The organism is Pseudomonas sp. GYB4201 (genome assembly GCF_056312595.1).
Window position 1 is genome coordinate 226,313 of the sequence record NZ_JBWGIG010000001.1, and the last position, 229,627, is coordinate 455,939.

Below are 229,627 nucleotides of genomic sequence, written 5' to 3' on the forward strand. Positions count from 1 at the left end.
GCGCCGACTTCAGCGAGTTGGGCAGCAAAATCGCCTGGTCGTATTGCCCCTTCAGCGACTTGCCGATGGTGCGCCGCGTGGCCAGTTCCAGCGCGCCGTGGCCGAGCGGGAAGCTCAAGGCCTGGCGCACTTCGGGCATGCGTTCCAGGATCGGCCGGCTCCACTCGGGCGCCAGCACATCGATCACACAGTCGGGGTGGCGCACCTTGAGGCACTGGAACAGTGTCTGCGCCATCACCATGTCGCCGACCCAGCTGGGTCCAATGATCAGAATTTTCATGCTTTTTCCAGAAACGACCGAGGAGGCAGCAGGCCGTTGGTGTACAGCCTGGCCTCCCCGTCTTGTCTTTTGGTCAGGCGCAGATTGACCGCCTGCGCCCCTTTCAGGCCTTCCAGGCCTCCCAGCCCTGCTACATCAACTCAAGCCCATTTCGGCCCAAATGCGCAGCACTTCCCTACGCTGGGCGACAAACTGATCCCCGCCGATCACCCCGGCCTGCTTCTGCAGGGCCTGGCGGTGGGCGGCCGAGCGGTAGGCCTTGTAGGCTTCACGCAACAGGCTCGCGTCGGTTGCGGGTATCAACCCGGCCTGCTCGAGCCCTTCCAGAATGCGGATATTATCGGTGTATTTCAGCAACGCCGGATAATCCCTGGACCACGCCAGGGCCGCGTATTGCACCATAAATTCAATATCGACGATACCACCGGCGTCCTGCTTGATATCGAACGGCGCCCCTGGCTCGAAGGCGTTGGCCCCGGTGCCGGCGGCAGTGGCCTTGGTGCCCAGGTTGTCGCGCATCTTGGCGCGCATCTCGCTGACTTCGGCGCGCAGCTTGGGCAAATCGCGCTCGCGGCCCAACACCTGCGCGCGCACCTGCTCGAAGGCGGTACCCACGTGCTTGCAGCCCACCAGCACCCGCGCACGCACCAGCGCCTGGTGCTCCCAGGTCCAGGCTTCGTGCTCCTGGTAACGACCGAAGGCGTTCAAGGAACTGACCAGCAAACCCGCGGCGCCAGAGGGCCGCAGGCGCATGTCCACCTCGTACAACTGCCCGGAGTTGGTCTGCGTGGTCAGCAGGTGAATGATGCGCTGGCCCAGGCGGGTGAAGAACTGCGCGCCGTCGATGGGCTTGGCGCCATCGGTCTCGGCGGTGGGGTCGCCGTCGTGGATGAACACCAGGTCCAGGTCCGAGCCGTGGCCCAGCTCGATGCCACCGACCTTGCCATAGCCGACGATGATAAAGCCCGGGTCGCAGGGGCTGCCGTCGGCCCGCTGCGGCAGGCCGTGGCGCGCCACGGTCTGGCGCCAGGCCAACATGAAGACTTGTTCAAGAATGGCCTCGGCCAGCCAGGTCAGGTAGTCGCTGACCTTCATCAGCGGCAGGCTGCCGGCGATTTCCGAGGCCGCCACGCGCAGGCTGTGGGCCAGCTTGAAGTGGCGCAGGGCCTCCATCTGCTGTTCCAGGTCGTCCTCGGGGATGCGCGTCAGCCGCTCGCGCAGCTCGGCGGCCAGTTCCGGCGCCAGCGGCGGGTTGAACAGCCGGCCTTCGTTCAGCAGCTCGTCCAGCAACAGCGGGTAGCGGGCGATCTGCTCGGCAATCCACGGGCTGGCGGCACACAGGGTCAGCAACCGGCGCAGGGCACCGGGGTTTTCGGTGAGCAGCACCAGGTAGGCGGAACGCCGGGCCACGGCCTCCACCAGCGGCAGCACGCGCTCCAGCACCAGGTCCGGGTTGTCGTGTTCCACGGCCTGGGCCAGCAGGCGCGGGATGAACGCGTCGAGGCGCTCGCGGCCGATGCGCTGCATGGCGCGCAGCTGCGGGCTGGCACGCAGGCCGGCCAACTGCCGCAGGGCCTTGCTGGCGTCGCTGAAACCGGCGTCCTGCAGCTGCCGGCAGGCCGCCTCTTCGTCCTGCACGTCTTCCCACAGCGGCAGCCATTCGCCGCCCACGACCACCTCGCCTTCGTCGCCCTCGTCTTCATCGGGGTCGGCAATGACCTGGCGGAAGTGCCAGTCGATACGGCCGCGCCAGTGCATCAGGCGCTCGTGGAAACTGTTCCAGTCAGCGAAGCCAAGCATGAAGGCGATGCGCGCCTGGTCGGTTGCGCCGTCGGGCAGCATCTGCGTCTGGCGGTCGGCGATGGCCTGGATGGCGTGCTCGGTGTAGCGCAGGAACTCGTAGCCCTCGCGCAATTCGGCGATGACCGCAGGCGGCAGGTAACCCTGGCCTTCCAGGGTGGCCAACACCTTGAGCAACGGCCGCTGTTGCAGGCTGAGGTCGCGGCCGCCGTGGATCAGCTGGAACGCCTGGGCGATGAACTCCACCTCGCGGATGCCGCCGGCGCCCAGCTTGATGTTCTCGGCCATGCCCTTGCGCCGCACCTCCTGCTGGATCAGCTGCTTCATGGTGCGCAGCGCCTCGATGGCGGAGAAGTCCAGGTAGCGGCGGTACACGAACGGGCGCAGCATCTCCAGCAACTGCGCGCCGGCCTGCTGGTCGCCGGCCACCACCCGCGCCTTGATCATGGCGTAGCGTTCCCAGTCGCGGCCCTGGTCCTGGTAGTACTGTTCCAGGGCGTTGAAGCTCAGCACCAGGGCGCCGGCCGAGCCGTAGGGGCGCAGGCGCATGTCGACGCGGAACACGAAGCCGTCGACGGTCACCGGGTCCAGCGCCTTGATGAGCCGCTGGCCCAGGCGAATGAAGAATTCCTGGTTGTCCAGCGGGCGCTTCACGCCTTCGGTCTCGCCGCCCTCGGGGTAGGCGAAAATCAGGTCGATGTCCGAGGACAGGTTCAGCTCCACTGCACCCAGCTTGCCCATGCCCAGGATGACCATCTGCTGCACTTCGCCCGTGCGCCGCCCCTTGGGCACGCCGAATTGGTCGCAGTGACGTCTATACAACCATTTATATGCTTCATCTATTGCAGCGTCGGCCATGTCGGACAAATCGCGGCAGGTTTGCACCAGGTCGGCCTGGCGCGTCAGGTCGCGCCAGATGATGCGCACCTGCTGGCGCGCGCGCTGGCGGCGCAGTTGGCGGCCCAGTTCGTCGTCACTGCTCGCGGCGGCCACGGCGGCGGCAAGCTGTGCGCGCAGCTCGCCGGCGGCGAAGCTGCGGTCCAGTTCGCCGCTGGCCACCAGGTCAAGCAGCAGCGCGGGCGTGGCGCTGGCCTGCTGGATGACGAAGTCGCTGGCGGCGCACACATGGTCGAACGCCTGCCAGGTCGCGGCGGGCCAATTGGCCAGGTCACCGGCACGCTCGGTAGTGGCCACGGCGGCTTCGAAGGTCTGGCGATTGCGCGCAACAAGTTGCGTCAAAATGGCCGGCAATTGCACCGTTGTTGGCAGGCTCATGGTCTATCCTTGATCGGCGTGCGAAGGGGGTTGCACGGCACCGGGCGTTTGATTCGCGCCGGTTGGACTGTCGTACAAAAGTTAGAAATAGCTGAAAATTCGTATTTCCTGGCAGAAAGCATCGCACTCAACCTTTCGAGGACTTGTTTTTAACCCACGTTATCGATTTTTCTCACAACGGGACAGGTGGCCAAAAGCCCTCTGCCTGTAGTTTTACTACGATGGTCGCAATGTCAACGCATGAAATGACGAACGATTTGTAGTAAAACTACACGACGCCGGCACAACCCCCGGTAATCCAAGAATCTATATCGTCTGCCCACAAGGCCGTCGCAAACTCAGGCTTCGATTCTGGAAGCCTTTCCGCCCTGGAGCAAGCCATGCAAGACCTCGATCCCGTCGAAACCCAGGAATGGCTGGACGCCCTGGAGTCGGTTCTCGACAAAGAAGGCGAAGACCGCGCTCACTACCTGATGACTCGCATGGGCGAGTTGGCCACCCGCAGTGGTTCGCAACTCCCCTACGCAATCACCACGCCGTACCGCAACACCATTCCTGTCACCCACGAAGCACGCATGCCTGGCGACCTGTTCATGGAACGCCGCATTCGCTCGCTGGTGCGCTGGAACGCCATGGCAATGGTTATGCGCACGAACCTCAAGGATTCGGACCTGGGCGGTCACATCTCCAGCTTCGCTTCCAGTGCGACCCTGTATGACATCGGCTTCAACTACTTCTTCCAGGCCCCGACCGACGAGCACGGCGGCGACCTGATCTACTTCCAGGGCCACACCTCGCCAGGCGTCTACGCCCGCGCGTTCATGGAAGGCCGCATCACCGAAGACCAGATGAACAACTTCCGCCAGGAAGTGGACGGTCAGGGCCTGTCGTCCTACCCGCACCCTTGGCTGATGCCTGACTTCTGGCAGTTCCCGACTGTATCCATGGGCCTGGGCCCGATCCAGGCGATCTACCAGGCACGCTTCATGAAGTACCTGGAGCACCGCGGCTTCATCCAGCCAGGCAAGCAGAAAGTCTGGTGCTTCCTGGGCGACGGCGAGTGCGACGAGCCCGAATCCCTGGGCGCCATCTCCCTGGCCGGCCGCGAGAAGCTGGACAACCTGATCTTCGTCATCAACTGCAACCTGCAGCGCCTCGACGGCCCGGTTCGCGGCAACGGCAAGATCATCCAGGAACTGGAAGGCGTGTTCCGCGGCGCCCAGTGGAACGTCACCAAAGTCATCTGGGGCCGTTTCTGGGACCCACTGCTGGCCAAGGACGTCGACGGCATCCTGCAACGCCGCATGGACGAAGTCATCGACGGCGAGTACCAGAACTACAAGGCCAAAGACGGCGCCTTCGTACGTGAGCACTTCTTCAACACGCCTGAACTCAAGGCGATGGTTGCCGACCTGTCCGACGACGAGATCTGGAAGCTCAACCGTGGCGGCCACGACCCGTACAAGGTCTACGCGGCGTACCACGAAGCGGTCAACCACAAGGAACAACCTACCGTCATCCTGGCCAAGACCATCAAGGGTTACGGTACCGGTGCGGGCGAAGCGAAGAACACCGCGCACAACACCAAGAAGGTCGACGTCGACAGCCTGAAGCTGTTCCGTGACCGCTTCGACATCCCGGTCAAGGATGAAGAACTGGAAAACCTGCCGTTCTTCAAGCCAGAGCCAAACAGCGCCGAGGCCCGTTACCTGGCCGACCGTCGCAACGCCCTGGGCGGCTTCGTGCCACAGCGTCGCGCCAACAGCTTCAGCGTGCCGACCCCGCCACTGGATACCCTGAAGGCTATCCTGGACGGCTCGGGCGACCGTGAAATCTCCACCACCATGGCTTTCGTGCGCATCCTGGCGCAGCTGGTCAAGGACAAGGAGATCGGCCCGCGCATCGTCCCGATCATCCCGGACGAAGCCCGTACCTTCGGTATGGAAGGCATGTTCCGCCAGCTGGGCATCTACTCTTCCGTCGGCCAGCTGTACGAGCCAGTCGATAAAGACCAGGTGATGTTCTACAAGGAAGACCAGAAAGGTCAGATCCTTGAAGAAGGCATCAACGAAGCCGGTGCCATGAGCTCGTTCATCGCTGCCGGTACTTCGTACTCCAGCCACAACCAGCCAATGCTGCCGTTCTACATCTTCTACTCGATGTTCGGCTTCCAGCGTATCGGCGACCTGGCCTGGGCCGCTGGCGACAGCCGTACCCGTGGCTTCCTGATCGGCGGCACCGCCGGCCGTACCACCCTGAACGGTGAAGGCCTGCAGCACGAAGACGGTCACAGCCACATCCTGGCTGCCACCATCCCGAACTGCCGCACCTATGATCCTACCTACGGCTACGAGCTGGCGGTGATCATCCAGGACGGCATGAAGAAGATGACCGAAGAGCAGCAGGACGTCTTCTACTACATCACCGTGATGAACGAGTCCTACCAGCAGCCAGCCATGCCGGCCGGTGTCGAGGAAGGCATCGTCAAGGGTATGTACCTGCTGGAAGAAGACAAGAAGGAAGCGGCCCACCACGTACAACTGCTGGGTTCGGGCACCATCCTGCGCGAAGTCCGCGAGGCGGCGAAGATCCTGCGCGAGCAGTTCAACGTCGGCGCCGATGTATGGAGCGTCACCAGCTTCAACGAACTGCGTCGCGACGGCCTGGCCGCCGAGCGCTTCAACCGCCTGCACCCAGGCCAGAAGCCTCGCGCCACCTACGTCGAAGAGTGCCTGACTGGCCGTAAAGGCCCGGTCATCGCCTCCACCGACTACATGAAGCTGTTCGCCGAGCAGATCCGTCAGTGGGTTCCTTCCAAGGAATTCAAAGTCCTGGGTACCGATGGCTTCGGTCGCAGCGACAGCCGCAAGAAGCTGCGTCACTTCTTCGAAGTCGACCGCCACTTCGTCGTGCTGGCTGCCCTGGAAGCCTTGGCTGATCGTGGCGACATCGAACCTAAAGTGGTGGCCGAGGCCATCGTGAAGTTCGGTATCGACCCCGAGAAACGCAACCCACTGGACTGCTGAGGAGAATTTTCGTGAGCGAGATCATTCGCGTACCTGACATCGGCAGCGGTGAGGGTGAAGTAATTGAATTGCTGGTGAAGGTCGGCGACCGCATTGAAGCCGACCAGAGCCTGCTGACCCTGGAGTCGGACAAGGCGAGCATGGAAATCCCTGCTCCCAAAGCCGGCGTGGTCAAGGCCATCAAGGTCAAGCTGGGCGACCGCCTGAAAGAAGGCGACGACGTGCTGGAGCTGGAAGTCGAGGGTGCTGCCGCAGCACCCGCGGCGCCTGCGCCTGCCGCTGCCGCCCCGGCTGCTGCGCCACAAGCCGCAGCCCCTGCGCCTGCTGCAGCACCGGCCCCGGCCGCTGCTGCCGCCAGCAAGGACGTGCACGTGCCGGACATCGGTTCGTCGGGCAAGGCCCAGATCATCGAGATCTCGGTCAAGGTCGGCGACACCGTCGAGGCTGATCAGTCGCTGATCACCCTGGAATCGGACAAGGCCAGCATGGAAATCCCATCGCCGGAAGCCGGCGTGGTGGAAAGCATCAGCGTCAAGCTGAACGACGAAGTGGGTACCGGCGACCTGATCCTGGTGCTGAAGGTGGCGGGCGCTGCCCCAGCCGCCGCTCCGGCCCAGGCTGCCGCGCCTGCTGCTGCCGCGGCTCCAGCACCTGCCGCCGCACCGGCGCCGGCCGCTGCTGCCGCGCCTAGCGTGCAGGACATCCACGTGCCGGACATCGGCTCGTCGGGCAAGGCCAAGATCATCGAGCTGTCGGTCAAGGTCGGCGACAACGTCGAAGTCGACCAATCGCTGATCACCCTGGAATCGGACAAGGCCAGCATGGAGATCCCGTCTCCTGCCGCAGGCGTGGTCGAGAGCATCAGCGTCAAGCTGGACGACGAAGTCGGCACCGGCGACCTGATCCTCAAGCTGAAAGTCGCAGGCGCAGCCCCCGCTGCTGCCCCGGCCCCAGCTGCCGCACCGGCCGCCGCCGCGCCTGCCGCAGCCCCTGCTGCCAAGGCCCCGGCCGCCCCAGCCCCTGTCGCTGCCGCCCCGGCTGCCGCGTCGGGCGCCAAGGTTCACGCCGGCCCGGCGGTTCGCCAGCTGGCCCGCGAGTTCGGCGTCGAGCTGAGCGCTGTCAGCGCCACCGGTCCACACGGCCGTATCCTGAAGGAAGACGTTCAGGCCTACGTCAAGTCGATCATGACCAAGGCCAAGGAAGCCCCTGCTGCTGCAGCCGGCGCTACCGGCGGCGCCGGCATCCCGCCGATCCCGGTCGTGGACTTCAGCCGCTTCGGTGAAATCGAAGAAGTGCCGATGACCCGCCTGATGCAGGCCGGTGCCACCAACCTGCACCGCAGCTGGCTGAACGTGCCGCACGTCACCCAGTTCGACCAGGCTGACATCACCGAGCTGGAAGCATTCCGCGTCGCGCAGAAAGCCGTGGCCGAGAAGGCTGGCGTCAAGCTGACCGTGCTGCCGCTGCTGCTCAAAGCGTGCGCCCACCTGCTCAAGGAGCTGCCGGACTTCAACGCGTCCCTGGCCCCGAGCGGCAAGGCCATCATCCGCAAGAAGTACGTCAACATCGGCTTCGCGGTAGACACCCCTGAAGGCCTGCTGGTACCGGTCATCAAGAACGTCGACCAGAAGAGCCTGCTGCAACTGGCTGCCGAAGCCGCGGCCCTGGCTGAAAAAGCCCGGACCAAGAAGCTCTCGGCAGACGACATGCAGGGCGCGTGCTTCACCATCTCCAGCCTCGGCCACATTGGCGGCACCGGCTTCACGCCGATCGTCAACGCGCCCGAAGTGGCGATCCTGGGTGTGTCCAAGGCCACCATGCAGCCTGTGTGGGACGGCAAGGCCTTCCAACCCAAGCTGATGCTGCCACTGTCGCTGTCCTACGATCACCGCGTGATCAACGGCGCCGCGGCCGCGCGCTTCACCAAGCGCCTGGGCGACCTGCTGACCGACATCCGCACCATGCTGCTGTAAACCGCTGTTCGCCGCCTCCCCGCGTGGGGGGCGGCCTGTTTTTTCCGAGCGCCACGCTCGTACCTCAACCCCGCCAATTTGGCGGGGCTTTTTTTTGCCTCCAAAACGGCTTCAACATCCTGTAGCCAGGTAAGCAAGGCACACGGTGGCAGGCCGCCTTATAACCACGCCCGTCCGCCACGCAAACGGAAATTTCTCCTACCTATCTGGGAAACGTCTGATACCCCCGGCCCATGACCTTTCTGCATCATGCCCAACGAAACTTTACGGGCCACTCAGGAAGGGTTTCACCATGGCAATCCACGGCTACATGACCGTCACAGGCAAATCCCAGGGGCTCATCTCGGCGGGCTGCTCCACGGTGGACTCCATCGGCAACAAGTGCCAAATGGGCCATACCGATGAAATCATGGTGCTGTCCTACGAACATCGCATGAGCAACATCGACAACAGCCACCGCGCAACGCACCGGCCAATCGTCATTACCAAAAACATAGACAAGTCCACCGCCCTACTCGCCCAAGCCTTGGCAAACCGGGAAAGCCTGGACTGCAAAATCGCGCTGTATCGGATCGCTCCAAACGGCGGCCAGGAAAAGTTTTTCTCCGTAGAAATTGAAGGCTGCATGCTCGCTGATATCGCCACGATCATGCCGCACGCATTAATGCAGAGCGAAGTGGAGGCGCAGGAGCATGTCGCCATCCGCTATCGAGACATCCGCTGGACCCACCACATAGCCGGCACCAGCGGCTATGCCTTTTGGGGCGATACCGAGTGAGGCAGCCCACGGACGCTGAACGCAAACAGGGGTGTGACTTCTGGGAGTTGTCCGAGGCGGCGAACTACCTTGCCAATCACGCTTGCGCGGTCAGTGCGCGTCATATCAATGATCAGATGCTGCGTTTGCAGTTCAACCGTGAGGTGGCCTACTACGCGCGGCAGATCGTCAGGGATGTTGAGGAGGGGAGGAAGACTACTGATGAGGGCATGGAGGCCTTGCGGGCCGAGAAGAATAGCTTGGCCCGCCAATCTACCACCGTCGTGCAACAGGGAGTGGGACTGGTTGCAGGAGCTCTTCAGGTCGCAACCGGAGCGGGTATTTGCTATGCCTCGGTCGGAACGCTTTGTGTGCTTTTTGGCGCGCCGTTGGCAGCGCATGGTGCCAACAATATTTACGAGAATGGAAGGAACATCTGGGAGGGCCGCTCCGATACGCAGGGGCCCGTTCGCAAGATCTATCAAAGAACAGCGAGATTGATGGGAGGTGGCGACTTTGAGGGAAATGTGGCCTATGGAACGATTGATTTAGGCATGTCGGCCTACGGGCTAGGTCGATATATATTGAAACCCGATGCATGGCGACTGTTCCGATATGTAAGCACTGATTTCGTTCAGGCTTATAAGCTGGCCGGCAGAAAAGTGCTTGTGGCAGAGATCGCCGCTAACACCATGACAATCAACGCATTACGCGAAGAACTCCAAAGCAAAAAGGACTAGCCCGGTGCTAGGAACCACAAGCTATATTACTCTACTGATTATTTGGTATTTAGTTTCTTATCGGACAGCCAAACACTTCTCTCATAAAAACTTTACATTAGCGTGGTTCTGGACCATTGTCGCCTTAGGAGGTCTTTGGGGAGGAATACAACTCGGCCTAGCCAAATATGGCTATATATTAATCGTCGGCGACCCAATATACATCTTCAAAGACAATGAAATCGTCCGCTTCGCGGCCCTAGCAAGCGCACTGATGCAAACCGCTTGCATCCCTTCCAAAGAACCCTTCCGAGCGTGGTTCTAACCAAGGGGCAACCTCTATATGAAGTCCGGAAAAGTAGCAGGCGAATCCACTAAATGCGCACGGCCGCAGCGAACCCGCTACGCCTCGGTTGGAACGCTTTGACGGAAGGGCCGATTCGTAAGGTTTATCAAAAAACACCACAGCTAATGGGAGGTGGAAACTTTGAAGGAAATATGGCTTATGGCGCGGTAGATTTAGGGATGTCGGTTTACGGGCTAGGCAGGTATGTACTGAAACCTGATGCATGGCGGCTATTCCGATATGTCAGCACCGACTACGTACAGGCGTACAATTTGGCCGGAAAAAAAGTACTCGCGGCAGAGGCGCTTGCTGACGGTGTAACAATCAGCGCCCTAGTTGAAGAGATCCGGAATAAAAAGGATTAGGCCAATGCTAGGGACCATAAGCTATATCTCTCTATTGATTGCCTGCTTTCTAGCATTTTACGTGGCAGCCAGACACTTCTCCCACAAGAATTTCAAACTGAAGTGGTTTTGGACCATTGTCGGCCTAGGACTGACATGGGGGTCCATTCAGCTTGGATTGGCTAAATATGGGTACATATTCTTCATCGGCGAGTCAATATACATCTTCCAAGACAATGAAATCGTCCGCTTTGCGGCCCTGGCAAGCGCACTGATGCAAACCGCGTGCATCCCTTCCAAAGAACCATTCCGAGCGTGGTTCTAACCAAAGGGCAACATCTAAATGGAATCAGGAAAAAGCGGGCGGCTCGACTAATCGTGGACGTCTGAAAAAGACTGCGGGACCTGATTTACGCGTACTGCGGGGAAGCCCAGCGCGGCCTGATTCACGCTAGAAGCCCCAAGCGGTCCTCAAGAGAGTGACGTAGCCTGGCGGCAGCGGCTATGGGTTGTGGTGGGGCCTTGGAGGTGTGCGCTTGGGATTTTCGGCGTTCGTCAGACCGCGCGCCGCCCGCGCGGCGCTTCCCCGCCTGACGCGCAAGCCCGGTCCTACATCTGTTTCGGGCGTGCACAGTCGGTGGCATCTGCGCAGTCCGCCTTGTTGGCAGGGCAACAAATTGGGGTCACCCCAAGCGATTTCGCTTTAGAACCACCCGGTCTCTGGCGCCAACAAAACCACCACAAACACTGATTTTCACGGGAAATTGAAGTATCGAACCGCACTGCCGATAACGATACAGGCACGGAGCCACTGTATTGCTTGTCAGCCTGAGCGCCATGATGCAACCTTGCCACATGCGCCCGGAACCCTGAGGGTTTGTACCCGCCCGCGCACGACCAGCACTCTTGAAGCGAGCTCCCCATGAAAAGCCAACCCGATGCCGCCAGCCGTATGGCGGCCGAGGTAGTGACGCAATTACCGGTGCCTTCGCGCCTCGGTATGCTGCGTTTCGAACGGCTGAATGAAGCCAATTGGGCTCTGCTGTTCCTGGACCCCAACTGCGAGCGCCAATTTGGCCTGCCCGCGGCGGAGCTGTGCGCGCTGGTCGGCTCGCCCTACGCCAGCCTGATGGAGCCCGAGGCTCGCTACCAACTGCACGACGCCATCCAGCTGCAGCTGGCCAGCAAACCCCATTACCTGGTGCGCTACACCCTGCACACCTCGGCCGGCCCGCTGGCGCTGCTGGAGCTGGGCGAGCCCTACAAGCAGCACAACCGGCAGCTGCTGCGTGGCTACCTACTGGTGATCGACGACCTGCTGGGCGAGCTGCTGCCCGGCCAAGGCGACCTGGAGTCGCAGAACAACCGCCTGCAGATCGCCCTGGAGCTGAACCAGCGCGCCCAGCAGGAGCAACTGCAGCACCTGGACCGCGTGCGCGCCCAGCAGGACCTGATCCTGCGCCTGGCCCGCCAGCGCTACAGCACCAACAACCCGATGCTCGAAGCGGCGCAGCTGATCACCCGCAGCGCCTGCGAAATCTACGACATCGGCGGCGCCAGCCTGTGGAATCTGACCGACCAGCGCATGGAGCCCATCGCCGCCTACGACGGCCTCAAGGGCGAATACCGCCCGTTGCAACCCATCGACGTCAGCCGCTACCCCGATTACCTGGAGGCGCTGCACACCAGCCGCGCGGTAGACGTCAACGACACCGCCTTCGACCCGCGCACCCACGAGATGGTCGAGAGCCTGCGCGCGCGCGACATCAACGCCATCCTCGACGCCAGCATCCGCATCGACGGCCAGGTGGTGGGCGTGCTGTGCCTGGAGCAGACCGGCGAAACCCGGCCCTGGCAGTCCGACGAGATCGCCTTCGCCGGCGAGCTGGCCGACCAGTTCGCCCAGGTCATCAATAACCACAACCGCCGCGCCGCCACCAGCGCCCTGCACCTGTTCCAGCGGGCGGTGGAACAGAGCGCCAACGCCTTCCTGCTGGTGAACTGCGACGGCGTGGTGGAGTACGTGAACCCCAGCTTCACCGCCATCACCCAGTACAGCACCGAAGAGGTCCACGGCCAGCGCCTGTCGCAGTTGCCGGCCCTGGAGAACCTCAGCGAAATTCTGTTCGACGCCCCCGGCAGCCTGGCCAACAGCAACAGCTGGCAGGGCGAGTTCAAGAGCCGCCGCAAGAACCTGGAACCCTACTGGGGCCAGCTGTCGATTTCCAAGGTGTACGGCGACAACCGCGAGTTGACGCATTACATCGGCATCTACGAAGACATCACCCAGAGCAAGCTGGCCCAGCAGCGCATCGAGCGCCTGGCCTACACCGACAACCTCACCAGCCTGGGCAACCGGCCGGCGTTCATCCGCAACCTGGACGAGCGCTTCGCCCGCGACAGCGACACCCCCATCAGCCTGCTGCTGGTGGACATCGACAACTTCAAGCGCATCAACGACAGCCTCGGCCACCAGACCGGCGACAAGCTGCTGATCAGCCTGGCCCGGCGCCTGCGCAACAGCCTGAGCCCCAGCGGCAGCCTGGCGCGCTTCGCCAGCAACGAGTTCGCCGTGCTGCTGGACAACACCGACCTGGAAGCCGGCCAGCAGACCGCCGTGCAGGTGCTCAAGACCCTCGACAAGCCGATGTTCGTCGACAACCAGCTGATCAACGTCACCGGCTCCGTGGGCCTGGCCTGCGCACCGCTGCACGGCCGCGACCCGCAGACCCTGATGAAGAACGCCGGCCTGGCGCTGCACAAGGCCAAGGCCAACGGCAAGCACCAGGTGCAGGTGTTCACCGAGGCGCTGAACGCCGAGGCCAGCTACAAGCTGTTCGTGGAAAACAACCTGCGCCGCGCCCTGACCCAGAACGAGCTGGAGGTGTTCTACCAGCCCAAGCTGTGCCTGCGCACCGGGCGCCTGCTGGGCATGGAAGCGCTGCTGCGCTGGAACCACCCGGAAAAAGGCATGATCCGCCCCGACCAGTTCATCAGCGTGGCTGAAGAAACCGGCCTGATCATCCCCATCGGCAAATGGATCGCGCGCCAGGCCTGCCGCATGACCAAGAGCCTGATCGCCGCCGGGCTAGGCCGCCTGCAGGTGGCCATCAACCTGTCGCCCAAGCAGTTCTCCGACCCCGACCTGGTGGCGTCCATCGCCCACATCCTCAAGGACGAAGCCCTGGACCCGGCGCTGCTGGAGCTGGAACTCACCGAAGGCCTGCTGCTGGAAGCCACCGACGACACCCACCAGCAGCTGGACCAGCTGAAGGCGCTGGGCCTGACCCTGGCCATGGACGATTTCGGCACCGGCTATTCGTCGCTCAGCTACCTGAAGAAATTCCCGATCGACATTCTCAAGATCGACCGCAGCTTCATCCACGAGATTCCCGACAACCAGGACGACATGGAGATCACCTCGGCGGTGATCGCCATGGCCCACAACCTCAAGCTCAAGGTGGTGGCCGAAGGCATCGAGACCGCCGAGCAGCTGAACTTCCTGCGCCGCCACCGCTGCGACGTGGGCCAGGGCTACCTGTTCGACCGCCCTATCCCCAGCCACGAGCTGCTGCGCCGCCTCAAGCGCTACCCACGCGGCCCAGGCGCCTGACATCGGCGCCACTCTCGGGCAAACTACCGGGCTATCAATAGATGACCACCCAGGTTATCCACACCTGCCTTCAGGGGAATGGGACATGGTTCTGCGCTCGGAGATTCTTGTGAACAAAAACGTCTTGCCCACCGCTGCCCAGGCGCTGCCTGGCCGTGAAACAGCCATGACCGTGCCCACCGAGCACTTCGTCAACGGCCGCACCCTGACCGGGCCGTTCCCGGAGGGCCTGGAAGTGGCCATCCTGGGCATGGGTTGCTTCTGGGGCGCCGAGCGCCTGCTGTGGCAACAGCCAGGCGTGTACACCACCGCCGTGGGCTACGCTGGCGGCATGACGCCCAACCCTACCTATGAAGAAACCTGCTCGGGCCTGACCGGCCACAGCGAAGTGGTGCTGGTGGTGTTCGACCCCAAGGAAACCAGCTACGAGGCACTGCTCAAGCCGTTCTGGGAATCCCACAACCCTACCCAGGGCATGCGCCAGGGTGGCGACATCGGCACCCAGTACCGCTCGGTAATCTTTGCCACCACGGCTGAGCAGCTGGCTGCGGCCGAGGCCAGCAAGGCCGCGTACCAAGAGGAACTGACCAAGGCCGGCGAAGGTGAGATCACCACTGAAATCGCCGAAGCGCCGACCTTCTACTACGCCGAGGCGTACCACCAGCAGTACCTGGCCAAGAACCCCGAGGGTTACTGCGGCCTGGGTGGCACCGGCGTGTGCATGCCGCCTTGGTTGAACCGCTAACTACGCCTATTGCGTAGCCGCTGCCGCCAGGCTGCGCTGGCCCTATGCCCCACTGGAAACCTCCAGTGTTCACACCGGCCAGCGCAGCCTTCGGCAGCGGCTACGATCTCGGGGCGTAGCACCTCTGTAGCAGCGGCCGCCAGGCCGCGTCACAGGCGCCGCCGAATCACTCGGCAATCAGCCAGTCCATCTGCCAGCTGCCCTGGGTCTGGCCCAGCTTCTCGGCCAGCCACGGCAGCAGCTCACGCAATTCCTCTTCCAGGCCCCACGGCGGGTTGGCGATGGCCAGGCCCGAACCGTTCAGGCTCTGCGGCGTATCCACCGGGTGCACCAGCAGCTCCACGCGCAACAACTTGGGCGCGCCGCTGCCGGCCAGGTCCTGGTAGAAGCGCTTCAGCGCACGCTGGTCCTTCACCGGGTACCAGATGGCTGCCACGGTCTGGCGCATGCGCCCTACCGCCTCTTTCAGCGCCTTGGCGCAACGCTGCATCTCGTCCATCTGCTCGAACGGCGGGTCGATGAGCATCACCGCGCGCTTTTCCGGCACCGGCAGCAGGGCCCGCGGCACGTGCCAGCCCTCGCCAAGGTGCACGGCCACGCGGCGGTCGCCCTTCATGTTGTCTTTCAGCAGCAGGCCGTCGGCCGGGTGCTTCTCGTTGAGCTGCACGCGGTCCTGCGGGCGGGTGAGGCGGCGGGCCACCTCGGGCGAACCCGGGTAGTAGCGCAGCTCACCGTCGGGGTTCATGTCGCGCACCAGGCCCATGTAGTCGGCGGTCAGCGCCGGCAGGTCATCGGCCTGCCACAGGCGGGCGATGCCTTCCAGGAACTCGCCGGTGCGGCTGGCCTGGTCGCCACGCAGGTCGTACAGACCAATGCCGGCGTGGGTGTCCAGGTAGGCAAAGGGCTGCTCCTTGCGCGACATCAGCGCAAGCAGGCGGCTCAAGACCAGGTGTTTGAAGACGTCGGCGTGGTTGCCGGCGTGATAGGCGTGACGATAGTTCATGGCAACTCCTGCAAGGCCCGGGAGTTTACCTCGGCGCGGCCCTGCAACCCAAGGCTGCAGGGCCGCGATCCGATCATTTGCCGGCGTGGTAGGCCGCGCTGGAGGCGTCGAAACGGTCACGCACGGCCAGCGACGGCGCCTTGCCCAGCACGCTGACCAGCCAGATGGCCAGGGTGGCGAAGGCAAAGCCGGGGATGATCTCGTACAGCGGCACCGGGCTGAACTGTTTCCACAGCACTACCGTTGCCGCGCCCACGACGATGCCGGCCAGGGCGCCATTGCGGGTCATGCCCCGCCACAGCACCGACAGCAGCACCACCGGCCCGAACGCCGCGCCAAAGCCGGCCCAGGCGTAGCTGACCAGCCCCAGCACGCGGTTTTCCGGGTTGGCGGCCATGGCAATGGCCACCAGCGCCACCAGCAGCACCATGCCGCGCCCCACCCACACCAGCTCGCGCTGGCCGGCGGCCTTGCGCAGGAAGGCCTTGTAGAAGTCTTCGGTCAGGGCGCTGGAGCACACCAGCAGCTGGCAGCTCAGGGTGCTCATTACCGCCGCCAGGATGGCCGACAGCAGCACACCGGCCACCCAAGGGTTGAACAGCAGTTTCGCCAGTTCGATGAACACCCGCTCGTGGTTGTCGCTGACCGGCCCGGCCAGCTCCGGGTGCGCGGCGAAATAGGCGATGCCGAAGAAGCCCACGGCCACGGTGCCGCCCAGGCACAGGATCATCCAGGTCATGGAGATGCGCCGGGCCTTGGCGATGGACTTCACCGAGTCTGCCGCCATGAACCGCGCCAGGATGTGCGGCTGGCCAAAATAACCCAGGCCCCAGCCCAGAAGCGAGACGATGCCGATGAAGCTGGTATTGCGCAGCATGTCGAAGTGCGCCGGGTCCTGGGCGGCGATGGCCAGGAAGGTGGTGTCGACGCCGCCGGTGGCCAGCACCACGACGATGGGCGTGAGAATCAGGGCGAAGATCATCAGCGTCGCCTGCACGGTGTCGGTCCAGCTCACCGCCAGGAAACCACCGACAAAGGTGTAGGCAATGGTCGCCGCCGCACCGGCCCACAGGGCGGTCTCGTAGCTCATGCCGAAGGTGCTTTCGAACAGCCGCGCGCCGGCGACGATGCCCGAGGCACAGTAGATGGTGAAGAACATCAGGATCACCACCGCCGAGATCACCCGCAGCAGGCCGCTGCGGTCCTCGAAGCGGCTGGCGAAGTAGTCCGGCAGGGTCAGGGCGTCGCCGCAGTGCTCGGTCTGCACCCGCAGGCGGCCGGCCACGAACAGCCAGTTGAGGTAGGCGCCGACGATCAGGCCAATGGCGATCCAGCTTTCCGACAGCCCGGACAGGTAGACCGCGCCAGGCAGGCCCATCAGCAGCCAGCCGCTCATGTCCGAGGCACCGGCCGACAGCGCCGTGACCACGCTGCCCAGGCTGCGCCCGCCCAGGATGTAGTCGGAGAGGTTATTGGTCGCGCGGTAGGCCATGAAGCCGATCAGCACCATGGCGAGGATATAGACCACGAACGTGATCAAGGTGGGGTTGCTCACACCCATCGGGGAAACTTCCTTTTAGTTGTTGTTATGTAGCAACCACCGGGTTGCACCTTTTTGCACGAAGGCTGATGCCCCGGGAAAGGGTTGCACCAACGAAGTGCATTTTGGTGCGATCAGCGGACAGGGCGCAACCGAAATGGCCTGCAAGTTGCACCTTGTTACACAACAGCCGGCTCCCGCCCGCAAAGCCCTGGTTCTGCTTCCTTTGGGAGCATTGGGCGCGCGCCGCGCACTGCCGTTGTGCAGATTCGCCACACAAAAAATGCAAGTCGATGATAGGTGCAACTTTTCATCGAAATACGGGTTGCACCTAGTTGCACCCTACCGTGAGCAACGGCTAATCTTGCCGCCGGCTTTATTGCCACACCTACGTGGCCTTGATGAGGACAAGAAATTGGCGACGACCACCCTGGGGGTCAAACTTGACGACCCTACCCGCGAGCGACTGAAATCAGCTGCGCAGTCCATCGACCGCACCCCGCACTGGTTGATCAAGCAGGCGATTTTCAATTACCTGGAAAAGCTCGAGGGTGGCGCCACCCTGCCTGAACTCAACGGCCAGCCACACTCGGCCAACGACGACGCCGGCGACCTGCAGGCCGACCACGCCCACCAGTGCTTCCTGGAGTTCGCCGAGAGCATCCTGCCGCAATCGGTGCTGCGCGCGGCCATCACCGGCGCCTACCGCCGCCCCGAGCCCGAAGTGGTGCCGATGCTGCTGGAGCAGGCGCGCCTGCCCGCCGCCATGGCCGAGGCCACCAACAAGCTGGCCGCCGGCATCGCCGAAAAACTGCGCAACCAGAAGAGCGCCGGTGGCCGTGCCGGCATCGTCCAGGGCCTGCTGCAGGAATTCTCCCTGAGCTCCCAGGAAGGCGTGGCGCTGATGTGCCTGGCCGAAGCGCTGCTGCGCATCCCTGACAAAGGCACCCGCGACGCCCTGATCCGCGACAAGATCAGCAACGGCAACTGGCAGCCGCACCTGGGCAACAGCCCGTCGCTGTTCGTCAACGCCGCCACCTGGGGCCTGCTGCTGACCGGCAAGCTGGTGTCCACGCACAACGAAGCGGGCCTGACCTCGTCCCTGAGCCGTATCATCGGCAAGAGCGGCGAGCCGATGATCCGCAAGGGCGTCGACATGGCCATGCGCCTGATGGGCGAGCAGTTCGTCACCGGCGAAACCATCGCCGAAGCCCTGGCCAACGCCAGCAAGTTCGAAGCCAAGGGCTTCCGCTATTCCTACGACATGCTCGGTGAAGCCGCACTCACCGAGCACGACGCGCAGAAGTACCTGGCGTCCTACGAGCAGGCCATCCACTCCATCGGCAAGGCGTCCCACGGCCGCGGCATCTATGAAGGCCCGGGCATCTCCATCAAGCTGTCGGCGCTGCACCCGCGCTACAGCCGCGCCCAGTACGAGCGCGTGATGGACGAGCTGTACCCGCGCCTGCTGTCGCTGACCCTGCTGGCCAAGCAATATGACATCGGCCTGAACATCGACGCCGAGGAGGCCGACCGCCTGGAGCTGTCCCTGGACCTGCTCGAGCGCCTGTGCTTCGAACCGCAGCTGACTGGCTGGAACGGCATCGGCTTCGTGATCCAGGCCTACCAGAAGCGTTGCCCGTACGTGATCGACTACGTCATCGACCTGGCGCGCCGCAGCCGCCACCGCCTGATGATCCGCCTGGTGAAGGGCGCCTACTGGGACAGCGAGATCAAGCGCGCCCAGGTGGAAGGCCTGGAAGGCTACCCGGTGTACACCCGCAAGGTGTACACGGACGTGTCCTACATCGCCTGCGCACGCAAGCTGCTGTCGGTGCCGGAAGTCATCTACCCGCAGTTCGCCACGCACAACGCCCACACCCTGTCGGCCATCTACCACATCGCCGGCCAGAACTATTACCCCGGCCAGTACGAGTTCCAGTGCCTGCACGGCATGGGCGAACCGCTGTACGAACAGGTGGTAGGCAAGGTCGCCGACGGCAAGCTGAACCGTCCGTGCCGCGTATACGCACCGGTCGGCACCCACGAAACGCTGCTGGCCTACCTGGTACGCCGCCTGCTGGAAAATGGCGCCAACACCTCGTTCGTCAACCGCATTGCCGACACCTCCATTTCCATCCAGGAACTGGTGGCCGACCCGGTCAGCACCATCGAACGCATGGCCACCCAGGAAGGCACCACCGGCCTGCCGCACCCGCGCATTCCGCTGCCGCGTGACCTGTATGGCAGCGAACGCGCCAACTCGGCCGGCATCGACATGGCCAACGAACACCGCCTGGCGTCGCTGTCGTGCGCGCTGCTGAGCACCGCCCACACCGACTGGAAAGCCGCGCCCATGCTGGGCTGCGACGCCAGCACCGAAGTGGCCCAGGCAGTGCTGAACCCGTCCGACCACCGCGACGTGGTCGGCCACGTGCAGGAAGCCACCGTCGCCGACGTCGACAACGCCATTTTGTGCGCCATGAGCAACGGCCCGATCTGGCAGGCCACCCCGCCGGCCGAGCGCGCCGCCATCCTGGAACGCGCCGCCGACCTGATGGAAGCCGAGATCCAGCCGCTGATGGGCCTGCTGGCCCGCGAAGCCGGCAAGACCTTCGCCAACGCCATCGCCGAGGTGCGCGAGGCCGTGGACTTCCTGCGCTATTACGCGGTGCAGGCCCGCAACGACTTCAGCAACGACGCCCACCGCCCGCTGGGCCCGGTGGTGTGCATCAGCCCGTGGAACTTCCCGCTGGCGATCTTCACCGGCCAGGTGGCCGCGGCGCTGGCCGCCGGCAACCCGGTACTGGCCAAGCCGGCCGAACAGACCCCGCTGGTGGCAGCCCGGGCCGTGCGCCTGCTGCTGGAAGCCGGCATCCCCGAAGGCGTGGTGCAATTGCTGCCAGGCCGCGGCGAAACCGTGGGTGCGCGCCTGGTAGGTGACGAGCGCGTGAAGGGCGTGATGTTCACCGGCTCCACCGAGGTGGCGCGCCTGCTGCAACGCAACATCGCCGGGCGCCTGGACAGCCAGGGCCGGCCAATCCCGCTGATCGCCGAAACCGGCGGCCAGAACGCGATGATCGTCGATTCCTCGGCGCTCACCGAGCAGGTGGTCATCGACGTCGTATCCTCGGCCTTCGACTCCGCCGGCCAGCGCTGCTCGGCCCTGCGCGTGCTGTGCCTGCAGGAAGACTCCGCCGACCGCGTGATCGAAATGCTCAAGGGCGCCATGGCCGAATCGCGCCTGGGCAACCCCGAGCGTCTGTCCGTGGACATTGGCCCGGTGATCGACGCCGAAGCCAAGGCCGGCATCGAGAAGCACATCCAGGGCATGCGCGACAAAGGCCGCGCCGTGTACCAGGTGGCCATCGCCGACGCCGAAGAAGTGAAGCGCGGCACCTTCGTGATGCCAACGCTGATCGAACTGGAAAGCTTCGACGAACTGCAACGCGAGATCTTCGGCCCGGTGCTGCACGTGGTGCGCTACAGCCGCAAGAACCTCGACCAGTTGATCGAGCAGATCAACGCGTCCGGCTACGGCCTGACCCTGGGCGTGCACACCCGCATCGACGAGACCATCGCCAAGGTCATCGACAACGTCAACGCCGGTAACGTCTACGTCAACCGCAACATCGTCGGCGCCGTGGTGGGCGTGCAGCCGTTCGGCGGCGAAGGCCTGTCGGGCACCGGCCCGAAAGCCGGCGGCCCGCTGTACCTGTACCGCCTGCTGTCCACCCGCCCTGAAGGCGCCATCGAGCACACCTTCAAGCGCGCCGACAGCGAAGCCGCCCCCGACGTGCGCCTGCGCGACGCCATGGCCAAGCCGTTGCAAGCCCTGCAAGCCTGGGCCGGCAGCAACCAGCAGGCGGAACTGGCCACCCTGTGCGGCCAATTCGCCCAGCAATCGCAAAGTGGCGTGACCCGCCAGCTGGTAGGCCCTACCGGCGAGCGCAACAGCTACAGCATCCTGCCGCGTGAGCACGTCCTGTGCCTGGCCGACCAGGAAGCCGACCTGCTGGTGCAACTGGCCGCCGCCCTGGCCGTGGGCAGCACCGCCGTATGGCCGGAAGGCGAGATCGCCAAACCGCTGCGCGCGCGCCTGCCGAAGGAAGTACAGGCCCGCATCCAGCTGGTGCCGGAGTGGACCAAGGACGAAGTGGTGTTCGACGCCGTCATCCACCACGGCGACTCCGACCAACTGCGCGCGGTGTGCCAGCAAGTGGCCAAGCGTGCCGGCGCCATCGTTGGCGTGCAGGGGCTGTCCCATGGCGAGAGCAACATCGCCCTGGAGCGGTTGGTGATCGAACGTGCGTTGAGCGTGAACACCGCTGCGGCGGGGGGCAACGCCAGTTTGATGACGATCGGCTGATAGCTGCAACACAGAGAAGGCGCCCCCCGGGCGCCTTTTTTTTGCCTGCGTTCCATCATCACCACCATCTATCTTGCTGTTCCCCGCCCCACCTCGCTTCTACACTCGGCGCATCAAATAAAAGGATGCCGCCATGTCCGAGACCCTCCTCAGCGCCCGCAACCTGGCTTTCGAGCTGTACGAAGTGCTGGACGCCGAAAGCCTGACCCAGCGCGAGCGCTTCGCCGAGCACAACCGCGAGACCTTCGACGCCGCCATCAGCACCGCGCGCAGCATTGCCGAGAAGTATTTTGCGCCGCACAACCGCAAGGCCGACGAGAACGAGCCGCGCTATGAAAATGGCGCCGCGGTGCTGATCCCGGAAGTGAAGCCTGCAGTGGATGCCTTCCTGCAGGCCGGCTTCCTCAACGCCGCGCGTGCGTTCGAGGACGGCGGCATGCAGCTGCCGACCCTGCTGTCCCAGGCCTGCTTCGCGCATTTCCAGGCCGCCAATGCCGGCAGTACCTCGTACCCGTTCTTGACCATGGGCGCGGCCAACCTGATCGAGAGCTTCGGCAGCGACGAGCAGAAGCGCCGCTTCCTGCAACCGATGATCGACGGGCGTTTCTTCGGCACCATGGCGCTCACCGAGCCGCACGCCGGTTCGTCGCTGTCGGACATTCGTACCCGCGCGGAGCCTGCCGCCGACGGCAGCTACCGCCTGAAGGGCAACAAGATCTTCATCTCCGGCGGCGATCACCCGCTGTCCGAGAACATCGTGCATTTGGTACTGGCCAAGCTGCCCGACGCGCCGCCGGGGGTGAAGGGCATTTCGCTGTTCATCGTGCCCAAGTTCCTGGTCAACGACGACGGCAGCCTGGGCCCGCGCAACGACGTGCTGCTGGCCGGGCTGTTCCACAAGATGGGCTGGCGCGGCACCACCTCCACGGCGCTGAACTTCGGCGATAACGGCAACTGCGTCGGCTACCTGGTGGGCAAGCCGCATCAGGGCCTGGGCTACATGTTCCAGATGATGAACGAGGCGCGCATCGGCGTCGGCATGGGCGCGGTGATGCTTGGCTACGCCGGCTACCTGTACTCCCTGGACTATGCGCGCGAACGGCCCCAGGGCCGCCTGCCCGATGCCAAGGACCCGACCACCGCGCCAGTGGCCATCATCAACCACGCCGACGTGCGACGCATGCTGCTGACCCAGAAGGCCTACGTGGAAGGCGCCTTCGACCTGGGCCTGTACGCCGCGCGGCTGTTCGATGACACCCTGACCGGCGAGACCGAAGAAGTACGCCGCCAGGCCCACGAACTGCTGGACTTGCTGACTCCCATCGTCAAATCCTGGCCGTCGGAGTTCTGCCTGAAGGCCAACGAGCTGGCGATCCAGATCCTCGGCGGCCACGGCTACACCCGCGAATACCCGGTGGAACAGTACTACCGCGACAACCGCCTTAACCCGATCCACGAAGGCACCCATGGCATCCAGTCGCTGGATTTGCTGGGCCGCAAGCTGGCACAGAACGGCGGCGCCGGGCTCAAGCAGTTGATGCGGTTGATCAGCCAGACCTGCGAGCGCGCCCAGGCGCATGACTCGCTGAGCGCCCTGCGCCAGCCGCTGGAAACCATGTTGGCCGCGTTGCAGGGCGTGACCCTGGGGCTGCTGGGCGATTTGGCCAAGGGGCAGGTCACTGGAACCCTGGCGAACTCGGCGCTGTACTTGAAGGTGTTCGGCCATACGGTAATCGGCTGGCGTTGGCTGGAACAGGCGATTCGGGCGCAGGAGGGGCTGGACAGGGGCAACGCCGTGGATCGCGAGTTCTACCAGGGCAAGCTGCAGGCAGCGCGATATTTCCTGACATGGGAGCTGCCAGCCTGTCATCACGACCTGCATCTGTTGCAGAGCCGAGACGATACCTGCCTGGGGATGGCTGACAGTTGGTTTTAGACGCGTGATCGATGACGCAGCCTTCGGCAGCAACTGTCTTGAAACGGCGTCGTCTGCATCGCGACTAAAGTCGGCTCCTACGCCGTCCGTGGTAGCAGCCGGCCTTGGCCGCGATGCAGGCAACGCGATCGACGAGGTACAAGGGGCCCCGTAGCAGCGGCCGTAGGCCGCGTCCGCAGGCGCCGCGCATTCCCAGGCATAACGCGCCGCAGCCGGACGCAGCCTGGCGGCAGCTGCTACGCGGATTCGGCGTAGCCGCTGCCGAAGGCTGCGCTGGCCCTTCTCCACGCTGAAAATCTTCAGTGCACGCCGGGGCCAGCGCAGCCTGGCGGCAGCGGCTACAGCAGTCGCGCCCATCGCACACGTAGCAGCATTGTCTTGAAACCGCGTTGCCTGCAACGCGATCGACGAGGTACACGGGGCCGCGTCACGGCCACCAAAACACGAACCTTTTTGACATGGGTACATTTGCACAGGTTAGAATCCCTTGGCACGCAGCCTGCATGATGCAGGCTGTTTCGCCACCTCAGTTTTAGGGAGTACTGCCTTTGAATGCGACGACCATCAACAGCCTGTTCTTGATCGGCGCGTTGCTGGTAGGTGCTAGCATTCTGGTCAGTTCCCTCTCCTCGCGCCTGGGCATCCCGATTCTGGTGATCATCCTGGCGGTGGGCATGACCGCCGGCGTAGACGGCGGCGGTATCATCTTCGACAACTACCCCACGGCCTACCTGGTCGGCAACCTGGCCCTGGCGGTGATCCTGCTGGACGGCGGCCTGCGCACGCGGGTGGCGAGTTTCCGCGTGGCGCTGTGGCCGGCGCTGTCGCTGGCCACGGTGGGGGTGCTGATCACCACCGGCCTGACCGGCATGATGGCCGCCTGGCTGTTCAACCTGAACATCATCCAAGGCCTGCTGATCGGCGCCATCGTCGGCTCCACCGACGCCGCAGCGGTGTTCTCGCTGCTGGGCGGCAAGGGCCTGAACGAACGGGTCACCGCGAGCCTTGAGATCGAATCGGGCAGCAACGACCCCATGGCGGTGTTCCTCACCGTGACCCTGATCGACATGCTCGCCAGCCACCAGACCGGCCTGCACTGGAGCCTGCTGGGCCACCTGGTGCAGGAATTCGGCATCGGCGCGGTCATCGGCCTGGGCGGCGGCTGGCTGATGCTGCAACTGGTGAACCGTATCAACCTGGCTGGCGGCCTGTACCCGATCCTGGTGGTCGCCGGCGGCCTGGTGGTGTTCGCACTGACCAACGCCCTGCACGGCAGCGGCTTCCTGGCCGTGTACCTGTGCGGCCTGGTGATGGGCAACAAGCCCATCCGCAGCCGCCACGGCATCCTGCACATGCTCGATGGCATGGCCTGGCTGGCGCAGATCGGCATGTTCCTGGTGCTGGGCCTGCTGGTCACGCCCCACGACCTGCTACCCATCGCCCTGCCGGCCCTGGCCCTGGCGCTGGGCATGATCCTGGTGGCGCGGCCGCTGTCGGTGTTCGTCGGCCTGCTGCCGTTCAAGGCCTTCCACGGCCGTGAGAAAGCCTTCATTTCCTGGGTAGGCCTGCGCGGCGCGGTGCCGATCATCCTGGCGGTGTTCCCGCTGATGGCCGGCCTGCCCGAGGCGCAGCTGTACTTCAACCTGGCGTTCTTCATCGTGCTGGTGTCGCTGTTGGTGCAGGGCACCAGCCTGCCGTGGGTGGCCAAGCTGCTGAAGGTCACCGTGCCGCCAGACCCGGCGCCCATTTCCCGCTCGGCGCTGGAGGTGCACGTCACCAGCGAGTGGGAGCTGTTCGTCTACAAGCTGGGCGCCGAGAAATGGTGCATCGGCTCGCCGCTGCGCGAGCTGAAAATGCCCGAGGGTACCCGCATTGCGGCCCTGTTCAGGGGCCAGGAACTGCTCCATCCGTCGGGTAGTACAGTGTTGGAAGTGGATGATTTGCTGTGCGTAATTGGCCACGAACACAATTTGCCAGCACTCGGAAAGCTGTTCAGCCAGGCGCCGCAACGGGGTCTGGATTTGCGTTTCTTCGGCGACTTCGTGCTCGAAGGGGACGCAGAACTGGGGCCTGTAGCCGCGTTGTACGGTTTGCAGCTCGACGGCCAGGACCCGCAGACGCCGCTCAGCCACTTCATCATGCAGAAGGTTGGCGGCGCGCCGGTGGTGGGCGACCACGTGGTGTGGAACAACACAATCTGGACCGTGGCCGTGATGGACGGGAACAAGATCCAGAAAGTGGGCGTCAAACTGCCCGAAGGAAGTGCGCCGGGCCCCGGACTCTTCCTCTAAACTGCCATTCTCTCTCGAGCTGTAAACGACTTTTCACTATGCCCTCACTGCGCTCATTTTTCTCCGCAGCCCTGCTTGGGCTGTGCCTGACTGTCACCGCCGTCCACGCGGCCGACCCACCCACTAGCGAGTCCGTGCAGCAAAGCATCGACAAGATCGCCGACCGCAAGCTGTCGGACGCCGACCAGAAAGCCCTGCAACAGGTGCTGGAGCAGACCCTGGCGTACCTTTCCAGCCGCGACGACAGCAACAACCAGCTGCCCGCGCTGAAGAAACAGCTGACCGAAGCCCCGCAAGTGATCAGCGAGAACCAGCGCGAGCTGACCAAGCTCAAGGCCACCAAGGTGATCCCGGTAGCCCAGCGCTACGCCAACCTGTCGGTGCCGCAGCTCGAACAACTGCTCAACGACCGCGGCGCCCAGCAGGGTGACCTGCAGAAGCAGCTGACCGAGGCCAACAGCCTAAGCATCACGGCCCAGACCCGGCCGGAGCGGGCGCAGACCGAGATCAGCAACAGCCAGGCGCGCATCACCCAGATCAACGGCATCCTCAAGGCCGGCAAGGACAACGGCAAGGTGGTGTCCGCCGACCAGCGCAACCAACTGCTGGCCGAGCAGGCCTCGCTGAACGCCTTGATTGCCCTGCGCCGCCAGGAGCTGGCCGGCAATACCCTGTTGCAGGATCTGGGCAACAGCCAGCACGACCTGGTGTTCGAGAAAATCTCGCGCATCAGCCAGGAAATCCAGGACCTGCAGTCGCTGATCAACGAAAAACGCCTGGCGCAGTCGCAAGAGACGGTGACGCAGCAGTCCATCGAAGCGCAGAAGGCCGGCGGCAGCAGCGTGCTGGCCACCGAGAGCGCCACCAACCTCAAGCTGTCGGACTACCTGCTCAAAAGCACCGACCGCCTCAACGACCTGACCCAGCAGAACCTGCACACCCAGCAGCAGCTGGACAGCCTGACCCAGAGCGACCAGGCCCTGGACGAGCAGATCAACGTGCTCAAGGGCAGCCTGCTGCTGTCGAAGATCCTCTACAAGCAGAAACAGGCACTACCGCACCTGAAGGTGGACCGCAACCTGGCGGACGAGATCGCCGACATCCGCCTGTACCAGTTCGAGGTCAACCAGCAGCGCGAAGCCCTGAGCAGCCCCACCGCCTACGTCGATGGCCTGATTGCCGCGCAGCCGCCCGAGCAGGTCACCCCGCAACTGCGCAAGCAGTTGCTGGACCTGGCAGTTACCCGCAGCGACCTGCTGGAGCGCCTGAACCGCGAGCTGAGCGCCCTGCTCAACGAGTCCATCACCCTGCAGCTGAACCAGAAACAGCTGCTGAGCACCGCCCTGAGCCTGCGCGCCACCCTCGACGAGCAGATGTTCTGGATTCCCAGCAACAAGCCGCTGGACCCCGACTGGCTGGAAAGCGCGCCGTCGCACCTGAGCAAGCAGCTGACCACCCTGCCCTGGGCCTCCAGCCTCAGCGAGCTGGCCGACGGCCTGGCGCAGCGGCCGCTGTTCTTCGTGCCGCTGTTGCTGCTGATCGGTGTGCTGCTGTGGCGCCGCAGCTACCTGCACAACCGCCTCAACCGCGTGCACAAGGACATTGGCCACTTCAAGCGTGACAGCCAGTGGCACACGCCCCAGGCGCTGCTGGTCAACGTGCTGCTGGCCATCCCGGTGGGCCTGGGCCTGGCGCTGTGCGGCCTGGCCCTGCAGATAGACGCCCGCGGCCAAAACGCCAGCCTGGGTTCGGCGCTGCTGCAAATGGCCCAGGCCTGGCTGGTGTTCTACACCGCTTACCGGATACTGGCGCCTGGCGGCGTGGCCGAGGTGCACTTCCGCTGGCAGAAGCCCCAGGTGGAGTTCCTGCGCAACTGGATCCGCCGCCTGGGCATTGTGGTCATGGCCCTGGTGGCCGTGGTGGCGGTGGCCGAGCTGCAGCCTTCGGCCCTGGCCGACGATGTCATCGGCATCGTCGTGGTGCTGACCTGCTACGCCCTGATGGCCTGGCTGCTCAGCCGCCTGCTGCTCAGCAGCCCCACCCACGGCAACACCTCGCTGTTCCGCAAGGCCGTGGGCGTGGCCTTTACCGCGCTGCCGGTGGCGCTGTTCATGGCCGTGTGCTTCGGCTACTACTACACCGCGCTGAAGCTCACCGACCGGCTGATCGACACCCTGTACCTGCTGATGCTGTGGCTGGTGATCGAAGCCGCCTTCGTCCGCGGCCTCAGCGTGGCGGCACGGCGCCTGGCCTACCAGCGCGCCCTGAGCAAGCGCCAGGCGGCCAAGGAAAGCGGCGACGGCGAGATTCCCGTGGAAGAGCCGACCCTGGACATCGAACAGGTCAACCAGCAGTCCCTGCGCCTGATTCGCCTGGCGCTGATGGGCGTGTTCATTGCCGGGCTGTACTGGGTGTGGTCGGACCTGATCAGCGTGTTCGCCTACCTGGACAACATCACCCTCTACGAATACACCAGCGGCACCGGCGCCACCATGAGCATGGTGCCCATCAGCCTCGGCGACCTGCTGGGCGCGCTGATCATCGTCGGCATCACCGTGGCCCTGGCGGGCAACCTGCCAGGCCTGCTGGAGGTACTGGTGCTGTCGCGCCTGAACCTGGCCCAGGGCAGTGCCTACGCCACCACCACGCTGCTGTCGTACATCATCATCGGCATCGGTTTCGTCTCGTCGCTGTCGACGTTGGGTGTCAGCTGGGACAAGCTGCAGTGGCTGGTGGCGGCGCTGTCGGTAGGCCTGGGCTTCGGCATGCAGGAGATCTTCGCCAACTTCATCTCCGGCATCATGATTTTGTTCGAACGTCCGGTGCGCATCGGCGACACCATCACCATCGGCAGCCTGTCGGGCACGGTGAGCAAGATCCGCATCCGCGCCACCACCATCACCGACTTCGACCGCAAGGACATCATTGTCCCGAACAAGACGTTCATCACCGGGCAACTGATCAACTGGTCGCTGACCGACACCATCACCCGCGTCACCCTGAAGCTGGGCGTGGACTATGGCTCGGACCTGGACCTGGTGCGCACGCTGCTGCTCAAGGGCGCCCAGGAGAACCCACGGGTGCTCAAGGACCCAGGGCCCAGCGTGTACTTCCTCAACTTCGGCGAAAGCACCCTGGACCACGAGTTGCGCATGCACGTGCGCGACCTGGGCGACCGCAACCCGGTGCTCGACGAGATGAACCGCTACATCAACCGCGAGTTCAAGAAGAACAACATCAACATCTCGTTCCGGCAGATGGAGGTGTACCTCAAGAACACCCAGGGCCAGGAGTTCAAGATGGTGCCGATGGACAAGGTCGACGAGCAGTTGCTGCCCAACGCCCAGCCGCAGGCGAAAACCCGGCCCGAGCCGCCCGACATTCATCTGGACTGACTGGACGCCATGGCCATCCCCCAGCAGAATGCTCGGACATTCTGCTGGAGATGGCCGTTGAAAGCCCTCGACGAACTGACCTTCGACAACCGCTTCGCCCGCCTGGGCGATGCGTTCTCAACCTCGGTATTGCCCGACCCCCTCGACAACCCGCGCCTGGTGGTGGCCAGCGATGCGGCCATGGCGCTGCTCGACCTGGACCCTACCGAGGCCCACTCCCCCACCTTCGCCCAGCTGTTCGGCGGCCACAAGCTGTGGGCCGAGGCTGACCCGCGAGCGATGGTGTATTCGGGGCACCAGTTCGGTGGCTACAGCCCGCGCCTGGGCGACGGCCGCGGGCTGCTGCTGGGCGAGGTCTACAACGACGCAGGCCAGCACTGGGACCTGCACCTCAAGGGCGCCGGCCTGACCCCCTATTCGCGCATGGGCGACGGCCGCGCGGTGCTGCGCTCGTCGATCCGCGAGTTCCTTGCCAGCGAAGCGCTGCATGCCCTGGGCATCCCCAGCAGCCGCGCGCTGTGCGTGATCGGCTCCGACACCCCGGTATGGCGCGAAACCCAGGAGCGCGGCGCCATGCTGCTGCGCCTGGCGCCGAGCCACATACGTTTCGGCCACTTCGAATACTTCTACTACACCAAGCAGCCGGAGCAGGCCAAGGTGCTGGGCGAGCACGTGCTGGCCATGCACTTCCCCGAATGCCTGGAGCAGCCCGAGCCGTACCTGGCCATGTTCCGCAGCGTGCTGGAACGCAACGCCGAGCTGATCGCCAAGTGGCAGGCCTATGGCTTCTGCCACGGGGTGATGAACACCGACAACATGTCGATCCTGGGCATTACCTTCGACTTCGGCCCGTTCGCCTTCCTCGATGACTTCGACGCCAACTTCATCTGCAACCACTCCGATGACCAGGGCCGCTACAGCTTCAGCAACCAGGTGCCCATCGCCCACTGGAACCTCAGCGCGCTGGCCCAGGCGCTGACACCGTTCATCAGCGTCGAGGCCCTGCGCGAAACCCTGGAGCTGTTCCTGCCGCTGTACGAGGCCCACTACCTGGACCTGATGCGCCGCCGGTTGGGCTTCACCCGCGCCGAAGACGGCGACAAGGCCATGGTCGAAAGCCTGCTGCGGCTGATGCAGAACAGCGGCGTGGACTACAACCTGTTCTTCCGCCGCCTGGGCGACCAGCCAGCGGCGGCCGCCGTGGCGGTGCTGCGCGACGATTTCGTCGACCGCGAGGGCTTCGACCGCTGGGCCGCCGATTATCTGCAACGTACTGCCCGCGATGGCGACGACGCCGGGCGTACTGCGCGCATGCACGCGGTGAACCCGCTGTACGTGCTGCGCAACTACCTGGCGCAGAAAGCGATCGATGCAGCCCAGCAAGGGGATTACGAAGAAGTGCGCCGGCTGCACCAGGTGCTGACCCGGCCGTTCGAAGCGCAGGAAGGCATGGACGCCTACGCCCAGCGGCCGCCGGAGTGGGGCAAGCACCTCGAAATCAGTTGCTCCTCGTGATCGACCCCTGGAAATGGCGTCGCCTGCATCGCGACTAAAGTCGGCTCCTACGCCGTTCGAGGTAGGAGCCGGCCTTGGCCGCGATGCAGGCGACGCGATTCATGGGGTATACGCAGTCGCTGACGCGGCCTGTGGCCGCTGCTACGGGATTCGCTTAACGGTAGAATCAGCAAAATGCCAAATCTGGAGCCACCATGTCCGAACCCCTGGTCATCCCCTGCCCGCACTGCAACGGCCTCAACCGCATACCCGCCGAGCGCCTGGGCGATTCGCCCAAGTGCGGGCGCTGCAAGGGCCAGGTCATCCTGGCCGCACCGTTCGACCTGGCCCAAGGCGACTATGCCAGCCAGATCAAGGGCGACCTGCCGCTGTTGGTGGACGTGTGGGCGGAGTGGTGCGGGCCATGCAAATCCTTCGCACCGATCTTCCAGCAGGCCGCCGGCCAACTGAGCGGCCGCTGCCGCCTGGCCAAACTGGACAGCGAGGCCAACCAGCAGCTGGCCGGGCAATTGAACATTCGTTCGATCCCCAGCCTGATCCTGTTCAAGCACGGTCGCGAAGTGGCGCGCCAGAGCGGCGCGTTCCCGTTGCCGCAGCTGCTGGCGTGGCTCAACAGCCAGGGCATTTAAGCCGCAGCGTTGGCTTCCAGCAGCTGGTGCAGTTCGACGAACTGCTGGGTCAGCTTGTGCCGTGGGTCCAGGTGGATCAGCGGCATGCTGGCCTGGTGTGATTCGCGCATGCGCACCGAGCTTGTCAGGTACACAGGCAACACCGGCAGACCTTCGGCGATCAGTTCGTCAAGCATCTGCTGGGGCAGGCTGGCGCGGGCCTGGAACTGGTTGACGACAATGCCTTCCACTTCCAGGTCTTCGTTGTGGTCGTCGCGCAGCTCGCCGATCTCGGCGATCAGGCCGTACAGCGCCTGGCGCGAGAAGGTGTCGCAGTCGAAGGGAATCAGCACGCGATCGGCGGCGATCAGCGCGGAAACCGCGTAGAAATTCAGCGCCGGCGGCGTGTCGATGTAGATACGGTCGTAGTCTTCGGCCAGCTCATCCAGCAGCTTTCGCAGCTTGTTGATCTTGTGCTTGGCTTCCAGCTTGGGCTGCAGGTCAGCCAGCTCCGCCGTGGCGGTGACCACGTGCAGGTTGTCGAAGGGCGTTTCGTAGATATCCACCGTGTTCTTCTTGGCGAACGGCCCGGAGGACAGGGTCTGCTTGAAGAAGTCGGCGATGCCCATGGGGATGTCCTCGCCCGTCAACCCGGTCAGGTAATGGGTCGAGTTGGCTTGTGCATCCAGGTCGATCAGCAGGGTGCGATAGCCCTCCTGGGCACTGACCGCCGCCAGGTTGCAAGCGATGCTCGATTTGCCAACGCCACCTTTCTGATTGAACACCACGCGCCGCATGGAAAACCTCCGTGTACCAGTGAATGCCCGAGTGTAGATGGCTTGGTGGCACGGCGGCCAGCACCTTTGAACGGATATCTCGCATCCCGTAGCAGCGGCCGCAGGCCGCGTCACAACCACGCTGGCGTGGTAGATCGATGGCGGACGCGGCCTGCGGCCGCTGCTACAGGGGCGGGGTCAGAGCTGGAAGCGCCCCACCATGTTCTTCAGGTCATGGGACAGGCCCGACAGCGACTGGCTGGCTTCGTCGATCTGGCCGGCGCCTTCCGAGGTCTGGATCGACAGGTCGCGGATGTTGACCAGGTTGCGGTCGATTTCGCGTGCCACCTGGGCCTGTTCTTCCGAGGCGCTGGCGATGACCATGTTGCGCTCGTGGATCAACGAGATCGCCGCGGCGATTTCGTCCAGGGCGGTGCCGGCGGTCTTGGCGGTGTCCAGGGTCGACAGCGCCTGGTCGTTGTTGGCCTGCATGGTCTCGACCACCTTGGCCGTGCCCTGCTGGATGGCCGCGACCATCTGCTCGATTTCCTGGGTGGAGGTTTGCGTGCGGCCGGCCAGGGCGCGCACTTCGTCGGCCACCACGGCGAAGCCGCGGCCCGCCTCGCCGGCACGGGCGGCCTCAATGGCGGCGTTCAGCGCCAGCAGGTTGGTCTGCTCGGCCACGCCACGGATCACGTCGAGGATCTTGCCGATGTCCTGGGAGTGGGCGGCCAGTTCCTTGACCTGCTCGGAGGCGTCTTCGACGCGCTCACCCATGCGCTGGATGGCGATGATCGTGGTGTCGACGCGCTCACGGCCCAGCTGGGCGGTGCGGGTAGAGGCGCTGGAAGCGTCGGCGGTGGAGACGGCGTTGCGCGCCACTTCTTCCACTGCCGCGGTCATCTCGTTGACCGCGGTGGCGGCCTGCTGGATCTCGGCGTTCTGGTTGTTCAGGTCGCCCGAAGTCTGGTTAGTGATGGCGGTCATTTCTTCCGACGCCGCCGCCAGCTGGTGCGACGAGTCGCCGATCAGGCGCAGGGTGTCGGTCAGGCTCTTCTGCATGGCCACCAGCGAGCGCAGCAGCGCGGCGGCTTCGTCTTCGCCATCGACGTTGATACGGCCAGTGAGGTCGCCCTGGGCGATACGGCCGGCGGCGGTCACCGCTTCTTCCAGCGGCTTGACGATGCTGCGGGTCAGCATCCAGGCCAGCACCACGGTCAGCAGGAAGACAATCACCAGCACCACGATGGTGGTCTGCATGGCGGTCTCGTAGCGGGCCTTGGCGGCGGCGGTGTACAGGCCGGATTCCTGCAGGTTGATCTTCACCAGCTCGTTGAACAGGTTGCCGGTCTGGTCGGACAGGTCCTGGATGGGGCCGTTGAGCAGCGCCAGCATGCCCTGGGTGTCGCCCTGGTCAGACAGCGCCTGGTAGCGCGACAGCTGCTCCTGATAGCGGCCCACCACGCTTTGCATCTGCGCGAACGCCGAACGGGCGGCGTCCGGCACGATCGGGGTGTAGCCCTGCAGCGCCTTGTCCAGCTCGCCGCGCAGGAAGGTCATGCGGTCCAGGGCCGGGCGCAGCTGCGCAGGGTCGCGGTTGAGCATCAGACGGAAGGTGAGCACGCGAATGCCCAGGGAGTTGTCACGAATGCTGCCCAGCCACCGGGTGCCGGCGTGGGACACGTCCTCGGTATGAATCACGGCTTCACGCATGTGCGTGATCTGGTTCATGGAGAAGATGCCAAAGCCCAGCATCAACAGGCTGATCAGGCCGAAACTGAGGAAGGCACGGGTCGAGATGCGCAGCTGACGGACGTTCATAGGGACTCCAGGGGGATAACTCGCCCTGAAGTCATCGGCCTGGGGTGCGACAACTTGAACGGACCATTTCGACCATTTATCAAGGGCTTGATTGCCGGGTCACAATGTCCACGAACGCCTTGGCCATGGCCGAGGTGTTGGCCTTGCGCTGCACCAGCCACACCGAGGTGATGGCCTCGGGGTCGAGCAGGGTGCGGTAGACCACACCTTCGATGCGCATGGACTGGTAAGAGGCCGGCAATACCGACACGCCCAGGCCGGCCGACACCAGGCCGATGATGGTCATGGCCTCGCCAGCCTCCTGGGCGAAGTGCGGGCTGAAGCCGGCCTGGGTCGCCAGGTTGATCAGCTGCGCGTACAGGCCGCTACCGTAGCTGCGCGGGAAAAACACGAACGGCTCCTGCGCCAGGGCGTTCATGTACAGCCCCGCTTCGCTGCCCTGGGCTAGCGGGTGGTCGGCGTTGAGCACGGCCACCAGCGGTTCGCTGAACAGCTCGACCCAGGTCAGCGAGTCGGGCAACGGCAGGGGCCGTATCAGGCCCACTTCGATGGTCTCGTCCACCAGCGCCTCCGCCACGCCCACGCTGCTCATTTCCTCCAGGTTCAGGTGCACCGCCGGGAAGGCCTGGCGGAACGCGTAGATGGCCTTGGGAATGCCGGAGTTGAACGGCGCCGACGAGGTGAAGCCGATCTTCATCTCGCCCAGTTCGCCCAGCTGCGCGCGGCGCGCCACGTTGGCGGCCTTGTCCACCTGGGCCAGCACCAGCCGCGCCTCTTCCAGGAACAGCCGCCCGGCCTCGCTGAGCGCCACCCGACGGTTGGTACGCTCGAACAGGCGTGCGCCCAGCTCCTGCTCCAGCGCCTGGATTTGCTGGCTCAGGGGCGGTTGCGAGATGCCCAGCACCTCGGCGGCACGGCCAAAATGCAGCTCTTGAGCCACGGCGATGAAGTAACGCAGGTGTCGCAGTTCCATGGCGGCCTCGAATAGGTCGTTAAAGCTATCAAATGGGTCGAACAATATATTGGAAAGAATAATTAGCCAGCTATATGCTTTTTCTCATTGCCACTTCTGCCGCACCTTTCGAGGCCCCGCGTGAAAACTGCCGCTGCCGTCCAGCACTCCGAAACGCCCCCCACTTCCCTCGCCGATGTTGCCACGCACTTGAGCGAAGCCTACATCGAGAAAGGCACGCCGCTGTTCATGCGCACCGTGCTGGCGCTGTTCTCCGGCGGCTTCGCCACCTTCGCGCTGCTGTACTGCGTGCAGCCGATGATGCCGATTCTTTCCAAGGAGTTCGCCATCAACGCGGCGCAAAGCAGCCTGATCCTGTCGGTGTCCACCGGCATGCTCGCCATCGGTTTGCTGATCACTGGGCCCATCAGCGACGCCATCGGCCGCAAGCCGGTGATGGTCTTCGCCCTGTTCGCCGCCGCCCTGTGCACCCTGGCCAGCGCCATGATGCCCACTTGGCAGGGCGTGCTGGTGATGCGCGCACTGACAGGCCTGTCCCTCAGCGGCCTGGCCGCGGTGGCCATGACCTACCTGAGCGAAGAGATCCACCCGCAGCACATCGGCCTGGCCATGGGCTTGTACATCGGCGGCAACGCCATTGGCGGCATGAGCGGGCGGCTGATCAGCGGCGTGCTCATCGACTTCGTCAGCTGGCACACGGCAATGCTGGTGATCGGCGCCCTGGCCCTGGTTGCCGCGCTGGTGTTCGTGAAGATCCTGCCCGAATCGCGCAACTTCCGCCCACGCAAAATGAACCCGCGCGGCCTGCTGGAAGGCTTCACCATGCACTTCAAGGACGCCGGCCTGCCGTGGCTGTTCCTGGAAGCGTTCTTGCTGATGGGCGCCTTCGTCACGCTGTTCAACTACATTGGCTACCGCCTGCTGGCCGGCCCGTACCACATGAGCCAGGCGCTGGTGGGCCTGTTGTCGGTGGTGTACCTGGCGGGCATCTACAGCTCGGCCAAGGTCGGCGCCCTGGCCGACCAGCACGGCCGCCGCAGGGTGTTCTGGATGAGCATCACCCTGATGTTCGCCGGCCTGCTGGCCACCCTGCTGAGCCCGCTGCCGGTGATCATCGTCGGCATGCTGATGTTCACCTTCGGCTTCTTCGGCGCCCACTCCGTGGCCAGCAGCTGGATCGGCCGCCGCGCCACCAAGGCCAAGGGCCAGGCCTCGTCGCTGTACCTGTTCAGCTACTACGTAGGCTCCAGCGTGGCGGGCACCCTGGGTGGGGTGGCGTGGAACTATGCGGGGTGGAATGGGGTTGGAGTGTTTATTGGTGGGTTGCTGGTGGTGGCGTTGGCGGTGGCGGCGCGGTTGGCGCGGCTGGCGCCGTTGGGGGTTGGAGGGAAGTGAGGTTGCTGCAATTGCCAGCCCTTGATAAGCTAGTGGCTCGGGCTCTTATAGAGCAGGGGTATTGAACATCACGGCGATATTGGTTCAATACTGTGGATGTGCAGGGCTCGCCAGCCTTGTGGTAGCGGCAACCAGCAACAACGGTTGGCTTTCGACCCCTTTCGGTTTTTGCCGGACGTGCTAAGCGAGCGCTGCGACTACCAGCCCGAATGATTTAGAAAAAGGCGCCTAAGGCGCCTTTTTTGTTTTCAGCTTTCCAACATTCGTGGCGCTACGACTCCTGTGGATTTTGTAAGCTGTGATTACAGAATAATAATTCTCATCATTCCGATCAGTCTGTGGAGACAGAATTACGCACCCTTTCGCGCCCCTCACAACTGTCAAGCGATACCCTTCCTTGGTCTGATGAAACTCACACAGAACTTGCGCCCCCGGCATGAGGATGCTCGCCACATAGCGGGGAATGCCTTGGATTCCGACACACCCCCATTTGGCCAGTTCGTGGGCGTGGCTCCCCCAGATATGGTTGACTCCAAAGCCATTATTGATTCCAAAATGCCTCCCGGCACGCAGATAAATGTCTCCGCCGGGTAGGGTCAAGTTGCGGCTTTTGTAACTCGATATGTAACCATAGCTTTCTTTACCAGTCTCAGGATGAGGCACAGTAAAGTCTTTGTCTAACGTTGAAAATTCCAATTCCATCAATAATTTTGCGCACACAGCACAGCCCACTCCACGACTGGAAGACTTCGGGTGAATTTCCTATTGTGGCACGGGCCTCAAGGGGCTCTGAACTCTCGGAGCCACAAACCAAAAGCTAATTTGCAACACAGCGTGTAGCGAACACCTTCAAATAAAACGGCCGCTGATATTTAAGGAATTTCAATAGGGCAAGTCTTTGGATCAGGTAGGACACTTCTCGATTATTTGTTATTCCCACCACGAGTTGAATAAACAGCCAATACCCGAAAATGCATTGAAGGCGGCCTCTAGGCCGCCTTTTTTGTGCCCAGCCACGTTACATCTGCTCACTCCCCCACACAGGCATTTCCTACAAATCCTTTATATGATCCGAGAGTCTTGCAGGACGTTTCCTAAAGGCCGGAAATGGGGTTGTTGAGGGGGAATCGTGGCCGCATAGTGCCGGCGGCCGCGTTTTTGCGGCTTGGATTTAGCAGTCCAGATCACATTTATCTTTCGCAACTCGCTTTTCGATTCGAGGTGTTTTCGCTCGCCCTCATTTCGACTATGGCAGCTGCGGGCGGGGCACCTTCGGGTGCGCCGGGATGAGTGTGACCGGTCTGCTAACCCGTACGCAGCTGCCACCCAAACTGATTCGCTGGGCGGCCTCAATCACTTCAAATGAGATTTTCGAATGTCGCGTTTTCTTGCACTGACCAGCAACTTCACCGCCACCCCCGTCCTGCACCTGGACACCGAGGCACCCATGGCCGACCTGCTCGAGTTCACCGAGCTGCGCATGCGCGCCGCCAACAACATGCTCAAGGGCCTGGCCTGCATGAGCGCGCGCAACACCGAGGACGCCGACCTGAGCCACTTCGCCCTGGCCGCCTACCTGCTGCTGGAGCCCGGCTGCGCGGCGCTGAACACCCTGGACCAGCGCAGCCACGCCGGCGAAACCCTGCGCTGATAGGGGCGATGCGCGAAGGTGTGCGTAGCCGTTGCCGTTAGGCTGCGCTGGCCCCTGAGTACACTCAAGATCTTCAGCGTGGAAAAGGGCCAGCGCAGCCTGGCGGCAGCGGCTACAGGGAATCTGTGTAGCAGCGGCCGCGAGGCCGCGTCGGGGGTTACGGACGCGCTTCTACCCACATGCGCCGCAGCACCGGCTTGCCCAGCGCTTCATGCTTGACCACCGCCAGCACGTGCAGCGCTACCAGCATGCCCAGCAGGGCATTGCAGGCGGCGTGCAGGGTGTGGAAGCGGTGGTCCCACACGGGGTCGAGGATGGGCTGTGGCAAGGTCACCCAGTCGAACACCTGGATGGGCCGGTCCATCATCAGCACGCCGGTCAGCAGCACCAGGGCGGTGACGGCATAGATGACATTGTGGATAACCCCGGCCAGGCGCTCGCCGGGGCGGTGGCCGTGGTCATGCAGGTGGCGCAGGCGCAGCCAGGTGCGCAGGGCGAATACCGGGATGAACAGGATCGACAGCGACACGTTGAGGCCGGCGATGGTGGCCTTGAAGCCTGGGGTGACGTCGAGGAGCATCACCGAGAAGCCCATCACCAGCGCCCAGAGGATGAACAGGGCCGACAGCCAGTGCAGGCCGATCTGGGTAAATGTGTAATGGGCTGGCTTCATGGCGGTCGCGGGTTACAAAACAAGATGATGGCGAATGGATATTATCGCACAAATTGTAATGGTAACCCTTTGCATTTGAAAAGCAACGGTTCAGCCGTCGTCCAGGCTCATGCGCACCAACAGCCCCTCCTCCTCGCGGGTCAGTACCAGGCTCTGCCACTGTGCTCCCGCCTGCTCCAGCTCCGCCAGCCACGCCAACAAGGCCAGCGCTTCGCCGCTCGCGGCCAGGCGCAGGCTGCCGGCGGCCAGGCTCATCTCGCGTACCAGCACCGCACGCCGCTGCGCGCTTTCACTCACAAGGCTGGCCAGTGAGGCGGGCGCAGGCTGCCCGTGCTGGGCCTCGACTGACGCCAGCACCCGCTGCAATTGCAGCTGTTGCTGATAACGCGCCTGCACGGTGGCCAAATGCTGGTGCGCAGGCAGCCACAGGCCCAGGTAGCCAGTGACTGCGGCCAGCAACAGCGCCGCCCCTTTCAGCCATTGCCGCTCACGTGCGGAGCGTCGTTGCCAGTAGCCTTTCATGGCTGTACCCCCTCCACATCCAGGGTGGCCTGCACCCGCCCTTGCTCCTGGGTGGCGCTGCGCACCTGGACCGGCAGCGGGCTGCGGGCCTTGAGCTGTTCCAGCGCCTGCAGGTGGCTGACACTGACGTCCAGGGTCCAGCCCTGCCCAGGGCGCAGGGTAATACGTTGCAGCTGCAGGTCGGCGCTACCCGCCAGTGACGCTGCCAGCGTCATCAGCCGAACCATGTCGGTGCCGGCGCTGGCGGTGGGCGGCTGCGCGGCAATGCGCAAGCGGGTCGCCACATCGCTAACGTGCGCGTGCTGCGGTAACAGTTGGCCGAAGCGCAGTTCGTTGGCAGTGGATAACGCTTGTAGCTGGTGGTCGACGTGTTGCGTGCGCAGGGCTGTGAAGACACCCGCCAGCAGCCACATCAGCGCGGCACTGGCCACCAGGCTGCGCCAAGGCCAGGCCCAGGCCCGCCCTTTGCCGCCGAGCACATCGAACCCAGGCGCGGAAGGCGCCCAGTGTTCCTCGGCGTCCAGCCATGTCATGTCGGCGGGCAGGTGTGCCTGCAACGCCTCGCGCCCGCTCGCCGGCACCGCCAGGCGTGCCGGCAGTGCACCGCCCAGCAACCAGCGCCCGCCCCACCAGCACCCGCAGGGGAGCGCCTTGGGCAGCAGGTCGGCGTCGATACACACGCTGTCGGGCTTAAGGGGCCGCAACAGCGCCAGCAGCGCGGCGAACCTTGTGCGCTCGGTGAACCACAGGCAGTGGCGGCGCAAGGCGTCGGGGGGCGTAAGGAACAGCTGCAGGGTGTCGATATCGCCCGCTATCTGCTCCTCCAGCGCATAGGCCACCGCCAGCGCCGAGGGCCGGCGCCCCGGCCATGGCTGCGTCTGCAACCAGCCGAACATCTCCATGGGCAGCACGACCCGCATGTGCCCGCTTCCCACGGCGTCGGCCAGCGACAGCGGACGCGCCGGCTCACCGGCTCGGTACAGCAGGCATGGCCATTGTGGGCCTGGATCGGCGAGGCCGGCAGGCAGTAGATATAACCAGGTACTCATGGCCAGTAGCCCCCTGCGCCGCTGATGGGTAACAGCCGCCTTTGCCGCAGCAGCGGTTCACGACCGTTGCGTGCCAGTTCGAAATCGCTGACCAGCAGCAGGCCATGGTCGCCCAGGGTCGCGCGCACCCGTACCTGGAACCAACGGCTGGTCACGCTCAAGGCTGGAGCCGCCGGCACCTGCCCGTTGAAAGCAGCTTTGACGCTGGAATAGCCATCGCGGGGCCGTTCGGCGATCAACCACCGGGCCACCTCCGGGGCAAGGCCGCTTGCCAGCATCGAATCCAGGCTCGCGGTATTGATGTTCAACCCCACATGCCGTGGCAGATGGCTGACCTGGGGATTGTGCCTGTCACTGAGGGATGGCCCCTGCGAGGGTGTGTTTACCCGCCCGGCCAGGTCTTCGATGGCCACTTCCACAAGCCCACCCGGCGCACGCCACGGCGGCTGCGCCAGCGCCCACTGCTGGCCGCTCGCCACGGGGCCAGGCTGGCGCGGCAGTTGCGCCTTGGCCCAGCCCTCTGCGCTGATCACCCACTGACGCAGTTGCAGGGTGTGCAACTGCAGGGCGCTGCTGCGCACCATCAGCCGTTGCTCACGTAACATCGCTGCCGTCAGCAACAGCGCCAGCCCCATGACCAGCAGCACGGTAATCAATGCCACCCCTGCCTGCCCCTGCTTCATGGTGGGCCAACCGGCAGCAACCACAGGCGTCGTACATTGGCATGGCGAGTGGTGGACAAGCTCAGCTCCAGCGCCACCGGCCGGCGCGTACCCTTGGGCCAGCGCAGATGCCAGTGGCCCTCGTGGTCGCGCACGCGCCACTGCAGTCGCTCGACACTGGCCAGCAGGCGCTGGCCCTGGGGCTGCAACCCCGTGCGCAGCAGCGCGCCCTGCGCCAGCTGGTACCGCACATCCTGAAATTCGCTGCGCTGCAAGGATGCAGGGGCTGGCCAGTTACCCCGTATCAGTTGCAGGCTCCCCGAAGCCAAGCGCAGGGAGCGAGGGTCAAGGTGCAACACGTCACGCTCCACCACCGCCAACGCACGTTGCAGGCCGCGCAGCGCCTGGGCCTGTTCGGTACTGGCGCGCTGGGCGCGCACTACCGTGTCGAACAGGCGCCAGCAGGCCACGCCCAACAGGGCAAACAGCGCCAGGGCGATCAGCATTTCCAGCAGGGTAAAGCCCCGTTGCCTAGCCACCTCGGGGCACCCACGCGTGCAAGGTATGCAGGGTGCTCTCGTCACCTTCCAAGCGCAGCTGCAGGTGCAGGCTATCGCCCTCGTGGCGTGCCCGCAGCTGCCAGCGGCGCCCGGCAAAATCGATGCGCTGTACGTCCAGGCTGCCCGGCCCACGGGCCTCCAGCCACACGTGCGCCAGATGGTTGTCCAGGATCCACTGGGCGAACTGGCGCTCTTGCAGCTGGCTGGCCTGGCGCAAGCTGAACTGGCTGGCACCCAGCACGGCGGTCGCCAGCGCGGCAAACACCGCCAGCGCCACCATCATTTCCAGCAAGGTGAACCCGCGCTCATTACTCATGCCAGGCAGGCTCGTTCAGGCCATCGCCAATGACGGCCACCAGCGGTTTGCCGTCGGCCTCAAGCTGCAGCTCGAAGGGGCTGTACTCATCACTGGTGAGCAGCCACACCTGTGGCACATCCTGTTCCGGCCCCAGCACCACTGGCAGGCCGCCTTGCGCCAGCGTCCAGCGCAAGCTGCCGGCGCTGCGAAAAGGTGCCACCGGCTGCCAGCCATCGGGCTGCAAACGCAGCAGGCGATAGCTGTCGTGCCTGAACAGCAGCCCATATTCACGCCCATCCAACACGGCGGCTTCACGCGCCGCGTGCAGCACCTGCAGCAGGCCCGTGGCCTGGTCGCGAGCCTGCCGGCCCGTCGAAGGCCCGGCAACCAGCGTGGCCATCCCCAGTAGCACTCCCAGCAGCACAATGACCACCAGGGTTTCGAGCAAGGTAAAACCACGGATAGCCAGACGGCTCATGGTTGCTGCCAATTGCCGATCTCGGCGGCCATGCCCTCCCCACCCGGCGCGCCATCGGCGCCCAGGGAGTACAGGTCATAATGCCCGGGCGAACGCTGCCCAGGGCTGCGGTACTGGTAGGCGGTGCCCCAGGGGTCTACCGGCACCTGGCGCAAATAGCCCTGGGGGTTCCAGGCGCGCGCCTCGGGTTGCCCCAGCGGGCGCTGCACCAGGGCCTGCAACCCCTGCTGCGTCGAGGGGTAGCCGTGGTTGTCGAGCCGGTACATTTCCAGCGCCGTGGCGATGGCCTGCAGGTCGCTGCGCGCTGCAGTGGCCTTGGCCTGGTCGGGCCTACTCATGAATTGCGGCACCACCAGGGCGCCGAGCACGCCGATGATCACCACCACGATCATGATTTCTATCAACGTAAATCCACGTTGCCGGGTTCGCATCAGGTCACCAGTTGGTTGAGGCTGAGAATGGGCAGCAGGATGGCCATGACGATCAGCAGCACGACGCTGCCCATGACCACCAGCATCAGGGGTTCGAACAGGCTGGCCAGCAAGGCCAGTTGTGCGGCCAGCTGCCTTTCCTGCTGTTGCGCGGCGCGTTCGAGCATGGGGTTGAGCTCCCCGACCCGTTCGCCACAGGCGATCATGTGCAGCATCATCGGCGGCAGGTCGTCCGCCTGGCCCAGGGCGCTGGTCAGGCTGGTGCCCTGGCGCACGGCCTCGGCCACCAGCAACAGGCGCGCGCGCATGCTCAGGTTGCCGACCACGCTGGCCGCCGTGCGCAAGGCATCCAGCAACGGCACGGCACTGTGGCCGAGGATGGCCAGGGTGCTGGCAAAACGTGCCGCTTCCATGGCACGCACCGTGGTGCCGAGCAGCGGCACGCGCAACAGCCACTGGTGCCAACGCAGGCGCACGCCAGGCCGGCGCAGGGCAAGGGCCGCCGCCACCCCGGCCATGACGCCCAGCAGCAGGCCAAGCCAGCCGTGATCGGCCACTGCGTCGCTGACCACGATCAGCGCACGCGTCAACCATGGCAGCGCCTGGCCGCTGTCGGCGAACATCGCCACCACGTCGGGCACCACGAAGCCCAGCAGGAATAGCACAATGGCCATGGACGCCAGCAGCAGGATCAAGGGATAGACCAGCGCCATCTGGATGCGCTGGCGTGCCTGCAGACGCGCCTGGGTGTAGTCGGCCAGTTGCTCGAGTACCGCGCCCAGGTGGCCGCAGCTTTCGCCTGCGGCCACAGCGGCGCGGTACAGTTCGGGAAAACTGCCCGGGTGACAGGCCAGCGCTTGCGCCAGGCCGTGACCGGCGATGATGTGCAGGCGCAGCGCCTGGACCAGGCTCGCCTGTCCCGGCCTTGCGCTTTGCGCGGCCACCGCGGCCAGGGCCTCTTCCAGCGGCAGCGAGGCTTGTACCAGGGTGGCCAATTGGCGAGTGAACAGGGCCAATTGGCCCGCGCTCAAGCCTCCGCCCCGGCGGCGTTGCTGCACAGGTTGCATGTGCTCCACGGCCAGGCCGCGCTCGCGCAGTAATTGCCGAGCGTGGCGGGCGCTATCGGCCGCTTGCTCGCCGCGCTGCAAGCGGCCGTTGGCACCTCGGGCACGGTAATTGAAAAGCGCCATGGTCAATCTTCCCGGCTGACGCGCAACAGCTCGTCGAGGCTGGTCTGGCCGGCCAGCACCAGTCGCCGACCATCGTCGAACAGGCTGGGCGCCGCCTGGCGCGCCACCTTGAGCAACTCACCCTCGGCAGCCCCGGCATGTACAAGCGCGGCCAAGCGGGTATCCATGACCAACAGCTCATAGATGCCCTGCCGCCCGCGGTAGCCTTGCAGGCAGTCGTCGCAGCCATGGGCGCGGCAGAGCTGTTGCTGGCTGCCCGGCGGCAAGGCCAGGCGGGCAAGCTCAGGCGGTTGTGCGACATAGGCCACCTTGCAGGCCGGGCATAACGTGCGCACCAGCCGCTGGGCCAGCACGGCGGTCAGCGACGAAGCCAGCAGGTAGGCGTCAACGCCCATGTCCAGCAGGCGGGTAACGGCACTGGTCGCGCTGTTGGTGTGCAGGGTGGACAGCACCAGGTGCCCGGTCAGCGACGCCTGCACCGCCACCTGGGCAGTCTCGGCGTCGCGGATCTCGCCGACCATGACCACGTCCGGGTCCTGGCGCAGAATGGCCCGCAGGCCACGGGCAAAGGTCATGTCCACACGGGGGTTGACCGGGGTCTGGCCGATACCGGGCAGGTGGTATTCAACCGGGTCCTCGACGGTGAGGATGTTGCGCGTGCTGTCGTTGAGCTGCTGCAACGCCGCATACAGGCTGGTGGTCTTGCCCGAGCCGGTGGGGCCGGTCACCAGCACGATGCCGTGGGGCCGCGCGAGCACGTCGTGCCAACGCGCGAGGGTGTCGCTGGCCATGCCCAGGGCCGCCAGGTCGAGGTGGCCGGCCTGCTTGTCGAGCAGGCGCAGCACCACCCGTTCGCCGTGGGCGGAAGGCAAGGTCGACACCCTCACGTCCACCTCGTGCCCCGCCAGGCGCAAGGCCATGCGCCCGTCCTGAGGCAAGCGGCGCTCGGCGATATCCAGCCGCGCCATAACCTTGATCCGTGACACCAGCAGGCTGGCCAGCTCGCGCCGCGGCCGCAACACTTCGCGCAGCTGGCCATCGATGCGCAGGCGCACCACCAGGCTGTGCTCGAAGGTTTCCAGGTGCACGTCCGAAGCCTTTTCCCGCACTGCCTGGCCAAGCAGCGCATTGATCAGGCGGATGATCGGCGCGTCCCCTTCCTGCTCCAGCAGATCCGCCGTACGTGGCAGCGCCTCGGCTACCCGCAGCAGGTCCAGGTCGCCGTCCAGGCCCTGGGCCATTTGCTCGGCGGCGCTTTGGCCACGTTGATAGCACTGCGCCAGGCGCGCGGCGAAGTCCGCGCTGCTGACCACCTGCAAGGCGCCACCTGCCGGCATCAGCCGCAAGCCCTCGGCAATGGCCGTCAGTGGCGCATCCTCGCGAACCCACAGGCCATTGCCCTGTAGCAGCACGCCAAAGCGCTGGGCGAAGGCGAACGGCAGGACGGTCATGGCGCGTCCCCCTTGCGTCGCCGCAGGTCTACGGTAGGCGCGTCAAGTACCTGGTCGAGCCGCCCGGGCAGCAGCGGCGAGCCGTCGCCGGGGCCACGCAACTGGTCGTAGCTACCCTGGCTGAACCGCGCCAGGGTGTCCGTGCCGCGCACGATGGTGGGGCGCAAGAACACCATCAGGTTGGTTTTTTCCTTCACCTCGCTGCGCCAACGGAACAAACCGCCCAGCCAGGGAATGCTGCGCAACAGCGGCACGCCCGACTCCTGGTGGCGCAGGCTGTCCTTGATCAACCCGCCGATGACGATAATTTCGCCGTCGTCGGCCAGGATGGTGCTCTTGAGCGCACGTTTGTTGGTGATCAGGTCTTTGCTGCCGGTGGCGACCGTGGCGATCTCGGAGCTTTCCTGCTCCACCTCCAGCCGCAAGGTGGCCCCTTCGTTGATATGCGGGAGTATCTTCAGGCTGATACCAACGTCCTTGCGCTCGACCGTGGTAAACGGGTTGTCGGCGCCATTACCGGATGTGGTGTAGGAACCGGTCTGGAACGGGACGTTCTGCCCCACCAGGATTTCCGCGGGCTGGTTGTCCAGCGTCAGCAGGCTGGGGGTGGACAGCAGGTTGTTGTGGCTGCTGCTGGCCAGGGCGCTGACCAGCACGCCGAAACGATCGCCGCCGGCCCCCACCACGGCCCCTTCCGGCAGGCTCACTTCGCCCTTGCCCAGCAACGAGCCAATGCTGATACCTGTGCCAGGGAAATTGATGGCACCGCCCGCACTGCCACCACTGAACGCCCACTGCACGCCAAGGGCCTCCTTGACGTCGCCGGATATCTCGACGATGGCTGCGTGAATCAGTACCTGTGCCCGCGGCTGGTCCAACTGCTCGATGATGCGCGCCAGGGTGTCCAGCTGCTGGGGTGGCGCAATCAGCACCAGGGCGTTCTGGCTCTGGTCGGCCCGCACCATCACCTCGCCCCCAGCTTTGAACGTGGCCTTGCCGGCCCCGGCTGGCACGGCCTGGCCCATCTGCTGGGCGATGCCATCGAGCACTTCGGCCAACTGTGCGGCATCCCCATGGCGCAGGCGGACCACCCGTGAATTGTCGGTCTTCTGGCTGGCGCCGGTATCCAGCGAGCGAGCCAGTTGCACCAGGCGTTGGCGGGCCGGCTGGGTGCCGATGATGATCAGGCGGTTGCTGCGCGGGTCGGCCAGCACCTGGCTGCCGGCCTCGCTGCCCACCTTGCCCAGGGATTGCTCGATGACCCTGGCCACCTCGGTCGCCAGCCCCTGGCGCAGCTCGACCACGTCGTGGGCGAGGTTGGCGCCGGTGTCGAGGCGTTGCACGATGTCCACCAGGCGCTGCACGTTGCGCGACGCGTCGGTGATGACCAGGGCATTGGCCGAGGCCGAAGGGCCCAGGTAGCCGTTGGCGGAGACCAGCGGGCGCAACAACGCTGCCAAGTCCGCCGCGCTGGCAGCGCCCAAGGGCACTACGCGGGTGACGAATTGGCTGCGGCCCTCACTGCCCGAGCGCCCCTTGGCCTCGCTGGCCGGCACGATCAGCAGCTGCTCACCATCGGCCACCGCCGCAAAGCCATGGGTGTCGAGCACGGAATAGAACAGTTCGCGCACACCCGCGCGGTCCAACTCGAGGTCCGAGTGCACGCTGATGCGGCCCTTCACCCGCGAATCGAGGACGATAGTGGTGCCCAGGATGGCGGACATCTCCTGCACCACGTCGCGCAGCTCGGCATCCTTCATGCTCAGGTACCAGTGCTCATCCTGCGCCAGGCACAGGCCGCAGACGCCCAGGGCAACCAGGCAAAGCCAGCGCTTCATGGCCTGCCACCCTGGCGCAGATGACGTGGCACCGCCTCTGCGGGCGCGCGGGTGGCCAGCCAGGCCGGCGCGGCCGCCAGGCTGAGAGTGTGCTCACGGCGAGCGTGCCAGATGATGACCCGGCCAGGCTCGATACGTCGCACCACCGCGCCCGATGGCAGGGCATCGCCCACGCGATACAGGTGCTGCTGGCCCGCGCTGGCAATCAAGGCCACGCCCTGGCCATCGCGGGCGGCCAGAATAGCCTTCACGTCATGGCTTGCAACAGGCTCACCGGCGGGCGCTTGCGGCCCCAGGCCGAACAGCAGGGCGATGTCCCCGCCATCGAAAGCGCCAGGCGCCGGTGACGGCATGGTCAAGGGCGGCGCAGGCACAGGCAGCAAGCGCAGGTAATACTCCTGCACACCTTGCCAGCCCGCCCAGCCCACCACCAACAAGGGCGCGAGGAATTGAAGCAGCGCAGCGGGCCGGGCCATCAAAACCACATCCGCTGCAGCACTGGCGTGCGGCGCCAGTGGTGCATGACCACAGCGCCCAGGTGCGCCACCAGCAGGCCTGCGAGCACCACGCAGGCATTTAGGTGGATAGCATGATAGCGCCGCAACATCAGCGGGTCGTCTACCAGCGCCGGCAGGCGCAGCAGGCCAAATACTTCGATGTCACGATCCATCATCAGCACCCCGGTCAACAGCACCAACGCGGTAACGGCGTACAAGGCACGATGGGCCTGGCGCGCCAAATAGCCCATCAAGCCCGGGGCCTGCACGCACCGGTGCCGGTGGCGCCAGGCCAGGGCCATGCGCAGGGCAAACAGCGGGGTCAGCAAGGTCGTCAATGAAACGTTGAAACCACTGATCCAAATCTTGATCGGGGCCGGCAGATCAGCAAAGGCAACCAGGAAGCCACTGCACAGCGCCCACAAGATCACGGCGGCCGAAAGCCAGTGCAGGGTGACCTGCAGGGGGGTGAAAACACGTAGGGTCATGAAAACTTAACTCAGGCAGGTTGCCGGGCAAGCGTTTACCCGGCAGGTCGGCAACAAGGATCAGAGCTCTTCCCACGCCTCTTGCCAGGCATGGCCAACACCCGGCGAGTAATGAATGGGCGAGGTGTTCTGGCACCAGCTCATGAGCTGGTCGGACAGGCAGCGGTAGACCTTGCCGTTGGCCTGCAGCACCGTGGTACCGCCCTTGTAATGCTCGACGCCTTCGCCGTAGACGTAGTCGTAATCAGCCCCGCCCGCCTCGCCGGTCAACGTCAGGTCGTGCAGCGCCTGCAGGTTGATACGGCCATCGTCGCTGCGCGCAATCAGCTTGGCCTGGTGGGCACCGGGGCTGGAGCGCACGGCAATGCGCAGCGGCGCGGTGGTGGCATCGATCACCTGCTGCACGCTACCCACCGCCTTGTGCTCGGCATCGAACAGGGTGACGTCGACGTTGAGCTTACGGTTGGTGGCCACCTTCAGGTCAACGTCGATCCGGCCCTGCTGCAGTTCATACTCGGGCTGCAGCTCTTCCAGGCGCGCGTAGGCCTGCGGGTCGCCCACCAGTTGGAAGTCCATCTGGTAGCTGACCACGTCGCTGTCGGGCTGGGCGTAGAGCAGGTTCATGCCGCGCTGGGCTTCGATCACGCCCTCAGCGTTGCGCTGGCCGGCCCGCACCAGCGGGTGCGCGGCGTTGAGTTTCTGCGCCAGCGCCAGGCTCCAGGTGTCCTGCTGGCCCTGTTCGTTGCTGGCGATCTCCAGCGACACCGAATAATCGGTGCTTTCCCCGGCACTGCTGAAGGCGCGCGCCGTCACCTGGTCGCCGGCGATCAGTTGGGGCAACGGTGCGAACGAGCCGACCTTTTTCCAGCCATCGTCATAGGGGTCGGTCTGGATGTCCACGTCCACGGCGTTGTAGAAGGCATTGCCGGTGTCATGCACGGTCCACACGCCCAGGATCACGTGGTAGCCCTGGCGGTCGGCAGGCAGGGTGCATGAGTGTTTCTGCCCCAGGTCACCAGGGTTGGCGTTCGAACCGCCGGTAGGAAAGCCGCCGCCGAAGGCCACGGTGCAGAACGGCGTCAGGTCGAAGCTTGCGCGAGTCAGCGGCTCGTTGGGGTTCCAGCCTGGCTGGGTAATGAAATACTCCCAGCCCGTGGTGGGGTGGGCGGCAGTGAAGCGCCAGTCGAAGGCGATATCGCGGTCGGTGATTTCAGTTTTGTGCCAGCGCGTCCCGGACTGGGCGTCCATGGCGCCGAAGCGGTCCGGGCCGCTGGCCAGCTTGCCGTCTGCCGGGCCGCTGGCAGGAAAGCCCTTGGGGGTTTCACCGACGCTGTGAGGCTCATACTGCGCGCCACCGCAATCAGTGTTCAGGCGCTCTTGGCACAGTTTCGCCCGCGAAGGCGGATAGCTCATGTAGCCGTGGGCTGCCGCCTGCTGGCTGGCCAGCAGTGCGATGCCGGCCGCAGCCAGCACTGCACCGGGCTTGAAAATGTTGTTCATGACAATACGTCCCTGTTCAGGTCAGAAGAGGGACGAGTGTACGGAGGCGTCCTAGGACGCTACTGTCAGACGTTTCCTAATGCTTGAAGGAAAAGTCCTTAGCAATCGTCAGTAATGACGTTACTGGTGGTACTGCGCCGAGAACTCATGCACCGCGTTGATGAACGCGCCCGCATGCTCCGGGTCCACTTCCGGGGTGATGCCGTGGCCCAGGTTGAACACATGGCCAGTGCCGTTGCCGTAGCTGGCCAGGATGCGCGCCACTTCGGCGCGGATGGCCTCGGGCTTGGCGTACAGCACGGTCGGGTCCATGTTGCCCTGCAGGGCCACCTTGTTGCCCACGCGGCGGCGGGCTTCGCCCAGGTCGCAGGTCCAGTCCAGGCCCAGCGCGTCGGCGCCGGCGTCGGCGATGCTTTCCAGCCACAGGCCGCCGTTCTTGGTGAACAGGATGACCGGTACCTTGCGGCCTTCGTGCTCGCGGATCAGGCCGCTGACGATTTTCTTCATGTAGGCCAGCGAGAACTCCTGGTACGCCGCGGCCGACAGGTTGCCGCCCCAGGTGTCGAAGATCTGCACGGCCTGGGCGCCGGCCAGGATCTGGCCGTTGAGGTAGCTGGTGACCGACTGGGCCAGTTTGTCCAGCAGCAGGTGCATGGCGTGCGGGTTGTCGTAGAGCATCGCCTTGGTCTTGCGGAAGTCTTTCGACGAGCCGCCTTCGACCATGTAGGTGGCCAGGGTCCAGGGGCTGCCCGAGAAGCCGATCAGCGGCACGCGGCCGTTGAGTTCGCGGCGGATGGTGCTGACGGCGTCCATCACGTAGCCCAGGTCCTTTTGCGGATCGGGAATCGGCAGCGCCTCGATGTCGGCCAGGGTGCTGACCACTTTCTTGAAGCGCGGGCCTTCGCCGGTCTCGAAGTACAGGCCCTGGCCCATGGCGTCGGGGATGGTGAGGATGTCGGAGAACAGGATGGCCGCATCCAGCGGGTAGCGTTCCAGCGGTTGCAGGGTGACTTCGCAGGCGAACGCCGGGTTCATGCACAGGCTCATGAAATCACCGGCCTTGGCGCGGCTGGCGCGGTATTCAGGCAGGTAGCGACCGGCCTGACGCATCATCCACACGGGGGTGACGTCGACGGGTTGCTTGAGCAGGGCACGAAGGAAACGGTCGTTCTTCAGGGCAGTCATGGGAGCATCCGGCAGATAAGTGCCAGCATTTTCCCAGACTGGAACGCAAAAGGCACGGCGTGTGCCGTGCCTTTTATCTATCGAGGCGATTTGCCGCGCGCGAATCCGCGTAGCAGCTGCCGCAGGCTGCGTCCGAAGGCGACACGGCGGTGGCGCCGGACGCCGCCTTCGGCAGCTGCTACGGGGGCTTAGACTTCCAGGTAATCCAGGATCCCTTCGGCGGCGTTGCGGCCTTCGAAGATGGCCGTCACCACCAGGTCAGAACCGCGGACCATGTCGCCACCGGCGAAGATCTTCGGGTTGCTGGTCTGGTGCTTGAACTTGCCTTGTTCCGGGGCCACGACGCGGCCCTGGCTGTCGGTCTGGATGCTGAACTGCTCGAACCACGGCGCCGGGCTTGGACGGAAGCCGAACGCGATGACCACGGCGTCGGCCGGGATGATCTCTTCGGAACCGGGGATCGGCTCGGGGCTGCGACGGCCACGGGCGTCAGGCTCGCCGAGACGGGTCTCGACCACTTTGACGCCTTCGACCTTGTCTTCACCGACGATGGCGATGGGCTGGCGGTTGTAGAGGAATTTCACGCCTTCTTCCTTGGCGTTCTTCACCTCTTTGCGCGAGCCCGGCATGTTCGCCTCGTCACGGCGGTAGGCACAGGTAACGGCCTTGGCGCCCTGGCGGATGGAGGTGCGGTTGCAGTCCATCGCGGTGTCGCCGCCGCCCAGTACCACCACCTTCTTGCCCTTCATGTCGACGAAATCTTCCGGCGACTTTTCGAAGCCCAGGTTGCGGTTGACGTTGGCGATCAGGAAGTCCAGCGCGTCGTGCACGCCCGGCAGGTCTTCGCCCGGGAAGCCGCCCTTCATGTAGGTGTAGGTGCCCATGCCCATGAATACGGCATCGTATTCCTCGAGCAGTTGCTCCATGGTCACGTCCTTGCCCACCTCGGTGTTCAGGCGGAACTCGATGCCCATGCCGGTGAAGACTTCGCGACGATTGCTCAGCACGGTCTTTTCCAGCTTGAACTCGGGGATGCCGAAGGTCAGCAGGCCACCGATTTCCGGGTTCTTGTCGAACACCACCGGGGTCACGCCACCGCGCACCAGCACGTCGGCGCAGCCCAGGCCAGCGGGGCCGGCGCCAATGATGGCGACGCGCTTGCCGGTTGGCTTGACCTTGGACATGTCCGGGCGCCAGCCCATGGCGAACGCGGTGTCGGTGATGTACTTCTCCACCGAACCGATGGTCACCGCGCCGAAGCCGTCGTTGAGGGTGCAGGCACCCTCGCACAGGCGGTCTTGCGGGCACACCCGGCCGCACACTTCAGGCAGGGTGTTGGTCTGGTGCGACAGTTCGGCGGCGGCGAGGATGTTGCCCTCGGCCACCAGCTTCAGCCAGTTGGGAATGAAGTTGTGCACCGGGCACTTCCATTCGCAGTACGGGTTACCGCAACCCAGGCAGCGGTGGGCCTGGTCGGCCGACTGCTGGGGTTTGAAGGGTTCGTAGATTTCCACGAACTCTTTCTTGCGCTGACGCAACAGTTTCTTCTTCGGATCCTTGCGCCCGACCTCGATGAACTGGAAGTCATTATTCAGACGTTCAGCCATTTTAAAACCTCATCAACTTCTTCAGGCGCATATCACTGCGGGTTGGCACGGGTGCTGGTGAGCAACGATTTCAAGCTGGCAGCCTTGGGCTTGACCAACCAGAAACGGCGCAGGTAGTCGTCCAGGTTTTCCCAGACGTTACGGCCCCACTCGCTATCGGTTTCTGCCACGTATTCGGCCAGCACGCGTTCGATGTGGCTGCGGTAGGCCTCCATCGCTTCACCGCTGATGCGCTGGATTTCCACCAGTTCGTGGTTGACGCGGTCAACGAAGCTGTTGTCCAGGTCCAGCACGTAGGCGAAACCACCGGTCATCCCGGAGCCGAAGTTGTAGCCGGTCTTGCCCAGTACGCAGACAAAACCACCGGTCATGTATTCACAGCAGTGATCGCCAGTGCCTTCCACCACCGTGTGGGCACCGGAGTTACGCACGGCGAAGCGCTCGCCCGCGGTACCGGCGGCGAACAGCTTGCCGCCCGTGGCGCCGTACAGGCAGGTGTTGCCGATGATGGCGCTGTCCTGGGTCTTGAACGGGCTGCCTTTGGGCGGAACGATCACCAGCTTGCCGCCGGTCATGCCCTTGCCCACGTAGTCGTTGGCGTCGCCTTCCAGGTACATGTTCAAGCCACCGGCGTTCCACACGCCGAAGCTCTGGCCCGCGGTGCCGTTGAAGCGGAAGGTCACAGGCGCGTTGGCCATGCCCTGGTTGCCGTAGGCACGGGCGATTTCACCCGAGATACGGGCACCGATCGAACGGTCGCAGTTGCAGATGTCCAGGCTGTAGTCGCCGCCGGACTTGGCCGCGATGGCGCCCTTGGCCATCTCGACCATCTGCTCGGCCAGCAGGCCCTGGTCGAACGGCGGGTTGCGGTCCACTTCGCAGAATTGCGGCTTGTCGGCCGGAATGTGCGAGCTGCCCAGCAGCGGCGTCAGGTCCAGGTGGTTCTGCTTGGCGGTCTGGCCTTCCAGCACGTCGAGCAGGTCGGTACGGCCGATCAGCTCGCCCAGCGAGCGCACGCCCAGCTTGGCCAGCCATTCACGGGTCTCTTCTGCCACGTAGGTGAAGAAGTTGATGACCATGTCGACGGTGCCGATGTAGTGGTCCTTGCGCAGCTTGTCGTTCTGGGTGGCTACGCCGGTGGCGCAGTTGTTCAGGTGGCAGATGCGCAGGTATTTGCAGCCCAGGGCGATCATCGGCGCGGTGCCGAAGCCGAAGCTCTCGGCGCCCAGGATGGCTGCCTTGATCACGTCCAGGCCGGTTTTCAGGCCGCCGTCGGTCTGTACCCGCACCTTGCCGCGCAGGTCGTTGCCGCGCAGGGTCTGGTGGGTCTCGGCCAGGCCCAGCTCCCACGGTGCGCCCGCGTACTTGATGGAGGTCAGTGGCGAGGCACCGGTACCGCCGTCATAGCCGGAGATGGTGATCAGGTCGGCATAGGCCTTGGCCACGCCGGCGGCGATGGTGCCAACGCCTGCCTCGGCCACCAGCTTCACCGAAACCAGTGCGGCCGGGTTGACCTGTTTCAGGTCAAAGATCAGCTGCGACAAGTCTTCGATGGAGTAGATGTCGTGGTGCGGCGGTGGCGAGATCAGGGTCACGCCCGGTACCGCGTAGCGCAGCTTGGCGATCAGGCCGTTGACCTTGCCGCCTGGCAGCTGGCCGCCCTCGCCCGGCTTCGCGCCCTGGGCTACCTTGATCTGCAGCACTTCGGCGTTGACCAGGTATTCGGGGGTAACACCGAAACGGCCGGTGGCAACCTGCTTGATCTTGGAGCTGCGGATGGTGCCGTAGCGGGCCGGGTCTTCGCCGCCCTCACCGGAGTTGGAGCGCGCGCCCAGACGGTTCATCGCTTCGGCCAGGGCTTCGTGAGCCTCGGGCGACAGCGCACCCAGCGAGATGCCCGCCGAGTCGAAACGTTGCAGGATGGCTTCCAGCGGCTCGACGTCGTCGATCGACAGCGGCGTGGCCGCTTCCTTGACCTTGAACAGGTCGCGGATCATCGACACCGGGCGGTTGTCCACCAGCGACGTGTATTCCTTGAACTTGGCGTAGTCGCCCTGCTGCACGGCGGCTTGCAGGGTGTTGACCACGTCAGGATTGTAGGCGTGGTATTCGCCACCGTGCACGAACTTCAGCAGGCCGCCTTGCTGGATCGGCTTGCGCGCGCTCCAGGCTTCGACGGACAGGGCTTTCTGTTCGGCTTCGATGTCGACGAAGCGCGCGCCCTTGATGCGGCTTGGCACGCCACGGAAGCTGAGGTTGCAGACTTCCTCGGACAGGCCGATGGCTTCGAACAGCTGCGCGCCGCGGTACGAGGCCACGGTGGAGATGCCCATCTTCGACAGGATCTTCAGCAGGCCCTTGGTGATGCCCTTGCGGTAGTTCTTGAACACCTCATAGAGGTCGCCCAGCACTTCACCGGTACGGATCAGGTCGCCCAGCACTTCGTAGGCCAGGAACGGGTAGACCGCCGAGGCGCCGAAGCCGATCAGCACGGCGAAGTGGTGCGGGTCACGTGCGGTAGCGGTCTCGACCAGGATGTTGCTGTCGCAACGCAGGCCTTTCTCGGTCAGGCGGTGGTGCACCGCGCCGGTGGCCAGCGAGGCGTGAACCGGCAGCTTGCCCGGGGCAATGTGGCGGTCGCTCAGCACGATCTGAGTGTGGCCGGCACGCACGGCTTCTTCAGCCTGGTCGGCGATGTTGCGCACGGCCGCTTCCAGGCCCACGCTCTCGTCGTAGTTCAGGTCGATGATCTGCCGCTCGAAGCCTGGCAGGTCGAGGTTCATCAGCGAGCGCCACTTGGCCGGGGAAATGACCGGCGAGCTGAGGATCACGCGCGAAGCGTGCTCAGGCGACTCCTGGAAGATGTTGCGCTCGGCGCCCAGGCAGATTTCCAGGGACATCACGATCGCTTCACGCAGCGGGTCGATCGGCGGGTTGGTGACCTGCGCGAACTGCTGGCGGAAATAGTCGTACGGGGTGCGCACGCGCTGGCTCAACACGGCCATCGGCGTGTCGTCGCCCATGGAACCCACGGCCTCGTAGCCCTGCTCGCCCAGCGGGCGCAGCACCTGGTCACGCTCCTCGAAGGTGACCTGGTACATTTTCATGTACTGCTTGAGCTGCTCGGGGTTATAGAAGGACGACCCGTGGTCGTTGTCTTCCATGGTGGCCTGGATGCGCAGGGCGCTCTTGCGCAGCCACTGCTTATAGGGGTGGCGCGACTTCAGGCGGTTGTCGATGGCGTCGGTGTCGAGGATCTGGCCGGTCTCGGTGTCCACGGCGAAGATCTGGCCCGGGCCGACACGGCCCTTGGCCACGACGTCTTCAGGCTTGTAGTTCCACACGCCGATTTCCGACGCCAGGGTGATGTAGCCGTTCTTGGTGGTTACCCAGCGGGCCGGGCGCAGGCCGTTGCGGTCCAGCAGGCAGACGGCATGGCGACCTTCGGTCAGCACCACGCCGGCCGGCCCGTCCCACGGCTCCATGTGCATGGAGTTGTACTCATAGAACGCCCGCAGGTCGGGGTCCATGGTCTCGACGTTCTGCCAGGCTGGCGGAATCAGCATGCGCACGCCACGGAACAGGTCGATGCCACCGGTAACCATCAGCTCCAGCATGTTGTCCATGCTCGAGGAGTCGGAACCCACGCGGTTGACCAGCGGGCCCAGCTCTTCCAGGTCCGGGATCAGGTCGTTGGCGAACTTGGTGCGACGGGCCTGGGCCCAGTTGCGGTTGCCGGTGATGGTGTTGATCTCGCCGTTGTGGGCGAGGAAACGGAACGGCTGCGCCAACGGCCACTTGGGCAGGGTGTTGGTGGAGAAGCGCTGGTGGAAGACCGCGATGGCGGTCTTCATGCGCTCGTCGCTCATGTCCGGGAAGAAGGCGGTGAAGTCCGCCGGCATCATCAGGCCTTTGTAGATGATGGTCTTGTGCGAGAAGCTGCAGATGTAGTGGTCGGTGTCGGCGGCGTTGGCCACGGACGAGCGACGACGGGCGCTGAACAGCTTGATCGCGAATTCCTGGTCGCTCAGGCCTTCGCCACCGATGTACACCTGCTCGATTTTCGGCAGGCGCTCAAGGGCCAGGCGGCCCAGGACGCTGGTGTCGATCGGCACCTGGCGCCAGCCGATCAGGTTCAGGCCGGCTGCCAGGATCTCGCGGTTCATGTTTTCGCGCGCGGCATCGGCGCGGGCGTCGTCCTTGTTCAGGAACACCATGCCCACGGCGTACTGCTTGGGCAGCTCGACGCCGAAGGTTTCCTGGGCGACGGCGCGCAGGAACTGATCGGGCTTCTGCATCAGCAGGCCGCAACCGTCACCGGTCTTGCCGTCCGCGTTGATCCCACCGCGGTGGGTCATGCAGGTCAGGGCTTCGATGGCTGTTTGCAACAGGTGGTGACTGGGTTCGCCGGTCATATGGGCAATCAGCCCAAAGCCACAGTTGTCCTTGAATTCATCGGGTTGGTACAGACCTGTTTTCATAGACACTTTCTCACCAGGCTGCCCCCTTGGGGGACAAATTTCTTTTCAATTCAACCGCTTACCAACCGCGCCGAACGTACGCCAGCTTTGCAGGGGCAAAAGGGAGGTCATTGTACACAGCGACAGGGTCGCCCACAAATTTGCACGGCGACTCCGCACAAAATCATGTCGCAATTCTATAAGTTTTAAGCAAGGTGTTGTGGTAGCAACGATGCTTGAGTCTGAAGCTTATCAGCCTGGACTGCAATGGGGGTAACCACAGACAGTCTGGGACACAAAAGCCTGCCGCGTTCTGCGCAGCAGGCTTGGGGTCGTATCAGGAGACGCTCAGCGGGGTGGCGGGGATGGTGCCACCGGACAAGGCCCCGACCGCCATAGGGTCAGGGCTTGCGGCATTCAGCGCGTCGATGCCAGGTCTTGTTGGACGCTGGCGACACTTCTAGGCCAAGGTTTACCAGCCTGGACCTTCGCTGGCAAGTTCTTGATTGCCGCAACCGCTGCATCGCGGTTGCTGAAGCTGCCGTAGGTGATCACGTACAGGGGTTTGCCCTGCAGGGTTTTCTTGAAGTAGCGGTACTCGCCGCCCTGCTCTTTCACGTAGTTCTGCGCGGTGGCTTCGCTGCTGGTGCCCAGGATCTGCACCACGTAGTTGCCAGCGGCCTGGCCCTTGTACCAGCCAGCGCCAGCGCCGCCTGCGGCAGGCTTGGCAGCGGCCACGGGCTCAGGCTTCTTCTCGACGGCCTTGTGCTCGGGCTTGGCGGTAGCCACCTGTACGGGCGCCTTGTGCACAGGCGCAGGCGCCGGTGCAGGGCGCGCGGCGGCCACGGGGGCAGGCGCGGGGGTTGGCACCGGCACTGGCGTGGCTGCAGGGCCTGCCGGCACGCCAGGTGGCGGCGCGGTGGTGGTCACGGTGGGCGGCGCGGAGGAGCCATGGGCGATTGGCGTGGTTTCCTCGCCATCACCCGCACCTGCGGCCTCGGCCAGCGGGCCACGCATCACGGGCTGCGACTGGCCGACCAGCGGCAGCGGCATGGGCTTGGAGTTGCCGGCGAACTCAATGGCGGCGTTGCTGCCATCCTGGTTCGGCTGGGCGTTGCCCGGCGTGCCCTGGCCCAGCGGCAGCTGCGCCTGTTCGGTAGCCGGCGCGGTCGGCGCGTTGGCGGCCTTGCGGCCCGGCAGCAAGGCGGCGGCCGCCACGGCGATCACCACAACCCCGGTCAGTGCCAGTACGTGTTTTTTCGGCATTTTGAACCCCATAGATGGACGCTTCACCGCCGAGCGGCTAGCGATCATGGCCTCGATCATTGCATCACGGGCGACCTGGTTGATTGCGCCGGGCCAGCCTTCGGAATTTTCGTGAATGTCGGCAATCTGATCATTGGTAAAGAGTTGGATCCCCTGCCCTGCCCCTTCCAGACGCTGGGCCAGGTACTCGCGGGTTTCCTCGACGCTGTACGGTTGCAGCTCGATAACGTGGAACAGCTCCTGCTCGGCGCTCAGCTGCTCCAGCCCGTCGATCACCGACGCCTCGCCGAACAGGAACACGTGGGGGCGGCCTTCCGGGGTACCGGCTGCCAACGTCAGCAGGGCTTCGAGTGCGGATTCCTCAAGTTGTTCCGCATCGTCCACCAGCAAGTACACTTCCTGGCCGGTCAGGGCCAGCTGTACCACCTGGGCCAGGATAGCCTGGGTGTCGGCCTTGGCCAGGTTCAGCGCCTGGGCCACCTGGGCCAGCACGCTGGCCACGTCGCCAGCGCCGCGGGCCGATACCACCACGCTCTGCACCGACTGCTTGTTGGTGCTGGCCACCAGGGCCTGGCGCAGCAGGGTCTTGCCGCTGCCCTCGGGGCCGGTGACTACCAGCAGCAGCTGGCTGTAGCGCGCCAGGTGGTGCAGCTGCCCCAGCACCGGCTTGCGCTGGGCGGGGAAGAACTTGAAGCCCGGCACACGGGCCGCAAAGGGGTCGTGGTCCAGTTGGTAGTGGCCCAGAAAGGCCTCATCGGCGTGCAGTGTCATCGAACTCTATTACCTCAAAGCGAAGCCGCGATGGCGCGGTAATCCGCCGCCAGCGTGGCTTGTAGAACTTCAGTTGGATAATCGTCGGTCACCACGGCTTCGCCAAGGTGACGCAACAACACCAGGCGCATGCGGCCATCGATCACTTTCTTGTCGACGGCCATATGCTGGAGAAATTGTGCGGGGGTCATGTCCGCCGGTGGCACCACCGGCAGGCCGGCGCGCTGCATCAGGCGGATGCCGCGGTCGCGGGCCTGCTGGCTGATCCAGCCCAGGCGCATGGACATTTCCAGGGCCATGGCGGTGCCGGCGGCCACAGCCTCACCGTGCAGCCACACGCCGTAGCCCATCTGGGTCTCGATGGCGTGGCCAAAGGTGTGCCCCAGGTTCAGGGTGGCACGCACGCCGGTCTCGCGCTCGTCGGCGTTGACCACTTCGGCCTTGGCCTCGCAGGAGCGCTTGATGGCGTAGGTCAGGGCGGTCTGGTCCACCGCGCGCAGGGCGTCGACATTGTCTTCCAGCCAGCCCAGGAACGGCTCGTCGCAGATCAGCCCGTACTTGATCACCTCGGCGAGGCCTGCGGACAGCTCGCGCGCCGGCAGGGTCTTGAGGCTGGCGGTGTCGATGACCACGGCGTTGGGCTGGTAGAACGCGCCCACCATGTTCTTGCCCAGCGGGTGGTTGATACCGGTCTTGCCGCCCACCGACGAATCGACCTGGGACAGCAGCGTGGTGGGCACCTGGATGAAATCGACGCCGCGCTGGTAGCAGGCTGCGGCAAAGCCGGCCATATCGCCGACCACGCCGCCGCCCAGGGCGATGATGGTGGTGCGGCGGTCATGACGGGCGGTCAGCAGGCCATCGAAGATGAGCTGCAGGGTTTCCCAGTTCTTGTAGGCCTCGCCGTCCGGCAGGGCCACGGAGGTCACCGAGTAGGCGCCCAGGGCGCGGCTCAGCTGTTCCAGGTAGAGGGGGCCGACGGTCTCGTTGGTGACGATGGCCACCTGACGACCGGCAATGTGCGGTGCCAGCAACTCGGGTTGGCCCAGCAGGCCTTCGCCAATGTAGATCGGGTAGCTGCGCTCACCCAGTTCGACCTTGATTGTCTGCATGTTTCCCCACAGTGAAGCCGGGCCCGTCGCCCTGTCTCAGGATTTATTATTTGTCGACATGCACCCTGGCTGGCAAGCCGGGGCGATGCCGAGGATAGCGCATTTGCGCGGGCACTCCATGACGATTCGCGTCAGCGGGGCGGCAACTGCGCCAGCCGTTCGAGAATGTCGAGCACCACCATGCGTGGCGGCCGCTCGTCGGTTTCCACGATCAGGTCGGCGATTTCCCGATAAAGCGGGTCGCGCACGGCCAGCAGCGCACGCAGCGTGCCCGCAGGGTCAGCGGTGCGCAGCAATGGCCGGTTGCGGTCACGGGCGGTGCGGCCCACCTGCTGCTCCACGGAGGCATGCAGGTAGACCACGCGGCCACCGGCGTGCAGGGCCTGGCGGTTTTCACCGCGCATCACCGCGCCGCCACCGGTGGCCAGCACCAGCCCGTCATAGCCGCACAGCTCGGCCAGCATGGCCTGCTCGCGGTCACGGAAACCGGCTTCGCCTTCTTGATCGAAGATCCAAGGAATGTTCGCACCCGTGCGCAGTTCAATTTCCTTGTCGGAATCCTTGAACGGTAACCGGAGCTCTTTGGCCAGCAATCGACCAATGGTGCTCTTACCGGCACCCATTGGCCCAACAAGTATCAAATTTCGCACAGAATCAACGACTCACAGCAATCGCCTGGTTATTCATGATACGCGGAGTGAGGAACACCAGCAGCTCGGTTTTTGCCTCAGACACGGTATCCGATCGAAACAGGCGGCCAAGATACGGCACATCACCGAGAAATGGCACCTTGTCTGTCGTTTTAGTTTGGGTATTGGAGAAAACACCACCAATTACCACTGTTTCGCCATCATTGACGAGGACCTTGGCCTTCACCTCGTTCTTCTTGATCGGCGGCACGCCGTTGAGCGCGTTGGCGTAGTCGGGCTCATCCTTGTTGACCTTCACGTCCATGATGATGCGGTTGTCCGGGGTGATCTGCGGGGTCACCTCCAGCGACAGCGAAGCCTCCTTGAACGCCACCGAGGTGGCACCGCTGGACGAGGACTCCTGGTACGGCACTTCGGTGCCCTTGATGATGCGCGCGGTTTCCTTGTCCGAGGTCACCACCTTGGGCTGCGACACCACCTCGCCGTTGCCGGTGGCTTCCATGGCACTGAGCTGCAGGTCCAGGGTCAGGTTGTTGGACACATAGCCCAGGCCGATGCCCGAGGTGGCGCTGGTGGCGCCCAGGTCGACGAAGGTGTTGGTGCTGGTGGTCTGGGTGCCGGCCACGGTCCACTTGCTGCTGCCCGAGCCGTTGGTCGCACCGCTCCAGCTCACGCCCAGGCTCTTGTCGTAGTTGACGTTGGCCTCGACGATGCGCGCCTCGATCATCACCTGGCGCACCGGAATGTCCAGCTGGGCGACGATGCGCCGCAGCTCGTCCAGGCGGTCCTGGGTCTGGTAGGCGATGATGTTGTTGGTGCGCTCGTCCACGGTGATCGAGCCGCGCTCATCCACCTTGGTCTTGGAGTTGGTCACCGACTGGAACAGCTTGGCAATGTCGGCGGCCTTGGCGTAGTTCACCTGCAGCAGCTCGCGACGCAGCGGCGCCAGCTCCTCGATCTGCTTCTGCGACTCCAGCTCCTGGCGCTCGCGGGCAGCGATTTCCGCCGCCGGCGCCACCAGCAGCACGTTGCCGACCTTGCGCTTGTCGAGGTTCTTGGTCTTGAGCACCAGGTCCAGGGCCTGGTCCCACGGCACGTTCTGCAGGCGCAGGGTGATGCCGCCCTGCACGGTGTCACTGGCCACCAGGTTGAGGTTGGTGAAGTCGGCGATCAGTTGCAGCACCGAACGCACGTCGATGTCCTGGAAGTTCAGCGACAGCTTCTGGCCGGTGTACACGAAGCGATCGGCGTTCTTGCGGGCGATGTCCTCGGCGGTGACCTGGCGCACGCTGACGGTCAGCTTGTTGTCGGTCTGGAACACCGAATAATCGAAGGTGCCGCCCGGCTCAATGGTCACGGTGGCGGTGTCGGCCGAGGCCGTGGAGTTGACGAACTGCACGGGGGTGGCGAAGTCCTTGACGTCCAGGCGCACGCGCAGCGGCTCAGGCAGCTGGGTCTTGGGGAAGGTCAGGACGATTTTGTTGCCCTGCTCCTGGATATCGGGGCTGATGCTTGGGTCGCTGAGGTCGAGCACCACGTTGCCTTCGCCCTGCTCGCCGCGCTGGAAGTCGACGTTGCGAATGGCGCGGCCGGCTGGCTGGCCGTACACCGGGCGCGACGGCGCGGCACTGGCCACCGCAGTGCGTGGCAGTGCGCCAACCGGGGCAGCGGCGGCAGGCGCCGGGGCACGGGCCACCGAGCCACCCACCAGGTTGCTGGCGCCCTGGCCGATCATCACGAACAGGTTGTTGCCTTCCACGCGGGTGCCGTAGGGCGCCAGGTTGGTGAGGTTGACGATCAGCCGGGTGCGGTCCTTGGCTTCCACCACGGTCACACTGCGGGCGTTGCCCACGCCCAGGTCACGGGTCTTGGTAGCCAGGCCGTTGGTCACCCCGGGCAGGTCCAGGGCAATGCGCGCCGGCTGGTCGGTGGTGTAGCCGCGTGGCGCCGGCACGGGGGCGTCGAAGGTCAGCTTGAGCTCAACCCGGTCCCCTGGCAACGCCGCCACATCCAGTGTTTTCAGGGTGGCCGCCATCAAGGCAGGCGAAAGCAGCGCCATCCATAGCGAGAGACCAAGGGCTGAAAGCATCCTATTCATTATCGATTTCCACTATGCGTGCGTGACCAGGCCCGTTATGAGCGTTCTTTCAAAGTGATGGTGCGCGGCCGTTCCAGCCAGCCGCCCTCGCCATCGGGGACAATCTCGACCACGTCGACCTGCGAATCGGTGATCGACACGATTCGCCCTTCGTTGCGGCCCAGGTAGTCGCCCACCTTCATGCGGTAAACCCCACCGGCGCCCTTCATCAGGGCGAACTTGCCGGTTTCGTTGGCCAGCGTACCGACCATTTCAAACTGCTCGATATTGAAGCCTTCCAGGAACTGCTTGACCCGGGTGGGATCGGGCTTGACCTGCTTGGCGCCCTTCTGCCGGTGCGCCAGGTCGATCTTGACCGGCGGCTGGAACGGGCTGCGCAAGGCCGAGGCCTGGTAGGTGAACGGCTCGTAGGGGGCGAACTTGGGGATCGGCTCGATCGTCCCCCGGGGCCGTGCCTTGACGCCATCCATGTAGGCTTTCAGGTCATCGAAATCGCCATTGCCACAGCCGGAAAGCAGGGCCATGAAACCGATCAGCACAAGGCTGCATGCTGCCCTCATTTGGCCGCTCCCTTGTCCTGGGCCGGGCCCGGCCCCTTGTCCTTGTCACCGTCGTGGTAGCGGTAGGTCTTGGCCAGGATGTTCATGCGCAGCAACGTGGTGTTGCCGTCGACCACCGGCTTCACCTCGAAGTCATGCAGGGTGACGATGCGCGGCAGGCTCGACACGCCACTGACGAAGGTGCCCAGGTCGTGGTAGTTGCCGGTGACGGTGATCTGGATGGGCAGCTCCACGTAGAACTGCTGGGTGACCTCGGGCAACAGCTTGATTTCCTCGAACTCCAGGCCGCTGCCCAGGCCGGTACGGGTGATGTCTTCCAGCAGGCCCGGCACCTCGGTGTCGCTGGGCAGCTGGCGCAGCATGGCGCCGAAGGAAATTTCCATTTCCTTCATCTGCTGGGTGTAGGCCTCAAGGTTTGCCGCCTGGAACGCCTTGCTGGCGTATTGGTCCTTGAGCGTCTGTTCCTGGGCGCGGGCGCGCTCCAGTTCGTCACCCATGTCACTGATGTGGAAGTTGTAGCCAAGGGCCAGGATCAACACCATCAACAGCACCCCGGCGATACCCTTCATCGCCGGCGGCCAGGAGCCCAGGTTGTTGAAGTCCAGCTCGCTGAGGTTGATCTTGCGCAGGCCGTCCATCCATTCGGAGACATTCATTTCGCGTTCTCCTCGGTGGCGGGCGAGGTCTGGCGGACCGTGAGCTGGAAATTGTTGCTGTTGGTCTGCTGCTGGTCCGCGCCCTGCTTGGCCTTGACCTCGGTCAGGCTGGGGGCGGCCATCCACGGCGAAGCTTCCATGTTGCGCATCAAGTCCGATACACGATTGTTGGACTCAGCCGACCCGGACACGGCAATGCTCTTGTCGGTCATCTTCACGTCGGTGAAATACACCCCGTCCGGCACGGTGCGCGCCAGCTGGTCGAACAGGTGGCCGATGATCGGGCGGTTGGCCTGCAGGTCCTGGATGATCTTCATGCGCTCGATCAGCTGCTTGCGCCGCGCCTTCAGCTCGGCGATCTGCTTGATGCGCTCGTCCAGGGCGGTGATCTGCGTCTGGATGTAGGCATTGCGGGCGTTCTGCTGGTCGATGGCATGGCTGTAGTACTGGTCGGCCAGCAGGATGATGCCGACACCGCCCACCACCACGCCAGCCAGGGCCAGCAGGAAGCGTTTCTTGCGTTCTTCGCGCAGCTGTTCGCGCCACGGCAGCAGGTTGATGCGCGCCATCAGTCAAAACTCCTCAACGCCAGGCCGCAGGCAATCATCAGCGCTGGCGCGTCACTGGCCAGGGCGCCGGCGTTGACCTTGCTGCTCAGGGCCATGTCGGCAAAGGGGTTGGCGACCATGGCCGGGGTGCCCAGGCGCTGCTGGATCAGCTGGTCGAGGCCGGAAATGGAGGCGGTGCCACCGGCCAGCAGGATGTAGTCGACATCGTTGTGCTGGCCGGCAGCGAAGAAGAACTGCAGCGAGCGCGAGACCTGCTGCACCACGGCGTCCTTGAACGGCTGCAGCACCTCGGCCACGTAGTCGTCGGGCAGGCCGCCCTGCTTCTTGGCCAGGCCCGCCTCTTCCATGGACAACCCGTAGCGGCGCTGGATCTCCTCGGTGAGCTGGCGGCCGCCGAACAGCTGCTCGCGGGTGTAGATGATGCGGCCGTTGTGCAGCACGCTGAGGGTGGTCATGGTGGCGCCGATGTCGACCACGGCCACGGTCAGCGGGCCTTCGCCTTCCATCAGCGTCGGTTCCAGCAGGCCGAAGGCGCGCTCCAGGGCGTAGGCCTCGACGTCGACCACGCGCGCGGTCAGGCCAGCCAGGGCCAGGGCCGCCTCGCGCACCTCGACGTTTTCCTTGCGGCAGGCCGCCAGCAGCACGTCCACCCGCTCGGGGTTGCGCGCCGAATAGCCCTGCACCTCGAAGTCGATGGCGACCTCTTCAAGCGGGTAGGGAATGTATTGATCGGCCTCGACCTTGAGCTGGTTTTCCATTTCGTCTTCGGAAAGCGCAGCGTCCATCTCGATGGTCTTGGTAATGACAGCGGAACCTGCGACCGCCACGGCCACGGTCTTGGCGCTGGTGCGAGCCTTGACCAGCACGCGTGACAAGGCCTGGCCCACGCCCTCGAGCTCCGCGATGTTCTTTTCCACCACCGCGTTGGCCGGGAGGGGCTCAACCGCGTAGGCTTCGACTCTGAACCGGTTGCCGGAGCGACTGAGCTCCAGAAGCTTCACCGATGTCGAGCTGATGTCGATCCCCAAAAGCGAATTTGCTTTCTTGCCGAAGAGTCCAAGCACGCCCGATTCCCTATCATTATCCGTGACTTACGGACCACTTATAGTACGAAGCATTTAATAGCAGTCTTGACAGAAGCGCAAATAACGCTCTGTGTCTAAAAATGCTTATAATGCCCAGCACTTTTGCCTTGGTCGCCGTGCCTTGCGCGTAACCCATTCTTTTATCTGGAAATCCAAAAGCCTTGATACGCCTGCTGAAGTTTTTCTGGTGGTCCTTCGTCGCCGTTTTCTGTGGCCTGTTGCTCGGCCTGAGCGGTGCCTACCTGTATCTTAGCCCCAGCCTGCCGTCTGTAGACGCGCTCAAGAGCGTGCAGCTGCAGATACCGCTGCGGGTGTACAGCAGCGACAACAAGTTGATCGCCGAGTTTGGCGAAATGCGCCGTTCTCCAATCAAGTTCGCCGAAATTCCGCCGCACTTCATTCAAGCGCTGCTGTCGGCCGAGGACGATAATTTCGCCAATCACTACGGCGTGGATCCCAGCAGCCTGATGCGCGCCGCCGGCCAGCTGTTCAGCAGCGGCCACATTCAGACGGGCGGTAGTACCATCACCATGCAGGTGGCCAAGAACTACTTCCTGAGCAGTGAGCGTAGCTTCTCCCGCAAGGCCACGGAGATTCTCCTGGCCCTGCAGATCGAACGCCAGCTGACCAAGGATGAAATTCTCGAGCTGTACGTGAACAAGATCTACCTGGGCAACCGCGCCTACGGCATCGATGCCGCGTCGCAGGTGTACTACGGCAAGTCGATCCGCGACATCAGCCTGGCGCAGATGGCCATGATCGCCGGCCTGCCCAAGGCGCCGTCGCGCTTCAACCCGCTGGCCAACCCGGTGCGCGCCAAGGAGCGCCGCGACTGGATCCTGGGCCGCATGTACAAGCTGGGCAAGATCACCCAGGACGAATACCAGACCGCCCTGGCCGAGCCGATCAACGCCAGCTACCACGTGCCGACCCCGGAAGTGAACGCGCCGTGGATCGCCGAGATGGCCCGCGCCGAGATGGTCGGCCGCTACGGCAGCGACGCCTACACCGAAGGCTTCCGCGTCACCACCACGGTGCCCAGCAACCTGCAGGAAGACGCCAACGCTGCCGTCTCCGCCGGCCTGATCGAATACGACCAGCGCCACGGCTACCGCGGCCCCGAATCGCGCCTGCCGGGCAAGACCCGCGACGCCTGGCTGCAGGAGTTGGCCAAGCAACGGCCGCTCAACGGCCTGGAGCCGGCGATCGTCACCCAGGTGGACAAAGGCGGCCTGAGCGTGCTCAACCGCAACGGCGAGCAGCAGCACGTGGCCTGGGACACCATGAAGTGGGCCCGCCCCTTCCTCAACACCAACAGCCAGGGCCGCGCCCCAGGGCAGCCCTCGGACGTGGCCCAGGTGGGCGACCTGATTCGCGTGCAACCACAGCCGGACGGCACCTTGAAATTCAGCCAGGTACCGACGGTGCAGAGCGCGCTGGTGTCGCTTGACCCGCAGAACGGCGCCATCCGCGCCCTGGTGGGCGGCTTCGCCTTCGAGCAGAGCAACTACAACCGCGCCGTGCAGGCCAAGCGCCAGCCAGGCTCCAGCTTCAAGCCGTTCATCTATTGCGCGGCGCTGGACAACGGCTACACCCCGGCCACCCTGGTCAACGACGCCCCCATCGTGTTCGCCGACGCCAACATGGACAACGTCTGGCGGCCGAAGAACGACACCAACACCTTCCTGGGCCCCATCCGCCTGCGCGAAGCGCTGTACAAGTCGCGCAACCTGGTGTCGATCCGCGTGCTGCAGGCGCTGGGCGTGAACCCGACCATCGACTACATCACCCGCTTCGGCTTCAACAAACAGGACCTGCCGCCGAACCTGTCGCTGGCCCTGGGTACCGCCACCCTCACGCCGATCGAGATCGCCACCGGCTGGAGCACCTTCGCCAACGGCGGCTACAAGGTGTCGCCGTACCTGATCCAGAAGATCGAGAGCCGCAACGGCGACACCCTGTTCGTCGCCAACCCGCCCAGCGTGCCGGCCGACACCAGCGCCGCCGCCACCGCGCCGGGCGTCGCCGCACCAGAGCACTCGCTGATCACCGGCGCCACCAGCCCGGCGCTGACCGAGCCGCCAGCCGTGGCCACCCGGGTGGTCGATGGCCGCACCACGTTCATCCTCAACAGCATGCTCGAGGACGTGATCAAGAAGGGCACCGGCCGCCGCGCCATGGCCCTGGGCCGCAGCGACCTGGCCGGCAAGACCGGTACCACCAACGACTCCAAGGACGCGTGGTTCTCGGGCTACAACGCCGACTACATGACCACCGTGTGGACCGGCTTCGACCAGCCTGAAAGCCTGGGCCGCCGTGAGTTCGGTGGCACCGTGGCGCTGCCGATCTGGATGAACTACATGGCCGCTGCGCTGAAGGACAAGCCGGCCCATACCCAGGCCGAGCCGGAAGGCATCGTCAGCCTGCGCGTGGACCCGATCAGCGGCCGCGCGGCGACGCCGAGCACGCCGAACGCCTACTTCGAGCTGTTCAAGAGCGAGGACACGCCGCCGTCGGTCAACGAACTGGGCAACGGCAGCGCGCCTGGCAGCCCGCTGCCGGCGGACGAGTCGGCGCCTATCGACTTGTTCTAAGGCGCGCCCAATCCCGTAGCCGCTGCCGCCAGGCTGCGCTGGCCCTGTGCTTCACTGAAGATCTCCAGGGCTCACGCCGGCCAGCGCAGCCTGGCGGCAGCGGCTACAGGGATAATGCAAGACCCACAAAAAAGCCCGACTCAATGAGTCGGGCTTTTTTGTTACCAGCTGCGGTTAGCCGTTGAACACGTCATCCACGCTTTTCAGCGGGTAGTTCTTCGGGTACGGCAGGGTAGCCACGCCAGTCTCGATGGCGGCCTTGGCCACGGCGTCGGAGATCACGGTGATCAGGCGGGCGTCCATTGGCTTCGGAATGATGTACTCACGGCCGAACTCCAGGCCGATGCCGCCGTAGGCGTCGCACACTTCCTGAGGCACCGGCAGCTTGGCCAGTTCGCGCAGGGCGTTGGCGGCGGCGATCTTCATTTCTTCGTTGATGCGCTTGGCGCGAACGTCCAGGGCACCACGGAAGATGAACGGGAAGCCCAGCACGTTGTTGACCTGGTTCGGGTAGTCCGAACGACCGGTGGCCATGATCACGTCGCTACGAGTGGCGTGGGCCAGCTCTGGCGAGATTTCCGGGTCCGGGTTCGAGCAGGCGAACACGATCGGGTTGGCGGCCATGCGCTTCAGTTGCTCGGCGCTCAGCAGGTTCGGGCCCGACAGGCCGACGAACACGTCGGCGCCTTCGATGGCGTCGTCCAGGGTGCGCTTGTCGGTAGCGTGGGCGAACACGGCCTTGTACTGGTTCAGGTCGTCACGGCCAGCGTGGATCACGCCGGTGCGGTCGATCATGAAGATGTTCTCGACCTTGGCGCCCATGCTCACCAGCAACTTCATGCAGGAGATGGCCGCAGCGCCAGCGCCCAGGCAGACGATCTTCGCGTCTTCGAGGGTCTTGCCGGCGATTTCCAGGGCGTTGATCATGCCGGCCGCGGTAACGATGGCGGTGCCGTGCTGGTCATCATGGAACACTGGAATGTCGCACTGTTCGATCAGGGCGCGCTCGATCTCGAAGCACTCGGGTGCCTTGATGTCTTCCAGGTTGATGCCACCGAAGGTGATGGAGATACGCTTGACGGTGTCGATGAAGGCTTGCGGGCTTTCGGAGTCGACTTCGATGTCGAACACGTCAATGCCGGCGAAACGCTTGAACAGAACGCCCTTGCCTTCCATCACTGGCTTGGAAGCCAGTGGGCCCAGGTTACCCAGGCCGAGAATGGCGGTGCCGTCGGAGATGACTGCTACCAGGTTGCCTTTGCCGGTGTACTTGTAGGCCAGCTCTGGGTCGCGACCGATTTCGCGGACCGGCTCGGCCACACCTGGGCTGTAGGCCAGCGACAGGTCACGGGCAGTGGCGGTGGGTTTGGTCAGCTCGACACTCAGTTTCCCAGGACGTGGCTGGGCATGGTACTCGAGAGCGGCAGTTTTCAAATCTGACATTTTGGCGTTCCGCTTGTGCTATGGACTTTTAGAAGCGCCGAGGATACTCGCCCAGCAAACAGGCGACAAGACTGGCCGGTCACTTGGTTTAAGCGCCTGGCTATTGGACTTTGGCCGCAGGGCCGCGGCCGGCGGGGCTTGCGACTGTCTACAATTAATTTAATTTATGTGAACAATCCATAGCTTTTATTGTTCAAAAAACAGGCAAAAAAAAGGTGCCCCGAAGGACACCTTTCTTTACCAGCTCGATCGTTAGATCAAACCTTGCGAGCGCCGAAACCGCCGAAACGCTTCTGGAAGCGGTCAACACGGCCGCCGGTGTCCAGAGTTTTCTGCTTACCGGTGTAGAACGGGTGGCATTCGGAGCAAACGTCCAGGCTCAGTGGCTTGCACAGAGTCGAACGGGTCTTGATGACGTTGCCGCAGCTGCAGGTGGCGTCAACGGCTTCGTACGCTGGATGAATTTCTGGTTTCATGGTCACTTCCTCAGGCTGCGTGCCGCCATCCAACACCATTGTTGAATACCGCACGTAATTAGGCCGCGTATCTTATCAGACCTTGTCAAACACGCAAGTTATCGCTTGCACCGACTGTCGTCTGGTAGGCTGCGCCCCTGCAATCACCCCCCTACTTCAGAGAGCCCCCACGCGTGCCCGACGTCATCCTGCGCCTCGCCCTGCCCTCGCCGCTGCGACGCCTGTTCGACTACCGGGCGCCAGCCGGCATGCCAGCCAGCGCGTTCACCCCGGGCATGCGCCTGCGCGTGCCGTTCGGACGCCGGGAGATGATCGGCATCCTGATCGAGGTGGCCGACAGCAGCGACGTGCCGGCGGACAAGCTCAAGCCGGCGGTGGCCCTGCTGGACCCGGTCAGCCCGCTGCCACCGTCGCTGTTCAAGCTGTGCCTGTGGACCGCGCAATATTATCAGCACAGCCTGGGCGACACCCTGAGCTGGGCCCTGCCGGTGCTGCTGCGCCAGGGCGAGCCCGCCGAAGCGCGCCAGGAGCGCTTCTGGCTGGCGGCGCCCAACGCGCGCCAGGACGACCCACGCATCAAGAACGCCCCTCGCCAGCGCGAAGCCCTGGCCACCCTGGCCCAGCACCCCCACGGTGTGCCGCACCAACTGCTGAGCAAGCTGGGCCTGAACAAGGGCAGCCTGGACCTGCTGCTGGAAAAAGAGCTGGTGCAGGTGGAGGTGCGCCGGCATGCCCCCGGGGTGCGCCACGAACACTGGCTGGCGCAGCCCGAGCTGCCACTGAACCCCGAACAGCGCGCGGCCTTCGAGGCGGTGCGCGCCGGCTTCGACAGTTTCCACGCCTTCCTGCTGGCCGGGGTCACCGGCAGCGGCAAGACCGAGGTCTACCTGCAACTGATCCGCGAGACCCTGGAGGCCGGCAAGCAGGCGCTGGTGCTGATCCCCGAGATCAACCTGGGGCCGCAGACCCTGGCCCGCTTCGAGCAGCGCTTCAACGCGCGCATCGCCCTGCTGCATTCGGCGGTCAACGACCGCGAGCGCCTGGACGCCTGGCTGGCAGCGCGCGACGGCGAGGCCGACATTATTATCGGCACCCGCTCGGCGCTGTTCACGCCCATGAAGCACCCCGGCCTGATCATCATCGACGAAGAGCACGACGGCTCCTATAAACAGCAGGAAGGCCTGCGCTACCACGCCCGCGACCTGGCGCTGGTGCGCGCGCGCCAGGAGAACATCCCGATCCTGCTGGGCTCGGCCACGCCGTCGCTGGAAAGCCTGCACAACGCCTACACCGGCCGCTACGGCCTGCTGAAGCTGGAACACCGCGCCGGCGGCGCCAAGCAGCCCAAGTTCCTGCGCCTGGACGTAAAAAGCCGGCCGCTGGACAGCGGCATCAGCGGCCCGATGCAGCAGGCCATTGGCCAGACCCTGGCGGCCGGCCAGCAGGTGCTGGTGTTCCTCAACCGCCGCGGCTTCGCGCCGACGCTGCTGTGCCACGACTGCGGCTGGATGTCGGAGTGCCCGCGCTGCGACGCGCGCACCACCGTGCACCAGCGCTACGGTGAACTGCGTTGCCACCACTGCGGCCACGTGGAGCGCGTGCCCCGCCACTGCCCCAAGTGCAACACCGTGGACCTGCGGCCGGTGGGCGCCGGCACCGAGCGCGCCGAGGAACGCCTGAGCATTCTGTTCCCCGATTACCCGGTGCTGCGCGTGGACCGCGACAGCACCTCGCGCAAGGACGCGATGAACCAGCTGTTCGCCACCATCCAGAAGGGCCAGCCGTGCATTCTGGTGGGCACGCAGATGCTGGCCAAGGGGCATCACTTCCCGCGAGTCACCCTGGTGTCGATCCTGGATGCCGATGGCGGCCTGTTTTCCGGCGACTTCCGCGCCAGCGAGCGCATGGCCCAGCTGATCGTGCAGGTGGCGGGCCGTGCGGGCCGCGCCGAAGAGCCCGGCCGGGTGATCATCCAGACCCACCTGGCCGACCACCCGCTGCTGGTGCAACTCACCGAACAAGGCTACTTCGCCTTCGCCGAACAGGCCTTGAGCGAACGCCGCGCCGCCGGCCTGCCGCCCTTCGCCCACCTGGCGCTGCTGCGCGCCGAGGCGCACAAGCCGGGCCAGGCCGAAGCGTTCCTGGATGAAGCCTGCAGCGAGGCCGAACGCCTGCGGGAACAAATGCAGCTGGCGGGCATCGAACTGCTCGGCCCGGTGCCAGCCCCCATGGAGCGCCGCGCCGGCCGCTTCCGCGCGCAGCTGCTGTTGCAGGCCAGCGCCCGGGCGCCGCTGCACCGCCTGATCGCCAGCTGGCTGCTGGTGCTGGAGCAGATGCCCAGCGGCCGCCAGGTGCGCTGGTCGCTGGATGTCGACCCGGTGGACCTGTACTAATCAACTCCCGTAGCAGCTGCCGCAGGCTGCGTCCGCGATTTCCCCGCGTAATCGCGTGGCCCGGGACGCGGCCTGGCGGCCGCTGCTACGACTAGAATGCGATCCGGCATCAGCAAAGGTTGGCAACGCCCCACCAGCACCGGATAATATCCAGTTTTTCCACCCGCGCTTCCAGGCGCCGCCCGCCCATGCGGTCGAACGAGAAGACCATGAAAGACACCATTCGCCAGCTGATTCAACAAGCCCTCACCCAACTCGTCACGGAAGGTGTGTTGCCTGAAGGGCTGACGCCAGCGATCCAGGTGGAAAACGCCCGCGACAAGAAGAACGGCGACTTCGCCAGCAACATCGCCATGATGCTGGCCAAGCCGGCCGGCCTGAAACCGCGCGACCTGGCCGAGAAACTGATCGCCGCCCTGCCTGCCGACGCGCAGATCAGCAAGGTCGAGATCGCCGGCCCCGGCTTCCTGAACTTCTTCCAGAACACCCAGGCCCTGGCTGCCCGCCTGGACGCCGCCCTGGCCGACGCCCAGTTGGGCGTGCGCAAGGCCGGCGCCACCCAGCGCGTGGTGGTCGACCTGTCGGCCCCCAACCTGGCCAAGGAAATGCACGTCGGCCACCTGCGCTCCACCATCATCGGTGACGGCGTGGCCCGCGTGCTGGAGTTCCTCGGCGACACCGTGATCCGCCAGAACCACGTGGGCGATTGGGGCACCCAGTTCGGCATGCTGATGGCGTACCTGCAGGAAAACCCGATCACCAGCGACGAGCTGTCGGACCTGGAAAACTTCTACCGCGCCGCCAAGCAACGCTTCGACGAGTCCGAAGAGTTCGCCGACCGTGCCCGCGGCCTGGTGGTCAAGCTGCAGGCCGGCGACCCGGACTGCCTGGCCCTGTGGACCAAGTTCAAGGACATCTCGCTCTCGCACTGCCAGAAGATCTACGAGCTGCTGAACGTCAAGCTGACCATGGCCGACGTGATGGGCGAAAGCGCCTATAACGACGACCTGATCAACGTGGTCAACGACCTCAAGGCCGCCGGCCTGCTGGTAGAAAGCAATGGCGCCCAGTGCGTGTTCCTCGACGAGTTCAAGAACGCCGAGGGCGAGCCGCTGCCGGTGATCATCGTCAAGGCCGACGGCGGCTACCTGTACGCCACCACTGACCTGGCCGCCGTGCGCTACCGCAGCGGCAAGCTGGCCGCCGACCGCGCCCTGTACTTCGTCGACCAGCGCCAGGCCCTGCACTTCCAGCAAGTGTTCGCCGTGGCCCGCAAGGCCGGCTTCGTCACCCACCCGATGGACATGGAGCACATGGGCTTCGGCACCATGAACGGCGCCGACGGCCGCCCGTTCAAGACCCGTGACGGCGGCACCGTGAAGCTGATCGACCTGCTGACCGAAGCCCAGGAACGCGCCTACGCGCTGGTGAAGGAAAAGAACCCGGAACTGGCCGAGGACGAGCTGCGCAACATCGCCAAGGTGGTGGGCATCGACTCGGTGAAGTACGCCGACCTGTCCAAGCACCGCACCAGCGACTACAGCTTCAACTTCGACCTGATGCTGAACTTCGAAGGCAACACCGCCCCATACCTGCTGTACGCCTACACCCGTACTGCCGGCGTGTTCCGCAAGCTGGGCAAGAGCTTCGCCGACGTCGAAGGCGAGATCGTGCTGGAAGCGCCGCAGGAGCACGAACTGGCCGCCAAGCTGGCGCAGTTCGCTGAAATCCTGAACAACGTCGCTGAAAAGGGCACCCCGCACGTGCTGTGCACCTACCTGTACGACGTCGCCGGCCTGTTCTCCAGCTTCTACGAGAACTGCCCGGTGCTGGCCGCCGACACCCCGGCCCAGCAACAAAGCCGCCTGCGCCTGGCCGCCCTGACCGGTCGCACCCTCAAGCAAGGCCTGGAGCTGCTGGGCCTGGAAACTCTGGAGCGCATGTAAGTTGGTTGCCAAGAAAAAACCTGCTCCCAAGCGTGGCGCCAGCCGAAACTCCGCTCCAGCGAAAAAGCCGATCCCGGGTTGGGTATGGATGGCGGTCGGCCTCACGGTCGGCGCCTTCATCGTCTTCCTGATGAAGCTGGAGCCGGGGCATGACGACGTCAAGCGGGTGAAACCCGAGCAGGCCAAGGCCGACAAGATCGCCGAGGCCAACAAGACGCCGCCAAGCCCGCAGGCGCCGGTGAAGCCCAAGTACGACTTCTACACCCTGCTGCCCGAGTCGGAAGTGATCGTGCCGCCTGAAGCCGTGCCGGAGAAAACCCCGCCGGTGCCGGCGCAACCACCGGTCACCCCGGCGGAAGCGGCGAAGATCGACACCGCGCGCGCCCAGGCGGCGCTGTCGGGGCAGACGCCACCGCCAGCACCGGCGGTGATCAAGCCGGCGGCCACCACGCAGTTCTTCCTGCAGGCCGGCTCGTTCCGCAAGCAGTCCGATGCGGACCGCGTGCGCGCGCAGATCATCCTGCTGGGCCAGGCGGTGGCGGTTGAATCGGGCACCGTGAAGGACGAGACCTGGTACCGGGTGCTGGTCGGGCCGTTCAGCAACCGCGAACAGCTGACCGTGGCGCAGAAGCAGCTGTCGGGCAGCGGTTTCAGCAACTTGCTGTTACAACAACGCCAGACCCGCCAGTAGCCAGTAGCCGCTGCCGCCAGGCTGCGCCGGCCCTGTCATTCACTGGAGATCTTCAGCGAACACAAGGGCCAGCGCAGCCTGGCGGCAGCGGCTACGGGCATTCGCAACACCACCGCTCATCCCCCAAGGTTGAAATAGCCAACCGCACCCCCATATGAGTTTCCATCAGGGCATTTTCGCCCCGCTGCGTGGAGACTCTCCCCTTGACCACCATCGTTTCAGTTCGTCGCCACGGCAAAGTCGTCATGGGCGGCGACGGCCAGGTTTCCCTCGGTAATACCGTGATGAAAGGCAACGCCAAGAAAGTGCGCCGCCTGTACCACGGCCAGGTAATCGCCGGTTTTGCCGGTGCCACCGCCGACGCCTTCACGCTGTTCGAGCGTTTTGAAGGCCAACTGGAGAAACACCAGGGCCACCTCGTGCGCGCCGCCGTCGAGCTGGCCAAGGAATGGCGCACCGACCGTTCCCTGAGCCGCCTGGAAGCCATGCTTGCCGTGGCCAACAAGGACGCCTCCTTGATCATTACCGGCAACGGCGACGTCGTCGAACCCGAGGACGGCCTGATTGCCATGGGTTCGGGTGGTGCGTTCGCACAAGCCGCTGCCCGCGCGCTGCTGATGAAAACCGATTTGTCGGCCCGCGAAATCGCCGAGACCGCACTGGGCATCGCCGGCGACATCTGCGTGTTCACCAACCACAACCTGACCATCGAGGAGCAGGACCTCGCGGAGTAACAAGTTGTTCTGGCGCCCGGCTGCGGCCGGGCCTTCCCACGCTTGTCAGCACCGCTAGAGGACCGCCACATATCATGTCCATGACCCCCCGCGAGATCGTCCACGAACTCAACCGCCACATCATCGGCCAGGACGATGCCAAGCGCGCCGTCGCCATCGCCCTGCGCAACCGCTGGCGCCGCATGCAGCTGCCGGCCGAGCTGCGCGTTGAAGTGACGCCCAAGAACATCCTGATGATCGGCCCTACCGGCGTGGGCAAGACCGAGATCGCCCGCCGCCTGGCCAAGCTGGCCAACGCGCCATTCATCAAGGTCGAAGCTACCAAGTTCACCGAAGTGGGCTACGTGGGCCGCGACGTCGAGTCGATCATCCGTGACCTGGCCGACGCCGCCCTGAAGCTGCTGCGCGAGCAGGAGATCACCCGCGTGCAGCACCGCGCCGAAGACGCCGCCGAAGAGCGCATCCTCGACGCCCTGCTGCCGCCGGCACGCATGGGCTTCAACGAAGACCAGACCCACAGCACCGACTCCAACACCCGCCAGCTGTTCCGTAAGCGCCTGCGCGAAGGCCAGCTGGATGACAAGGAAATCGAGATCGAAGTGGCCGAAGCCATGGGCGTCGACATTTCCGCGCCACCGGGCATGGAAGAGATGACCAACCAGCTGCAGAACCTGTTCGCCAATATGGGCAAGGGCAAGAAGAAAGCCCGCAAGCTCAAGGTGAAGGAAGCCCTGAAGCTGGTGCGCGAGGAAGAAGCCGGTCGCCTGGTGAACGAGGAAGAGCTCAAGGCCAAGGCCCTGGAAGCAGTCGAGCAGCACGGCATCGTGTTCATCGACGAGATCGACAAGGTGGCCAAGCGCGGCAACGTCGGCGGCGCCGATGTGTCCCGTGAAGGCGTGCAGCGCGACCTGCTGCCGCTGATCGAAGGCTGCACCGTGAACACCAAGCTGGGCATGGTCAAGACCGACCACATCCTGTTCATCGCCAGCGGTGCCTTCCACCTGAGCAAGCCAAGCGACCTGGTGCCCGAGCTGCAAGGCCGCCTGCCGATCCGCGTGGAACTCAAGGCCCTGACCCCGGAAGACTTCGAGCGCATCCTGCAAGAGCCACACGCCTCGCTGACCGAGCAGTACCGCGAGCTGCTGAAGACCGAAGGCCTGAACATCGAGTTCGCGCCCGAGGGCATCAAGCGCCTGGCCGAGATCGCCTTCCAGGTCAACGAGAAGACCGAGAACATCGGTGCCCGCCGCCTGCACACGCTGCTGGAACGCCTGCTGGAAGAAGTGTCCTTCAGCGCCGGCGACCTGGCCAGCGCCCACGACGAGACGCCGATCCGCATCGACGCCGAGTACGTGAACAGCCACCTGGGCGAATTGGCCCAGAACGAAGATCTGTCTCGGTATATCCTGTAAGGCATGCATTCAACCCTGTAGCAGCGGCCGCAACGCCGCGTCAGGCAGGCGCACCGCGCTGGTCCTGACGCAGCCTGGCGGCAGCTGCTACGCGGTTGGCGCCAACCGTCAACAGGTGTTCCATCCATGTCCAAGCTCCCCACCGCCATCAACCTGCACAAAGCCTCGAAGACCCTGAGCCTCACCTACGGGCCGGACGAGGTGTACCACCTGCCCGCCGAATTCCTGCGCGTGCACTCCCCTTCCGCCGAGGTCCAGGGCCACGGCAAACCCATCCTGCAGTTCGGCAAGCAGGGCGTTGGCCTGTCCAAAATAGAGCCGGCCGGCCAGTACGCACTAAAATTGACCTTCGACGATGGCCACGACAGCGGCCTGTTCACCTGGGACTACCTCTACCAGCTGTCGATTCGCCAGGAGCAGCTGTGGGCGGATTACCTCGACGAGCTGCAAAAAGCCGGCAAGACCCGCGACCCCGCATTGTCGGTAGTCAAACTGATGCTCTAGCCCGCGGCTCGGATTTTCTAGAGAGCATTTTCTAATTCTATTTGCTTGAATGCCTTGGCAGCGGTCCTACAACGGTCGCTTGCGATTTCGTACAAAGTCGGGTAACCAATGGAAGTGGCAAGTTCCCTGCATCACTCAGGGCACTGGTCGGGTTCGGACGTTGCGAGAGAAGGTAGCCTTCCGCAGGCGCAGGATTGCCAGCAATACTCCGCGATGCATCGCCCGGCCAGTCGTTACACAACTGTTCGCTATCACTGGTCACCCGGGCAGTAGTACTGGCTCGCGGCTGCGCTGTCGGCACAGTCCCACCAGTACTCGTCTCAGGACAACGGAGCGTCGTAGATGAGTAACAAGAACAACGATGAACTGAAGTACCAGGCCTCGGAAAATACTCTGGGCCTGAACCCTGTCATCGGCTTGCGCGGCAAGGATCTGCTCAGCTCTGCGCGCATGATTTTGCGGCAGGCTCTCAAGCAGCCGCTGCACAGTGCCAAGCACGTGGCCCATTTTGGCATCGAACTGAAGAACGTGATCTTCGGCAAATCCAGCCTGGTACCGGAAAACGATGACCGTCGTTTCGGTGACCCGGCCTGGAGCCAGAACCCCCTCTACCGCCGCTACCTGCAGACCTACCTGGCGTGGCGCAAGGAGCTTCACGACTGGGCGGGCGAGAGCAACCTCTCGGCCCAGGACATCGCCCGCGCCCACTTCGTCATCAACCTGATGACCGAGGCCATGGCGCCCACCAACACCATGGCCAACCCGGCAGCGGTGAAGCGCTTCTTCGAGACCGGCGGCAAGAGCCTGCTCGACGGCCTGTCGCACCTGGCCAAGGACCTGGTGAACAACGGCGGCATGCCCAGCCAGGTCAACATGGACGCGTTCGAGGTGGGCAAGAACCTGGGCACCAGCGAGGGCGCGGTGATCTACCGCAACGACGTGCTGGAGCTGATCCAGTACAGCCCCATCACCGAGCAGACCCTGGAACGGCCGCTGCTGGTGGTACCGCCGCAGATCAACAAGTTCTACGTGTTCGACCTCAGCCCCGAGAAGAGCCTGGCGCGCTTCTGCCTGCGCAGCAACGTGCAGACCTTCATCATCAGCTGGCGCAACCCTACCAAGGCGCAGCGCGAGTGGGGCCTGTCGACCTACATCGACGCCCTGAAGGAAGCGGTGGACGTGGTGCTGGCCGTCACCGGCAGCAAGGACTTGAACATGCTCGGCGCCTGCTCGGGCGGCATCACCTGCACCGCGCTGCTGGGCCACTACGCCGCCCTGGGCGAGCGCAAGGTGAACGCCCTGACCCTGCTGGTGAGCGTGCTCGACACCACCCTGGACACCCAGGTGGCGCTGTTCGTCGACGAGCAGACCCTGGAGGCGGCCAAGCGCCACTCCTACCAATCGGGCGTGCTGGAAGGCAAGGACATGGCGAAGATCTTCGCCTGGATGCGCCCCAACGACCTGATCTGGAACTACTGGGTCAACAACTACCTGATGGGCAACGAGCCGCCGGTGTTCGACATCCTGTTCTGGAACAACGACACCACGCGCCTGCCGGCCGCCTTCCACGGCGACCTGATCGAAATGTTCAAGAACAACCCGCTGACCCGCGCCAACGCCCTGGAAGTCTGCGGCACCGCCATCGACCTGAAGCAGGTGGACAGCGATATTTTCTGCCTGGCGGGCACCAACGATCACATCACGCCATGGACTTCGTGCTACAAATCAGCACAACTGTTTGGCGGCAAGGTGGAGTTCGTGCTGTCGAGCAGCGGTCATATCCAGAGCATTCTCAACCCGCCGGGCAACCCCAAGGCGCGGTTCATGACCAATAGCGAGCTGACGTCCACCCCCGTGCAGTGGCAGGAGGATTCGACCAAGCACACCGATTCCTGGTGGTTGTACTGGGCAGCCTGGTTGACCGAACGTTCAGGGGAACTGAAAAAGGCGCCACTCAAGCTGGGCAACAAGGCGTACCCGGCCGGGGAGGCTTCACCCGGGACTTACGTGCACGAGCGCTGAGGCGCCAGGCCCGTCCGAGAACCGCCACGACAATTGGCGTGGCGGCACAACCTTATAGGGCTTGATGCATGCAGGAACAGTACATCTTCCGGACCGTGGATCTGGATGGCCAGGCCATCCGCACCGCGGTAAGGCCAGGCAAGCCGCATTTGACCCCACTGCTGATTTTCAACGGCATCGGCGCCAACCTGGAGCTGGTATTCCCCTTCGTGCAGGCGCTGGACCCTGACCTGGAAGTGATTGCGTTCGACGTGCCCGGGGTCGGTGGCTCCTCCACGCCCAGCTACCCCTACCGGTTCCCGGGGCTGGCACGCCTGACCGCGCGCATGCTCGACTACCTGGACTACGGCCAGGTGAACGCCATTGGCGTGTCGTGGGGCGGCGCGCTGGCCCAGCAGTTCGCCTACGACTACCCCGAGCGCTGCAAGAAACTGGTGCTGGCGGCCACGGCAGCCGGCGCGGTGATGGTGCCGGGCAAGCCCAAGGTGCTGTGGATGATGGCCAGCCCGCGGCGCTACATCCAGCCCTCGCACGTGGTGCGCATTGCCCCGGAGATCTACGGCGGTGCGTTCCGCCGCGACCCGGACCTGGCCATGAACCACGCCGCCAAGGTGCGTTCCTCGGGCAAGCTGGGCTACTACTGGCAGCTGTTCGCCGGGCTGGGCTGGACCAGCATCCACTGGCTGCACAAGATCCACCAGCCGACCCTGGTGCTGGCCGGCGACGACGACCCGCTTATCCCGCTGATCAATATGCGCCTGCTGGCCTGGCGCATTCCCAACGCCCAACTACACATAATCGACGACGGCCACCTGTTCCTGATTACCCGGGCGGAAGCCGTCGCGCCGATCATCATGAAGTTTCTCCAGGAAGAGCGCCAACGCGCGGTGATGCACCCGCAACCGGCGCCATTTCGCGGCCCCTGAGGGGCCGCTGGTTGTCGCGTGCGTGGCCGGAGTGCTGCCAACGCGATCAACGCAAGCGTGCTGCACGGCGCTTGCACCCATGTGTTGGTAGAAGGCCCGACGAAGGAGTGTTGACGCATGAAAGAGAAACCAGCCAAGGGGCACACGCCCATCGCTGCCACCTTTATGAACGCCCAGAGCGCGATCACCGGGCTGCGGGGTCGTGACCTGGTTTCGACCCTGCGCAGCGTAGGCCGCCACAGCCTGCTGCACCCGGTGCTCACCGCCCGCCACGCCATGCGCCTGGGCAGCCAGCTGAGCCGGGTGCTGATGGGCGACACCTTGCACCAGCCCAACCCCAAGGACAGCCGCTTCAGCGACCCCACCTGGAGCCTCAACCCCTTCTACCGCCGCGGGCTACAGGCCTACCTCAGCTGGCAGAAGGAGGTGAAGGCGTGGATCGACGAAAGCGGCCTGCCCGAGGACGACCGCGTGCGCGCGCACTTCGTCTTCGCGCTGATCAACGACGCCATGTCGCCCACCAACTCGCTGCTCAACCCGCTGGCGCTCAAGGAGCTGTTCAACTCCGGCGGCACCAGCGTGATCAAGGGCATCGGCCACCTGCTCGACGACCTGCGCCACAACGACGGCCTGCCCCGCCAGGTCAGCCGCGAGGCGTTCGAGGTGGGGAAGACCGTTGCCACCACGCCCGGCGCGGTGGTGTTTCGCAACGAACTGCTGGAGCTGATCCAGTACAAGCCCATGAGCGAGAAGCAGTACGCCAAGCCGCTGCTGATCGTGCCGCCGCAGATCAACAAGTACTACGTGTTCGACCTCAGCCCCACCAACAGCTTCGTCCAGTACGCGCTGAAGAATGGCCTGCAGGTGTTCACCATCAGTTGGCGCAACCCCGATGCCCGCCATCGCGAGTGGGGGCTGTCGACCTACGTGGAAGCACTGGAAGAAGCGGTGAACGTCTGCCGCTCCATCACCGCCTCGCGCGACGTGAACCTGATCGGCGCCTGCGCCGGCGGCCTGACCATGGCAGCCCTGCAAGGCGTGCTGCAAGCCAAGCGCCAGGGCCGCCGCGTAGCCAGCGCCACGTACCTTGTGAGCCTGCTGGACAGCCAGATCGAAAGCCCGGCGGCGCTGTTCATCGACGAGCAGGCGCTGGAGGCAGCCAAGCGCCGCTCCTACCAGCACGGCGTGCTGGACGGCCGCGACATGGCCCGGGTGTTCGCCTGGATGCGCCCCAACGACCTGATCTGGAATTACTTCGTCAACAACTACCTGCTGGGCAAGACCCCGCCGCCGTTCGACATCCTCTACTGGAACAACGACACCACGCGCCTGCCTGCCGCGCTGCACGGCGACCTGCTGGACTTCTTCAAGCACAACCCGCTCAGCCACTCCGGCGGCCTGGAGGTGTGCGGCACGGCCATCGACCTGTCCAAGGTCACCGTGGACAGCTTCAGCGTGGCCGGCATCAACGACCACATCACCCCGTGGGACGCGGTCTACCGCTCCACCCTGCTGCTGGGCGGCGAGCGCCGTTTCATCCTGTCCAACAGCGGCCACGTGCAAAGCATCCTCAACCCGCCGGGCAACCCCAAGGCCAACTACGTGGAAAACACCCGCCTGAGCAGCGACCCGCGGGCTTGGTACTACGACGCCAAGCACGTCGAAGGCAGCTGGTGGCCGGAATGGCTGAGCTGGATTCAAGCGCGCTCGGGCACCCAGCGCGAGACCCAGATGGCCCTCGGCAGCGCCACCTACCCGACCCTGGACGCCGCGCCAGGTACCTATGTGCTGGTGCGCTGACTTTTTGCTCAAGGACTGACAAGAAACCGGATGAAAACCCGCGACCGTATCCTGGCGTGTGCCCTGCAGCTGTTCAACCAGCAGGGCGAACCCAATGTCTCGACCATGGAGATCGCCAATGAAATGGGGATCAGCCCCGGCAACCTCTACTACCACTTCCACGGCAAGGAGCCGTTGATACTGGGGTTGTTCGAACGCTTCGAAGATGAGCTGACACCGCTGCTGGACCCACCTGAACACGTGGAACTCAGCGCCGAGGACTACTGGCTGTTCCTGCACCTGATCGTGGAGCGCATGGCCCAGTACCGCTTCCTGTTCCAGGACCTGTCCAACCTGGCCGGGCGCCTGCCCAAGCTGGCGCGCGGCGTGCGCAGCCTGCTCAACGGCATCAAGCGCACCCTGGCCTCGCTGCTGGCCAGCCTGAAAGCCCAGGGCCAGGTCACCAGCGACACCCAGGCCCTGGGGCAACTGGTGGAGCAGATCACCCTGACCCTGGTGTTTTCCCTGGACTACCAGCGCATCCTGGGCCGCGACGGCGAGGTGGGCGTGGTGGTGTACCAGATCATGATGCTGGTGGCCCCGCACCTGCACCCCGAGCCGAGGCACGCCGCCGAACGCATCGCGCTGCGTTACCTGGAGGGTTAATAGCACCACCACGCCAACCAAAACGCCAATCGCGTAGCAGCTGCCGAAGGCGGCGTCCCAGCCAACACTGGCCTATCAGCAAGTGCGCGGCGCCCGTGACGCGGCCTGGGGGCCGCTGCTACACGGGCAAATAAAAACGCCCGGCCTTTGCGGGGCCGGGCGTTTGGTCAGCCTGAGGTTATCAGGACTGCGGGGCGCTTGCCGGGGCCGACGCGCTGCTTGGCGCTGGCGCGGACGGGGCGGCGGCGCTGTTGGCGGTGGACGCCGGGGCAGCGCTGGCGGCCGGAGCGGCCGGCTTGGCGGCTGCCGGTTTTTTCACCGCAGGCTTTTTCGCCGCCGGCTTGGCAGCAGCCTTGGCGGCAGCGACTGGCTTGGCGGCTGCCTTGGTGGCGGTCTTGGCCGCTGCTGCGGTTTTCGCCGCAACCGGCTTGGCCACCGCCTTGGTGGCTGCCTTGGCGGTGGAAGCGGCCTTGGCCAGCGGTTTGGCCGCAGGCTTGGCAGCTGCGGTGCGGCTGGAGATCGGCGTCACCGATTGCCCGGTGAGCTTCTCGATCTGCTTGGTCAGGGTATCGACCTTGCTGTGCAGCTGCTTCACTTCCAGGCGGCTAGGCACGCCCAGGCGCGAAATGGCGCTGTTCAGGCGCTTGTCGAACGCTTCTTCCAGCTCGCTCCACTTGCCCAGTGCGCGCTCTTTCACATCGCCCACCCGCGACTTGGCGGTCTTGGCGGTGGACTTCACCGAGTCCACGCCCTTGTCGACTTCTTCCTTGGCCTGTTGCTCGGCTTTTTCGCCGTCCTTGACCAGGTTCTCGAAAAGCTTACTGCCGTCATTGCTGATCTTCGAGTAAGCGCCCAAACCAGCCAGCCAGATCTGACGCGAGTATTTCTCTACTTCGCCGACCCAGGAGCTGCCTTCTTTCTCAACCTTCTTCTTGCCAGCCATCCTGCTCTCCTTAATGTTTGCGCTCGACACGTTGAAGCAATGCCGTCAGCTCATCGAGCTTAGCAGAGAGTGTCTCAACGTCATGCCGGGACGGGATGCCGATGCGGTTCAAGGCACTGGCTACCCGGGAATCAAATGCGCTTTCGATGCGGTCTAGCTGCAGCTCGACCTTGCCCTTCACGGACTTGAGCTCGGCCTTCACCTCGCCCTTCACTTCGGCGATCTCGGTGTTGGCGGCCTTGATCTCGGCGTCGATCTTCTTCTTGCCGGTCTTTTCCACGTCTTCACCGGTCTTGATCAGCTCCTTGATGTAGCTGACGCCTTCCTTGCCTGCCTTGGCGTAGGCACCGATGCCGGCCAGCCAGATCTTGCGGGCGTAGGAACGAACCTCACCGGCGGCGTGTTCCGCCGGAACCTGGACCTTCTTCTTCAGGATCGCTTTTGCCATGGTGCACCTCATGCTTGTAAAGAGGGAGGATTGCCCACCCGACCACAGGGCATAGGCACACCTTAATGACAAAAATTAGAATGCTCACCCTAAGCACCAAAATCCGTTTGTCACGAAATATTCAGGGTTTTGACAAAAAACTCACATATGACGTCGTAGCATGCGTGTCGTTTTTGATTTCGGGCAGCTGACTCCGGTGCCTGATCGCCGAGAGTTGGAACCCACATGACCACCGCATCCCCCACAGTTGCCCGCCGCGCCCGCACCGATTGGGCAGGACTGGGCTGGCTTTTCCTGTTCTTCTGGTACTTCTCGGGCGTGACCCAGGCGCTGATCCTGGCCGCCGGCACCACCGGTTTCCAGGGCTTTCGTGACGCCTTCTTCCTCAGCGCCCTGTGGCTGATCCCGGTGCTGCTGTTCCCTTCGCGCACCAAGGTGATCGCCGCGGTCATCGGCATCGTGCTGTTCCTGTGCTCGCTGGGCAGCCTGTTCTACTTCCTGGTGTACCACCAGGAGTTCTCCCAGAGCGTGATCTTCATCATGTTCGAGTCCAACAACGCTGAAGCCGGCGAGTACCTGGGCCAATACTTCCAGTGGTGGATGGTGCCGGCATTCCTGTTCTACGCAGCGGTGCCGGTGTTCATCTGGACCCGCCTGCGCCCAGTGCGCATCAGCACCACCAAGGCCATCGCGGTGAGCCTGGCGCTGATCCTGGGCCTGGTGGTGTGGCCGCTGGTGAAAGCGGTGAAGAAGAAAGGCGGCTTCGAAAACGGCATGGAAAACTTCCAGAGTCGCATGGAGCCGGCGGTGCCGTGGCAGCTGGTGATCGGCTATAACAACTACCTCAAGCAACTGGACGGCATGCAGGACATGCTGGCGCTGGACGCGAAGATCCCGCCGCTGACCAACCTGAAGGACACGGCTGCCGGCCAGCCGTCCACCCTGGTGCTGGTGATTGGCGAGTCGACCAACCGCGGCCACATGAGCCTGTACGGCTATGGCCGTGACACCAACCCCGAACTGAGCAAGCTGCGCGACCAGTTGAGCATCTTCAACGACGTGGTCACCCCGCGCCCCTACACCATCGAGGCGCTACAACAGGTGCTGACCTTCGCCGACGAAGAGCACCCCGACCTGTTCCTGAAGACGCCGTCCATCGTCAAGATGATGAAGCAGGCCGGCTACAAGACCTTCTGGATCACCAACCAGCAGACCCTGACCAAGCGCAACACCATGCTCACCACCTTCTCTGCGCAGGCGGACGAGCAGTCGTACATGAACAACAACCGCAACCAGAACGCCCGCCAGTACGACGGCGACGTGATCGAGCCGTTCACCAAGGCCCTGGCCGACAGCGCACCGCGCAAGCTGATCGTGATCCACCTGCTGGGCACCCACGTCAGCTACCAGTACCGCTTCCCGCCAGAGTTCGACAAGTTCAAGGATAACGTCGGCGTGCCGCCGTCGATCACCGGCGAACGCCTGCAAACCTACAACGACTACGACAACGCGGTGCTGTACAACGACTTCGTGGTGTCGAGCCTGATCAAGAACTACCAGGCCGCCGACCCGAACGGCTTCCTGCTGTACCTGTCCGACCACGGCGAAGACGTGTACGACTCGGGCGACCACACCAACCTGGGCCGCAACGAAGGCAACCCGACCTCGGCCATGTACACCATCCCGTTCATGGTCTACGCCTCGCCGAAATGGAAGGCTGACCACGCGTGGGGCTTCCAGGGCGACGCCAACCGGCCGTACAGCACCCAGAACCTGATCCACACGTGGGCAGACCTGGCGGGCCTGAGCTTCAACGAATGGGACCCGACCAAGAGCATCGTCAACGACAAGTTCGTGGCGCGCCCGCGCTTGATCGGCGACCCGTACAACCCCAAGACCCTGCGTGACTACGCCACCATCGCGCCCAAGGCCGACGGCACCGCCGTAGTCCAGAAGTAACCACCCCCCCTGTAACAGCGGCCGCAAGGCCGCGTCACAGGCACCGCGCAAGCAGCTGACGCCGCCTGGCGGCAGCTGCTACGGGTCAGCTGACCAGCGCTTTATCCAGCGCCTTCTCGATCTCGCCCTTGATCGACGAGCCCATGATCGACAGCATCATGCCCAGCTTCAGGTCCACGCGGATGGTGTCTTCACCGATGCGGATGGTACCGCTGGCGCCGCTGCGCTTGACCTCTACCACATCCCCGTCCCACCGGGCCTGCAGGTCATATTCCCTGGCCAGCTTGTCCACCAGCACCTCGGCTTTCTGCCGGGCCGCATCGCGCCCAAGGCCATGTTTGCGCTCAACGCTGATTTGCGTCATCCAACCAGTCCCGCTCAAGTGATAATGCTGGCTATAGTAGCGCGGTTGCGCTTCCAAGCCATCTGCGACCAGCCTTGCCAAGACAAAGCCGGCCATGGGGATTAGAATGGCCAGTAATTTTTTCCGGTGACAGCGATATGACCGATCAGCGCAAAGCCAGCGATGCCGAACCTACTACCCACTTCGGCTACAAGAACGTGCCCGAAAGCAAGAAGGCCGAGAAGGTCGCCGAGGTATTCCACTCGGTAGCGGCCAAGTACGACCTGATGAACGACGTGCTCTCGGGCGGCATGCACCGGCTGTGGAAACGCTTCGCCATCGAACTGTCGGGCGTGCGCAGCGGCAACCGCGTGCTGGACATCGCCGGCGGCACGGGCGACCTGACCCGCAAGTTCTCCCACCTGGTGGGCAGCAGCGGCGAAGTGGTACTGGCCGACATCAACGCCTCCATGCTCAAGGTAGGCCGCGACCGCCTGCTGGACCTGGGCGTGGCCGGCAACGTCAAGTTCGTCCAGGCCGACGCCGAGAAGCTGCCGTTCCCGGACAACTACTTCGACTGCGTGACCATCGCCTTCGGCCTGCGTAACGTCACCCACAAGGAAGACGCCATCGCCTCGATGCTGCGCGTGCTCAAGCCGGGCGGCCGCCTGCTGGTGCTGGAGTTCTCCAAGCCCACCAACAAGCTGATGTCCAAGGTGTATGACGCCTATTCGTTCGCGTTCATGCCGCTGGCCGGCAAGCTGATCACCAACGACTCGGAAAGCTACCGCTACCTGGCCGAATCGATCCGCATGCACCCGGACCAGGAAACCCTGAAGTCGATGATGGTGCAGGCCGGCTTCGACCGCGTCACCTACCACAACATGACCTCGGGCATCGTCGCCCTGCACCGCGGCATCAAGCCCTGATGCTGTACAGCGGCCTGATCGCCAGCGCCGAGCACGGCCTCAACCGTGTGCTGCGCCTGGACAGCACGGCGTTGCCACGGCTGGCGCGCCTGGCCGGCAAGGTGATCGAGATCGATTGCCTGATGCCGGCCATGAAACTGTTCATCCTGCCCAGCGGTGAAGGCCTGATGCTGGCCAGCCAATGGGCGGCGCCGGCCGACTGCGTGCTGCAGGCCCCGGCCAGCAGCCTGGCGCAGCTGGCGGTGAGCCGCGACAAGACCGCCGTGCTGCACAGCCCGCAAGTGGACCTGGCCGGCGACAGCGCCGTGCTGCTGGAACTGGTGGCGGTGCTGCAGGACCTGGAACTGGACTGGGAATACGAGCTGCAACGCTGGCTCGGCCCGGTGGCCAGCCAGCTGATCAGCGGCCACCTGCGCCGCGACGCCAGCTGGGTGCGCAAGGGCCTGTCCAGCCTGAACCAGAACATGGCCGAATACCTGGCCGAAGAAACCCGCACCCTGGTGGGCAAGCACGAAGCCGAAGCCAGGTTTGCCGAAATCGACGAGCTCAAGCTCGATGTCGAACGCCTCGAAGCGCGCCTTGAGCGCCTCGCCCGATCCCTCAAACCTAGCGATAACGCATGAAGCTGCTTGCCGTCCGCCGTTTGTTGCGCATTCAGCGCGTCGTGATCCGCTACCGTCTCGATGACCTGTTATTCGCCCTCCCCCTGCCGTGGTTCCTGCGCATCACGCGCTTCGCCATGCCCTGGCGCTGGCTGCCGCGCAAGCGCCTGGAGCTGACCCGTGGCGCCGCCCTGCGCCTGGCGCTGCAGGACCTGGGGCCGATCTTCATCAAGTTCGGCCAGCTGCTGTCCACGCGCCGCGACCTGTTGCCCGAAGACATCGCCGACGAGCTGATGCTGCTGCAGGACCGCGTGCCGCCGTTCGACCCGCAGCAGGCCATCAAGCTCATCGAAGAGCAACTGGGCAGCAAGATCGTCGAGGTGTTCAGCCGCTTCGACGTCGAACCGCTGGCCTCGGCCTCGGTGGCCCAGGTGCACTCGGCGCAGCTGCGCAGCGGCGAGGAAGTGGTGGTCAAGGTGGTGCGCCCCGGGCTCAAGCCGGTCATCGGCCAGGACCTGGCGTGGCTGTTCCTGCTGGCGCGCTGGGCCGAGAAGTTCTCGGCCGACGCGCGCCTGCTGCACCCGGTGGACGTGGTCGCCGACTACGAGAAGACCATCTACGACGAGCTCGACCTGCTGCGCGAGGCGGCCAACTCCAGCCAGCTGCGGCGCAACTTCGAAGCCTCGGACATGCTCTACGTGCCCCAGGTGTACTGGGACTGGTGCCGCCCCAAGGTGCTGGTGATGGAGCGTATCTACGGCATCCAGGTCACGGACCTGGCCACCCTGGCCGACCAGCGCACCGACATGAAGCTGCTGGCCGAACGCGGCGTGGAGATCTTCTTCACCCAGGTGTTCCGCGACAGCTTCTTCCACGCCGACATGCACCCGGGCAACATCTTCATCAGCACGGTGGCGCCGTGGAGCCCCAAGTACATCGCCATCGACTGCGGCATCGTCGGCAGCCTCACGCCCGAGGACCAGGACTACCTGGCGCGCAACCTGTTTGCGTTCTTCAAGCGTGACTACCGCCGCGTGGCCCAGCTGCACATCGACTCGGGCTGGGTGCCGGCCGAGACCAAGCTCAATGAGTTCGAGGCGGCGATCCGCACCGTCTGCGAGCCGATCTTCGAGAAACCGCTGAAGGACATCTCCTTCGGCCAGGTGCTGATGCGCCTGTTCCAGACCGCGCGGCGCTTCAACATGGAAGTGCAGCCGCAGCTGGTGCTGCTGCAAAAGACCCTGCTGAACATCGAGGGCCTGGGCCGCCAGCTGTACCCGGACCTGGACCTGTGGAGCACCGCCCAACCGTTCCTGGAACGCTGGATGCGCGAGCGCATGAGCCCCAAGAGCCTGTTCCACAACGTGCAATCCCAGGTAGAGCAACTGCCGCACCTGGCCAACATGACCCGCGACCTGCTGGAACGCATGTCGCAGCCCCACGCCAAGGACGCCCCGCCGCCCTGGCAGCAGCCACGCGAACAGCGCGTGTTGCGCGTGGTGGGTGGCGCCCTGCTGGCCGGGGGTGCGACACTGGCCGCCACCGGCGGCGCCATTGACAGCCTGGCCGCGTGGCCCGCGTGGATCATGCTGGCCGCGGGCCTGTACCTGGTCGCGCGTTGATAGCCAGCCGCCCATCGGGGTGGCACACTAGTGAGGAGTTCGAGCTGATCGAACTCGTTGTCGGAGTCAAAAATGAAAGACTGGCTGGACGAGATCAACTGGAACAGCGACGGCCTTGTCCCGGCCATCGCCCAGGATCACAAGACCGGGCGCGTGCTGATGATGGCCTGGATGAACCGCGAGGCGCTGGCCCTGACCGCCGCCGAGAACCGCGCCATCTACTGGTCGCGCTCGCGCGGCAAGCTGTGGCGCAAGGGCGAGGACTCAGGCCACGTGCAGCACCTGCACGAAATGCGCCTGGACTGCGACGCCGACGTGATTATCCTGATGGTTGAACAAGTGGGCGACATTGCCTGCCATACTGGTCGTCAGAGCTGCTTCTACCGCGTCTACGAAAACGGCGGCTGGCAAACCGTCGACCCCGTGCTCAAGGACCCGAAAGCCATCTACCAGCCAGGACACTCCCATGACTGACAGCACCCTGACCCGGCTCGCCGAGGTACTGGAGTCGCGCAAAGGCGCCGAGCCAGACAGCTCGTACGTCGCAAGCCTGTACCACAAGGGCCTGAACAAGATTCTGGAAAAGGTCGGCGAAGAGTCGGTCGAGACCATCATCGCCGCCAAGGACGCCGCCGTCAGCGGAGATTACAGCGATGTCATCTATGAAACCGCCGATCTGTGGTTCCATAGCCTGGTCATGCTGGCTGCGCTGGGGCAACACCCGCAGGCCGTCCTGGACGAACTGGACCGCCGCTTCGGGCTTTCCGGCCACGCCGAAAAAGCCGCCCGCCAGCCTTCTGCATAACGTATCGAACGAGGAATTACCCCATGGGTCTCTTTGACTGGAAACACTGGATTGTCATCCTGATTGTCGTGGTACTGGTGTTCGGTACCAAGAAACTGAAAAACCTGGGCACCGACGTCGGCGAGTCCATCAAGGGCTTCCGCAAGGCCATGAACGACGACGAAAAGCCCGCCGACCAGCCGGTGCCACCTGCCCAGCCAGTGCACCCGCAGGCCACCTCGCCCCTGAGCCAGCCGCACACCATCGATGCCACGGCCCAGAAAGTCGAAGACCCCATCAGGAAAGACTGAAGTCATGTTCGGGATCAGCTTCAGCGAATTGCTTCTGGTGGGCCTGGTGGCCCTGCTGGTGCTCGGCCCCGAGCGCCTGCCGGGCGCCGCCCGCACCGCCGGCCTGTGGGTAGGCCGGCTCAAGCGCAGCTTCAATGCGATCAAGGCGGAAGTGGAACGTGAAATCGGCGCCGACGAGATTCGCCGGCAGCTGCACAACGAGCACATCCTCTCGCTGGAACAGGAAGCGAAGAAGATCCTCAACCCGCTTGTGCAGCCACCGGTCGCCCAACCTCAACAGGTCCAGACGCCTCCCCCCGTAGGAGCCGACCTTGGTCGCGATAGCCACACCGCGCAACCCACCCAGGCTCACCCGGCACAGCCATCGCCCGAGCAAGTCCCCGGCGCCCACACGCCGCCTCACGATCCGACCCAGCCGCCGCGAGCCCCATGAGCGAAATTCCCGAAAACGACCAGCCCATGCCGCTGGTCTCGCACCTCACCGAGCTGCGAACCCGCCTGCTGCGCTGCGTAGCGGCGATCTTCGTCATCTTCGCCGCGCTGTTCGCCTTCACCCAGCAGATCTACACCTTCGTCTCGGTGCCGCTGCGTGAATACCTGCCGGCGGGCGCGACCATGATCGCCACCGACGTGTCGTCGCCGTTCCTGACGCCGCTGAAGCTGACCATGATGGTCTCGCTGTTCCTGGCCATCCCTGTCATCCTGCACCAGATCTGGGGCTTCATCGCGCCCGGCCTGTACAAGCATGAGAAGCGCGTGGCAGTGCCGCTGCTGATCTCCAGCATCCTGCTGTTCTACTGCGGCATGGCCTTCGCGTATTTCCTGGTGTTCCCGCTGATCTTCAAGTTCTTCGCCTCGGCCACCCCGGCCGGCGTGCAGATGATGACCGACATCACCAGCTACCTCGACTTCGTCATGACCCTGTTCTTCGCCTTCGGCGTGGCCTTCGAGATCCCCGTGGCCGTGGTGCTGCTGGTGTGGATCGGCGTGGTCGACGTCAAGCAGCTTAAGAAGATGCGCCCGTACGTGATCATCGGCTGCTTCGTGGTCGGCATGCTCCTGACCCCGCCGGACATCTTCTCGCAGACCCTGCTGGCCGTGCCCATGTGGATGCTGTTCGAGATCGGCGTGCTGTTTGGCGGCCTGGTCAGCAAGCGCGGCGATCATGAAGAAGACGCCAGCGACCACAACGACCAGCCGCCAGCGACCCAGCCGTGAACCTGTTGTTGCTCGAGGAGGCCGATTTCATCGCGGCCGACCGGGTGGTCCTGCGCGACCGCCGCCTGAAGCACATGCAGGAAGTGCATGGCGTGGCCGTGGGCGACAGCCTGCGCGTGGGCCGCATCAACGGCCTGATGGGCCGCGCCGAGGTGCTGCGCCTGGAAGCCCGCGAAGCCGAGCTGCAGGTGGTCCTGGACCAGCCGCCGCCGGCCAAACTGCCGCTGACCCTGGTGCTGGCCCTGCCGCGGCCGAAAATGCTCCGGCGGGTGTTCCAGACCGTGGCCACCATGGGCGTGGCCAAGGTCATCCTGGTGAACAGCTACCGGGTGGAGAAAAGCTTCTGGCAGACGCCCTTCCTGCAGCCCGCCGCCATTCGCGAGAACCTGGTGCTGGGCCTGGAACAGGCGCGTGACACCGTGCTGCCGGAAATCATCATCGAGAAACGCTTCAAGCCCTTCGTCGAAGACCGCCTGCCGGCCATCGCCGACGGCACCCTGGGCCTGGTCGGCCACCCCGGCGATCACCCGCCCTGCCCCCGCGGCCTGAGCGAGCCGGTCACCCTGGCAATCGGCCCGGAAGGCGGCTGGATTCCCTACGAGGTCGAACTGCTGGGCAAGGCAGGCCTGAACCCGGTGCAACTGGGCGAGCGCATCCTGCGCGTCGAGACTGCCGTCACCGCGCTGCTGGCGCGTTTGTTCTAACCCCGTAGCCGCTGCCGTCAGGCTGCGCTGGCCCTATGCCCCACAGCAGATCCCGAGCGCGGCATAAGCCCGGCGGCTACAGGCTACCCCCCATAAAAGTCCGATCCACGGTATTACAGATCCTAGGCACAGGGCCGATACAAAGGCACGCTAATGGCAAAACGCCCTGTCTGCTCGCTAGGAGTGCAAGCGCATGTATCGTTGGATGCAATACCACCTCGGGCACATCGGTGTGCAACGCAAATTGATGCTGGGCTTCGGCCTGGTGCTGGCCATGACCCTGCTCACCTTCACCGCCGGCTGGAACGGCCTGGGCGCGCTGATCGAGCGAGGCAACAAACTCAACACCATCGCCACCATCAGTGACCTGACCCGCGACCTGCGCATCGCCCGCCTGAGCGTGGCGAACGAGAACGGCAGCATCGAAGGCGTGCTGGCGGTGCTGGGCAAGCTGGACACCCAGCTGGCCAGCGCCCACGCGCTGCTTACCTCCCCTGAGGACGTGGAACGCTTGGAGCGGCAGATCAGCGCCACCCGCGACTACCGCCAGACCGTCACCGAGCTGGACCAGGCGCGCAAGGCCAATGACCCGCAGCGCGACACCGCGCCGCTGTTCAAGCGCCTGGCCGATGACGGCAGCGTGCTGCTGGACATGAGTGCCGAGCTGACCCGCTCGCAAACCGCCAAGCGCGACACCGACGCCACCAGCGCCAGGCAATGGCTGGCGGGCAGCGCGCTCATGGCCCTGGTGTTCAGCGTGCTGGCCGGTTTCGCCATCACCCGCCAGGTGGTGCGCCCGCTGCACGCCACCCTGAAAATCATGGACGAGGTGGCCGCCGGCGACCTCACCCACGCCCACACCGTGGACCGCAGCGACGAGTTGGGCCAGTTGCAGAACAGCCTGCAGCGCATGACCGTGGGCCTGCGTACCCTGATCGCCGGGATCAGCGACGGCGTCACCCAGCTGGCCAGCGCCGCCGAGGAGCTGTCGGCGGTCACCGAGCAGACCAGCGCCGGCGTCACCAGCCAGAAAGTCGAGACCGACCAGGTGGCCACCGCCATGAACCAGATGGCCGCCACCGTGCAGGAAGTGGCGCGCAACGCCGAGCAGGCCAGCGAGGCAGCCGTAGCCGCTGACCAGCAGGCCCGCGAGGGCGACCGGGTGGTGAGCGAGGCCATCGAGCAGATCGAGCGCCTGGCGGCCGAGGTGGGGCATTCCACCGAGGCCATGGGCCACCTCAAGCGCGAAAGCGACAAGATTGGCGGCGTGCTGGACGTGATCAAGTCCGTGGCCCAGCAGACCAACCTGCTGGCCCTCAACGCCGCCATCGAGGCCGCCCGCGCAGGCGAAGCCGGCCGCGGCTTCGCCGTGGTGGCCGACGAGGTGCGCAGCCTGGCCCAGCGCACGCAGAAATCCACCGAAGAGATCGAGCAACTGATCGCCGGCCTGCAAAGCGGCACCCAGCAAGTCGCCACCGTGATGGACAACAGCCGCAGCCTCACCGACAGCAGCGTCGAACTGACCCGCCGCGCCGGCAACTCGCTGGAAAACATCACCCGCACGGTGTCGACCATCCAGAACATGAACCAGCAGATCGCCGCGGCAGCCGAGCAGCAGAGCGCGGTGGCCGAAGAGATCAACCGTAGCGTGCTGAACGTGCGGGATGTGTCGGACCAGACCTCGGCGGCCAGTGAAGAAACGGCGGCGTCGAGCATCGAACTGGCGCGGTTGGGTACCCACCTCCAAGGCCTGGTAGGCCGCTTCCGAGTCTAACCCCGTAGCAGCTGCCGAAGGCTGCGTCCGGGGCCATCCGCGGCGCCTGCAGACGCCGCCTGGCGGCAGCTGCTACGGGATGGGATGCCAGGGATAGGCTCCCCGGGTCGCTGAACACAGCGATCAGGTGTGCAAGCCTGAGGTACCCTTTGCGACTGCGGTAGAATGCTGTCGGCGTCTTGTTGCGCCTTCAGAAAACTATGGCGGCCGGCGCAGGAGGACTTCGGTCCTGCTGGGGTCGAAGGGTACCCAGTCTTGCACACCTGCGTTCGGCCGCCACCCAATGCGTGCAAGCGTTGGCGGCGGCTTAAATACCCTTCGGAGTTTTTTGAATGCTTACAGAACCCACTACTTTCGGTCCGCAAGACCGCAACGGCGTACCGCTGTTCACCGTCAGCGAAGACCTGCACCCCGACGACGCCCTCACCCACGCCTCCCTGCTGCTCGGTTACGCCGGCGCCGTTGCTTACGAAATCGCAGACAGCGACACCCTGGGCGACAAGCGCTTGGCACGCGCCATCATCCCGCTGATCGATGCAGCCAAGGCGCTGGTGGATGCCACAACCCTCACATGACACGCCGGCTTCTGTAGCCGCTGCCGCCAGGCTGCGCTGGCCCCTGGGTACGCTGCATATTTGCTGCGCAAGTTAGAACCCGCGCAGCCTTCGGCAGCGGCTACAGGGAATCCGCGTGCGCCGCTGACGCCGCCTGGCGGCAGCTGCTACGGGGTGGGCGTCCTACAAGGTTACGGCAATTTCGGAAACGTCCGACTTGAGGTCGCGGGGTGCCGGGGATAGGCTCCCCGGGTCGCTGAACACAGCGATCAGGTGTGCAAGCCTGAGGGGAATATTTGCGGCTGTTGTAGAATGCTTGCCGGCGTACCTGTACGCCTTCAAGAAAGCTATGGCGGCTGTACACGGGAGGGCTTCGGCCCTGCTGGGTTTTCAGATATTCCCCCGGTCTTGCACACCTGTGTCCAGCCGCCACCCCTGATTGCGTGCAAGCAATCAGGTTGGCGCCAATCTTCTTGCCAAGGTTTCTTGTAATGAATATCGATGTTTCCTGCCTGACCAAAAGCCAGTCGTTCGGCCCCCAAGACCGCAACGGCGTACCGCTGTTCACCGTCAGCGAAGACCTGCACCCCGATGATGCCCTCACCCACGCCTCCCTGCTGCTCGGTTACGCCGGCGCCGTTGCTTACGAAATCGCAGACAGCGACACCCTGGGCGACAAGCGCCTGGCACGCGCCATCATCCCGCTGATCGATGCAGCCAAGGCGCTGGTGGATGCCACAACCCTCACATGACACGCCGGCGTCTGTAGCCGCTGCCGCCAGGCTGCGCTGGCCCCTGGGTACGCTGCATATTTGCTGCGCTAGTTAGAACCCGCGCAGCCTTCGGCAGCGGCTACAGGGAATCCGCGTGCGCCGCGGACGCAGCCTGGCGGCAGCTGCTACGGGGTGGGCGTCCTACAATTTCGGAAACGTCCGACTTGAGGTCGTGGGATGCCAGGGATAGGCACCCCGTAGCAGCTGCCGAAGGCTGCGTCCGGGGCATCCGGGGTGCCTGCTGACGCCGCCTGGCGGCAGCTGCTACGGAAGGTGCGTACTTATGCTTACAGCACCTGGCGCAGGAACGCCTGGGCGCGGGGGTCGCGGGGGTTGGCGAAGAATTGCTCGGGGGGCGAGTCTTCCAGCAGTTTGCCGTGATCGAAGAACAGCACCCGGTGCGCCACTTCGCGGGCGAAGCCCATTTCGTGGGTGACGCAGATCATGGTCATGCCTTCCAGCGCCAGGGTCTTCATCACGTCCAGCACTTCGCCGACCATTTCCGGGTCCAGGGCCGAGGTGGGCTCGTCGAACAGCATCACCTTGGGGTCCATGGCCAGCGCGCGGGCGATGGCCACGCGCTGTTGCTGGCCGCCCGACAGGCGCGACGGGAATTCATTGGCCTTCTGGCCGATGCCCACCTTGTCCAGCAGCATGCGCGCCTTTTCCTCGCGCTCCTTCTTGCTGCGCTTGCGCACGATCTTCTGCGCCAGGCACAGGTTTTCCAGCACGGTCATGTGCGGGAACAGGTTGAAGTGCTGGAACACCATGCCCACTTCGCGGCGGTAGGCGTTGATGTCGGTTTTCGGGTCGGCCAGGGACAGGCCGTCGATGCTCACGGTGCCGGCGTCGAACTGTTCCAGGCCGTTCAGGCAGCGCAGGAAAGTAGACTTGCCCGAGCCCGAAGGCCCCACCACCACCAGCACTTCGCCCTTGGCCACCTGCGTGGTCACGTGGTCCACCGCGCGCACCACATGGCCGCGGGTGTCGAAGACTTTCACCAGATCACGAACTTCAATCACTTTGTGCAAGCCTCCGCTCAAGCCGGCTGGCGAAGTGCGACAGCGGCAGGTTGATCAGCAAATACAGGGCCGCCACGCAGAACCAGATCTCGAACGTGGAGAACGAGGTGGTGATGGCTTCGCGGCCGGCCTTGGTCAGTTCGGTGATGGAGATCACCGACACCAGCGAGGTGTCCTTGACCAGGCTGATGAACTGCCCGGCCAGGGGCGGCAGCACGCGCTTGAACGCCTGCGGCAAAATCACATGGCGCATCGACTGGCCAGCGCTCAGGCCCAGCGAACGGGCCGCCTCGCCCTGGCCACGGGCGATGGACTGCACGCCGGCACGGACGATCTCGGCCACGTAGGCGCCGGTGAACAGCGCCAGCGCCGCCACGCCGGCGAACTCGCGCGACAGGTTGAGCACGGTGCCGATGAAGAAGTAGAAGATGAACAGCTGCACCAGCAGCGGCGTGCCGCGCACCAACTCGACGTACACCGTGGACAGGTCGCGCAGGGTGGGGTTGCCGGACAGGCGGCACAACCCGGCGACCAGGCCGATGAACAGGCCGATCACCCCCGACACCACCGAGATCCACACCGTGGCCCACAGGCCCCAGGCCAGCGGCCCTGCGGCCCAGTGACGGGTGACGCCTACCGGGTCACCTTCGGAGATATCGTCGCCTTGGGACACTCTCACGCTGTCCTGGGCCACGGTCAGCACCTGCTGGTCGCCGTCCTCGTCCTTGAGCGTCACCCGGGTCATGCTGCCCTGGGCGTCGATGGCCTCGACCGTGCCGTTGCCAGTGGCGCGCTGAACGTCTTCGGCCTGGTAGGCGAAGTACTGCGGCACGCGGCTCCAGCGCCACTCGTAGGAAATCAGCGAAGTCGCGTAAAACAGGGTGACAGCCAGGCCCACCAGGACCAGCGCCGTCAGCCCGTGCCAGGGCCACTGGGCTTTCTTGTGTTTGATCACTACTGCCTTTCCGTAAATGCGAACGCGCGGGCAAGCCCGCGCGCTGGTGTCAGACAAGGACGACTGGGGTTATTCCATGTCCTTGAGCCACGTGGTGCTCTTGAACCACTTGTCGTGAATGCGATCGTAGGACCCGTCTTCGTGGGCCTGGCGCAGGAAGTTGTTGATGAAGTTCAGGCTGTCGTAGTCGCCCTTCTTCAGGCCGAAGGCCAGCGGCTCGTAGGTGAACGGCTTCTCCAGGTACACCAGCTTGCCGTTGCCGGCCTTGTCGACGGCCACCACGTTGTAGGGCGAATCGTAGACGAAGGCGTCGGCCTTGCCGTTGACCACGTCCATCACCGCTTCCTGCTCGTTGTCATAGCCGTGGTACTGGGCCTTGGACATCAGCTTGCGCGAGACCATCTCGCCGGTGGTGCCAACCTTGGAGGTCAGGCGGTACTGGGGATCGTTCAGGTCTTTGTAGGACTTGATGGTGCCTTGCAGCTCCTTGCGGATCAGCAGGGTCTGGCCGACGACGATGAAGGGGTCGCTGAAGTTGATGCGCAGGTTGCGTTCCTGGGTCAGGGTCAGGCCGCTGCCGATCAGGTCGAACTTGTCGGTCATCAGCGCCGGGATGATGCCGTCGAGGCTGGTGGACACCAGCTCCAGCTTCACGCCCATGGACTTGGCCATGGCCTTGAGCAGGTCGACTTCGAAGCCGATGATCTCGCCGCGCTTGTCGGTCATCTCGAATGGCATGTAGGTAGGGTCCATGCCCACCCGCAGCGTGCCGCGCTTGACCGCGTCATCGATGGCGCCCGCCTGGGCGGAACCCACTGCGCCCAGCGCCATGACGCCCAGCAGCAGCATCGACAGATACTTCTTCATCACCAAGTCCCCTAACTAACGCGTTGCAATGTGCTCGCGCGTGTCAATTCAGGGCGCCGCACATTGGGGGCGCACCATTTCGGGGTGCGATCCTAACGTACTCGTCTGGTAGTACAAGTGCTGAAGAGGGATTTAATGCGCAAAGGTCGACAGAAAGTGACCGTTGGCAGTGTTTCCAGAGGTTTCCAGCGGCCCCGGGCAGTGCGCCCGGGGCCTTTGGAATCACGCGTTGGCCAGGGCTGGCGGCGTGGATGAGTGCGGTTGCAGCGGCAGCAGCGGCGAATGCGGGTCCGCTTCCAGCGACTGGCGCCAGGCGCCGAGCCAGGCATCGTTGCCTTCGCTCCAAACCAGTGCATGCAGGCGCGCCAGCGCCACCGGGTCGCTGAGCAGGTGCAGGCGGGTGTTGCCGTCCAGCTTCAGCGGGCCGACGCTGAGCGCCTTGCGAATACGCTCCTCGCGCAGCGATTCGATCGGCGCCACCGAACGGTGCCGCGCAGTGGCCAGGGCACAGGCCAGGGCGTTCTGCTGCGGGTCCACCACGGCGCGGATGAAGCCATCCTTCAGCGCGTGCCAGCGGTTCTCGTGGGTGTACTGGTCGGTGGAGATCAGCTCCTGCGGCGTGTCGTATTCCTCGGGAATCAGGAACAGCTTCTCGTCGCGGGCGCTGAGGCCCAGGTTGGTGCGGCTGGAAATCACCGAGACCGGGATCGACAGCATCAACGAACCGACGATAGGCGTCAGCCACCACAGGAAGCTTGGGTTCAGCCAGCACACCAACAGCGCCCACAGGAAGCCCAGCAAAGTCTGCGGGCCGTGGCGGCGCACGGCTTCGCTCCATGGCGTGGAGTCGTCGTCACGCTGCGGCGAGTTCCAGGTAGCGGCCCAGCCCAGGAACGCGGCCAGCACGAAACGGGTGTGGAACAGCATGCGCACCGGCGCCAGCAGCATGGAGAACAGCATCTCCAGCAGCATCGAGATAGTGACCTTGATGCGGCCGCCGTACTCTTTGGCGCCCTTGGCCCAGATCAGGATGATGCTCAGCAGCTTGGGCAGGAACAGCAGCACGATGGTGGTGGAGAACAGCGCCACGGCTTTTTCCGGGTGCCATTGTGGCCACAGCGGGTACAGCTGCCGCGGTTCCAGGAAGTATGCCGGCTCCATCAGCGTGTTCACCGCCAGCAGCGCGGTGGACAGCACCAGGAAGAAGAACCACAGCGGCGCCGACAGGTACGACATCACGCCCGTCAGGAACACCGCGCGGTGCACCGGGTGCATGCCCTTCACCAGGAACAGGCGGAAGTTCATCAGGTTGCCGTGGCACCAGCGACGGTCGCGCTTGAGTTCGTCGAGCAGGTTGGGCGGCAGTTCTTCGTAGCTGCCCGGCAGGTCGTAGGCGATCCACACGCCCCAGCCGGCACGGCGCATCAGCGCGGCTTCGACGAAGTCGTGGGACAGGATGGCGCCGGCGAAGGCGCCCTTGCCCGGCAACGGCGCCAGCGCGCAGTGCTCGATGAACGGCTTCATGCGAATGATCGCGTTGTGGCCCCAGTAGTGCGACTCGCCCAGCTGCCAGAAGTGCAGGCCGGCGGTGAACAGCGGGCCGTACACGCGGGTGGCGAACTGCTGCATGCGCGCATACAGGGTGTCCATGCCCGACGCCTTGGGCGCGGTCTGGATGATACCGGCGTCCGGGGTGGCCTCCATCAGGCGCACCAGGCTGGTCAGGCATTCGCCGCTCATGACGCTGTCGGCGTCCAGCACCACCATGTAGCGGTAGTCGCTGCCCCAACGACGGCAGAAGTCGTCGAGGTTGCCGCTCTTGCGCTTCACGCGGCGGCGACGGCGGCGGTAGAAGATCTTGCCGAAGCCTTTGGCCTCGCGGCACACGTCCAGCCAGGCCTGTTGCTCGGCCACGGCGATGTCGGTGTCGTTGGTGTCCGACAGCACGAAGAAGTCGAAACGGTCCAGGTCACCGGTGGCGGCTACCGATTCAAAGGTAGCGCGCAGGCCGGCGAACACCCGCGGCACGTCTTCGTTGCAGATAGGCATCACCAGCGCGGTGCGGGCACCGGGCTCGATTGGCTCGTTGCCGGCGCTGGCGCCGGAAATACGGTACTTGTCGCGCCCGGTCAGCAGTTCCAGGAAGCCCATCAGGGCGGTCCAGAAGCCCGCCGACACCCAGCAGAACAGGATACCGAACAGAATCAGGATGCTGGTCTGCAGCACGTACGGCAGCACTTGCTGCGCGGTCTGCGCCACGGACTGGTGCAGCACCTCGTCCAGGTCCACGAACGACCAGCCCTGGTAGGGCAGGATGCCTTTCATGTAGTAACCGGCGACGATGGTCTGGCCCAGCATCAGCGCCAGCAGGATGTAGCGGCGCATGGAGCCCACCCAGCGCCAGCGCGCCTTGGGCAGCTCGCGCTTGTCGCTGACCGGTTCCGGCGCGCTCTTCTGGCCGGTAACCCGGCGCCACATGCGCACCAGTACGTTGGTGCGCCAAGGCTCCGGGACCACCCGCGTGCGGTTGATCGGCGGCGTGGCCTTGAGCTTCACGCGGCCGTCGGCGTCGACCGAGAGCATCTCGGCCTCTTCCAGTTCAGCGGCGCTGTTGAGGGTCAACCGACGGCCGACCGAGGCCTGGGCGGCCTCGCGCGACTCGTCCGCCGGCTGCGCGGAGAGGTATTCATGCAGCTCGCTGAACGAGTTGCAGCGGGCAAGTTCTGCGCGCTGCTCCTCGCTCAGGGGCAGGTGGGCCAGGTACTCGCTGAGCGACTCTGGCCGGGTCTGTGAATTACTCATCGGAAGGCAACTGGTAGCTCCAGGTTTCGGTCAGTACCTGATCGGGCTTGACCGGCTCCTCGGGGGTGGGCGCAGCCGGGGCAGGCTGCTCGGCAGGCTTGTCGGCCTTGGCATGCTTGGCGTTGGCCTTGGCGTGCTTGGCGGCAGGCTTCTCTTCCTTCACAGGCTCAGCCGGCTTGGCGGGCGGCAGTGGTGCGTCCTTGACCAGTGCGGCGCGCATCTCGACCGACTGTTTAGGATCCTTGACCTTCAGACGCAGCGTCAGGCGCCAGCCTTTGGTTTCCGGGTTGTAGCGCAGGTTGTTCTCGACCAGGTCGGCGTTGTCGCCAACGCTCACCTGGCTGCGCACCTGGGCGTCTTCCGGCAGGGCGGCGAGCACCGGGCCGGTGAAGTCGATCAGGAAGGCCACGCTGCCGTCAGGCTGGCGGATCAGGTTGGACTGCTTGACGTCGCCGGTGGAACGCAGGGTCTGCTTGACCCAGGCGGTTTCAGGCGAGTGCAGCTGGTCTTCGTTGGAGGTCCAGACCAGACGGTAGTCGTGGTCCAGGGCCTGGCCTGGCTCCGGCAGTTTTTCCGGGTTCCAGAAGGCAACGATGTTGTCGTTGGTTTCGTCGGCAGTCGGGATCTCGACCAGGTCGACGGTGCCCTTGCCCCAGTCGCCCTTCGGCTCTACCCAGGCGCTTGGGCGCTTGTCGTAGCGGTCGTCGAGGTCTTCGTAGCGGCCGAATTCACGACCACGCTGCAGCAGGCCGAAACCTTTCGGGTTCTCGACGGTGAAGCTGCTCACGGCCAGGTGTTTCGGGTTGTTCAGCGGGCGCCAGATCCACTCGTCGTTGCCGGCATGGATCGACAGGCCGGTGGAGTCGTGCAGCTCGTGACGGTAGTTGAGCACCTTGGACGGCTGGTTGGAGCCAAACAGGAACATGCTGGTCAGCGGGGCGATGCCCAGGCGGCTGACGTGGTCACGCAGGAACACCTTGGACTTGACGTCGACGACGGTGTCTTCACCCGGGCGCAGGGTCAGCTTGTAGGCGCCGGTGGAGCGTGGCGAGTCCAGCAGGGCGTAGATCACCAGGAACTTGTCGGCCGGGTTCGGCTTCTCCACCCAGAACTCGGTGAAGCGCGGGAACTCCTCGCCCGACGGCAGCGCGGTGTCGATGGCCAGGCCACGAGCCGACAGGCCGTAGGTGTGGCCCTTGCCGACGACGCGGAAGTAGCTGGCACCCAGCAGGGTCATGACTTCGTCCTGCTTGTCCGCCTTGTTCAGCGGGTACAGCACGCGGAAACCGGCGTAGCCCAGTTTCTCGGTGGACTTTGGATCGAACTTCAGGTCACCGAAATCGAAACGGGCCGGGTCATACTTGATTTCCTCGACCTTGTCGTTGGCGATTTCGTTGATTTTCACCGGGGTGTCGAAGTGCATGCCCTGGTGGTAGAACGAGAGCTTGAAGGGGGTCTTGTCGTTCGCCCACTCGGCTTTCTCGTTCAGGAAACGAATTTTCTGGTAGTCAGCGAACTTCATGTCCCGGAATTCGGCAGGCAGATTGCTTTTGGGTGCCTCGAATTTCTGCCCGGCAAGATCCTTTGCCTTGGCTGCCACGTCATCCAGGCCAAAGGCCCAGATCTGGCCCGCGCTCAGCAGGCAGAGGAGTGCAGACCCCGTCAACAGCGCGGTGCGTAGGCGCTTGCCTGGGGTTCTTGGTGCATTACAGGGACTAACAATCACGAGCAACCCTCGCCGAAAAACAAATCAAAGAACCAACGGCCAGCGGTCATGTGCCGGGTTGGCGAGCATTGTTCCGACTCCGAAAGGGCGCAATGATTCCCCAGACGGCAAAGACCAAGGCTCAGGTCGGAACAAAATGGATCAACGAACGCTGATCGTCATGGCGCGAGATTATCCAGCAGCCCGCGTTACAACGCATCAGGGTTGGTAAACTTTTTATGCTACAAACTCACCGAAATTCGCGCAAATGAACGTTTTACCGCCACTTATGACTGTAACAGGAACGTAACCGGGCCATCGTTGACCAGGTGCACCTGCATGTCGGCGCCAAAACGGCCACACGCCACGCCTTCGTGCTGCACCCGCGCCTGCGCCAGCAGGTACTCATACAGCTCGGCGCCCAGTGCTGGCGGCGCCGCGGTGGAGAAGCTGGGGCGCATGCCGCTGCGCGTGTCCGCCGCCAGGGTGAACTGCGACACCAGCAGCAGGCCACCGCCCACGTCCTTGAGCGACAGGTTCATCTTGCCCTGTGTATCGGCAAACACTCGATAGTTAAGCAGCTTGTGCAGAAGTTTGTCAGCGCTGGCGCGGGTATCTTCAGGTTCCACCGCCACCAGCACCATCAGGCCCTGGTCGATGGCCCCCACGACCTCCCCCTCGACTTCAACCCGCGCGCTGCTGACGCGCTGCAACAGCCCCTTCACGCTTCCTCCAGGGGCAGGTCCAGCAAACGCCGGGCCATCTGGTCACAGGCGCGCACCAGGGCATCGGTGATGCCTGGCTCGGACGCGGCGTGGCCGGCGTCGCGGATCACCTGCAGCTCGCTGTTGGGCCAGGCCTGGTGCAGCGCCCAGGCGTTGTCCAACGGGCAGATGACGTCGTAGCGGCCATGCACGATCACCGCCGGCAGGTGGGCGATCTTCGGCACATCGCGGATCAGCTGGTCAGGCTCCATGAAGGCGTTGTTCATGAAGTAGTGGCATTCGATGCGGGCGATGGACAGCGCCCGCTGCGGCTCGGAGAAGCGGTCCACCACCAGCGGGTTGGGGCGCAGGGTAGCGGTGCGGCCTTCCCAGGTGGACCAGGCCTTGGCGGCGTGCATCTGGGCGATCTGGTCGTTGCCGGTCAGGCGCTTGTGGAACGCGCCGAGCAGGTCATGGCGCTCGTCGGCCGGGATCGGCGCCACGTAGTCCTGCCAGTAGTCGGGGAACATGCGGCTGGCGCCTTCCTGGTAGAACCACTGGATCTCCTGGGGGCGGCACAGGAAGATGCCGCGCAGGATCAGGCCGTGCACGCGTTCGGGGTGGGTTTGCGCGTAGGCCAGCGCCAGGGTTGAACCCCAGGAGCCACCGAACAGCACCCACTTGTCGATGCCCAGGTGCTCACGGATGCGTTCCATGTCGGCCACCAGGTCCCAGGTGGTGTTGTTCTCCAGGCTGGCATGGGGGGTGGAACGGCCACAGCCACGCTGGTCGAAGGTGACAATTCGGTACAGGTTCGGGTCGAAATAGCAGCGGCTCTGGGCATCGCAGCCGGCACCGGGGCCGCCATGGATGAACAGCACCGGCAGGCCTTCGGGCGAACCACTCTCGTCTACATACAGCACGTGCGGCTCTTGCACGGCCAGATCGTGCCGGGCGTAGGGTTTGATCTGCGGGTACAAAGTCTGCATTGCACGCTCCGTAAGGGTGTTGGGTCATCCCTGCTGGGACTTCTGTCATAAGTGCCGTCAGGCATCATAAACCCGAATCGCTTACAGATCATGCCCCCATGGCGTCGAGGGGCATTCCCCCTCCATGCGCGGCGCAAACGATGTGCGGGGTGTTCAGCGCTCCAGGCGGTAGCTACCGCCTGGGGTGCCTTCGTGCAGGGCGTCTTCCAGCACGTCGTAGAGCGCGTTGGCCTGCTCCACCGGCAGTGGCTGGGTGGCGGCGCGCAGGGTGATGCGCAGCAGCAGGTTTTCCTGGCCGGGCACCAGGCCCAGTTGCTCGATGGCCGCCTGGGGCAGCTCGCTGATGGGCCAGCGGCCGCGCAGGGTGACCTCCTCGACCCAGCTGGCGTAGGCGCCGGCGGCCTGCAGGATGCGCTCGGTAAGCACCTCCAGGCTATGGCCGGCCGCCATGGCTACCGAGAGTTCCCGGGTGATGGCCAGCAAGCGCGGCAGCGGCCGCCAGGGCAGCAGGTCATGCATCTGCACCGCTGCGCGCTGATCGGGGTCGCGCAGCAGGCGAATGTCGGGGATGCCCTTGCACAGCATGGCCAGGCGGTCCAGGCCCAGGCTCAGGGCCAGGCCGCCGTGGCGCACGGGGTCGACGCCAAGGTGCTCGAGCAGGGAACGGGCGATGCAGCCGCCTGCCATCACTTCGATGGCCTTGTCGTCCTTGATCACGTTTATCTCCACGCCGCGATCGGTGTAGGCGCTTGGGCGCTCGCGGTGCAGCCACCGCGTACCGGGGGTGGTGGCTTCGAGGATGTCACCGACCAGACGCAACAACTGCTGGCGGCTGGACAGCTGCGGCCCGCCCAGCACCCAGACGTCCATCTGGTGCGGCTCGGCGCAGTGCCAGCGGTCGCGCACGTCACGCCGGAAGGTGATGCCGGGGGCAGCCAACAGCAGGGTTTCACCGCGCCAGCGCTTGGCTGCGGCGGCGCGCAGGGCGGCCGGCAGTAGGCAGCTGGTGTGGGTGCGCAACAATTTCTGGCTGTCGACCCAGCGCGCCTGTTCGCTGTCGAGGATCAGCGCCTCGCGGCTGTAGCCCAGCAGCCCGTAGTTGTCCTGGGGCGACACCACCTTGGGCCCGCGCAGGGGCGTCGCGGCTGGCCACCCGCGGTGCTCCAGGCGCTTGAGCACCAGCTCCGCGGTCATGCCCACGGCGTGGGCTTCGAACGGGTCGGTCAGGTCCGGCGTGAGCAGGGCCTGTTCCAGCTGCTGCGGTGTGATGTAGCGATTGCCGGCCATGCCAGTACCCCACTTCCATTTGCGATGAATTCGGGGGCCAACGTACCGGGGGTGGCGGCGCGGCTCAATGCGAAACCGCGCCGGGAGAGTATTTTCAGAATTGGACTACGGATGCTTCCTACAGGAGCGTGCCAATGGCCGGACGCGGCCTTGCGGCCGCTGCTACGGGGCGTGGAAGAAAACGCGTCGTGATAAACGCCACCTCGGTAGCAGCTGCCGCAGGCGGCGTCAGGAGCGCTGCGGTGCGCTGGTGCGCCCCCACTCAAGCAGGGTTTCCAGCAACGCTTTCAGCACTACCTGCGTCGGCGCCGCCAGATCTTCGCGGTAGTTGAACGGCTCGAACTCTTCCATGTAGGTGCTCTGCGCCAGCTCCAGCTGCACGGCATGGATGTGGTTGGCCGGGTCGCCGAAGTGGCGGGTGATGTGGCCGCCCTTGAAGCGCCCGTTGAGCACGTGGCTGTAGCCGTCGAACCCTGCGCATACGCCTTCCAGGCGCCGGGCCAGTTCCGGGTCGCAGCTGGCGCCGTTGAAGGTGCCCAGGTTGAAGTCCGGCAGGCGGCCGTCGAACAGGTGCGGCACCTGGGAGCGGATGGAATGCGCGTCCCACAGCAGCGCGTAGCCGAACTCGTCGCGCAGGCGCGCCAGTTCCTGCTCGATGGCGCGGTGGTACGGCACCCAAATTTCCTGCAGATAACGTGCGCGCTCGGCGTCCGAGGGCCGTTCATGGAACAACGGCACGCCATCGAACAGCGTCTCCGGGTACAACCCGGTGGTAGCTCCCGCATACAGCGGCTTGTTGTCCGAAGGCCGGTTTAGGTCGATGACGAAGCGCGAGTATTCGGCGGCCACCACGCTGGCGCCCAGCTCGTCGGCAAAATCGTACAGGCGCGGGATGTGCCAGTCGGTGTCGGGCAGGCTTTGCGCCTCGTCGATCAGGCCGTTTTTCACGGCCGGGGTCAGGCGCAGGCCGGCATGGGGCATGCTGATCAGCAGCGGCACGCGGCCGCGCTTGAAGGTCAGGACGTTATCCACGGTGCAATTCTCCAACAGTGACTTCCACGCCGTGACGCACGACGCGCTTGTTCAATTCGCCGCCCAGCCAGTAGGCCAGGTCGGCCGGGCGCTCGATGTCCCAGGCGACGAAGTCGGCGACCTTGCCCACTTCCAGCGAGCCGTGGCTGGCACCCAGGCCCAGGGCCTTGGCGGCGTGCAGGGTGGCACCGGCCAGGGCTTCCTCGGGGGTCATGCGGAACAGCGTGCAGGCCATGTTCAGCATCAGCCGCAGCGACAGCGCCGGCGAGGTGCCGGGGTTGAGGTCGCTGGCGATGGCGATGGCCACGCCGTGCTTGCGCAGGGCGTCCATGGGCGGCAGCTGGGTCTCGCGCAGGAAGTAGAACGCGCCCGGCAGCAGCACCGCCACGGTGCCGGCGGCGGCCATGGCCTGGCAGTCGTCTTCGGTGATGAACTCCAGGTGGTCGGCCGACAGCGCCTGGTAGCGCGCCGCCAGGCTTGCGCCATGCAGCGACGACAGTTGTTCGGCGTGCAGCTTCACCGGGATGCCCAGCTCGCGGGCCTTGAGGAAGACCTTTTCCACCTGCGCCGGCGAGAACGCCAGGTATTCGCAGAAGGCGTCCACGGCGTCCACCAGCCCTTCGGCCGCCAGCGCCGGCAGCATCTCGTCGCAGATGTGCGCGATGTAGTCGTCGGCGCGGTCCTTGTATTCGGGTGGCAGCGCGTGGGCGGCCAGGCACGTGGCGCGCACGCTCACCGGCAACGCCTCGCCGAGGCGGCGGATCACCCGCAGCATCTTGCGCTCGCTGGCCAGGTCCAGGCCGTAACCGCTCTTGATCTCCACCGTGGTCACGCCGTCGCGCAGCAGGCTGGCCAGACGCTTGCGGGCGCTGGCGAACAGCTCGTCCTCGCTGGCGGCGCGGGTGGCCCGCACGGTGCTGGCGATGCCGCCGCCGGCCGCGGCAATCTCGGCGTAGCTGACGCCCTGCAGGCGCTGTTCGAACTCACCGCTGCGGTTGCCGCCGAACACCGTGTGGGTGTGGCAGTCGATCAGCCCGGGCGTTACCCAGGCGCCGCCCAGGTCCACGCCCTGCCCTGCCGGCGCCTCGCTGCGCGGGCCGATCCATTCGATGAGGCCGTCGTTGGTAACGATGGCGGCGTCTTCGATGATCGAGTATTTGCCGTGGGCCATGGTCGCCACATGGCAGTGCTGCCACAGGGTTTTCATCACAGAGTCTCCTGGAACAATTCGGGGAAGGTGCGGCCCAGCAGGGCCGGGTCCTTGAGAATGGCGGCGCTGGCGGCGATGTCCGGCGCCAGCCAGCGGTCCTGATCGTAGGGCGGGATGCGCTCGCGCAGCAGGCGCCAGGCGGTGTCGGTGCCGGCGCCGAAGCGCTGGTCCTTGAGGAATTCGAAGGCCTGGGCGGCCAGCAGGTACTCGATGGCGAGGATCTGCGTGCAGTTCTCCAGCGCCCGGTGCAGCTTGAGCGAGGCGTTGGTGCCCATGCTCAGGTGGTCTTCCTGCAGGCCCGAGGTCACGTAGTTATCCACAACCGCCGGCTGCGCCAGTTGGCGGTTTTCGGCGCACAGCGAGGCGGCCACGTACTGCACGATCATCATCCCCGAGTTCACCCCCGGCTGGCTGACCAGGAACGCCGGCAGGCCGCTGACCAGCGGGTTGATCATGCGGTCCAGGCGGCGCTCGGCGATGGCGCCGATCTCGGCCACGGTAATCGCCAGCACGTCGGCGGCCATGGCCACCGACTGCCCGTGGGGGTTGGCCTGGGACATCACCCGGTAGTCCTCGGGGGTGCCCAGCAGCAGCGGGTTGTCGGTCGCCGAGTTGAGCTCGATCTCGATCTGCCGCGCCGCGTGCGCCAGCTGGTCGCGGGAGGCGCCGTGCACCTGCGGGATTGAACGGATACTCAAGGCGTCCTGGGTGCGGATGCCGCGGCTGCTGGCGATCACTTCGCTATCGGCCAGCAGCCAGCGCAGGTTTTTCGCCACCACCTGCATGCCGGGGTGCGGCTTGAGGCTGATGATGGCCGGATCGAAGGCGTCGATCTGCCCGCGCAGGGCCTCGAAGCTCATGGCGCCGATCACGTCGGCCCAGCCGGTCAGCCGCCAGGCGTCGTCCAGGGCCAGGCAGCTGAGGCCGGTCATGCACGGCGTGCCGTTGACCAGGCACAGGCCGTCCTTGGCCCCGAGGATCACCGGCTGCAGGCCTTCGGCGGCGAAGGCCTGGGCGGCGTCGACGATCTGCCCGCGGTAGCTGACCGGGCCGATGCCCAGCAGGCCCACGCCGATGTGCGCCATGTGCGTCAGGTAGCCCACCGAGCCCTGGGACGGCACCTGCGGGGTAATGCCACGGTTGAGCAGCGCCAGCAGCGCTTCCACCACCTGGCGGTGCAGGCCGGACTTGCCCTGGCAGAAGTTGATGATGGCCGCACAGATAATCGCCCGGGTCTGCTCGTCGGTGAGCGGCTTGCCCACCCCGCAGGCGTGGCTGAGCAGGGTATTGCGCGACAGCTGGCTGAGCTGCTCGTCCTGCAGCGACACGTTGCACAGCGCGCCCAGCCCGGTGTTCACGCCATAGGCGCGCTCACCGCTCTCGACGATGCGCTGGACGATGGCTTGGGCGTTATCGATACGCGCCCAGGCCTGGGGCGACAGCTCCAGGCGGGCGCCAAAGCGCGCCACGGCGACCACATCCTGCCAACGCAAGCGTGCATCGGCGATTACGACGTTTTCGGCCAACAACATCTACAACGCTCCTTAATAAGTGGCCACCCGGCGGCGGACAAAACGATCCACGTAGTCGTCGGCCGGGTGATGAAGAATGTCCTGCGCAGCGCCGACCTGAATCAGGCGGCCGTCGCGCAGGATGGCAATGCGGTTGCCCAGCCGGACAGCTTCGTCCAGGTCGTGGGTGATGAACACGATGGTCTTGTGCAGGCCTTGCTGCAGCGCCAGCAGCTGGTCCTGCATTTCGGCGCGAATCAGCGGGTCGAGGGCGCTGAAGGCCTCGTCCATGAGGATGATCGACGTGTCGGCCGCCAGCGCCCGCGCCAGCCCGACGCGCTGGCGCATGCCGCCCGACAATTGCGCCGGCCAGGCGTGTTCGTACCCCTGCAGGCCCACCGCGGCTATCCAGTGGGCGGCACGCTCGGCGCACTGCTGGCGGCTTTCGCCCCGCACCTTCAGGCCATAGGCAACGTTTTCCAGCACGGTGCGATGGGGCAGCAGGCCGAAGCTTTGAAACACCATGCTGACCTGGTGCCGGCGAAATTCGCGCAGGGCGCGGCGGTCGTAGCCGAGGATGTCCTGGCCATCGACCAGAATCTGCCCGCTGGTAGGATCGATCAGCCGATTGAGGTGGCGCACCAGGGTCGACTTGCCCGAGCCCGACAGGCCCATGATCACGAAGATCTCGCCCGCCTCCACGGTCAGCGACAGGTCGTCGACGCCGATCACGCAGCCGGTGGCCGCCAGTATCTGCTCCTTGCTGGCGCCCTCGGCGCGCAGGGCCAGCGCCCGTTCGGGTTTCACCCCGAACACCTTGGACACGTTGCGCACCTCGATCATGGCCGCACCTCGTGGCGCGGGCGGCCGTAGGCCTGGGTGATGCGGTCGATCACCACCGCGAGGATGACGATGGCCAGCCCGGCTTCCAGGCCCAGGCCGATGTTCAGGGTCTGGATGCCCACCAGCACGTCCTCGCCCAGGCCGCGGGCGCCGATCATTGAGGCGATCACCACCATCGACAGCGCCATCATGGTGGTCTGGTTGACCCCGGCCATGATGCTGGGCATGGCTAGCGGCAACTGCACGCCGAACAACTGCTGCCAGCGGCTGGCGCCGAAGGCGTTGACCGCCTCCATCACCTCGCGGTCCACCTGGCGAATGCCCAGGCTGGTCAGGCGCACCAGCGGCGGCACGGCGTAGATCACCGTGGCGAAGATTGCCGGCACCTTGCCCAGGCCGAACAGCATCAGCACCGGTATCAGGTACACGAAGCTGGGCAGCGTCTGCATGATGTCCAGCAGCGGCATCAGCACCGCGCGCAGGCGCCTGCTGCGCGCGGCCAGCACACCCAGCGGAATGCCGATCAGCACCGAAATCAGCGTGGCCACCAGCATCAGCGCCAGGGTTTGCAGCAGCTTGTCCCACAGCCCCACGGCCCCCACCAGAAACAGCAGCGCCATGATCACCAGCGCACTGACCAGCCGGCGCGTGGCGTGCAGGGCTATGCCCCCGACAATCAGCAGCAGCAACCACCAGGGCAGCAGGCGCAGGCCGCTTTCCAGGCGCACGATCAGCCACAGCAGCGAATCGGACACCTGCCGGAACAGATCGCCGTAGCGGGTCACCAGGGCGTCGACGCCACGGTTGACCCAGTCGGCAATGGAGAAGGTCAGGGTATCGGGGAACATGGGCGGCTCTCACACGTCAGAAGGTCCCCTGAGGTATAGCCTTCCCTGCTGCCGCCGTGGCCACGGGCTGCTCGTCCGGCAGGATCAGGCGGTCGGGCACCGCGCCGTGCCAGCGCTTGGCAACCAGGTAATACAGCACCGCCGGCACCACCAGGCCGATGATCCAGGAAATGTCGGTGTCGCCCAGGCTGGCCACCAGCGGGCCGGTGTAGAAGTGGGTGGAGATGAACGGCATCTGGATCACCACGCCGACCACATAGATGCTGATGCCGGGGATGTTCCAGCGGCCGTAGCGGCCATCGGGGTTGGACAGAGCCGGGATGTCGTAGCGCTCTTTGGTGATGCAGTAGAAGTCCACCAGGTTGATGGCGCTCCAGGGCGTGAAGAACGCCAGCAGGAACAGGATGAAGGCCGAGAAGTCCTTGAGGAACGAGTCCTTGCCCAGCACCGCCAGCAGCGTCGCCGTGCCCACCATCAGGAAGATGTAGGTCAGGCGCAGGGCGCTGGAGATGTGGCGGTTGCCGCGGAAGCCACTGATGATGGTGGCGATGGACATGAAGCTGCCGTAGGCATTGAGGGTGGTGACGGTGACCTTGCCGAACGCCACGCTGAAGTACAGCAGCGCCGCGACCGCGCCGGTGCCGCCCAGGCCAACGATGAACGACACTTCGTGGTGGGCGAACTGCGCGCCGGCCAGGGCGGCGGCAAACACGCCGAACACCATGGACGCCTGCGCACCGATCACCGCGCCCAGGCCCACGGCCCAGAAGGTGCCGGCCACCGAGGTCTTGCTCGGCAGGTAGCGCGAGTAGTCCGCCACGTACGGGCCGAAGGCGATCTGCCAGGACGCCGACAGGGAAATCGCCAGCAGGAAGCTGCTCAGGGAGAAGTGCTTGTTGCCCAGCAACGCACCGACGTCGTTGCCGGCCAGCAGGCGGTAGAACAGGTACATGAAGGCGATGACACCGAGCACGCTGGCGACGCGGCCGATCATGTGGATAACCCGGTAGCCGAAGATGGTCAGCACCACGATCAGGGCGGCGAAGATGACGATGCCCTGCCAGTCATCCACCTGCAGCAGCTGGGCGATGGCCTGGCCGGCCAGCAGCGAACCGCTGGCCGAGAAGCCGATGTACATCAGGCACACCAGCACCAGCGGGATCACCGCGCCGTAGACGCCGAACTGCACGCGGCTGGAGATCATCTGCGGCAGGCCCAGGCGCGGGCCCTGCGCGGCGTGCAGGGCCATTACCCCGCCACCCAGCAGCTGGCCGACGAACAGCCCCACCAGCGACCAGAACACGTCGCCGCCCAGCACCACGGCCAGGGCGCCGGTGACGATGGCGGTGATCTGCAGGTTGGCACCCAGCCACAGGGTGAACTGGCTGAATAACCGACCGTGACGCTCGGATTCAGGAATGTAGTCAATTGAGCGTTTTTCGATCAATGGCGTGCCTGCAGCACGTTCAACTGAACCAGCCATACAACGACCCTCAAAAATGGTGGCGATTACTCGGCGTTACGCTGCTGATGGCTGGACACGAACTGGCGGAAACGCTCGGTCGGCAGGCCTTCGAACAACTCGGCGGGGGTGCCCTGGCAGTCGATCTGGCCGCCCTGCATGAACACCACGCGGTTGGATACATGGCGGGCGAAGCCCATCTCGTGGGTGACCACCAGCATGGTGCGGCCCTCTTCGGCCAGCGAGCGCATCACCCGCAGCACCTCGCCCACCAGTTCAGGGTCGAGCGCCGAGGTGGGCTCGTCGAACAGCATCACCTGGGGGTTCATGGCCAGCGCGCGGGCGATGGCCACGCGCTGCTGCTGGCCGCCCGACAGGTGCGCCGGGTAGTAGTCGCGGCGCTCGTACAGGCCCACCTTGTGCAGCAGCTGCTCGGCCTCTTCCACGCATTCGGCGCGCGAGCGCTTGAGCACGCGCATCGGGCCTTCAATGACGTTCTGCAGCACGGTCATGTGCGACCACAGGTTGAAGCTCTGGAACACCATGCCCAACTTGCTGCGCATGGCTTCCACCTGGCGGCGGTTGCCCGGCAGCAGGCGGCCGTCGCGGTGGCGCTTCATCTCGATGGCCTCGCCGTCGAGGACAATGCTGCCCTCGTCCGGGGTTTCCAGCAGGTTGATGCAGCGCAGGAAGGTGCTTTTGCCCGAGCCGCTGGCGCCGAGGATGGAGATGACGTCGCCCTTGTGCGCGTCCAGGGAAATGCCCTTGAGCACCTGGGTTGCACCGAAGGCCTTGTGAATATTGGCGACCGACAGGGCGGTCTGGAATTGAGTACTCATGACAAGCTCCGCTGCAATCAGGAATGGGTAGAGGCTTCAGGCGCAGGCACCACGGGCTGGCCCTGGGGCCGCTCGCGCAGGTGCGGCGACAGCCGATGCTCGATCCAGGCCACGGCCCGCACCACCAGGAAATTCAGCACCAGGTAGATCAGCGCCGCGCAGATGAACACTTCCATGGTGCGGTAGGTACGCTGGATGATCTGCTGGGCCACGCCGGTCACGTCCCACACGGTGACCAGGCTTGCCAGCGCGGTGGACTTCACCAGCAGGATGGCCTCGGTGGAGTACGCGGGCAGCGCCTGGCGCAGGGTGACCGGGCCGATCACCCGGTACAGCAGGGTCCAGCGGTTCATGCCCACTGCCTGGCCGGCCTCGATCTGGCCGTGGGGCACGCTCTGCAGGCCGCCACGGATGATTTCCGCGGTGTAGCCGGCGGTGCACATGGCCAGCGACACCACGGCGCAGCCGTAGGGCGACTTCAGCACCACCCACAGGAAACTGTCGCGAATGGCCGGGAACTGGCCCAGGCCGTAGTAGATGAGGAACATCTGGATCAGCAGCGGCGTGCCGCGGAACAGCATGATGTAGAAGCGCGCCGGGTAGCTCAGGAACCACCAGCGGCTGACGCGCATGGACACCACGCCCAGGGATAGGATCAGCCCCAGCAGCAAGGAGGAGAAAAACAGCGTCAGCGTGGTGGGCAGCGCGCCCAGCAGCTTGAGCATGGTGTCGGCGAGAAAGGCAAAGTCGATCATCACGGTTCCCCTTCTCAGGACTGGGCCGGGTTGCGGCGCTGGGTGCGCTGCACGCGGTTTTCGGCAATGTTGAACAGGCGCCCCGACAGGCCGGTGAGGATCAGGTAGCAGGCCCCGCCGACGATGTAGAAGGTGAAGTACTGGCGGGTGGAGCCGGCGGCTACCTGGCTGGCGCGCATCAGCTCGACCAGGCCGATCACCGAGATCAGCGCCGAGTCCTTGAGGCTCATCTGCCAGACGTTGCCCAGGCCCGGCAGCGCGTAGCGCCAGATCTGCGGGATCAGCACGCGGCGAATGCGCATGCCGCGGGTCATGCCGATGGCCAGCGCCGCTTCCAGTTCGCCCTTGGCCACGGCGATGAAGGCGCCACGGTAGACCTCGGCCTGGTACGACGCGGAGATCAGGCCCACGGCGATGGCGCCCACCAGGAACGGCGGCACGTCGACGTAGCCCTGGCCACCGAACCAGTGATTGATGGCCGACACCACGCTGGCGCCGCCGAAGTAGAACAGGTAGATCACCAGCAGTTCAGGAATCCCTCTGAACAGGATCGAGTAGGCATCGCCCAGGTAGCGCACACTGCGCTGGCGCGAGAGTTTCGCCGCCGCCACCAGGCTGCCCACCAGGGCGCCGATCAGCAACGCCGCCAGGGTCAACAGCAGGGTCATGGCCGCCGCCTTGAGCAAGGCCATACCCCAACCGGTGTCACCGAAGCTGAGCATCTGCAAGAGATTCATGAGGTTTTTCCCACCACTTCAATCATTGAACACCCGGCGCCCGCAGGCGCCGGCCCCGCCACGCTTACGACTTGGGCGTAAGGTCGAGCTTGAACCACTTCTCGCTGAGCTTTTTCACCGTGCCGTCGGCCAGGGCCTCTTTCAGCGCGGCGTCGAACTTGGCCTTCAGGTCTGCATCGGCCTGGCGGAAGCCCAGGGCCTCGCCCTCGCCCCAGATAGGGCCGCCGATCTGCGGGCCGGTGTAGGCCAGGTTCTTGTTCTCGTCCTTGGCCTTCAGCGAGTCGAGGAAGGTCACGTCGTCGAACGCCACGTCGATGCGCCCGGCCTGCAGGTCGAGGATGGTGTCAGCCGAGGCGTTGTATTCGCGGATGGTGGCGACGTCCTTGAAGTGGTCGTCGATGAAGGGGGTGTAGATGGTCCCCGAGGCGATGCCGATGGTCTTGCCCTTGAGGGCCTTGCGCAGGCCTTCGATTGCTTCGCCGATCTGCTTCTCGTCGGTGCCCAGGGTAATTTCGTTGGCCGGCCCCGGCTTGCCTGGCAGCACGTTGGCGTCCAGGGCGACGAAGCTTGCCGGGGTACGTGCGTAGGGAATGGAGAAGGCCATGACCTTCTTGCGGTCTTCGGTGATGACCACGGCGTCCATCAGCACGTCGAACTTGCCGGCGTTGAGGCTGGCGATCATGCCGTCCCAGTTCTGCACCGAAATGTTGCAGGTAAGCTTCATGCGCTGGCAGAGGATCTCCATCAGCTCGGGCTCGAAGCCACTGATCTTGCCGCCAGGCAGGGTAACGTTCCAGGGCTCGTAGGAGCCTTCGGTCGCGATGTTGACCGAGGTCCACTCCTTGGCCTGCGCCAGCGGCAAGCCCGCCAGCAGTACTGCGCCCAAGGCCAATGAACCCAACAAGCTGAATTTCTGCGCCATCGTTAACCTTCCTGCAAAGTCGAATGAGAGAAAGTGTTACTAGCCCGCACCAGGCAATCACCTATGCTTGTACATACAAGCAATTTGGAAGCCAATTCCTGCATACGCTTGTGCCACGCCACTCTCCGTAGCCGCTGCCGCCAGGCTGTGCTGGCCTGTGTGAGCCCCGGAGATTTCCAGCGAGGCACGGGGCCAGCGCAGCCTGGCGGCAGCGGCTACAGATAATGGCTGATCAGCCTTTGATCATAGGCAGGTTCAGGCCCTGCTCCTTGGCGCAGTCGATGGCGATCTGGTAGCCGGCATCGGCGTGGCGCATGACGCCGGTGGCCGGGTCGTTGTGCAGCACGCGGGCGATGCGCTCGGCGGCTTCATCGGTGCCGTCGCAGACGATGACCATGCCCGAGTGCTGGCTGAAGCCCATGCCCACGCCGCCGCCGTGGTGCAGCGACACCCAGGTGGCGCCGCTGGCGGTGTTCAGCAGGGCGTTCAGCAGTGGCCAGTCGGACACGGCGTCGCTGCCGTCCTGCATGGCTTCGGTTTCGCGGTTGGGGCTGGAGACCGAACCCGAGTCCAGGTGGTCGCGGCCGATCACTACCGGGGCAGACAGCTCGCCACGGCGGACCATTTCGTTGAACGCCAGGCCCAGCTTGGCGCGCTGGCCCAGGCCCACCCAACAGATACGCGCCGGCAGGCCCTGGAAGCTGATGCGCTCGCGCGCCATGTCCAACCAGTTGTGCAGGTGGTCGTCGTCCGGGATCAGTTCCTTGACCTTGGCGTCGGTCTTGTAGATGTCCTCGGCGTCGCCCGACAGCGCAGCCCAGCGGAACGGGCCGATGCCGCGGCAGAACAGCGGGCGGATGTAGGCCGGCACGAAGCCTGGGAAATCGAAGGCGTTGGCCACGCCCTCTTCCTTGGCCATCTGGCGGATGTTGTTGCCGTAGTCGAAGGTGGGGATGCCCTGCTGCTGGAAGTCGAGCATGGCTTGCACGTGCACGGCCATGGACTGCTTGGCGGCTTTCACCACGGCGGCCGGGTCGGTCTGCGCGCGGTCGCGGTACTGTTCCCAGGTCCAGCCGGCGGGCAGGTAGCCGTTCAGCGGGTCGTGGGCGCTGGTCTGGTCGGTGACCATGTCCGGGCGCACGCCACGCTTTACCAGTTCCGGCAGGATCTCGGCAGCGTTGCCCAGCAGGGCGATGGAGATGGCCTTGCCTTCGGCAGTGTATTTGGCGATGCGCGCCAGGGCGTCGTCCAGGTCGGTGGCCTGCTCGTCGACGTAGCGGCTGGCCAGGCGGAAATCAATGCGGCTCTGCTGGCATTCGATGTTCAGCGAGCTGGCACCGGCCAGGGTCGCGGCCAGCGGCTGCGCGCCACCCATGCCGCCCAGGCCGGCGGTGAGTACCCACTTGCCCTTGAGGCTGCCGTTGTAGTGCTGGCGGCCGGCTTCGACGAAGGTTTCGTAGGTGCCCTGGACGATGCCCTGGCTGCCGATGTAGATCCAGCTGCCGGCGGTCATCTGGCCGTACATGGCCAGGCCCTTGGCGTCCAGTTCGTTGAAGTGTTCCCAGTTGGCCCAGTGCGGCACCAGGTTGGAGTTGGCGATCAGCACGCGCGGGGCGTTGCTGTGGGTCTTGAACACGCCTACCGGCTTGCCCGACTGCACCAGCAAGGTCTCGTCGTCATTGAGGTTAGTCAGGCTCTCGACGATCTTGTCGTAGCACTCCCAGTTGCGCGCCGCACGGCCGATGCCGCCGTATACCACCAATTCCTTGGGGTTCTCGGCCACTTGCGGGTCGAGGTTGTTCATCAGCATGCGCAGCGGCGCTTCCGTCAGCCAGCTCTTGGCGGTCAGCTTGTTGCCGCGGGCGGCACGGATTTCAACGTCACGGAATTTGTTTTGGGCATTGTCAGTCACGAACGAGACTCCTCAGCATTGAGTGCACTGATCCGTGCACGTATTTACTTGTACATACAAGCATATGCAATTGAGTTGCCAAGTTTGCGGGAGCGAGGCTGTTGGCAGGGCTGAAGGCAGGCTGGAAGCGGGTTGCGAGGCGATGAAAAAAATTTTCGAGGCGTCTGGCGGCGCTGAAGGCCACTCGCTCAAGTGGGAATTTTGCGCCCCCATGGGGCAAACGGTAACAAAATGGTGCATCCCCACCGTAACCGTAGCAGCTGCCGAAGGCGGCGTCCGGCGGCGGCCGTGCGGTGCGCCGGGACGCGGCCTGGGGCCGCTGCTACGAGGGGGTTTTTAGAGCGGGGAGATTTCGATCAGGCAGCAGTGGCCATCGATGGCCAGCTCGGTGAGGGCGGCGGTTTCGATCTGCAGGCAGTCGTACAAGCCAAGGATGTGCGTGGTGGCGTCGGCCTTGACGGTCAGCGCGTCGGCCACGCTGAACACCAGCACCGTGTGCGCCGCGCTGAACAGCCGTTGCGGCGCTTCCAGCCATTGCAGCCGGGCGCGGTAGCGGGCCGGCGCGTAGATCAGGTTGAAGTCACGAATGGCGCCGCCCACCAGGGCGCACGACACGGCGCTGTCACCCTTGAAGGCAAAGGCATCGAACGGCTGCAGCTCGCGGCTGGCGTCGCCGTCCACGGTCAGCACCATGCCGGCGCCCTGCAGCACGGTGATCACCCGCTGGTAGCCGGCAAAGCTGGAAAAGCCGCCCGACTCGCCAATGTCGGCGATCGACAGGCGCCAGCCGAAGCCGTCCAGGCCGTCGCCGCCATCGCGGGTGATTTCCTCGGTGCTGCCGCCGCCATTCTTCCACGGCATGCGTGGGTAGCCGGCGGCGCGCAGGTGCTTGATGCTGTTCATTTGCTGAACCTTCCTTCCAGGCGGTGACGGGAGCCGGGGTGGATCAGCCGCGCGGCCGTTACCGGCGTACGCCCCGACCAGGTGCGGCGGCGAATCAGCAGGCAGGGTTCGCCTGGCTCGATCTGCAGCAGCTTGCACTCCGACGGATCGGCCAGGATTGCCTCGACCACGTGCTCGCCCTCGGTCAGCGGTGCGACCCTGGACAGGTAAGCGTAGGGCGTTTCCTGGGTAAAGTCCTGCTTGAGGTAGTCTGGCGCCACCACCGCGTTAACGTAGCGGTCTTCGATCTGCACGGCGATGTCGTTCTCGAAATGCACGATCAACGAGTGGAACACCTTCTGCCCTTCGCGCATGTCCAGCGCCAGCGCGCGCTCGGAGCCGGCGGCCTCCTCGGCCAGCATGATCACCTGGCAGCGGTGGCGATGGCCGCGCGAGGCGATTTCATCGGCAATGTTGTGCACCTCGAACAGCGCCGACTGGCTCTTGGGCTCGGCGACGAACGTGCCCACACCCTGCATGCGCACCAGCAGCCCTTCGGCGGTGAGTTCGCGCAGCGCGCGGTTGATGGTCATGCGGCTGAAACCCAGTTGGGTCACCAGCTCGCTTTCGGACGGCACGCGGTGGTGCGGCGGCCAGGTGCCGTTCTGGATCTGCCCGGCGATCATCTGTTTGACGCGGGCATAGAGCGGTGCCGGACTTTCGCCCATCTGGGCAACCAGTGGAGAAACTACGGGCGGAGTCGACACGGGAAATCCTTCTGTTAAGCCAATCTGAATCGATAGATGGATAGCTTGCCGCAGTTTACCGGGCAGGCAAACGTCTGTATATGTATATACAAATAAACCTGATGAGGTAAGTGTCGATGTCCGCTTTCTTTGCCGAACGTGCGTTGTTGCCCACCGGCTGGGCCGAAAAGGTCCGCATCGAGGTGGGCGCCGACGGCCTGATCACCCAGCTGCAGGCCAACGCCAGTGCCGAGAACGCCACGCCTCTGAAGGGCCCGCTGCTACCGGGCATGCCCAACCTGCACTCCCACGCCTTCCAGCGCGCCATGGCCGGCCTTGCCGAAGTGGCCGGCAACCCCAACGACAGCTTCTGGACCTGGCGCGACCTGATGTACCGCCTGGTTGGCAAGATCAGCCCCGAGCAACTGGGCGTCATCGCCCGCCAGCTGTACATCGAGATGCTCAAGGCCGGCTACACCTCGGTGGCCGAATTCCACTACGTACATCACGACCAGCAAGGCAAGGCTTATGCCGACCCGGCCGAGCTGTCGCGGCAGATCAGCCAGGCGGCGGCCAGCAGCGGCATCGGCCTGACCCTGCTGCCGGTGCTGTACAGCCATTCCGGCTTCGGCGGCCAGGTGCCCAACGACGGTCAGCGGCGCTTCATCAACAGCACCGAGGGCTACCTGCGGCTGCAGCAGCAGTTGGCGCCGATCCTCGCCGAACAGCCGGCCCAGCGCCTGGGCCTGTGCTTCCACTCCCTGCGCGCGGTGACGCCCGAGCAGATTAACCAGGTGCTGGCCGCCAGCGACCCAGGCGCGCCGGTGCACATCCACATCGCCGAGCAGATGAAAGAGGTCAACGACTGCCTGGCCTGGAGCGGCAAGCGCCCGCTGCAGTGGCTGTACGACAACGTGCCGGTGGATGAACGCTGGTGCCTGGTGCACGCCACCCACGCCGACGCCGACGAAGTGCAGCGCATGGCGCACAGCCGCGCCGTGGCCGGGCTGTGCCTGACCACCGAGGCCAACCTGGGCGACGGTATCTTCCCCGCAGTGGACTTCCTGGCCCAGGGCGGGCGCATGGGCATCGGCTCCGACAGCCATGTGTCACTGAGCGTGGTGGAGGAACTGCGTTGGCTGGAATACGGCCAGCGCCTGCGCGACCAGCGCCGCAACCGCCTCTACGGCGCCGAGCAGCCCATGGTTGGCCGCACCTTGTACGACGCCGCCCTGCAAGGCGGCGCCCAGGCGCTGGGGCAGGCCATTGGTGAGTTGCGCGTAGGCGCCCGCGCCGACTGGCTGGTGCTGGATGGCGACGACCCCTACCTGGCCACCGCCAGCGGCGACGGCATTCTCAACCGCTGGCTGTTTGCCGGCGGCGACCGCCAGGTGCGGGACGTGTGGGTAAACGGCAAACAGGTGGTCAGCGAAGGCCGGCATGCGCAAGAGCGCGCCAGCGCCACCGCCTTCGCCCAGGTGCTACGCGACCTCCTTAACTGACCTGTAGCCGCTGCCGCCAGGCTGCGCTGGGCCTGTGCCCCACTGAACATCTCCAGCGCACAAAAAGGCCAGCGCAGCCTGGCGGCAGCGGCTACGGGTGTACAGGTGTACGGGTGTACGGGTGTACGGGTTATTTGCCGACTTCGGAGTCTTTGGCGCGCCAGATCAGCTTGGTGGTGTCGTAACCCTGCTGCTGCGCCTTGGCCAGCAGCTCTTCCCGCACCTCGCGCGAAACCGTTGGCGTGCGCGACAGCAGCCACAGGTACTTGCGGTCCGGGTTGCCGACAATCGCCTGCTTGTAGTCGTCGCTCACGTACAGCACCCAGTAGTCGCCCTTGGCCACGCCCGGCAGGATCTTCGAGAACCAGTTGTCGAACACCACCCACAGCTTGTCGGTTTTGCCCGGCACCTGCGGCGACGCCGTGCCGGTGGCTTCTTCCCACTCACCGCTGGCGGTGCGGCAACGGTTGAGCACGGCGATGTTGCCATCAGGCTTGAGGCGGTAGTGCGCCTCGGACTGCACGCAGTTGCGCTGGAAGAACATGGGCAGGCGCGCCAGTTCGTACCAGGTGCCCTGGTAACGCTTGAGGTCCACCTGCTCCTCGGTGCGCGGCGCCAGCGGGTCGCTAGCCTTGTTGGCGCAGCCGGCCAGCAGCGCACCTGCCGCCAGGCCGCCCAGCAGCATGGCCACCATCTTCAAGCGGCTCATTTGAGGCCCTGCCCCGAGTACATCACTACCTTGTCACCGGCGTACTGCACGCTGATGAAGCTGTTCTTGTCACCCCAGGTGCAGCTGGACATGCCCAGCGCGCCGGAGCAATCGGTGGGGCTGCCCAGCAGCTTCTCGATTTCAGGTTTGGTCATGCCCGCCTTGATCTGTGAATAGTTTTCCTGGTTGATCTTGTTGCATGCGGCGAGCAACACGCAGAACGACAACAGGGCGAGGGAACGCAAAGACATGAAAGGTCACTCCTGGACAGTAGTGCCGGCTTGGCTGCCAGCTAGAGCTTAGAAGAGAAAACCGCGATCTGGTTCCCGGCCGCCTCGGGCATTTATGCCAGCCCCACCCTGCCCGCCGGTCAACTCACCAAACCGTACATTAATCTTCACGAAGTTTCGGCCGACAGTAGATAGCGCTATCTGCGTGCATCTGGCAGATTGCCACCCCCGTTTGATCAGCCCCTTTGCGTACAGATCACCCCAATGACAAAAAACCTGAAATTCAGCCACAAGATCTTGATCGCGGCCGCTCTCATCGTCGCCCTGGCGTTCTCCTGCTTCATGGCGTTCAACGACTACCGCCAGCGCGCCACGCTGCACGAGAACACCGAAGCCTCGATGAAGCAGCTGGGCACCCTGACCACCAGCAACATCCAGACGTGGCTGGAAAGCCGCATCCAGCTGCTGCAGTCCCTGGGCCAGCAAGTGGCAGTGGATGGCGACTCGGCGCCAAGCCTGGCGCGCAGCGTGGGCCTGCCGGCCTACTCCAGCAACTTCCAGCTGACCTACTTCGGCGGCCAGAACGGCGTGATGTTCTCGGTGCCTGCGGGCAACCGCGCGGCTGACTACGATCCGCGCCAGCGCGGCTGGTTCAAGGCGGCCAACGCGGCCCAGCAGACCATCGTCACCGAGCCTTACATCGCCGCCTCCTCGGGCAAGCTGGTGATTACCATCGCCACCCCGGTGCGCCATGACAACCAGTTCATCGGCGTAGCCGGCGCGGACATCGACCTGACCAGCATCAGCGACATCATCAACTCGCTGAACTTCGGCGGCCATGGCCACGCCTTCATCGTCACTGGCGACGGCAAGATCCTTATCCACCCGGACGTGAAGCTGGACCTCAAGAGCCTGTCGGAAGCTTATCCACAGGGCGCCCCGCAGGTGTCGCCGGGCCTCAAGGAAGTGGAGCTGAACGGCAAGACCCAGTTCATCTCCTTCACCCGCGTGAACGGCGTGCCGTCGGCCGACTGGTACGTGGCGCTGGTCCTGGACAAGGACGCCGCCTACGCCATGCTCGGCGAATTCCGCAACTCGGCGCTGGTGGCCACGGTGATTGCCGTGGTGATCATCATCGCCCTGCTGGGCCTGCTGATTCGCGTGCTGATGGAGCCGCTGCACGTGATGGGCCGCGCGATGCACGACATCGCCGAAGGCGAAGGTGACCTGACCAAGCGCCTGGTGATCCACGCCCACGACGAATTCGGCACCCTGGCGCAATCGTTCAACCGCTTCGTGGAACGCATCCACGAATCGATTCGCGAGGTGTCCTCGGCCACCGGCCGGGTCAACGAGGTGGCCCTGCAAGTAGTAAGCGCCTCCAACTCGTCGATGCTCAACTCCGACCAGCAGGCCAGCCGCACCAGCAGCGTGGCCGCGGCCATCAACGAGCTGGGCGCCGCCGCCCAGGAAATCGCCCAGAACGCAGCACTCGCCTCGCAGCACTCCAGCGACGCGCGCAGCCTGGCCGAAGATGGCCAGCAGGTGGTGAACAAGACTATCGAGGTGATGGGCCAGCTGTCGGCGAAAATCAGCGACTCGTGCGGCAACATCGAGACCCTGAACGCCAACACCGTGAACATCGGCCAGATCCTCGAAGTGATCACCAGCATCTCCCAGCAGACCAACCTGCTGGCGCTGAACGCCGCCATCGAAGCCGCCCGCGCCGGTGACGCCGGCCGTGGCTTCGCCGTGGTGGCCGACGAAGTACGCAACCTGGCGCACCGCACCCAGGACTCGGCGCAGCAGGTGCAGAAAATCATCGAGGAACTGCAGGTAGGCGCCCGCGAAGCCGTGGGCACCATGACCGAAAGCCAGAGCCAGAGCGAGCAAAGCGTGGGCATCGCCAACCAGGCCGGCGAGCGCCTGGGCAGCGTGACCCAGCGCATCGGCGAGATCGACGGCATGAACCAGTCGGTGGCCACCGCCACCGAGGAGCAGACCGCCGTGGTGGAAGCCATCAACATGGACATCACCGAGATCAACACGCTGAATCAGGAAGGCGTGGAGAACCTGCAATCCACCCTGCGCGCGTGCAGCGAGCTGGAGCAGCAGGTGTCGCGGTTGAAGCAGCTGGTAGGCAGCTTCCGCATCTGAAAACAAAAATGCCCCCAGTGATGGGGGCATTTTTTGCGCCAGACTCGTAGCCGCTGCCGCCAGGCTGCGCTGGCCCTCAACCTCACTGAAGATCTCCAGCGGGGATGAGGACCAGCGCAGCCTTCGGCAGCGGCTACAAATTATTCCTTGTGGTACGCGGTCACGCGCTCCACTTCCTGCTTGGAGCCCAGGAACACCGCCACGCGCTGGTGCAGGCCTTCAGGCTGGATGTCGAGGATGCGCTGGTGGCCGTCGGTGGAAGCGCCGCCAGCCTGTTCCACCAGGAACGACATCGGGTTGGCTTCGTACATCAGGCGCAGCTTGCCTGGCTTCTCTGGCTCACGGCCGTCGCGCGGGTACATGAACAGGCCGCCACGGGTGAGGATACGGTGCACGTCGGCCACCATGGAGGCGATCCAGCGCATGTTGTAGTTCTTCTTCAACGGGCCTTCTTCACCCGCGGTCAGCTCGCTGACGTAACGCTTCACCGGGGCTTCCCAGTGGCGCTGGTTGGACATGTTGATGGCGAACTCGGCGGTGGTTTCCGGGATGCTGATGTTCTCGTGGGTCAGCACGAAGCTGCCCATCTCGCGGTCCAGGGTGAAGCCCTTGACGCCGTTGCCCAGGGTCAGGATCAGCATGGTCTGCGGGCCGTAGATGGCGTAGCCGGCGGCGACCTGCTCAGTACCTTTCTGCAGGAAAGCCTGCTCGTTGAGGCTGTCGTTCTGGGTCAGGTACTCGGTTGGGCAGCGCAGTACCGAGAAGATGGTACCTACCGACACGTTGACGTCGATGTTCGACGAGCCGTCCAGCGGGTCGAACACCAGCAGGTAGGCGCCCTTCGGGTATTGGCCCGGGATCTGGTAGGCATTGTCCATTTCCTCGGACGCCATGCCGGCCAGGTGGCCGCCCCATTCGTTGGACTCCAGCAGGATGTCGTTGGACAGCACGTCCAGCTTCTTCTGCACTTCGCCCTGCACGTTTTCAGTGCCCATGCTGCCCAGCACGCCGCCCAGGGCGCCCTTGGACACAGCGTGGCTGATCTCTTTGCATGCGCGCGCCACCACTTCGATAAGGAAGCGCAGATCGGCAGGGGTCTTGTTGCTGCGGGTCTGCTCAATCAAATAGCGACTCAGGGTAACGCGGGACATGGACGGCTCCGGAGAATGGGGTGGGGAAAAACCCGCGCAGTTTACAGGCTCATTCACAACCTAGCGAGCGATAGGGGCGCGGTTCCAGCCCTTCAGACCGGGCTGTAACGATAAAGGTTCACGCCACCCGCTCAAGCGTAGTCCGAAAATGCCCGCGGGTGACGCTTATGGCCTCACTGGCCGCCAGGTTTTGCCCGCACCAGGCTGTACGCCATGGCCGCCAGCGCCAGCACGCCGACCACCAGCACCAGCCACAGGCTGATGTGTTTCCAGTTCGACGATGGCGCCGCGGCCACGGGTGGCGGCGGCGCGACGATGACCGGCGTCACGGCCGGCTCGGCGACGCCCAGGGCGGCCATGCGCTGCTCGTCCACGTCGGGTATCAGCGTGCCCAGGGGCAACTGCGCACTGACCGCATTCGGGTTGCCGATGGCCAGGCGGTAGGGGCCAGCGCCCCGCGCCAGGAACACCAGCTGCACCGGCCGTACCGCCACGCGCAGCAGCGGGGCCTCGGCGCCCAGGCCACCGCCACGGTCGTCCACCTCCAGCTTGAGCTGGCGCAGGGTCTCGCCGCGCATGGGCAGCTCGCTCTGCACGGCGTCCTGGCCGTTCTGGGTCAGGCGGTAGAGCAGGCCGCTTTCCAGCGGTTCCCAGCTGCCATTGAGGTCGTAGCGGCCGAACAGGTCGACCGGGGCCAGGCTGTTGGGCTGGTCCAGGTCGATCTGCACCCGTTCCACCGCCAGCGCCGCTGGCAGCATCCAGACGTACTGGTTGGCCTTGGCGCTGCTGCCCTTGATCGGCTCCGACCATACCAGCGGTGGCGGCACATGGCTGCTGGCGCTGCTTTGCACCAGCACCTGGCTGAGCACCGGCGCCGACTGTGGCACCTGCCACAACAGGCGCAGGTAACGCGCCGGCAGGCCCGGCAGGCTGACTTCATGCTGTTCGATGCGCTCGTCGGCGAAAGACAGCCGCGCCACCTGCCCTTCACCCCAGGGGCGCCAATGCTGCAGGTCGTCGCTGGCCTCGATGGTGAAGCGCTGGAAGCCTTCGCGCTCGCTGCTCCAGTCCAGGCTCAGCTGGTTCAAGGGTTCCTTGATGGCGCTGGTGTCCAGCAGCCAGCCGCGCAGCACCTCTTCACCGGCTTCCAGTTCCTCGTCGGGCTGCACCTCGATCAGGCTGCCGTTGGGACCGGTCTGCACCCGCACCTTGGGCGTGCCCGGCGCGGTTTCGGCGTCATCGTACAGCGGGAACCACTTCACGCTGGCCTGGTGCTCGCTTTGCCCATGGCGCGCCGGCTCGTGCACCAGGGCATAGGCCTGGGGCTCGCCAGCGGCGTTGAACACGCGAATGTCGCCCAGGTCCGCCTGCCGCGCGCCCAACTGCAGCGCCAGCGGCAGCTCCAGGCGGTACCAAGGGCCTTGGCCACTGGTGCTCAGCGGCACCTGGTTGGCGAAGTCCTTGGGTTGCTCCTGGGCCATGGCCGACAGCACGGCACACAAGCCCATTACCCCACACAACGTCTTGATCATGTGCCCCATATCAGGAATCGGCCCCCGCCGTTTCAATTCGCCGTGGCGGCAGCGGAGCGAAATACCCCACCACCAGCAACAGCACGCCCACCCCAATGAACGAGACGATCCGGGCCAGGCCGCCATGATTGCTCAGTTCGACGAAGAACAGCTTGGCCACCACTACCGCGATAAGCCCCGCCCCCACCAGCCACACCTTGCGCCGCCCGCGCAGGTGCCCACCAATCATCAGGCCCAGGGCCACCAGCGTCCACACCAGTGACAGGCTGGCCTGCACCAGCATCGAGGCCAGCAAGGCCTGTAGATCATAGGGCAAGCCGGCGTAATGGTGGGCGGTGCGCAGGACCATGGCGGTGAGCACCGCGAACAGCGAGGCGCCCAGCAACCAGGTCACCGGCCCGCGTACCCCCAGGCTGCGCAGGCGGCTGTCGAAGTGCCGTGCCCAGACGAACAGGGCGTAGATCACCAGCAGCAGGCCCAGCTCCAGCGGGTTCACCAGCGGCACGTACGGCAGCGGCTCAGCCGAGCCGTCGCTGAAGCAGTTGGCCAGCCACAGCCAGCCCAGCATGCCACACGCCAAGGGCCAGGCGGCCCACCAGCGGTAGGCCTGTGGATAACTGGCCAGCGGCCACGGCCATTCGCGCGGGCTGGCCATGGCCAGCAGGAACAGCGCCGGGAACACCGCCCAGCCCAGCCAGCGCCAGGCGTTGTAGTAGCCGGCCAGCTGTTCCAGGCCGTAGCTCAGCTCCAGCGCCAGCAGGGCAATCAACAACCAGGCGCCGAGCACATGGCTGACGGTCAGCACGCGGCTGCCCAGCCACTCGGGCAGGCGCCGCAGCGACCAGAAATGCACCACCAACACCGCCGGCCAGGCCAGCCAGCCAAGCTCGGCGGCGACGTGGAAGCTATGCCCCCAGCCGTAGGGCAGCAGCAGCCAGGCCAGCGGCACCAGCAGCAGCGCCCCGTGCGCCAGGCCAGGCCAGCGCAGCCGTGGTGCCAGGGCGCTGGCCACGGCGGCACTGGCGCTGAAGGCCAGCAGCAGCGCCGCCGTGTCCAGCGGCCAGTTCACCCAGCGCGCCACCCCGCTGACACACGCCAGCAACCACCACAGGCCGCCCCACACCAGCAGCACCACGCCCAGGCCGCTACCAGGCCGCTCGGCGTGCTGGCGCCAGGCGCAGACCAGGCCGGCGACGGCCAGCAGCAAGGCGCTGAACGCCAGGTCACCGGTGACCGCCAGGTACGGCGACAGGCTCCAGGCGAACAGGCAGTAGCCCGCGGCCCCCAGCTGCAGCAGCAAGGCAAACCAGCACGCCAGGCGTCGTTGCTGGCGCAGCCCCAGCCAGTACAGCCCCGCGCCTTCAAGCGCCCAGGCGCTGCTGGTCCAGTGCGCGTCCAGGCCCAGGGGAATGGCCAGGCTGGTGAAGATCACCGCCAACGCCAGGCAGGTTTCGGTCAGCAGCGTGGCGCGTTGCGGGGCCCTGCGGGCCAGCAGCCAGGCCAGCACCATGTAGATCGCGCCCAGGCCCAAGGCGCTGAACGCCGCGCCGAACGGCAGATGATGGACCAGCGCCCATTGCAGGCCGAAGCCCACCAGCGGCGGCCCGAACAGGATGGTGCCATGCACGTAGTCGCCCTGGCGCGCCCCCCAGCGCAGCAGCGTGGCGCGGTCGGCGTCGGCAGGCGGCGCAGGGCTATCCAGCAGGGTGCGGCGGGCGAACAGCAGGCCGATGGCCAGGTACATGGCGAAGAACAGCCACAGGAAGGGTGCCGTGCTCCAGAACAGCTCGGGCGTATAGGCGCGCCCCCCCCAGGCGAAACCGACGCCGAAGGTGCCGGCGAAGCCGATCAGGTTCAGCAGGCGCCAGGCCTTGAACAAGGCAATGGCGAGGATGCCGGCGTTGAGCAAGGCGAAATAGCTGAACAGCGCCACGTGGCTGCCGGCCCCGGTGGACGCCAGGATAGGCGCCGCGAAGCCGCCCAGGGCCGCTGCGCAGGCCAGGCCCAGGGCATCCTGCAGCACCGCCAGGATGGCCGAGAACACCGTGATGGCCACCAGCAGGGCCATGGCCGGGCCGGGGTCGATCAGCGCATGCAGGCGCATGGCAGCGAAAATGGTCAGGTACAGCACGCCCACGCCAGCGCCTTGCAGCAGCAGGCCGTAGCCGCGGCGCTTCAGGCGCAGCCACCAGCCCAGCCCCAGCAGCGCCAGGGCGCTGGCGGCCACGCCGGCGTAGCGCAGCTCCACCGGCACCACGACGTTTTCGGTGGCGTAGCGCAGCAGGAAGGCCAGGCCCAGGAACAGCAGCACCAGGCCGACGCGCAGCACGGTGTTGCCGCCCAGCAGCCAGCCGCGGGCGGCCGCGAAGGCCTTGCTGAAGAGATCGGGTTCGCCAGGTGGCCGGGGCTCGGTGGCCCAGGCGTTGGCAGTGACAGGTTCGGCAACGTGTTCGGGCGGGGTTGCGGGTAACTCCCATTCCAGCTCCACGGCTGTTTCAGGGGCGGGAGCAGGTGCTACCACCGGCGCAGGCCCTTCCAGCGCCTGCAACCGCAGCTGCAAGGCCGTCAGCGCCCGGCCTTGTTCCTCGCTACGACGCGTGAGCGTGGCAAGCCGCAAGGCCTGGCCCAGGCCCAGCCCCAACAGCCCACCAATGAGCGCGCCGTCGATGGATTCATCGAACGCACCACCCAATGCGAGGCCCAGCAACAGCAGTACCCATTGCATGATCGATTTCCCTAACCGGTGTCACAAGTCCATGGCAGGGCGACAGTATATCGGGTAGGGCTGCATGTGCCCTGCAAAACCGTAGCCGCTGCCCAGGTTGCGCTGGCCATGGTGTGCACTGAAGATTTCCAGCGTACATGAGGGCCAGCGCAGCCTGCGGCAGCGGCTACGCGGGCGGCGTCGCTGCGGCAGTCGCGTTACTCCAGCGCCTTCCAGATCTCCTCGGCGTATTCGCGAATGGTGCGGTCGGACGAGAACCAGCCAGTGCGCGCGGTGTTGAGCACGGCCGAGCGCCACCAGCGGTCCGGGTCGTGCCACAGGTCTTCCACGCGCTTCTGCGCGTCCCAATAGGCGTCGAAGTCGGCGCACACCAGGAAACGGTCGTAGGCGATCAGGCCGTCGATCAGCCCGGCATAGCGGGACGAATCGTCCGGCGAGAACACCCCACCGCGAATCGCCTGCAACACATCGTTGAGGCGGTGGGACGCGGCGATGTCACCGCTGGCGTTGAACTCCCCGGCACGCTTGCGTGCTTCCACCTGCTGGGCGGTCAGGCCGAAGATGAACATGTGCTCGGTGCCGATCAGGTCGCTCATCTCGACGTTGGCGCCGTCCATGGTGCCGATGGTCAGCGCGCCGTTGAGGCCGAACTTCATGTTGCTGGTACCCGAGGCTTCATAGCCGGCGGTGGAGATCTGCTCGGACAGGTCGGCCGCCGGAATGATGCTTTCGGCCAGGCTGACGTTGTAGTTGGGCAGGAACACCACCTTGAGCAGGCCGCGCACGGTAGGGTCGTTGTTGACGGTGCGGGCGATGTCGTTGGCCAGCTTGATGATCAGCTTGGCCTGGTGGTAGCTGGCGGCCGCCTTGCCGGCGAAGATCTTCACCCGCGGCACCCAGTGCGTGCCCGGCTCGGCACGAATGGCCTGGTACAGCGCCACCGTGTGCAGCAGGTTGAGCAACTGGCGCTTGTACTCGTGGATACGCTTCACCTGCACGTCGAACATGGCCTCGGGGTTGATGGCCACGCCCAGGCGGTCCTGGATGATGCGCGCCAGCGCCTTCTTGCTGCTCAGACGCTGGGCGGCGAAACGTTTGCGGAACTCGGGCTTTTCGGCGAAGGGTTCGAGGTCCTTGAGGCGCTGCTCGGGATGGTCGAGCACGTCCTCGCCCAGGGCATCCACCAGCATCGAGGTCAACTCGCCGTTGGACTGGAACAGCCAGCGGCGGAAGGTGATGCCGTTGGTCTTGTTGTTGATGCGGTCGGGGTACAGCTTGTGCATTTCGGCGAACACCGTGCTGCGCATCAGCTTGGTGTGCAGCGCCGACACGCCGTTGACGCTGTGCGAGCCCAGGAACGCCAGGTTGCCCATGCGCACGCGGCGGCCGTTGTCTTCCTCGATCAGCGACACCGCGCGCAGCACGTCGAAGTCGTGGATGCCTTTGGCCCGCAGCGAATCGATGTGGTAGGCGTTGATCAGGTAGATGATCTGCATGTGCCGCGGCAGCATGCGCTCCATCAGGCCCACCGGCCAGGTTTCCAGCGCCTCGGGCAGCAGGGTGTGGTTGGTGTAGGCCAGGGTGTTGACGGTGATGTTCCAGGCGGTGTCCCAGGCCAGGCCGTGGGTGTCCACCAGCAGGCGCATCAGCTCGGCCACGGCGATGGAGGGGTGGGTGTCGTTGAGCTGGATGGCGGCGCCGTCGGCCAGGTTCAGCAGCGAGGGGTGGATGTTCTGGTGGCGGCGCAGCAGGTCCTGCAGCGAGGCCGAGACGAAGAAGTACTCCTGGCGCAGGCGCAACTCCTGGCCGGCCTCGGTGCTGTCGGCTGGGTAGAGTACCCGCGAGATGCTTTCGGCGCGGGCCACTTCGGCCACGGCGCCCAGGTGGTCACCGGCGTTGAAGCGTTCCAGGTGCAGCTCCTCCAGGGCCCGCGCCCGCCACAGCCGCAGGGTATTCACGCTGGAACCGCGCCAGCCCACCACCGGCGTGTCGTAGGCCACCGCCCGCACGGTCTCGGCGGGCCACCACACTTGTTTCTGCTGGCCGCCGGCGTCCTGCACGGTTTCCACGTGGCCGCCGAAGCTGATCGGGTAGATCACCTCGGGGCGCTCGAACTCCCAGGGGTTGCCGAAGTCCAGCCAGTTCTCGGTCTGCTCCTGCTGCCAACCGTCGACGATGGCCTGGCGGAACAGCCCGTGTTCGTAGCGAATGCCGTAGCCGTGGGCGGCGATGCCCAGGGTCGACATGCTCTCCATGAAGCAGGCTGCCAACCGGCCAAGGCCGCCGTTGCCCAGGGCCGCATCGGGCTCCAGCAGGCGGATGCGCTCCAGGTCCACGCCCAGGTCGGTGAGGGCCTCCTTGGCGATGTCCAGCAGCCCCAGGTTGCTGAGGCTGTCGTACAGCAACCGGCCGATCAGGAATTCCAGGGACAGGTAGTACACCCGCTTCTGCGCCTTGCGGTAGATCTGCCGGGTGTGGTCCATCCAGTGCTCGACCATATGGTCGCGGGCCGCCAGGGCGATGGCTTCGAACCAGTCGTGATCAAAGGCATGATCCGGGTCCTTGCCTACCGCGTATGTGAGTTTTGCGAGTACAGCGGCGCGAAATTCGGCCACCTCTGCGTCACGGACAAGCGGTTCCTGAGACATTGATGCGTCCTCGGGGAAGTTGACGGATTTTTAGGATGGGGTTGTCTGAGCCTAGACGGTTCGACAGGAGGTGAAAGGCCAGGTTCGCGCTTTTCTGTAAGAACCACGAAACACCCGGGGGTGAAACCGGCAAATGGTTGTTCACAATTTCACCAGTCCCGGTATCATCGCGCGCCCGATTACCCCGAAAAACCGAACCCGATGAAGACCACCCTGATAGCCGCTGCCGAAGTCGACCGCCTGGAGACCTGGCAGAAATTCACCCAGCCCATGTGCGGCGCCTGCATGTCGACCTGCTGCACCCTGCCCGTGGAGGTGAAGATCAAGGATCTGGTGCGCATCGGCGTGGTGGACGAATTCGAACTGGGCGACCCGCCGAAGAACATCGCCAAGCGCCTGCAGAAGGACGGCATCGTCGAGCGCTTCAACCAGAAGTCGGGCATCTTCACCCTGCAGCGCATGAGCAACAACGACTGCCTGTACCTGGACCGCAAGAGCCGCCTGTGCACCATCTACGACAAGCGCCCGGATACCTGCCGCAACCACCCGCGCGTAGGCCCGCGGCCGGGTTATTGCGCGTATAAGCCAAAGCCCGCGACCTTCTGACAGGCATAAAAAAACGCCCCCGGCCGCAAGGCCGGGGGCGTTTTTCATTCAGCGAAGGCTAGGTTACGCCTTGGCTTTCTTGGCAGCGCGGGTACGCTCGCTTTCGTCCAGGATCTTCTTGCGAAGACGGATGGACTTAGGAGTCACTTCGCACAGCTCGTCTTCCTGGATGTATTCCAGGGCCTGTTCCAGGGTGAAGCGAACAGGTGGAACCAGGGCGATGGTTTCGTCTTTACCCGAAGCACGCATGTTGTCGAGCTTCTTGCCCTTGGTAGGGTTCACGCCCAGGTCGTTGTCGCGGCTGTTCTGGCCGACGATTTGACCGTTGTAGATCTCCTGGCCGTGTTCTACGAACAGCTTGCCACGAGCCTGCAGGGTTTCCAGCGAGTAGGTCAGAGCCTTGCCGGTTTCAACCGAAACCAGAACGCCGTTCGAACGGCCGGACATGTGACCCGACTTGACGGTGTCGTAACGGTCGAAGATCGAGGTCAGGATGCCAGCACCGTTGGTCAGGGTCAGGAACTGGTTACGGAAACCAATCAGGCCGCGAGCAGGGATGTTGTATTCCAGACGAACACGGCCCTTGCCATCCGGCACCATGTTGGTCAGGTCGCCTTTACGCAGGCCCATCTCTTCCATGACCTTGCCCTGAGCTTCTTCAGGGATGTCGATGGTCACGTTTTCGAACGGCTCTTGCTTGACGCCGTCGACTTCACGAATGATCACTTCCGGACGGCCCAGGGCCAGCTCGAAGCCTTCGCGACGCATGGTTTCGATCAGTACCGACAGGTGCAGCTCACCACGGCCCGATACCTTGAACTTGTCAGCCGAGTCGCCTTCTTCAACGCGCAGTGCAACGTTGTACAGCAGCTCTTTGTCCAGACGGTCCTTGATGTTACGCGAGGTCACGAACTTGCCTTCTTTACCGCAGAATGGCGAGTCGTTTACCTGGAAGGTCATGGAAACGGTTGGCTCGTCGACGGTCAGCGGCTTCATGGCTTCGACGGTCAGTGGGTCGCACAGGGTGTCAGAGATGAACAGCTCGTCGAAACCGCTGATGCAGACGATGTCGCCGGCAGCGGCTTCTTCAACGTCGATGCGGTGCAGGCCGTGGTGACCCATCAGCTTCAGGATACGACCGTTGCGGCGCTTGCCGTCGGCGCTGATAGCCACAACCGGGGTGTTAGGCTTGACGCGACCGCGAGCGATACGGCCAACGCCGATGACGCCCAGGAAGCTGTTGTAGTCCAGAGCCGAGATCTGCATCTGGAACGCGCCGTCACGGTCAACGGCTGGAGCTGGCACGTGATCCACGACCGCCTGGTACAGCGGGGTCATGTCTTCGGCCATGTCGGTGTGGTCCAGGCCGGCGATGCCGTTGATGGCCGAGGCGTAGACGACTTTGAAGTCCAGCTGTTCGTCGGTGGCACCCAGGTTGTCGAACAGATCGAAGATCTGGTCCAGAACCCAATCAGGACGCGCGCCCGGACGGTCGATCTTGTTGATCACGACGATCGGCTTCAGACCGGCTTCGAAGGCCTTCTTGGTCACGAAGCGAGTTTGCGGCATAGGGCCGTCTTGAGCGTCAACCAGCAGCAGAACGGAGTCGACCATCGACATAACGCGTTCTACTTCACCGCCGAAGTCGGCGTGGCCGGGGGTGTCGACGATGTTGATGTGGTAGCCATTCCAGTTGATGGCGGTGTTCTTCGCCAGAATGGTAATACCGCGCTCTTTCTCCTGGTCGTTGGAGTCCATCACGCGCTCGTCGTTGAGCTCGTTGCGCTCCAGGGTGCCCGATTGACGCAGCAGTTTGTCTACCAGGGTGGTTTTACCATGGTCAACGTGAGCGATGATGGCGATGTTACGTAGATTTTCGATCACTTGTGTATCTCGATCAGAGGATTCGGTGTGCTGACAGGTTGTGACAGCGATTTGACTTAGAGTCCCGCAAAGCCGTTACAGCTTTACGGTGGCGTCGGGGGGCCGGTGACGCAGGCCACAGGCAAACAGCCCCGGGCGCTTAGCTCGGTCGATAAACGCGCACATTGGCATGTCCCTCACTGAGCAAGTGGTGGGCATGCAGGCGACTCATCACGCCTTTGTCGCAATACAGCAGGTACTGACGGGTGGGGTCCAGTTCCTTGAAACGGCTGTTCAGTGCATAGAACGGCAGTGCCTTGACCTCGATGCCTTCGAGTTCAAGGGGCTCGTCTTCCTGGGCGTCCGGATGCCGAATGTCGATGATCACCTGCCCGGCCAGGGCCTGGGCGACTTCCTCGATTTCGATGTCCTGGCCCAATTCATCGATCACATTGTCGATGGAAACGAGCTTGGCGCGTTCCAGGGCCCGCTCCAGCACGGCCATGTCGAACTGCTGTTCTTCATAGGCAACGCGGTGGGGCTTGGCCTTGGTGGTGGGGTTGACCGAAATCACCCCGCAATATTCAGGCATGTGCTTGGCGAAGTCGGCGGTGCCGATTTCGTTGGCCTGGTCAATGATGTCCTGCTTATGGCTGGCAAGCAATGGACGCAGCAGCAGCTTGTCGGTTGCCGCACTGATCACCGAGAGGTTCGGAAGCGTCTGGCTCGACACTTGCGAGATGGCCTCGCCGGTTACCAGGGCATCAATTTGCAGACGATCGGCCATGCGGCTGGCGGCGCGCAGCATCATGCGCTTGAGAATCACGCCCATGTGGCTGTTGTCGACCTTGCCCAGCAGCTCGCCCACCACTTCCTCGAACGGGATGCTGATGAACAGCACGCGCTGGGAGCTACCGTATTTCTTCCACAGGAAGTGCGCGACTTCCATCACGCCCAGCTCGTGGGCACGGCCGCCCAGGTTGAAGAAGCAGAAGTGGGTCATCAGGCCGCGGCGCATCATCTGGTAGGCGGCCACGGTGGAGTCGAAGCCACCGGACATCAGTACCAGGGTCTGCTCCAGCGAGCCCAGCGGGTAGCCGCCGATGCCCTGGTGCTGGCTGTGGATAATGAAGACGCGCTTGTCGCGGATCTCCAGGCGCACTTCCACCTCGGGCTTCTTCAGTTCGATGCCGGCGGCGCCGCACTGCTGGCGCAATTGGCTGCCAACATAACGGTCCACGTCCATGGAGGTGAAGGTGTGCTTGCCGGCGCGCTTGCAGCGCACGGCGAACATCTTGCCTGCCAGCAGGTGGCCGAAGTGCTGCTTGCACTGGGCGACCAGGTCGTCCATGTCGCCCAGTGGGTATTCATCCACCTGGAGGAAATGGGTGATGCCGGGCACGCACTTGAGGCGCTCGATCATCTCGCGCTGGATTTTCGCATCTTCGATGCGGGTGACAACGGTGAGGTTGTCCCACACGCCATCCACCACCAGCTTCGGGTCCAGTTCACGGAGCACGACGCGGATGTTCTTGGCGAGCTGGCGAATGAAGTTCTTCCGAACGGGCCGGCTCTTGATGGTGATTTCTGGGAAGACTTTTACGATTAGTTTCATGAAAAACAGCGCGCGAGGTGCCAGCCGAAAAAGGGGGGCAGGATTATAGCGGAAATTGCTCAGCTTTTAACCAGTTATCGTACAGAAGGTTTTCAGTGCACCTTTATGGTGCCTTACGGATTGCTAGCGCTTCAAAACAGTGCGGCAAATCGGCGCATTTTGCCGAAAACAGGCCGAAATGCTTGGGTTTGGGGCAAAAAACCCATCTCGGGGCACTGGCATGCAAATTGCTCCCTTGTGAGGCAGGTTGCCTTGGCAGACTATTCGCGCCCGGCATCACCCAAATTACAGGGCTAACCACTACCAGCCCTTATTCACCCCGGAGGACAACATGTCGAAGTCGGTTCAACTCATCAAAGATCATGACGTCAAGTGGATTGATCTGCGCTTCACGGACACCAAGGGCACCCAGCACCACGTCACCATGCCAGCCCGTGACGCGCTGGAAGACGACTTCTTCGAAGTCGGCAAGATGTTCGACGGTTCCTCCATCGCTGGTTGGAAAGGCATCGAAGCCTCCGACATGATCCTGCTGCCGGACGACGAAACTGCCGTCCTGGACCCGTTCACCGAAGAGCCGACCCTGATCCTGGTCTGCGACATCATCGAACCTTCGACCATGCAAGGCTACGATCGCGACCCGCGCGCCATCGCCCACCGCGCCGAAGAGTACCTGAAGTCGACCGGTATCGGTGACACCGTGTTCGCCGGCCCAGAGCCAGAGTTCTTCATCTTCGACGAAGTGAAGTTCAAGTCCGACATCTCCGGTTCCATGTTCAAGATCTACTCGGAACAAGGTTCGTGGATGTCCGACCAGGACGTGGAAGGCGGCAACAAGGGCCACCGTCCAGGCGTGAAAGGCGGCTACTTCCCAGTTCCTCCGTTCGACCACGACCACGAAATCCGTACCGCCATGTGCAACGCACTGGAAGAAATGGGCCAGGTCGTTGAAGTTCACCACCACGAAGTGGCAACTGCTGGCCAGAACGAAATCGGCGTCAAGTTCAACACCCTGGTGAAGAAGGCCGACGAAGTCCAGACCCTGAAGTACGTTGTGCACAACGTTGCCGACGCCTACGGCCGTACCGCTACCTTCATGCCTAAGCCACTGTACGGCGACAACGGCTCGGGTATGCACGTACACATGTCCATCGCCAAAGATGGCAAGAACACCTTCGCTGGCGAAGGCTATGCCGGCCTGTCCGACACCGCCCTGTACTTCATCGGCGGTATCATCAAGCACGGTAAGGCCCTGAACGGCTTCACCAACCCGGCGACCAACTCGTACAAGCGTCTGGTCCCAGGCTTCGAAGCTCCAGTAATGCTGGCCTACTCGGCTCGCAACCGTTCGGCTTCGATCCGTATTCCTTACGTCAACAGCCCACGCGGCCGTCGTATCGAAGCACGCTTCCCGGATCCGGCTGCCAACCCATACCTGGCCTTCGCAGCACTGCTGATGGCCGGCCTGGACGGTATCCAGAACAAGATCCACCCTGGCGACGCCGCTGACAAAAACCTGTACGACCTGCCGCCTGAAGAGGCGAAAGAGATCCCACAAGTTTGCGGCAGCCTGAAAGAAGCCCTGGAAGAGCTGGACAAAGGTCGTGCGTTCCTGACCAAAGGCGGCGTTTTCAGCGACGACTTCATCGACGCTTACATCGCCCTGAAAAGCGAAGAAGAAATCAAGGTGCGCACCTTCGTGCACCCACTGGAATACGAGCTGTACTACAGCTGCTAATCCGGTGACGCTGGCGCAAGCCGCGTGATTTGAAAAAGGCCTCCTTCGGGAGGCTTTTTTTATGCCCGCTGGAAGCCCCTGGCCGCTAGAATCGGCCCCTACCGTTCGTCACCAATAACAACATGAGTACGACAATGCGTAGAACCCTGCTGCTCACCGCCACCCTGTTCTCCAGCGCTGCCTTCGCCGCGCCGCCCGCCACCCTCTCGCCGCTGCTGGACAGCGTGCAACAACGCCTGGACATAGCCCCCAAGGTCGCCCTGACCAAATGGGACAACCACAAGCCGGTGCTGGACGCCCCGCGCGAGCGCGACGTGATCGCCGGCGCCGGCAAGCTGGCCGCCGAATACAAGGTGGATGGCGCCCTGGCCGAACAGTTCTTCGCCGCGCAGATCGAGGCCAACAAGCTGGTGCAATACGGCCTGCTGACCCAGTGGAACGCCAAGGGCGCCGCGCCTGATACACCACGGGTGGACCTGGCCAAGGAAATCCGCCCGCAGCTGGACGTGCTGCAGAAGCAGCTGCTGGAGCGCCTGGCGGCGTTCGCCCCGTCGCGCAACGACCCGCAGTGCCCACGCTGGGTGGCCAGCGCCATCGAGGCGCGCAAGGCTGATGTGCTGCGGCGCACTGCGCTGGTCCGCGCCACCGGCGAGTTGTGCGCCAGCCCTTCCTGACGCCCCCGACGCGGCCCGTAGCAGCAACTGTCTCGAAGCGGCGTCGTCTGCATCGCTCGTAGCAGCGGCCGTAGGCCGCGTCCGAACACACCGCCCATCCCCCGGCATACCGCGCCGCAGCCGGACGCAGCCTGCGGCAGCTGCTACGCGGATTCGGTGCAGCCTGGCGGCAGCGGCTACAAATCGCGCGAAGCACCTGTAGCAGCGGCCGTAGGCCGCGTCCGAACACACCGCCCATCCCCCGGCATACCGCGCCGCAGCCGGACGCAGCCTGCGGCAGCTGCTACGCGGATTCGGTGTAGCCGCAGCCTGGCGGCAGCGGCTACAAATCGCGCGATGCACCTGTAGCAGCGGCCGTAGGCCGCGTCCGAACACACCGCCCATCCCCCGGCATACCGCGCCGCAGCCGGACGCAGCCTGCGGCAGCTGCTACGCGGATTCGGTGTAGCCGCAGCCCTACAAATCGCGCGAAGCACCTGTAGCAGCGGCCGTAGGCCGCGTCCGAACACACCGCGCGCCCCCGGCATACCGCGCCGCAGCCGGACGCAGCCTGCGGCAGCTGCTACGCGGATTCGGTGTAGCCGCAGCCTGGCGGCAGCGGCTACAAATCGCGCGAAGCACCTGTAGCAGCGGCCCTAGGCCGCGTCCGAACACACCGCCCATCCCCCGGCATACCGCGCCGCAGCCGGACGCAGCCTGCGGCAGCTGCTACGCGGATTCGGTGTAGCCGCTGCCGAAGGCTGCGCTGGCCCTTCGCCACGCTGAAATTGCGCGAAGCACCTGTAGCAGCGGCCCTAGGCCGCGTCCGAACACACCGCGCATCCTCCGGCATGCCGCGCCGCAGCCGGACGCAGCCTGCGGCAGCTGCTACGCGAACCCGGCGCGTTGGTACAAAGCCGAAACCATCCGTCGGCCATTCTGTTCTATGCTGGCACCTGGGCCGCAAGGCCGTTCCTTCCATGAACCGACAGGATGCGTTCATGCGCTCATGCCTTATCTGGGTACTGATGCTGATGGCGTTGCCCGCTTTCGCGCAGATCTACAAATACACCGACGCCGAAGGCAACACCGCCTACTCCAACCAGCCGCCCGACGGCACCCGCTCGCAGACCGTGGAACTGCCACCGCTCAACAGCGTGGAACCGCAGGCCCCCGTCGCGCCCATGGTGCCGGTGCCGCGAAGCCCTCGCAGCAATGAGCCGCAGCAGGCCTATAACACCTTGCAGCTGACCGACATCCCCAGCGACGAAGCGCTACGCGCCAACAACGGCACCTTCACCGTCGGCGTGCTGATCGACCCGCGGCTGCGCGACATCCACCGCTTGCGCCTGCTGCTCGATGACCAGCCCTACGGCCAGCCCACCAACGTGCCACGCCTGCAGCTGGTGAACATCGACCGCGGCGACCACAGCCTGGCCGTGCAAGTGCTGTTCAATGACAAAGTGGTGCAGCAAAGCCCCACGGTCACCTTCACCCTGCAGCGCTACCACCTGCCACCCGCCGGAAAACGCCCATGAACCGCCTGCTGTCGGGCCTTGCATTGCTGGTGCTGAGCGCATCGGCCATGGCCCAGGTCTACACCTACATCGATGCCCAGGGTAACCGCGTCTACACCGACAAGCCCCACGCCAACGCCACCGTGGTGGACGTGCGGCCCAGCAACAGCATGAGCGCCACCCCGGTGCTGCCCACCCCGGCGCGCAAGCTGGCCAGGAAGCAGCCCGTGAGCCACTACGACATGCTGCGCATCCTGATCCCGGAGCCGGACGCCAGCATCCATGACGCTTCCGGCAACATGATCGTGACCATCACCAGCGACCCGCCACTGATGGCCAACCACGGCTACCGCCTGCTGATGGACGGCAATGTGGTCGCCGGCCCGGCGGTAAGCCCGGTGTTCGCGCTGAAGAACGTCGACCGCGGCACGCACCAGCTTGCAGCGGAAATCATCGACAACCATGAAACCGTGATCGAACGCACCCCCGCCCAGCCGTTCCACATGCAACGCATCTCGCTGATCCAGAAGCGCCGCAACAACCCCTGCAAGACCGAGGACTACGGCGTGCGCCCCGAATGCCCGCTCGCCGACAAGCCCGCCGACGACGAAGACAGCGAATGACACATCCAGCCGCTATAGTTTCCGCATCCGCTCTATTTTGGTGCGAATAGAACCGGTAAAGTCGGACGAACATCCCATTTTGGGTCAATCCTGAACGAGACCCTGCCCGCTGCGTCATTTAATGAGCAGTGAAAGCGCCATTTTCCGCCGGCCGCGCTTCTTTTCGGAGCTTTGGTTTAGTTCTTGCATTTTAAGGTGTATCAGCGGATTACCAGCCCGCGCCGCCAAGGACCCGCGCTCCTGCGGCAATGGGCCAAAAGAGGTCAACGACAGCTAATGACCATCAGTGATGCACTGCACCGACTGCTTCTGGACAACCTGACCACTGCCACCATCCTGCTCAACGCCGAGCTGCGCCTGGAGTACATGAACCCGGCCGCCGAAATGCTCCTGGCCATCAGCGGCCAGCGCAGCCATGGGCAGTTCATCAGCGAGCTGTTCACCGAGTCGGCCGAAGCGCTCAACTCCCTGCGCCAGGCCGTGGAACAGGCCCACCCGTTCACCAAGCGCGAGGCCATGCTCACCGCGCTCACCGGCCAGACCCTGACCGTGGACTACGCGGTAACGCCGATCCTCAACAACGGCCAGACCCTGCTGCTGCTCGAAGTGCACCCCCGTGACCGGCTGCTGCGCATCACCAAGGAAGAGGCCCAGCTGTCCAAGCAGGAAACCACCAAGATGCTGGTGCGCGGCCTGGCCCACGAGATCAAGAACCCGCTGGGCGGCATCCGTGGCGCCGCGCAGCTGCTGGCCCGGGAGCTGCCCGAGGAAAGCCTGAAGGACTACACCAACGTCATCATTGAAGAGGCCGACCGCCTGCGCAACCTGGTGGACCGCATGCTCGGTTCCAACAAGCTGCCGTCGCTGGCCATGACCAACGTGCACGAGGTGCTGGAGCGCGTGTCCAGCCTGGTGGAAGCAGAAGCCCAGGGCGGCATCACCCTGGTGCGCGACTACGACCCCAGCATTCCCGACGTGTTGATCGACCGCGAGCAGATGATCCAGGCCGTGCTCAACATCGTGCGCAACGCCATGCAGGCCATCAGTGGCCAGAACGAGTTGCGCCTGGGCCGCATCAGCCTGCGCACGCGCACCATGCGCCAGTTCACCATTGGCCACACCCGCCACCGGCTGGTGACCAAAATAGAAATTACCGACAACGGACCCGGTATACCGGCCGAGCTCCAGGAGACCATTTTCTACCCGATGGTCAGTGGGCGCCCGGACGGTACAGGCCTTGGCCTTGCCATTACCCAGAACATCATCAGCCAGCACCAGGGGCTGATCGAGTGTGAAAGCCACCCCGGCCACACCACTTTCTCGATCTTCCTGCCGCTGGAACAAGGAGCCGCTTCGTCATGAGTCGTAGTGAAACTGTCTGGATCGTCGATGACGACCGTTCCATCCGTTGGGTGCTGGAAAAGGCCTTGCAGCAGGAAGGCATGACCACCCAGAGCTTCGACAGTGCCGATGGCGTCATGAGCCGCCTGGCCCGCCAGCAGCCGGACGTGATCATCTCCGACATCCGCATGCCCGGCGCCAGTGGCCTGGACCTGCTGGCGCGCATCCGCGAGTCGCACCCGCGCCTGCCGGTCATCATCATGACCGCCCATTCGGACCTGGACAGCGCCGTGGCGTCGTACCAGGGCGGTGCGTTCGAATACCTGCCCAAGCCGTTCGACGTGGACGAGGCCGTGGCTCTGGTGAAGCGCGCCAACCAGCACGCCCAGGAGCAACAAGGCCTGACCGAAGTGCCGACGCTGACCCGCACGCCGGAAATCATCGGCGAAGCGCCGGCCATGCAGGAAGTCTTCCGCGCCATCGGCCGCCTCAGCCATTCCAACATCACCGTGCTGATCAACGGTGAGTCGGGTACGGGTAAAGAGCTGGTCGCCCACGCCCTGCACCGTCACAGCCCCCGCGCAGCCTCGCCGTTCATTGCCCTGAACATGGCCGCCATTCCCAAGGACCTGATGGAGTCCGAGCTGTTCGGCCATGAGAAAGGCGCGTTCACCGGTGCTGCCAACCTGCGCCGCGGCCGCTTCGAACAGGCCGACGGCGGCACGCTGTTCCTCGACGAGATCGGCGACATGCCGGCCGACACCCAGACCCGCCTGCTGCGCGTGCTGGCCGACGGCGAGTTCTACCGCGTGGGCGGCCACACCCCGGTGAAGGTCGACGTGCGCATCATCGCCGCCACCCACCAGAACTTGGAAACCCTGGTGCACGCCGGCAAGTTCCGCGAGGACTTGTTCCACCGCCTGAACGTGATCCGCATCCACATTCCGCGCCTGTCGGACCGCCGTGAAGACATCCCGACCCTGGCCAAGCACTTCCTCAGCCGCGCCGCCCAGGAGCTGGCCGTGGAGCCCAAGCTGCTGAAGGCCGAGACCGAGGAATACCTGAAGAACCTGCCGTGGCCCGGCAACGTGCGCCAGCTGGAGAACACCTGCCGCTGGATCACCGTGATGGCCTCGGGCCGTGAAGTGCACATCGGCGACCTGCCACCCGAGCTGCTGAGCCTGCCGCAGGACGCAGCGCCGGTGACCAACTGGGAGCAGGCCCTGCGCCAATGGGCCGACCAGGCCCTGGCCCGTGGCCAGTCCAGCCTGCTGGACAGCGCCGTGCCGAGCTTCGAGCGCATCATGATCGAGACCGCCCTCAAGCACACCGCCGGCCGCCGCCGCGACGCCGCCGTGCTGCTGGGCTGGGGCCGCAACACCTTGACCCGCAAGATCAAGGAACTGGGCATGAAGGTGGATGGCGGCGACGAAGACGAAGGCGACGACGCCTGACCCACCCCGTTACACCAAAAAAAACCGCCAGCGACCCTGGCGGTTTTTTTTTACCCGTAGCAGCTGCCGAAGGCAGCGTCCCCAACCAACCCGGTATTGCGCCCGGACGCAGCCTTCGGCCGCTGCGACGGGGTTGTGCATGGTGGCCCTGGCGTGCACCGCCGCAAGGCGTTTTTGCCCTTGGATCCAGCAAAAATGGCCTGAAAAACACCGCGCCGAAAATTGCCATTCATCGCCAAACCCGCGAAATACAAGGCTTGCGGCCGTCGGATCACAAATTCGCAACATCATGAGCGCATTTTTTCAAAAGCTGGCACGCGCTCTGCAATGTAGTAAGTGCAGGAACAGAAACACACACCCAGTTTTGGGGTCCTTGGTACAGGCAGGCCGGGGAACCCTTCTTTACAGCCGGGACGCGCAGCACTCGACGAGGGTTGCGGTCCCACACCCGTTTTGGGGACCTTGGTACAGGCAGGCCGGGGATTCCCCTTCTTTACAACGGGGCGCGCAGCACTCGACGAGCGTTGCGCCCCCCTCCCGTTTTGGGGACCTTGGTACAGGCAGGCCGGGGATTCCCTCTTTTATTCCTCCCGGAGGCTGAGCTTCAGCCTCCAGCGCCCATCCTCTTGTTCCCCGCTGATATCACCCTGCAAGGGCCGCGCCGCCACCACGTTCAGCAACAGGCCGTTCTCGCCTGGCTGGGTGCGCCAGTTGGCCTTCTTGCCGTTGATATCCACCTGGCCGTTGCGGGTCAGGCCGTGAGCCTCGAATTGCACCACCAGCGCCCCGTCCACCGTGGTGGTCTGCACCTTGGGTTCGCCCGTGAACCAGAACACCAGCGCCGCTGGTTGTGGCTCGATTTTCACCAGTTCCAGCACTTCGGGGTTGGTGAGCTTGCCGATCATCAGCCCTACCATGAGGCCGATGATCGCCAACGAGAACATCACCCGCGGGAACAGGCTCGGACGCGGGTCCGGTTCAGGGGTAGAATGCTGCCCGTCTTTCAGTTCGGAGCCGTGCATGTTTCACGTCATCCTTTTTCAACCAGAGATACCGCCCAATACAGGCAACATTATACGGCTGTGCGCCAACAGTGGCTGCCACCTGCACTTGATCGAACCGATCGGCTTCGAGCTCGATGACAAGCGCCTGCGCCGCGCCGGCCTGGACTACCACGAGTACGCCACGCTCAAGCGCCACGCCGACCTTGCCAGCTGCCTGGAAAGCCTGGGCAACCCGCGGCTGTTTGCGTTCACCACCAAGGGCTCCAAGCCGTTCCACGAGGTGAGCTTCGCCGACGGCGACGCCTTCCTGTTCGGCCCGGAAAGCCGCGGCCTGCCGCCCGAGGTGCTGGACCCGCTGGGCAGCGACCAACGCCTGCGCCTGCCGATGCGCGAAGGCTGCCGCAGCCTGAACCTGTCGAACACCGTGGCCATCGCGGTGTACGAGGCGTGGCGCCAGTTGGGCTTCGCCTGACCTTGTAGCCACAAAAAAGCGCCCCGAGGGGCGCTTTTTCGTTGCGGCAAGCCTTACTGCAGCGAAGGCTTCGGCGCGTCGCCGGCTTCCTGCATGCGTTGCAGCTCTTGTGCGTACAGGGCGTCGAAGTTGACCGGGGCCAGCATCAGCGCCGGGAACGAGCCACGGACAACCAGGCTGTCCAGGGTTTCGCGCGCGTACGGGAACAGGATGTTCGGGCAGAAGGCACCCAGGGTGTGGCTCAGGGAGGCGTCGTCCAGGTTCTTGATCAGGAAGATACCGGCCTGCTGCACTTCAGCGATGAAGGCAACTTCCTCGCCGTTCTTGACGGTGACCGACAGGGTCAGCACGACCTCGTGGAAACCTTCTTCCAGCGCCTTCTGGCGAGTGTTCAGGTCCAGGGCAACGCTTGGCTCCCACTGCTGGCGGAAGATGGCCGGGCTTTTCGGCGCTTCGAACGACAGGTCACGCACGTAGATGCGCTGCAGGGAGAATTGCGGGGCGTTGGCTTCGTCGTTTGCCGCGCCGTTGTTCGGTTGATCAGTCATCGCAGATCCTTCTTACATTAAGGTCGTAACGTGGTTTGAATTCAGGCCTTGAGCAGCGCGTCGAGCTTGCCGGCGCGCTCCAGTGCGTACAGGTCGTCACAGCCGCCGACGTGCTGCTCGCCGATCCAGATTTGCGGGACCGAGGTGCGCCCGGCCTTCTGGGCCATGGCGGCGCGCACTTGTGGCTGGCCGTCGACGCGGATTTCTTCGAAGGCAACGCCCTTGCTTTCCAGCAGGGCCTTGGCCCGCATGCAGTAGGGGCACCAATCGCTGGAGTAGACGACGACGTGGCTCATTTCACTTTACCAGTGGAAGATTGTCAGCGCGCCAGCTGGAAACACCACCTGACAGTTTGGCCGCGGTGTAGCCCGCCTTCAGCAGCTCGCGCGCGGTAGTACCGGCGTGCTGGCCCAGGCTGTCGACGATGATCAGGGTCTTGCCCTTGTGCTTTTCCAGCTCGGCCATGCGCGAGGCCAGCTTGTCCTGGGGAATGTTCAGGGCGCCGACGATGTGGCCGCTGGCGTAGTCTTTCTTGGCGCGGATGTCGATGACCACGGCCTGCTCGGCATTGACCAGTGCGGTCAGTTCACGCGGGCTCAGGCTCTTGCCGCCACGGCTGGCTTCCAGCGCAAGCAGCATGATCAGCAGGATGGCGAAAGCGCCGACGAGCAGATAGTGATTTGTGGCGAATTGAAGCAGGTGATCGGCCATCAGCAGGTTCCAGGGCGTTAAAATGTCGGCCAGTATACACAGCCGTCAAAGTCGGCCAAAGCCCGCCGGGCGCAACCTTCACGGAACCGCCGGCGCAAGGGCCTTGTCTGTGCTTCATAAGTGCGATTGATGAAGGTTATTCGCAAGCCTTGGCGTCTATGCCCTAAAATACGCTTCTCCTTTTCCATCTGACATAGCCGCGAGTGGATCTATGACAACCACGCCTAAACCTTTGGTCCTGATCATCCTGGATGGTTTCGGTCACAGCGAAAGCCACGAATACAATGCTGTCTATTCGGCGAAGAAGCCCACGCTGGACCGCCTGACCCAGACCATGCCCAATGGCCTGATCTCCGGTTCAGGCATGGACGTGGGCCTGCCCGACGGTCAGATGGGCAACTCTGAGGTCGGCCACATGAACCTGGGCGCCGGCCGCGTGGTGTATCAGGACTTCACCCGCGTGACCAAGGCCATTCGTGACGGCGAGTTCTTCGAGAACCCGACCATCTGCGCCGCCGTGGACAAGGCCGTGGGCGCGGGCAAGGCCGTGCACATCCTGGGCCTGCTGTCGGACGGCGGCGTGCACAGCCACCAGGACCACATCGTGGCCATGGCCGAGCTGGCCGCCCAGCGTGGCGCCGAGAAGATCTACCTGCACGCCTTCCTCGACGGCCGCGACACCCCGCCCAAAAGCGCCGAGGCGCCGCTGGAGCTGATGGACAAGACCTTCGCCCGCCTGGGCAAGGGCCGCACCGCCACCATCATCGGCCGCTACTTCGCCATGGACCGCGACAACCGCTGGGACCGCGTCAGCGCGGCCTATGAGCTGATTGTCGACGGCACCAGCGAATACACCGCCGCCACCGCCGTGGACGGCCTCAACGCTGCCTACGAGCGCGGCGAGAACGACGAATTCGTCAAGGCCACGCGCATTGGCGACCAGGTGCAGGTGGAAGACGGCGACGCCGTGGTGTTCATGAACTTCCGCGCCGACCGCGCCCGGGAGATCACCCGCGTGTTCGTCGAAGACAACTTCGCCGACTTCCCGCGCAAGCGCCAGCCAAAACTGGCCGGCTTCGTGGGCCTGACCCAGTACTCGGTGAAAATCCCGGCCCCGGCCGCCTTCGCCGCCGGCAGCCTGCACAACGTGCTGGGCGAGTACCTGGCCAACAACGGCAAGACCCAGCTGCGCATCGCCGAGACCGAGAAGTACGCCCACGTGACCTTCTTCTTCTCCGGCGGCCGCGAAGAGCCGTTCCCGGGCGAAGAGCGCATCCTGATCCCGTCGCCGAAGGTCGCCACCTATGACCTGCAGCCGGAAATGAGCGCCCCCGAGGTCACCGACAAGATCGTCGACGCCATCGAACACCAGCGCTTCGACGTGATCGTGGTCAACTACGCCAACGGCGACATGGTCGGCCACAGCGGCATCATGGAAGCCGCGGTGAAGGCCGTGGAATGCCTGGACACCTGCGTGGGCCGCATCGTCGAAGCCCTGGACAAGGTGGGCGGCGAAGCGCTGATCACCGCCGACCACGGCAACTGCGAGCAGATGGAGGACGAGTCCACCGGCCAGGCGCACACCGCGCACACCACGGAGCCGGTGCCGTTCATCTACGTCGGCAAGCGCAAGGTCCACGTGCGCGAAGGCGGCGTGCTGGCCGACGTGGCGCCGACCATGCTGCACCTGCTGAACATGGCCAAGCCTGAGGAAATGACTGGCCACTCGATTCTGGTAGACGACTAAGCTCACTGCGCGGGGGCCGGTGCCAGCGCCCCACCCCCGCGCCCTGGATGAAACGTCCGGCAGTTGCCGCACGGACGTTTTTTTTGCAAGCCGCGGCGGGCATACTAGGCCCGTCTCCACACTGGTATCGCCCACCCCCATGCTTCGTGCACTGATAGCCCTAGCCCTAGCCGGCCTGCTGAGTACGGCCTACGCCGACGACCGTGAGCAAACCCAACAGCAGTTGGACGCCACCAAGCAGGACATCGCCGAGCTGAAAAAACAACTCAGCCAGGTACAGGAACAAAAGAACGGCGTGCAGAAAGACCTGCGCGGAACTGAAACGCAGATGGGCAAGCTGGAGAAGCAGGTGGAGGCCCTGCAAACGGAACTAAAAAAGACCCAAGGCGAGCTGGATCGCCTAGCCCAGCAAAAAGATCAACTCCAGCAAAGCAAAACTGAACAACAGCGCCTGATCGCCATCCAGGCCCGCGCTGCCTACCAGGGCGGCCGCCAGGAATACCTCAAGCTGTTGCTCAACCAGCAGAATCCGGAGAAATTCGCCCGGACGCTGACCTATTACGACTACATGAGCACCGCGCGCATGGCGCAGCTCAAGCAGTTCAACGAGACCCTGCGCCAGCTGGCCAATGTCGAACAGGACATCGCCGGCCAGCAGGCGGCGTTGCTGGCCCAGCAAAGCAGCCTGGACAGCCAGCGCCAGGACCTGGACAAGGTCCGCAAGGAGCGCCAGGCCGCCCTGGCCAAGCTCAACGACAGCTACAAGCAGCAGGACCAGAAGCTTTCCGCGCGCCAGCAGGACCAGGAAGACCTGGCCAAGGTGCTCAAGACCATCGAGGAAACCCTGGCCCGCCAGGCCCGTGAAGCCGAGGAAGCGCGGCAGAAAGCCCTGCTGGCGGCCCAGGAGGCCGAGAAGCAGCGCCAGCGTGAAAACGCCCAGGCCAAGGCCGATGACACGCCAAAACGTGCCAAAACCACGCCGGGTGCACTAGTCTCCAGTGGCGGCGCCAGCTACGGCGGGCCGTTTGCTGCAGGCCGGGGCAAACTTCCGTGGCCTGTCGATGGTCGATTGTTGGCACGCTTTGGTGAAACTCGCGGTGATGACGCCCGCACCAAGTGGGATGGTGTCATGATCAGCGCACCGGCCGGCACCCAGGTGCATGCCGTGCATGGCGGCCGGGTGGTGTTCGCCGATTGGCTGCGCGGTGCCGGGCTGCTGGTGATTCTCGACCACGGCGATGGCTACCTGACGTTGTACGGGCATAACCAGAGCCTGCTCAAGGGCGCCGGGGATGTCGTGAAGGCCGGCGAGGCTATCTCGACGGTTGGCAATAGTGGTGGGCAGGACACCTCGGCATTGTATTTTGCCGTTCGCCAGCAAGGTCGCCCCAGCGATCCTTCGCAATGGTGCCGCGGCTGAAGTCGGCACCACAACAAGGGCGTCAAGGCCGTCGTGAATGACGGCGCGCCAATGCCCCGAAAGGCGCAAAACCAGAATCAGGAGTTCGTTCGTCATGCTGCACTTGCCCCGCCTTACCTCGCTGGCCCTGACGATCGCCGTGGTGATCGGCGCCCCCCTCGCCCGTGCGGCGGAGCCTGCGCACCTGGCCGCCACCACCACGACCGCCCCGGCACCTGCCGCGGCCGCCGCCGACCCGGCCAAGGCACCGCTGCCGCTGGACGAGTTGCGCACCTTCGCCGAGGTGATGGACCGCATCAAGGCCGCCTACGTGGAGCCGGTGGACGACAAGACCCTGCTGGAAAACGCCATCAAGGGCATGCTCAGCAACCTTGACCCGCACTCCGCCTACCTGGGCCCGGAAGACTTCCAGGAGCTGCAGGAAAGCACCAGCGGCGAATTCGGCGGCCTGGGCATCGAAGTGGGCGCAGAAGACGGCGTGATCAAGGTGGTCTCGCCCATCGACGACACCCCGGCCACCCGCGCCGGCATCGAGGCCGGCGACCTGATCGTGAAGATCAACGGCCAGCCTACCCGTGGCCAGTCCATGACCGAGGCCGTGGACAAGATGCGCGGCAAGATCGGCGAGAAAATCACCCTGACCCTGGTGCGCAACGGCGGCAACCCGTTCGACGTGACCCTGGCCCGCGCGGTCATCCAGGTCAAGAGCGTGAAGGCGCAGCTGCTCGAAGACGGCTACGGCTATATCCGCATCACCCAATTCCAGGTCAAGACCGGCGAGGAAGTCTCCAAGGCCCTGACCAAGCTGCGCAAGGACAACGGCAAGAAGCTCAACGGCCTGGTGCTGGACCTGCGCAACAACCCCGGCGGCGTGTTGCAGGCGGCCGTGGAAGTGGTGGACCACTTCATCAGCAGCGGCCTGATCGTGTACACCAAGGGCCGCATCGCCAACTCCGAACTGCGCTTCTCGGCCACCGGCCACGACGAAAGCGACGGCGTGCCGCTGGTGGTGCTGATCAACGGCGGCAGCGCCTCGGCCTCGGAAATCGTCGCCGGCGCCCTGCAGGACCACAAGCGTGGCGTGCTGATGGGCACCGACAGCTTCGGCAAGGGCTCGGTGCAGACCGTGCTGCCGCTCAACAACGACCGCGCGCTGAAGATCACCACGGCGCTGTACTACACGCCCAACGGCCGTTCCATCCAGGCCCAGGGCATCGTGCCTGACGTGACCGTGCGCCAGGGCAAGGTCACCAACGACACCGCCGACAACGAGAACTTCAAGGAAGCCGACCTGCAGGGTCACCTGGGCAACGGCAACGGCGGCAAGGATCGCCCGTCCGGCCAGGCGCCGATCGGCAAGCAGAAGGCCCGCCCGCAGGACGGCGACTTCCAGTTGAGCCAGGCGCTGTCGCTGCTCAAGGGCCTGAGCGTCACCCGTAACAAGTGATGCCTCTACGCGCTGTCTTCCTCGCCCTGTTGTGCTGCCTGTCCGGCCTGGCCCACGCCACGCCGGGCAGCAGTGACGCCAAGCCCCGCAAGGCCTACTTCACGCTGATCATCGACGACCTGGGGCAGAACCTGCCCCGGGACCGTCGCGCCCTGGCGCTGCCCGGCCCGGTCACCCTGGCGGTGATGCCCGACACCCCGCACGCCGCCGACTTCGCCCGCGAGGCGCACAAGGCCGGCAAGACGGTGATCGTGCACATGCCCATGGACCCGGCCACCGGGCCGTTCGCCTGGCACCCCGACCTGTCCATGGACGAGTTGCGCGCGCGCCTGCAGGCGGCGCTCAAGGCCGTGCCCTACGCTGCCGGCATGAACAACCACGAAGGCAGCAAGATGACCTCGCAGCCCGAGGCCATGGCCATGCTCATGGGCGAGTTGCAGCAGCGCAACCTGTTCTTCATCGACAGCCGCACCAGCGCCGCCACCGTGGCCGCGGCCAAGGCCCAGGAGATCGGCCTGGCGCATGTGTCGCGGGACGTGTTCCTGGACGACGTGCGCACCCCCGAGGCCGTGGCCAAGCAGCTGCACACGGCCATTGCCCATGCGCAGAAGTTCGGCTCGGTGGTGGTGATCGGCCACCCTTACCCGGTGACCATGGACGTGCTGGCCCGCGAGCTGCCCGACCTCAAGGGCCAGGGCATCGACTGGATTCCGGTGCGGCAGATGATTGCCGTGCGGGCCAACCGGGCGATGCCAGCGCATGGCAAGGACGGGACTTATACCCCGGCCAAGCCATGATTATGTAGCGCAGCGAAGCGACTGATTCACGGTCAACTGGCCTTTCATACCGCCAGAGGGACCTGCAACATGAAACCGTTAATCGCGCTCACCGCCGCCTTATTGACCCTGCCCGCCTACGCCGATGATGCCCTGACCGAGCACGGCCCCTCGGTGCTGCTGGAAAACGCCTCCGGCGCCTACGACCGCTGGAAAGGCATCGGCCGCATCGAAAGCCTCGGCAACCGCCGTTGCAGCGCCGTGCTGATCGACACCCGCAGCACCGGTGGCGGCACAGACGCCCCGGCTTACGTACTCAGCAGTGGCCACTGCAACTACAGCGAGCTGGGCCTGGTCGCCACGGACCTGAAGACCCAGGGGCATATTGAGTTCAACTATTTCAAGGACACCGCCGCCCAGCGCCAGATCTATCCGCTGAAGCGCCTGGTGTGGAACAGCCTGCAGAACATTGACCTGGCGGTGATCGAGCTGGGAGTGCCCCTGCAACGGCTGATCGATGAAGGCATCGAGCCCCTCAAGCTGGCGGCGCGGCAGCCTGCGCTCAACGCCCCGATACTCGCGGTTGGCGCCCCGGAAGTTGCCGGTAGCGGCTACACCCTCAGGGCTTCGGCGTGCACCTTCGACGGCACCCGCGACATCGCCGAGTTCCCCTACGTGTCCAACGCCAACCTGCGCAACCGTTGCCAGGACGTGCTGCCTGGGGCTTCTGGAAGCCCGTTGCTGGACCGCGCGAGTGGCGAAATAATCGGCATCACCGGCACGACGACCCGGGGCTCCCAGGCGGCCGACAAATGCCTGAAAGATGCCCCCTGCGAGCTGGCCGATGGCCAAGGCACCTGGCACCCCGACACCAACTACGCCAGCCCCGTGACCCGGCTGCAAGCCTGCCTGGCCAACGGCCGGTTCGACCTGGCGCTGCCAGGCTGCGACCTGCAGCCCGCCTTCTCGGTCAACCTGCACCATCCCTACTACCTGACGCCCATGGTGCAAGCCGGCATCAGGCGCAAGGATTGGGACCTGCGCTTTTCCACCGACACCAGCCATTACATGCGCAAACTGGCCCGCCAACCGGGCCAGTGCCAGGACATCAACGGCTACAGCAAGGCACTGAGCAGCAAGCAGGCGCGCATCGAGCATCCAAAATTGACGGTGCCAGGCGTGCACCTGTTATGCGTGATCGGCTCGGACCTGGGCAGCGAGCCCGTGTCGCAACGCGCACTGAGCAATGCGTTCGTGCTGCCGATCCAGGTGGTCAAGGACGCACCGGCGCCGGTGTCGGACCTGACGCTGACGCGCCTTGAGACTGGCCGGGAAAGCGTGGTGTTCAACCATTCGACGCGAGTGCCGCATTACCAGTACAAATTCGGCAGCCCGGACTCGACCGACTGCGCTGCCGAGCAGGGTTACAAGCACGCCTACTATGCCTTCACCATTTCCCCACGCTCGATGCCGGCCAAGCTCTGCACCCGGGCTACCGACGTAGCCGGAAAGATGTCGGCGCCACGCACCGACCTGATCCAGTAAACCAGGTGCGTAGCAGCTGCCGAAGGCTGCGTCCCGGTGCACCGCAATGATGGGCACGGACGCAGCCTGCGGCAGCTGCTACGAGGGGTGTTTAGAGGTAACGGGCCATGATGTCGTCGACGATGCCTTCGCTGCGCATCTGGTCCAGCGCCTTCTGCAGGCGCACCACCACCTCGTCCGGGGTGTCCTTGTTCAGGGCCAGGTACAACTGCGCGCTGTTGAAGCGCAGCACCGTCTTGAGCCCGTTCACCCCTTCCAGCCGCGCCAGGTAGCGCCCGGCCGGGTCACCGGTGGCCCACACGTCGATCTCGCCATCCAGCAGTTTCTGGGCGTTGTCCTGGTCACGCAGGGCGATCACCGGGTGCATGCCCTCGCGGGTCAGGGTCTCGGCGATGGCGTCGCCCTTGTACGCGCCTATCTTCAGGCGCCGGGCCTGGGCCAGGCTGTCGAGCTTGAGCTTGCTGTCGGCACGCGCCAGCAGAATCCAGTCGTCAGGCCCGATGGGGCCCACCCACTTGAACGCCTGCTCGCGCTCGGGCAGCCGCGCGGTGACGAACACGCCGTAGCCGGGGCTTTGCATGGTCAGCTTGTAGATGCGGTCCCAGGGGAAACGCAGGGTCATGCTGTAGGGGATTTGCGCGCGCTTGAACATCTCGCGCACCACGTCGGCGGCGATGCCCTGGATGTTCTCTTCCCGGGCGAAGTTCTTGCCGTTGGCGGCCATGTTGTACGGCGGGAAATTCTCGGTCAGCAGCACCATGGAATAGTCGGCTGGCACCTCGGCGCGGGCGCCCAGGGCAAACGACAGGCTGACACTGGCGAGAAAGGCGAATGCAAAACGCTTCATGAGAGTCGAGCCCCAAATCCATGGCTGTCGAATGCAACACTAAGGCAATTTGCCATTACCCGCAATCACGCTGTAGCCGCTGCCGAAGGCTGCGCTGGCCCTCATCCACGCTGGAGATCTCCAGTGTGCTCCAGGGCCAGCGCAGCCTGGCGGCAGCGGCTACAGGGCTCAGCGGACGACGATGCCCTGCTTGGCCATGAACGCCTTCGCTTCCGGCACGGTGTATTCGCCGAAGTGGAAGATGCTGGCCGCCAGCACCGCGCTGGCGTGGCCTTCGAGCACGCCGTCGGCCAGGTGCTGCAGGTTGCCGACGCCGCCCGAAGCGATCACCGGGATGCCCAGCGCGTCGCTGATGGCGCGGGTGACGCCCAGGTCGAAGCCGTTCTTCATGCCGTCCTGGTCCATGCTGGTCAGCAGGATCTCGCCGGCACCCAGGCCTTCCATCTTCTTCGCCCACTCCACTGCGTCTAGCCCGGTAGGCTTGCGGCCGCCGTGGGTGAAGATCTCCCAACGCGGGGTTTCGCCCGGGCCGGAGACTTTCTTGGCGTCGATGGCCACCACGATGCACTGGGAACCGAAGTGCTGCGCCGCTTCACCGACGAATTCGGGGTTGAACACCGCCGCGGTGTTGATCGACACCTTGTCGGCACCGGCGTTGAGCAGGTTGCGGATGTCTTGCACGGTGCGCACGCCGCCGCCCACGGTCAGCGGGATGAACACCTGGCTGGCCATGCGCTCGACGGTGTGCAGGGTGGTATCACGGCCATCGACGCTGGCAGTGATGTCCAGGAAGGTGATTTCGTCCGCGCCCTGCTCGTCGTAGCGACGGGCGATTTCCACCGGGTCACCGGCGTCGCGGATGTTCTCGAACTTCACGCCCTTGACCACGCGGCCGTTGTCCACGTCCAGGCAAGGGATGATGCGTTTGGCCAGCGCCATGGGTCAGTCCTCAGCCTTTGTAGGAATCGCAGAACGCCTGGGCTTCGGCGACGTCCAGGGTGCCTTCGTAGATGGCACGGCCAGTGATGGCGCCAATGATGCCAGGGGCCTTGGCGCCCAGCAGGGCCTTGATGTCACCCAGGTTGTGGATGCCGCCGGAGGCGATGACCGGGATCTTGGTGGCCGCGGCCAGGGCAGCGGTGAACGGCACGTTGCAGCCCTGCATCATCCCGTCCTTGGCGATGTCGGTGTAGACGATGGCGCTGACGCCGTCGGCTTCGAAGCGCTTGGCCAGGTCAATGACCTGCACGCTGCTCACTTCAGCCCAGCCGTCGGTGGCGACGAAACCATCCTTGGCGTCCAGGCCGACGATGACCTTGCCCGGGAAGGCCTTGCAGGCCTCGGCCACGAACTCGGGCTCTTTCACGGCCTTGGTGCCGATGATCACGTAGCTGACGCCGGCTTTCACGTAGTGCTCGATGGTTTCCAGCGAGCGGATGCCGCCGCCGATCTGGATCGGCAGGTTGGGGTAGCGCTTGGCGATGGCGGTGACCACTTCGCCGTTGACCGGCTGGCCTTCGAAGGCGCCGTTCAGGTCGACCAGATGCAGACGGCGGCAGCCGCCCTCCACCCACTTGGCAGCCATGCTCACCGGGTCATCGGAGAACACCGTGGAATCTTCCATGCGGCCCTGGCGCAGACGTACGCAGGCACCGTCTTTGAGATCGATAGCGGGGATAATCAGCATCTGGCAAACCTTCAATTCGATTTTTCAGCGATGCTCGAGATCAGTTTTTCTCGAGCGCCCACAGGTCGCTTTCAATGCTCTCGAAACGCTCCTTGAGGTGCGCCTGAACATCGAAAATCGCCCTGTTGTAATAGTGCGGAGCAATTTCACGGGTAAACAGCTCAAGAATCTCCGCCGCCTCGAACGACCCCAGGTCCAGTTCGAACCGGTCCTCCATGAAGCGCTTGATCTTCGTGGTGGCTTCGTTCTCCTGCTCGGGGGTGAGCGTGAGGATCGGCGGTTTCTTCTTGCTCATTACCAGCGGCCGTCCCAGGCGGCGAAGTTCTGCAGCAGCTGCAGGCCATGGGTATGGCTCTTCTCCGGGTGGAACTGCACGGCAAAGCGCGAACCTTCGGCCAGCGCCGCGGCGAAATCGACGCCGTAGTGCCCACGGCCCACTACCTGGCCGGCCTTGGCGGCGGCGATGTAGTAGCTGTGCACGAAGTAGAAGCGCGCCAGGTCCGGAATGTTGTGCCACAGCGGGTGGTCGACGCTCTGGGTGACTTCGTTCCAGCCCATGTGCGGCACCTTCAGGTGCGCGCCGTCTTCGTGCAGGTCCTTGCCGAAGAACTTCACGTTGCCGGGGAACAGGCCGATGCAGTCGACGCCATCGTTCTCTTCGCTGTGGTCCAGCAGGGCCTGCATGCCCACGCAGATGCCCAGGAACGGGCGGTCCAGGCTGACTTCACGCACCAGGGCGTCGAAGCCCAGGCGCTTGATCTCGGCCATGCAGTCGCGAATCGCGCCCACGCCGGGGAACACCACGCGGTCGGCTTCGCGGATCACCGCAGCGTCGCTGGTGATCAGGACCTTGCCGGCACCCACGTGCTCCAGGGCCTTGGCCACCGAGTGCAGGTTGCCCATGCCATAGTCGATAACCGCTACCGTCTGCATTACAGGCAACCTTTGGTGGAAGGCATTTGCCCGGCCATGCGCTCGTCCAGGGTGATGGCCATGCGCAGTGCGCGGCCGAACGCCTTGAACACGGTCTCGATCTGGTGGTGGGTGTTGTGCCCACGCAGGTTGTCGATGTGCAGGGTGACGTTGGCGTGGTTGACGAAGCCCTGGAAGAATTCCTGGAACAGGTCAACGTCGAAGCCGCCGACGGAGGCGCGGGTGTAGGGCACGTGCATCTGCAGGCCTGGGCGGCCGGAGAAGTCGATGACCACGCGCGACAGCGCTTCGTCCAACGGCACGTAGGCGTGGCCGTAGCGGAAGATGCCTTTCTTGTCGCCGATGGCCTGGTTGAACGCCTGGCCCAGGGTGATACCCACGTCCTCGACGGTATGGTGGTCGTCGATATGCAGGTCGCCCTTGCACTCGATGTCCAGGTCGATCAGCCCGTGACGGGCGATCTGATCGAGCATGTGTTCAAGGAAGGGTACCCCGATATCGAATCGGGCCTTTCCGGTGCCATCCAGGTTGATCGAGGCTTTGATCTGGGTTTCCAGAGTGTTGCGCTCGACGGACGCCTTACGTTCGGCCATCACCAGCTCCGCAAAATCATTGGGCGAAAAAGGCAGACATTATAGGCCGGGCGGGCGCCAAACAGAAACAAAAGGGTTGAACAAGCCGACGCAAAACCCGTAGCCGCTGCCGAAGGCTGCGCTGACCCTTGAGTACACCCGCAAAATTTCCGGGGTGAATGAGGGCCAGCGCAGCCTGGCGGCAGCGGCTACGGGGAGGTACCCGCGCCGTTAGTGGAACAGCACGGCGGTTTTCTGCAGGGTCACGATCACGCCCCACGCCAGCGGAATACCCACCACCAGCCAGGCCAGCACGGCCAGCGGCTTGCTGCCCGGCGCGGCTTTCCACTCCAGCACGGTGCTGGCGTCGGCGCCCTTGTCATGGCCCAGCGCCTGCTCGGCGGCCAGCTGCGCTTCAGTCATGAAGTGCTTGTCGGCCACCGGCCGCACCAGTGCGTTGCAGAGGAAACCCAGCACCAGCAGGCCGGCGAGGATGTACAGGGTAATGTCATAGGCCGCGGCGCGTTCCACGCCGATGCTCAGCTGGTACTCGCGCAGGTAGTTCACCAACACCGGGCCCAGCACGCCGGCAGCGGCCCAGGCGGTCAGCAGGCGGCCGTGGATGGCACCGACCATTTGCGTGCCGAACAGGTCGGCCAGGTACGCCGGCACGGTGGCGAAACCGCCGCCGTACATGGACAGCACCACGCAGAACGCCGCCACGAACAGGGCGATGTTGCCCAGGTGGCCGAGGTTCGGCACCAGCGCGTACAGCGCCACGCCCAGGGCGAAGAACACGAAGTAGGTGTTCTTGCGGCCGATGAAGTCCGAGCACGAGGCCCAGAAGAAGCGCCCGCCAATGTTGAACAGGCTGAGCAGGCCGGTGAAACCAGCGGCAATGGCGCCGATCTGGGCCAATTGCGCCGCGCTGAGCTGGCTGAAGGTCAGGTCCAGGCCCAGCAGCTTGCCGCCGAACACTTCCTGCAGCAGCGGCGAGGCCATGCCGAGAATGCCGATGCCGGCCGACACGTTCAGGCACAGCACCAGCCATACCAGGGCGAACTGCGGGGTTTTCCACGCAACACTGACGTGTACATGGCGGTGGGTGATCATCGCGTTGCTGGCTTTCTTGACCGGCGCGGTCCAGCCCTCTGGCTTCCAGCCGGTAGGCGGCACACGGTACGACAGCGCACCACCGAGCATGAACACGAAGTAGATCGCCGCCATGGCCACGAAGCTCTGCCACACGCCGACGCTGCCGGGGGTAGCGAAGTGGCTCATCAGTGCCGCCGCCAGGGGCGCGCCCACCATGGCGCCGCCGCCGAAGCCCATGATCGCCATGCCGGTGGCCATGCCGCGCTTGTCCGGGAACCACTTGATCAGGGTCGACACCGGCGAGATGTAGCCCAGGCCCAGGCCAATACCGCCGATTACGCCGGAGCCCAGCCACATCAGCGCGATCTGGTGGGTGTACACGCCCAGCGCCGAAATCAGCAGGCCGCCGCACCAGCAGATGGCCGACACGGTGCCGGCCTTGCGTGGCCCGGCGTGTTCCAGCCAACCGCCCCAGATGGCTGCCGAGCAGCCCAGGAAGATGAAGAACAGGGTGTAGATCCAGCCGAGCATGGAGATCGGCCAGTCACAGGTGGACGAGAACACCTGGTCGAAAAAGCCCATGTCGGCCGGGCAGGCGGTGGCCGCCGTGATGCCGATGGCCTTGGACAGTGGCAGCCAGAACACCGAGAAGCCGTAGGCCATGCCGATGCACAGGTGAATGGCCAGGGCGGCCGGTGGCACCAGCCAGCGGTTGAACCCCGGCTTGGCGATGATGCGTTCCTTGGAGAAGAACGCCGGCCGTTCGGCCGCGACTCCCCCAGCAGTAATGGTGCTGCTCATTGTTGTACCCCTTTGATTTTTTTATGGTCCACGGCCCTCTTGGCCGCCCACGACCTTGAAGCACGCTGGCGTTCGATCGTTTTATCGGCAGCTGCAGGTTTTTCGCGACAAAAAGCCGCAACCTGACCGGTGAACGGCGAAAGATTACCATCGGATGGTTACAGTAGAAGCAATCTGATATCGCTTTTTACGCCGAAACTGCGCTGCTCGTTCAGCCAGCCGGGTGTAGAAATATGCTGAAACAGGTACGCCCGGCGGCAAATCCCCACTTGCCCACTCGGTTACCCTGCCGCCTGGCCCGTGGCGCTATACTCGCGGGCTAAATTTGAATTCGACACTACAAGGACTCGCCCATGAAAGCGTTCGGCAAAATCCTGGGGCTGTGTATTCTCGGGCTGTTGCTGATCATTGTGGCGCTCGGTTTCGCCGTGACCCACTTCTTCGATCCCAACGACTACAAAGACGAGATCCGCAAGCTGGCCCGCGACAAGGCCCACGTCGAGCTGACCCTCAATGGCGACATCGGCTGGAGCCTGTTCCCCTGGCTGGGCCTGGAGCTGCACGACGCCAGCATCGCCACCTTGCAGAACCCCACCACGCCGTTCGCCGACCTGCAGATGCTGGGCCTGTCGGTGCGCGTGCTGCCGCTGCTGCGCCGTGAAGTGCAGATGAGCGACGTGCGCGTGGAAGGCCTGAGCCTGACCCTGACCCGCGACGAGAACGGCCACGGCAACTGGCAGGACATCGGCAAGCCGCTGCCCAAGGCGCCGGCCCCCGACGAGGTGGTGAACCCCAACATCGCCAACCCCGCCGCCGACACCCAGGGCGCCCCGGACAAGGCCGACCGCCCGGTGAAACTGGACATCGACAGCCTCACCGTGAACAACGCCCGCGTGCATTACAGCGACGCCAAGAGCGGCCGCGAGCTGAGCGCCGAAAGCATCCAGCTGAGCACCGGCGCCGTGCATGACGGCATCGACATCCCGGTCAAGCTCACCGCCTTCCTGGGCACCAACCAGCCCAACCTGCGCGCGCGCACCGAAATCAATGGCGAGCTGCGCATGGAACGCGCGCTCAAGCGCTACCAGTTCAGCGACATGAAGGTGGCCGGCGAAGCCAGCGGCGACCCACTGCAAGGCAAGACCGTGACCTATTCGGCCCAGGGCAACCTGAACGTCGACATGGGCGCCAACGTGGCCGACTGGAGCAACCTGAAGCTGTCGTTCAACCAGCTGCGTGCGCTGGGCGAGCTGAACGCCCGCGACCTGGGCACCGAGCCCAAGGTCAGCGGCGGCATTTCCATCGCCCAGATGGACCTGCGCGCGTTCATGGACGGCCTCAACCAGACCCTGCCGGCCATGGCCGATGGCAGCCTGACCCAATTCGAGATGGTCACCCGCCTGGAAGGCACGCCCAACAGCCTGGCGCTGAACAACCTGGCGGTGAAGCTGGACGGCAGCAGCCTGGTCGGCAGCCTGGCGGTGACCGACTTCGCCAAACAAGCCATCACCGTGCAGCTCAAGGGCGATACGTTCAACGCCGACCGCTACCTGAAGCCCACCAGTGCCGAAGCCTCCAGCGCTGGCGCAGCGCGCGACGCCGAGGTCAAGACCACCGAGGCCACGGCCATCGGTGGCGGCGGCGACAGCCCGCTGCCCAGCGCCCCCACCCAGGGCGCCTGGAGCAACGACACGCTGCTGCCGGTGGAACGCCTGCGCAAGCTTGAGCTGTCCGCCGACCTGAGCTTCGGCCAGCTCACCCTGCACCAGTGGCCCATCGACGACGCCAGCCTCAAGGCCCAGGGCCAGGGCGGCCTGATCACCCTGAAAAACCTGTCCGGCGGGCTCTACGACGGCACCTTCAGCACCAAGGGCAGCCTCGACGTGCGCCCGGACAAACCGCTGGTGGCGCTGCAGACCCAGCTGAACAAGGTGCCGGTGGAGCACTTCATCAAGGGCAAGGACGGCAAGCCCGCCCCCGTGCGCGGCCTGATGACCCTCAACAGCAACCTGACCGGCACCGGCAACAGCCAGAAGGCGCTGATCGACAGCCTCAACGGCACCGCCAACTTCGCCCTCACCGACGGCGTGCTGGTCAACGCCAACCTGGAACAGCAGGTGTGCCAGGGCATCGCCACCCTCAACCGCAAGGAACTGAGCAGCATCCCGCGCGGCAAGGACACGCCCTTCCAGGAACTCAAGGGCAGCGTGGTGGTGCGCAACGGCGTGGCCAGCAACCAGGACCTGAAGGTGCGCATCCCCGGTATCACCGTGAACGGCGACGGCGACATCGACCTGCGCGTGCTGGGCATGGACTACAAGGTGGGCGTGGTGGTGGACGGCGACAAGAGCGACATGCCCGACCCCGCCTGCCAGGTCAACGAACGTTTCGCCGGCATTGAATGGCCACTGCGCTGCCGCGGTCCGATCGAACTGGGGGCCAAGGCCTGCCGTATCGACCGCGAAGGCATGGGCAAGGTAGCTGCCAAGGTTGCCGGCGACAGGATCACCGAAAAACTGGAAGAAAAATTCGGCGACAAGGTCAGCCCCGAGCTGAAAAACACGCTGAAAGGTCTGTTCAAACGATGAACCCAGAGCAATTTTCCACCGCAGTACTGGAATGGTTCGACCGCAACGGCCGTCACGACCTGCCCTGGCAACAGGGCATCACCCCCTACCGGGTGTGGGTGTCGGAGATCATGCTGCAGCAGACCCAGGTCAGCACCGTGCTGAACTACTTCGACCGCTTCATGGCCTCGCTGCCCACGGTCCAGGCACTGGCCGAGGCGCCCGAAGACGAAGTGCTGCACCTGTGGACCGGGCTGGGCTACTACACCCGCGCGCGCAACCTGCAGAAGACCGCGAAGATCGTCGTCGAGCAGTACGGCGGCGAATTCCCCCGCGACGTTGAAAAACTGACCGACCTGCCCGGCATCGGCCTGTCCACCGCCGGCGCCATCGCCAGCATCAGCATGGGCCTGCGCGCGCCTATCCTGGACGGCAACGTCAAGCGCGTGCTGGCACGCTACACCGCGCAGGAGGGCTACCCAGGCGAACCCAAGGTGGCCAGGCAGCTGTGGGCCAACGCCGAGCGCTACACCCCGCACACCCGGGTGAACAACTACACCCAGGCGATGATGGACCTGGGCGCCACTCTGTGCACCCGCACCAAGCCCAGCTGCCTGCTGTGCCCGCTGGAAAAGGGCTGCCAGGCGCACATGCTGGGCCTGGAGATTCGCTACCCGGTGCCCAAGCCGAAGAAGGCCGTGCCGCTCAAGCACACGCTGATGCCCCTGCTGATGAACCGCGAGGGCGCCATCCTGCTTTACCGCAGGCCCTCCAGCGGCCTGTGGGGCGGGCTGTGGAGCCTGCCCGAGCTGGACCGCTACGAGGACATCGAGCACCTCACCGCCCAGCACGCCCTGGTGATGGCGGCGCCCAAGGCCCTGGAGCCGCTGACGCACACCTTCAGCCACTTCCAGCTGGCCATCGCGCCGTGGCTGGTGCACGTCGAAGAGTCGGCCCACCACGTGGCCGAGGCCGACTGGCTCTGGTATAACCTCGCCACCCCGCCGCGCCTGGGCCTTGCCGCCCCGGTGAAGAAACTGCTGAAACGCGCGGCCGATGCCTTGAATGCAGGAGAGTTGTCATGACCCGCACCGTAATGTGCCGCAAGTACAAAGAAGAGCTGCCAGGCCTTGAGCGCCCACCCTACCCGGGTGCCAAGGGCCAGGACATCTTCGAACACGTTTCGCAGAAGGCCTGGGCCGACTGGCAGAAGCACCAGACGCTGCTGATCAACGAAAAGCGCCTGAACATGATGAATGCCGAAGACCGCAAATACCTGCAGGGCGAAATGGACAAGTTCTTCAGCGGCGAGGATTACGCCCAGGCCGAAGGCTACGTGCCGCCGAGCGAATGAGCCCGGAAAAACGTAAGCGGAGGAATTAATTAAAAATTTTTTGCGATCGTGCTTGACGCAAGGTCGAAAAAGCCTTTTAATGCGCCCCGTTGCCCAGATAGCTCAGTCGGTAGAGCAGAGGATTGAAAATCCTCGTGTCGGCGGTTCGACTCCGTCTCTGGGCACCACCTTCCGCTTTCAGGTGGTGCATGCAGTACCTGAAAGCCACAAGAAACCCGCCTAGTGCGGGTTTTTTGTTGTCTGCGATTCTTCGATCTCGTATAAATGCCGACACACGGTGGGCGGCACCAGGCCCCGTTCTGGGCTAAGATTGCCGCTGTTTGGCCCTTTGCCATTACCGCTCCGCATTGGCTGCTGATGGACCCCAAACATGAGGCAGGATCGCCTGCCCTCATCAAACGACCACTGGTGGGCGCCCAAAGGACTGTCAGGCATGAAACATCGCATCTTCCACTCTACCGACCTCCCCGAACGCTTGCCCTCGCTGGCCGAGGAACTGGGCGTCACCCTCGACCGGCTGAAAGCGGTTTACCAATGGGGCATGAGCAACAACGTGCTGTTCGCCGAGGGCGAAGGTGAGCAGGCGCGCTACAGCATCTGCTCGGTGAATATCGAGACCACCATCGACGACCCCCTGGCCAAGCGCCTGTACCAGCGCCTGCGGCAGGACATCCCCACCACCCTGGTGCCGCGCTACGGCAAGAACTGGGCGACCCTCAAGGACCGCTGGCTGCGGGTGTGGGAGCAGACCTACAACATCATCATCAACAAGATCCCCAGCCACAACGTGCGCCTGGCCTGGCTGCGTCTAGGGGGTGCGAAGATCGGCAAGGGCTCGACCATCTGGCGCAACACCGAAGTGCTGGGCGTGGAAAACCTGGTCATCGGCAACGACAGCGTGATTGCCTGGCACTGCCAGATCGACGCGCGCGCCGGGCTGATCATCGGCGACCACGTGGCCATCGCCTCCCACGTGCTGATCATCGCCGGCAGCCATGACCTCACCGCCCCCGAGTTCTGGTCGGTGTCCGGGCCCATCCACATCGACGACTACGCCTGGATCGCCACCCGCGCCCTGATCGGCCACAGCGTGCGCATCGGCCGCGGCGCCGTGGTGACGGCCAACACCCTGGTGGCGAAGAATATCGCGCCCTACAAGATCGTCGGCGGCAGCGGCGCCAAGCCCATGGGCGAGCGCCCCCACGACCTGAACTACAAGGTAGGCGGCAAGGGCCTGTTCACCCTGATGTACTAATGTTTGGCAGCACTCCCCGTCTTCGGCTGGTATCGTGCACCGCCTGTGCAACCGAACGACGAGGAATTGACCATGAGCACCCAGGAAAAAATGACCGGGGACCTGTTTGAAGTAGACAAGCGCTTGTCGCTCAAGCCCGTCACCGATTTCAACAGCTACCTGCGAGCCGCCTTTGGCGACGGCACGTGCACCTGCGTGCGTTGCCTGGCCAGCAGTGGCGATGAAACCGGCTACGAGTTCCAGCACACCTTCAACCTCGAAGGCCAGGCGCTGAACCGCCGCTACGCGCTGACCGCCGGCAGCGACGTGCTGCTGGTGCTGAAAAAGGCCTGGCTGTCGTACACCAAGACCGAGCTGGGCAACGGCGCGATCCTGGACCTGGCCGCCATCAAGGGCTTCGTCGAGCCAGAGCTGCACAAGCGCCTGGTGCCGCTGTTCCTGGCCAGCGGCCTGGTGAAGGACATCGACGGCAACCTGCACATCCAGCCCCAGGCTGCCTGATACCGTAGCAGCGGCCACAGGCCGCGTCCAAGGCGCCGCGGTGCGCCCTGCGGATCGCGTTGTTTGCATCGCGGCCAAGGCCGGCTCCTACCACGCACGTAACGCAGTTTCTGTAGCAGCGGCCGCAGGCCGCGTCCAAGGCGCCGCGGTGCACCCGGACGCCGCCTTCGGCAGCTGCTACAGGGCCGCTGCAGCGCGGCCAAGGCCGGCTCGTACCACGCACGGTGTAGGCTTCCGGCAACGCGGTTTCAAGACTGGAAGCGGTCGCCGACCTGGGCGGTGGCGTACCAGGCGATGATCGCTTCCATGCCTGGCTCGCCTTCGGCGACGGTCCAGGGCATGTAGTCCTCTTCGGGGATCGGCGTGTACTCGCCGTCCTTCACTTCGAAAATCACCGCGCCCTCGTCCAGCGACAACACCGCGTGCCAGACGCCGGCCGGGGTCTCGACCATCTTCGTCTCTTCACCCAGCACCACGCGGTCGGTCACCTCGCCCGCGTCATTGAAATGCAGCACCACGAAACGCCCACGCAGCGAGTGCAGCAGCTCGAAGGTGTGCGGGTGGCGGTGGGCGCGCACGTAGGTGCCCGGCTCCATGGCCACGGCCAGGCGCTGGGTGGGGTCGACCAATTGCGGGTGCATGTTGTGGTGGGCGCGCAGGCGTGGAGACTGCTGGGCGCGGGCGGTGAGCTCGTCGAGGAGCGCGGTGTTGATCTGCTTCATGGGGCTGGGCACGGTTCGAATTGAAAGGCCCAGTATGCCTGCCGGTTAGTGAAATTCTCCTGAACGCCGCCCACAAAAAAGCCGCTGCCATTGCTGGCAGCGGCTTTTTTGTGGGCCTTGGACGCGACCTTTGGCCGCTGCTACGGGTTACCTGTAGCAGCGGCTGCAGGCCGCGTCAGCAAGCACCGCACATCACTTGCCGAACGCAGCCTGGCCTTGCGGCAAAGCCTTGCGACGACGGTCAACCAGCAGGCCAGCCGCAACCACGGCAATGGTCAGCAGGCCGGTGGCAACGATCTCGATGCGGTGGTCGACACGAATGGCCATCACGGTCAGCACGCCCACGATGAACACGATCACCGCCCAGGTCAGCACCGGGAACGCCCACATCTTGAACTCGACCTTCTCGCCCTTCTGCTCACGCTGCTTGCGCATGCGCAGTTGCGACACGGCAATCACCAGGTACACCAGCAGCGCGATGGCGCCGGAGCTGGCCAGCAGGAAGTCGAACACTTCAGCCGGGGCAACGTAGTTGGCGAACACGGCCAGGAAGGCAGCAGCGGTGGACAGCAGCACGGCCCAGTACGGGGTGCCGCCTTTGCTGGTGCGCTGGGCCATCTTCGGCGCGTCGCCACGCTTGCTCAGCGAGTAGAGCATGCGCGAGGAGGTGTACAGCGCCGAGTTCAGGCAGCTGGTCACGGCAACCAGTACCACCACGTCAACGATCATCTTGGCGTTGGGGATACCGATCAGGTTCAGCACGGTCTGGTACGAACCGATGGCCGGCAGGCTTGGGTTGTTCCACGGCACCAGGGCCACGACCAGGAAGATCGACACGAGGTAGAACAGGAAGATCCGCCAGATCACCGAGTTGGTGGCCTTGGTGATCTGCTTGCCCGGGTCCTTCGATTCGGCAGCGGCGATGGTGACGATCTCGGTACCCATGAACGAGAACATGGTGGTCAGCATGGCTGCAACCACGGCGCCCAGGCCGTTGGGCATGAAGCCTACGGTGTCGACGATGTGGCTGACACCGCTGACCTGGCTGCCCGGCACGAAACCGAACACGGCAGCAGCGCCCAGGATGATGAAGCCGATGATGGCGATTACCTTGATCAGCGCGAACCAGAACTCGAATTCACCATAGTTCTTCACGTTGAGCAGGTTGGTACCGGTCAGCACCAGGGTAATCAGCAGGGTGAACACCCACACGGCGATGTCCGGGAACCAGGCATGCAGGATGCCGGCGGCGGCGTTGGCCTCCAGCGGAATTACCAGTACCCAGAACCACCAGTACAGCCAGCCGATGGTGAAACCGGCCCAGTGGCCGATGGCGCGGTCAGCGTAGGTGGAGAACGAACCGGTGTCTGGTTGCGCGATGGCCATCTCGGCCAGCATGCGCATTACCAGCACTACCAGCGTACCGGCAGCAGCGTAGGCCAGCAGCACGGCAGGGCCGGCCTCGGCGATCGCGTGGCCGGAACCCACGAACAAGCCGGCGCCGATAACGCCGGCGATGGACAGCATGGTGACGTGACGCTGTTTGAGCCCCGACCCGAGGTCGTTGTGGTTGTGCTTATTGCTCATAAAACTACCTATGCAAAGAATAGCGTTCGGTCCAGCAATTGGCGTTACACCTACCCGTGTTGTGGGAATGCAACATGCCGTTGAGGATTTTTGACGCAAATATTGCGCCAAAACCTTTCACCGGTGATGCCAAAGCGCTAGGACGGCCTTTTGAGCCCTATTGGTCAAGCCCTTGATCAAAATGACATTTCGGTACACCTGTAACCAAGGGTTACCGGCCTACACAATAACAGGACGAAATGTCGCACCAAAAACTGACTTCGGTAACACCAATGCACAATTTAAGTGCAACCAAAGGTGCAACCTGGCATGGCCTTTTACGACAAAAACGTGCAACCAACGGACGTCACTGGGCACAGTGCACACCGGTCGGTTTAATGAATGGTTACTTTCCATTGGCGGCCAAAACTGGCACCATCGCGCCTTTTTTCACGCGCACCCGCTTGCGCGCGGGCCCCATGGGCGTTGGTCGGCGACATGCCGCTACAGCCATGCGACACCCCGTGCCCGTGCCCACTGCCATAACGGCGGCGCCATGCTAGTTTGGCGCACCGCTTCAGGGCGGGAACGCAACCGTATAGATGAGGACCGCACATGGCCCAGGCCACGCCCGCGCTGGAAATCCGCAACCTGCACAAACGTTACGGACAGCTTGAGGTGCTCAAGGGCGTTTCGCTGAGCGCCCAGGAAGGCGCCGTGATCTCGATCCTGGGCTCGTCCGGCTCGGGCAAGTCGACCCTGCTGCGCTGCACCAACCTGCTGGAGAACCCCCACGAGGGGCAGATCTTCGTGGCCGGTGAAGAGCTCAAGCTCAAGGCTGCACGCAACGGCGAGCTGGTGGCGGCCGACAACCGCCAGATCAACCGCATGCGCAGCGAAATCGGCTTCGTGTTCCAGAACTTCAACCTCTGGCCGCACATGACCGTGCTCGACAACATCATCGAGGCGCCGCGCCGCGTGCTGGGCCAGAGCAAGGCCGAGGCCATTGAAGTGGCTGAGGCGCTGCTGGCCAAGGTCGGCATCGCCGACAAGCGCCACGTGTACCCCAACCAGCTGTCCGGCGGCCAGCAGCAGCGCGCGGCCATCGCGCGCACCCTGGCCATGCAGCCTAAAGTAATCCTGTTCGACGAGCCCACCTCGGCGCTGGACCCCGAAATGGTCCAGGAAGTGCTGACCGTCATCCGCAACCTGGCCGAAGAAGGCCGTACCATGTTGCTGGTCACCCACGAGATGAGCTTCGCCCGTCAGGTGTCCAGCGAAGTGGTGTTCCTGCACCAGGGCCTGGTGGAAGAACAAGGCACACCTGATCAAGTATTCGACAACCCAGTGTCGGCACGCTGCAAACAATTCATGTCCAGCAACCGTTAACGGAGCATCACGCATGCAGACTTACAAAAAATTGATCCTGGCCGTTGCCGCCAGCCTGGCGATGAGCGCCAACGTGATGGCCGACACCCTGAAGATGGGCATCGAAGCCGCCTACCCTCCCTTCAACAGCAAGGACGCCAGCGGCAACGTCGTCGGCTTCGACGCCGACATCGGCAAGGCCCTGTGCGCCAAGATGAAGGTCGAGTGTGAAATCGTCACCTCCGACTGGGACGGCATCATCCCGGCCCTGAACGCCAAGAAGTTCGACTTCCTGATCTCGTCCATGTCCATCACCGACGAACGCAAGCAGGCCGTTGACTTCACCGACCCCTACTACACCAACAAGCTGCAGTTCATCGCCGCCAAGAACGTCGACTTCAAGGTGGACAAGGACGCGCTGAAAGACAAGATCATCGGCACCCAGCGCTCCACCCTGTCGGGCACCTGGCTGGAAGACAACATGCCGGACGTGCAGGTGAAACTGTACGACACCCAGGAAAACGCCTACCTGGACCTGACCTCGGGCCGCCTGGACGGCATCCTGGCCGACAAGTACGCCAACTACGAGTGGCTGAAATCGCCAGCCGGCAAGGACTACGAGTTCAAGGGCGAGCCTGTGGAGCAGAGCGACAAGATCGGTATCGCCGTGCGCAAGGGCGACGCCCTGCGTGAGAAGCTGAACGCCGCCCTGAAGGAAATCAAGGCCGACGGCACCTACAAGAAGATCAACGACAAGTACTTCCCGTTCAGCATCGAATGACCTGCCCGACTGCCGCCGCGCCCGGTGCGCGGCGGCTGGTCCTCAAAAAAGCCTGCCCATGAACATTGATCTCCACGGATTCGGCCCGGCCCTGGCGGCTGGCGCGCTGATGACTGTCAAACTCGCGCTGTCGGCCCTGTGCCTGGGCCTGGTCCTGGGCCTGCTCGGCGCGCTCGCCAAGACCTCGCCCTACAAGGCGCTGCAAGCGCTGGGCGGCACCTATTCCACCATCGTGCGCGGCGTACCCGAACTGCTGTGGGTACTGCTGCTGTACTTCGGCACCGTCAACATGATGGCCGCGCTGGGCGGCTGGCTGGGCATGCCCGAGCTGACCCTGAGCCCCTTCGCCGCCGGCGTCATCGCCCTGGGCCTGTGCTTTGGTTCGTACGCCACGGAAGTGTTCCGCGGCGCCATCATCGCCATCCCCAAGGGCCACCGCGAGGCCGGCCAGGCCCTGGGCCTGTCCAAGCTGCGCATCTTCACCCGGCTGATCCTGCCGCAAATGTGGCGCATCGCCCTGCCGGGCCTGGGCAACCTGTTCATGATCCTGATGAAGGACACCGCCCTGGTCTCCGTCATCGGGCTTGAGGAAATCATGCGCAACGCCCAGAACGCCGTCACCGACACCAAGCTGGCGTTCAATTTCTACATGGTGGCCGCGGTGATGTACCTGGGCCTGACCGTGCTGGCCATGATCGGCATGCACTTCATGGAAAAATACGCCGCACGCGGCTTCACGAGGGCCGCGCAATGAACTGGGAAGTAATCATCAAGTGGCTGCCCAAGCTCACCCAGGGCGCCACCGTGACCCTGGAGCTGGTGGCCATTGCCGTGCTGGCCGGGCTGATCCTGGCCGTGCCGCTGGGCATCGCCCGCAGCTCGCGCAAGTGGTACGTCAGCGCCCTGCCCTACGGCTACATCTTCTTCTTCCGCGGCACGCCGCTGCTGGTGCAGCTGTTTTTGGTGTACTACGGCGCCGCGCAGTTCGACGCCGTGCGCCACAGCGCCCTGTGGCCCTACCTGCGTGACCCATTCTGGTGCGCCGCCGCCACCATGACCCTGCACACCGCCGCCTACATTGCCGAGATCCTGCGGGGCGCCATCCAGGCCATCCCCAAGGGCGAGATCGAAGCCGCGCGCGCCCTGGGCATGTCGCGCACCAAGGCGCTGCTGTTCATCATGCTGCCGCGCGCCGTGCGCATCGGCCTGCCGGCCTACAGCAACGAAGTGATCCTGATGCTCAAGGCCAGCGCCCTGGCCAGCACCGTCACCCTGCTGGACCTGACCGGCATGGCGCGTACCATCATCGCCCGCACCTACCTGCCGGTGGAAATCTTCTTCGCCGCCGGCGTACTGTACCTGCTGATCTCGTTCGTGCTGGTGCAAGGCTTCAAAGGCCTGGAGCGCTGGTTGCGCGTGGACGCCTGCCAAGGCCGGTAACCGCTACCCCAACCCCCGTAGCAGCGGCCGCCAGGCCGCGTCCGGCCCCACCACCGAAGACGCCGCCTGGCGGCAGCTGCTACGAGGGTTACACCCCATGAACCTTGCCACCCACTTCCAGGCCCTCGACGCCTTCCTGCTGGCCCACCAGCCCCTCTGGCGCCCCAAGCCCTTCACCCAGCTCACCCTGCCGTGGGAAACCGCCCACCCGCAACTGGCCAGCTGGCTACGCAAGCGCACCCTGGAACAGGCCGAAGCCGAGCACAACCATCCCGAACTGCTCGACGCCCCCGCGCCCTACCCCGCCATCGCCGCCCAGGCCGCCGCCCTCAGCGAACTGCCCACGCTAGCCACCGGCGCCCTGCAACCCTGCCACGCGCGCCTCAACGTCGATGTGCCCGGGCGTAAATGGCAACAAATCGAAGCCTTCGCCGACGCCCTCACCTTCCAGCGCCCCACCCACGGCTGGCTGGACTGGTGCGCCGGCAAAGGCCACCTGGGCCGCCGCCTGCTGCAGCCAGCGCAAAGCCTCACCTGCTACGAATACGACCCCGCCCTGGTCGACGCCGGCCAGGCCCTGAGCCAGCACCACCAGCTCAGCGCCGACCACCGCCTGCAAGACGTCATGGCCGCCGACTGCCACCTGCCTGTGGACAAAGCCGCCGTAGCCCTGCACGCCTGCGGCGACCTGCACGTACGCCTGCTGCAACGCGCCGCCGCCGACGGCTGCCCGCAACTGGCCATCGCCCCCTGCTGCTACAACCGCACCGCCGCCGACCACTACCAGCCCCTCTCCAGCACCGCAGCCACCAGCGCCCTGCGCCTGAGCCGCGACGACCTCGGCCTGCCCCTCAGCGAAACCGTCACCGCCGGCGCCCGCGTCCGCCGCCAGCGCGACCAGTCCATGGCCTGGCGCCTGGCCTTCGACCTGCTGCAACGCCAGGCAAGCGGCACCGACACCTACCTGCCCACCCCCTCGCTGCCCAGCGCCTGGCTAGCCAAACCCTTCCCAGACTACTGCCGCGAACTGGCACAGCTGAAAGGCGTCCCGCTGCCTGTGGACATCCCCTGGCAAACCGCCGAAGCCAACGGCTGGCAACGCCTGGCCCAAGTGCGCAACCTGGAGCTGGTGCGCAACCTGTTCCGCCGCCCGCTGGAGCTATGGCTAACCCTGGACCGCGCCCTGTTCCTGCAGGAAAACGGCTACCAGGTACGGCTGGGCGTTTTCTGCACACCCCAGCTCACCCCCCGCAACCTCATGCTGCTGGCAGAACGCCCAGAATCGTTTCAAAACTAACACACAGCCTGTGGATAACTCTGTGGGCAGAATCCCCAGCAAGCTAAGAAAATCGCTGGATCCAACGAAGTTTTCCAACTGGTCATTTTTTGTTCATCATTTATTCCGCAGCAAAAACAGCCATTTGCGCAAAGAGTGCAAAATCGGCACCGCGCTAGGGGGCGTTTGGTCTGTTCACCGGGGGATTGTGCATAAGCGTTTTTGGCGGTGGCAGCAGTTGCCATGAAAATAGTGCAAATTGGGGGTTGCCTAGGGCCGACGAGTCGCTATAATCAGCGCCCTCACATGCCGGTATAGCTCAGATGGTAGAGCAACTGACTTGTAATCAGTAGGTCCCGGGTTCGATTCCTGGTGCCGGCACCATTTGAGGTTCCAGAGAAGGCTTTCAAAATCTCTGCAACCCTTGAAAAACCCGCCTTCTGGCGGGTTTTTTCGTTTTGGCGTTCCGTCGGATTCCGGTGGCAGCCAGTACTTTTAAGGGTAAAGATTAGGGTAGGTTTCAATTCGATAATAAGGAGTACCCTTATGTCGCGTACAACCGCACCTCTTACCGACACCGCTTGCCGCTCGGCAAAGCCTGCAGACCGCGCCTACAAGCTCTTCGATGGCGACGGGCTCTACCTCCTCGTTCAACCGAATGGCCGCAAGGGCTGGCGTTTTCGCTATGTGAAGCCTGACGGGCGAGAGGGCCTGACCTCTTTCGGCAACTACCCGGTGATAACCCTCGCCGATGCACGACGGAAACGGCTCGAGGCGAAAAGGCAGCTGGCGAATGGCGTTGATCCCATTGAGTCAAAGCGTGACGCCAAGACCACGGCTGCTATCAACGGCCGCACATTCGAAGACGTAGCGTTGGACTGGCACAGGGAAATGTCTGCCAAGTGGGCGCCCGGCCACTCCAAAACCGTACTGAGCCGGCTCAAGACTCACGTCTTCCCCTTGATTGGCGCCCGAGCCATCGTCGATCTGGATACCCACGACCTGATGACGCCGCTTGAGGCAATCAAGAAGCGCGGCACGATCGACGTTGCCTTAAGGGTACAAAACTACCTCCAGAGCATAATGCGGGAAGCCAAACGGCTCCGGCTGATCACCCAGAACCCGGCGCACGATCTCGAAGGCTCAATAAAGGCCCCCCGCGTAAAACATAGGCCAGCACTGCCACTGGCTCGCCTGCCAGAACTGCTGGAACTCATAGACACCTATCGCGGCAGGGCCCTAACGCGGCTGACGGTGATGCTCTCCTTGCACGTGTTCGTGCGCTCCAGCGAATTGCGCTTCGCTCGCTGGAATGAATTTGACCTCAAGCGCGGTATCTGGGAGATCCCCGACACCCGCCCAGCGCTGGACGGCGTACCCTTTTCCACACGGGGTACAAAAATGGCAGGAGACATTCACCTTGTACCCTTATCCCCGCAAGCGGTGACCTTGCTGGAGCAGATCCACAAGATCACCGGCAAATTCGACCTAGTGTTTGCCGGAGACGCCAAACCATGGAAACCGATGTCCGAGAACACGGTGAACGCTGCCTTGAGGACGATGGGCTACGACACCAAGGTAGACATCTGCGGCCACGGGTTCCGCTCCATGGCGTGCAGTGCGTTGATCGAGTCCGGCTTGTGGTCGGAGACGGCCATCGAGCGCCAGATGAGCCATAAGGAGCGCAACAATGTGCGCGCCGCGTATATCCACAAGGCCGAGTTCCTTGAGGAGCGTCGGATGATCATGACTTGGTGGAGCCGGTTTCTGGAGGCAAACCGCGAGGACCATGTGACGCCGCATGAATTTGCCAAGCAGTCGGGTGAGAACGTCACGCGCATTCGCAGTGCCAGGTGGGCCGAGTAGCCCGCCGCCCCACCGCTACAAACTCGTTCTGAAGTTACATGCCGCGCCGCATGAAGCTCCTCCGCGCGGGTCCTTTTAAACGGGGCTGCAAAGCCGCCCCGTTTAAAAGGACCGACCGTTGAAAAAATACGGCTGGCACAGCTAAGCGTCTGTCGAAATCCAACATTGTCCACCGGAGGATAGTTTTATCCACAGGCGCTAATTATCTGAAATCAGGCCGCTTGACGACTTTTGTCCACAGGCGTAAACCAGACATTGCAAGCGCTGCCGAGGCAGCAAATGTGGCCAGAAACCTGAAAGGTCACGCCCCTCGTGAGGCGGTTCATCCCAAGTACGATTCGCGTCCGGTAGCTCGTACGGTCACTACCCATGTGATGGATGCCTACTCAATATCGTTGCCACTGCGGCAACCACCCTACCCTTATGCCCAGCAGCAACCTCCCCGCTTGGCCATTTCGTGTGCGCCAACCCTTTGCCCGTCTCTTTCGCCAGGAAAGAGACGGGCGCTCAGACCACTGCTGCAGCCCATATAGGACGTGGCTTTGCCGCAATCCTCCTCGTGACAATCGGCGTGACAAACACCGAAATCACCAGCAACAGCGATGTAGATGATGGTGCCGCAGACCAAGGGTTGGACTGCACCTGGCTGACAGCCAGGCATGCCCCGGTCATCGCATTGCTGCCTTCACCCGACTCAAGATCTCGCGGCGCTGGTTTCGTCAGCCAACGCAGCCTCCACCCGCCCACCGGTAACGGTGCTCAGGAGGCCAGATCATGAGATGCCCATGCTCCCGGTCGTAAGGAGCCGTCAGTCCCGCGTAAGTGGACACCCCCACAGGTCGCAGGGGCCTTGATCCCTGATAACACTGAGCATTCTTGGCGGGATGACGTGGGGCGAGGAACCGGGACTGTATATATAGAGGGCAGCAGGCATGGGGCTAGTCGGGAAACGTGATGGCAGGAATTTTGGGTACGGCAGGCAACTGAGCTATGCCGGGCCGATGGCGCTGAAGGACATGTTCGGCGGTGGCCACTTCGGCACAGTGAAGGCGCACGCGGATCGGTGGCAGACGTTTGTGAAATGGTGTCGGTCTGAGGATGGGCCTGGGGTCAATGATGCACGGCGGATTGATCGGCAAGTGTTGGCTGATTACGCGGCGCACGTTCGTGGTCAGGTTGAGCGGGGTGAGCTCGCGGTAAGTACGGGGCAGAATCGTATTTCAAGTGTGAACCGGACCATGGCTGCGCTTCGCGGTGATCAGTATGTGCGGGTGCCGAGTCCGAGTAGGGCGTTGGGGATGCAGCGCAGCGGTATTCGGCAGTCGGTGCCGCAGGGGCAAAATCGGGCGCAGGTTCAGCAGGTGGTTGATGCGCTGTCTAGTAGTGGACAGTTTCGGGCGGCCGCGATTGTTCAGTTGGCGCGAGCTACCGGCATGAGGTTGCGTGAGGCGATTTTGGCTGATTTACCCCGACTGTGGCGTGAGGCCGAGAGCCTCGGGAGGATCAACATTCAGGATGGCACCAAAGGCGGCAGATCCGGTGCTTCAGCACCCCGCTGGATTACCGCGGACGGCCGCATCCGCGAAGCTTTGGAGTTTGCCCTTCAAGTCTCACCCAAAGGTAGCCGCAACCTACTTGCACCAGATGAAAGCTATCTCGATTTCCAACAGGGAACCGTCCTCCACGCCCGACACATCCTCCATCAGCACAACCTTAAAGGCTTCCACGAATTACGGGCAGCCTATGCGTGCGAACGCTACGAGCAAATCACCCATCACCCCGCGCCCATCATCGGTGGTCATTGCTATCAGCTTGGCCGACATATTGACCGGAAGGCTCGAGGCCAAATCAGCTATGAGCTGGGGCACGGCCGCATGGACGTGATATCTGCTTACATCGGAGGCCGAGCATGAGCAAGCTATTCGATATGGAACTGTTCCTGGCAGGCGTCCTAACCGGGTCGCATGCCACTCGCCAACGTCACCTCCGGCAGGCGAAGGCAATCCAATCAGCAATCGCCGATCATTGGCAGCGAGACAATCCGTGGACCTGGCAGCGAAAGCATCTCGTCTGGTTCTTCGATGTTCATCTAGCCCGGTACTCCCCCCATACGCGGGCCTACTATCTGAGCACTGCGCATTTGGTTTGTAAAAGGGCCGGGAAAGCCTGGACCCTATGCACATTCAAATCGGCTCCTCCAGGCTGACTGCCAGCCGAGTCAAGGAGACCTTGCGGGCTCCCGAAAAGCGCTCAGGCGGACGAACCTCCATGCGAAACCCTTCATGGAGAAACGTGGGCGCCTTCATACGGTTAAATTTCCCAAATTGGGATATTGACAGCCTAATGGAATACCAGCATCATCTTCCCAAATTGGGAAGAAAAAATATGCGACTCATAGGACGTGAAAAGCTAGCCAGCTTGAAAGGCATCGGCAGCGAAATTGAGAAATGGGTGCGAACCTGGGCCTCTGAAGTCATGAACGCTCACTGGAAGCATCCCACTGAAGTGAGCATTCAGTTCCCGAATGCCAAAAGCACTGGCAATGGTACGTTTATATTCCCCGCATGCAATGGCGTTTTAACTATACAACTGTTAATCGTCTTTCCGCAGGGTGTAGCCCTTATTACAGATCTAAAAGTTAGCGAAGACGCCCATGGACACTAAGGTTATCCGTACAGACGAACAGTACCGAGCATACCTTGAAGAAGTTCAGGTACTGATGGCCAAAAATCCATCTCTCTACACTGCCGATAGCGACAGACTTGAAGTACTCACAGTTCTACTGGAAGCCTACGAAAATAGTAAATACCCTGTTGAGCCGCCAGATCCAATTGATGCAATTCAATTTCGCATGCAAGAAAAGGGCTTAAAGCAGGCAGACCTTGTTCCCTATTTCGGTACCAGCAGTCGAGTCTCAGAGGTTCTGAACAGAAAAAGACCTTTAACTGTCCAGATGATTCGAGCCTTGTCGCTAGGGTTGGGAATATCTGCAGAAACTCTCATAGGTTTGTCAAGCCCAGATAACGAACAAACGAAGCAAGATATAGATTGGTCAAAATTTCCAATTAAGGAAATGACACGCAGAGGGTGGCTGCAAAACTTTTCGTTTAAAGCCAAAACTTCCGCTGAAGATATTGTTAAGCACTTCATCTCAGATGCGGGCTTACAGTTCGGAGCCGCTGCATTTCGAAGAACGCTTTCAGGAGAAGCAAAATCTCCAACGACCCAATACTCCCTTTATGCTTGGCTAGCAAGGGTAATTCAGTCCGCACGCATGAGAAAATCAAAACTCGGCCAATTTGATATTGAAAATATATCCAGTAACTTCTTAAGAGAACTTGCACAACTTAGCTGGTCTGAACGCGGCCCACTACTTGCAGTAGAGTATTTGGAAAGGCATGGAGTAGCAGTAGTAATTGAGCCCCACCTTAAAGGTACTCAATTGGACGGTGCCGCTCTGAAAGATAACGATGGCACACCAATCGTCGCGTTAACGCTTAGATACGATAGGCTAGACAATTTCTGGTTCACGCTGCTTCATGAAGTCGCCCATATTTGGAAGCATGTCGGAAATGAAGACGCCTTTTTAGACGACCTTAATACTGAATCGGAGGATCGGCGTGAAGCGGAAGCCAACCGGCTAGCGCGAGAGGCATTTATTCCCAGAGGAATCTGGAGAAGAAGTGAGGCTTTTATCTCTCCGAATAGAGAAAATATAGACGCACTAGCTAGAGAACTAAGAATCCACCCAGCTATAATTGCCGGAAGATTGAGAAAAGAGTCAGGGAATTATAGTAGCTTTCCAGACTTAACAGGGCAGCACCAAGTAAAATCGTTATTTTTATCCACAGCTGATTACGAGGCTTTCAAATGACCCCTCGATATATACCTATTCTCAAAGCAATGGACAGCGAAATCAAAGCAATTGCTCAAATGAGCAGGGTCACTGCGGATCGAACTCTCCCTTTATTTGAAATCCCTCGTATCGGCAAAAATATTACTGAAGCTAAACGTTTTGAGGGCTGCGCTAATCTCACCACAGCGTACCTAAATGAAATGACAGACAGAATTGCCTCTGTATGGAAAGGCAGAACTTCGATGGTCGATGCTTTCCATTGGCAACCAGAAGCGACTGTAGAATCCGGCGAGCATATCGTCCAATACATTTATGGCAGACTCACTGCGCTCGGAGTTAATATCCGTCCGATCATTGGGTATGACCGTTGGGAAAACCAAGCTTACCGATTGGCACTACAAAATTTAGACCCAGCACTTTTAAGTCATTCCTGTATTCGCCTTGATCTTCAAGCACTAGAAGACACTGAAGAACCCGATTTTTTTGAAGAGAACATTGAGTCTATTCTAGACGGCTTATCACTTGAGCCAAATAACTGTTCCTGCTTAATTGATTTTGGCGACGTGAGTGGGTGGTCAGTTGAGGATATGCTGGACAAGGTAGATTCTGCTCTTGCCATTCTTGAAAAATACGCATTCAGTTATATTGCTGTATCCGGGTGCTCACTACCTAAATCCATTGATCTAGCTGTAAAGAAACCCGATACGTCAGATATCATCCCACGCAAAGAAATGCTAGTGTGGCAAGCGATCCGTCAAGGCAGCCCAAAATTGCGTGTCATCTATAGTGACTATGGAGTACGAGGGCCATCGAGTAACGAAGGTATTCGAAATCCTCACGCCAATGGAAAAATCAGATATACGATTGATAAACATTTCTTCATAGTACGTGGCCACTCTATGAAGCTTCCAGGAAAAGGTCAACAAATGTGGGGGCTTGCCCAGACTGTTGTTGAGTCGAGGTATTATATGGGGGAGGCGTTTAGTTGGGGCGATAAACGTATTTTAGAATGCAGCAAAAAAGAATGTATGGGCGGCCACCCGCAATGGATCACAAATGATACTAGCCACCATCTGGCTTATGTAATGGCCGAAGTTAACAACTTTGAACTTTCCGTTATGGGTTCAAGCATGGAAGAGCGCGCACTTAGCTCTTGAAAACCCCCAACGCGGTACAATGGTGAGTTACTGTATACAATGGGGTATGGACACCCCAGCAACCTTACAAACTCAAGCGCATGGATGTATAAAAATCACCACACTAATTTTTTACTCCTGCAAGCAAGCCTTATGGCCAGTAAAATTTTATATATATTTACTACTCATGTTACCCCGCGACGCACAAACATAGCTCTGTCTCAAGACCAATCCTGATAGATGATGAGCACCACAATGGAACACCTTACTAAAAACATGGAGAAGGGTGAGCTGCACGTTCACTTAAATGGTCTCGTCAGTACCCGCTTAGTCATTGATTTACTGCAGCAGCAAGGAGCAGAAATCCCTGACAACTTTGACTTAGAGAAGGATCTGACCAGGCTTACACCCTCTCCTGACCTTCAGACATATCTAAAGCCTTGGCAGGTTTTAAGGCTTATCCCCCAGGGTCGAACAGCACTTAACTTAATGGTTTTTAGCGCATTCGAAAACCTAGCGAGTCAGAATGTAAAGTTTGTTGAGTTACGGAGTAGCGTAATTTATCTAGCACTTCTTAACAACATAACCGTACCCGAGGCGCTTTTGTGGTTAACCGAAGAAATAGACAGCGCCTCTTCAAAATACGGAATTAGAGGCGGACTGATACTGACCGTTTCACGCGGGGACTACGCAGCAGAACACCTTCGCACTCTCTTAACTGCATATGTATCCATTGGTAAGCCCAGCATAATCGTGGGGCTAGACCTAGCGGGCAACGAAGACACTGTCTCTCCAACTGAACTTCCTCAATTATATCGAAAAGCAAAAGCTGACTTCGGATTGAAAGTCACCATACACGCGGGGGAAACTGGCAATCCTCATAACATCATAGAAGCTATAAATGAATTTGATGCAGATAGGATTGGACACGGCACGGCGGCATTCAAATCAAAAAAAGTTATGGAGCTATTGAATAAACTGGACATATGTGTAGAGGTATGCCCGATTAGCAACCGCCTAACAGGCGCTGTAAAGCCAAGCGAGTCTCATCCTGTAAGCGAGTTTATTAAATTCGGCGTGCCATTCGTTATTTGCTCAGACAATCCGGCGATTCATGGAGCTGGCATAAGCGACGACTATAATGAATTCTACAAAGAAACAAATAACGATACCATTCTAGAAAACATGTTCTACCTACAAAAAAAATACAGCTTCATGGAAGGCTTGAATGAAAATTAGATTTGTTTCAAAAAATAACTTCAAAGTCCAAGAAGTTCAAACAATACTTCAGGACACAGGAGTAGAGGTCGTCGCGGCCCGATACTCGATTGATGAAATCCAAACCGAGAATGTTGAGAGCTTAGTCAGAGATAAATTACTTAAGGCTTTCAAAATTATCGGCCGACCAGTATTTGTAGAGCATACCGGACTATACATTGACAGCCTCAATGGTTTTCCTGGTGGGCTAACACAAATTTTTTGGGATAAGCTTCAAGCTGACAAATTTTCAACTTTATTAGGTTCAGGAGAAAACACTAACCTAGTCGCAAAAACGATGATAGGCTATTGCGACTCTATGAAAATTCACTTCTTTGAAGGTGCAATAAAAGGCACCATATCTGCAGCCCCTCGAGGAAATAGAGACTTTCAGTGGGATTGTGTCTTTATCCCAGAAGGCTTTACTGAAACTTTCGCGGAAATGGGTGATAGAAAAAATGACATCTCGATGAGACGCCTTGCATTCGATAAGTTTAAACATTTCCTCACAGCCGGGAGCATATGATGGAACAGTTACTATCATCATTTAAACAAGGCAATGTTATACTTTTCGTTGGTGCTGGCGTATCCACTAACCTGGGGCTCCCTTCTTGGGGCGAATTGATCGACAAGATTGCTCAAGATCTAGGGTATGATCCTGAGATTTACAAAACGTTTGGCGACAATTACGCTCTTGCTGAATATTACAGAATAAAAAAAGGGAATATTGGTCCCCTCCGAAGCTGGATGGATCGAAGCTGGCATGCACCTACCATTGATATCAGTTCGTCAAAAATCCATGAATTGATCGTAAAAGCTAATTTTCCAATAATTTACACTACAAATTATGATCGTTGGCTCGAACACACATTTGATCATTTCGAAAAGCCATATACCAAAATAGCATCAGTATCGGATGTAACCAAGATAAGACATGGGAGCACTCAAATAGTCAAGTTCCACGGGGACTTCGATGATGACACCTCGATAGTACTTGATGAAACGAGCTACTTTGAAAGACTAGAATTCGAAACACCTTTAGACATCAAGCTACGCTCCGATGTGCTTGGAAAATCGGTATTATTTATTGGCTATCGACTAGCCGATATAAACTTAAGATTTCTATTTTATAAACTGTCAAAAATCTGGAAAGCCAACTGCAACAGTGAAGCGCAGCCTCGCTCCTACATATTCTCTCCTAGGCCGAATCCTGTACAAGAAGCCATTCTTAACCAATGGGGAATAAGCATGCTTTCATCTCAGGTCGACTCCCAAGGTGACGCGCTAACTGAGTTTTTAGAGAATTTTGTATAATTTAAGTTCTAATATACCAGCATTGATAAAAAATCATGATTTCGGCCTGACTTAAAAAGCTTTTAAAAGGCCGAAATCGTAAATTCGGCTTCTGAAGCTCATGGAGAACATCAATGCATTCACTATCGGAGTAAATTCTTTCCGGAACAATCTCGAGACAAAAGGATACATTTAGGGATAGTGTTAAATAATCATAGATCTTATCTAACTGTATTTGATGGAAAAATTTGATTTTTTCGACTCATGGTGCCGCACCATACGCAGTATCGAAGAAGGCTCACCGCAAGGTGGGCCTTTTTTGTTTGCACGCAAAAAGGCATCGCTGGCGCTGCCCCAAAGGCCACCACCCGTAGCCGCTGCCGCCAGGCTGCGCTGGCCCTCGGCAACGCAACATCACCCAGATCAACTCTGCCCGCCTATGCTCCTACCTGGTACACCCCCGAAACCCAAAAACGAAAAAACCCGCCAACATGGCGGGTTTTTTCGTTGGTTCGCATGTCCTCGGGGGGAGGCTTTCGCCCGCGTGTCCCGTGGCTCGGTTGCTTATCCAAACTGCTATCAATCGAATACCGGCTTTGCAGCGGCCAACTACCCTCGGCCGCTAGCGAGCGCTTCAACATTGCATACTGCAAAAGCGAAAAAACCCGCTTAGCCAGCGGGTTCTCACGATAAATTTTTAGCTAGTAAATTCAGGCCGTAATCCCGATTTACGTTCATCACTGGACACGTCAGCAGAAGGCAAATGCTACGGCTCGACCGCCTGCACTGTCAACACAAACACTTAACACAATGTTTCTTCATCTCAAAATTATATATTAACGAACCATTCCATTAACTCCGAACTCAAACAAACGAAATAACCAGATATAATTGATACGGAAATCCGTCCCGCCGCCATTCCAAAAAAACATTACCATCTGCCCGCTCTCACTGCTGACACCCAATGAGACGATCGGAGCCCGCTCAGATTTCAAGCCCCACTTCCACGGGCTCGTAATCCGTGCCGGACTCGCGCAGTGGGTCACCCGCCCGGCCGCCTCGCTGGATACGTCAGCAGACTGTCCGAAGGCATGCGTGTTCCGGTAAGCATGCTGGAGGCTTGGCCACCGCTAAGGAGGCCAAGGTATGTGGAAGTTAATCCGAAACGTACTGAGCTTCTTGTGGTTAGCAAACCGTGCTTTTCAAGCATGGAACTACCTGCGAGACAGCATTGACGAACTGCTGTAAATAAGCGTTGGGTTCGCCTCGGCTGTTGGCTGGGGTGGACCCTTTGAATATTGTTATTGTGCAGCACCCACAACAACATCCCGTCAGAACTAACGTCGTATGAATTGAAGTATGCGAATGGCTTAATCGCGAGACACAGCGCAATTCCCAGTGCAGGTCGAAGCGCGGGCAACATCACTAATCATCTCCAAGCTTTACGCCACGCACAGGCGCCGTTTTATAGTGACTGCAAGAGACATTCCAGCCAATCAGTCAGCATTACAAAATTTCCAACTGTGGAGGTAGTTTTCGGGCACTATATGGCGGCAGGCACCCGCAGTAGTTGAACAAGAGCTCACACGCGCGCCACCCTAGAAGAACACAAGGCGCGCCACCCTTCACGCGTGCGCCCTACAGGTAATCTAGTGAAGCTATTTAGGCTTCCTTTGAGCAACCGTACGCAGTATCATTCCATTGCCCTATGATCAATTCCAGTTGATCTTGGCGACATTGAGTGCTGCAGGAATTGGGTAGGTATGGGTTGATAACAAATGACTTCAGATGCACGACAGAAAATTACATTTGCATGGTGGAACACAAGTTTAGCTCCTTCAGCGGTCAGCCGCTCGACTCAGGAGCAACAAGATGTCGCATGCTCCGTCATAATGTATTTGATTGCTGTTTGTGAAGCGGATGTAATCGCCTTAGGAGAAATGTCTGACGATGACTTTTCTTATATCTCAGAAAAATGCAAAGTAGACGGATACAAATTCGTCAACGAAATATCTAACGCTGGCAGATCAAGTTTTGACATCTGCTATATATATAACAGCAGAAAACTATACATCCACTCAACAAAAGATATTATATCCGACCGTGGAAACTCCATACTAAAAGTTGCAAAAAAACTTGAAGCCTTCGCTACTGGGTCGGATTCACTATTCCACATATACATATCTCACTGGCCCAGCAGACTTTGGTGTAGCCAGCATGATGCAAAGCGTCACTTACTAGGAGTTAGGCTGCGCGATAATATAGACGGCATTATTTCCACCACTGCTGGGCATCCTTTTTTAATTCTCCTGGGCGACTACAATGACGAACCGTTCGACGAATCTATGAGCCAACAGCTTATGGCATCTCGCGACATCGACTTAGTTTATCGCCGTCAACATTTGCTTTACAATCCATTTTGGAAATATTTATCAAAACTTCAAAGTGAGAGCCCCGCAGCTGGAAGCTATTACTATAAATCCGGCGAAGTAACTAGATGGCATACATTTGACCAGATTATATTTTCCCACGCCTTCATAGCTGGGAAGGAATGGCGTTTAGCTGACGATTGCGATCACATCTTAGAGCTTTCCAACTACACTAAGCTGGTAAAGGACTCATCCTCTAAGTTTGACCACCTACCAGTTTATGGAACAATTGAAAGGGTAGCTGAAAATGATTGACTTTATTAGTTCTCTTCAGAAAGGTCTAAACGCTGCTCAACAGGCAGAGAAAAATAGATCTGAAATATATTCAGTTTTCAAGACTCTCAACGATCAACTCTCTGAGGCGTTCGATGGCAAACTTGAAATTTACACCTATACCAAGACTAATCCATTTGCCTCTCTCGTTGGCTTTTCAGGTGGTCAACCCAAGCCAGATTATCAGTTTATTGGCGCCAAAAATCCTCTAGCCGAAGATAATTCAGCTAGTGAGATTGCAGGCTGGAAGTTAGATTTAAATGGTTATCCCTGCCAGATAATTAATCAAGATTCTGAGATATATTGTGAAAACAAAGAAGCACTTGAAAGTGCATTGCAGCACTTACTTAGCCGACCAGATGTCGGTGAAAAGCTTTATGCGCTAATGAAGCGAAAAACTTAAGAAAGATCCTTAGAAAGAATACTGATCATATATCGCCCGCTTTGACGCGGGCGTCATCAGCAGAAAATGCAAGAATCAAAAAACATACCTTACGCGCAACATCACCTTCAGTAATTTTAACCAAAAAAACTTCTTATTCGATTTCATAGAAAGCCATAACTAGCTGATTTGTTTATAGATACCCTATGAGGTAAGTCTAAAAATTCATCAAATTTCAGTCCTGCAAAAATCGTGACCTTATAGCCAACAACAGTCCGTCTGGCACCCCATCAACTCCTATCCTTGAACTCAGGTTCGTGGGTAACTACCTATTCTTCTCAACAGAACCGAAAGGCGACAGATTGCGTGAAAACAATCTTCTTGCGGGCACTCTTCATCTCAGCGGCTACAGTCTCTACCGTCCTCAATCAATTGGTCACTCGCCGCTGCATAACGGACCGCGCTCTCCCCATCAAACTCAGCCTCACCACACTCTCTGCACTCCCAGCCAGAAAGTCCAACCACCTCACGAAAGAGGCTCTGGTAATCGACAGTCATGGCTCGATCGTCGAAATGAACCATCGCATCGCTCGCGTCGCAACAAAAGCAATGCTTTGTCTTCCCCACTGCTTTTTTCCTTGAAGAAGATTACGGGACGACCGCACTCATCTCGGCACGTCGCGAATTTATCCTTATAGGCTCGATTGAACAGCGGATTAACGTACCAAGATGCTTCAAGCGCAGCAGTCAGCCGGCCAATAGCACCCAGGTCTGCAACGCCTCAACCTGTTCCAGCCACAACCCCCATCACCCTAGCCCGCTCCTCCCCCGACATCCGATAAAACGCCACCAACAACCGCGCCTCATCATCATCCTCGCTGTAAAAATACGAAGCCGGCAGCCTCAGCACCGCAGCAATCTGCCTCACCATCTCCGGGTTCGGCACATGCTTGTCCTTCTCATACTGATTCATCCGTGCGCTGGCCGACGCCGGTTCAATCCCTGCCTCGATCCCCAACTGCTCCTGGGAGATCCCTGCCGCTCTCCGTGCTTCCTTCAACCGCTTGCTGAACGTGCTCATTTTTTAGCCGCGTAAAGGCTAAGAGATTCTTAGATTCACGTTGACCACATACTAAGACTTCCTTAGTATTCGGCAGAATCTGTGCTTTCTTGAGGGAAAGGACGCCTGGGCGCAGTCATGATGGAAGGCTGCGTCATTGCCTTTTTAAGCGCGAAGCGTGGCGGTTTGATGCCGGGCTTCCGCAAGGATTAGCTGCTGTGAATATCGATAAATACCTACGCAAGCTGCAAAACGAGCTTCAGCAGTTCATCGGTTCTGGCGAGCCGGTGGAGGATGAGTTGCTTCAGGATTGGCAGACGATGCTGGGCATCGTGATCCTTGAAGTGGAGGCGTTAAGAGGGGCATTTCAGGGCGCGGCCGACGTGCATGATGGGATGGCGCTGATGGCCAAACTGCTGGATTCGGCGCATACGGATCAGCTGCCGGCGGACGAGGTTCGGTGCCTGATTGAACCGTTGCGGGAGCGGTTGGGTGCGGTGATTGAGGACGCTCGGCAGGCGCTTTAGGTCAGCGATTTGGCTGTGGATAACTTGGTCGCGGTGGGTGGGCTAGGCGCCTGTGGAAAATCTCTAGGCGCGTGTTGTGGATATTTTTACCAACAACACAAAGCGCCCTAAAGACCGAGCCAAAACCAAGTTGTCCACATGTATAACTCACTGATGTTAATAGTTTTTCCTGCACAACCGCAGCGTTCTTTTCGCGGGCAGAGCCCGCTCCCACACCGAAAGTGGCGGCCAAACCGGCTGTGGATAAATACCCTGAACATCACGCCTTAAGCCGCCGCCTCAGCCCCACCAACACCCCCGTCATCCACCACAAATGCCCCGCCACCGCTCCCCCCACCACCACGACCAAACAGAACGCCACCCGCGCCGAGTCGTACATCGCGTACGCCCCCAGCCCCCTCTCCCGCGCCACTCCAAACGCGTGCCAAACGATCTCCAACACATCCGGCAGAAACACCAGTACCACCAGCAATCCCATCGCCGCCAACGGCAGGCACCGGCCGAACAGGGCTGCCTCGACCACGGCCAAGGGCTCATGCCGATCGTGAATCGGCACACTCAACCGAGTGGCGTGGTTGATCTCCTGGTACCAGGCGCCGTAGAGAATCGCGACCACGGCCATCAGCAGGCTGGCCGCCGAGATGGCGTCGCTCATGGCACGTACGCCGCCGGGGTGGCGCCCAGCTCTGCGCACAAGCGGTCGTAGGAGGATTTGGTGATTTCGTAGGTGGACACGCTGCCGCGCTTTTTGCTGACGGAGGCCAGGGTGCCGTCGAGGGTGGCGAGTTTTTTGTTGAGCTCTTCGATCACGTTGACGCTGCTCATGGTCACCAGGTACGGGCCGGTGGCGGTTTGGGCGGTGGCGGCTTCGAGTACCACTACCAGGGTGGCGTCGATGGCGTCGCGCAGCAGGTATTGGTATTTGGAGATGATGGAGCGCAGCAGGCCGCGGCTTTCGCTGGGGGTGGTCTGGAAGATTTTGCTGACGGTCTGTTCGTCTGGGATGCGCCGGCCGAAGACGTTTTCCACCAGCAGGAAGAGGCGGTATTCGTGGATGTCGGTGCCGCGCTTGAAGGCTCGCTGGCCGCGCATCATGCCCAGGTATTCCTGCAGGGCCGAGGTGGCGTAGCCGGCCATGGCGGTGGGCAGGGTGGCGGTGGGGGTGCCGATGATCTGGGCTATTTCGGTGAGTTCGGCGGGGGTCAGGGGTAGGTCGAATTCGATGCGCATGGGGTGGTTTCCTGTAGGTTCATGAGCGGGAAGCCGTGGGCTTTGTCGCGATGATCCGTAAGGGGATGCGCGGAAGAAGTAGGAAATTTCCGAAGCGGGTTGAACGGTAGATCAGTCAGGCGGGCAGCACGAATCGGGCTTCCAATTTGCCCAGCAGGTCGAAGGTGTTCATGTAGGGCACGCCGAACCATTCACACACGTTGGGGATGATGAATTTGCGCTTGATTGCGGCGTTGTAGACTTCGTGCGTCACCACTACCGCACCGGTGGTCATGGCCCTGGCGATCAGCCATGGATCGGCGCCGCGCAGAAATTCGTCCATAGCACCGGCGCTCATCGCAGGCGCGTGCTCCGCTACTGCGGTGACCACTTGAATGAGAGCTTCTTGAGTAGCGTCGTCGCTCACGTCCTGAAATAGTTCAGCGTTTTCGTGAGTCCACTGGGTCAATTCGTCATTGCCTTTGATCAGCTCATCCCGCACGGGGATGATGCTGGCGAGTTGCTCGGCCTCGTTCTGCAACAGCAACCAGCTCCAATACCCAGGGCAGACAGCCATTGAGTAGTAGCGGTTCTTGGCTTCAATGAGCGTGTTCGAATCCAGTAGGTGTTTCATTCCGTGAGCTTGCCTGCATAGGTTTTCAGTTTCGCGGGCTGCACGCCCAGCAGTGCTCCTGCCTCGCGCAACAGCATTCGGCCACTCATGGTCTGCGCCAGCACGGCTTTGCTGAACCGTGCGCTGTTCTTGGCGGTGGCGGTGCGGTAGTAGTCGCCGCCCCCGCCTTCCTTGTCGCGGTAGGCTTGCAGCACCTGAAGGTAATACGCGCTGTAGGCCTCGCGAGTGACAAGGCCAAGGTCGCGCGCGCGACGGCCTATGACCAGCGTGCTGACGTGGAAATGGCTGGCCAAGGGGGTAAGGTTCTGTTGCCAGTCGATGTCCGCCTGCCACAATTTGCGCAGTTGCTGCTCGGGCACCAGGAACTCCCCAGCCACGGCATTGCAAAACACTTCTTCCTGCCGCCCTTCGGGGCCGCCGCCATCGGAGATGCCGCTGCTGCCGATCCACAGGTGCGCCAGTTCATGCATGAGCGTGAACAAGCGTGCGGTGGGGGCGTCGGCGCTGTTGATGAACACGACGGGGGCGTAGACGTTGCTGATGGCGAAGCCACGAAACTCGCCGACATCCAGCTTGCGGTGGGTGTTGCCCAGGGCGACGCCACTGCGCATGACCAGGATGCCGATGGCTTCACACGCCTGGATGAGGTGCCGCGCGTACTCTTCGTAGGTGAAACGCCCGGCGTGTGGGTCCGTTGCCAGGGTGGCGCGCATGTCGGCGACCACGTCCGCAACGGCAGCCGAGCGATCGAAGCGCCCCACGAAGGGAAGTGGCTCACGCCCGTGCTCGTCCAAGTACTCCAGGTACCACTGCTGTTTGGCCATGACCTCTTTGACGGTATCCATCAGGTTGAGGCTGGGGCGTTGCGGCGCGACGTTGCCGACGGTGCGCAGGTCTGGCAGCGCCAGCTTTTCAACCGGCGGTTCCTTTAGGAACAGGAAGCCAAACGGTACGTGAACGACGTTGGCCCAATGCTGCGCCTGCTTGAACGTGGGCAGACTCTGGCCGGTTTCCCAGGTGCGCACGCGCTCGGGCTTGGCCTGGAGTTTTTTTGCCAGCTGCGCTTCGGACAGGCCGGCGCGCTCGCGGGACCAGGCAAGTAATGTGGGGTTGATGAAGGCAGCTTGGCTCATGGGGCACGCGGTTCGAAAGTATGCCCCCAGTGTAGCGAGTGGGGTTGGGGAAAGGCCCCCTACACGGGCGCCAATGCCGATGAACGGTCGTGGGTAATTGAGGGGAAATGTTTCATTCGGCGACTACGCGGTTGCGGCCGCTGGCCTTGGCGCGGTACAGCGCCCGGTCGCTGCGGCCCATGGCTGCCTCTGCCCCACCATCCCCTTCGCGCAGGTCGCTGACGCCGATGCTTACTGTCAGCCCAATCACCTGCCCGCCATGCATCAACGGCGTCACCGCCAGCATTTCCTGCAAGCGCACGGCGAAGGCGCAGGCTTCGCGGCTGTGGGTGCCGCGTAGCAACACGGCGAACTCTTCGCCGCCGATACGCCCGGCGACGTCGGTCTTGCGCAGTTGGGCGCTGAGGATGCTGGCGAAGTGTTTTAGCGCCAGGTCGCCGGTGGCGTGGCCCCAGCGGTCGTTGATGTGTTTGAAGTGGTCGAGGTCGAGCATCAGCACGCAGGCGTTGTTTTGCTGGGCGTTGAGTTGTTGCATGAAGTGGCGGCGGTTGGGCAGTTGGGTAAGGAAGTCGATGCTGGCGTGGGCCTGCAGGTCGGCTTCCAGGCGCTTGCGCTCGGTGATGTCGGTGGTGGTGCCGATCATGCGCAGGGGGTTGCCGGCGGCGTCGCGGGCGACGACTTTGCCGCGGCTGTTGATCCATTTGTAGGTGCCGTCCTTGCAGCGGATGCGGTGTTCCACTTCGTAGGCGCTGGTGCGTTGCTGGAAGTGCGCCTGGATGGTGGCTTGCACGAAGGGCAGGTCGTCGGGGTGGACGCGGTTGTAGCTGTCGCTCAGGTGCGGGGTGAGTTCGTGGGGCTCGTAGCCCAGCAGGGCTTTCCAGCCGGCGGAGTAGTGGATCTGGTTGTTGGCGACGTCGCGGTCCCACACGCCGGTGCCGCTGTTGTCGATGGCCAGGGCCAGGCGGGCCAGTTGCTGGCGGGTGGCGGCTTCCTGTTGTTCGGCCAGCAGGGCGGCGGCGGCCAGTTGCACCAGGTCGTGCATCAGTTGCAGTTCGCCGGGGTGCAGCTGCTGGCGGCCCAGCAGAATGAACGCGCCCAGGGGCTGGCCGGCGGCATCGAGGATGGGCGTGGTGCTGCGCGGCACTTCGGCGTCGCCGCGCGGCGCCGTGCCGCTGCTGGCGCGCAGCACGGGCTGGCCGTCGCGAGTGTGCATGAGCATGGCGCAGGCGACGGCGAACTGTCGTTGCGCCAAGCGCGTCAGGCCCTGGAAGCGCTCGTCTGCGGTCACGTCGGTCTGTGGGGGCTGTTCGCTATCAGCGTCCACGCTTGTCACCATGAAGAAGGCCTGGGGCCATCATCGCACAGGTTGGCCGGGGGGCAACCGTCTGTCCGACGGGTGTGCTTGCCGTTGCGCCGGCTGGGGGTGGTAGAGTCCTGCGCATCAACTGCAAGGAGTTACCCGTGGCGAGCAAAACCTATATCGAGAGTTCCCTGTCGACCGGCGAGCAGGTCGAGGCCATTTTCAAGCTGCACTGGCTGAGCTGGGTGAATGTGTGGTTCTGGGTGCTGCTGGCGGTGCTGACCGTGGGCATTTTGTCGCCGGTGGCCATCTACAAGTGGCTGAGCCTGCGCTGCCAGGAGAACGGCGTGACCAACAAGCGGGTTATCCACAAGCGCGGGATCATCAGCCGCACCACGGACGAGATGAAGCTGTCGTCGATCGAGACCGTGGACCTGGACCAGACGGTGATGGGCCGGCTGCTGGGCTTCGGCACGGTGCGCATTACCGGGCGCGGGATCAGCGACCTGGTGCTGAAGGGCATCGACGACCCGTTGCAGGTAAAACGCCAGATCGAAGGCGTCAGCAACCCAGTGCGTTAAACCCTCCCCCGTAGCAGCTGCCGAAGGCTGCGTCCAAGGCCAGCCCCCATGCGCGGCGTATGGGACGCGGCCTGCGGCCGCTGCTACGGGGATGTGTAAATATAACGCGAATACGAATATGTTTTATTTACAACTTGTTACAATCCCTCTATCTTTCCGCACCCTCGTTCGCCCCTCTGCGGAAAACCCATGCTCACGTTCACCCCATCACGCCTGCATACCGCCCTGTTCTGTAGCACGTTCGTTACCTTGATGCCGCTGGCCCACGCGGCCGACATCACCTTGCCGTCCACGGCCGTGGACGCCGTTGCCGACGCCAAGACGCAGACCAAAGAGCTGCCGTCCTACAAGCTGACGGCGCCGTTGATCGACACCCCGCGTTCGATCACGGTCATTCCGCAGGAAGTGATCAAGAAGAGTGGCGCCACCACCTTCACCGATGCCCTGCGCACGGTGCCGGGCATTACCTTCCTGGGCGGTGACGCGGCGGCCAACCCGTCGGCGGACCGGCCGGTGATACGGGGCTTCGAGTCGCGCAATTCGATCTTCGTGGACGGCATGCGCGACACCGGCGTGCAGAACCGCGAGACCTTCGACGTGGAGCGCATCAGCGTGATCAAGGGCCCGGACTCGGTGTACGCCGGGCGCGGCGCGGTGGGCGGCAGCATCGATATCGAGACCAAGACGCCGAAGCTGGTGGACTCGCTGGATGCCAGCGTTGGCGTGGGTACCGATTCCTACAAGCGCACCACCCTGGACGTGAACCGGGTGATCGACGACAGCACTGCCTTCCGCCTCAACGTGATGGGCCACGACGCCGACCAGCCGGGGCGCACCGATGTGTTCAGCAAGCGCTGGGGCATCGCGCCCTCCATCGCGTTCGGGCTGGGCCAGCCGACCACGGTCACGCTCAGCTATTACCACTTGTCCACCGACGACATGCCGGACTTCAGCGTGCCGTTCCACGCTGCCGGTGGTACCCCTGCATCGGAGATCAGCCGCTCGCAGTTCTACGGCCTGAAGGACCGCGACTACCGCCGTGGCCAGACCGACACCGGCGAGATCCGCGTGGAGCACGAGCTGGACGACAACTGGAAGGTGAAGAACACCACCACCTACGGCCGTTCGACCCTGGATTACATCGCCACCAACCCGCAGTTCGTCAGCGCCACGTCCAACCAGTTGCAGCTGCAGGCCAAGAGCGGCAAGTACGCCACCAACACCCTGGCCAACCAGACCGAGCTGACCGGCCAGACCTCGCTGTTCGGCCTGGACAACACCGTGACCACCGGCATCGAGCTGAGCCACGAGAAGAGCCAGTACGAGGGCTACCTGGTGGCCGACAGCACCGGCAAGAACATCCGTACCGGCGGCAGCTGCGCGGTGGCCGGCAACTGCACCTATATCGGCCAGTGGGACCCGGACATGGACTGGACCGGCACCTCGACGCTGAACGGCGACAGCTTCCCCGGCAAGCCCACCTATACCACTACCAACACGGCATCGGCCTACGCCTTCGACAGCCTGAAGCTGTCGGAACAATGGCTGCTGAACACCGGCGTGCGCCTGGATTACTACAACATCCAGGCCGAGCAGTCGGGCGCCGCCGACCTGCAGAACATCGCCAACCTGTTCAGCTACCAGGTGGGCCTGGTGTACAAGCCGGTCACCAACCTGAGCCTGTATACCTCCTACGGCACCTCGGCCAACCCGCCGGGCGCCAATGGTGGCCTGGGCGGTGGCAGCGACCAGCTGACCGCCACCAACAATGACCTGTCGCCGGAGCGCAGCCGCAACATCGAGGTGGGCGCCAAGTGGGACGTGCTGGACAGCCGCCTGTCGCTGACCTCGGCGATTTTCCAGACCGACAAGACCAATGCCCGCGTCAGCGATGGCCTGGGCGGCATCGTCAACGCCGGTTCCCAGCGCGTGCGCGGCGTGGAGCTGGGCGCAGCGGGCGACCTGACCAGCAACTGGCGCGTGTTCGGCGGCTATTCCTACCTGGACGCGGTGACCACCGACGCCGGCCCGTCCAACCCTACTGGCAACGGCCTGCCGATGGTGATGGTGCCCAAGCACAACGTCACCCTGTGGACCTACTACGACATCAACCCGGACTGGACCGTGGGCGCCGGCATGAAAGCCTCCAGCCTGACCTACGCCTCGGTCAGCGCGACGACGAAAAAATGGACCCCGGGCTATTCGGAATTCGACGCGATGACGTCCTACAAGATTTCCAAGTCCATGGACGTGCAGTTGAACCTGAAGAACCTGTTCGACCGCAAGTACTTCGCCTCCTCGTACCCCATCTACGCCACCTGGGCAGAGGGGCGTTCGGCGCAAGTGACGCTGAACTTCCACTACTGACCGCCGCTTGAAAAAAACGCCACTCACCCGAGTGGCGTTTTCATTTGTGCGTGGTGCAACTGGCCCTGCCCTGCCCGGTCTCTGTACTATGCGTGCTGTTTTGTACGCCTTTGCTGCGTCAACCCCTCACTCATTCTGTTGGGTAACTGATCATGAAGCGTCTGCTTTCCCTGTTGTGTGTACTGGCTGGTTTCCACCTTTCCATCGCCATGGCCGATGCCCCTGCGTCGGCCCAGCAAACCACCCAGAGTTTCTACGCCTGGTACCTGAAGCGGCTCAGCGACGACAAGGTGCCGCTGGATGACAACCCGCAGCAGATGCAGCAGTACGTGGCCGACAGCCTGATCAAGTCGATCGACAAGCAGGCCAAGAGCGAGGACGGGCTGGACGAGGATTACTTCATCAAGTCCCAGGACTACGATGATTCCTGGCTGACCCATATCCAGGTCACCGAGACGGCCGCCAAGGGCGCGACCGCCCAGGAAAACGTGGTGCTGGGCACCACCCAGGACAACAGCCAGGTGCTGAAGGTGACGCTGGCCAAGGACAAGGACAGCTGGAAGATCACTGCGGTGGAGATTGTTCCTACCGAGCAGTGATGTGGTTGGCTGCAAGTGCATGGGACGCGGCCTGCGGCCGCTGCTACGGGGCGGCGGGCCGTAGCAGCTGCCGCCAGGCGGCGTCTTGCGCAGGCGGTGTGCCAGGCGGACCGCGGCGTCGGGGACGCGGCCTTTGGCCGCTGCTACGGTGCGGCGGGCCGTAGCAGCTGCCGCCAGGCGGCGTCTCGCGCAGGTGGTGTTTCAGGCGGGTCGCGGCGAGTGGGACGCGGCCTGCGGCCGCTGCTACGGGGGCGGCGTCTTGCGCGGGCGGTGTGTTAGGAGGGGTCAGTCTTCCTGGATCTGGTAGTGCTTGAACGACTTCACCACCGCGTCGAACGCCTGGCCATCGGCCTGCTGGTGCTGGGCATCGGTGCGCAGGCGCAGGGTGTAGTTGATGCCGTCATCCGGGCCGGTGCTGCGGTATTCGACGATCACCCGGCGCACCGCCTGGCTATCGCTCCACTGGGCCTGCTCGGCGGGTTGCGCATCCAGCACCACGGGTGAGCGCTGCACACCGCCCGGCTCCACTTCCGACAATTCACTGTCCATCACCGCCCGGGTGCTGCCCAGCATGGCTGCGTCGTAACCGGCGTTGACGGTGATCTCGCGGTCGCCGCCCAAAGGTATCAGCACGCCGTCATCGGTGCCGCTGCCCTGATAGGCCGTGGGCACTCCGGGCAGCACGCCGAAGCCGAAGGCAATATTCTGATACTCGACCTTACCGTCGAGCTTGACCATACCGTCTACCATTTCCTGCTGGGCCGAGCTTAGGGCAATCATTTCCCCTGCACTTGCCGGCACTGCCGCGCCTGCCATCAGGCTGACGAACAAGGCCAGCGTCGTGGCCCCCAATCGAAGATGCAACTGGAGCATGGCGCGAAACGTCCTGTGCGAATGAGGATCCGATAGTACCCCAGGCGCACAAGCCGTGTACCGGCCAACCCAGCCCATGCGCCCACAAACAACAAGCCCCGCTATAAGCGGGGCTTGTTGGTCATGCGTTGCCAGCCAATCAGAAGATGTTGATTGGGTAGTCGACGAACACGCGAACTTCGTTACCGCTGACGTTGTAGGCGCTGACGTTGTCAGACACGCGCAGGATCGAGCTGCGCACGCGCAGGGTCAGGTCCTTCGCCGGGCCTTGCTGCACCACGTACTGCAGCTGGTTGAAGATTTCGCGCTCGGTACCACCGGTGGCGTCGCCTGCGGTGATGTTGTCGCCGCGCACGTAGGCGAACTTGTAGGTCAGGCCCGGCACGCCGTAGGCGCCGAAGTCCAGGCCGTAGGCCAGCTGCCACGAACGCTCGTCTTCACCGTTGAAGTCCGACCAGTAGGAGTTGGTCAGGTAGATGGACGTACCACCGTCGCCGACGCCGCCTTTACGCTGGTAGCCGCCATAGCTGTAGCCAGTGCTGCCGGTGCTGCTCTGGTGCGCGACCATGAACGAGTGCGGGCCCACGGCGTAGGTGGCCGCCAGGCTCCAGATGGTGTTGGCGTCGCCGTCCAGCTCGGCCTTCGTGACCTGTTGCTTGTCGATCTCGGACTTGTAGCCGTTGAAGTCCAGGGTCAGGGACTGGTCCTTCTGGATCGGCAATACGTAGGTCATGCCCAGGTACTGCTTCTTCATCACGTTTTCGATGGTGGTGCCGTACAGCGACGCCTTGAAGTTGTCGGTGAAGGCGTAGCTGCCGCCATAGACGTTCAGGCTTTTCAGCTCGCCGCTGTCACGACCTTCGGCGCTTTTCTGCGCTTCTTCGGTGAAGTGACCCACGTTCAGCTCCAGGCCCTTGATCTCCTTGGAGGTGATCATGGTACCGGTGAAGCTTTCCGGCAGCAGGCGGCTGTTGTCGTAGCTCAGCACTGGCAGCGACGGCATCTGGTCGCCGTATTTCAGCACAGTGTTGGAGACGCGGAACTTGACCGCGGCGCCGGCACGGGCCAGGTCGCTGGCAGGCGAACCGTCGCTGCCCTGGCGGAAGAAGTCGATACCGCCAGCGCCGCTGCGGCTGTCGGACTGTTCCAGGTTCTTGGCGTACAGGCCGAAGGCATCGACGCCCACGCCCACGGTGCCTTGAGTGAAGCCGGAAGTGAAGGTACCGATGAAGGCCTGGCCCCACTCGGACTTGTCGTCGTTGTGGTTCTTGTAGTCACGGTTGATATAGGCGTTGCGCACCAGCACCGACAGGTGGCTGTCTTCGACAAAGCCTTTTGCATCGTCTTGATCGCTGGCCATGGCCTGGGTGCTGCCGATCAGCCCAAGGGCGATCAGACCGATACTTTTGTTCAACATCTTGTTTTCCTTATTGCTGGTTAAGACGCCCCGCCCAGTAAGTTCTCCCCGACGCTAGACGCAAAGGCCCGCGTGCACGAATGCAACGCGGGCCTTATCGAATACTGGACAGGTGGCTGTTAGCCACAGGCGTTGGGCGGAATCCTAGCGGGGGGCCAGCGCAAGTGTCAATTTACAAGAAGTTCGGGGGTTATAACCAAATTTGCAACAGGAGGGGGAGGCTCCATGCCTCATGGCACTGCGTCGTCGTGACGACTTTGCAACTAGTGGTGGAAGGAGCCCAGCAGCGCTTCAAGTTCCGCCTGGCTGAGCAGGCCTGCCGGGTAGCGCTCGCTGAGCACCTGGAGGGGGTCTGCCTTTTGAATCTTGATACTGCCGTTGCATTTCAACCACTGCGCCACACGCTGCAGGGACTCTGCAGTGATAGACGATGGATGCGAAGCCGGCTCACTGATTGCGTTCATATCGACACCTTTTTCCCGGATCCGTGAGCGGCAAACTTACCCACGCTTTATGACAGTACGGTTGACACGTACCGGCATTTAAGCCGTTGTATCCGATACAAAACCTGTGCCACGCAAGCCGGACATTTCCGCACAGATACAAAAAACCCGTCACATGACGGGTTCTTCATTTGACTCTTCGATCAGCCTTTAAACGGCGCCGGCTGTTGCTGGGTCAGGCAGTGGATATTGCCACCGCCCAGCAGCAGTTCGCGACCCGGCACCATGATCACCTCATGATCGGGGAAGATGCGCTGCAAGATGGCCTTGGCTTCGTCATCTTTGGGGTCGTCGAAGCTCGGCGCGATGATGCCGCCGTTGACGATCAGGAAGTTGACGTAGGAGCCTGCCAGGCGCACGGAAGGGTTGCGTTCCTGGGTACCAGCCACCGGATCGACGCCCGCGCATTCGTCTTCGGTTGCGTACAAAGGGCCGGGGATCGGCATCTTGTGCACCACAAAGGTGCGCCCCTTGGCATCCTTGGTGTGCTCCAGCACGCTCATGGCTGCGCGGCAGCGGCTGTAGTTGGGGTCATTGGAATCATCGGTCCAGGCCAGTAACACTTCGCCCGGGCGCACGTAACAGCAGAAGTTGTCGACGTGGCCGTCGGTTTCGTCGTTGTACAGGCCGTCGGGCAGCCAGACGATGGTGTCCACCGCCAGGTGGTCGCGCAGCACGCCCTCGATTTCCTCACGGGTAAGGTGCGGGTTGCGGTTGCGGTTGAGCAGGCATTCCTCGGTGGTCACCAGGGTGCCTTCGCCGTCCACATGGATGGAGCCGCCTTCGAGCACGAAGCCTTCGGTGTGGTAGCGGTTGCAACGCTCGATCTCCAGCACCTTGCTGGCCAGCTGCTCGTCACGGTTCCACGGCGAGTACAGGCCGCCGTCGAAGCCGCCCCAGGCGTTGAAGCCCCAGTCCACGCCGCGCACTTCGCCCTGGTCGTTGATGACGAAGGTTGGGCCGGTGTCGCGCACCCAGGCGTCGTCGTTGCTGATTTCCACCACGCGGATATTCGGTGCGTCCAGGCGTGCGCGAGCGTTGTCGTACTGGCCGGCAGAGACGGCAACGGTTACCGGTTCGAAACGGGCGATGGCCTTGGCCAGGGCCACGTGGGCAGCCTGCACCGGCTTTCCGCCCAGGCGCCAGTTGTCCGGGCGCTCGGGCCAGACCATCCACACCTGGGTTTGCGGAGCCCATTCGGCAGGCATGTGGAAGCCGTCGGCGCGTGGGGTAGTGGTTAGCGTGGTCATGGCGGGTCAGACTCCTGGGCCCCCTCGGGGGCGTTCAGCAAATCGATAAATATCTGAATAAAGATAAAGTAAATTCAGGATTGTTGGAAGCTTGTGATTTTAAACCGACACATAATCGATATTAATCCGGATCAAAGGTCCTCAGACAATACTTTGTCCACGCAATCCACGAAGAAATCCACGCTCTGGCGGGTAGTGACCATCGGTGGCTTGATCTTGAGGATGTTCAGGTAGTCACCGGTAGGCTGCATGAAAATCCCCAGTTCGCGCAGGCGTTCGCACAGCTGCGCGGTTTCCTCGGTGGCCGGCTCCAGGGTCTCGCGGTTGCGCACCAGTTCCACCCCCAGATAAAAGCCCGAGCCATGCACGGCGCCCACCAGCGGGTGGCGTTCGATCAAGCCTTCCAGGCGCGCCTTGAAGTGGCCGCCCACCACGCGGGCGTTGTCCCACAGGCCTTCCTCGGCCATCACATCCAGCACCGCCATGCCGACCTGGCAGCTGACCGGGCTGCCGCCTGCGGAGGAGAAGAAGTAACCCTCGGCCTCCAGCGCCTCGGCGATTTCCCGGCGGGTGATTACCGCGCCCAAGGGGTGGCCGTTGCCCATGCCCTTGGCCATGGTGATGATGTCGGGCACCACACCCTGCTCTTCGAAGCCCCAGAAATGCTCGCCCAGGCGCCCGTAGCCCACCTGCACTTCGTCGGCGATGCACACGCCGCCCAAGGCGCGCACCTTGGCGTAGACCTGTTGCAGGTAGCCCGGCGGCAGCGCGATGCCACCGGCGTTGCCGTACACCGGCTCGCAGATGAAGCCCGCCACCTGGCGGTGCTCGGCGGTCAGCCTGGCGAGGGTTTCATCGACATTGGCCACGTAGCTTGCCGCACTGCCTGCGCCGCGGAACGCACCACGATAGGTATTGGGCGCGGTAACCGGGTGCACCCAATCGGGGCGCGTGCTCAAGGCCTGGGGGTTGTCGGCGATGGAGGTGGAAATGGCATCCGTGGCCACCGACCAGCCATGGTAGGCCTCCAGCACGCTGAGCATGTCGCGCCCACCGCTGGCCGCCCAGGCCAGGCGGATGGCCAGGTCGTTGGCCTCGGTGCCGCTGTTCACCAGGAACACCCGGTCGAAGCCCTCGGGCGCCAGCGCCAGCAGGCGTTCGGAGAACTCGGCGATGGCGGCGTAGTGGAAGCGCGAGTTGGTGTTGAGCAGCGACCACTGCCGCGCCGCCACCTGGGCCATGCGCGGGTGGCCGTGGCCCAGCACCGCGACGTTGTTGAGCATGTCCAGGTAGGAGCGGCCCTGCAGGTCGATCAGGTGGTTGCGCCAGCCGCGCTCGATCTGCGGCGGCGCCTGGTAATAGTGCTTCTGTGAACGGGCGAAGCTGGCGTCACGGCGGGCCAGCAAGGCCTGGGGGTCAACCTGGGGTGGCGCATCGCAATCGAAGCCCAGCAACGGCCGCGGCGAGGGGCACAGCGCCTGCCAGGCCAGCGCGCGCGAGGGCGGGGCGAACAATGGCGGGCTGAGTTCCTCGGCGCTGCACAGCTGTACCACCAGCATGCCGCTGGCCTGGCCCAGCGCCTGGCCACGGGCCAGGGGTGTGTCGGCAGCCAACTCGCTGTCCACGCCCCACAGGTGCAGGCTGACGCCTGCGCCCACCAGCCACAGCCCGGCGTCGGCCGCGCGGCGCAGCAGACCGGCGAACGGCGCCTGCACCGCGGTGCCGGCCGGCACGTGCAGTTCCACGTGCAGCGCGCAGGTGTCGGGCTCCTGGGCGCTGTCGATGCAGGTGCGCGACAGCCGGAACTGGCCGTACAGGGCACTCGCCTGTGGATACGCCATCAGCAGCCGCTCGTCGGCGCCGGGCTGCTGCCAATTACCCTCGGTGAAATGCTCGCTGAGCACGCCCAGGTCTACGCGCTGGAATGCCGCGGGCTGCAGGCTGGGCAACAGCGGGGCGCAGCCACTGAGGTCGGGCAACGTGGGCGCCAGCCCGACCGCCTGCAGGATGGCCGCCTCCATCAGGTCGAAGGGCACCGAGGTGGCGACGTCGAAAATCTGCCACTCATGGGCGATATTCTCGGCGATGTAGGCGTTGCCGGGGGCAACGCTCAACTGCTGTTCGCTGCTGAGCACCAGCACGGCCGCGCGGGCGACGACCATCGGCCACAGCGCCAGCCACTCGGCGCGGGTCAGCGGGTTGTGGGCGTGGTAGGCCTTGATGGCCGGCAAAATCGCGAAGGGGTCGCCGTCCACGTGGTGCAGCAGCGCCGAGCAGGTCACGCTCAGGTCCGCGACGCGCCAGGTGCGCACCAGGTCGCCGAAGTCGATCAGCCCGCTCAGGCGCCAGTGGCGCTGGGCGTCGCGGCGCCACACGCTGTTGTCGTCGGTAATGTCCAGGTGCACCGCCTGGCTGGGCAGCTCATCCTGCACCGCCAACAGCCGTTGCTCGGCCTGGGCCGCCGCTTCGGCCACCTGGCTGCGACGGTCCAGGTCGGCCAGCGACGGCAGCAGCTCGGCGATCAAGGCATGGGCGTGGCGCGGGTCCCATTGCAGGGTGCGGGCCAGCCCGGGGTGGTCGAAATCGGCCAGGGCCTGGTCGACGTGCGCGCACAACTGGCCGATTTCCGCCCGTAAACCGGGGGTGAAATACCGCAGCCGGGTCAATGGCTGCCCGTCAACGTATTCAAGCACCCGCACCTGCAATGCTTGCCCATCGACCGCAAGGCTCAACAGGTCGCGGCCATCATTGGCAAGGCGTACCGCGGGCACCGGCAGCCCACGCGCCCGCAGGTGGGCCAGGGCGGCATGCTGGGCCTGCAACTCGCTGGTTGCGTAGCCACCGTGACAGATCTTCAGTACAAAGCGTCCATCATCGGTATCAACCAGGAAATTAAGATCCTGCTGGCTGCCCAATGGCGTCAACGCACCGTGCAGGCCGTAGTAAGCCCGCAGCAGCTCCAGCGCCTGTGCGACGCCGACGGTGGGGCTGGGCTGGCTGGACCGGTGAATCAACGTGGCAAGCGACATCAGGGCGACCTCTTGTAGTTTTAAGCGCTTATATCGCCATTGCGCCCCTTGTTACGCAAGCACCGCGAGAAATTTGATGACTCATGGCTGCTTGTGACTATTTGTCGATGAATCACGCTTGCACCAGGCAATCCTTGCCCACAAGCTATGCTCCATCGGCTCAATGTCAGTTTATGGAAGAAGGCATATCGATATGCGAATCCTGATTACCGGAGGTGCCGGTTTCATTGGCTCGGCCCTCGTGCGCCATCTGATTGAAAACACTGGGCACGAAGTGCTCAACCTCGACAAACTGACGTACGCCGGCAACCTGGAATCCTTGACCAGCATTGCCAGCAACAGCCGTTACGAATTCGTCCAGGCCGACATTGCCGACCAGGCCACGGTGAGTGCCGTGCTGGCTCGCTTCGAGCCCCATGCAATCATGCACCTGGCGGCCGAGTCCCATGTCGACCGCTCCATCGACGGTCCATCGGACTTCATCCAGACCAACATCGTCGGCACCTACAGCCTGCTGGAGGCCACCCGCGCCTACTGGTCCAAGCTGCCGGCGGGCGAAAAGGAAGCCTTCCGCTTCCACCACATCTCCACCGACGAGGTGTATGGCGACCTGCACGGCGTCGACGACCTGTTCACCGAGACCACCCCGTACGCCCCCAGCTCGCCCTACTCGGCCAGCAAGGCGGCCTCAGACCACTTGGTCCGGGCCTGGCAGCGCACCTATGGGCTGCCGGTGCTGGTGACCAACTGCTCGAACAACTACGGGCCGTTCCACTTCCCGGAAAAGCTCATCCCGCTGGTCATCCTCAACGCGCTGAAGGGCAAGCCGCTGCCGGTGTACGGCGATGGCAAGCAGGTGCGCGACTGGCTGTACGTGGAAGACCACGCCCGCGCCCTGTTCAAGGTAGTCACCGAGGGCAAGGTCGGCGAGACCTACAACATCGGCGGCCACAACGAGCAGCAGAACATCGACGTGGTGCGCAGCATCTGCGCGCTGCTGGACGAACTGGCGCCCAACCACCCGGCCGGCATCAGCCAGTACGCCGAGCTGATCACCTTCGTCAAGGACCGCCCGGGCCACGACCTGCGCTACGCCATCGACGCCAGCAAGATCGAGCGCGAGCTGGGCTGGGTGCCCGATGAAACCTTCCAGACCGGCCTGCGCAAGACCGTGCAGTGGTACCTGGACAACCAGGAATGGTGCCGTCGCGTCCAGGACGGCAGTTACCAGGGCGAACGCCTGGGCTCCACCGAACCAAAGGATCTGATCGCATGAGCAAGGGTATCGTACTGGCCGGTGGCTCCGGCACACGCCTGCACCCCATCACCCTGGGTGTCTCCAAGCAACTGCTGCCCATCTACGACAAGCCGATGATCTACTACCCGATCTCGGTGCTGATGCTGGCAGGCATCCGCGAGATCCTGCTGATCTCCACCCCCACCGACCTGCCGCAGTACCGCCAGCTGCTGGGCGACGGCAGCCAGTTCGGCATCAGCATCAGCTATGCCGAGCAGCCCTCGCCGGACGGCCTCGCCCAGGCATTCCTGATTGGCGAAGAATTCATTGGCAAGGACCCGGTGTGCCTGATCCTGGGTGACAACATCTTCCACGGCCAGCACTTCGGCGAGCAGCTCAAGCGCGCCGCCAGCCAGCCCAAGGGCGCCACGGTGTTCGGCTACTGGGTAAAAGACCCGGAGCGCTTCGGCGTGATCGACTTCGACGCGGACGGCAAGGCGCTGTCCATCGAGGAAAAACCGGCGCAGCCCAAGTCCAGCTACGCGGTGACCGGCCTGTATTTCTACGACAACGACGTGGTGCAGATCGCCAAGGACGTGAAACCGTCCCCACGCGGCGAGCTGGAAATCACCGACGTCAACAACGCCTACCTGCAGCGCGGCGACCTGCGCGTGGAGCGTTTCGGCCGCGGCTTCGCCTGGCTGGACACCGGCACCCACGACAGCCTGATCGAGGCTTCGCAGTATGTGCAGACCATCGAGCACCGCCAGGGGCTGAAAGTGGCCTGCCTGGAGGAAATCGCCTACCAGAACGGTTGGATCGACCGCGAGCAACTGCTCGTGCGCGCCAAATATTTCGGCAAGACCGGCTACGGCCAATATCTGTACAGCATTGCAGGGGAAACCAGATGAATGTGATCGCCAGCGAACTACCCGAGGTCTTGATCATCGAGCCCAAGGTATTTGGTGACGAGCGCGGCTTTTTCTACGAAAGCTTCAACGCCAAGGCTTTCGAGCAGGCCACCGGCATTACCGAAGCATTCGTGCAGGACAACCACTCGCGCTCGCAGAAAGGCGTGCTGCGTGGCCTGCATTACCAGATCGAAAACGCCCAGGGCAAGCTGGTGCGGGTCACCGCCGGCGAGGTGCTGGACCTGGCCGTGGACATCCGTCGCAGCTCGCCCACCTTCGGTAAATGGGTGGCCGTGCGCCTGAGTGCACAAAACAACCGGCAGCTGTGGATCCCCAAGGGCTTCGCCCATGGGTTCGTGGTGCTCAGCGACCACGCCGAGTTCCTCTACAAGACCACCGACTACTACACCCCCTCCGCCGAGCGCTGCATTCGCTGGGACGACGAGACACTGGCCATTGACTGGGAACTGGACGGCATCGTCCCGCAGTTGTCGGCCAAGGACCAGCAAGGCAAATCCCTGCAAGAGGCTGACCTGTTCCCATGAGCCAGAAGATCCTCATCAGTGGCCAGTTCGGCCAGGTGTCGCGTGAACTGCAACAACGCCTGGGCCACCTGGGCGAGCTGCACGTGCTGGGCCGCGACAAGCTGGACCTGGCCCAGCCCGAAGCCATCCGCGAAGTAGTGCGCACGCTGCGCCCCACCCTGATCATCAACGCCGCCGCGCACACGGCGGTGGACCAGGCGGAAACGGAAGAGGATCTGGCCTTCGCCATCAACGCCACCGCGCCCGGCATCTTCGCCGAAGAGGCCGCCGCGCTGGACATCCCGTTGATCCACTACTCCACCGACTACGTGTTCGATGGCCGCAAGGAAGGCGCCTACACCGAGGACGACGAAACCAACCCGCTGGGCGTCTACGGGCGCAGCAAGCTGGAGGGCGAGAAGGCTATTCGGTTCGTGGGCGGCAAGCACCTGATCCTGCGTACCAGTTGGGTGTATTCGCTGCACGGGCGCAACTTCCTGCTGACCATGCAGCGCCTGCTGCAAGAGAAGCCGGAGCTGCGCGTGGTGGCGGACCAGATCGGCGCGCCCACCTGGGCGGGCACCATCGCCGCCACCACCCAGACCCTCATCGAGCACTGGCTCAACGGCCAGGCCGGCCCGTGGGGCACCTACCACCTGACCGCCAAGGGTGAAACCTCGTGGTTCGGTTTCGCCCAGGAAATCGGCAAGCACCTGCTGGCGCAGGACAAGCCGTGCGCGACGCTGGAGCCCATTCCGTCCAGCGCCTACCCGACGCCAGCGGTGCGCCCGTTGAACTCGCGCCTGGACTGCAGCCGCCTGGAACAACAGTGGAACCTGCACTTGCCCAACTGGCGCGAAGCGCTGATTGAGTGCCTGGCTCCCCTGGCATGACGCATAATGCGCCGGACACCCTCCGGCGCATTTGTTCCTGACATGACTCCCTCGCTTCCCCGCCGCCCCCGTTGGCGCAGCCTCGCCTTGCTGGCCCTGTGCCTGGCCCCGCTGCTATGGCCGTTGCAGCACCTTGCCGAACGCTATTACCGCAGCGAACTGGCGAGCCAGAACCGGCAGACCCTGGACCTGTACGTGGCCAACCTGCTGGGCACCCTGCACCGCTATGAAACCTTGCCGCAGATCCTGGGCGACCTGCCGTCGTTGCGCGCCACCCTGGCCGAGCCGGGCAACCCGCAGGTGGTGGAGCACGCCAACCGGCTGCTCAAGGACATCAGCGAACAGACCGGCGCCGAGGTGATGTACCTGCTGGACCCCAGCGGCAACACCCTGGCAGCGTCCAACTGGGAGAAGAAAGACAGCTTCGTGGGCCGCAACTTTGCCTTCAGGCCTTACTACAGCGACGCCATCGCCGGGCGCCTGGGCCGTTTCTTCGGCATGGGCACCACCTCGGGCAAGCGCGGCTACTTCTTCGCCGCCGCCGTGCACGAGGGCGACAAGGTGGTGGGCGCGCTGGTGGTCAAGGTCGACCTGGACCACACCGAGAACCTGTGGGGCAACACCCCCGAACAGCTGATGCTGACAGACCAGCACGGCGTGGTGATCCTGACCTCCAACCCCGAATGGCGTTTCCGCGCCACCCGGCCGCTGACGGACGAGGAACACCAGGCCATCGCTTCCATCCAACCCTATCCCACCCAAGAGCCGCAGCCCCTGAGCCTGGGCGACAAGGCCTGGCTGATGCAAACCCATCCCATTGCCGAGACCGGCTGGAACGCCAGCATCCTCGCGCCGCGGGCGCTGGTCGACCGCCCGGTGCGCACGGTGCTGGCCATCGGCGGCGCGGCCCTGCTGGTGCTGATGCTGTTGCTGGGCCTGATGATGCAGCGCCGGCGCAACTACCTTGACCGCATCGCCTTCGAAGCCAAGGCCCGGGGTGAACTGGAGGTACGGGTGAGCGAGCGGACCCGCGACCTGGAGGCGCTCAACAGCCGCCTGCGCCAGGAAGTGCTGGAACGCGAGCAGGCCCAGCAGGAGCTGGTGCGCGTGCAGGACGAAGTGGTGCAGGCCGGCAAGCTGTCGGTGCTGGGCACCATGTCGGCCAGCATCAGCCACGAACTCAACCAGCCGCTGGCGGCCATCCGCAGCTACGCCGAGAACGCCGAAGTGCTGCTGGACCACCAGCGCACCGAAGACGCCCGCGGCAACCTCAAGCTGATTGGCGAGCTGACCGGGCGCATGGCCTCGATCATCGCCCACCTGCGCGCCTTCGCCCGCCGCGACCGCCATGCGTTGGAAAGCGTGGCCCTGCAGCCCGCCCTGGATGATGCCCTGGCGCTGTTGGCCAAGCGCCGGCGAGCCATGGCGGTGGAGCTGTTCCGCGACCTGCCCGATGCGCCATTGTGGGTGCAGGCCGGTGAAACGCGGCTGCGCCAGGTGCTGAGCAACCTGCTGGCCAACGCCCTCGATGCCCTGACCGAAAAAGCCACGCCCCGCTGCCTGTGGATCAGCGCCGAGCAGACCGCCGACGGCGTGGAACTGCTGATTCGCGACAACGGCCCCGGCTTTACCCGTGAGTCCATGGCCCGCGCCCGCGAACCCTTCTTCACCACCAAGACCCGCACCCAGGGCCTTGGCCTGGGGCTGGCCATCTGCGATACCCTGATGCGGGCGCTGGGCGGCGAACTGCTGCTGGCCAACCACCCCCAGGGCGGCGCACTGCTGACCCTGCGCCTGCGCAGCGCACCACCCGGCGTCAACCTGCAACCACCCGAGGACCCTTCCGCATGAGCACGGCCCCCGCCATCGACAGCCAGACCCAGGTGGTGCTGGTGGACGATGATCCGCACCTGCGCCAGGCCCTGAGCCAGACCCTGGACCTGGCCGGCCTGAAGATCCTGCCCCTGGCCGACGCCAATGGCCTGGCCGAACGCATCGAACGTGACTGGCCGGGGGTGATCGTCAGCGACATCCGCATGCCGGGCCTCGATGGCCTGGAGTTGTTGCAGCAGTTGCATGCCCAGGACGCCGAGCTGCCGGTGCTGCTGATCACCGGCCACGGCGATGTGCCGCTGGCGGTGCAGGCCATGCGCGCCGGCGCCTACGACTTCCTGGAAAAACCTTTCGCCAGCGACGCCCTGCTGGACAGCGTGCGCCGCGCCCTGGCCCTGCGCCGCCTGGTACTGGACAACCGCAGCCTGCGCCTGGCCCTCAGCGACCGCCACGCCCTGAGCGCGCGGCTGCTGGGGCAATCCCCGTCCATGCTGCGCCTGCGCGAACAGATCGGCGCGCTGGCGCCGACCAAGGCCGACGTGTTGATTCTGGGCGAGACCGGCGCGGGCAAGGAAGTGGTGGCGCGTGCGCTGCACGACCTGTCCAGCCGCCGCAATGGCCCGTTCGTGGCCATCAACGCCGGGGCCCTGGCCGAGTCGGTGGTGGAAAGCGAGCTGTTCGGCCACGAGCCCGGCGCCTTCACCGGCGCGCAGAAACGCCGCATCGGCAAGTTCGAATTCGCCAACGGCGGCACGCTGTTCCTCGATGAAATCGAGAGCATGAGCCTGGACGTGCAGGTCAAGCTGCTGCGCCTGCTGCAGGAGCGCGTGGTGGAACGCCTGGGCGGCAACCAGCTGATCGCGCTGGACATCCGCATCATCGCCGCCACCAAGGAAGACCTGCGCCAGGCTGCCGACCAGGGGCGCTTCCGCGCCGACCTCTACTACCGCCTGAACGTAGCCTCGCTGCGCATTCCGGCCCTGCGCGAGCGCGGCGAAGATGCACTGGTGCTGTTCGAGCACTTCGCCACCGCCGCCAGCGAGCGCCATGGCCTGCTGCCCAACCAGCTGTTGCCTGGCGAGCGCGCGCTGTTGCTGCGCCACAGCTGGCCGGGCAACGTGCGCGAACTGCAGAACGCCGCCGAACGCTTCGCCCTGGGGCTGGACCTTGAGCTGGACAACAGCGCGCCCGCGCCAGCCGCCCAGCAAGTGCCGATGACCGGCAACCTCAGCGAGCAGGTGGAAAACTTTGAACGCGCGCTGATTGCCGCGGAAATGGCCAGGCCCCACGGCTCGCTGCGCAGCCTGGCCGAAGCCCTGGGGGTACCGCGCAAGACCCTGCACGACAAACTGCGCAAGCACGGCTTGAACTTCGCCGCTGGCGATGAGGGCGAGGCATGAACATGAACCAGGACTGCACTGAACTACAAGCCGTGCTGCACGGCGATATTCCCCTGACCCGGGAAATGGGCATGGAAGTCCGCAGCTGGCAAGGCTCGACCTTGCGCCTGCACCTGCCGCTGGCCCCCAACGTCAACCACAAGAGCACCATGTTCGGCGGCAGCCTCTACTGTGGCGCCGTGCTGGCAGGCTGGGGCTGGCTGCACCTGCGCCTGCGCGAGGCAGGCATCGAGGGCGGGCATATCGTGATCCAGGAAGGCCAGATCAGCTATCCGCTACCGGTGACCGGTGATGCCGAGGCGGTGTGCGAGGCGCCAGACGAAAAAGCCTGGAAACGCTTCGTGGCCACCTGGCACCGCCACGGGCGCGCGCGGCTTGAGCTGCGCACCATCGTGGTGAACCAGGGCAGCAATCAACCCGCGGTGCAGTTCACCGGGCAGTACGTGCTGCACCGGTGATGACGCAGCCTTCGGCAGCTGCTACGCGGAATAATGTGCACGCCGCGTGCGTAGCAGCGGCCGCAGGCCGCGTCCCCAGGCACCACAAAACCATCAGATACGCGCCAGCCGCAACAGCGTCTCACGCCACGGCGCCGCAGCCGGCAACGCCAGGAAGAAGGTATTGAGCAGCGACTCGCGCGCAGGGTAAGTGAACGGCTGCCCCTCCACATCCAGCACCTCGCCACCCGCGCCTTCCAGCACGCCCTGGGCGGCGGCAGTGTCCCACTGCGACGTCGGCGCCAGGCGCGGGTAGCAGTCGGCGGCGCCTTCGGCCAGCAGGCAGAACTTCAACGAACTGCCGACATTGGCCAGCGCCAGCTCGCCCAGGCTTGCCGCCAGGCCCGTCAGCAGGCGCTCTTGATCAGGGCTGGAATGGCGCCGGCTGGCCACCACGGTAAAGGCTTCACCCGCCGGTGGCTGGGTGCGCACCCGGATCGCCTCGGGCGCTTCGCCCGCACGCGCACGCCAGGCGCCCAGGCCGGCGCCGCCGTAGTAGCAGCTGCCGTTGGTGGGCGTGGACACCACGCCGAACACCACCTGGCCTTGCTCGATAAGGGCGATGTTGACGGTGAATTCCTCGCTGCCGGCGATGAATTCCTTGGTGCCGTCCAGCGGGTCCACCAGCCACCAGCGCGTCCAGCCCTGGCGCTCGGCCAGGGAGATGCCGCAGTCTTCTTCCGACAGGATCGGGATCGAGGCATCCAGCGCGGTCAGCCCGGCGACGATCACATGGTGGGCGGCCAGGTCCGCCGCGGTCACCGGCGACTCGTCAGCCTTGGCGGTCACCGCCACATCGGCGCGCCAGAACGGCAGGATCGCCTCGCCAGCCTGGTGGGCCAGCGCGATGACGCCCGGCAACAGCGGATGAGGATAGGTCATAGGGTAAAGGCTCCACGCTGGATCAGCAGGTCACGGGCCAGGTACAGCGCGGCCAGCGCGCGGCCCTCGGAAAATTGGGGGTGGGTGGCCAGGGTGGACAGCTCGCGCAGGTTGATCTGGTCGACGCGCATGGGCTCGGGCTCGTCGCCCTCCAGGCGTTCTTCATACAGGTCGGTGGCCAGCACCACCTGGATTTTCTGGCTCATGTAGCCGGGCGACAGCGACAGCTCGGTGAGGTGCTCCAACTGGTGCGCACCAAAGCCGGCTTCTTCCTTGAGCTCGCGGTTGGCTGCGGCCAGCACGTCCTCGCCCGGCTCGATCAGGCCCTTGGGCAGCGACAGCTCGTAGGCGTCGGTGCCACCACAGTATTCTTCCACCAACACCGCGTGCTCGGCGTCGACCATGGCCACGATCATCACCGCGCCGTAGCCGTTGCCGCGCCCCACCAGGCGCTCATAGGTGCGCTCCACGCCGTTGGCGAACCGCAGCTGCACCTCCTCGACCCGGAACAAACGGCTACTGGCGACTATTTCGCGGGCGAGTACGGTGGGTTTCTGGCGCATGGGGCGGCTCCTTGGCGTGAACGGGTTACTATACCGTGGCTTGGCGCAGCACAGGCCATTCTTGTCCAACCACTGCTTGAGAATCTTTCGTATGCATTCCATAACCTGGCGCGATATCGACACCGTCCTCCTGGACATGGACGGCACCCTGCTGGACCTGCATTACGATAATCACTTCTGGTTGGAGCATTTGCCCCAACGCTATGCCGAGACCCACGGCGTGAGCCGCGCCATGGCGGAGCTGGAAATGCGCCCGCTGTTCGAGCGCAACGCCGGCACCCTGAACTGGTACTGCCTGGATTTCTGGAGCAACGAGCTGCGCCTGCCGGTGCGCGAACTGAAGCTGGAAACGGCGCATCTGATCGCCATGCGCCCTCATGCCGATACGTTCCTGGCCGCCGTGCGCCAGGCCGGCAAGCGCGTCATCCTGATCACCAATGCCCACCGCGACTCGCTGTCGGTGAAGCTTGAGCGTGTGGCGCTGGCGCCGTATTTCGAGCGGCTGATCAGCTCCCATGACTACGGCTTCCCCAAGGAGAGCCAGAACTTCTGGAGCGCCTTGCAGGACGACATCGGCTTCGACCCGGCGCGCAGCCTGTTCATCGACGATACCCTGCCCATCCTGCGCAGCGCCCGCGCCTTTGGCGTCGGTCACCTGTTGGCGGTGCGCGAGCCGGACAGCCGCAAGGGCCGCAAGGACACCGAAGAATTCGCCGCAGTGGACGATTACCGCGAATTGTTGCCGGGGTTGTAATCCCGCCGGACGCAGCCTTCGGCAGCTGCTACGGGTTCGGTAACGCCGCCTCCCCCTGTAGCAGCGGCCTCAAGGCCGCGTCAAACGCACCACCATCGACCTCATCGATCACCGGATTGCCCTTAACAATTAGACGCTAAAGCCGCCCAAGCCTAGGCTTTCCCCACACACTCAAGCGGTACGCCTCCATGGACACCCTGCAACCGGCCAGCCTGACCTACAGCTACCAGAGCCTCGACCTGCACGAAACCGCCGACACCGCGCTGGCCGAAGAGGTGGCCCTGGCCATCGCCTACAACGGCATCAGCCAGGCGGTGATGCTGGTCAGCCCCACGGACCTCGAAGACTTCATCGTCGGCTTCAGCATCGGCAGCGGCATCATCAGCTCCGCGGACGACATCTACGACCTCAAGCTCAGTGGTTGCGGCTCGGCGCAGCAGGCCGAGGTGGAAATTTCCAGCCGGGCGTTCTGGAACCTCAAGGACCAGCGCCGCCAACTGGCCGGCACCAGTGGCTGCGGCCTGTGCGGCGTGGAAGCGGTGGAACAGGCGCTGCCTGAACTCAAGGTGCTGGCCGGCGGCGCCCTGCCCCCGGCACAGTGGCTGGACGGCCTGCGCCAGCGCATCAGCGCATTCCAGCCGCTGGGCCAGCACTGCGGCGCCGTGCACGCGGCGCTGTTCATGAATGCCGAGGGCGAACTGCTGATGGGCCGCGAGGACATTGGCCGCCACAACGCGCTGGACAAGCTGATCGGCGCCTTGATCCGCCAGCAGGTGGCCACCAGCGGCGGCCTGGCGATTGTCACCAGCCGCTGCAGCCTGGAACTGATTCAGAAGGTGCTGCGGGCGGGCATCCAGACCTTGGTCAGCCTGTCTTCTCCCACTGGCCTGGCGGTGCAGTGGGCGCGCCGGCACAACTTGAACCTGATTCATCTTCCGCAGAAAAGCGGCCCGCGGGTGTACAGCGTTTCGAAGGCTTGAACACTGCGGTATGCTTCAGGAAAGTCATGTAGCAAAACCAACAAAAAAGGCCTTTTCACTGCTGAAAAGGCCTCCCCGAAGTACATATGACCGGCCGAAATTCATAAAGTTTCATCATGAAAACAATGACTTGTTAAATTGTGTACAAGTCGTGTTATTCGTCGGTTTCATGTTGTCAGCTTGCTTACAGAGCCTCAGGATCGCGCCGTCATTCCACTGAGACTTTGTCTATGAAGTACACCTCGATTCTCTTGTTGTCCCTGAGCCTGGTCAGCGGCTTCGCCTCCGCTGGCGGCACTGCAGAAGCAGGTATTGGTGGCGCATTGGGTGGGGTGCTGGGCGCAGCCGTCGGCCAGCAACTGGGTGGCAGCACCGGCGCTGCCATCGGCGCCGGCCTGGGTGGCGCCGGTGGCGCGGCCGTGGGCGCCAACAAGCACAGCCGTGGCCAAGCCGCCATTGGCGGTGGCCTGGGTGCCGCAGGCGGCAACGTGCTGGGCCACAGCATGGGCGGCAGCACTGGCGGCCTGATCGGCGCAGCAGCCGGCGGTGGCGCCGGTGGCGCGCTGGGCAACTACATGGGCAATGAAAGCAACCGCGAGGCCCACAGCCGCGGCTACGACGACCGCCGTCACTACCGTGGCCACGACCGTCGCTGGGACCACCACGACCGTCGCCACTGGCACCGCCGCTAAAACGGCGTCGCCTGAATCGCGACTGAAGTCTGCTCCTACCACGATCAGCGTAGGAGCCGGCTTTAGTCGCGATGCAGGCGACGCGTTATTGAGTCAAGCCAGGCGTTGCAGGGCGTCGCGCAGCGCCGGCGGGATCGGCACCGGCTGGTTGCTGGCGCGGTCCACGAACACATGCACGAAACGCCCCGCCGCGCAGGCGTCCGCCTCGCCCGCCTTGAACACCGCCAACTCGTACTGCACCGAACTGTTGCCCAGCTTGCCCACGCGCAGGCCGATCTCGATGCGCTCGGGGAAGGCGATGGACGCGAAGTAGTCGCAGGACGAGCTCACCACAAAGCCCACCACCCCGCCGTCGTGAATATCCAGGCCGCCCTGTTCGATCAGGTAGGTGTTCACCGCCGTGTCGAAAAAGCTGTAGTAGGTGACGTTGTTGACGTGCCCATACACGTCGTTGTCGTGCCAGCGCGTGGTGATCGGCTGGAAGTGCCGGTAATCCTCGCGCTGGGGCATTGCTTCATTCATCCGTGGGTCGCCTGTGCAAAAGTACCGCCCTCGCGGGCCAGCCGGCTGATCAGTTCAGCCGGCTGCCAATGCTCGCCGAAACGCCCCTTGAACTCCAGCAGGCGCCGTTCGATCTCGGCCAGGCCCTGCTTGTCGGCCCAGGCCATGGGGCCACCGCCTTCCTTGGGGAAGCCGTAGCCGTTGAGGTACACCAGGTCGATGTCGTGGGCGGACTGGGCGATGCCTTCCTGCAGAATCTTCGCGCCTTCGTTAACCAGCGCCAGCACGCAGCGGTCGACGATTTCCTCGGCGCCGATGGCCCGGCGGTCGTAGCCCATGCCGTGGCTGACGCCGATCACCAGGGCGTCGACCTCGTCGTCGTGCTCGGCCTGGCGGCTGTCCTGTTCGTAGTGGTAGTAGCCATCGCCGCTTTTCTGGCCGAAACGGCCCATTTCACACAGGCGGTTGTCGATCTGCACCTCGGGCTCGTTCATGCCCTGGCCAGACAACTGCCGCGCGCGCCATTCCAGGTCGATGCCGACCACGTCGTACATGCGGAACGGCCCCATGGCGAAGCCGAAGCCCTGCAGCGCCGAGTCCACTTCAAACGGTAGCGAGCCTTCGAGCAGCATCATCCGCGCTTCCTTGGCGTAAGGGTGCAACATGCGGTTGCCGATGAAGCCGTGGCAGTTGCCCGAGACCACGCTGACCTTGCCCATGCGGTCGCCCAGGGCCAGGCCCGCCTGCAGCACCTCGGGCGAGGTCTTGGCGCCGCGCACCACCTCCAGCAGCTTCATGATGTGCGCGGGGCTGAAGAAGTGCAGGCCCAGCACCTGCTCGGGGCGGCTGGTGGCCGAGGCAATGGCGTCGATGTCCAGCGCCGAGGTGTTGCTGGCCAGGATGGCGCCGGGCTTCAGTACGCGGTCCAGCTCGCGGAAGATCTGCTGCTTGAGCTCGAGGTTTTCGTACACCGCCTCGATCACCAGGTCGACGTCGAAGATGGCCGGGTAGTCGGCAACCTTGGCGATGCGCGCCAGGCGCCGCGCCGACTCGGCGGCATCGATGCGCCCCTGCTCGACATTGTGTGCCCAGGTGTGACCCACGATCTCCAGCGCCTGGTTGAGCATCTGCGGGTTGCTGTCCATCCATTTCACCTGGATGCCGGCGGCGGCCAGGCACATCACAATGCCCCGGCCCATGGTTCCGGCCCCGATAACGGCGGCGCGCTGGATGTCGTAGGTGCTTTGGCTCATGGCAGATCCTCTGATGAAGGTAGCTGGGCAATCCCCAAACCATAGAACAGCACGGCCCGGTTTTGAACTTTATTCGTGTGATGAGGCTTATTCAGCGGCTGAATTCATCAAACACCTGGAAACAGTACCGCCATGCAACGGCGGGGTGAAATGCCGATAGTGGGTGCCTTGTTTTTCTATCCCTGGAGCTTCCCATGCAGGACGCACACCGTCTTCTTCGCCCTCGCCTCGCCTTGCTGTTTCCCGCCCTGTTGCTGGGTTTCACCGCCACCGCCGCTGCCGTTGAACGCAAGGCGTTCGAAACCCCGGAATACGCCGCCCAGCCGGCGCTGGCAGTGGTCAAGGCGTCAGCCCTGTATGCCCGCGGCGGCACTGGCGAGGGGGTGATCGTCGGCCTGATCGACTCGGGCCTGAACCTGGACCTGCCCTCGTTCACCGGGCGCATCGCCGACCCGGGCTACGACTACGTGGCCAAGCAAAGCGGCACCATCGACCGGGTCGGCCATGGCACGCAAATGGCCGGCGTGCTGGCGGCCAACAAGGACGCCCAAGGCATGCACGGCATTGCCTACCGGGCCCAACTGGTGCCCCTGCGCTTCGGCGATGACAACGAGCCGTTCTATTTTGACGAGGAAATCGCCAAGTCCTGGCGCTTCGCCTTCGACAAGGGCGCGCGCATCCTCAGCAACTCCTGGGCGAACGCGGTGCCGGCGTCGGAGATTACCGAGGCGCGCTACAAGCAGATCATGGAAGCGTCGCTGCTTGGCGCCCGCGAACTGGTGGCCAAAGGCGCGGTATTCGTGTTCCCCACGGGCAATGAACTCAAGCGCGAACCATTGGCCGAGCCAGGGTTGCCGCTGGCCATGCCGGAGCTGGAGAAAGGCTGGCTGGCCGTGGTGGCGTTGAAAGCCGACGGCACGGCCATCAATGCCAAGTCCAATTACTGCGGGGTGGCGCGGGCCTGGTGCATTGCCGTGCCGGGCGGCGATGCCGGCGCAGGGTTGCTGACCACGGGCAAGGACGGCAGGTTCGTCGAGACCGCGGGTACCTCGCCGGCGGTGGCGTTGGTGGCCGGTGCGTTGGCGGGGCTGCAGAGCCGCTATCCGGACAAGAGTCCACAGCAGTTAAGGGACTTGTTGCTGAGCACGGCCAACAAGCGCGGGATCTATGCCAACAGCGAGGCTTATGGGCAGGGGTTGATGGACCTGGATGCGGCTTCGCGACTCTGAACGCCCGTAGCCGCTGCCGACAGGCTGCGCTGGCCCGCACGTCCGCTGAAGTTCTCCTGTGACCATCAGGCCCAGCGCAGCCTGCCGGCAGCGGCTAGAAGTCTGTCGTACAGGCATGAAAAAGCCGCCCCGGGGGGCGGCTTTTTCGGGTCGGGCAGCTATTACAGCTGTGGACCGGCGGTGCGGATGGCGTCGCTGACGTCGAACTTCTTGAAGTTCTCGATGAACAGCTTGGCCAGGCCTTTGGCTGCTTCGTCGTAAGCGGCTTGATCAGCCCAGGTGTTGCGTGGGTTCAGCAGCACGGTATCCACGCCCGGTACGGCCTTCGGCACGTCCAGGTTGATGGTGCCCAGGTGCTCGGTCTCGGCACCGATCAGCGCGCCGCTCTGGATGGCCGCGATCACGCCACGAGTGGTCGGGATGTTGAAGCGCTTGCCAACGCCGTAGCCACCGCCGGTCCAGCCGGTGTTGACCAGGTAGACCTTGGAGTTGAAGCCACGGATACGCTTGATCAGCAGTTCGGCGTACTCGCCAGCCGGGCGCGGGAAGAACGGCGCGCCGAAGCAGGTGGAGAAGGTCGACTTGATGCCGGCGCCCGAGCCCATTTCGGTCGAACCCACCAGCGCGGTGTAGCCCGACAGGAAGTGGTAGGCAGCCTGCTCTTCGCTGAGGATGGACACTGGCGGCAGCACGCCGGTCAGGTCGCAGGTCAGGAATATGACGGCGTTCGGCTCGCCACCGAGGTTTTTCGGCGCGCGCTTCTCGATCAGCTCGCGCGGGTAGGCGGCGCGGCTGTTCTGGGTCAGGCTGTCATCGGCGTAGTCGGCTTTCTTGGTGACCGGGTCCAGGACCACGTTCTCCAGGACGGCGCCGTGCTGGATGGCTTTCCAGATGACCGGCTCGTTCTTCTCGGACAGGTCGATGCACTTGGCGTAGCAGCCGCCTTCGATGTTGAAGACAACGCCTTCGCCCCAACCGTGCTCGTCGTCGCCGATCAGGTAGCGGCTTTCGTCAGCCGACAGGGTGGTCTTGCCGGTGCCCGACAGGCCGAAGAACAGGGTCACGTCGCCCTCTTCACCCATGTTGGCCGCGCAGTGCATTGGCAGCACGTCGGCAGCCGGCAGCAGGAAGTTCTGCACCGAGAACATGGCTTTCTTCATTTCACCGGCGTAGCGCATGCCGGCGATCAGGACTTTCTTGGCCGCGAAATTGATGATCACGGTACCGTCGGAATTGGTGCCATCACGCTCTGGTTCGCACACGAACCAAGGGGCGTTCATGACCTGCCATTCCTGCTTGGCGCCCGGGTTGTAGTGTTCCGGGTTGATGAACAGGCAACGGCCGAACAGGTTGTGCCAGGCAGTCTCGGTGGTCATCTTGACGGCCAGGTAGTGCGCTTCGTCAGAGCCTACGTGAACGTGGGAGACAAACCGCTCGCGCTCGCCCAGGTAGGCGGCAACGCGGTCCCACAGGGCGTCGAACTTGTCGGCCGGGAACTTGCGGTTGATTGGGCCCCAGGCGATTGCGTCCTGGGTGGAGGATTCTTCAACGATGAAACGGTCAACCGGCGAACGACCGGTACGGTGACCTGTTTTCACGACCAGCGCGCCAGTATCGGCAAGCTCGCCTTCACCGCGCTTCAGGGCTTCTTGTACCAGCTCATCGATGCTCAGATCGGTGTACACGGTGTTATTAGCTTGCGTCATGAGGTTCCCCGTCGGCCCAGGGCCGAGTACTCCAAACGTTTTGTAGTAGAGACAAAAAAACTACTACAGCTCTAAAAGTGGGCCGGATTATGCCAGAAACGTCCGGAAATAGTAGAGGCCTCCTGTCGAAACGGCGGCAACCCGGCGGCACTTACGCGATCTGGTTCTACTTAAACGTTTCAGTGACGGGTATCTGACGGCACTTCAAGACCACCGCCGGCGAAAAGCTGTGTAACTTCAGTGCTATCAAAGAGATAGCGTTGGCTACAAAACTGGCAATCGATCTCGATCACGCCGCCACGCTCGGCCACCAGGGCCTGGGCATCGGCTTCGCCGAGGCTGACCAGCGCGCGGGAAGAACGCTCGCGCGAGCAGCTGCAGCGGAAGCGCAGGGGTTGCACGTCGAACAGGCGCACGGCCTGGTCGTGGTACAGGCGGTGCAGGATGGTCTCGTTGTCCAGGCCCAGCAGTTCCTCGGCGGTGAGGGTGCCGGCCAGCACGGTTGCGTCCTGCCAGCTGGCCTCGCGCTCTTCGGCGTCCTTGAGTTTGTCGGCCGGCAGTTGCTGCAGCAGCATGCCGCGGGCGCGCGAACCGTTGGCGTTGAGCCAGAAGCGCGTGCCCAGTTGCTCGGAGATCTTGAAGTAGTTGGTGAAGCATTCCGACAGGTCGGCGCCGTCCAGTTCGACGATGCCCTGGTAGCGCTGGCCCTTGTTTGGGTCTACGGTCATGGCCAGCATGCCGTTGGGCATCAGGTCGGCCAGGGTGGCGCCCGGGTTGATGGCGTCGGCTTCGTAACGCGCCAGGCCGCGGATGTCGCGCTCGCTGGAGCATTCGATCATCAACAGCGGCACCGGGCCTTCGGAGCGCGCCTGCAGAATCAGCAGGCCGTCGAACTTCAGGGTACCGACCAGCAACGCGGCGGCAGCCATGAATTCACCCAGCAACTGGGCAACCGGTTCCGGGTAGGGATGCTTGGCCAGCACTTCGGCGTAGCTGCGCTCAAGCGAAACCATCTCACCACGAATGTCGCATTCGTCGAAGATGAAACGTTGGGTGTAATCGGTATCCGGTGTGTCGTGCATAGGAGTCTGGGTATCTGATAATAGTGACAAGATGTTTACAAGGGCCTATAAAAGCCCGTTTTAGAGCACCAGCCTGGTGCGGATCGCTCTGTCTGACATAGAGGTATCTTATGAACAAACCCGCACTGTTCCAAGCAAGGTGGAACGTACGAGGCCTTCTGCTATGTAATCTAATCGCGTTCGGGCTGATCGGGCTGTGGTTGCTGCCAGCCGGCCACGCGCTATTCACATCTTTCGACGAATGGCTGTTCCACCTGCTCAACCAGCCCCTGGCCGACCACGTGGTGTGGCGTTCGATCTGGGCCGTGTCGAGCATGCGCCCGTTCGACATCATTGTCGGGCTGATCCTGCTGTCGCTGCTGATCCGTGGCAATTGGGTGATCGAGGCCATTCACACCCGCCGGGCCACCCTGGCCTTCGTGTCGATGCTGGTACTGCTGCTGGTGATTCGCGCCCTGTTCGACAAGGTCTGCGACGCCATGGGCTGGCAACATCACAGCCCATCGCTGGTGCTGAGCGATGCCATCCGCCTGAGCGACCTGTACCCGCACATCGACTCGCACCTGGAGCTCAAGGACGGTTCGAACCAGAGCTTCCCGGGTGACCACGCCTCCGTGCTGCTGATCTGGGGCATGTTCATGAGCATCTTCGCCCGCCGCTTCGGCCAGTACCTGGTGATTTGGGGCCTGGTGCTGCTGTTTTCAATGCCGCGCCTGGTCGCTGGCGCCCACTGGGGCCAGGATGACTACATCGGCGGCGTGGCCATGGCCCTGCTGGCGCTGGGCTGGGGCTACTACACGCCGTTCGCCGCCGGTATCTCGGGCTGGCTGCTGCGCGTGACCCAACCGCTGTTCCGCGTGCTGCAGCGCCTGCCGCTGTTCAAGTGCCTGAGCGTGGTCAGCGCCTAGGACTCACTGTGAAACTGATGGAGCTGCCGACGCTGTTTCTTGGTCGGCCGCCCATCGGTGGTCACGCCCAGCGAGCCAGCCTTGCGCAACTGCGCCGCTTCCTCGCGCTTGGCCACGCTCTGTGGCGTCTCTTCATAGAGTAGCTGAGCCTCGGGCGCACCCTTGCGCACCACCGACAGCGCCTTCACCACCACGGTCCGCTCGTCGAAGCCGGTCCGCAGCTGGAATTCATCACCTACCCTGGGCTCCTTGCCCGGCTTGCAGCGCTCGCCACGGCAATGCACCTTGCCACTCTCGATGGCGGCCTTGGCCAGGGCGCGCGTCTTGTAGAACCGCGCCGCCCACAACCATTTATCCAGACGAACCTTGTCGTCTTCTTCCTGTTTTTGTGCCACAGCAAACCCTCGACTCAGGAATTTAATGGAACTGTACTACCGTGCCTGTCGGATGCAAGGTCAGACGCTCTGGGCTTAAAGTCCAGGCTCCGGCAATGGATCGCCAACAGGACCGTGCAGATGAACGAAATCTTCAGCTTGCCACTCAATATCTATCGCCATTTGCGCCGGTTTCTGCGTGAATACCGCGCTTTGCGAGACGGGTCGTTCCGCGGCCGCCCCACGGCGGCTATGCTGCGATCAGAAACCTTTTACCCTCGGTTGCCCCATTGAAGACATTTGATCATTTGACCGTTATCGGCCTGCGCGAGTGGGTGGCGCTTCCCGACCTGGGAGTTGCCGGCCTGCGCGCCAAGATCGATACCGGTGCCAGCACCTCCAGCCTGCACGCCACGGAGATAGAACCGTTCGAGCGTGATGGCGAGCAATGGGTGCGCTTCAACGCGCACCTGGGCTCGGTGGTGCAACTGCGTCACCGGCGCTGCGAAGCGCCGCTGGTGGCGATGAAGACCATCAAAAGCTCCAACGGCCACGCCCAGACCCGCTACGTCATCCGCACCACCCTGGCGCTGGGCGATCGGATCTGGCAGGTCGAGTTCACCCTGGCCTGCCGCAAGGCCATGCGCTACCGCCTGCTGCTGGGCTCCAAGGCCCTGGTGCATGGCCAGTTGGTGGTCAACCCAGGCGTTACCTACGTTCAAGACAAGCCGGCTTTTCCGGCCTCTACTACCTCTTCCACAGGTGTTGCATGAAGATCGCTGTGCTGTCGCGGAACCCGCGTCTGTATTCCACCCGCCGCCTGGTTGAAGCCGGGGTCGCGCGCGGGCACGAAATGGTAGTGATCGACACCCTGCGCGCCTACATGAACATCGCCAGCCACAAGCCGCAGATCCACTACCGCGGCAAACCGCTGGAAGGCTTCGATGCGGTGATCCCGCGCATCGGTGCCTCGGTGACTTTCTACGGCTGCGCGGTGTTGCGCCAGTTCGAAATGATGGGCGTGTTCCCGCTGAACGAATCGGTGGCCATCGCCCGCTCCCGGGACAAGCTGCGCTCCCTGCAGCTGCTGTCGCGCCGCGGCATTGGCCTGCCGGTGACCGGCTTCGCCCACTCCCCTGACGACATTCCCGACTTGATCCAGATGGTCAACGGCGCCCCGCTGGTGATCAAGGTGCTGGAAGGCACCCAGGGCATCGGCGTGGTGCTATGCGAGACCACCAAGGCCGCCGAGTCGGTGATCGAGGCCTTCATGGGCCTGAAGCAGAACATCATGGTGCAGGAGTACATCAAGGAAGCCGGCGGCGCCGACATTCGCTGCTTCGTGGTGGGCGACAAGGTGATTGCCTCGATGAAACGCCAGGCCAAGCCCGGTGAGTTCCGCTCCAACCTGCACCGCGGCGGCAGCGCCAGCCTGATCAAGATCACCCCCGAGGAGCGCATGACCGCCATCCGCGCTGCCAAGGTCATGGGCCTGAGCGTGGCGGGCGTGGACATCCTGCGCTCCAACCACGGGCCGCTGGTGATGGAGGTGAACTCTTCGCCAGGCCTTGAAGGTATCGAGGTGACCACCGGCAAGGACGTGGCCGGGATGATCATCGAACACCTGGAAAAGAACGGCGGGCCGAACCTTACGCGTACCAAGGGTAAGGGCTGACCGGACGCAGCCTTCGGCAGCTGCTACGCGAATGCGGATACCCCATCGCGTCGCCTGCATCGCGGCCAAGGCCGGCTCCTACCACGAACAGAGTAGGAGCCGACTTTAGTCGCGATGCGTGGGGTGGTGTGCGCTTCCCGTAGCAGCGGCCGCAGGCCGCGTCCGAGCGCCGAACTCAGACCGCGTCGCGGGGCAGCATCAGCCCTAGCGGCAGCCGCACCCGTGCTTCCAGGCCGCCGCCCGAGCGGTTGCGCAGCTCCACGTTGCCGCCATGCATGGCGGCAATGCGCTTGACGATCGCCAGGCCCAGGCCAGTGCCCTTGCCGCTGCGGGCGCGGTCACCGCGAATGAACGGGTCGAAGATACTCGCCAGTTCGTCCTCGGGAATGCCCGTGCCACGGTCCAGCACGCTCAATACCACGTACGGCGCGCTGTTGTCGCCCGACACGTAGGCCGCCACTTCCACGCCATCGCCGGCATGATGCAGCGCATTGCCGATCAGGTTGGTGAGCAAGCGCTTCATGGAAATACGCCGCAACGGGAACGGCGGGATCGGTTCCAGGCACAGGCGCACGCGCTCCTGGGGCTGGTTGAACGGCGCCACGGTCTCTTCCACCAGTTGCGCGAGGTCGACCTCGACGATGGCCTCATCGCGCCCATCGCGGATAAACGCCAGGAACTGGTCGAGAATGGCGTCCATGTCCTCGATATCGCGCTGCATGTCGGCGGCCAGGTCGCTGGACGGGTCCATGAACTCGGTGGACAGCCGCAGGCGGGTCAGGGGCGTGCGCAGGTCGTGGGACACCCCGGCCAGCATCAGTTCGCGCTCGCGCCCGGCCTGTTCCACATCCTCGGCCATCTGGTTGAACGCGCGGTAAACCTCGGTCATCTCGCTGGGGGTATCGCTGATCGGCAGGCGTACGCTGCGGCCCTGGCCCAGTTGACGCGCCGCGAACACCAGCCGCTTGAGCGGCTGGCTGAGCTGGCGCACGAAGATCCACGCCGACGCGGTGGACAGCAGGCCGATGGCCAGGAACCAGCCCAGCACGCTCCAGATTTTCTGCCCACGCAGCGGGTGCGGGTACAGCGGCACCTTCAACCAGCCCGCGCCCAGGCTGGGCGCACGTACCCACAGCGCCGGCGGCGCATGCACGCGCAAGCGTACCTCGGTGTCGGCGCCCAGCTCGGCCTGCATCTGGCGCTGGTAGATCTCGCTGTAGGGCCAATGCTGCTCGCCCTCGGGCACCCCGCCACCCACCACCCGGATCAGGCCGGCGGCATCGGCGATGCGCTCGCGGTCATCTTCATCGGCCGCCCAGTAGGCCCGAAGGGTGAGTGCCACGCCGTGGCTGTACTGGCGGTCCACCAGCACGTCCTCGTTCATCAATAGATAAACCAGGGTGAGGGCCTTGGAGAACAGCACGACAGCCAGCACCAACCACAACGTGCGGGCAAAGAAACTCTGGGGGAACCAAACGGGGGTCTTCATATACAGCAGCCATAAAACTTGCAGGAACGAGCACCGCTCGCACTGATTGCGGATGGCGAGCCTTCGCGGCCCGCTCCTACAAATGCCCCGTCACTTGCTCTTGCCGTCCGGCACGAAGACGTAACCCACGCCCCAGACGGTCTGGATATAGCGCGGCTTGGACGGGTCGGGCTCGATCATGCGCCGCAGGCGCGAGATCTGCACGTCGATTGAACGCTCCAGGGCATCCCACTCGCGGCCGCGGGCCAGGTTCATCAGCTTGTCGCGGGTCAGCGGCTCGCGGGCATGCATGACCAGCGCCTTGAGCACGGCGAACTCGCCGGTGGTGAGCATGTTCACCTGGTCGCCGCGCTTGAGTTCGCGGGTGGCCAGCGACAGCGAATAGTCGCCGAAGGTGACCACTTCGTCCTCGCTGGCGGGCGCGCCGGGCACCGGGGCCACGCGGCGGAACAGCACGGCCTTGATGCGGGCAACCAGTTCACGCGGGTTGAACGGCTTGCCCAGGTAGTCGTCGCAGTGTTCCAGGCCGGCGATGCGGTCCTGGTCGTCACCCTTGGCGGTGAGCATGATCACCGGGATCGGGTTGACCTTCTCGCGGCGCAGGCGCGCGGCGGCCGTGAGGCCATCCTCACCGGGCAGCATCAGGTCCATGACCACCAGGTTATAGGACTCACGGGCCAGCAGCCGGTCCATTTCCTTGGTGTCGCCCACGGCGCGGACGTTGAAGTCGGTGTTTTCGGTGAGGAAGCGCACCAGCCGATCCCGGATGACCTGATCGTCGTCAACAATCAGAATCTTTGGTGCTTGTGCAGTACTGCTCATGGCTTACTCCTGTGATCTCGGCACGTATTATGGCGCAGGTGCCGAATCAGTGTGCTGTGTGCATTGTTAGCAGATTTTACCTGGGTTGCCATTACAGACGCGCCGACAGGTGATTTTGCCAGCATCCCCCAAGCCGGCATCGCTGGTTATAATGCGCCCCTTTTATGCCGGGCGCGCCCGGCAGTCCTGTTCGCCAGCCCCGGCCGGCGGCTCTGCATTCACAATTGCTCAGGTGGTCTCATGGACAGCATCAACAGCCGCATCGCCGCAGAACTCGGCGTACGCCCGCAACAGGTCGAAGCGGCCGTGGCACTTCTGGATGAAGGCTCGACGGTGCCTTTTATCGCCCGCTACCGTAAAGAAGTGACCGGCAGCCTGGACGACACCCAACTGCGTAACCTGGAAGAGCGCCTGCGCTACCTGCGCGAACTCGACGATCGCCGCGCCAGCATCCTGGCCAGCATCGAGGAACAAGGCAAGCTGACCCCCGAACTGGCCCGCGACATCAACCTGGCCGACACCAAGACCCGCCTCGAAGACCTGTACCTGCCTTATAAGCAGAAGCGCCGCACCAAGGGCCAGATCGCCCTGGAAGCCGGCCTCGGCGAGCTGGCCGATGGCCTGCTGGCCGACCCGATGCTGGCCCCGGAAACCGAGGCCGCGCGCTTCGTCAACGCCGAAAAAGGCGTGGCCGACACCAAGGCGGCCCTGGAAGGCGCCAAGTACATCCTGATGGAGCGCTTCGCCGAAGACGCCCGCCTGCTGGACAAGCTGCGCAACTTCCTCAAGCAGGAAGCCACCCTCAGCGCCCGCGTGGTCGCTGGCAAGGAAGAGGAAGGCGCCAAGTTCCGCGACTACTTCGAACACGACGAGCCGCTCAAGAGCATGCCGTCGCACCGCGCCCTGGCCATTTTCCGTGGCCGCAACGAGGGCGTGCTCAGCTCCACCCTGAAGGTGGGCGAGGAGCTGCCGGGCACCCTGCACCCGTGCGAGATGATGATCGGCGAACATTTCGAGCTGAAAAACCAGAACCGCCCTGCCGACAAGTGGCTGGGCGAGGTGGTGCGCTGGACCTGGAAGGTCAAGCTGTACACCCACCTGGAGACCGACCTGTTCGGCGAGCTGCGCGATGGCGCCGAGGCCGAGGCTATCAACGTCTTTGCCCACAACCTGCACGACCTGCTGCTGGCCGCGCCAGCCGGCCCGCGCGCCACCCTGGGCCTGGACCCGGGCCTGCGCACCGGCTGCAAGGTCGCCGTGGTCGATGCCACCGGCAAGCTGCTGGACACCGCCACCGTGTACCCGCACGTGCCGCACAACAAATGGGACCAGACCCTCGCCGTGCTGGCCGCCCTGTGCGCCAAGCACTCGGTGGACCTGATTGCCATCGGCAACGGCACCGCCAGCCGTGAGACCGACAAGCTGGCCGCAGAACTGATCAAAAAGTACCCAGGCCTGAAAATGACCAAGGTCATGGTTTCCGAAGCCGGCGCTTCGGTGTACTCGGCCTCGGAACTGGCCGCCAAGGAATTCCCCGACCTCGACGTGTCCATCCGTGGCGCCGTGTCCATTGCCCGCCGCCTGCAGGACCCGCTGGCCGAGCTGGTGAAGATCGACCCGAAATCCATCGGCGTCGGCCAGTACCAGCATGACGTCTCGCAGCTGAAACTGGCGCGTGGCCTGGATGCCGTGGTCGAGGACTGCGTGAACGCCGTGGGCGTCGACGTCAACACCGCCTCGGTGGCGCTGCTGGCGCGCATCTCGGGCCTCAACAGCACCCTGGCGCAGAACATCGTTGCCCACCGCGACGAGCACGGTGCCTTCAAGACCCGCGCCGCGCTGAAGAAAGTCAGCCGCCTGGGCGAGAAAACCTTCGAGCAGGCCGCAGGCTTCCTGCGCGTGATGAACGGCGACAACCCGCTGGACGCCTCGGCGGTCCACCCCGAAGCCTACCCACTGGTGCAGCGCATCGCCGCCGAGACCGACCGCGACATCCGCTCGCTGATCGGCGACAGCGGCTTCCTCAAGCGCCTGGACCCGAAGAAGTTCACCGATGAAACCTTCGGCCTGCCTACCGTCACCGACATCCTCCAGGAACTGGACAAGCCGGGCCGCGACCCGCGCCCCGAGTTCAAGACCGCCGAGTTCCAGGAAGGTGTGGAAGACCTGAAGGACCTGCAGCCGGGCATGATCCTCGAAGGCGTGGTGACCAACGTGACCAACTTCGGTGCCTTCGTCGATATCGGCGTGCACCAGGACGGCCTGGTGCACATCTCGGCGCTGTCCGAGAAGTTCATCAAGGACCCGCGTGAAGCGGTGAAGGCCGGCGACGTGGTCAAGGTCAAGGTCATGGAAGTCGACATTCCCCGCAAGCGCGTGGGCCTGTCGATGCGCATGAGCGACACCCCGGGCGAGAAAGTCGACGGTGCCCGTGGCAGCCGCCCGGGCGCGGCGCCACGCCAGCAAGGCGCGCCTGCACGTGCGAAAGAGCCTGCGGCAGCCCCGGCCAACAACGCCATGGCCTCGCTGTTCGCCAACGCCAAGCAGCTGAAGAAACGCTGATGGACATCCCTGAAGCGCTGGTCCACAGCGCCTTCAGCCAGCTGCTGGGGTGCCGCCTGCACAGCCTTGAAAAAGGCGAGGCGCAGGTGGCCCTGGCGCTGGAGCCGCACCTGCGCAACCGCGGCCAGGTGATGCATGGCGGCGCGCTGTTCAGCCTGGTGGACATCACCATGGGCCTGGCGTGCTCCAGCCATCACGGCTTCGACCAGCAGAGCGTGACGCTGGAATGCAAGATCAACTATATGCGCCCGGTGGCCGAGGGCGAGGTGCTGTGCGTCGCCCGCATCGTCCACGGCGGCCGTCGCACCCTGGTGGTCGACGCCGAAGTGCTTCAGGGCGACAAACTGATGGCAAAAGCGCAGGGGACCTTCGTGGTTCTCTAGCGGTTTGTATCCTGAATGGGTTAATTTCGGCACTGCGTATGCGGTGCCGGAATCGACTCGCTGGATACAAATGGAACGTCAGGCGAAAAATCTGACACCAATAACTGTACCAGGCGACAACGCCGGTTCCTTTCGTCACCCTTGTAGACCGTCAACTCTACCCCCATATTGGGGCGACTGACGCGTGAAGGAATCCAACTTGAGCGAAATTCTCAACCGCCGCCTGCGCCTTCTGCGCGAGCGTGCCAACCTGACCCTGCTTGAGCATTGCCTGCACGGCATCGAGCGCGAATGCCTGCGCGTCACTGCCCAGGGCCGTCTGGCACAGACGCCGCACCCCGAGGCCCTGGGCGCTGCCCTGACCAACGAGCAGATCACCACGGACTACTCCGAGTCGCTGCTGGAGTTCATTACCCCAGCCCTGGCCGACCCGGCGCAGACCCTGCAAAGCCTGGAGAAAATCCACCGCTTCGCCTATTCCAAGCTGGGCAACGAGTTCCTCTGGAGCCCTTCGATGCCCTGCCCGCTGCCGGCCGAGGAAGACATTCCGATCGCCTACTACGGCACCTCGAACATCGGCCAGCTCAAGTACGTCTACCGCCAGGGCCTGGCCCTGCGCTACGGCCGCACCATGCAGTGCATCGCCGGCATCCACTACAACTTCTCGCTGCCCGAGCAGCTGTGGCCACTGCTGCGCGAAGCCGAAGGCGCCGTTGAAAGCGACCGCGACTACCAGTCCTCGGCCTACATCGCGCTGATCCGCAACTTCCGCCGCTACAGCTGGCTGCTGATGTACCTGTTCGGTGCCTCGCCGGCCCTGGACGCCGGTTTCCTGCGTGGCCGCGGCCACCAGTTGGAACAGCTGGACGCCGACACCCTGTACCTGCCGTACGCCACCAGCCTGCGCATGAGCGACCTGGGCTACCAGAGCAATGCCCAGGCCGGCCTGACGCCGTGCTACAACGACCTGGCCAGCTACACCGACAGCCTGCGCAAGGCCGTGGCCACGCCGTACGCGCCGTACGTGGAGATCGGCACTCACAAGGATGGCGAGTGGGTGCAGTTGAACACCAACATCCTGCAGATCGAGAACGAGTACTACTCCAACATTCGCCCCAAGCGCGTGACCTACACCGGCGAACGGCCGATCCAGGCGCTGATGGCCCGCGGCGTGCAATACGTGGAAGTGCGCTGCCTGGACATCAACCCTTTCCTGCCGACCGGCATCGACCTGCCCGAGGCGCGCTTCCTCGATGCGTTCCTGCTGTACTGCGCCCTGCAGGACAGCCCGCTGCTGGAAAGCAACGAATGCGGCGGCGCCACCAACAACTTCCTCAGCGTGGTCAAGGAAGGCCGCAAGCCAGGCCTGCAGCTGGTACGTGACGGCCAGCCGGTGGAGCTCAAGCAATGGGCCGCCGAGCTGCTGGACCAGATCGCGCCGCTGGCAGAACTGCTGGACGAAAGCCACGGCAGCGACGAACACGCCAAGGCCCTGGCCGCCCAGCGCGCCAAGGTCAGCGACCCATCGCTGACGCCGTCGGCGCAGGTGCTGGCGAGCATGGCTGAACACAAGGAAAGCTTCGCGCAGTTCTCCCTGCGCCAGAGCCAGGTGCACGCGGAATTCTTCCGCAGCCAGGCCTTGAGCGTGGAAGAGCAGGCGAAGTTCGAGGATATGGCACGCAAGTCCATCGCCCAGCAGGCGGAGCTGGAGCAGACCGAGGTGGGCGATTTCGACACCTTCGTGGGCTCGTACCAGGCGAGCATCCTGGGTATCAGCAACTGATATAACGCGTCGTGCCCATCGCGGCCAAGGCCGGCTCCTACGACGATCAGCGTAGGAGCCGGCCTTGGCCGCGATAGCTTTAGAGCGCTTTTTCGAAGATTTTCGAGTTTCGCTGGTAGTTGTACAGCGACGCCCGCGCCGCCGGCAGGCGCTCCACACCGCTTGGCTCGAAGCCACGCTCGCGGAACCAGTGGGCGGTGCGGGTCGTCAGCACGAACAGGGTCTTCAGGCCCATCTCCCGCGCACGGTGCTCGATGCGCTCCAGCAACTCGTCGCCACGGCCGCCATGGCGGTATTCGGGGTTCACCGCCAGGCACGCCAGCTCGCCGGCTTCGGAGTCGGCAATGGGGTACAGCGCCGCACAGGCGATGATCATGCCTTCGCGCGCCACCACACTGAACTGCTCGATCTCACGCTCCAGCACCTCGCGGGAACGGCGTACCAGGATGCCCTGCTCTTCCAGCGGGCTGATCAGGTCCAGCAGGCCGCCAACGTCTTCAATCGCCGCCTCGCGCACCTGCTCGAACTGCTCCTGGGCCACCAGGGTGCCGCCACCGTCGCGGGTGAACAGCTCGGTGAGCAGCGCGCCGTTCTCGGCATAGCTGACGATGTGGCTGCGGCCCACGCCGCCCTTGCACGCCTGGGCGGCGGCATCGAGCAGTTCGGCCTGGTAGTTTTCCATGCCCAGGCGCTCCAGGTGCGCGGGCACCTGCTGTGGGCGCAGCTCACGCACCAGCTTGCCATTGGCGTCGATCAGGCCGCGATCAGCGCCGAACAGCAGCAGCTTATCGGCACCCAACTCGATGGCGGCGCTCATGGCCACGTCTTCGCAGG

Annotated in this window: 195 protein-coding genes, 2 tRNA genes and 4 pseudogenes (2 of these 201 cut by a window edge); 99 read left to right on the forward strand and 102 right to left on the reverse strand. The window is 63.6% G+C overall.

Annotated elements, in window-relative coordinates:
* Both waaF and glnE read right to left on the reverse strand, forming a co-directional pair.
* A protein-coding gene (gene waaF, locus AC0Z2B_RS01055; protein WP_416422097.1) for a lipopolysaccharide heptosyltransferase II crosses the window boundary here: on the reverse strand, window positions 1-280 show its 5' portion. Its footprint begins 770 nt before the window's first position; the window shows 280 of its 1,050 coding nt (coding positions 1-280); the start codon lies at window positions 278-280; the stop codon falls past the left edge of the window.
* Window positions 281-415: 135 nt separating this feature from the next.
* The gene (gene glnE / locus AC0Z2B_RS01060) at window positions 416-3,355 is read right to left on the reverse strand and encodes a bifunctional [glutamate--ammonia ligase]-adenylyl-L-tyrosine phosphorylase/[glutamate--ammonia-ligase] adenylyltransferase (protein WP_476294807.1); all 2,940 of its coding nucleotides are present in this window, start codon (window positions 3,353-3,355) and stop codon (window positions 416-418) included.
* A gap of 380 nt (window positions 3,356-3,735) precedes the next feature.
* Between glnE and aceE the strand changes: the two genes are divergently transcribed.
* From aceE to msrA, 7 genes are all read left to right on the forward strand, one after another.
* The gene (gene aceE, locus AC0Z2B_RS01065; RefSeq protein ID WP_416422095.1) at window positions 3,736-6,381 is read left to right on the forward strand and encodes a pyruvate dehydrogenase (acetyl-transferring), homodimeric type; all 2,646 of its coding nucleotides are present in this window, start codon (window positions 3,736-3,738) and stop codon (window positions 6,379-6,381) included.
* An 11-nt stretch (window positions 6,382-6,392) separates the two neighbouring features.
* A complete protein-coding gene (gene aceF / locus AC0Z2B_RS01070; RefSeq protein ID WP_476294808.1) occupies window positions 6,393-8,354 on the forward strand; it encodes a dihydrolipoyllysine-residue acetyltransferase in 1,962 nt (653 codons plus the stop codon).
* A gap of 292 nt (window positions 8,355-8,646) precedes the next feature.
* A complete protein-coding gene (locus AC0Z2B_RS01075) occupies window positions 8,647-9,132 on the forward strand; it encodes an Hcp family type VI secretion system effector (RefSeq protein ID WP_476294809.1) in 486 nt (161 codons plus the stop codon).
* Window positions 9,129-9,851: a DUF4225 domain-containing protein gene (locus tag AC0Z2B_RS01080; protein ID WP_476294810.1), complete on the forward strand. Its 723-nt coding sequence runs from the start codon at window positions 9,129-9,131 to the stop codon at window positions 9,849-9,851. The genes AC0Z2B_RS01075 and AC0Z2B_RS01080 overlap by 4 nt, the downstream gene beginning before the upstream one ends.
* Window positions 9,852-10,208: 357 nt before the next feature.
* On the forward strand, window positions 10,209-10,541 hold the full coding sequence (locus tag AC0Z2B_RS01085) for a DUF4225 domain-containing protein (RefSeq protein WP_476294811.1): 333 nt from the start codon (window positions 10,209-10,211) through the stop codon (window positions 10,539-10,541).
* A 901-nt stretch (window positions 10,542-11,442) separates the two neighbouring features.
* Complete coding sequence (locus AC0Z2B_RS01090; protein WP_476294812.1) at window positions 11,443-14,133, forward strand: sensor domain-containing phosphodiesterase; 2,691 nt, start codon at window positions 11,443-11,445, stop codon at window positions 14,131-14,133.
* 85 nt (window positions 14,134-14,218) lie between these two features.
* Window positions 14,219-14,878, forward strand: a complete 660-nt coding sequence (gene msrA, locus AC0Z2B_RS01095) for a peptide-methionine (S)-S-oxide reductase MsrA (RefSeq protein WP_476294813.1) — start codon at window positions 14,219-14,221, stop codon at window positions 14,876-14,878.
* 166 nt (window positions 14,879-15,044) lie between these two features.
* Here the strand turns inward: msrA and AC0Z2B_RS01100 are convergent, their stop codons facing one another.
* Window positions 15,045-15,881, reverse strand: coding sequence for a 23S rRNA (adenine(2030)-N(6))-methyltransferase RlmJ (locus AC0Z2B_RS01100; RefSeq protein ID WP_476294814.1), 837 nt, complete (start codon window positions 15,879-15,881; stop codon window positions 15,045-15,047).
* Between the two features lie 73 nt (window positions 15,882-15,954).
* Window positions 15,955-17,442, reverse strand: a complete 1,488-nt coding sequence (gene putP, locus AC0Z2B_RS01105; RefSeq protein WP_476294815.1) for a sodium/proline symporter PutP — start codon at window positions 17,440-17,442, stop codon at window positions 15,955-15,957.
* Between the two features lie 394 nt (window positions 17,443-17,836).
* Between putP and putA the strand changes: the two genes are divergently transcribed.
* The 6 genes from putA to trxC all read left to right on the forward strand — a co-directional run bounded on the left by putA (window position 17,837) and on the right by trxC (window position 31,556).
* Window positions 17,837-21,790, forward strand: a complete 3,954-nt coding sequence (gene putA / locus AC0Z2B_RS01110; protein ID WP_476294816.1) for a trifunctional transcriptional regulator/proline dehydrogenase/L-glutamate gamma-semialdehyde dehydrogenase — start codon at window positions 17,837-17,839, stop codon at window positions 21,788-21,790.
* 133 nt (window positions 21,791-21,923) lie between these two features.
* Window positions 21,924-23,726 (forward strand): acyl-CoA dehydrogenase, encoded by a 1,803-nt coding sequence (locus AC0Z2B_RS01115; RefSeq protein ID WP_476294817.1) that lies wholly within the window; start codon window positions 21,924-21,926, stop codon window positions 23,724-23,726.
* A gap of 548 nt (window positions 23,727-24,274) precedes the next feature.
* The gene (locus AC0Z2B_RS01120; RefSeq protein ID WP_476294818.1) at window positions 24,275-26,017 is read left to right on the forward strand and encodes a potassium/proton antiporter; all 1,743 of its coding nucleotides are present in this window, start codon (window positions 24,275-24,277) and stop codon (window positions 26,015-26,017) included.
* A 38-nt stretch (window positions 26,018-26,055) separates the two neighbouring features.
* The gene (mscK, locus tag AC0Z2B_RS01125; RefSeq protein WP_476294819.1) at window positions 26,056-29,412 is read left to right on the forward strand and encodes a mechanosensitive channel MscK; all 3,357 of its coding nucleotides are present in this window, start codon (window positions 26,056-26,058) and stop codon (window positions 29,410-29,412) included.
* Between the two features lie 57 nt (window positions 29,413-29,469).
* Window positions 29,470-30,927, forward strand: a complete 1,458-nt coding sequence (gene selO / locus AC0Z2B_RS01130) for a protein adenylyltransferase SelO (protein ID WP_476294820.1) — start codon at window positions 29,470-29,472, stop codon at window positions 30,925-30,927.
* A gap of 194 nt (window positions 30,928-31,121) precedes the next feature.
* Window positions 31,122-31,556: a thioredoxin TrxC gene (gene trxC, locus AC0Z2B_RS01135; protein ID WP_476294821.1), complete on the forward strand. Its 435-nt coding sequence runs from the start codon at window positions 31,122-31,124 to the stop codon at window positions 31,554-31,556.
* Here the strand turns inward: trxC and AC0Z2B_RS01140 are convergent.
* From AC0Z2B_RS01140 to AC0Z2B_RS01155, 4 genes and pseudogenes are all read right to left on the reverse strand, one after another.
* A complete protein-coding gene (locus tag AC0Z2B_RS01140; protein WP_416422082.1) occupies window positions 31,553-32,332 on the reverse strand; it encodes a ParA family protein in 780 nt (259 codons plus the stop codon). The two genes, trxC and AC0Z2B_RS01140, sit on opposite strands and share 4 nt — an antisense overlap.
* A 177-nt stretch (window positions 32,333-32,509) precedes the next feature.
* Window positions 32,510-33,373 carry a methyl-accepting chemotaxis protein gene (locus AC0Z2B_RS01145; RefSeq protein ID WP_476294925.1) on the reverse strand — a complete coding sequence of 288 codons (864 nt, stop codon included), beginning with the start codon at window positions 33,371-33,373 and terminating at the stop codon, window positions 32,510-32,512.
* Window positions 33,368-34,132 (reverse strand): annotated as a pseudogene (locus AC0Z2B_RS01150) (MCP four helix bundle domain-containing protein); the annotation flags it as partial. The pseudogene AC0Z2B_RS01150 and the gene AC0Z2B_RS01145, both read right to left, overlap by 6 nt.
* A 79-nt stretch (window positions 34,133-34,211) precedes the next feature.
* Window positions 34,212-35,105 carry a LysR family transcriptional regulator gene (locus AC0Z2B_RS01155; RefSeq protein WP_416422081.1) on the reverse strand — a complete coding sequence of 298 codons (894 nt, stop codon included), beginning with the start codon at window positions 35,103-35,105 and terminating at the stop codon, window positions 34,212-34,214.
* Window positions 35,106-35,225: 120 nt separating this feature from the next.
* Here AC0Z2B_RS01155 and AC0Z2B_RS01160 point away from each other — a divergent pair, with 120 nt between their 5' ends.
* Together AC0Z2B_RS01160 and AC0Z2B_RS01165 are read left to right on the forward strand one after the other, a co-directional pair.
* Window positions 35,226-36,500: an MFS transporter gene (locus tag AC0Z2B_RS01160; protein WP_476294822.1), complete on the forward strand. Its 1,275-nt coding sequence runs from the start codon at window positions 35,226-35,228 to the stop codon at window positions 36,498-36,500.
* Window positions 36,501-37,875: 1,375 nt separating this feature from the next.
* Entirely contained in the window at window positions 37,876-38,151 is a 276-nt protein-coding gene (locus AC0Z2B_RS01165) for a hypothetical protein (protein WP_416422079.1), read from the forward strand.
* Window positions 38,152-38,308: 157 nt separating this feature from the next.
* Here AC0Z2B_RS01165 and AC0Z2B_RS01170 read toward each other — a convergent pair whose 3' ends face one another.
* From AC0Z2B_RS01170 to AC0Z2B_RS01290, 25 genes are all read right to left on the reverse strand, one after another.
* Window positions 38,309-38,824 (reverse strand): cytochrome b, encoded by a 516-nt coding sequence (locus AC0Z2B_RS01170; RefSeq protein ID WP_476294823.1) that lies wholly within the window; start codon window positions 38,822-38,824, stop codon window positions 38,309-38,311.
* 90 nt (window positions 38,825-38,914) lie between these two features.
* Window positions 38,915-39,346: a type II secretion system protein GspM gene (gspM, locus tag AC0Z2B_RS01175; protein ID WP_476294824.1), complete on the reverse strand. Its 432-nt coding sequence runs from the start codon at window positions 39,344-39,346 to the stop codon at window positions 38,915-38,917.
* The gene (gspL, locus tag AC0Z2B_RS01180) at window positions 39,343-40,395 is read right to left on the reverse strand and encodes a type II secretion system protein GspL (protein ID WP_476294825.1); all 1,053 of its coding nucleotides are present in this window, start codon (window positions 40,393-40,395) and stop codon (window positions 39,343-39,345) included. The genes gspM and gspL overlap by 4 nt, the downstream gene beginning before the upstream one ends.
* Entirely contained in the window at window positions 40,392-41,078 is a 687-nt protein-coding gene (locus tag AC0Z2B_RS01185) for a hypothetical protein (RefSeq protein WP_476294826.1), read from the reverse strand. The genes gspL and AC0Z2B_RS01185 overlap by 4 nt, the downstream gene beginning before the upstream one ends.
* Window positions 41,075-41,596, reverse strand: a complete 522-nt coding sequence (locus AC0Z2B_RS01190; RefSeq protein WP_476294827.1) for a type II secretion system protein GspJ — start codon at window positions 41,594-41,596, stop codon at window positions 41,075-41,077. The genes AC0Z2B_RS01185 and AC0Z2B_RS01190 overlap by 4 nt, the downstream gene beginning before the upstream one ends.
* Window positions 41,589-41,933 (reverse strand): type II secretion system minor pseudopilin GspI, encoded by a 345-nt coding sequence (gene gspI, locus AC0Z2B_RS01195; RefSeq protein ID WP_476294828.1) that lies wholly within the window; start codon window positions 41,931-41,933, stop codon window positions 41,589-41,591. The genes AC0Z2B_RS01190 and gspI overlap by 8 nt, the downstream gene beginning before the upstream one ends.
* On the reverse strand, window positions 41,926-42,393 hold the full coding sequence (gene gspH / locus AC0Z2B_RS01200; RefSeq protein WP_476294829.1) for a type II secretion system minor pseudopilin GspH: 468 nt from the start codon (window positions 42,391-42,393) through the stop codon (window positions 41,926-41,928). The genes gspI and gspH overlap by 8 nt, the downstream gene beginning before the upstream one ends.
* On the reverse strand, window positions 42,390-42,824 hold the full coding sequence (gene gspG / locus AC0Z2B_RS01205; protein WP_476294830.1) for a type II secretion system major pseudopilin GspG: 435 nt from the start codon (window positions 42,822-42,824) through the stop codon (window positions 42,390-42,392). The genes gspH and gspG overlap by 4 nt, the downstream gene beginning before the upstream one ends.
* Window positions 42,824-44,014, reverse strand: a complete 1,191-nt coding sequence (gspF, locus tag AC0Z2B_RS01210) for a type II secretion system inner membrane protein GspF (protein ID WP_476294831.1) — start codon at window positions 44,012-44,014, stop codon at window positions 42,824-42,826. The genes gspG and gspF overlap by 1 nt, the downstream gene beginning before the upstream one ends.
* Before the next feature lie 2 nt (window positions 44,015-44,016).
* Complete coding sequence (gene gspE / locus AC0Z2B_RS01215; RefSeq protein ID WP_476294832.1) at window positions 44,017-45,465, reverse strand: type II secretion system ATPase GspE; 1,449 nt, start codon at window positions 45,463-45,465, stop codon at window positions 44,017-44,019.
* Window positions 45,462-47,303 carry a type II secretion system secretin GspD gene (gene gspD / locus AC0Z2B_RS01220; RefSeq protein WP_476294833.1) on the reverse strand — a complete coding sequence of 614 codons (1,842 nt, stop codon included), beginning with the start codon at window positions 47,301-47,303 and terminating at the stop codon, window positions 45,462-45,464. The genes gspE and gspD overlap by 4 nt, the downstream gene beginning before the upstream one ends.
* A complete protein-coding gene (locus AC0Z2B_RS01225) occupies window positions 47,300-47,779 on the reverse strand; it encodes a type II secretion system protein N (protein ID WP_476294834.1) in 480 nt (159 codons plus the stop codon). The genes gspD and AC0Z2B_RS01225 overlap by 4 nt, the downstream gene beginning before the upstream one ends.
* Entirely contained in the window at window positions 47,779-48,288 is a 510-nt protein-coding gene (locus tag AC0Z2B_RS01230; RefSeq protein WP_476294835.1) for a cytochrome b, read from the reverse strand. The genes AC0Z2B_RS01225 and AC0Z2B_RS01230 overlap by 1 nt, the downstream gene beginning before the upstream one ends.
* A gap of 60 nt (window positions 48,289-48,348) precedes the next feature.
* Window positions 48,349-49,788 (reverse strand): lytic polysaccharide monooxygenase, encoded by a 1,440-nt coding sequence (locus tag AC0Z2B_RS01235; protein WP_476294836.1) that lies wholly within the window; start codon window positions 49,786-49,788, stop codon window positions 48,349-48,351.
* A gap of 120 nt (window positions 49,789-49,908) precedes the next feature.
* Window positions 49,909-50,973 (reverse strand): uroporphyrinogen decarboxylase, encoded by a 1,065-nt coding sequence (gene hemE / locus AC0Z2B_RS01240; protein WP_416422064.1) that lies wholly within the window; start codon window positions 50,971-50,973, stop codon window positions 49,909-49,911.
* Window positions 50,974-51,161: 188 nt separating this feature from the next.
* A complete protein-coding gene (locus tag AC0Z2B_RS01245; RefSeq protein WP_158154464.1) occupies window positions 51,162-52,580 on the reverse strand; it encodes an FAD-dependent oxidoreductase in 1,419 nt (472 codons plus the stop codon).
* 32 nt (window positions 52,581-52,612) lie between these two features.
* Complete coding sequence (gene gltB / locus AC0Z2B_RS01250) at window positions 52,613-57,061, reverse strand: glutamate synthase large subunit (RefSeq protein WP_416422063.1); 4,449 nt, start codon at window positions 57,059-57,061, stop codon at window positions 52,613-52,615.
* A gap of 396 nt (window positions 57,062-57,457) precedes the next feature.
* Entirely contained in the window at window positions 57,458-59,077 is a 1,620-nt protein-coding gene (locus AC0Z2B_RS01255) for an AAA family ATPase (RefSeq protein WP_476294837.1), read from the reverse strand.
* Window positions 59,078-59,091: 14 nt separating this feature from the next.
* Window positions 59,092-60,189: a 3-dehydroquinate synthase gene (gene aroB, locus AC0Z2B_RS01260; protein WP_416422061.1), complete on the reverse strand. Its 1,098-nt coding sequence runs from the start codon at window positions 60,187-60,189 to the stop codon at window positions 59,092-59,094.
* A gap of 131 nt (window positions 60,190-60,320) precedes the next feature.
* On the reverse strand, window positions 60,321-60,839 hold the full coding sequence (gene aroK / locus AC0Z2B_RS01265; RefSeq protein WP_416422060.1) for a shikimate kinase AroK: 519 nt from the start codon (window positions 60,837-60,839) through the stop codon (window positions 60,321-60,323).
* A 4-nt stretch (window positions 60,840-60,843) separates the two neighbouring features.
* Window positions 60,844-62,937, reverse strand: coding sequence for a type IV pilus secretin PilQ (locus AC0Z2B_RS01270; protein WP_476294838.1), 2,094 nt, complete (start codon window positions 62,935-62,937; stop codon window positions 60,844-60,846).
* Window positions 62,938-62,972: 35 nt separating this feature from the next.
* The gene (pilP, locus tag AC0Z2B_RS01275; RefSeq protein WP_476294839.1) at window positions 62,973-63,497 is read right to left on the reverse strand and encodes a type 4a pilus biogenesis lipoprotein PilP; all 525 of its coding nucleotides are present in this window, start codon (window positions 63,495-63,497) and stop codon (window positions 62,973-62,975) included.
* Complete coding sequence (gene pilO / locus AC0Z2B_RS01280; RefSeq protein WP_476294840.1) at window positions 63,494-64,153, reverse strand: type 4a pilus biogenesis protein PilO; 660 nt, start codon at window positions 64,151-64,153, stop codon at window positions 63,494-63,496. Before pilO ends, pilP begins: the two co-directional genes overlap by 4 nt.
* Window positions 64,150-64,722: a PilN domain-containing protein gene (locus AC0Z2B_RS01285; protein ID WP_476294841.1), complete on the reverse strand. Its 573-nt coding sequence runs from the start codon at window positions 64,720-64,722 to the stop codon at window positions 64,150-64,152. Before AC0Z2B_RS01285 ends, pilO begins: the two co-directional genes overlap by 4 nt.
* Window positions 64,722-65,786, reverse strand: coding sequence for a pilus assembly protein PilM (locus AC0Z2B_RS01290; protein ID WP_416422055.1), 1,065 nt, complete (start codon window positions 65,784-65,786; stop codon window positions 64,722-64,724). The genes AC0Z2B_RS01285 and AC0Z2B_RS01290 overlap by 1 nt, the downstream gene beginning before the upstream one ends.
* 182 nt (window positions 65,787-65,968) lie before the next feature.
* Between AC0Z2B_RS01290 and AC0Z2B_RS01295 the strand changes: the two genes are divergently transcribed.
* Window positions 65,969-68,401, forward strand: coding sequence for a penicillin-binding protein 1A (locus tag AC0Z2B_RS01295; RefSeq protein ID WP_476294842.1), 2,433 nt, complete (start codon window positions 65,969-65,971; stop codon window positions 68,399-68,401).
* A 174-nt stretch (window positions 68,402-68,575) separates the two neighbouring features.
* Here AC0Z2B_RS01295 and AC0Z2B_RS01300 read toward each other — a convergent pair whose 3' ends face one another.
* Both AC0Z2B_RS01300 and rpmE read right to left on the reverse strand, forming a co-directional pair.
* Window positions 68,576-69,844: a malic enzyme-like NAD(P)-binding protein gene (locus AC0Z2B_RS01300; protein WP_416422053.1), complete on the reverse strand. Its 1,269-nt coding sequence runs from the start codon at window positions 69,842-69,844 to the stop codon at window positions 68,576-68,578.
* Window positions 69,845-70,101: 257 nt separating this feature from the next.
* Window positions 70,102-70,320, reverse strand: coding sequence for a 50S ribosomal protein L31 (rpmE, locus tag AC0Z2B_RS01305; RefSeq protein WP_158154476.1), 219 nt, complete (start codon window positions 70,318-70,320; stop codon window positions 70,102-70,104).
* A 173-nt stretch (window positions 70,321-70,493) separates the two neighbouring features.
* On the opposite strand from rpmE, the gene AC0Z2B_RS01310 reads away from it, so the two are divergent.
* The 10 genes from AC0Z2B_RS01310 (at window position 70,494) to AC0Z2B_RS01355 (ending at window position 83,393) form a co-directional block, all read left to right on the forward strand.
* Window positions 70,494-72,713, forward strand: a complete 2,220-nt coding sequence (locus AC0Z2B_RS01310) for a primosomal protein N' (RefSeq protein ID WP_476294843.1) — start codon at window positions 70,494-70,496, stop codon at window positions 72,711-72,713.
* A gap of 209 nt (window positions 72,714-72,922) precedes the next feature.
* Complete coding sequence (gene argS / locus AC0Z2B_RS01315; protein ID WP_476294844.1) at window positions 72,923-74,659, forward strand: arginine--tRNA ligase; 1,737 nt, start codon at window positions 72,923-72,925, stop codon at window positions 74,657-74,659.
* Between the two features lies 1 nt (window position 74,660).
* Complete coding sequence (locus AC0Z2B_RS01320) at window positions 74,661-75,350, forward strand: SPOR domain-containing protein (protein WP_416422050.1); 690 nt, start codon at window positions 74,661-74,663, stop codon at window positions 75,348-75,350.
* A 203-nt stretch (window positions 75,351-75,553) separates the two neighbouring features.
* A complete protein-coding gene (gene hslV, locus AC0Z2B_RS01325) occupies window positions 75,554-76,084 on the forward strand; it encodes an ATP-dependent protease subunit HslV (RefSeq protein ID WP_008368013.1) in 531 nt (176 codons plus the stop codon).
* 74 nt (window positions 76,085-76,158) lie between these two features.
* The gene (hslU, locus tag AC0Z2B_RS01330) at window positions 76,159-77,496 is read left to right on the forward strand and encodes an ATP-dependent protease ATPase subunit HslU (RefSeq protein WP_416422049.1); all 1,338 of its coding nucleotides are present in this window, start codon (window positions 76,159-76,161) and stop codon (window positions 77,494-77,496) included.
* 126 nt (window positions 77,497-77,622) lie between these two features.
* Window positions 77,623-78,000 (forward strand): gamma-butyrobetaine hydroxylase family protein, encoded by a 378-nt coding sequence (locus AC0Z2B_RS01335; protein WP_476294845.1) that lies wholly within the window; start codon window positions 77,623-77,625, stop codon window positions 77,998-78,000.
* 342 nt (window positions 78,001-78,342) lie between these two features.
* On the forward strand, window positions 78,343-80,022 hold the full coding sequence (phaC, locus tag AC0Z2B_RS01340; protein ID WP_416422047.1) for a class II poly(R)-hydroxyalkanoic acid synthase: 1,680 nt from the start codon (window positions 78,343-78,345) through the stop codon (window positions 80,020-80,022).
* A 68-nt stretch (window positions 80,023-80,090) separates the two neighbouring features.
* Window positions 80,091-80,948 carry a poly(3-hydroxyalkanoate) depolymerase gene (phaZ, locus tag AC0Z2B_RS01345; protein ID WP_416422046.1) on the forward strand — a complete coding sequence of 286 codons (858 nt, stop codon included), beginning with the start codon at window positions 80,091-80,093 and terminating at the stop codon, window positions 80,946-80,948.
* Window positions 80,949-81,065: 117 nt separating this feature from the next.
* Window positions 81,066-82,748 (forward strand): class II poly(R)-hydroxyalkanoic acid synthase, encoded by a 1,683-nt coding sequence (gene phaC / locus AC0Z2B_RS01350; RefSeq protein WP_476294846.1) that lies wholly within the window; start codon window positions 81,066-81,068, stop codon window positions 82,746-82,748.
* 30 nt (window positions 82,749-82,778) lie between these two features.
* Window positions 82,779-83,393, forward strand: coding sequence for a TetR/AcrR family transcriptional regulator (locus AC0Z2B_RS01355; RefSeq protein ID WP_416422044.1), 615 nt, complete (start codon window positions 82,779-82,781; stop codon window positions 83,391-83,393).
* A gap of 181 nt (window positions 83,394-83,574) precedes the next feature.
* On the opposite strand, the gene AC0Z2B_RS01360 is transcribed toward AC0Z2B_RS01355, so the two are convergent.
* Window positions 83,575-84,336, reverse strand: a complete 762-nt coding sequence (locus tag AC0Z2B_RS01360; protein ID WP_476294847.1) for a phasin family protein — start codon at window positions 84,334-84,336, stop codon at window positions 83,575-83,577.
* A gap of 10 nt (window positions 84,337-84,346) precedes the next feature.
* Window positions 84,347-84,784, reverse strand: coding sequence for a phasin family protein (locus tag AC0Z2B_RS01365; RefSeq protein WP_416422042.1), 438 nt, complete (start codon window positions 84,782-84,784; stop codon window positions 84,347-84,349).
* Window positions 84,785-85,009: 225 nt separating this feature from the next.
* Between AC0Z2B_RS01365 and cptA the strand changes: the two genes are divergently transcribed.
* On the forward strand, window positions 85,010-86,743 hold the full coding sequence (gene cptA, locus AC0Z2B_RS01370) for a phosphoethanolamine transferase CptA (protein WP_476294848.1): 1,734 nt from the start codon (window positions 85,010-85,012) through the stop codon (window positions 86,741-86,743).
* Between the two features lie 85 nt (window positions 86,744-86,828).
* Here the strand turns inward: cptA and AC0Z2B_RS01375 are convergent, their stop codons facing one another.
* Complete coding sequence (locus tag AC0Z2B_RS01375; protein WP_416422040.1) at window positions 86,829-87,107, reverse strand: polyhydroxyalkanoic acid system family protein; 279 nt, start codon at window positions 87,105-87,107, stop codon at window positions 86,829-86,831.
* A gap of 137 nt (window positions 87,108-87,244) precedes the next feature.
* On the opposite strand from AC0Z2B_RS01375, the gene ubiE reads away from it, so the two are divergent.
* The 13 genes and pseudogenes from ubiE to AC0Z2B_RS01440 all read left to right on the forward strand — a co-directional run bounded on the left by ubiE (window position 87,245) and on the right by AC0Z2B_RS01440 (window position 96,336).
* Window positions 87,245-88,015, forward strand: a complete 771-nt coding sequence (gene ubiE / locus AC0Z2B_RS01380; protein ID WP_476294849.1) for a bifunctional demethylmenaquinone methyltransferase/2-methoxy-6-polyprenyl-1,4-benzoquinol methylase UbiE — start codon at window positions 87,245-87,247, stop codon at window positions 88,013-88,015.
* Window positions 88,015-88,638, forward strand: coding sequence for a ubiquinone biosynthesis accessory factor UbiJ (locus AC0Z2B_RS01385; protein WP_476294850.1), 624 nt, complete (start codon window positions 88,015-88,017; stop codon window positions 88,636-88,638). Before ubiE ends, AC0Z2B_RS01385 begins: the two co-directional genes overlap by 1 nt.
* Window positions 88,635-90,239: a ubiquinone biosynthesis regulatory protein kinase UbiB gene (gene ubiB, locus AC0Z2B_RS01390; protein ID WP_476294851.1), complete on the forward strand. Its 1,605-nt coding sequence runs from the start codon at window positions 88,635-88,637 to the stop codon at window positions 90,237-90,239. Before AC0Z2B_RS01385 ends, ubiB begins: the two co-directional genes overlap by 4 nt.
* A gap of 72 nt (window positions 90,240-90,311) precedes the next feature.
* Window positions 90,312-90,713, forward strand: a complete 402-nt coding sequence (gene hisI / locus AC0Z2B_RS01395; protein ID WP_416422036.1) for a phosphoribosyl-AMP cyclohydrolase — start codon at window positions 90,312-90,314, stop codon at window positions 90,711-90,713.
* Window positions 90,706-91,044 (forward strand): phosphoribosyl-ATP diphosphatase, encoded by a 339-nt coding sequence (locus AC0Z2B_RS01400; RefSeq protein ID WP_416422035.1) that lies wholly within the window; start codon window positions 90,706-90,708, stop codon window positions 91,042-91,044. Before hisI ends, AC0Z2B_RS01400 begins: the two co-directional genes overlap by 8 nt.
* Before the next feature lie 23 nt (window positions 91,045-91,067).
* On the forward strand, window positions 91,068-91,334 hold the full coding sequence (locus AC0Z2B_RS01405) for a twin-arginine translocase TatA/TatE family subunit (protein WP_416422034.1): 267 nt from the start codon (window positions 91,068-91,070) through the stop codon (window positions 91,332-91,334).
* A 4-nt stretch (window positions 91,335-91,338) separates the two neighbouring features.
* A complete protein-coding gene (tatB, locus tag AC0Z2B_RS01410) occupies window positions 91,339-91,767 on the forward strand; it encodes a Sec-independent protein translocase protein TatB (protein ID WP_476294852.1) in 429 nt (142 codons plus the stop codon).
* Window positions 91,764-92,552 carry a twin-arginine translocase subunit TatC gene (gene tatC / locus AC0Z2B_RS01415; protein WP_476294853.1) on the forward strand — a complete coding sequence of 263 codons (789 nt, stop codon included), beginning with the start codon at window positions 91,764-91,766 and terminating at the stop codon, window positions 92,550-92,552. Before tatB ends, tatC begins: the two co-directional genes overlap by 4 nt.
* The gene (locus AC0Z2B_RS01420; RefSeq protein WP_476294854.1) at window positions 92,549-93,256 is read left to right on the forward strand and encodes a 16S rRNA (uracil(1498)-N(3))-methyltransferase; all 708 of its coding nucleotides are present in this window, start codon (window positions 92,549-92,551) and stop codon (window positions 93,254-93,256) included. The genes tatC and AC0Z2B_RS01420 overlap by 4 nt, the downstream gene beginning before the upstream one ends.
* Before the next feature lie 274 nt (window positions 93,257-93,530).
* Window positions 93,531-93,797 (forward strand): annotated as a pseudogene (locus AC0Z2B_RS01425) (methyl-accepting chemotaxis protein); the annotation flags it as partial.
* Between the two features lie 129 nt (window positions 93,798-93,926).
* Window positions 93,927-95,030, forward strand: a pseudogene (locus AC0Z2B_RS01430) (methyl-accepting chemotaxis protein); the annotation flags it as partial.
* Window positions 95,031-95,362: 332 nt separating this feature from the next.
* Window positions 95,363-95,605, forward strand: a complete 243-nt coding sequence (locus tag AC0Z2B_RS01435; protein ID WP_416422029.1) for a DUF3077 domain-containing protein — start codon at window positions 95,363-95,365, stop codon at window positions 95,603-95,605.
* Window positions 95,606-96,075: 470 nt separating this feature from the next.
* Entirely contained in the window at window positions 96,076-96,336 is a 261-nt protein-coding gene (locus AC0Z2B_RS01440) for a DUF3077 domain-containing protein (RefSeq protein WP_476294855.1), read from the forward strand.
* 308 nt (window positions 96,337-96,644) lie between these two features.
* On the opposite strand, the gene AC0Z2B_RS01445 is transcribed toward AC0Z2B_RS01440, so the two are convergent.
* The 21 genes from AC0Z2B_RS01445 to hutC form a co-directional block, all read right to left on the reverse strand.
* Window positions 96,645-97,379 carry an amino acid ABC transporter ATP-binding protein gene (locus AC0Z2B_RS01445; RefSeq protein ID WP_416427525.1) on the reverse strand — a complete coding sequence of 245 codons (735 nt, stop codon included), beginning with the start codon at window positions 97,377-97,379 and terminating at the stop codon, window positions 96,645-96,647.
* A complete protein-coding gene (locus AC0Z2B_RS01450; RefSeq protein ID WP_416422028.1) occupies window positions 97,372-98,334 on the reverse strand; it encodes an amino acid ABC transporter permease in 963 nt (320 codons plus the stop codon). Before AC0Z2B_RS01450 ends, AC0Z2B_RS01445 begins: the two co-directional genes overlap by 8 nt.
* 69 nt (window positions 98,335-98,403) lie before the next feature.
* Window positions 98,404-99,201, reverse strand: a complete 798-nt coding sequence (locus tag AC0Z2B_RS01455; RefSeq protein WP_416422027.1) for a transporter substrate-binding domain-containing protein — start codon at window positions 99,199-99,201, stop codon at window positions 98,404-98,406.
* A 222-nt stretch (window positions 99,202-99,423) separates the two neighbouring features.
* Complete coding sequence (gene mdoH, locus AC0Z2B_RS01460) at window positions 99,424-102,003, reverse strand: glucans biosynthesis glucosyltransferase MdoH (RefSeq protein ID WP_476294856.1); 2,580 nt, start codon at window positions 102,001-102,003, stop codon at window positions 99,424-99,426.
* A complete protein-coding gene (locus tag AC0Z2B_RS01465) occupies window positions 101,996-103,729 on the reverse strand; it encodes a glucan biosynthesis protein G (protein WP_416422025.1) in 1,734 nt (577 codons plus the stop codon). The genes mdoH and AC0Z2B_RS01465 overlap by 8 nt, the downstream gene beginning before the upstream one ends.
* 266 nt (window positions 103,730-103,995) lie before the next feature.
* Window positions 103,996-104,433 carry a D-aminoacyl-tRNA deacylase gene (gene dtd, locus AC0Z2B_RS01470; protein WP_476294857.1) on the reverse strand — a complete coding sequence of 146 codons (438 nt, stop codon included), beginning with the start codon at window positions 104,431-104,433 and terminating at the stop codon, window positions 103,996-103,998.
* Entirely contained in the window at window positions 104,430-105,401 is a 972-nt protein-coding gene (gene pip, locus AC0Z2B_RS01475) for a prolyl aminopeptidase (protein ID WP_473005138.1), read from the reverse strand. Before pip ends, dtd begins: the two co-directional genes overlap by 4 nt.
* Before the next feature lie 153 nt (window positions 105,402-105,554).
* Window positions 105,555-106,688 carry a PheS-related mystery ligase SrmL gene (gene srmL, locus AC0Z2B_RS01480; protein ID WP_476294858.1) on the reverse strand — a complete coding sequence of 378 codons (1,134 nt, stop codon included), beginning with the start codon at window positions 106,686-106,688 and terminating at the stop codon, window positions 105,555-105,557.
* Window positions 106,689-106,916: 228 nt separating this feature from the next.
* A complete protein-coding gene (gene hutG / locus AC0Z2B_RS01485) occupies window positions 106,917-107,720 on the reverse strand; it encodes an N-formylglutamate deformylase (RefSeq protein ID WP_476294859.1) in 804 nt (267 codons plus the stop codon).
* A complete protein-coding gene (gene hutI / locus AC0Z2B_RS01490) occupies window positions 107,713-108,927 on the reverse strand; it encodes an imidazolonepropionase (protein WP_476294860.1) in 1,215 nt (404 codons plus the stop codon). Before hutI ends, hutG begins: the two co-directional genes overlap by 8 nt.
* On the reverse strand, window positions 108,927-110,462 hold the full coding sequence (hutH, locus tag AC0Z2B_RS01495) for a histidine ammonia-lyase (RefSeq protein ID WP_476294861.1): 1,536 nt from the start codon (window positions 110,460-110,462) through the stop codon (window positions 108,927-108,929). Before hutH ends, hutI begins: the two co-directional genes overlap by 1 nt.
* A 12-nt stretch (window positions 110,463-110,474) precedes the next feature.
* Window positions 110,475-111,284, reverse strand: coding sequence for a quaternary amine ABC transporter ATP-binding protein (locus AC0Z2B_RS01500; RefSeq protein WP_476294862.1), 810 nt, complete (start codon window positions 111,282-111,284; stop codon window positions 110,475-110,477).
* A complete protein-coding gene (locus AC0Z2B_RS01505; protein ID WP_476294863.1) occupies window positions 111,281-112,132 on the reverse strand; it encodes an ABC transporter permease in 852 nt (283 codons plus the stop codon). The genes AC0Z2B_RS01500 and AC0Z2B_RS01505 overlap by 4 nt, the downstream gene beginning before the upstream one ends.
* Window positions 112,133-112,148: 16 nt before the next feature.
* Window positions 112,149-113,615 (reverse strand): purine-cytosine permease family protein, encoded by a 1,467-nt coding sequence (locus AC0Z2B_RS01510; protein WP_476294864.1) that lies wholly within the window; start codon window positions 113,613-113,615, stop codon window positions 112,149-112,151.
* A gap of 26 nt (window positions 113,616-113,641) precedes the next feature.
* Window positions 113,642-114,433, reverse strand: a complete 792-nt coding sequence (locus AC0Z2B_RS01515) for an ABC transporter ATP-binding protein (protein WP_027979857.1) — start codon at window positions 114,431-114,433, stop codon at window positions 113,642-113,644.
* Between the two features lie 17 nt (window positions 114,434-114,450).
* Window positions 114,451-115,188 carry an ABC transporter permease gene (locus AC0Z2B_RS01520; RefSeq protein ID WP_416422015.1) on the reverse strand — a complete coding sequence of 246 codons (738 nt, stop codon included), beginning with the start codon at window positions 115,186-115,188 and terminating at the stop codon, window positions 114,451-114,453.
* 14 nt (window positions 115,189-115,202) lie between these two features.
* Window positions 115,203-115,925 (reverse strand): ABC transporter permease, encoded by a 723-nt coding sequence (locus tag AC0Z2B_RS01525; RefSeq protein WP_416422014.1) that lies wholly within the window; start codon window positions 115,923-115,925, stop codon window positions 115,203-115,205.
* 64 nt (window positions 115,926-115,989) lie between these two features.
* The gene (locus AC0Z2B_RS01530; protein ID WP_416422013.1) at window positions 115,990-116,847 is read right to left on the reverse strand and encodes a transporter substrate-binding domain-containing protein; all 858 of its coding nucleotides are present in this window, start codon (window positions 116,845-116,847) and stop codon (window positions 115,990-115,992) included.
* Window positions 116,848-117,079: 232 nt separating this feature from the next.
* Complete coding sequence (gene hutU / locus AC0Z2B_RS01535; RefSeq protein WP_473005133.1) at window positions 117,080-118,759, reverse strand: urocanate hydratase; 1,680 nt, start codon at window positions 118,757-118,759, stop codon at window positions 117,080-117,082.
* Between the two features lie 336 nt (window positions 118,760-119,095).
* On the reverse strand, window positions 119,096-119,662 hold the full coding sequence (locus AC0Z2B_RS01540; RefSeq protein ID WP_476294865.1) for a HutD/Ves family protein: 567 nt from the start codon (window positions 119,660-119,662) through the stop codon (window positions 119,096-119,098).
* Complete coding sequence (gene hutC, locus AC0Z2B_RS01545; RefSeq protein WP_416427524.1) at window positions 119,659-120,369, reverse strand: histidine utilization repressor; 711 nt, start codon at window positions 120,367-120,369, stop codon at window positions 119,659-119,661. The genes AC0Z2B_RS01540 and hutC overlap by 4 nt, the downstream gene beginning before the upstream one ends.
* A gap of 155 nt (window positions 120,370-120,524) precedes the next feature.
* Between hutC and AC0Z2B_RS01550 the strand changes: the two genes are divergently transcribed.
* The gene (locus AC0Z2B_RS01550; protein ID WP_476294866.1) at window positions 120,525-121,889 is read left to right on the forward strand and encodes a formimidoylglutamate deiminase; all 1,365 of its coding nucleotides are present in this window, start codon (window positions 120,525-120,527) and stop codon (window positions 121,887-121,889) included.
* 130 nt (window positions 121,890-122,019) lie between these two features.
* On the opposite strand, the gene AC0Z2B_RS01555 is transcribed toward AC0Z2B_RS01550, so the two are convergent.
* Both AC0Z2B_RS01555 and bamE read right to left on the reverse strand, forming a co-directional pair.
* Window positions 122,020-122,598 carry a lipocalin family protein gene (locus AC0Z2B_RS01555; protein WP_416422009.1) on the reverse strand — a complete coding sequence of 193 codons (579 nt, stop codon included), beginning with the start codon at window positions 122,596-122,598 and terminating at the stop codon, window positions 122,020-122,022.
* Complete coding sequence (gene bamE / locus AC0Z2B_RS01560; protein ID WP_416422008.1) at window positions 122,595-122,849, reverse strand: outer membrane protein assembly factor BamE domain-containing protein; 255 nt, start codon at window positions 122,847-122,849, stop codon at window positions 122,595-122,597. Before bamE ends, AC0Z2B_RS01555 begins: the two co-directional genes overlap by 4 nt.
* 321 nt (window positions 122,850-123,170) lie before the next feature.
* Here bamE and AC0Z2B_RS01565 point away from each other — a divergent pair.
* Together AC0Z2B_RS01565 and AC0Z2B_RS01570 are read left to right on the forward strand one after the other, a co-directional pair.
* Window positions 123,171-124,130 (forward strand): annotated as a pseudogene (locus AC0Z2B_RS01565) (HAMP domain-containing protein); the annotation flags it as partial.
* Window positions 124,131-124,220: 90 nt separating this feature from the next.
* Entirely contained in the window at window positions 124,221-124,985 is a 765-nt protein-coding gene (locus tag AC0Z2B_RS01570; RefSeq protein ID WP_416427523.1) for a methyl-accepting chemotaxis protein, read from the forward strand.
* Between the two features lie 140 nt (window positions 124,986-125,125).
* On the opposite strand, the gene AC0Z2B_RS01575 is transcribed toward AC0Z2B_RS01570, so the two are convergent.
* The 4 genes from AC0Z2B_RS01575 to AC0Z2B_RS01590 all read right to left on the reverse strand — a co-directional run bounded on the left by AC0Z2B_RS01575 (window position 125,126) and on the right by AC0Z2B_RS01590 (window position 133,041).
* Window positions 125,126-126,136 (reverse strand): class 1 fructose-bisphosphatase, encoded by a 1,011-nt coding sequence (locus tag AC0Z2B_RS01575; protein WP_027979868.1) that lies wholly within the window; start codon window positions 126,134-126,136, stop codon window positions 125,126-125,128.
* Between the two features lie 173 nt (window positions 126,137-126,309).
* Window positions 126,310-127,668 (reverse strand): DUF3999 domain-containing protein, encoded by a 1,359-nt coding sequence (locus AC0Z2B_RS01580; protein WP_476294867.1) that lies wholly within the window; start codon window positions 127,666-127,668, stop codon window positions 126,310-126,312.
* Window positions 127,669-127,678: 10 nt separating this feature from the next.
* Window positions 127,679-130,393 (reverse strand): DUF2339 domain-containing protein, encoded by a 2,715-nt coding sequence (locus AC0Z2B_RS01585; protein ID WP_476294868.1) that lies wholly within the window; start codon window positions 130,391-130,393, stop codon window positions 127,679-127,681.
* Between the two features lie 197 nt (window positions 130,394-130,590).
* Entirely contained in the window at window positions 130,591-133,041 is a 2,451-nt protein-coding gene (locus AC0Z2B_RS01590) for a glycogen/starch/alpha-glucan phosphorylase (protein WP_476294869.1), read from the reverse strand.
* A gap of 201 nt (window positions 133,042-133,242) precedes the next feature.
* Here AC0Z2B_RS01590 and AC0Z2B_RS01595 point away from each other — a divergent pair, with 201 nt between their 5' ends.
* Window positions 133,243-133,647: a YkgJ family cysteine cluster protein gene (locus tag AC0Z2B_RS01595; RefSeq protein ID WP_416422004.1), complete on the forward strand. Its 405-nt coding sequence runs from the start codon at window positions 133,243-133,245 to the stop codon at window positions 133,645-133,647.
* Window positions 133,648-133,710: 63 nt separating this feature from the next.
* On the opposite strand, the gene typA is transcribed toward AC0Z2B_RS01595, so the two are convergent.
* Window positions 133,711-135,531, reverse strand: a complete 1,821-nt coding sequence (gene typA, locus AC0Z2B_RS01600; RefSeq protein ID WP_027979873.1) for a translational GTPase TypA — start codon at window positions 135,529-135,531, stop codon at window positions 133,711-133,713.
* Between the two features lie 139 nt (window positions 135,532-135,670).
* Entirely contained in the window at window positions 135,671-137,125 is a 1,455-nt protein-coding gene (gene thiI, locus AC0Z2B_RS01605; protein ID WP_476294870.1) for a tRNA uracil 4-sulfurtransferase ThiI, read from the reverse strand.
* A gap of 331 nt (window positions 137,126-137,456) precedes the next feature.
* Between thiI and glnA the strand changes: the two genes are divergently transcribed.
* From glnA to ntrC, 6 genes are all read left to right on the forward strand, one after another.
* Window positions 137,457-138,863, forward strand: a complete 1,407-nt coding sequence (gene glnA, locus AC0Z2B_RS01610; protein ID WP_416422002.1) for a glutamate--ammonia ligase — start codon at window positions 137,457-137,459, stop codon at window positions 138,861-138,863.
* Between the two features lie 134 nt (window positions 138,864-138,997).
* Complete coding sequence (locus AC0Z2B_RS01615; protein ID WP_476294871.1) at window positions 138,998-139,537, forward strand: chorismate mutase; 540 nt, start codon at window positions 138,998-139,000, stop codon at window positions 139,535-139,537.
* Between the two features lie 980 nt (window positions 139,538-140,517).
* Complete coding sequence (locus AC0Z2B_RS01620; protein WP_476294872.1) at window positions 140,518-141,054, forward strand: DUF4124 domain-containing protein; 537 nt, start codon at window positions 140,518-140,520, stop codon at window positions 141,052-141,054.
* The gene (locus tag AC0Z2B_RS01625) at window positions 141,051-141,656 is read left to right on the forward strand and encodes a DUF4124 domain-containing protein (protein ID WP_416421999.1); all 606 of its coding nucleotides are present in this window, start codon (window positions 141,051-141,053) and stop codon (window positions 141,654-141,656) included. Before AC0Z2B_RS01620 ends, AC0Z2B_RS01625 begins: the two co-directional genes overlap by 4 nt.
* Window positions 141,657-141,932: 276 nt before the next feature.
* Window positions 141,933-143,018, forward strand: a complete 1,086-nt coding sequence (glnL, locus tag AC0Z2B_RS01630; RefSeq protein ID WP_416421998.1) for a nitrogen regulation protein NR(II) — start codon at window positions 141,933-141,935, stop codon at window positions 143,016-143,018.
* A complete protein-coding gene (gene ntrC, locus AC0Z2B_RS01635) occupies window positions 143,015-144,451 on the forward strand; it encodes a nitrogen regulation protein NR(I) (protein ID WP_416421997.1) in 1,437 nt (478 codons plus the stop codon). The genes glnL and ntrC overlap by 4 nt, the downstream gene beginning before the upstream one ends.
* Window positions 144,452-145,032: 581 nt before the next feature.
* On the opposite strand, the gene AC0Z2B_RS01640 is transcribed toward ntrC, so the two are convergent.
* Entirely contained in the window at window positions 145,033-145,473 is a 441-nt protein-coding gene (locus tag AC0Z2B_RS01640; RefSeq protein ID WP_476294873.1) for a hypothetical protein, read from the reverse strand.
* On the opposite strand from AC0Z2B_RS01640, the gene trmL reads away from it, so the two are divergent.
* On the forward strand, window positions 145,472-145,927 hold the full coding sequence (gene trmL, locus AC0Z2B_RS01645; protein ID WP_008367899.1) for a tRNA (uridine(34)/cytosine(34)/5-carboxymethylaminomethyluridine(34)-2'-O)-methyltransferase TrmL: 456 nt from the start codon (window positions 145,472-145,474) through the stop codon (window positions 145,925-145,927). The two genes, AC0Z2B_RS01640 and trmL, sit on opposite strands and share 2 nt — an antisense overlap.
* 53 nt (window positions 145,928-145,980) lie before the next feature.
* Here the strand turns inward: trmL and secB are convergent, their stop codons facing one another.
* The 3 genes from secB to AC0Z2B_RS01660 are packed head-to-tail and all read right to left on the reverse strand — an operon-like array spanning window position 145,981 to window position 147,186.
* Entirely contained in the window at window positions 145,981-146,475 is a 495-nt protein-coding gene (secB, locus tag AC0Z2B_RS01650; protein ID WP_416421995.1) for a protein-export chaperone SecB, read from the reverse strand.
* Window positions 146,476-146,516: 41 nt separating this feature from the next.
* The gene (grxC, locus tag AC0Z2B_RS01655) at window positions 146,517-146,771 is read right to left on the reverse strand and encodes a glutaredoxin 3 (protein ID WP_416421994.1); all 255 of its coding nucleotides are present in this window, start codon (window positions 146,769-146,771) and stop codon (window positions 146,517-146,519) included.
* A 1-nt stretch (window position 146,772) separates the two neighbouring features.
* Window positions 146,773-147,186 (reverse strand): rhodanese-like domain-containing protein, encoded by a 414-nt coding sequence (locus tag AC0Z2B_RS01660; RefSeq protein ID WP_416421993.1) that lies wholly within the window; start codon window positions 147,184-147,186, stop codon window positions 146,773-146,775.
* Window positions 147,187-147,397: 211 nt separating this feature from the next.
* Here AC0Z2B_RS01660 and gpmI point away from each other — a divergent pair, with 211 nt between their 5' ends.
* The 5 genes from gpmI to AC0Z2B_RS01685 all read left to right on the forward strand — a co-directional run bounded on the left by gpmI (window position 147,398) and on the right by AC0Z2B_RS01685 (window position 154,121).
* The gene (gpmI, locus tag AC0Z2B_RS01665) at window positions 147,398-148,933 is read left to right on the forward strand and encodes a 2,3-bisphosphoglycerate-independent phosphoglycerate mutase (protein WP_416421992.1); all 1,536 of its coding nucleotides are present in this window, start codon (window positions 147,398-147,400) and stop codon (window positions 148,931-148,933) included.
* Between the two features lie 139 nt (window positions 148,934-149,072).
* On the forward strand, window positions 149,073-150,353 hold the full coding sequence (locus tag AC0Z2B_RS01670) for a peptidoglycan DD-metalloendopeptidase family protein (protein WP_473005125.1): 1,281 nt from the start codon (window positions 149,073-149,075) through the stop codon (window positions 150,351-150,353).
* Window positions 150,354-150,447: 94 nt separating this feature from the next.
* Window positions 150,448-151,800 carry a S41 family peptidase gene (locus AC0Z2B_RS01675; protein WP_476294874.1) on the forward strand — a complete coding sequence of 451 codons (1,353 nt, stop codon included), beginning with the start codon at window positions 150,448-150,450 and terminating at the stop codon, window positions 151,798-151,800.
* Window positions 151,800-152,597 (forward strand): divergent polysaccharide deacetylase family protein, encoded by a 798-nt coding sequence (locus AC0Z2B_RS01680; RefSeq protein ID WP_476294875.1) that lies wholly within the window; start codon window positions 151,800-151,802, stop codon window positions 152,595-152,597. Before AC0Z2B_RS01675 ends, AC0Z2B_RS01680 begins: the two co-directional genes overlap by 1 nt.
* A gap of 69 nt (window positions 152,598-152,666) precedes the next feature.
* Window positions 152,667-154,121, forward strand: coding sequence for a trypsin-like serine peptidase (locus AC0Z2B_RS01685; RefSeq protein ID WP_476294876.1), 1,455 nt, complete (start codon window positions 152,667-152,669; stop codon window positions 154,119-154,121).
* A gap of 91 nt (window positions 154,122-154,212) precedes the next feature.
* Here the strand turns inward: AC0Z2B_RS01685 and AC0Z2B_RS01690 are convergent, their stop codons facing one another.
* The 7 genes from AC0Z2B_RS01690 to AC0Z2B_RS01720 all read right to left on the reverse strand — a co-directional run bounded on the left by AC0Z2B_RS01690 (window position 154,213) and on the right by AC0Z2B_RS01720 (window position 160,056).
* Window positions 154,213-154,968, reverse strand: a complete 756-nt coding sequence (locus AC0Z2B_RS01690; RefSeq protein WP_476294877.1) for a substrate-binding periplasmic protein — start codon at window positions 154,966-154,968, stop codon at window positions 154,213-154,215.
* Window positions 154,969-155,136: 168 nt separating this feature from the next.
* Window positions 155,137-155,907, reverse strand: coding sequence for an imidazole glycerol phosphate synthase subunit HisF (gene hisF, locus AC0Z2B_RS01695; RefSeq protein WP_027979889.1), 771 nt, complete (start codon window positions 155,905-155,907; stop codon window positions 155,137-155,139).
* A 10-nt stretch (window positions 155,908-155,917) separates the two neighbouring features.
* Entirely contained in the window at window positions 155,918-156,655 is a 738-nt protein-coding gene (hisA, locus tag AC0Z2B_RS01700; RefSeq protein WP_476294878.1) for a 1-(5-phosphoribosyl)-5-[(5-phosphoribosylamino)methylideneamino]imidazole-4-carboxamide isomerase, read from the reverse strand.
* Between the two features lie 40 nt (window positions 156,656-156,695).
* Window positions 156,696-156,950, reverse strand: coding sequence for a DUF2164 domain-containing protein (locus tag AC0Z2B_RS01705; RefSeq protein ID WP_416421985.1), 255 nt, complete (start codon window positions 156,948-156,950; stop codon window positions 156,696-156,698).
* Complete coding sequence (gene hisH, locus AC0Z2B_RS01710; protein ID WP_416421984.1) at window positions 156,950-157,588, reverse strand: imidazole glycerol phosphate synthase subunit HisH; 639 nt, start codon at window positions 157,586-157,588, stop codon at window positions 156,950-156,952. The genes AC0Z2B_RS01705 and hisH overlap by 1 nt, the downstream gene beginning before the upstream one ends.
* Window positions 157,588-158,181 carry an imidazoleglycerol-phosphate dehydratase HisB gene (hisB, locus tag AC0Z2B_RS01715; RefSeq protein ID WP_008367877.1) on the reverse strand — a complete coding sequence of 198 codons (594 nt, stop codon included), beginning with the start codon at window positions 158,179-158,181 and terminating at the stop codon, window positions 157,588-157,590. The genes hisH and hisB overlap by 1 nt, the downstream gene beginning before the upstream one ends.
* Window positions 158,182-158,391: 210 nt before the next feature.
* Window positions 158,392-160,056 carry an OFA family MFS transporter gene (locus tag AC0Z2B_RS01720; RefSeq protein ID WP_416421983.1) on the reverse strand — a complete coding sequence of 555 codons (1,665 nt, stop codon included), beginning with the start codon at window positions 160,054-160,056 and terminating at the stop codon, window positions 158,392-158,394.
* Window positions 160,057-160,409: 353 nt separating this feature from the next.
* Here AC0Z2B_RS01720 and AC0Z2B_RS01725 point away from each other — a divergent pair, with 353 nt between their 5' ends.
* From AC0Z2B_RS01725 to AC0Z2B_RS01750, 6 genes are all read left to right on the forward strand, one after another.
* The gene (locus AC0Z2B_RS01725; RefSeq protein ID WP_476294879.1) at window positions 160,410-162,644 is read left to right on the forward strand and encodes an AsmA family protein; all 2,235 of its coding nucleotides are present in this window, start codon (window positions 160,410-160,412) and stop codon (window positions 162,642-162,644) included.
* Window positions 162,641-163,708 (forward strand): A/G-specific adenine glycosylase, encoded by a 1,068-nt coding sequence (gene mutY, locus AC0Z2B_RS01730; RefSeq protein ID WP_416421981.1) that lies wholly within the window; start codon window positions 162,641-162,643, stop codon window positions 163,706-163,708. Before AC0Z2B_RS01725 ends, mutY begins: the two co-directional genes overlap by 4 nt.
* Window positions 163,705-163,977: an oxidative damage protection protein gene (locus AC0Z2B_RS01735; RefSeq protein ID WP_008367870.1), complete on the forward strand. Its 273-nt coding sequence runs from the start codon at window positions 163,705-163,707 to the stop codon at window positions 163,975-163,977. The genes mutY and AC0Z2B_RS01735 overlap by 4 nt, the downstream gene beginning before the upstream one ends.
* Window positions 163,978-164,068: 91 nt before the next feature.
* A tRNA-Phe gene (locus AC0Z2B_RS01740) sits at window positions 164,069-164,144 on the forward strand.
* A 266-nt stretch (window positions 164,145-164,410) separates the two neighbouring features.
* Complete coding sequence (locus AC0Z2B_RS01745) at window positions 164,411-165,232, forward strand: acyltransferase (RefSeq protein ID WP_416421980.1); 822 nt, start codon at window positions 164,411-164,413, stop codon at window positions 165,230-165,232.
* Window positions 165,233-165,304: 72 nt separating this feature from the next.
* Window positions 165,305-165,733 (forward strand): hypothetical protein, encoded by a 429-nt coding sequence (locus AC0Z2B_RS01750; protein WP_416421979.1) that lies wholly within the window; start codon window positions 165,305-165,307, stop codon window positions 165,731-165,733.
* A 248-nt stretch (window positions 165,734-165,981) separates the two neighbouring features.
* On the opposite strand, the gene AC0Z2B_RS01755 is transcribed toward AC0Z2B_RS01750, so the two are convergent.
* Both AC0Z2B_RS01755 and gabP read right to left on the reverse strand, forming a co-directional pair.
* Window positions 165,982-166,455: a WbuC family cupin fold metalloprotein gene (locus AC0Z2B_RS01755; protein ID WP_473005120.1), complete on the reverse strand. Its 474-nt coding sequence runs from the start codon at window positions 166,453-166,455 to the stop codon at window positions 165,982-165,984.
* Window positions 166,456-166,647: 192 nt separating this feature from the next.
* The gene (gene gabP, locus AC0Z2B_RS01760) at window positions 166,648-168,042 is read right to left on the reverse strand and encodes a GABA permease (protein WP_473005119.1); all 1,395 of its coding nucleotides are present in this window, start codon (window positions 168,040-168,042) and stop codon (window positions 166,648-166,650) included.
* A 594-nt stretch (window positions 168,043-168,636) separates the two neighbouring features.
* On the opposite strand from gabP, the gene AC0Z2B_RS01765 reads away from it, so the two are divergent.
* From AC0Z2B_RS01765 to AC0Z2B_RS01840, 16 genes are all read left to right on the forward strand, one after another.
* Entirely contained in the window at window positions 168,637-169,410 is a 774-nt protein-coding gene (locus AC0Z2B_RS01765; protein WP_473005118.1) for an ATP-binding cassette domain-containing protein, read from the forward strand.
* Between the two features lie 13 nt (window positions 169,411-169,423).
* Window positions 169,424-170,170, forward strand: a complete 747-nt coding sequence (locus AC0Z2B_RS01770) for an ABC transporter substrate-binding protein (RefSeq protein WP_416421974.1) — start codon at window positions 169,424-169,426, stop codon at window positions 170,168-170,170.
* A gap of 58 nt (window positions 170,171-170,228) precedes the next feature.
* Window positions 170,229-170,924, forward strand: coding sequence for an ABC transporter permease (locus AC0Z2B_RS01775; protein ID WP_416421973.1), 696 nt, complete (start codon window positions 170,229-170,231; stop codon window positions 170,922-170,924).
* Window positions 170,921-171,610 carry an ABC transporter permease gene (locus tag AC0Z2B_RS01780; protein WP_416421972.1) on the forward strand — a complete coding sequence of 230 codons (690 nt, stop codon included), beginning with the start codon at window positions 170,921-170,923 and terminating at the stop codon, window positions 171,608-171,610. The genes AC0Z2B_RS01775 and AC0Z2B_RS01780 overlap by 4 nt, the downstream gene beginning before the upstream one ends.
* 97 nt (window positions 171,611-171,707) lie before the next feature.
* Entirely contained in the window at window positions 171,708-172,907 is a 1,200-nt protein-coding gene (locus AC0Z2B_RS01785) for a methyltransferase (RefSeq protein ID WP_476294880.1), read from the forward strand.
* Window positions 172,908-173,194: 287 nt separating this feature from the next.
* Window positions 173,195-173,270 (forward strand) — tRNA-Thr (locus AC0Z2B_RS01790).
* 162 nt (window positions 173,271-173,432) lie between these two features.
* The gene (locus AC0Z2B_RS01795; protein ID WP_476294881.1) at window positions 173,433-174,752 is read left to right on the forward strand and encodes a tyrosine-type recombinase/integrase; all 1,320 of its coding nucleotides are present in this window, start codon (window positions 173,433-173,435) and stop codon (window positions 174,750-174,752) included.
* A gap of 932 nt (window positions 174,753-175,684) precedes the next feature.
* Entirely contained in the window at window positions 175,685-176,665 is a 981-nt protein-coding gene (locus AC0Z2B_RS01800) for an integrase domain-containing protein (protein WP_476294882.1), read from the forward strand.
* Between the two features lie 379 nt (window positions 176,666-177,044).
* The gene (locus AC0Z2B_RS01805) at window positions 177,045-177,416 is read left to right on the forward strand and encodes a type II toxin-antitoxin system HigB family toxin (protein WP_476294883.1); all 372 of its coding nucleotides are present in this window, start codon (window positions 177,045-177,047) and stop codon (window positions 177,414-177,416) included.
* Entirely contained in the window at window positions 177,406-178,626 is a 1,221-nt protein-coding gene (locus AC0Z2B_RS01810; RefSeq protein WP_476294884.1) for an ImmA/IrrE family metallo-endopeptidase, read from the forward strand. Before AC0Z2B_RS01805 ends, AC0Z2B_RS01810 begins: the two co-directional genes overlap by 11 nt.
* Window positions 178,623-179,765 (forward strand): beta family protein, encoded by a 1,143-nt coding sequence (locus tag AC0Z2B_RS01815; protein WP_476294885.1) that lies wholly within the window; start codon window positions 178,623-178,625, stop codon window positions 179,763-179,765. The genes AC0Z2B_RS01810 and AC0Z2B_RS01815 overlap by 4 nt, the downstream gene beginning before the upstream one ends.
* Before the next feature lie 234 nt (window positions 179,766-179,999).
* Entirely contained in the window at window positions 180,000-180,983 is a 984-nt protein-coding gene (locus tag AC0Z2B_RS01820; protein ID WP_476294886.1) for an adenosine deaminase family protein, read from the forward strand.
* Window positions 180,973-181,527: a non-canonical purine NTP pyrophosphatase gene (locus AC0Z2B_RS01825; protein ID WP_476294887.1), complete on the forward strand. Its 555-nt coding sequence runs from the start codon at window positions 180,973-180,975 to the stop codon at window positions 181,525-181,527. The genes AC0Z2B_RS01820 and AC0Z2B_RS01825 overlap by 11 nt, the downstream gene beginning before the upstream one ends.
* A complete protein-coding gene (locus tag AC0Z2B_RS01830) occupies window positions 181,527-182,315 on the forward strand; it encodes an SIR2 family protein (RefSeq protein ID WP_476294888.1) in 789 nt (262 codons plus the stop codon). The genes AC0Z2B_RS01825 and AC0Z2B_RS01830 overlap by 1 nt, the downstream gene beginning before the upstream one ends.
* 1,757 nt (window positions 182,316-184,072) lie before the next feature.
* A complete protein-coding gene (locus AC0Z2B_RS01835) occupies window positions 184,073-184,978 on the forward strand; it encodes an endonuclease/exonuclease/phosphatase family protein (protein ID WP_476294889.1) in 906 nt (301 codons plus the stop codon).
* Window positions 184,971-185,399 carry a hypothetical protein gene (locus AC0Z2B_RS01840; protein ID WP_476294890.1) on the forward strand — a complete coding sequence of 143 codons (429 nt, stop codon included), beginning with the start codon at window positions 184,971-184,973 and terminating at the stop codon, window positions 185,397-185,399. The genes AC0Z2B_RS01835 and AC0Z2B_RS01840 overlap by 8 nt, the downstream gene beginning before the upstream one ends.
* Window positions 185,400-185,777: 378 nt before the next feature.
* Here AC0Z2B_RS01840 and AC0Z2B_RS01845 read toward each other — a convergent pair whose 3' ends face one another.
* Together AC0Z2B_RS01845 and AC0Z2B_RS01850 are read right to left on the reverse strand one after the other, a co-directional pair.
* Entirely contained in the window at window positions 185,778-186,005 is a 228-nt protein-coding gene (locus AC0Z2B_RS01845) for a YgiT-type zinc finger protein (protein WP_476294891.1), read from the reverse strand.
* Window positions 186,006-186,159: 154 nt separating this feature from the next.
* On the reverse strand, window positions 186,160-186,459 hold the full coding sequence (locus tag AC0Z2B_RS01850) for a helix-turn-helix domain-containing protein (RefSeq protein ID WP_476294892.1): 300 nt from the start codon (window positions 186,457-186,459) through the stop codon (window positions 186,160-186,162).
* A gap of 197 nt (window positions 186,460-186,656) precedes the next feature.
* Between AC0Z2B_RS01850 and AC0Z2B_RS01855 the strand changes: the two genes are divergently transcribed.
* Window positions 186,657-186,965 carry a hypothetical protein gene (locus tag AC0Z2B_RS01855; RefSeq protein WP_416421964.1) on the forward strand — a complete coding sequence of 103 codons (309 nt, stop codon included), beginning with the start codon at window positions 186,657-186,659 and terminating at the stop codon, window positions 186,963-186,965.
* Window positions 186,966-187,224: 259 nt separating this feature from the next.
* On the opposite strand, the gene AC0Z2B_RS01860 is transcribed toward AC0Z2B_RS01855, so the two are convergent.
* The 5 genes from AC0Z2B_RS01860 to AC0Z2B_RS01880 form a co-directional block, all read right to left on the reverse strand.
* Window positions 187,225-187,620, reverse strand: a complete 396-nt coding sequence (locus AC0Z2B_RS01860) for a hypothetical protein (RefSeq protein WP_476294893.1) — start codon at window positions 187,618-187,620, stop codon at window positions 187,225-187,227.
* A complete protein-coding gene (locus tag AC0Z2B_RS01865; protein WP_416421962.1) occupies window positions 187,617-188,195 on the reverse strand; it encodes a hypothetical protein in 579 nt (192 codons plus the stop codon). The genes AC0Z2B_RS01860 and AC0Z2B_RS01865 overlap by 4 nt, the downstream gene beginning before the upstream one ends.
* A gap of 115 nt (window positions 188,196-188,310) precedes the next feature.
* A complete protein-coding gene (locus AC0Z2B_RS01870) occupies window positions 188,311-188,808 on the reverse strand; it encodes a DUF4411 family protein (RefSeq protein ID WP_476294894.1) in 498 nt (165 codons plus the stop codon).
* Complete coding sequence (locus AC0Z2B_RS01875; RefSeq protein ID WP_476294895.1) at window positions 188,805-189,941, reverse strand: ImmA/IrrE family metallo-endopeptidase; 1,137 nt, start codon at window positions 189,939-189,941, stop codon at window positions 188,805-188,807. The genes AC0Z2B_RS01870 and AC0Z2B_RS01875 overlap by 4 nt, the downstream gene beginning before the upstream one ends.
* Window positions 189,942-190,053: 112 nt before the next feature.
* Window positions 190,054-191,265 carry a diguanylate cyclase gene (locus AC0Z2B_RS01880; protein ID WP_473005107.1) on the reverse strand — a complete coding sequence of 404 codons (1,212 nt, stop codon included), beginning with the start codon at window positions 191,263-191,265 and terminating at the stop codon, window positions 190,054-190,056.
* Between the two features lie 137 nt (window positions 191,266-191,402).
* Here AC0Z2B_RS01880 and AC0Z2B_RS01885 point away from each other — a divergent pair, with 137 nt between their 5' ends.
* From AC0Z2B_RS01885 to AC0Z2B_RS01895, 3 genes are all read left to right on the forward strand, one after another.
* Window positions 191,403-191,822: a PH domain-containing protein gene (locus tag AC0Z2B_RS01885; protein ID WP_416421959.1), complete on the forward strand. Its 420-nt coding sequence runs from the start codon at window positions 191,403-191,405 to the stop codon at window positions 191,820-191,822.
* 189 nt (window positions 191,823-192,011) lie between these two features.
* Window positions 192,012-194,189 carry a TonB-dependent receptor gene (locus AC0Z2B_RS01890; protein WP_476294896.1) on the forward strand — a complete coding sequence of 726 codons (2,178 nt, stop codon included), beginning with the start codon at window positions 192,012-192,014 and terminating at the stop codon, window positions 194,187-194,189.
* A gap of 152 nt (window positions 194,190-194,341) precedes the next feature.
* Window positions 194,342-194,788, forward strand: a complete 447-nt coding sequence (locus AC0Z2B_RS01895) for a DUF3828 domain-containing protein (protein WP_416421957.1) — start codon at window positions 194,342-194,344, stop codon at window positions 194,786-194,788.
* A gap of 285 nt (window positions 194,789-195,073) precedes the next feature.
* Here the strand turns inward: AC0Z2B_RS01895 and AC0Z2B_RS01900 are convergent, their stop codons facing one another.
* The 5 genes from AC0Z2B_RS01900 to AC0Z2B_RS01920 all read right to left on the reverse strand — a co-directional run bounded on the left by AC0Z2B_RS01900 (window position 195,074) and on the right by AC0Z2B_RS01920 (window position 201,860).
* Complete coding sequence (locus AC0Z2B_RS01900; RefSeq protein WP_476294897.1) at window positions 195,074-195,568, reverse strand: hypothetical protein; 495 nt, start codon at window positions 195,566-195,568, stop codon at window positions 195,074-195,076.
* 232 nt (window positions 195,569-195,800) lie between these two features.
* The gene (locus AC0Z2B_RS01905; protein ID WP_476294898.1) at window positions 195,801-197,078 is read right to left on the reverse strand and encodes an OprD family porin; all 1,278 of its coding nucleotides are present in this window, start codon (window positions 197,076-197,078) and stop codon (window positions 195,801-195,803) included.
* Window positions 197,079-197,341: 263 nt separating this feature from the next.
* On the reverse strand, window positions 197,342-197,542 hold the full coding sequence (locus AC0Z2B_RS01910) for a hypothetical protein (RefSeq protein WP_476294899.1): 201 nt from the start codon (window positions 197,540-197,542) through the stop codon (window positions 197,342-197,344).
* 182 nt (window positions 197,543-197,724) lie between these two features.
* The gene (gene aguA, locus AC0Z2B_RS01915) at window positions 197,725-198,831 is read right to left on the reverse strand and encodes an agmatine deiminase (protein WP_416421951.1); all 1,107 of its coding nucleotides are present in this window, start codon (window positions 198,829-198,831) and stop codon (window positions 197,725-197,727) included.
* Window positions 198,832-198,962: 131 nt separating this feature from the next.
* On the reverse strand, window positions 198,963-201,860 hold the full coding sequence (locus AC0Z2B_RS01920; RefSeq protein WP_476294900.1) for an aminotransferase: 2,898 nt from the start codon (window positions 201,858-201,860) through the stop codon (window positions 198,963-198,965).
* 193 nt (window positions 201,861-202,053) lie between these two features.
* Here AC0Z2B_RS01920 and rfbB point away from each other — a divergent pair, with 193 nt between their 5' ends.
* Genes rfbB through AC0Z2B_RS01955 form a run of 7 tightly spaced genes read left to right on the forward strand, consistent with a single transcriptional unit; the run spans window position 202,054 to window position 209,116 of the window.
* Window positions 202,054-203,136 carry a dTDP-glucose 4,6-dehydratase gene (gene rfbB, locus AC0Z2B_RS01925; RefSeq protein ID WP_476294901.1) on the forward strand — a complete coding sequence of 361 codons (1,083 nt, stop codon included), beginning with the start codon at window positions 202,054-202,056 and terminating at the stop codon, window positions 203,134-203,136.
* A complete protein-coding gene (gene rfbA / locus AC0Z2B_RS01930; protein WP_476294902.1) occupies window positions 203,133-204,008 on the forward strand; it encodes a glucose-1-phosphate thymidylyltransferase RfbA in 876 nt (291 codons plus the stop codon). The genes rfbB and rfbA overlap by 4 nt, the downstream gene beginning before the upstream one ends.
* The gene (gene rfbC / locus AC0Z2B_RS01935) at window positions 204,005-204,553 is read left to right on the forward strand and encodes a dTDP-4-dehydrorhamnose 3,5-epimerase (RefSeq protein WP_476294903.1); all 549 of its coding nucleotides are present in this window, start codon (window positions 204,005-204,007) and stop codon (window positions 204,551-204,553) included. The genes rfbA and rfbC overlap by 4 nt, the downstream gene beginning before the upstream one ends.
* Window positions 204,550-205,425 (forward strand): dTDP-4-dehydrorhamnose reductase, encoded by an 876-nt coding sequence (rfbD, locus tag AC0Z2B_RS01940; protein WP_476294904.1) that lies wholly within the window; start codon window positions 204,550-204,552, stop codon window positions 205,423-205,425. The genes rfbC and rfbD overlap by 4 nt, the downstream gene beginning before the upstream one ends.
* Window positions 205,426-205,467: 42 nt before the next feature.
* The gene (locus AC0Z2B_RS01945; protein ID WP_476294905.1) at window positions 205,468-207,276 is read left to right on the forward strand and encodes a sensor histidine kinase; all 1,809 of its coding nucleotides are present in this window, start codon (window positions 205,468-205,470) and stop codon (window positions 207,274-207,276) included.
* The gene (locus AC0Z2B_RS01950) at window positions 207,273-208,658 is read left to right on the forward strand and encodes a sigma-54-dependent transcriptional regulator (protein WP_476294906.1); all 1,386 of its coding nucleotides are present in this window, start codon (window positions 207,273-207,275) and stop codon (window positions 208,656-208,658) included. The genes AC0Z2B_RS01945 and AC0Z2B_RS01950 overlap by 4 nt, the downstream gene beginning before the upstream one ends.
* A gap of 2 nt (window positions 208,659-208,660) precedes the next feature.
* The gene (locus AC0Z2B_RS01955) at window positions 208,661-209,116 is read left to right on the forward strand and encodes a YiiD C-terminal domain-containing protein (RefSeq protein WP_476294926.1); all 456 of its coding nucleotides are present in this window, start codon (window positions 208,661-208,663) and stop codon (window positions 209,114-209,116) included.
* 93 nt (window positions 209,117-209,209) lie between these two features.
* Here AC0Z2B_RS01955 and cysQ read toward each other — a convergent pair whose 3' ends face one another.
* Both cysQ and nudE read right to left on the reverse strand, forming a co-directional pair.
* A complete protein-coding gene (cysQ, locus tag AC0Z2B_RS01960; protein WP_476294907.1) occupies window positions 209,210-210,037 on the reverse strand; it encodes a 3'(2'),5'-bisphosphate nucleotidase CysQ in 828 nt (275 codons plus the stop codon).
* On the reverse strand, window positions 210,034-210,600 hold the full coding sequence (gene nudE / locus AC0Z2B_RS01965) for an ADP compounds hydrolase NudE (RefSeq protein WP_476294908.1): 567 nt from the start codon (window positions 210,598-210,600) through the stop codon (window positions 210,034-210,036). The genes cysQ and nudE overlap by 4 nt, the downstream gene beginning before the upstream one ends.
* Before the next feature lie 91 nt (window positions 210,601-210,691).
* Here nudE and yrfG point away from each other — a divergent pair, with 91 nt between their 5' ends.
* The 3 genes from yrfG (at window position 210,692) to AC0Z2B_RS01980 (ending at window position 213,026) form a co-directional block, all read left to right on the forward strand.
* Window positions 210,692-211,354 carry a GMP/IMP nucleotidase gene (gene yrfG / locus AC0Z2B_RS01970; protein ID WP_476294909.1) on the forward strand — a complete coding sequence of 221 codons (663 nt, stop codon included), beginning with the start codon at window positions 210,692-210,694 and terminating at the stop codon, window positions 211,352-211,354.
* 188 nt (window positions 211,355-211,542) lie between these two features.
* A complete protein-coding gene (fdhD, locus tag AC0Z2B_RS01975) occupies window positions 211,543-212,334 on the forward strand; it encodes a formate dehydrogenase accessory sulfurtransferase FdhD (RefSeq protein ID WP_473005096.1) in 792 nt (263 codons plus the stop codon).
* 230 nt (window positions 212,335-212,564) lie between these two features.
* Window positions 212,565-213,026 (forward strand): glycine zipper domain-containing protein, encoded by a 462-nt coding sequence (locus AC0Z2B_RS01980; RefSeq protein WP_416421939.1) that lies wholly within the window; start codon window positions 212,565-212,567, stop codon window positions 213,024-213,026.
* Between the two features lie 93 nt (window positions 213,027-213,119).
* On the opposite strand, the gene AC0Z2B_RS01985 is transcribed toward AC0Z2B_RS01980, so the two are convergent.
* Both AC0Z2B_RS01985 and AC0Z2B_RS01990 read right to left on the reverse strand, forming a co-directional pair.
* On the reverse strand, window positions 213,120-213,548 hold the full coding sequence (locus AC0Z2B_RS01985) for an acyl-CoA thioesterase (protein ID WP_476294910.1): 429 nt from the start codon (window positions 213,546-213,548) through the stop codon (window positions 213,120-213,122).
* Entirely contained in the window at window positions 213,545-214,780 is a 1,236-nt protein-coding gene (locus AC0Z2B_RS01990) for a 3-hydroxyacyl-CoA dehydrogenase (protein WP_476294911.1), read from the reverse strand. The genes AC0Z2B_RS01985 and AC0Z2B_RS01990 overlap by 4 nt, the downstream gene beginning before the upstream one ends.
* A 194-nt stretch (window positions 214,781-214,974) precedes the next feature.
* Here AC0Z2B_RS01990 and AC0Z2B_RS01995 point away from each other — a divergent pair, with 194 nt between their 5' ends.
* Window positions 214,975-216,009 (forward strand): S8 family peptidase, encoded by a 1,035-nt coding sequence (locus tag AC0Z2B_RS01995; RefSeq protein WP_476294912.1) that lies wholly within the window; start codon window positions 214,975-214,977, stop codon window positions 216,007-216,009.
* Window positions 216,010-216,170: 161 nt separating this feature from the next.
* Here the strand turns inward: AC0Z2B_RS01995 and AC0Z2B_RS02000 are convergent, their stop codons facing one another.
* Both AC0Z2B_RS02000 and hslO read right to left on the reverse strand, forming a co-directional pair.
* On the reverse strand, window positions 216,171-217,715 hold the full coding sequence (locus AC0Z2B_RS02000) for a phosphoenolpyruvate carboxykinase (RefSeq protein WP_416421935.1): 1,545 nt from the start codon (window positions 217,713-217,715) through the stop codon (window positions 216,171-216,173).
* 179 nt (window positions 217,716-217,894) lie between these two features.
* Window positions 217,895-218,797, reverse strand: coding sequence for an Hsp33 family molecular chaperone HslO (gene hslO / locus AC0Z2B_RS02005; protein WP_416421934.1), 903 nt, complete (start codon window positions 218,795-218,797; stop codon window positions 217,895-217,897).
* Between the two features lie 110 nt (window positions 218,798-218,907).
* On the opposite strand from hslO, the gene AC0Z2B_RS02010 reads away from it, so the two are divergent.
* On the forward strand, window positions 218,908-219,705 hold the full coding sequence (locus AC0Z2B_RS02010; protein WP_473005094.1) for a phosphatase PAP2 family protein: 798 nt from the start codon (window positions 218,908-218,910) through the stop codon (window positions 219,703-219,705).
* Here AC0Z2B_RS02010 and AC0Z2B_RS02015 read toward each other — a convergent pair.
* Window positions 219,702-220,100, reverse strand: coding sequence for an RNA-binding S4 domain-containing protein (locus AC0Z2B_RS02015; protein WP_416421932.1), 399 nt, complete (start codon window positions 220,098-220,100; stop codon window positions 219,702-219,704). The genes AC0Z2B_RS02010 and AC0Z2B_RS02015 overlap by 4 nt on opposite strands.
* Before the next feature lie 269 nt (window positions 220,101-220,369).
* On the opposite strand from AC0Z2B_RS02015, the gene rimB reads away from it, so the two are divergent.
* Both rimB and rimK read left to right on the forward strand, forming a co-directional pair.
* Complete coding sequence (gene rimB / locus AC0Z2B_RS02020; protein WP_416421931.1) at window positions 220,370-220,852, forward strand: retropepsin-like aspartic endopeptidase RimB; 483 nt, start codon at window positions 220,370-220,372, stop codon at window positions 220,850-220,852.
* Window positions 220,849-221,754, forward strand: a complete 906-nt coding sequence (gene rimK, locus AC0Z2B_RS02025) for a 30S ribosomal protein S6--L-glutamate ligase (protein ID WP_008372889.1) — start codon at window positions 220,849-220,851, stop codon at window positions 221,752-221,754. Before rimB ends, rimK begins: the two co-directional genes overlap by 4 nt.
* A 175-nt stretch (window positions 221,755-221,929) precedes the next feature.
* Here the strand turns inward: rimK and AC0Z2B_RS02030 are convergent, their stop codons facing one another.
* Both AC0Z2B_RS02030 and ompR read right to left on the reverse strand, forming a co-directional pair.
* Entirely contained in the window at window positions 221,930-223,243 is a 1,314-nt protein-coding gene (locus AC0Z2B_RS02030; RefSeq protein ID WP_416421930.1) for an ATP-binding protein, read from the reverse strand.
* A gap of 90 nt (window positions 223,244-223,333) precedes the next feature.
* Window positions 223,334-224,065 (reverse strand): osmolarity response regulator transcription factor OmpR, encoded by a 732-nt coding sequence (gene ompR, locus AC0Z2B_RS02035; RefSeq protein ID WP_416421929.1) that lies wholly within the window; start codon window positions 224,063-224,065, stop codon window positions 223,334-223,336.
* A gap of 240 nt (window positions 224,066-224,305) precedes the next feature.
* Between ompR and AC0Z2B_RS02040 the strand changes: the two genes are divergently transcribed.
* The 3 genes from AC0Z2B_RS02040 to gshA all read left to right on the forward strand — a co-directional run bounded on the left by AC0Z2B_RS02040 (window position 224,306) and on the right by gshA (window position 228,793).
* On the forward strand, window positions 224,306-226,627 hold the full coding sequence (locus AC0Z2B_RS02040) for a Tex-like N-terminal domain-containing protein (protein WP_473005093.1): 2,322 nt from the start codon (window positions 224,306-224,308) through the stop codon (window positions 226,625-226,627).
* Window positions 226,627-227,010 (forward strand): PaaI family thioesterase, encoded by a 384-nt coding sequence (locus AC0Z2B_RS02045; protein WP_416421927.1) that lies wholly within the window; start codon window positions 226,627-226,629, stop codon window positions 227,008-227,010. Before AC0Z2B_RS02040 ends, AC0Z2B_RS02045 begins: the two co-directional genes overlap by 1 nt.
* A 199-nt stretch (window positions 227,011-227,209) precedes the next feature.
* Window positions 227,210-228,793: a glutamate--cysteine ligase gene (gshA, locus tag AC0Z2B_RS02050; protein ID WP_476294913.1), complete on the forward strand. Its 1,584-nt coding sequence runs from the start codon at window positions 227,210-227,212 to the stop codon at window positions 228,791-228,793.
* Window positions 228,794-228,872: 79 nt separating this feature from the next.
* On the opposite strand, the gene argA is transcribed toward gshA, so the two are convergent.
* Window positions 228,873-229,627, reverse strand: partial view of an amino-acid N-acetyltransferase gene (gene argA / locus AC0Z2B_RS02055; protein ID WP_416421925.1) — the 3' portion only. It continues 547 nt past the right edge of the window; only the last 755 of its 1,302 coding nucleotides appear in the window; its start codon lies beyond the right edge, outside the window; it ends in the stop codon at window positions 228,873-228,875.

What these genes read in the sequence shown, in the direction of transcription:
- mscK (WP_476294819.1), top strand. Translation starts at nt 26,056, where the DNA reads ATGCCCTCACTGCGCTCATTTTTCTCCGCAGCCCTGCTTGGGCTGTGC.
- gspI (WP_476294828.1), bottom strand. Translation starts at nt 41,933, where the DNA reads ATGAGTAATGAGCGCGGGTTCACCTTGCTGGAAATGATGGTGGCGCTG.
- hisI (WP_416422036.1), top strand. Translation starts at nt 90,312, where the DNA reads ATGAAAGACTGGCTGGACGAGATCAACTGGAACAGCGACGGCCTTGTC.
- AC0Z2B_RS01075 (WP_476294809.1), top strand. Translation starts at nt 8,647, where the DNA reads ATGGCAATCCACGGCTACATGACCGTCACAGGCAAATCCCAGGGGCTC.
- cysQ (WP_476294907.1), bottom strand. Translation starts at nt 210,037, where the DNA reads ATGACCTATCCTCATCCGCTGTTGCCGGGCGTCATCGCGCTGGCCCAC.
- gpmI (WP_416421992.1), top strand. Translation starts at nt 147,398, where the DNA reads ATGACAACCACGCCTAAACCTTTGGTCCTGATCATCCTGGATGGTTTC.
- AC0Z2B_RS01145 (WP_476294925.1), bottom strand. Translation starts at nt 33,373, where the DNA reads ATGCAGAAGAGCCTGACCGACACCCTGCGCCTGATCGGCGACTCGTCG.
- AC0Z2B_RS01235 (WP_476294836.1), bottom strand. Translation starts at nt 49,788, where the DNA reads ATGAACAACATTTTCAAGCCCGGTGCAGTGCTGGCTGCGGCCGGCATC.
- AC0Z2B_RS01085 (WP_476294811.1), top strand. Translation starts at nt 10,209, where the DNA reads ATGCGCACGGCCGCAGCGAACCCGCTACGCCTCGGTTGGAACGCTTTG.
- gspF (WP_476294831.1), bottom strand. Translation starts at nt 44,014, where the DNA reads ATGGCGCTTTTCAATTACCGTGCCCGAGGTGCCAACGGCCGCTTGCAG.
- AC0Z2B_RS01285 (WP_476294841.1), bottom strand. Translation starts at nt 64,722, where the DNA reads ATGGCGCGCATCAACCTGCTGCCGTGGCGCGAACAGCTGCGCGAAGAA.
- AC0Z2B_RS01515 (WP_027979857.1), bottom strand. Translation starts at nt 114,433, where the DNA reads ATGAGTACTCAATTCCAGACCGCCCTGTCGGTCGCCAATATTCACAAG.
- AC0Z2B_RS01955 (WP_476294926.1), top strand. Translation starts at nt 208,661, where the DNA reads ATGAACCAGGACTGCACTGAACTACAAGCCGTGCTGCACGGCGATATT.
- AC0Z2B_RS01360 (WP_476294847.1), bottom strand. Translation starts at nt 84,336, where the DNA reads ATGGCTGGCAAGAAGAAGGTTGAGAAAGAAGGCAGCTCCTGGGTCGGC.
- AC0Z2B_RS01825 (WP_476294887.1), top strand. Translation starts at nt 180,973, where the DNA reads ATGAAAATTAGATTTGTTTCAAAAAATAACTTCAAAGTCCAAGAAGTT.
- AC0Z2B_RS01895 (WP_416421957.1), top strand. Translation starts at nt 194,342, where the DNA reads ATGAAGCGTCTGCTTTCCCTGTTGTGTGTACTGGCTGGTTTCCACCTT.
- AC0Z2B_RS01230 (WP_476294835.1), bottom strand. Translation starts at nt 48,288, where the DNA reads ATGACCCTACGTGTTTTCACCCCCCTGCAGGTCACCCTGCACTGGCTT.
- gspE (WP_476294832.1), bottom strand. Translation starts at nt 45,465, where the DNA reads ATGACCGTCCTGCCGTTCGCCTTCGCCCAGCGCTTTGGCGTGCTGCTA.
- AC0Z2B_RS01530 (WP_416422013.1), bottom strand. Translation starts at nt 116,847, where the DNA reads ATGGCGCAGAAATTCAGCTTGTTGGGTTCATTGGCCTTGGGCGCAGTA.
- AC0Z2B_RS01990 (WP_476294911.1), bottom strand. Translation starts at nt 214,780, where the DNA reads ATGAGCCAAAGCACCTACGACATCCAGCGCGCCGCCGTTATCGGGGCC.
- hisF (WP_027979889.1), bottom strand. Translation starts at nt 155,907, where the DNA reads ATGGCGCTGGCCAAACGCATCATCCCTTGCCTGGACGTGGACAACGGC.
- aroB (WP_416422061.1), bottom strand. Translation starts at nt 60,189, where the DNA reads ATGCAGACAATCAAGGTCGAACTGGGTGAGCGCAGCTACCCGATCTAC.
- AC0Z2B_RS01435 (WP_416422029.1), top strand. Translation starts at nt 95,363, where the DNA reads ATGCTTACAGAACCCACTACTTTCGGTCCGCAAGACCGCAACGGCGTA.
- AC0Z2B_RS02030 (WP_416421930.1), bottom strand. Translation starts at nt 223,243, where the DNA reads ATGAAGACCCCCGTTTGGTTCCCCCAGAGTTTCTTTGCCCGCACGTTG.
- AC0Z2B_RS01225 (WP_476294834.1), bottom strand. Translation starts at nt 47,779, where the DNA reads ATGGCCCGGCCCGCTGCGCTGCTTCAATTCCTCGCGCCCTTGTTGGTG.
- cptA (WP_476294848.1), top strand. Translation starts at nt 85,010, where the DNA reads ATGACCACCGCATCCCCCACAGTTGCCCGCCGCGCCCGCACCGATTGG.
- AC0Z2B_RS01920 (WP_476294900.1), bottom strand. Translation starts at nt 201,860, where the DNA reads ATGTCGCTTGCCACGTTGATTCACCGGTCCAGCCAGCCCAGCCCCACC.
- AC0Z2B_RS01725 (WP_476294879.1), top strand. Translation starts at nt 160,410, where the DNA reads ATGAAAGCGTTCGGCAAAATCCTGGGGCTGTGTATTCTCGGGCTGTTG.
- AC0Z2B_RS01585 (WP_476294868.1), bottom strand. Translation starts at nt 130,393, where the DNA reads ATGCAATGGGTACTGCTGTTGCTGGGCCTCGCATTGGGTGGTGCGTTC.
- ompR (WP_416421929.1), bottom strand. Translation starts at nt 224,065, where the DNA reads ATGAGCAGTACTGCACAAGCACCAAAGATTCTGATTGTTGACGACGAT.
- AC0Z2B_RS01820 (WP_476294886.1), top strand. Translation starts at nt 180,000, where the DNA reads ATGGAACACCTTACTAAAAACATGGAGAAGGGTGAGCTGCACGTTCAC.
- AC0Z2B_RS01505 (WP_476294863.1), bottom strand. Translation starts at nt 112,132, where the DNA reads ATGTTCCCCGATACCCTGACCTTCTCCATTGCCGACTGGGTCAACCGT.
- srmL (WP_476294858.1), bottom strand. Translation starts at nt 106,688, where the DNA reads ATGGCCGGCAATCGCTACATCACACCGCAGCAGCTGGAACAGGCCCTG.
- hisA (WP_476294878.1), bottom strand. Translation starts at nt 156,655, where the DNA reads ATGCTGATTATCCCCGCTATCGATCTCAAAGACGGTGCCTGCGTACGT.
- phaC (WP_476294846.1), top strand. Translation starts at nt 81,066, where the DNA reads ATGAAAGAGAAACCAGCCAAGGGGCACACGCCCATCGCTGCCACCTTT.
- gspG (WP_476294830.1), bottom strand. Translation starts at nt 42,824, where the DNA reads ATGCGAACCCGGCAACGTGGATTTACGTTGATAGAAATCATGATCGTG.
- AC0Z2B_RS01170 (WP_476294823.1), bottom strand. Translation starts at nt 38,824, where the DNA reads ATGAAGCCAGCCCATTACACATTTACCCAGATCGGCCTGCACTGGCTG.
- glnE (WP_476294807.1), bottom strand. Translation starts at nt 3,355, where the DNA reads ATGAGCCTGCCAACAACGGTGCAATTGCCGGCCATTTTGACGCAACTT.
- AC0Z2B_RS01550 (WP_476294866.1), top strand. Translation starts at nt 120,525, where the DNA reads ATGTCCGCTTTCTTTGCCGAACGTGCGTTGTTGCCCACCGGCTGGGCC.
- AC0Z2B_RS01685 (WP_476294876.1), top strand. Translation starts at nt 152,667, where the DNA reads ATGAAACCGTTAATCGCGCTCACCGCCGCCTTATTGACCCTGCCCGCC.
- AC0Z2B_RS01620 (WP_476294872.1), top strand. Translation starts at nt 140,518, where the DNA reads ATGCGCTCATGCCTTATCTGGGTACTGATGCTGATGGCGTTGCCCGCT.
- AC0Z2B_RS01540 (WP_476294865.1), bottom strand. Translation starts at nt 119,662, where the DNA reads ATGAACAGCATCAAGCACCTGCGCGCCGCCGGCTACCCACGCATGCCG.
- AC0Z2B_RS01335 (WP_476294845.1), top strand. Translation starts at nt 77,623, where the DNA reads ATGTCCAAGCTCCCCACCGCCATCAACCTGCACAAAGCCTCGAAGACC.
- AC0Z2B_RS02000 (WP_416421935.1), bottom strand. Translation starts at nt 217,715, where the DNA reads ATGACGCAAGCTAATAACACCGTGTACACCGATCTGAGCATCGATGAG.
- msrA (WP_476294813.1), top strand. Translation starts at nt 14,219, where the DNA reads ATGGTTCTGCGCTCGGAGATTCTTGTGAACAAAAACGTCTTGCCCACC.
- AC0Z2B_RS01835 (WP_476294889.1), top strand. Translation starts at nt 184,073, where the DNA reads ATGACTTCAGATGCACGACAGAAAATTACATTTGCATGGTGGAACACA.
- gspL (WP_476294825.1), bottom strand. Translation starts at nt 40,395, where the DNA reads ATGAGTACCTGGTTATATCTACTGCCTGCCGGCCTCGCCGATCCAGGC.
- mutY (WP_416421981.1), top strand. Translation starts at nt 162,641, where the DNA reads ATGAACCCAGAGCAATTTTCCACCGCAGTACTGGAATGGTTCGACCGC.
- hutH (WP_476294861.1), bottom strand. Translation starts at nt 110,462, where the DNA reads ATGTTGTTGGCCGAAAACGTCGTAATCGCCGATGCACGCTTGCGTTGG.
- AC0Z2B_RS01985 (WP_476294910.1), bottom strand. Translation starts at nt 213,548, where the DNA reads ATGAATGAAGCAATGCCCCAGCGCGAGGATTACCGGCACTTCCAGCCG.
- AC0Z2B_RS01680 (WP_476294875.1), top strand. Translation starts at nt 151,800, where the DNA reads ATGCCTCTACGCGCTGTCTTCCTCGCCCTGTTGTGCTGCCTGTCCGGC.
- AC0Z2B_RS01520 (WP_416422015.1), bottom strand. Translation starts at nt 115,188, where the DNA reads ATGATCGACTTTGCCTTTCTCGCCGACACCATGCTCAAGCTGCTGGGC.
- AC0Z2B_RS01555 (WP_416422009.1), bottom strand. Translation starts at nt 122,598, where the DNA reads ATGAGCCGCTTGAAGATGGTGGCCATGCTGCTGGGCGGCCTGGCGGCA.
- AC0Z2B_RS01785 (WP_476294880.1), top strand. Translation starts at nt 171,708, where the DNA reads ATGAACCTTGCCACCCACTTCCAGGCCCTCGACGCCTTCCTGCTGGCC.
- pilO (WP_476294840.1), bottom strand. Translation starts at nt 64,153, where the DNA reads ATGAATGTCTCCGAATGGATGGACGGCCTGCGCAAGATCAACCTCAGC.
- AC0Z2B_RS01590 (WP_476294869.1), bottom strand. Translation starts at nt 133,041, where the DNA reads ATGTCTCAGGAACCGCTTGTCCGTGACGCAGAGGTGGCCGAATTTCGC.
- AC0Z2B_RS01455 (WP_416422027.1), bottom strand. Translation starts at nt 99,201, where the DNA reads ATGAAGAAGTATCTGTCGATGCTGCTGCTGGGCGTCATGGCGCTGGGC.
- AC0Z2B_RS01255 (WP_476294837.1), bottom strand. Translation starts at nt 59,077, where the DNA reads ATGACACTGCACGCCGATGAGGCCTTTCTGGGCCACTACCAACTGGAC.
- hslU (WP_416422049.1), top strand. Translation starts at nt 76,159, where the DNA reads ATGTCCATGACCCCCCGCGAGATCGTCCACGAACTCAACCGCCACATC.
- AC0Z2B_RS01870 (WP_476294894.1), bottom strand. Translation starts at nt 188,808, where the DNA reads ATGAAACACCTACTGGATTCGAACACGCTCATTGAAGCCAAGAACCGC.
- AC0Z2B_RS01570 (WP_416427523.1), top strand. Translation starts at nt 124,221, where the DNA reads ATGCTCAACTCCGACCAGCAGGCCAGCCGCACCAGCAGCGTGGCCGCG.
- AC0Z2B_RS01300 (WP_416422053.1), bottom strand. Translation starts at nt 69,844, where the DNA reads ATGTCAGATTTGAAAACTGCCGCTCTCGAGTACCATGCCCAGCCACGT.
- AC0Z2B_RS01720 (WP_416421983.1), bottom strand. Translation starts at nt 160,056, where the DNA reads ATGAGCAGCACCATTACTGCTGGGGGAGTCGCGGCCGAACGGCCGGCG.
- glnA (WP_416422002.1), top strand. Translation starts at nt 137,457, where the DNA reads ATGTCGAAGTCGGTTCAACTCATCAAAGATCATGACGTCAAGTGGATT.
- AC0Z2B_RS01745 (WP_416421980.1), top strand. Translation starts at nt 164,411, where the DNA reads ATGAAACATCGCATCTTCCACTCTACCGACCTCCCCGAACGCTTGCCC.
- AC0Z2B_RS01945 (WP_476294905.1), top strand. Translation starts at nt 205,468, where the DNA reads ATGACTCCCTCGCTTCCCCGCCGCCCCCGTTGGCGCAGCCTCGCCTTG.
- putP (WP_476294815.1), bottom strand. Translation starts at nt 17,442, where the DNA reads ATGGGTGTGAGCAACCCCACCTTGATCACGTTCGTGGTCTATATCCTC.
- gltB (WP_416422063.1), bottom strand. Translation starts at nt 57,061, where the DNA reads ATGAAAACAGGTCTGTACCAACCCGATGAATTCAAGGACAACTGTGGC.
- AC0Z2B_RS02045 (WP_416421927.1), top strand. Translation starts at nt 226,627, where the DNA reads ATGGACATCCCTGAAGCGCTGGTCCACAGCGCCTTCAGCCAGCTGCTG.
- yrfG (WP_476294909.1), top strand. Translation starts at nt 210,692, where the DNA reads ATGCATTCCATAACCTGGCGCGATATCGACACCGTCCTCCTGGACATG.
- thiI (WP_476294870.1), bottom strand. Translation starts at nt 137,125, where the DNA reads ATGAAACTAATCGTAAAAGTCTTCCCAGAAATCACCATCAAGAGCCGG.
- AC0Z2B_RS01100 (WP_476294814.1), bottom strand. Translation starts at nt 15,881, where the DNA reads ATGAACTATCGTCACGCCTATCACGCCGGCAACCACGCCGACGTCTTC.
- AC0Z2B_RS01850 (WP_476294892.1), bottom strand. Translation starts at nt 186,459, where the DNA reads ATGAGCACGTTCAGCAAGCGGTTGAAGGAAGCACGGAGAGCGGCAGGG.
- AC0Z2B_RS01830 (WP_476294888.1), top strand. Translation starts at nt 181,527, where the DNA reads ATGGAACAGTTACTATCATCATTTAAACAAGGCAATGTTATACTTTTC.
- fdhD (WP_473005096.1), top strand. Translation starts at nt 211,543, where the DNA reads ATGGACACCCTGCAACCGGCCAGCCTGACCTACAGCTACCAGAGCCTC.
- AC0Z2B_RS01405 (WP_416422034.1), top strand. Translation starts at nt 91,068, where the DNA reads ATGGGTCTCTTTGACTGGAAACACTGGATTGTCATCCTGATTGTCGTG.
- rfbB (WP_476294901.1), top strand. Translation starts at nt 202,054, where the DNA reads ATGCGAATCCTGATTACCGGAGGTGCCGGTTTCATTGGCTCGGCCCTC.
- AC0Z2B_RS01625 (WP_416421999.1), top strand. Translation starts at nt 141,051, where the DNA reads ATGAACCGCCTGCTGTCGGGCCTTGCATTGCTGGTGCTGAGCGCATCG.
- rfbD (WP_476294904.1), top strand. Translation starts at nt 204,550, where the DNA reads ATGAGCCAGAAGATCCTCATCAGTGGCCAGTTCGGCCAGGTGTCGCGT.
- AC0Z2B_RS01770 (WP_416421974.1), top strand. Translation starts at nt 169,424, where the DNA reads ATGCAGACTTACAAAAAATTGATCCTGGCCGTTGCCGCCAGCCTGGCG.
- ubiB (WP_476294851.1), top strand. Translation starts at nt 88,635, where the DNA reads ATGAAGCTGCTTGCCGTCCGCCGTTTGTTGCGCATTCAGCGCGTCGTG.
- AC0Z2B_RS01735 (WP_008367870.1), top strand. Translation starts at nt 163,705, where the DNA reads ATGACCCGCACCGTAATGTGCCGCAAGTACAAAGAAGAGCTGCCAGGC.
- phaZ (WP_416422046.1), top strand. Translation starts at nt 80,091, where the DNA reads ATGCAGGAACAGTACATCTTCCGGACCGTGGATCTGGATGGCCAGGCC.
- mdoH (WP_476294856.1), bottom strand. Translation starts at nt 102,003, where the DNA reads ATGAGTAATTCACAGACCCGGCCAGAGTCGCTCAGCGAGTACCTGGCC.
- AC0Z2B_RS01755 (WP_473005120.1), bottom strand. Translation starts at nt 166,455, where the DNA reads ATGAAGCAGATCAACACCGCGCTCCTCGACGAGCTCACCGCCCGCGCC.
- AC0Z2B_RS01670 (WP_473005125.1), top strand. Translation starts at nt 149,073, where the DNA reads ATGCTTCGTGCACTGATAGCCCTAGCCCTAGCCGGCCTGCTGAGTACG.
- aguA (WP_416421951.1), bottom strand. Translation starts at nt 198,831, where the DNA reads ATGACCACGCTAACCACTACCCCACGCGCCGACGGCTTCCACATGCCT.
- AC0Z2B_RS01165 (WP_416422079.1), top strand. Translation starts at nt 37,876, where the DNA reads ATGTCGCGTTTTCTTGCACTGACCAGCAACTTCACCGCCACCCCCGTC.
- pip (WP_473005138.1), bottom strand. Translation starts at nt 105,401, where the DNA reads ATGCAGACTTTGTACCCGCAGATCAAACCCTACGCCCGGCACGATCTG.
- AC0Z2B_RS02040 (WP_473005093.1), top strand. Translation starts at nt 224,306, where the DNA reads ATGGACAGCATCAACAGCCGCATCGCCGCAGAACTCGGCGTACGCCCG.
- gspD (WP_476294833.1), bottom strand. Translation starts at nt 47,303, where the DNA reads ATGAAGCGCTGGCTTTGCCTGGTTGCCCTGGGCGTCTGCGGCCTGTGC.
- secB (WP_416421995.1), bottom strand. Translation starts at nt 146,475, where the DNA reads ATGACTGATCAACCGAACAACGGCGCGGCAAACGACGAAGCCAACGCC.
- AC0Z2B_RS01525 (WP_416422014.1), bottom strand. Translation starts at nt 115,925, where the DNA reads ATGAATCTCTTGCAGATGCTCAGCTTCGGTGACACCGGTTGGGGTATG.
- tatB (WP_476294852.1), top strand. Translation starts at nt 91,339, where the DNA reads ATGTTCGGGATCAGCTTCAGCGAATTGCTTCTGGTGGGCCTGGTGGCC.
- AC0Z2B_RS01640 (WP_476294873.1), bottom strand. Translation starts at nt 145,473, where the DNA reads ATGCACGGCTCCGAACTGAAAGACGGGCAGCATTCTACCCCTGAACCG.
- phaC (WP_416422047.1), top strand. Translation starts at nt 78,343, where the DNA reads ATGAGTAACAAGAACAACGATGAACTGAAGTACCAGGCCTCGGAAAAT.
- AC0Z2B_RS01750 (WP_416421979.1), top strand. Translation starts at nt 165,305, where the DNA reads ATGAGCACCCAGGAAAAAATGACCGGGGACCTGTTTGAAGTAGACAAG.
- AC0Z2B_RS01575 (WP_027979868.1), bottom strand. Translation starts at nt 126,136, where the DNA reads ATGTCCCGCGTTACCCTGAGTCGCTATTTGATTGAGCAGACCCGCAGC.
- AC0Z2B_RS01375 (WP_416422040.1), bottom strand. Translation starts at nt 87,107, where the DNA reads ATGACGCAAATCAGCGTTGAGCGCAAACATGGCCTTGGGCGCGATGCG.
- AC0Z2B_RS01400 (WP_416422035.1), top strand. Translation starts at nt 90,706, where the DNA reads ATGACTGACAGCACCCTGACCCGGCTCGCCGAGGTACTGGAGTCGCGC.
- trmL (WP_008367899.1), top strand. Translation starts at nt 145,472, where the DNA reads ATGTTTCACGTCATCCTTTTTCAACCAGAGATACCGCCCAATACAGGC.
- grxC (WP_416421994.1), bottom strand. Translation starts at nt 146,771, where the DNA reads ATGAGCCACGTCGTCGTCTACTCCAGCGATTGGTGCCCCTACTGCATG.
- hisH (WP_416421984.1), bottom strand. Translation starts at nt 157,588, where the DNA reads ATGCAGACGGTAGCGGTTATCGACTATGGCATGGGCAACCTGCACTCG.
- AC0Z2B_RS01090 (WP_476294812.1), top strand. Translation starts at nt 11,443, where the DNA reads ATGAAAAGCCAACCCGATGCCGCCAGCCGTATGGCGGCCGAGGTAGTG.
- AC0Z2B_RS01900 (WP_476294897.1), bottom strand. Translation starts at nt 195,568, where the DNA reads ATGATTGCCCTAAGCTCGGCCCAGCAGGAAATGGTAGACGGTATGGTC.
- AC0Z2B_RS01615 (WP_476294871.1), top strand. Translation starts at nt 138,998, where the DNA reads ATGCGTAGAACCCTGCTGCTCACCGCCACCCTGTTCTCCAGCGCTGCC.
- AC0Z2B_RS01800 (WP_476294882.1), top strand. Translation starts at nt 175,685, where the DNA reads ATGGGGCTAGTCGGGAAACGTGATGGCAGGAATTTTGGGTACGGCAGG.
- nudE (WP_476294908.1), bottom strand. Translation starts at nt 210,600, where the DNA reads ATGCGCCAGAAACCCACCGTACTCGCCCGCGAAATAGTCGCCAGTAGC.
- glnL (WP_416421998.1), top strand. Translation starts at nt 141,933, where the DNA reads ATGACCATCAGTGATGCACTGCACCGACTGCTTCTGGACAACCTGACC.
- AC0Z2B_RS01810 (WP_476294884.1), top strand. Translation starts at nt 177,406, where the DNA reads ATGGACACTAAGGTTATCCGTACAGACGAACAGTACCGAGCATACCTT.
- AC0Z2B_RS01115 (WP_476294817.1), top strand. Translation starts at nt 21,924, where the DNA reads ATGTCCGAGACCCTCCTCAGCGCCCGCAACCTGGCTTTCGAGCTGTAC.
- AC0Z2B_RS01875 (WP_476294895.1), bottom strand. Translation starts at nt 189,941, where the DNA reads ATGAGCCAAGCTGCCTTCATCAACCCCACATTACTTGCCTGGTCCCGC.
- hutI (WP_476294860.1), bottom strand. Translation starts at nt 108,927, where the DNA reads ATGAAAACCCTGTGGCAGCACTGCCATGTGGCGACCATGGCCCACGGC.
- AC0Z2B_RS01440 (WP_476294855.1), top strand. Translation starts at nt 96,076, where the DNA reads ATGAATATCGATGTTTCCTGCCTGACCAAAAGCCAGTCGTTCGGCCCC.
- AC0Z2B_RS01355 (WP_416422044.1), top strand. Translation starts at nt 82,779, where the DNA reads ATGAAAACCCGCGACCGTATCCTGGCGTGTGCCCTGCAGCTGTTCAAC.
- AC0Z2B_RS01690 (WP_476294877.1), bottom strand. Translation starts at nt 154,968, where the DNA reads ATGAAGCGTTTTGCATTCGCCTTTCTCGCCAGTGTCAGCCTGTCGTTT.
- AC0Z2B_RS01500 (WP_476294862.1), bottom strand. Translation starts at nt 111,284, where the DNA reads ATGATCGAGGTGCGCAACGTGTCCAAGGTGTTCGGGGTGAAACCCGAA.
- AC0Z2B_RS01595 (WP_416422004.1), top strand. Translation starts at nt 133,243, where the DNA reads ATGAAGACCACCCTGATAGCCGCTGCCGAAGTCGACCGCCTGGAGACC.
- gspM (WP_476294824.1), bottom strand. Translation starts at nt 39,346, where the DNA reads ATGAAAGGCTACTGGCAACGACGCTCCGCACGTGAGCGGCAATGGCTG.
- AC0Z2B_RS01580 (WP_476294867.1), bottom strand. Translation starts at nt 127,668, where the DNA reads ATGATCAAGACGTTGTGTGGGGTAATGGGCTTGTGTGCCGTGCTGTCG.
- pilP (WP_476294839.1), bottom strand. Translation starts at nt 63,497, where the DNA reads ATGAGGGCAGCATGCAGCCTTGTGCTGATCGGTTTCATGGCCCTGCTT.
- AC0Z2B_RS01675 (WP_476294874.1), top strand. Translation starts at nt 150,448, where the DNA reads ATGCTGCACTTGCCCCGCCTTACCTCGCTGGCCCTGACGATCGCCGTG.
- AC0Z2B_RS01765 (WP_473005118.1), top strand. Translation starts at nt 168,637, where the DNA reads ATGGCCCAGGCCACGCCCGCGCTGGAAATCCGCAACCTGCACAAACGT.
- AC0Z2B_RS01140 (WP_416422082.1), bottom strand. Translation starts at nt 32,332, where the DNA reads ATGCGGCGCGTGGTGTTCAATCAGAAAGGTGGCGTTGGCAAATCGAGC.
- AC0Z2B_RS01910 (WP_476294899.1), bottom strand. Translation starts at nt 197,542, where the DNA reads ATGAACGCAATCAGTGAGCCGGCTTCGCATCCATCGTCTATCACTGCA.
- hemE (WP_416422064.1), bottom strand. Translation starts at nt 50,973, where the DNA reads ATGACTGCCCTGAAGAACGACCGTTTCCTTCGTGCCCTGCTCAAGCAA.
- AC0Z2B_RS01365 (WP_416422042.1), bottom strand. Translation starts at nt 84,784, where the DNA reads ATGGCAAAAGCGATCCTGAAGAAGAAGGTCCAGGTTCCGGCGGAACAC.
- AC0Z2B_RS01155 (WP_416422081.1), bottom strand. Translation starts at nt 35,105, where the DNA reads ATGGAACTGCGACACCTGCGTTACTTCATCGCCGTGGCTCAAGAGCTG.
- gabP (WP_473005119.1), bottom strand. Translation starts at nt 168,042, where the DNA reads ATGAGCAATAAGCACAACCACAACGACCTCGGGTCGGGGCTCAAACAG.
- AC0Z2B_RS01780 (WP_416421972.1), top strand. Translation starts at nt 170,921, where the DNA reads ATGAACTGGGAAGTAATCATCAAGTGGCTGCCCAAGCTCACCCAGGGC.
- hslO (WP_416421934.1), bottom strand. Translation starts at nt 218,797, where the DNA reads ATGCACGACACACCGGATACCGATTACACCCAACGTTTCATCTTCGAC.
- AC0Z2B_RS01980 (WP_416421939.1), top strand. Translation starts at nt 212,565, where the DNA reads ATGAAGTACACCTCGATTCTCTTGTTGTCCCTGAGCCTGGTCAGCGGC.
- AC0Z2B_RS01270 (WP_476294838.1), bottom strand. Translation starts at nt 62,937, where the DNA reads ATGAATAGGATGCTTTCAGCCCTTGGTCTCTCGCTATGGATGGCGCTG.
- AC0Z2B_RS01815 (WP_476294885.1), top strand. Translation starts at nt 178,623, where the DNA reads ATGACCCCTCGATATATACCTATTCTCAAAGCAATGGACAGCGAAATC.
- AC0Z2B_RS01775 (WP_416421973.1), top strand. Translation starts at nt 170,229, where the DNA reads ATGAACATTGATCTCCACGGATTCGGCCCGGCCCTGGCGGCTGGCGCG.
- tatC (WP_476294853.1), top strand. Translation starts at nt 91,764, where the DNA reads ATGAGCGAAATTCCCGAAAACGACCAGCCCATGCCGCTGGTCTCGCAC.
- argS (WP_476294844.1), top strand. Translation starts at nt 72,923, where the DNA reads ATGAAAGACACCATTCGCCAGCTGATTCAACAAGCCCTCACCCAACTC.
- AC0Z2B_RS01905 (WP_476294898.1), bottom strand. Translation starts at nt 197,078, where the DNA reads ATGTTGAACAAAAGTATCGGTCTGATCGCCCTTGGGCTGATCGGCAGC.
- ntrC (WP_416421997.1), top strand. Translation starts at nt 143,015, where the DNA reads ATGAGTCGTAGTGAAACTGTCTGGATCGTCGATGACGACCGTTCCATC.
- AC0Z2B_RS01660 (WP_416421993.1), bottom strand. Translation starts at nt 147,186, where the DNA reads ATGGCCGATCACCTGCTTCAATTCGCCACAAATCACTATCTGCTCGTC.
- AC0Z2B_RS01860 (WP_476294893.1), bottom strand. Translation starts at nt 187,620, where the DNA reads ATGAGCGACGCCATCTCGGCGGCCAGCCTGCTGATGGCCGTGGTCGCG.
- rpmE (WP_158154476.1), bottom strand. Translation starts at nt 70,320, where the DNA reads ATGAAACCAGAAATTCATCCAGCGTACGAAGCCGTTGACGCCACCTGC.
- hutC (WP_416427524.1), bottom strand. Translation starts at nt 120,369, where the DNA reads ATGGGCGAAAGTCCGGCACCGCTCTATGCCCGCGTCAAACAGATGATC.
- rfbC (WP_476294903.1), top strand. Translation starts at nt 204,005, where the DNA reads ATGAATGTGATCGCCAGCGAACTACCCGAGGTCTTGATCATCGAGCCC.
- gspH (WP_476294829.1), bottom strand. Translation starts at nt 42,393, where the DNA reads ATGAGCCGTCTGGCTATCCGTGGTTTTACCTTGCTCGAAACCCTGGTG.
- AC0Z2B_RS01840 (WP_476294890.1), top strand. Translation starts at nt 184,971, where the DNA reads ATGATTGACTTTATTAGTTCTCTTCAGAAAGGTCTAAACGCTGCTCAA.
- AC0Z2B_RS01795 (WP_476294881.1), top strand. Translation starts at nt 173,433, where the DNA reads ATGTCGCGTACAACCGCACCTCTTACCGACACCGCTTGCCGCTCGGCA.
- trxC (WP_476294821.1), top strand. Translation starts at nt 31,122, where the DNA reads ATGTCCGAACCCCTGGTCATCCCCTGCCCGCACTGCAACGGCCTCAAC.
- hisB (WP_008367877.1), bottom strand. Translation starts at nt 158,181, where the DNA reads ATGGCCGAACGTAAGGCGTCCGTCGAGCGCAACACTCTGGAAACCCAG.
- AC0Z2B_RS01385 (WP_476294850.1), top strand. Translation starts at nt 88,015, where the DNA reads ATGCTGTACAGCGGCCTGATCGCCAGCGCCGAGCACGGCCTCAACCGT.
- AC0Z2B_RS01865 (WP_416421962.1), bottom strand. Translation starts at nt 188,195, where the DNA reads ATGCGCATCGAATTCGACCTACCCCTGACCCCCGCCGAACTCACCGAA.
- AC0Z2B_RS01995 (WP_476294912.1), top strand. Translation starts at nt 214,975, where the DNA reads ATGCAGGACGCACACCGTCTTCTTCGCCCTCGCCTCGCCTTGCTGTTT.
- aceE (WP_416422095.1), top strand. Translation starts at nt 3,736, where the DNA reads ATGCAAGACCTCGATCCCGTCGAAACCCAGGAATGGCTGGACGCCCTG.
- AC0Z2B_RS02010 (WP_473005094.1), top strand. Translation starts at nt 218,908, where the DNA reads ATGAACAAACCCGCACTGTTCCAAGCAAGGTGGAACGTACGAGGCCTT.
- rfbA (WP_476294902.1), top strand. Translation starts at nt 203,133, where the DNA reads ATGAGCAAGGGTATCGTACTGGCCGGTGGCTCCGGCACACGCCTGCAC.
- bamE (WP_416422008.1), bottom strand. Translation starts at nt 122,849, where the DNA reads ATGTCTTTGCGTTCCCTCGCCCTGTTGTCGTTCTGCGTGTTGCTCGCC.
- AC0Z2B_RS01890 (WP_476294896.1), top strand. Translation starts at nt 192,012, where the DNA reads ATGCTCACGTTCACCCCATCACGCCTGCATACCGCCCTGTTCTGTAGC.
- AC0Z2B_RS01510 (WP_476294864.1), bottom strand. Translation starts at nt 113,615, where the DNA reads ATGGCTGGTTCAGTTGAACGTGCTGCAGGCACGCCATTGATCGAAAAA.
- AC0Z2B_RS01185 (WP_476294826.1), bottom strand. Translation starts at nt 41,078, where the DNA reads ATGAAGCAGGGGCAGGCAGGGGTGGCATTGATTACCGTGCTGCTGGTC.
- rimK (WP_008372889.1), top strand. Translation starts at nt 220,849, where the DNA reads ATGAAGATCGCTGTGCTGTCGCGGAACCCGCGTCTGTATTCCACCCGC.
- ubiE (WP_476294849.1), top strand. Translation starts at nt 87,245, where the DNA reads ATGACCGATCAGCGCAAAGCCAGCGATGCCGAACCTACTACCCACTTC.
- AC0Z2B_RS01705 (WP_416421985.1), bottom strand. Translation starts at nt 156,950, where the DNA reads ATGAGCAAGAAGAAACCGCCGATCCTCACGCTCACCCCCGAGCAGGAG.
- AC0Z2B_RS01950 (WP_476294906.1), top strand. Translation starts at nt 207,273, where the DNA reads ATGAGCACGGCCCCCGCCATCGACAGCCAGACCCAGGTGGTGCTGGTG.
- AC0Z2B_RS01245 (WP_158154464.1), bottom strand. Translation starts at nt 52,580, where the DNA reads ATGGCTGAACGTCTGAATAATGACTTCCAGTTCATCGAGGTCGGGCGC.